The 227,246-nt window shown below is 70.6% G+C and carries 210 protein-coding genes, 2 pseudogenes and 1 riboswitch (1 of these 213 running past the window's edge); of the genes and pseudogenes, 133 read left to right on the top strand and 79 right to left on the bottom strand.

Going from position 1 to position 227,246, the window contains the following annotated elements; genetic code table 11:
• The 8 genes from map to truA all read left to right on the top strand — a co-directional run.
• On the top strand, positions 1-255 hold the end of the coding sequence (gene map / locus ACFRMN_RS03485; protein ID WP_383012590.1) for a type I methionyl aminopeptidase. The gene continues 582 nt to the left of window position 1, outside the view; the window shows 255 of its 837 coding nt (coding positions 583-837); its start codon lies off the left edge, out of view; its stop codon occupies positions 253-255.
• Positions 256-395: 140 nt separating this feature from the next.
• Positions 396-617 carry a translation initiation factor IF-1 gene (infA, locus tag ACFRMN_RS03480; protein WP_003956442.1) on the top strand — a complete coding sequence of 74 codons (222 nt, stop codon included), beginning with the start codon at positions 396-398 and terminating at the stop codon, positions 615-617.
• Between the two features lie 55 nt (positions 618-672).
• Positions 673-786, top strand: a complete 114-nt coding sequence (gene rpmJ, locus ACFRMN_RS03475) for a 50S ribosomal protein L36 (protein ID WP_003956441.1) — start codon at positions 673-675, stop codon at positions 784-786.
• Between the two features lie 196 nt (positions 787-982).
• Positions 983-1,363 (top strand): 30S ribosomal protein S13, encoded by a 381-nt coding sequence (rpsM, locus tag ACFRMN_RS03470; RefSeq protein ID WP_030351452.1) that lies wholly within the window; start codon positions 983-985, stop codon positions 1,361-1,363.
• 65 nt (positions 1,364-1,428) lie between these two features.
• Positions 1,429-1,833: a 30S ribosomal protein S11 gene (gene rpsK / locus ACFRMN_RS03465; protein WP_003956432.1), complete on the top strand. Its 405-nt coding sequence runs from the start codon at positions 1,429-1,431 to the stop codon at positions 1,831-1,833.
• Positions 1,834-1,949: 116 nt separating this feature from the next.
• A complete protein-coding gene (locus ACFRMN_RS03460; RefSeq protein ID WP_003956430.1) occupies positions 1,950-2,972 on the top strand; it encodes a DNA-directed RNA polymerase subunit alpha in 1,023 nt (340 codons plus the stop codon).
• Positions 2,973-3,074: 102 nt separating this feature from the next.
• Positions 3,075-3,581, top strand: coding sequence for a 50S ribosomal protein L17 (gene rplQ, locus ACFRMN_RS03455; protein WP_383012587.1), 507 nt, complete (start codon positions 3,075-3,077; stop codon positions 3,579-3,581).
• Between the two features lie 91 nt (positions 3,582-3,672).
• Positions 3,673-4,602, top strand: a complete 930-nt coding sequence (truA, locus tag ACFRMN_RS03450) for a tRNA pseudouridine(38-40) synthase TruA (protein ID WP_383012584.1) — start codon at positions 3,673-3,675, stop codon at positions 4,600-4,602.
• Positions 4,603-4,604: 2 nt separating this feature from the next.
• On the opposite strand, the gene ACFRMN_RS03445 is transcribed toward truA, so the two are convergent.
• Positions 4,605-7,808, bottom strand: a complete 3,204-nt coding sequence (locus ACFRMN_RS03445; RefSeq protein ID WP_383012582.1) for a glycosyltransferase family 2 protein — start codon at positions 7,806-7,808, stop codon at positions 4,605-4,607.
• A gap of 165 nt (positions 7,809-7,973) precedes the next feature.
• Entirely contained in the window at positions 7,974-8,852 is an 879-nt protein-coding gene (locus tag ACFRMN_RS03440; RefSeq protein ID WP_383012579.1) for a hypothetical protein, read from the bottom strand.
• 92 nt (positions 8,853-8,944) lie between these two features.
• On the opposite strand from ACFRMN_RS03440, the gene ACFRMN_RS03435 reads away from it, so the two are divergent.
• From ACFRMN_RS03435 to glmM, 4 genes are all read left to right on the top strand, one after another.
• A complete protein-coding gene (locus ACFRMN_RS03435) occupies positions 8,945-10,564 on the top strand; it encodes an ABC-F family ATP-binding cassette domain-containing protein (RefSeq protein WP_383012576.1) in 1,620 nt (539 codons plus the stop codon).
• Between the two features lie 336 nt (positions 10,565-10,900).
• A complete protein-coding gene (gene rplM / locus ACFRMN_RS03430) occupies positions 10,901-11,344 on the top strand; it encodes a 50S ribosomal protein L13 (RefSeq protein ID WP_383012573.1) in 444 nt (147 codons plus the stop codon).
• A 42-nt stretch (positions 11,345-11,386) separates the two neighbouring features.
• Positions 11,387-11,914, top strand: coding sequence for a 30S ribosomal protein S9 (rpsI, locus tag ACFRMN_RS03425; RefSeq protein WP_365972376.1), 528 nt, complete (start codon positions 11,387-11,389; stop codon positions 11,912-11,914).
• A gap of 211 nt (positions 11,915-12,125) precedes the next feature.
• The gene (gene glmM / locus ACFRMN_RS03420; protein WP_383012570.1) at positions 12,126-13,493 is read left to right on the top strand and encodes a phosphoglucosamine mutase; all 1,368 of its coding nucleotides are present in this window, start codon (positions 12,126-12,128) and stop codon (positions 13,491-13,493) included.
• A gap of 92 nt (positions 13,494-13,585) precedes the next feature.
• Here the strand turns inward: glmM and ACFRMN_RS03415 are convergent, their stop codons facing one another.
• The 4 genes from ACFRMN_RS03415 to ACFRMN_RS03400 are packed head-to-tail and all read right to left on the bottom strand — an operon-like array spanning position 13,586 to position 15,129.
• The gene (locus ACFRMN_RS03415; RefSeq protein WP_383012568.1) at positions 13,586-13,855 is read right to left on the bottom strand and encodes a hypothetical protein; all 270 of its coding nucleotides are present in this window, start codon (positions 13,853-13,855) and stop codon (positions 13,586-13,588) included.
• The gene (locus ACFRMN_RS03410; RefSeq protein WP_383012565.1) at positions 13,852-14,418 is read right to left on the bottom strand and encodes an ATP-binding protein; all 567 of its coding nucleotides are present in this window, start codon (positions 14,416-14,418) and stop codon (positions 13,852-13,854) included. The genes ACFRMN_RS03415 and ACFRMN_RS03410 overlap by 4 nt, the downstream gene beginning before the upstream one ends.
• 4 nt (positions 14,419-14,422) lie before the next feature.
• Complete coding sequence (locus tag ACFRMN_RS03405) at positions 14,423-14,824, bottom strand: hypothetical protein (protein WP_383012563.1); 402 nt, start codon at positions 14,822-14,824, stop codon at positions 14,423-14,425.
• A complete protein-coding gene (locus ACFRMN_RS03400; protein WP_383012560.1) occupies positions 14,821-15,129 on the bottom strand; it encodes a hypothetical protein in 309 nt (102 codons plus the stop codon). Before ACFRMN_RS03400 ends, ACFRMN_RS03405 begins: the two co-directional genes overlap by 4 nt.
• Before the next feature lie 233 nt (positions 15,130-15,362).
• Between ACFRMN_RS03400 and ACFRMN_RS03395 the strand changes: the two genes are divergently transcribed.
• A complete protein-coding gene (locus tag ACFRMN_RS03395; protein WP_383012557.1) occupies positions 15,363-16,529 on the top strand; it encodes a helix-turn-helix transcriptional regulator in 1,167 nt (388 codons plus the stop codon).
• Between the two features lie 12 nt (positions 16,530-16,541).
• A complete protein-coding gene (locus ACFRMN_RS03390) occupies positions 16,542-17,261 on the top strand; it encodes a 5-formyltetrahydrofolate cyclo-ligase (protein WP_383012554.1) in 720 nt (239 codons plus the stop codon).
• Between the two features lie 149 nt (positions 17,262-17,410).
• On the opposite strand, the gene ACFRMN_RS03385 is transcribed toward ACFRMN_RS03390, so the two are convergent.
• Together ACFRMN_RS03385 and coaA are read right to left on the bottom strand one after the other, a co-directional pair.
• A complete protein-coding gene (locus tag ACFRMN_RS03385; protein WP_383012552.1) occupies positions 17,411-18,361 on the bottom strand; it encodes a DUF389 domain-containing protein in 951 nt (316 codons plus the stop codon).
• 28 nt (positions 18,362-18,389) lie between these two features.
• Positions 18,390-19,385: a type I pantothenate kinase gene (gene coaA, locus ACFRMN_RS03380; protein ID WP_383012549.1), complete on the bottom strand. Its 996-nt coding sequence runs from the start codon at positions 19,383-19,385 to the stop codon at positions 18,390-18,392.
• A gap of 130 nt (positions 19,386-19,515) precedes the next feature.
• On the opposite strand from coaA, the gene glmS reads away from it, so the two are divergent.
• The 7 genes from glmS (at position 19,516) to ACFRMN_RS03345 (ending at position 27,149) form a co-directional block, all read left to right on the top strand.
• The gene (glmS, locus tag ACFRMN_RS03375; RefSeq protein ID WP_383012547.1) at positions 19,516-21,363 is read left to right on the top strand and encodes a glutamine--fructose-6-phosphate transaminase (isomerizing); all 1,848 of its coding nucleotides are present in this window, start codon (positions 19,516-19,518) and stop codon (positions 21,361-21,363) included.
• A 108-nt stretch (positions 21,364-21,471) separates the two neighbouring features.
• The gene (locus ACFRMN_RS03370) at positions 21,472-21,840 is read left to right on the top strand and encodes a holo-ACP synthase (protein WP_383012545.1); all 369 of its coding nucleotides are present in this window, start codon (positions 21,472-21,474) and stop codon (positions 21,838-21,840) included.
• 43 nt (positions 21,841-21,883) lie between these two features.
• Positions 21,884-23,350: an NAD(P)H-hydrate dehydratase gene (locus ACFRMN_RS03365; protein ID WP_383012542.1), complete on the top strand. Its 1,467-nt coding sequence runs from the start codon at positions 21,884-21,886 to the stop codon at positions 23,348-23,350.
• Positions 23,351-23,419: 69 nt separating this feature from the next.
• The gene (alr, locus tag ACFRMN_RS03360) at positions 23,420-24,583 is read left to right on the top strand and encodes an alanine racemase (protein WP_383012539.1); all 1,164 of its coding nucleotides are present in this window, start codon (positions 23,420-23,422) and stop codon (positions 24,581-24,583) included.
• Positions 24,584-24,732: 149 nt separating this feature from the next.
• Positions 24,733-25,989: an alpha/beta fold hydrolase gene (locus tag ACFRMN_RS03355; protein ID WP_383012536.1), complete on the top strand. Its 1,257-nt coding sequence runs from the start codon at positions 24,733-24,735 to the stop codon at positions 25,987-25,989.
• Positions 25,961-26,653, top strand: a complete 693-nt coding sequence (tsaE, locus tag ACFRMN_RS03350; protein ID WP_383012533.1) for a tRNA (adenosine(37)-N6)-threonylcarbamoyltransferase complex ATPase subunit type 1 TsaE — start codon at positions 25,961-25,963, stop codon at positions 26,651-26,653. Before ACFRMN_RS03355 ends, tsaE begins: the two co-directional genes overlap by 29 nt.
• A gap of 307 nt (positions 26,654-26,960) precedes the next feature.
• Entirely contained in the window at positions 26,961-27,149 is a 189-nt protein-coding gene (locus ACFRMN_RS03345) for a hypothetical protein (RefSeq protein WP_383012530.1), read from the top strand.
• Positions 27,150-27,201: 52 nt separating this feature from the next.
• On the opposite strand, the gene ACFRMN_RS03340 is transcribed toward ACFRMN_RS03345, so the two are convergent.
• Positions 27,202-27,756 (bottom strand): L,D-transpeptidase, encoded by a 555-nt coding sequence (locus ACFRMN_RS03340; RefSeq protein ID WP_383012527.1) that lies wholly within the window; start codon positions 27,754-27,756, stop codon positions 27,202-27,204.
• Between the two features lie 103 nt (positions 27,757-27,859).
• Between ACFRMN_RS03340 and tsaB the strand changes: the two genes are divergently transcribed.
• From tsaB to ACFRMN_RS03315, 5 genes are all read left to right on the top strand, one after another.
• On the top strand, positions 27,860-28,513 hold the full coding sequence (gene tsaB / locus ACFRMN_RS03335; protein ID WP_383012524.1) for a tRNA (adenosine(37)-N6)-threonylcarbamoyltransferase complex dimerization subunit type 1 TsaB: 654 nt from the start codon (positions 27,860-27,862) through the stop codon (positions 28,511-28,513).
• 86 nt (positions 28,514-28,599) lie between these two features.
• Positions 28,600-29,127 carry a GNAT family N-acetyltransferase gene (locus ACFRMN_RS03330; RefSeq protein ID WP_383013026.1) on the top strand — a complete coding sequence of 176 codons (528 nt, stop codon included), beginning with the start codon at positions 28,600-28,602 and terminating at the stop codon, positions 29,125-29,127.
• The gene (tsaD, locus tag ACFRMN_RS03325; RefSeq protein ID WP_383012521.1) at positions 29,120-30,241 is read left to right on the top strand and encodes a tRNA (adenosine(37)-N6)-threonylcarbamoyltransferase complex transferase subunit TsaD; all 1,122 of its coding nucleotides are present in this window, start codon (positions 29,120-29,122) and stop codon (positions 30,239-30,241) included. The genes ACFRMN_RS03330 and tsaD overlap by 8 nt, the downstream gene beginning before the upstream one ends.
• Positions 30,238-30,495, top strand: a complete 258-nt coding sequence (locus tag ACFRMN_RS03320) for a hypothetical protein (RefSeq protein WP_383012518.1) — start codon at positions 30,238-30,240, stop codon at positions 30,493-30,495. The genes tsaD and ACFRMN_RS03320 overlap by 4 nt, the downstream gene beginning before the upstream one ends.
• 449 nt (positions 30,496-30,944) lie before the next feature.
• Positions 30,945-31,301: a YciI family protein gene (locus tag ACFRMN_RS03315; RefSeq protein WP_383012515.1), complete on the top strand. Its 357-nt coding sequence runs from the start codon at positions 30,945-30,947 to the stop codon at positions 31,299-31,301.
• A 76-nt stretch (positions 31,302-31,377) separates the two neighbouring features.
• Here ACFRMN_RS03315 and ACFRMN_RS03310 read toward each other — a convergent pair whose 3' ends face one another.
• The gene (locus ACFRMN_RS03310) at positions 31,378-31,776 is read right to left on the bottom strand and encodes a MerR family transcriptional regulator (protein WP_383012512.1); all 399 of its coding nucleotides are present in this window, start codon (positions 31,774-31,776) and stop codon (positions 31,378-31,380) included.
• 60 nt (positions 31,777-31,836) lie between these two features.
• On the opposite strand from ACFRMN_RS03310, the gene ACFRMN_RS03305 reads away from it, so the two are divergent.
• Complete coding sequence (locus ACFRMN_RS03305) at positions 31,837-32,745, top strand: NAD(P)-dependent oxidoreductase (protein ID WP_383012509.1); 909 nt, start codon at positions 31,837-31,839, stop codon at positions 32,743-32,745.
• 57 nt (positions 32,746-32,802) lie between these two features.
• Here the strand turns inward: ACFRMN_RS03305 and ACFRMN_RS03300 are convergent, their stop codons facing one another.
• Positions 32,803-33,324, bottom strand: a complete 522-nt coding sequence (locus ACFRMN_RS03300; protein WP_383012506.1) for a potassium channel family protein — start codon at positions 33,322-33,324, stop codon at positions 32,803-32,805.
• 312 nt (positions 33,325-33,636) lie between these two features.
• Between ACFRMN_RS03300 and ACFRMN_RS03295 the strand changes: the two genes are divergently transcribed.
• The 3 genes from ACFRMN_RS03295 (at position 33,637) to ACFRMN_RS03285 (ending at position 35,956) form a co-directional block, all read left to right on the top strand.
• Positions 33,637-34,650, top strand: a complete 1,014-nt coding sequence (locus tag ACFRMN_RS03295; protein ID WP_383012503.1) for an aldo/keto reductase — start codon at positions 33,637-33,639, stop codon at positions 34,648-34,650.
• A 206-nt stretch (positions 34,651-34,856) separates the two neighbouring features.
• Positions 34,857-35,519, top strand: coding sequence for a hypothetical protein (locus ACFRMN_RS03290; protein ID WP_383012500.1), 663 nt, complete (start codon positions 34,857-34,859; stop codon positions 35,517-35,519).
• A gap of 71 nt (positions 35,520-35,590) precedes the next feature.
• The gene (locus ACFRMN_RS03285) at positions 35,591-35,956 is read left to right on the top strand and encodes a hypothetical protein (RefSeq protein WP_383012497.1); all 366 of its coding nucleotides are present in this window, start codon (positions 35,591-35,593) and stop codon (positions 35,954-35,956) included.
• A gap of 105 nt (positions 35,957-36,061) precedes the next feature.
• On the opposite strand, the gene ACFRMN_RS03280 is transcribed toward ACFRMN_RS03285, so the two are convergent.
• Positions 36,062-37,426: an SAM-dependent methyltransferase gene (locus tag ACFRMN_RS03280; RefSeq protein ID WP_383012494.1), complete on the bottom strand. Its 1,365-nt coding sequence runs from the start codon at positions 37,424-37,426 to the stop codon at positions 36,062-36,064.
• Positions 37,427-37,509: 83 nt separating this feature from the next.
• Between ACFRMN_RS03280 and ACFRMN_RS03275 the strand changes: the two genes are divergently transcribed.
• From ACFRMN_RS03275 to groL, 4 genes are all read left to right on the top strand, one after another.
• The gene (locus tag ACFRMN_RS03275; protein ID WP_383012491.1) at positions 37,510-38,520 is read left to right on the top strand and encodes a polysaccharide deacetylase family protein; all 1,011 of its coding nucleotides are present in this window, start codon (positions 37,510-37,512) and stop codon (positions 38,518-38,520) included.
• On the top strand, positions 38,517-39,017 hold the full coding sequence (locus tag ACFRMN_RS03270) for a hypothetical protein (protein WP_383012489.1): 501 nt from the start codon (positions 38,517-38,519) through the stop codon (positions 39,015-39,017). Before ACFRMN_RS03275 ends, ACFRMN_RS03270 begins: the two co-directional genes overlap by 4 nt.
• A 235-nt stretch (positions 39,018-39,252) precedes the next feature.
• Entirely contained in the window at positions 39,253-39,561 is a 309-nt protein-coding gene (groES, locus tag ACFRMN_RS03265; RefSeq protein WP_023539274.1) for a co-chaperone GroES, read from the top strand.
• Between the two features lie 92 nt (positions 39,562-39,653).
• Positions 39,654-41,279, top strand: a complete 1,626-nt coding sequence (gene groL / locus ACFRMN_RS03260; protein WP_383012486.1) for a chaperonin GroEL — start codon at positions 39,654-39,656, stop codon at positions 41,277-41,279.
• 111 nt (positions 41,280-41,390) lie between these two features.
• Here the strand turns inward: groL and ACFRMN_RS03255 are convergent, their stop codons facing one another.
• Complete coding sequence (locus ACFRMN_RS03255) at positions 41,391-42,164, bottom strand: SDR family NAD(P)-dependent oxidoreductase (RefSeq protein ID WP_383012483.1); 774 nt, start codon at positions 42,162-42,164, stop codon at positions 41,391-41,393.
• 151 nt (positions 42,165-42,315) lie between these two features.
• Between ACFRMN_RS03255 and ACFRMN_RS03250 the strand changes: the two genes are divergently transcribed.
• Complete coding sequence (locus ACFRMN_RS03250; RefSeq protein ID WP_383012480.1) at positions 42,316-43,206, top strand: LysR family transcriptional regulator; 891 nt, start codon at positions 42,316-42,318, stop codon at positions 43,204-43,206.
• A gap of 81 nt (positions 43,207-43,287) precedes the next feature.
• Here ACFRMN_RS03250 and ACFRMN_RS03245 read toward each other — a convergent pair whose 3' ends face one another.
• A complete protein-coding gene (locus ACFRMN_RS03245; RefSeq protein WP_383012477.1) occupies positions 43,288-43,653 on the bottom strand; it encodes a WhiB family transcriptional regulator in 366 nt (121 codons plus the stop codon).
• A gap of 424 nt (positions 43,654-44,077) precedes the next feature.
• Between ACFRMN_RS03245 and ACFRMN_RS03240 the strand changes: the two genes are divergently transcribed.
• The 4 genes from ACFRMN_RS03240 to ACFRMN_RS03225 all read left to right on the top strand — a co-directional run bounded on the left by ACFRMN_RS03240 (position 44,078) and on the right by ACFRMN_RS03225 (position 48,455).
• Entirely contained in the window at positions 44,078-44,689 is a 612-nt protein-coding gene (locus ACFRMN_RS03240) for a response regulator transcription factor (protein WP_003948568.1), read from the top strand.
• Between the two features lie 263 nt (positions 44,690-44,952).
• Entirely contained in the window at positions 44,953-45,528 is a 576-nt protein-coding gene (locus ACFRMN_RS03235) for a sigma-70 family RNA polymerase sigma factor (protein WP_383012474.1), read from the top strand.
• Between the two features lie 200 nt (positions 45,529-45,728).
• The gene (gene guaB / locus ACFRMN_RS03230) at positions 45,729-47,231 is read left to right on the top strand and encodes an IMP dehydrogenase (RefSeq protein WP_383012471.1); all 1,503 of its coding nucleotides are present in this window, start codon (positions 45,729-45,731) and stop codon (positions 47,229-47,231) included.
• Between the two features lie 99 nt (positions 47,232-47,330).
• Positions 47,331-48,455 (top strand): GuaB3 family IMP dehydrogenase-related protein, encoded by a 1,125-nt coding sequence (locus ACFRMN_RS03225; RefSeq protein WP_030351489.1) that lies wholly within the window; start codon positions 47,331-47,333, stop codon positions 48,453-48,455.
• Between the two features lie 145 nt (positions 48,456-48,600).
• Here ACFRMN_RS03225 and ACFRMN_RS03220 read toward each other — a convergent pair whose 3' ends face one another.
• Positions 48,601-49,863: a nucleotide sugar dehydrogenase gene (locus ACFRMN_RS03220; protein WP_383012468.1), complete on the bottom strand. Its 1,263-nt coding sequence runs from the start codon at positions 49,861-49,863 to the stop codon at positions 48,601-48,603.
• A gap of 264 nt (positions 49,864-50,127) precedes the next feature.
• On the opposite strand from ACFRMN_RS03220, the gene ACFRMN_RS03215 reads away from it, so the two are divergent.
• The 7 genes from ACFRMN_RS03215 to ACFRMN_RS03185 all read left to right on the top strand — a co-directional run bounded on the left by ACFRMN_RS03215 (position 50,128) and on the right by ACFRMN_RS03185 (position 65,452).
• Positions 50,128-51,834, top strand: a complete 1,707-nt coding sequence (locus ACFRMN_RS03215; RefSeq protein WP_365908069.1) for a glycerol-3-phosphate dehydrogenase/oxidase — start codon at positions 50,128-50,130, stop codon at positions 51,832-51,834.
• Between the two features lie 424 nt (positions 51,835-52,258).
• Entirely contained in the window at positions 52,259-54,193 is a 1,935-nt protein-coding gene (locus ACFRMN_RS03210) for a protein kinase (RefSeq protein WP_383012465.1), read from the top strand.
• Between the two features lie 331 nt (positions 54,194-54,524).
• On the top strand, positions 54,525-57,827 hold the full coding sequence (locus tag ACFRMN_RS03205) for a serine/threonine protein kinase (protein ID WP_383012462.1): 3,303 nt from the start codon (positions 54,525-54,527) through the stop codon (positions 57,825-57,827).
• A gap of 130 nt (positions 57,828-57,957) precedes the next feature.
• A complete protein-coding gene (locus ACFRMN_RS03200) occupies positions 57,958-59,856 on the top strand; it encodes a protein kinase (RefSeq protein WP_383012459.1) in 1,899 nt (632 codons plus the stop codon).
• A 39-nt stretch (positions 59,857-59,895) separates the two neighbouring features.
• A complete protein-coding gene (locus tag ACFRMN_RS03195; RefSeq protein ID WP_383012456.1) occupies positions 59,896-61,620 on the top strand; it encodes a protein kinase in 1,725 nt (574 codons plus the stop codon).
• Between the two features lie 201 nt (positions 61,621-61,821).
• Positions 61,822-63,459, top strand: coding sequence for a succinic semialdehyde dehydrogenase (locus ACFRMN_RS03190; protein WP_383012453.1), 1,638 nt, complete (start codon positions 61,822-61,824; stop codon positions 63,457-63,459).
• 187 nt (positions 63,460-63,646) lie between these two features.
• Positions 63,647-65,452 carry a GMC oxidoreductase gene (locus ACFRMN_RS03185; protein WP_383013018.1) on the top strand — a complete coding sequence of 602 codons (1,806 nt, stop codon included), beginning with the start codon at positions 63,647-63,649 and terminating at the stop codon, positions 65,450-65,452.
• Positions 65,453-65,559: 107 nt separating this feature from the next.
• Here ACFRMN_RS03185 and ACFRMN_RS03180 read toward each other — a convergent pair whose 3' ends face one another.
• Both ACFRMN_RS03180 and ACFRMN_RS03175 read right to left on the bottom strand, forming a co-directional pair.
• On the bottom strand, positions 65,560-66,627 hold the full coding sequence (locus ACFRMN_RS03180; RefSeq protein ID WP_383012450.1) for a hypothetical protein: 1,068 nt from the start codon (positions 66,625-66,627) through the stop codon (positions 65,560-65,562).
• A gap of 587 nt (positions 66,628-67,214) precedes the next feature.
• A complete protein-coding gene (locus ACFRMN_RS03175; protein WP_383012447.1) occupies positions 67,215-67,550 on the bottom strand; it encodes a chorismate mutase in 336 nt (111 codons plus the stop codon).
• 296 nt (positions 67,551-67,846) lie between these two features.
• On the opposite strand from ACFRMN_RS03175, the gene guaA reads away from it, so the two are divergent.
• The 4 genes from guaA (at position 67,847) to ACFRMN_RS03155 (ending at position 74,408) form a co-directional block, all read left to right on the top strand.
• Positions 67,847-69,433: a glutamine-hydrolyzing GMP synthase gene (gene guaA, locus ACFRMN_RS03170; RefSeq protein WP_383012444.1), complete on the top strand. Its 1,587-nt coding sequence runs from the start codon at positions 67,847-67,849 to the stop codon at positions 69,431-69,433.
• Positions 69,434-69,602: 169 nt separating this feature from the next.
• Positions 69,603-70,868 (top strand): hypothetical protein, encoded by a 1,266-nt coding sequence (locus ACFRMN_RS03165; protein WP_383013015.1) that lies wholly within the window; start codon positions 69,603-69,605, stop codon positions 70,866-70,868.
• A 181-nt stretch (positions 70,869-71,049) separates the two neighbouring features.
• Positions 71,050-73,671: a rifamycin-inactivating phosphotransferase gene (gene rph / locus ACFRMN_RS03160; RefSeq protein WP_383012441.1), complete on the top strand. Its 2,622-nt coding sequence runs from the start codon at positions 71,050-71,052 to the stop codon at positions 73,669-73,671.
• Between the two features lie 218 nt (positions 73,672-73,889).
• Positions 73,890-74,408 (top strand): DoxX family protein, encoded by a 519-nt coding sequence (locus ACFRMN_RS03155; protein WP_383012439.1) that lies wholly within the window; start codon positions 73,890-73,892, stop codon positions 74,406-74,408.
• A 156-nt stretch (positions 74,409-74,564) separates the two neighbouring features.
• On the opposite strand, the gene ACFRMN_RS03150 is transcribed toward ACFRMN_RS03155, so the two are convergent.
• Positions 74,565-75,902: a PspC domain-containing protein gene (locus ACFRMN_RS03150; protein ID WP_383012436.1), complete on the bottom strand. Its 1,338-nt coding sequence runs from the start codon at positions 75,900-75,902 to the stop codon at positions 74,565-74,567.
• Positions 75,903-76,156: 254 nt separating this feature from the next.
• Here ACFRMN_RS03150 and ACFRMN_RS03145 point away from each other — a divergent pair, with 254 nt between their 5' ends.
• Complete coding sequence (locus ACFRMN_RS03145; protein WP_383012433.1) at positions 76,157-77,452, top strand: PspC domain-containing protein; 1,296 nt, start codon at positions 76,157-76,159, stop codon at positions 77,450-77,452.
• Positions 77,453-77,595: 143 nt separating this feature from the next.
• Positions 77,596-78,321, top strand: a complete 726-nt coding sequence (locus ACFRMN_RS03140; RefSeq protein ID WP_383012430.1) for a LuxR C-terminal-related transcriptional regulator — start codon at positions 77,596-77,598, stop codon at positions 78,319-78,321.
• 60 nt (positions 78,322-78,381) lie between these two features.
• Here ACFRMN_RS03140 and ACFRMN_RS03135 read toward each other — a convergent pair whose 3' ends face one another.
• Both ACFRMN_RS03135 and ACFRMN_RS03130 read right to left on the bottom strand, forming a co-directional pair.
• A complete protein-coding gene (locus tag ACFRMN_RS03135) occupies positions 78,382-78,759 on the bottom strand; it encodes a hypothetical protein (RefSeq protein ID WP_383012428.1) in 378 nt (125 codons plus the stop codon).
• 153 nt (positions 78,760-78,912) lie between these two features.
• Positions 78,913-79,953, bottom strand: coding sequence for an NlpC/P60 family protein (locus ACFRMN_RS03130; protein WP_383012425.1), 1,041 nt, complete (start codon positions 79,951-79,953; stop codon positions 78,913-78,915).
• Positions 79,954-80,200: 247 nt separating this feature from the next.
• On the opposite strand from ACFRMN_RS03130, the gene ACFRMN_RS03125 reads away from it, so the two are divergent.
• Positions 80,201-80,554: a hypothetical protein gene (locus tag ACFRMN_RS03125; RefSeq protein WP_365750853.1), complete on the top strand. Its 354-nt coding sequence runs from the start codon at positions 80,201-80,203 to the stop codon at positions 80,552-80,554.
• A 102-nt stretch (positions 80,555-80,656) separates the two neighbouring features.
• Here ACFRMN_RS03125 and ACFRMN_RS03120 read toward each other — a convergent pair whose 3' ends face one another.
• Positions 80,657-81,898 (bottom strand): NlpC/P60 family protein, encoded by a 1,242-nt coding sequence (locus ACFRMN_RS03120; RefSeq protein ID WP_383012422.1) that lies wholly within the window; start codon positions 81,896-81,898, stop codon positions 80,657-80,659.
• Positions 81,897-82,060: riboswitch (cyclic di-AMP (ydaO/yuaA leader) on the bottom strand. Its footprint overlaps the gene before it by 2 nt.
• 343 nt (positions 82,061-82,403) lie before the next feature.
• Between ACFRMN_RS03120 and pcrA the strand changes: the two genes are divergently transcribed.
• Positions 82,404-84,935 (top strand): DNA helicase PcrA, encoded by a 2,532-nt coding sequence (pcrA, locus tag ACFRMN_RS03115; protein WP_383012419.1) that lies wholly within the window; start codon positions 82,404-82,406, stop codon positions 84,933-84,935.
• 105 nt (positions 84,936-85,040) lie between these two features.
• Here the strand turns inward: pcrA and ACFRMN_RS03110 are convergent, their stop codons facing one another.
• Both ACFRMN_RS03110 and ACFRMN_RS03105 read right to left on the bottom strand, forming a co-directional pair.
• A complete protein-coding gene (locus ACFRMN_RS03110; protein ID WP_383012416.1) occupies positions 85,041-86,774 on the bottom strand; it encodes a M23 family metallopeptidase in 1,734 nt (577 codons plus the stop codon).
• A gap of 359 nt (positions 86,775-87,133) precedes the next feature.
• Positions 87,134-88,081 (bottom strand): esterase/lipase family protein, encoded by a 948-nt coding sequence (locus tag ACFRMN_RS03105; RefSeq protein ID WP_383012413.1) that lies wholly within the window; start codon positions 88,079-88,081, stop codon positions 87,134-87,136.
• A 410-nt stretch (positions 88,082-88,491) separates the two neighbouring features.
• Here ACFRMN_RS03105 and ACFRMN_RS03100 point away from each other — a divergent pair, with 410 nt between their 5' ends.
• Positions 88,492-88,980, top strand: coding sequence for a cobalamin B12-binding domain-containing protein (locus tag ACFRMN_RS03100; RefSeq protein ID WP_383012410.1), 489 nt, complete (start codon positions 88,492-88,494; stop codon positions 88,978-88,980).
• A 13-nt stretch (positions 88,981-88,993) separates the two neighbouring features.
• Here ACFRMN_RS03100 and ACFRMN_RS03095 read toward each other — a convergent pair whose 3' ends face one another.
• Both ACFRMN_RS03095 and ACFRMN_RS03090 read right to left on the bottom strand, forming a co-directional pair.
• Positions 88,994-90,715: a DUF5691 domain-containing protein gene (locus tag ACFRMN_RS03095; protein ID WP_383012407.1), complete on the bottom strand. Its 1,722-nt coding sequence runs from the start codon at positions 90,713-90,715 to the stop codon at positions 88,994-88,996.
• 127 nt (positions 90,716-90,842) lie between these two features.
• The gene (locus ACFRMN_RS03090) at positions 90,843-92,198 is read right to left on the bottom strand and encodes an SWIM zinc finger family protein (RefSeq protein ID WP_383012404.1); all 1,356 of its coding nucleotides are present in this window, start codon (positions 92,196-92,198) and stop codon (positions 90,843-90,845) included.
• 131 nt (positions 92,199-92,329) lie between these two features.
• Here ACFRMN_RS03090 and ACFRMN_RS03085 point away from each other — a divergent pair, with 131 nt between their 5' ends.
• From ACFRMN_RS03085 to sucD, 6 genes are all read left to right on the top strand, one after another.
• The gene (locus ACFRMN_RS03085) at positions 92,330-92,764 is read left to right on the top strand and encodes an MmpS family transport accessory protein (RefSeq protein WP_383012401.1); all 435 of its coding nucleotides are present in this window, start codon (positions 92,330-92,332) and stop codon (positions 92,762-92,764) included.
• Positions 92,765-92,948: 184 nt separating this feature from the next.
• Positions 92,949-94,064 carry an AAA family ATPase gene (locus tag ACFRMN_RS03080; protein ID WP_383012398.1) on the top strand — a complete coding sequence of 372 codons (1,116 nt, stop codon included), beginning with the start codon at positions 92,949-92,951 and terminating at the stop codon, positions 94,062-94,064.
• Positions 94,022-96,490, top strand: a complete 2,469-nt coding sequence (locus tag ACFRMN_RS03075) for a DUF5682 family protein (RefSeq protein WP_383013013.1) — start codon at positions 94,022-94,024, stop codon at positions 96,488-96,490. Before ACFRMN_RS03080 ends, ACFRMN_RS03075 begins: the two co-directional genes overlap by 43 nt.
• Positions 96,491-96,642: 152 nt before the next feature.
• Positions 96,643-97,785: a VWA domain-containing protein gene (locus ACFRMN_RS03070; protein ID WP_383013010.1), complete on the top strand. Its 1,143-nt coding sequence runs from the start codon at positions 96,643-96,645 to the stop codon at positions 97,783-97,785.
• A 252-nt stretch (positions 97,786-98,037) separates the two neighbouring features.
• Positions 98,038-99,213, top strand: coding sequence for an ADP-forming succinate--CoA ligase subunit beta (gene sucC / locus ACFRMN_RS03065; protein ID WP_383012395.1), 1,176 nt, complete (start codon positions 98,038-98,040; stop codon positions 99,211-99,213).
• A gap of 20 nt (positions 99,214-99,233) precedes the next feature.
• Positions 99,234-100,118 (top strand): succinate--CoA ligase subunit alpha, encoded by an 885-nt coding sequence (gene sucD / locus ACFRMN_RS03060; RefSeq protein ID WP_382520531.1) that lies wholly within the window; start codon positions 99,234-99,236, stop codon positions 100,116-100,118.
• 125 nt (positions 100,119-100,243) lie between these two features.
• Here sucD and ACFRMN_RS03055 read toward each other — a convergent pair whose 3' ends face one another.
• Positions 100,244-101,743: a helix-turn-helix domain-containing protein gene (locus ACFRMN_RS03055; RefSeq protein ID WP_383012392.1), complete on the bottom strand. Its 1,500-nt coding sequence runs from the start codon at positions 101,741-101,743 to the stop codon at positions 100,244-100,246.
• A 116-nt stretch (positions 101,744-101,859) separates the two neighbouring features.
• On the opposite strand from ACFRMN_RS03055, the gene ACFRMN_RS03050 reads away from it, so the two are divergent.
• On the top strand, positions 101,860-103,791 hold the full coding sequence (locus ACFRMN_RS03050) for a DUF6350 family protein (protein WP_383012389.1): 1,932 nt from the start codon (positions 101,860-101,862) through the stop codon (positions 103,789-103,791).
• Here ACFRMN_RS03050 and ACFRMN_RS03045 read toward each other — a convergent pair.
• Positions 103,781-104,866 (bottom strand): hypothetical protein, encoded by a 1,086-nt coding sequence (locus ACFRMN_RS03045; protein ID WP_383012386.1) that lies wholly within the window; start codon positions 104,864-104,866, stop codon positions 103,781-103,783. The genes ACFRMN_RS03050 and ACFRMN_RS03045 overlap by 11 nt on opposite strands.
• A gap of 349 nt (positions 104,867-105,215) precedes the next feature.
• On the opposite strand from ACFRMN_RS03045, the gene purN reads away from it, so the two are divergent.
• Positions 105,216-105,851, top strand: a complete 636-nt coding sequence (purN, locus tag ACFRMN_RS03040; protein ID WP_383012383.1) for a phosphoribosylglycinamide formyltransferase — start codon at positions 105,216-105,218, stop codon at positions 105,849-105,851.
• On the top strand, positions 105,848-107,410 hold the full coding sequence (gene purH / locus ACFRMN_RS03035; protein WP_383012380.1) for a bifunctional phosphoribosylaminoimidazolecarboxamide formyltransferase/IMP cyclohydrolase: 1,563 nt from the start codon (positions 105,848-105,850) through the stop codon (positions 107,408-107,410). The genes purN and purH overlap by 4 nt, the downstream gene beginning before the upstream one ends.
• A 138-nt stretch (positions 107,411-107,548) precedes the next feature.
• Here purH and ACFRMN_RS03030 read toward each other — a convergent pair whose 3' ends face one another.
• The gene (locus ACFRMN_RS03030; protein ID WP_383012377.1) at positions 107,549-108,175 is read right to left on the bottom strand and encodes a hypothetical protein; all 627 of its coding nucleotides are present in this window, start codon (positions 108,173-108,175) and stop codon (positions 107,549-107,551) included.
• A 270-nt stretch (positions 108,176-108,445) separates the two neighbouring features.
• Here ACFRMN_RS03030 and ACFRMN_RS03025 point away from each other — a divergent pair, with 270 nt between their 5' ends.
• The gene (locus tag ACFRMN_RS03025) at positions 108,446-109,309 is read left to right on the top strand and encodes a bifunctional methylenetetrahydrofolate dehydrogenase/methenyltetrahydrofolate cyclohydrolase (protein ID WP_383012374.1); all 864 of its coding nucleotides are present in this window, start codon (positions 108,446-108,448) and stop codon (positions 109,307-109,309) included.
• A 37-nt stretch (positions 109,310-109,346) separates the two neighbouring features.
• Positions 109,347-110,054: a DUF3017 domain-containing protein gene (locus ACFRMN_RS03020; RefSeq protein WP_383012371.1), complete on the top strand. Its 708-nt coding sequence runs from the start codon at positions 109,347-109,349 to the stop codon at positions 110,052-110,054.
• Positions 110,055-110,184: 130 nt separating this feature from the next.
• On the opposite strand, the gene ACFRMN_RS03015 is transcribed toward ACFRMN_RS03020, so the two are convergent.
• A complete protein-coding gene (locus tag ACFRMN_RS03015; RefSeq protein ID WP_383012368.1) occupies positions 110,185-110,373 on the bottom strand; it encodes a peptidoglycan-binding protein in 189 nt (62 codons plus the stop codon).
• Positions 110,374-111,182: 809 nt separating this feature from the next.
• Between ACFRMN_RS03015 and ACFRMN_RS03010 the strand changes: the two genes are divergently transcribed.
• The 9 genes and pseudogenes from ACFRMN_RS03010 to ACFRMN_RS02970 all read left to right on the top strand — a co-directional run bounded on the left by ACFRMN_RS03010 (position 111,183) and on the right by ACFRMN_RS02970 (position 122,132).
• Positions 111,183-112,286 (top strand): XRE family transcriptional regulator, encoded by a 1,104-nt coding sequence (locus tag ACFRMN_RS03010; RefSeq protein ID WP_383012365.1) that lies wholly within the window; start codon positions 111,183-111,185, stop codon positions 112,284-112,286.
• A gap of 277 nt (positions 112,287-112,563) precedes the next feature.
• Positions 112,564-113,553, top strand: coding sequence for a malate dehydrogenase (locus ACFRMN_RS03005; RefSeq protein ID WP_351420613.1), 990 nt, complete (start codon positions 112,564-112,566; stop codon positions 113,551-113,553).
• A gap of 166 nt (positions 113,554-113,719) precedes the next feature.
• The gene (locus ACFRMN_RS03000) at positions 113,720-113,965 is read left to right on the top strand and encodes a helix-turn-helix transcriptional regulator (protein ID WP_365750804.1); all 246 of its coding nucleotides are present in this window, start codon (positions 113,720-113,722) and stop codon (positions 113,963-113,965) included.
• A complete protein-coding gene (locus ACFRMN_RS02995) occupies positions 113,965-114,471 on the top strand; it encodes a hypothetical protein (protein ID WP_383012361.1) in 507 nt (168 codons plus the stop codon). Before ACFRMN_RS03000 ends, ACFRMN_RS02995 begins: the two co-directional genes overlap by 1 nt.
• A 174-nt stretch (positions 114,472-114,645) precedes the next feature.
• Complete coding sequence (locus tag ACFRMN_RS02990; protein ID WP_383012358.1) at positions 114,646-116,148, top strand: aldehyde dehydrogenase family protein; 1,503 nt, start codon at positions 114,646-114,648, stop codon at positions 116,146-116,148.
• Positions 116,149-116,187: 39 nt separating this feature from the next.
• Entirely contained in the window at positions 116,188-117,789 is a 1,602-nt protein-coding gene (locus ACFRMN_RS02985) for a GMC family oxidoreductase (protein ID WP_383012356.1), read from the top strand.
• On the top strand, positions 117,786-119,042 hold the full coding sequence (locus ACFRMN_RS02980) for a glycine betaine/L-proline ABC transporter ATP-binding protein (protein WP_383012353.1): 1,257 nt from the start codon (positions 117,786-117,788) through the stop codon (positions 119,040-119,042). Before ACFRMN_RS02985 ends, ACFRMN_RS02980 begins: the two co-directional genes overlap by 4 nt.
• Positions 119,039-121,024, top strand: a pseudogene (locus ACFRMN_RS02975) (ABC transporter permease); the annotation flags it as partial. The gene ACFRMN_RS02980 and the pseudogene ACFRMN_RS02975, both read left to right, overlap by 4 nt.
• Positions 121,025-121,163: 139 nt before the next feature.
• Complete coding sequence (locus ACFRMN_RS02970) at positions 121,164-122,132, top strand: ABC transporter substrate-binding protein (protein WP_383012350.1); 969 nt, start codon at positions 121,164-121,166, stop codon at positions 122,130-122,132.
• A 254-nt stretch (positions 122,133-122,386) separates the two neighbouring features.
• Here the strand turns inward: ACFRMN_RS02970 and ACFRMN_RS02965 are convergent, their stop codons facing one another.
• On the bottom strand, positions 122,387-122,944 hold the full coding sequence (locus tag ACFRMN_RS02965; protein ID WP_383012347.1) for a carboxymuconolactone decarboxylase family protein: 558 nt from the start codon (positions 122,942-122,944) through the stop codon (positions 122,387-122,389).
• 47 nt (positions 122,945-122,991) lie between these two features.
• Here ACFRMN_RS02965 and ACFRMN_RS02960 point away from each other — a divergent pair, with 47 nt between their 5' ends.
• From ACFRMN_RS02960 to ACFRMN_RS02925, 8 genes are all read left to right on the top strand, one after another.
• Positions 122,992-124,419 carry a PLP-dependent aminotransferase family protein gene (locus ACFRMN_RS02960; protein WP_383012344.1) on the top strand — a complete coding sequence of 476 codons (1,428 nt, stop codon included), beginning with the start codon at positions 122,992-122,994 and terminating at the stop codon, positions 124,417-124,419.
• Between the two features lie 194 nt (positions 124,420-124,613).
• Positions 124,614-125,003 carry a VOC family protein gene (locus tag ACFRMN_RS02955; protein WP_383012341.1) on the top strand — a complete coding sequence of 130 codons (390 nt, stop codon included), beginning with the start codon at positions 124,614-124,616 and terminating at the stop codon, positions 125,001-125,003.
• Between the two features lie 451 nt (positions 125,004-125,454).
• Positions 125,455-125,886, top strand: a complete 432-nt coding sequence (locus tag ACFRMN_RS02950; RefSeq protein WP_383012338.1) for a hypothetical protein — start codon at positions 125,455-125,457, stop codon at positions 125,884-125,886.
• Between the two features lie 112 nt (positions 125,887-125,998).
• Positions 125,999-127,450, top strand: coding sequence for a hypothetical protein (locus ACFRMN_RS02945; RefSeq protein ID WP_383012335.1), 1,452 nt, complete (start codon positions 125,999-126,001; stop codon positions 127,448-127,450).
• A gap of 9 nt (positions 127,451-127,459) precedes the next feature.
• Positions 127,460-128,071: a hypothetical protein gene (locus ACFRMN_RS02940; protein ID WP_383012332.1), complete on the top strand. Its 612-nt coding sequence runs from the start codon at positions 127,460-127,462 to the stop codon at positions 128,069-128,071.
• 91 nt (positions 128,072-128,162) lie between these two features.
• The gene (locus tag ACFRMN_RS02935) at positions 128,163-128,999 is read left to right on the top strand and encodes a histidine kinase (RefSeq protein ID WP_383012329.1); all 837 of its coding nucleotides are present in this window, start codon (positions 128,163-128,165) and stop codon (positions 128,997-128,999) included.
• 194 nt (positions 129,000-129,193) lie between these two features.
• Complete coding sequence (locus ACFRMN_RS02930) at positions 129,194-129,478, top strand: hypothetical protein (protein WP_383012326.1); 285 nt, start codon at positions 129,194-129,196, stop codon at positions 129,476-129,478.
• 32 nt (positions 129,479-129,510) lie between these two features.
• Positions 129,511-130,692, top strand: coding sequence for a glutathionylspermidine synthase family protein (locus ACFRMN_RS02925; RefSeq protein ID WP_383012323.1), 1,182 nt, complete (start codon positions 129,511-129,513; stop codon positions 130,690-130,692).
• 109 nt (positions 130,693-130,801) lie between these two features.
• Here ACFRMN_RS02925 and rocD read toward each other — a convergent pair whose 3' ends face one another.
• On the bottom strand, positions 130,802-132,007 hold the full coding sequence (gene rocD / locus ACFRMN_RS02920) for an ornithine--oxo-acid transaminase (RefSeq protein WP_383012320.1): 1,206 nt from the start codon (positions 132,005-132,007) through the stop codon (positions 130,802-130,804).
• A 281-nt stretch (positions 132,008-132,288) separates the two neighbouring features.
• Here rocD and trpS point away from each other — a divergent pair, with 281 nt between their 5' ends.
• Positions 132,289-133,302 (top strand): tryptophan--tRNA ligase, encoded by a 1,014-nt coding sequence (gene trpS, locus ACFRMN_RS02915; RefSeq protein WP_383012317.1) that lies wholly within the window; start codon positions 132,289-132,291, stop codon positions 133,300-133,302.
• A gap of 245 nt (positions 133,303-133,547) precedes the next feature.
• Positions 133,548-134,135, top strand: coding sequence for a 2'-5' RNA ligase family protein (locus ACFRMN_RS02910; RefSeq protein ID WP_383013007.1), 588 nt, complete (start codon positions 133,548-133,550; stop codon positions 134,133-134,135).
• 104 nt (positions 134,136-134,239) lie between these two features.
• Here the strand turns inward: ACFRMN_RS02910 and ACFRMN_RS02905 are convergent, their stop codons facing one another.
• Together ACFRMN_RS02905 and ACFRMN_RS02900 are read right to left on the bottom strand one after the other, a co-directional pair.
• Positions 134,240-134,995, bottom strand: coding sequence for a decaprenylphospho-beta-D-erythro-pentofuranosid-2-ulose 2-reductase (locus ACFRMN_RS02905; protein ID WP_383012314.1), 756 nt, complete (start codon positions 134,993-134,995; stop codon positions 134,240-134,242).
• Between the two features lie 75 nt (positions 134,996-135,070).
• Complete coding sequence (locus ACFRMN_RS02900) at positions 135,071-136,552, bottom strand: FAD-binding protein (RefSeq protein WP_383012311.1); 1,482 nt, start codon at positions 136,550-136,552, stop codon at positions 135,071-135,073.
• A gap of 90 nt (positions 136,553-136,642) precedes the next feature.
• Here ACFRMN_RS02900 and ACFRMN_RS02895 point away from each other — a divergent pair, with 90 nt between their 5' ends.
• Positions 136,643-137,677 carry a YihY/virulence factor BrkB family protein gene (locus tag ACFRMN_RS02895; RefSeq protein ID WP_383012308.1) on the top strand — a complete coding sequence of 345 codons (1,035 nt, stop codon included), beginning with the start codon at positions 136,643-136,645 and terminating at the stop codon, positions 137,675-137,677.
• On the opposite strand, the gene ACFRMN_RS02890 is transcribed toward ACFRMN_RS02895, so the two are convergent.
• Positions 137,625-139,217 (bottom strand): D-alanyl-D-alanine carboxypeptidase, encoded by a 1,593-nt coding sequence (locus ACFRMN_RS02890; RefSeq protein ID WP_383012305.1) that lies wholly within the window; start codon positions 139,215-139,217, stop codon positions 137,625-137,627. The two genes, ACFRMN_RS02895 and ACFRMN_RS02890, sit on opposite strands and share 53 nt — an antisense overlap.
• Between ACFRMN_RS02890 and ACFRMN_RS02885 the strand changes: the two genes are divergently transcribed.
• The 3 genes from ACFRMN_RS02885 to ACFRMN_RS02875 all read left to right on the top strand — a co-directional run bounded on the left by ACFRMN_RS02885 (position 139,156) and on the right by ACFRMN_RS02875 (position 142,484).
• The gene (locus ACFRMN_RS02885) at positions 139,156-139,422 is read left to right on the top strand and encodes an SCO4848 family membrane protein (RefSeq protein ID WP_383012302.1); all 267 of its coding nucleotides are present in this window, start codon (positions 139,156-139,158) and stop codon (positions 139,420-139,422) included. The genes ACFRMN_RS02890 and ACFRMN_RS02885 overlap by 62 nt on opposite strands.
• Before the next feature lie 11 nt (positions 139,423-139,433).
• Positions 139,434-140,759 (top strand): metallophosphoesterase, encoded by a 1,326-nt coding sequence (locus tag ACFRMN_RS02880; RefSeq protein WP_383012299.1) that lies wholly within the window; start codon positions 139,434-139,436, stop codon positions 140,757-140,759.
• 171 nt (positions 140,760-140,930) lie between these two features.
• The gene (locus ACFRMN_RS02875; RefSeq protein ID WP_383012296.1) at positions 140,931-142,484 is read left to right on the top strand and encodes an ABC transporter substrate-binding protein; all 1,554 of its coding nucleotides are present in this window, start codon (positions 140,931-140,933) and stop codon (positions 142,482-142,484) included.
• Positions 142,485-142,569: 85 nt separating this feature from the next.
• Here ACFRMN_RS02875 and ACFRMN_RS02870 read toward each other — a convergent pair whose 3' ends face one another.
• From ACFRMN_RS02870 to ACFRMN_RS02815, 12 genes are all read right to left on the bottom strand, one after another.
• Positions 142,570-143,325, bottom strand: coding sequence for a TetR family transcriptional regulator (locus tag ACFRMN_RS02870; RefSeq protein ID WP_383013004.1), 756 nt, complete (start codon positions 143,323-143,325; stop codon positions 142,570-142,572).
• 71 nt (positions 143,326-143,396) lie between these two features.
• Entirely contained in the window at positions 143,397-143,810 is a 414-nt protein-coding gene (locus tag ACFRMN_RS02865; RefSeq protein ID WP_383012293.1) for a thiol-disulfide oxidoreductase DCC family protein, read from the bottom strand.
• A gap of 6 nt (positions 143,811-143,816) precedes the next feature.
• Positions 143,817-144,263 (bottom strand): hypothetical protein, encoded by a 447-nt coding sequence (locus tag ACFRMN_RS02860; RefSeq protein WP_383012290.1) that lies wholly within the window; start codon positions 144,261-144,263, stop codon positions 143,817-143,819.
• A 276-nt stretch (positions 144,264-144,539) separates the two neighbouring features.
• Positions 144,540-144,839, bottom strand: coding sequence for a hypothetical protein (locus tag ACFRMN_RS02855; RefSeq protein WP_383012287.1), 300 nt, complete (start codon positions 144,837-144,839; stop codon positions 144,540-144,542).
• Between the two features lie 166 nt (positions 144,840-145,005).
• A complete protein-coding gene (locus ACFRMN_RS02850; protein ID WP_383012284.1) occupies positions 145,006-145,167 on the bottom strand; it encodes a hypothetical protein in 162 nt (53 codons plus the stop codon).
• A complete protein-coding gene (locus ACFRMN_RS02845) occupies positions 145,164-145,688 on the bottom strand; it encodes a DUF5753 domain-containing protein (RefSeq protein ID WP_383012282.1) in 525 nt (174 codons plus the stop codon). The genes ACFRMN_RS02850 and ACFRMN_RS02845 overlap by 4 nt, the downstream gene beginning before the upstream one ends.
• A 1,371-nt stretch (positions 145,689-147,059) precedes the next feature.
• Positions 147,060-147,653: a hypothetical protein gene (locus ACFRMN_RS02840; protein ID WP_383012279.1), complete on the bottom strand. Its 594-nt coding sequence runs from the start codon at positions 147,651-147,653 to the stop codon at positions 147,060-147,062.
• Between the two features lie 138 nt (positions 147,654-147,791).
• A complete protein-coding gene (locus tag ACFRMN_RS02835) occupies positions 147,792-148,580 on the bottom strand; it encodes a succinate dehydrogenase iron-sulfur subunit (protein WP_383012276.1) in 789 nt (262 codons plus the stop codon).
• Positions 148,580-150,334, bottom strand: a complete 1,755-nt coding sequence (gene sdhA / locus ACFRMN_RS02830; RefSeq protein WP_383012273.1) for a succinate dehydrogenase flavoprotein subunit — start codon at positions 150,332-150,334, stop codon at positions 148,580-148,582. Before sdhA ends, ACFRMN_RS02835 begins: the two co-directional genes overlap by 1 nt.
• Positions 150,335-150,353: 19 nt before the next feature.
• Entirely contained in the window at positions 150,354-150,845 is a 492-nt protein-coding gene (locus tag ACFRMN_RS02825; protein ID WP_383012270.1) for a succinate dehydrogenase hydrophobic membrane anchor subunit, read from the bottom strand.
• Between the two features lie 10 nt (positions 150,846-150,855).
• Positions 150,856-151,236, bottom strand: coding sequence for a succinate dehydrogenase, cytochrome b556 subunit (sdhC, locus tag ACFRMN_RS02820; protein ID WP_129770741.1), 381 nt, complete (start codon positions 151,234-151,236; stop codon positions 150,856-150,858).
• Between the two features lie 195 nt (positions 151,237-151,431).
• Positions 151,432-152,259 (bottom strand): 2-oxo-4-hydroxy-4-carboxy-5-ureidoimidazoline decarboxylase, encoded by an 828-nt coding sequence (locus tag ACFRMN_RS02815; RefSeq protein WP_383012266.1) that lies wholly within the window; start codon positions 152,257-152,259, stop codon positions 151,432-151,434.
• 175 nt (positions 152,260-152,434) lie between these two features.
• Here ACFRMN_RS02815 and ACFRMN_RS02810 point away from each other — a divergent pair, with 175 nt between their 5' ends.
• The 4 genes from ACFRMN_RS02810 to lepB all read left to right on the top strand — a co-directional run bounded on the left by ACFRMN_RS02810 (position 152,435) and on the right by lepB (position 156,627).
• Positions 152,435-154,057 carry a glycoside hydrolase family 20 protein gene (locus ACFRMN_RS02810; protein WP_383012263.1) on the top strand — a complete coding sequence of 541 codons (1,623 nt, stop codon included), beginning with the start codon at positions 152,435-152,437 and terminating at the stop codon, positions 154,055-154,057.
• 207 nt (positions 154,058-154,264) lie between these two features.
• Positions 154,265-154,795: a hypothetical protein gene (locus ACFRMN_RS02805; RefSeq protein WP_383012260.1), complete on the top strand. Its 531-nt coding sequence runs from the start codon at positions 154,265-154,267 to the stop codon at positions 154,793-154,795.
• Positions 154,796-154,909: 114 nt separating this feature from the next.
• Entirely contained in the window at positions 154,910-155,518 is a 609-nt protein-coding gene (locus ACFRMN_RS02800; RefSeq protein ID WP_383012257.1) for a hypothetical protein, read from the top strand.
• A gap of 449 nt (positions 155,519-155,967) precedes the next feature.
• Positions 155,968-156,627 carry a signal peptidase I gene (gene lepB / locus ACFRMN_RS02795; RefSeq protein WP_383012254.1) on the top strand — a complete coding sequence of 220 codons (660 nt, stop codon included), beginning with the start codon at positions 155,968-155,970 and terminating at the stop codon, positions 156,625-156,627.
• A 224-nt stretch (positions 156,628-156,851) separates the two neighbouring features.
• Here the strand turns inward: lepB and ACFRMN_RS02790 are convergent, their stop codons facing one another.
• Together ACFRMN_RS02790 and ACFRMN_RS02785 are read right to left on the bottom strand one after the other, a co-directional pair.
• Complete coding sequence (locus ACFRMN_RS02790) at positions 156,852-157,157, bottom strand: hypothetical protein (RefSeq protein ID WP_383012252.1); 306 nt, start codon at positions 157,155-157,157, stop codon at positions 156,852-156,854.
• A gap of 279 nt (positions 157,158-157,436) precedes the next feature.
• Positions 157,437-157,958: a hypothetical protein gene (locus ACFRMN_RS02785; protein ID WP_383012249.1), complete on the bottom strand. Its 522-nt coding sequence runs from the start codon at positions 157,956-157,958 to the stop codon at positions 157,437-157,439.
• Positions 157,959-158,324: 366 nt separating this feature from the next.
• Between ACFRMN_RS02785 and ACFRMN_RS02780 the strand changes: the two genes are divergently transcribed.
• On the top strand, positions 158,325-159,047 hold the full coding sequence (locus tag ACFRMN_RS02780; protein ID WP_383013001.1) for an RNA polymerase sigma factor: 723 nt from the start codon (positions 158,325-158,327) through the stop codon (positions 159,045-159,047).
• Positions 159,047-160,210 (top strand): hypothetical protein, encoded by a 1,164-nt coding sequence (locus ACFRMN_RS02775; RefSeq protein ID WP_383012246.1) that lies wholly within the window; start codon positions 159,047-159,049, stop codon positions 160,208-160,210. Before ACFRMN_RS02780 ends, ACFRMN_RS02775 begins: the two co-directional genes overlap by 1 nt.
• 358 nt (positions 160,211-160,568) lie before the next feature.
• Here ACFRMN_RS02775 and ACFRMN_RS02770 read toward each other — a convergent pair whose 3' ends face one another.
• The gene (locus tag ACFRMN_RS02770; protein ID WP_383012243.1) at positions 160,569-161,522 is read right to left on the bottom strand and encodes a L,D-transpeptidase family protein; all 954 of its coding nucleotides are present in this window, start codon (positions 161,520-161,522) and stop codon (positions 160,569-160,571) included.
• 307 nt (positions 161,523-161,829) lie between these two features.
• Between ACFRMN_RS02770 and ACFRMN_RS02765 the strand changes: the two genes are divergently transcribed.
• The 6 genes from ACFRMN_RS02765 (at position 161,830) to ACFRMN_RS02740 (ending at position 168,808) form a co-directional block, all read left to right on the top strand.
• Positions 161,830-163,428, top strand: coding sequence for a methylmalonyl-CoA mutase (locus ACFRMN_RS02765; RefSeq protein WP_383012240.1), 1,599 nt, complete (start codon positions 161,830-161,832; stop codon positions 163,426-163,428).
• A gap of 69 nt (positions 163,429-163,497) precedes the next feature.
• A complete protein-coding gene (leuE, locus tag ACFRMN_RS02760) occupies positions 163,498-164,184 on the top strand; it encodes a leucine efflux protein LeuE (RefSeq protein ID WP_383012237.1) in 687 nt (228 codons plus the stop codon).
• A gap of 25 nt (positions 164,185-164,209) precedes the next feature.
• Positions 164,210-164,767, top strand: a complete 558-nt coding sequence (locus ACFRMN_RS02755) for a GNAT family N-acetyltransferase (protein ID WP_383012234.1) — start codon at positions 164,210-164,212, stop codon at positions 164,765-164,767.
• On the top strand, positions 164,764-164,919 hold the full coding sequence (locus ACFRMN_RS02750) for a hypothetical protein (RefSeq protein ID WP_383012231.1): 156 nt from the start codon (positions 164,764-164,766) through the stop codon (positions 164,917-164,919). The genes ACFRMN_RS02755 and ACFRMN_RS02750 overlap by 4 nt, the downstream gene beginning before the upstream one ends.
• Before the next feature lie 188 nt (positions 164,920-165,107).
• Entirely contained in the window at positions 165,108-166,655 is a 1,548-nt protein-coding gene (locus ACFRMN_RS02745; protein WP_383012228.1) for a hypothetical protein, read from the top strand.
• A complete protein-coding gene (locus ACFRMN_RS02740) occupies positions 166,652-168,808 on the top strand; it encodes a polysaccharide pyruvyl transferase family protein (RefSeq protein WP_383012225.1) in 2,157 nt (718 codons plus the stop codon). Before ACFRMN_RS02745 ends, ACFRMN_RS02740 begins: the two co-directional genes overlap by 4 nt.
• Before the next feature lie 159 nt (positions 168,809-168,967).
• On the opposite strand, the gene ACFRMN_RS02735 is transcribed toward ACFRMN_RS02740, so the two are convergent.
• Together ACFRMN_RS02735 and ACFRMN_RS02730 are read right to left on the bottom strand one after the other, a co-directional pair.
• Positions 168,968-170,335, bottom strand: coding sequence for an alpha-2,8-polysialyltransferase family protein (locus ACFRMN_RS02735; protein WP_383012222.1), 1,368 nt, complete (start codon positions 170,333-170,335; stop codon positions 168,968-168,970).
• Complete coding sequence (locus tag ACFRMN_RS02730; RefSeq protein WP_383012219.1) at positions 170,335-171,315, bottom strand: glycosyltransferase family 2 protein; 981 nt, start codon at positions 171,313-171,315, stop codon at positions 170,335-170,337. Before ACFRMN_RS02730 ends, ACFRMN_RS02735 begins: the two co-directional genes overlap by 1 nt.
• Positions 171,316-171,523: 208 nt before the next feature.
• Between ACFRMN_RS02730 and ACFRMN_RS02725 the strand changes: the two genes are divergently transcribed.
• From ACFRMN_RS02725 to ACFRMN_RS02665, 13 genes are all read left to right on the top strand, one after another.
• Complete coding sequence (locus tag ACFRMN_RS02725) at positions 171,524-172,846, top strand: DUF6716 putative glycosyltransferase (RefSeq protein ID WP_383012216.1); 1,323 nt, start codon at positions 171,524-171,526, stop codon at positions 172,844-172,846.
• 170 nt (positions 172,847-173,016) lie between these two features.
• Positions 173,017-174,231 carry a cytidylyltransferase domain-containing protein gene (locus ACFRMN_RS02720; RefSeq protein WP_383012213.1) on the top strand — a complete coding sequence of 405 codons (1,215 nt, stop codon included), beginning with the start codon at positions 173,017-173,019 and terminating at the stop codon, positions 174,229-174,231.
• Positions 174,232-174,240: 9 nt separating this feature from the next.
• On the top strand, positions 174,241-175,167 hold the full coding sequence (locus ACFRMN_RS02715) for an N-acetylneuraminate synthase family protein (protein WP_383012210.1): 927 nt from the start codon (positions 174,241-174,243) through the stop codon (positions 175,165-175,167).
• Between the two features lie 4 nt (positions 175,168-175,171).
• The gene (locus ACFRMN_RS02710) at positions 175,172-176,281 is read left to right on the top strand and encodes a hypothetical protein (RefSeq protein WP_383012207.1); all 1,110 of its coding nucleotides are present in this window, start codon (positions 175,172-175,174) and stop codon (positions 176,279-176,281) included.
• Between the two features lie 102 nt (positions 176,282-176,383).
• Positions 176,384-176,668 carry a hypothetical protein gene (locus tag ACFRMN_RS02705; protein WP_383012204.1) on the top strand — a complete coding sequence of 95 codons (285 nt, stop codon included), beginning with the start codon at positions 176,384-176,386 and terminating at the stop codon, positions 176,666-176,668.
• Between the two features lie 65 nt (positions 176,669-176,733).
• Positions 176,734-177,963: an amidohydrolase gene (locus tag ACFRMN_RS02700; protein ID WP_383012998.1), complete on the top strand. Its 1,230-nt coding sequence runs from the start codon at positions 176,734-176,736 to the stop codon at positions 177,961-177,963.
• A gap of 147 nt (positions 177,964-178,110) precedes the next feature.
• Positions 178,111-179,160, top strand: a complete 1,050-nt coding sequence (locus ACFRMN_RS02695; protein ID WP_383012202.1) for a BMP family protein — start codon at positions 178,111-178,113, stop codon at positions 179,158-179,160.
• A gap of 315 nt (positions 179,161-179,475) precedes the next feature.
• On the top strand, positions 179,476-181,104 hold the full coding sequence (locus tag ACFRMN_RS02690) for an ABC transporter ATP-binding protein (RefSeq protein ID WP_383012996.1): 1,629 nt from the start codon (positions 179,476-179,478) through the stop codon (positions 181,102-181,104).
• Positions 181,101-182,249, top strand: a complete 1,149-nt coding sequence (locus ACFRMN_RS02685) for an ABC transporter permease (protein WP_383012199.1) — start codon at positions 181,101-181,103, stop codon at positions 182,247-182,249. The genes ACFRMN_RS02690 and ACFRMN_RS02685 overlap by 4 nt, the downstream gene beginning before the upstream one ends.
• Positions 182,246-183,517 carry an ABC transporter permease gene (locus ACFRMN_RS02680; protein WP_383012196.1) on the top strand — a complete coding sequence of 424 codons (1,272 nt, stop codon included), beginning with the start codon at positions 182,246-182,248 and terminating at the stop codon, positions 183,515-183,517. The genes ACFRMN_RS02685 and ACFRMN_RS02680 overlap by 4 nt, the downstream gene beginning before the upstream one ends.
• Positions 183,514-183,918, top strand: a complete 405-nt coding sequence (locus ACFRMN_RS02675) for a cytidine deaminase (RefSeq protein ID WP_030351616.1) — start codon at positions 183,514-183,516, stop codon at positions 183,916-183,918. Before ACFRMN_RS02680 ends, ACFRMN_RS02675 begins: the two co-directional genes overlap by 4 nt.
• A 169-nt stretch (positions 183,919-184,087) precedes the next feature.
• Positions 184,088-185,365, top strand: a complete 1,278-nt coding sequence (locus ACFRMN_RS02670) for a thymidine phosphorylase (RefSeq protein WP_383012193.1) — start codon at positions 184,088-184,090, stop codon at positions 185,363-185,365.
• Between the two features lie 120 nt (positions 185,366-185,485).
• Positions 185,486-186,070 (top strand): Uma2 family endonuclease, encoded by a 585-nt coding sequence (locus tag ACFRMN_RS02665; RefSeq protein WP_383012190.1) that lies wholly within the window; start codon positions 185,486-185,488, stop codon positions 186,068-186,070.
• A gap of 6 nt (positions 186,071-186,076) precedes the next feature.
• Here ACFRMN_RS02665 and ACFRMN_RS02660 read toward each other — a convergent pair whose 3' ends face one another.
• On the bottom strand, positions 186,077-186,739 hold the full coding sequence (locus tag ACFRMN_RS02660; protein ID WP_383012187.1) for an HAD family hydrolase: 663 nt from the start codon (positions 186,737-186,739) through the stop codon (positions 186,077-186,079).
• A 69-nt stretch (positions 186,740-186,808) separates the two neighbouring features.
• Here ACFRMN_RS02660 and ACFRMN_RS02655 point away from each other — a divergent pair, with 69 nt between their 5' ends.
• On the top strand, positions 186,809-187,114 hold the full coding sequence (locus tag ACFRMN_RS02655; RefSeq protein ID WP_383012184.1) for an STAS domain-containing protein: 306 nt from the start codon (positions 186,809-186,811) through the stop codon (positions 187,112-187,114).
• Between the two features lie 121 nt (positions 187,115-187,235).
• Entirely contained in the window at positions 187,236-187,499 is a 264-nt protein-coding gene (locus tag ACFRMN_RS02650) for a hypothetical protein (RefSeq protein ID WP_383012182.1), read from the top strand.
• A gap of 97 nt (positions 187,500-187,596) precedes the next feature.
• Here the strand turns inward: ACFRMN_RS02650 and ACFRMN_RS02645 are convergent, their stop codons facing one another.
• The 3 genes from ACFRMN_RS02645 to ACFRMN_RS02635 form a co-directional block, all read right to left on the bottom strand.
• Complete coding sequence (locus ACFRMN_RS02645; RefSeq protein ID WP_383012179.1) at positions 187,597-188,580, bottom strand: sigma-70 family RNA polymerase sigma factor; 984 nt, start codon at positions 188,578-188,580, stop codon at positions 187,597-187,599.
• A gap of 80 nt (positions 188,581-188,660) precedes the next feature.
• Entirely contained in the window at positions 188,661-189,365 is a 705-nt protein-coding gene (locus tag ACFRMN_RS02640; RefSeq protein WP_383012176.1) for a L,D-transpeptidase, read from the bottom strand.
• A gap of 242 nt (positions 189,366-189,607) precedes the next feature.
• Positions 189,608-190,915, bottom strand: a complete 1,308-nt coding sequence (locus ACFRMN_RS02635; protein ID WP_383012173.1) for an MFS transporter — start codon at positions 190,913-190,915, stop codon at positions 189,608-189,610.
• A gap of 62 nt (positions 190,916-190,977) precedes the next feature.
• On the opposite strand from ACFRMN_RS02635, the gene ACFRMN_RS02630 reads away from it, so the two are divergent.
• On the top strand, positions 190,978-191,991 hold the full coding sequence (locus ACFRMN_RS02630; protein ID WP_383012170.1) for a LysR family transcriptional regulator: 1,014 nt from the start codon (positions 190,978-190,980) through the stop codon (positions 191,989-191,991).
• A gap of 106 nt (positions 191,992-192,097) precedes the next feature.
• On the opposite strand, the gene ACFRMN_RS02625 is transcribed toward ACFRMN_RS02630, so the two are convergent.
• A complete protein-coding gene (locus ACFRMN_RS02625; protein ID WP_383012167.1) occupies positions 192,098-192,778 on the bottom strand; it encodes an alpha/beta hydrolase in 681 nt (226 codons plus the stop codon).
• A gap of 238 nt (positions 192,779-193,016) precedes the next feature.
• Here ACFRMN_RS02625 and ACFRMN_RS02620 point away from each other — a divergent pair, with 238 nt between their 5' ends.
• Positions 193,017-194,150, top strand: coding sequence for an adenosine deaminase (locus ACFRMN_RS02620; RefSeq protein WP_383012164.1), 1,134 nt, complete (start codon positions 193,017-193,019; stop codon positions 194,148-194,150).
• A gap of 190 nt (positions 194,151-194,340) precedes the next feature.
• Entirely contained in the window at positions 194,341-194,688 is a 348-nt protein-coding gene (locus ACFRMN_RS02615) for an ATP-binding protein (protein WP_383012161.1), read from the top strand.
• A gap of 92 nt (positions 194,689-194,780) precedes the next feature.
• On the opposite strand, the gene ACFRMN_RS02610 is transcribed toward ACFRMN_RS02615, so the two are convergent.
• From ACFRMN_RS02610 to afsQ1, 5 genes are all read right to left on the bottom strand, one after another.
• On the bottom strand, positions 194,781-194,981 hold the full coding sequence (locus ACFRMN_RS02610; RefSeq protein ID WP_383012158.1) for a PspC domain-containing protein: 201 nt from the start codon (positions 194,979-194,981) through the stop codon (positions 194,781-194,783).
• 93 nt (positions 194,982-195,074) lie between these two features.
• Positions 195,075-195,629 (bottom strand): VanZ family protein, encoded by a 555-nt coding sequence (locus ACFRMN_RS02605; RefSeq protein ID WP_383012156.1) that lies wholly within the window; start codon positions 195,627-195,629, stop codon positions 195,075-195,077.
• A 172-nt stretch (positions 195,630-195,801) separates the two neighbouring features.
• Complete coding sequence (locus ACFRMN_RS02600; protein WP_383012153.1) at positions 195,802-196,494, bottom strand: hypothetical protein; 693 nt, start codon at positions 196,492-196,494, stop codon at positions 195,802-195,804.
• Positions 196,491-198,299 carry an ATP-binding protein gene (locus tag ACFRMN_RS02595; protein WP_383012150.1) on the bottom strand — a complete coding sequence of 603 codons (1,809 nt, stop codon included), beginning with the start codon at positions 198,297-198,299 and terminating at the stop codon, positions 196,491-196,493. The genes ACFRMN_RS02600 and ACFRMN_RS02595 overlap by 4 nt, the downstream gene beginning before the upstream one ends.
• The gene (gene afsQ1 / locus ACFRMN_RS02590; RefSeq protein WP_383012147.1) at positions 198,197-198,874 is read right to left on the bottom strand and encodes a two-component system response regulator AfsQ1; all 678 of its coding nucleotides are present in this window, start codon (positions 198,872-198,874) and stop codon (positions 198,197-198,199) included. The genes ACFRMN_RS02595 and afsQ1 overlap by 103 nt, the downstream gene beginning before the upstream one ends.
• Positions 198,875-199,065: 191 nt before the next feature.
• On the opposite strand from afsQ1, the gene ACFRMN_RS02585 reads away from it, so the two are divergent.
• Positions 199,066-199,839: a SigE family RNA polymerase sigma factor gene (locus ACFRMN_RS02585; RefSeq protein WP_383012144.1), complete on the top strand. Its 774-nt coding sequence runs from the start codon at positions 199,066-199,068 to the stop codon at positions 199,837-199,839.
• A 278-nt stretch (positions 199,840-200,117) separates the two neighbouring features.
• On the opposite strand, the gene ACFRMN_RS02580 is transcribed toward ACFRMN_RS02585, so the two are convergent.
• Positions 200,118-200,855, bottom strand: a complete 738-nt coding sequence (locus tag ACFRMN_RS02580) for a hypothetical protein (RefSeq protein ID WP_383012142.1) — start codon at positions 200,853-200,855, stop codon at positions 200,118-200,120.
• 171 nt (positions 200,856-201,026) lie between these two features.
• On the opposite strand from ACFRMN_RS02580, the gene ACFRMN_RS02575 reads away from it, so the two are divergent.
• Positions 201,027-201,425, top strand: a complete 399-nt coding sequence (locus ACFRMN_RS02575; RefSeq protein ID WP_383012139.1) for a hypothetical protein — start codon at positions 201,027-201,029, stop codon at positions 201,423-201,425.
• Positions 201,426-201,431: 6 nt separating this feature from the next.
• On the opposite strand, the gene ACFRMN_RS02570 is transcribed toward ACFRMN_RS02575, so the two are convergent.
• The 5 genes from ACFRMN_RS02570 to deoC all read right to left on the bottom strand — a co-directional run bounded on the left by ACFRMN_RS02570 (position 201,432) and on the right by deoC (position 205,392).
• Positions 201,432-201,683, bottom strand: coding sequence for a type II toxin-antitoxin system RelE/ParE family toxin (locus ACFRMN_RS02570; RefSeq protein ID WP_383012136.1), 252 nt, complete (start codon positions 201,681-201,683; stop codon positions 201,432-201,434).
• A complete protein-coding gene (locus ACFRMN_RS02565; protein ID WP_383012132.1) occupies positions 201,684-201,935 on the bottom strand; it encodes a type II toxin-antitoxin system Phd/YefM family antitoxin in 252 nt (83 codons plus the stop codon).
• A 106-nt stretch (positions 201,936-202,041) separates the two neighbouring features.
• A complete protein-coding gene (locus ACFRMN_RS02560) occupies positions 202,042-202,965 on the bottom strand; it encodes an aldehyde dehydrogenase family protein (RefSeq protein WP_383012129.1) in 924 nt (307 codons plus the stop codon).
• Positions 202,958-204,439: an aldehyde dehydrogenase family protein gene (locus tag ACFRMN_RS02555; RefSeq protein WP_383012126.1), complete on the bottom strand. Its 1,482-nt coding sequence runs from the start codon at positions 204,437-204,439 to the stop codon at positions 202,958-202,960. Before ACFRMN_RS02555 ends, ACFRMN_RS02560 begins: the two co-directional genes overlap by 8 nt.
• Positions 204,440-204,444: 5 nt before the next feature.
• Complete coding sequence (gene deoC, locus ACFRMN_RS02550) at positions 204,445-205,392, bottom strand: deoxyribose-phosphate aldolase (protein ID WP_383012993.1); 948 nt, start codon at positions 205,390-205,392, stop codon at positions 204,445-204,447.
• A 223-nt stretch (positions 205,393-205,615) separates the two neighbouring features.
• Here deoC and ACFRMN_RS02545 point away from each other — a divergent pair, with 223 nt between their 5' ends.
• Together ACFRMN_RS02545 and ACFRMN_RS02540 are read left to right on the top strand one after the other, a co-directional pair.
• Entirely contained in the window at positions 205,616-206,266 is a 651-nt protein-coding gene (locus ACFRMN_RS02545) for a PH domain-containing protein (protein WP_383012123.1), read from the top strand.
• Between the two features lie 83 nt (positions 206,267-206,349).
• Positions 206,350-206,673: pseudogene (locus tag ACFRMN_RS02540) on the top strand (MFS transporter); the annotation flags it as partial.
• On the opposite strand, the gene ACFRMN_RS02535 reads toward ACFRMN_RS02540, so the two are convergent.
• On the bottom strand, positions 206,642-207,379 hold the full coding sequence (locus tag ACFRMN_RS02535) for an SAM-dependent methyltransferase (protein WP_383012120.1): 738 nt from the start codon (positions 207,377-207,379) through the stop codon (positions 206,642-206,644). The pseudogene ACFRMN_RS02540 and the gene ACFRMN_RS02535 overlap by 32 nt on opposite strands.
• 109 nt (positions 207,380-207,488) lie before the next feature.
• Entirely contained in the window at positions 207,489-208,085 is a 597-nt protein-coding gene (locus ACFRMN_RS02530; RefSeq protein WP_383012117.1) for a dihydrofolate reductase family protein, read from the bottom strand.
• 273 nt (positions 208,086-208,358) lie between these two features.
• Between ACFRMN_RS02530 and ACFRMN_RS02525 the strand changes: the two genes are divergently transcribed.
• Complete coding sequence (locus ACFRMN_RS02525; RefSeq protein ID WP_383012114.1) at positions 208,359-208,826, top strand: NUDIX hydrolase; 468 nt, start codon at positions 208,359-208,361, stop codon at positions 208,824-208,826.
• Between the two features lie 78 nt (positions 208,827-208,904).
• On the opposite strand, the gene ACFRMN_RS02520 is transcribed toward ACFRMN_RS02525, so the two are convergent.
• The gene (locus ACFRMN_RS02520) at positions 208,905-209,480 is read right to left on the bottom strand and encodes a TetR/AcrR family transcriptional regulator (RefSeq protein ID WP_383012111.1); all 576 of its coding nucleotides are present in this window, start codon (positions 209,478-209,480) and stop codon (positions 208,905-208,907) included.
• Positions 209,481-209,707: 227 nt separating this feature from the next.
• Between ACFRMN_RS02520 and ACFRMN_RS02515 the strand changes: the two genes are divergently transcribed.
• Positions 209,708-210,481 carry a CPBP family intramembrane glutamic endopeptidase gene (locus ACFRMN_RS02515; protein WP_383012108.1) on the top strand — a complete coding sequence of 258 codons (774 nt, stop codon included), beginning with the start codon at positions 209,708-209,710 and terminating at the stop codon, positions 210,479-210,481.
• Between the two features lie 169 nt (positions 210,482-210,650).
• Here the strand turns inward: ACFRMN_RS02515 and ACFRMN_RS02510 are convergent, their stop codons facing one another.
• The 3 genes from ACFRMN_RS02510 to ACFRMN_RS02500 form a co-directional block, all read right to left on the bottom strand.
• Positions 210,651-211,178 (bottom strand): hypothetical protein, encoded by a 528-nt coding sequence (locus tag ACFRMN_RS02510; RefSeq protein ID WP_383012105.1) that lies wholly within the window; start codon positions 211,176-211,178, stop codon positions 210,651-210,653.
• Positions 211,179-211,336: 158 nt separating this feature from the next.
• A complete protein-coding gene (locus ACFRMN_RS02505) occupies positions 211,337-211,843 on the bottom strand; it encodes an NUDIX domain-containing protein (protein WP_383012103.1) in 507 nt (168 codons plus the stop codon).
• A gap of 1 nt (position 211,844) precedes the next feature.
• A complete protein-coding gene (locus ACFRMN_RS02500; RefSeq protein ID WP_383012100.1) occupies positions 211,845-212,267 on the bottom strand; it encodes an ATP-binding protein in 423 nt (140 codons plus the stop codon).
• Between the two features lie 206 nt (positions 212,268-212,473).
• Here ACFRMN_RS02500 and ACFRMN_RS02495 point away from each other — a divergent pair, with 206 nt between their 5' ends.
• The 3 genes from ACFRMN_RS02495 to ACFRMN_RS02485 all read left to right on the top strand — a co-directional run bounded on the left by ACFRMN_RS02495 (position 212,474) and on the right by ACFRMN_RS02485 (position 214,832).
• The gene (locus ACFRMN_RS02495; RefSeq protein ID WP_383012098.1) at positions 212,474-213,349 is read left to right on the top strand and encodes a Scr1 family TA system antitoxin-like transcriptional regulator; all 876 of its coding nucleotides are present in this window, start codon (positions 212,474-212,476) and stop codon (positions 213,347-213,349) included.
• Complete coding sequence (locus tag ACFRMN_RS02490) at positions 213,346-213,597, top strand: DUF397 domain-containing protein (RefSeq protein ID WP_383012095.1); 252 nt, start codon at positions 213,346-213,348, stop codon at positions 213,595-213,597. Before ACFRMN_RS02495 ends, ACFRMN_RS02490 begins: the two co-directional genes overlap by 4 nt.
• A 419-nt stretch (positions 213,598-214,016) precedes the next feature.
• Positions 214,017-214,832 (top strand): septum formation family protein, encoded by an 816-nt coding sequence (locus tag ACFRMN_RS02485; RefSeq protein WP_383012093.1) that lies wholly within the window; start codon positions 214,017-214,019, stop codon positions 214,830-214,832.
• 429 nt (positions 214,833-215,261) lie between these two features.
• Here the strand turns inward: ACFRMN_RS02485 and ACFRMN_RS02480 are convergent, their stop codons facing one another.
• Complete coding sequence (locus tag ACFRMN_RS02480) at positions 215,262-215,411, bottom strand: hypothetical protein (protein WP_383012090.1); 150 nt, start codon at positions 215,409-215,411, stop codon at positions 215,262-215,264.
• 346 nt (positions 215,412-215,757) lie between these two features.
• On the opposite strand from ACFRMN_RS02480, the gene ACFRMN_RS02475 reads away from it, so the two are divergent.
• From ACFRMN_RS02475 to ACFRMN_RS02465, 3 genes are all read left to right on the top strand, one after another.
• Positions 215,758-216,480 carry an ABC transporter ATP-binding protein gene (locus tag ACFRMN_RS02475; protein ID WP_383012088.1) on the top strand — a complete coding sequence of 241 codons (723 nt, stop codon included), beginning with the start codon at positions 215,758-215,760 and terminating at the stop codon, positions 216,478-216,480.
• A gap of 240 nt (positions 216,481-216,720) precedes the next feature.
• Positions 216,721-217,356 (top strand): hypothetical protein, encoded by a 636-nt coding sequence (locus ACFRMN_RS02470; RefSeq protein WP_383012085.1) that lies wholly within the window; start codon positions 216,721-216,723, stop codon positions 217,354-217,356.
• Positions 217,357-217,416: 60 nt separating this feature from the next.
• Positions 217,417-217,857 carry a hypothetical protein gene (locus ACFRMN_RS02465; protein ID WP_383012082.1) on the top strand — a complete coding sequence of 147 codons (441 nt, stop codon included), beginning with the start codon at positions 217,417-217,419 and terminating at the stop codon, positions 217,855-217,857.
• Positions 217,858-217,901: 44 nt separating this feature from the next.
• Here the strand turns inward: ACFRMN_RS02465 and ACFRMN_RS02460 are convergent, their stop codons facing one another.
• The 4 genes from ACFRMN_RS02460 to ACFRMN_RS02445 all read right to left on the bottom strand — a co-directional run bounded on the left by ACFRMN_RS02460 (position 217,902) and on the right by ACFRMN_RS02445 (position 223,536).
• On the bottom strand, positions 217,902-219,965 hold the full coding sequence (locus ACFRMN_RS02460; protein WP_383012079.1) for a PQQ-binding-like beta-propeller repeat protein: 2,064 nt from the start codon (positions 219,963-219,965) through the stop codon (positions 217,902-217,904).
• A gap of 250 nt (positions 219,966-220,215) precedes the next feature.
• Positions 220,216-221,883: a phospho-sugar mutase gene (locus ACFRMN_RS02455; RefSeq protein ID WP_383012076.1), complete on the bottom strand. Its 1,668-nt coding sequence runs from the start codon at positions 221,881-221,883 to the stop codon at positions 220,216-220,218.
• A gap of 88 nt (positions 221,884-221,971) precedes the next feature.
• Positions 221,972-222,799 carry a purine-nucleoside phosphorylase gene (locus ACFRMN_RS02450; protein ID WP_383012073.1) on the bottom strand — a complete coding sequence of 276 codons (828 nt, stop codon included), beginning with the start codon at positions 222,797-222,799 and terminating at the stop codon, positions 221,972-221,974.
• A gap of 299 nt (positions 222,800-223,098) precedes the next feature.
• A complete protein-coding gene (locus ACFRMN_RS02445; protein WP_030355792.1) occupies positions 223,099-223,536 on the bottom strand; it encodes a gamma-glutamylcyclotransferase in 438 nt (145 codons plus the stop codon).
• 224 nt (positions 223,537-223,760) lie between these two features.
• On the opposite strand from ACFRMN_RS02445, the gene ACFRMN_RS02440 reads away from it, so the two are divergent.
• Both ACFRMN_RS02440 and ACFRMN_RS02435 read left to right on the top strand, forming a co-directional pair.
• Positions 223,761-225,197, top strand: a complete 1,437-nt coding sequence (locus ACFRMN_RS02440; RefSeq protein ID WP_383012070.1) for an NAD(P)H-quinone dehydrogenase — start codon at positions 223,761-223,763, stop codon at positions 225,195-225,197.
• Between the two features lie 263 nt (positions 225,198-225,460).
• Positions 225,461-226,531: a DeoR/GlpR family DNA-binding transcription regulator gene (locus ACFRMN_RS02435; RefSeq protein WP_383012991.1), complete on the top strand. Its 1,071-nt coding sequence runs from the start codon at positions 225,461-225,463 to the stop codon at positions 226,529-226,531.
• A 357-nt stretch (positions 226,532-226,888) separates the two neighbouring features.
• Here the strand turns inward: ACFRMN_RS02435 and ACFRMN_RS02430 are convergent.
• Positions 226,889-227,246: DUF5707 domain-containing protein (locus tag ACFRMN_RS02430; RefSeq protein ID WP_383012067.1), on the bottom strand; the 358-nt coding region annotated here is incomplete at its 5' end.

The raw sequence follows: 227,246 nt of genomic DNA, 5'->3' as shown, positions 1-227,246 counted from the left end.
AAGCGCGGCAAGGGCCCCAAGCTGGCCCCGGGCTTCTGCCTGGCGATCGAGCCGATGGTCTCGCTCGGTACGCCGCGTACGGAGGTGCTGGAGGACGAGTGGACGGTCATCACGACCGACGGCACCTGGTCCTCGCACTGGGAGCACTCCGTGGCGCTGACCGAGGAGGGCCCGCTGGTCCTGACCGCCCCCGACGGGGGTAAGGCGAAGCTCGCCGAGCTGGGCGTCACCACGGCTCCGGACCCGTTGGCTTAAGAATCTCCTTCGGTGGGCAAACTGAACGGATTCGTCTTTTCGAGTGCGCTCCCGTAGACTGACGCGTCGGCTCTGGTGTACCCGTGTGTCCTCATGCGGCTGCCAGAATCGATCAAGGTAGCCGATTCGAAGGGCGAAGCGTGGCCAAGAAGCAAGGTGCCATCGAAATTGAGGGCACCGTGATCGAGTCCCTCCCGAACGCCATGTTCAAGGTGGAGCTGCAGAACGGTCACAAGGTCCTCGCGCACATCAGCGGCAAGATGCGGATGCACTACATCCGTATCCTCCCCGATGACCGGGTCGTGGTGGAGCTGTCTCCGTACGACCTGACGCGTGGCCGGATCGTCTACCGATACAAGTAGATCTTGCAGTCACCCCTCGCGGGGTGCCCGCACTGACCCGGAGAACCTCAATCCCATGAAGGTCAAGCCGAGCGTCAAGAAGATCTGCGACAAGTGCAAGGTGATCCGCCGTCACGGCCGGGTCATGGTCATCTGCGACAACCTGCGCCACAAGCAGCGCCAGGGCTGACGCAAGACCACCTGCCTCTCGCAGTACTTCGCGCGACGCGAGCAAACTCGTAATGACGCAGTGTCCGGCTCCCACCCGGTGGGACCGACACCTCCGGCGGAGGCCGGGGACCCGGACCGTACCGCTCCCGCACAGGGACGGACCGGCAGCCGGGAACGACACTGCGGAAGACCTCCGACATCATCAGGAGCCATGAATGGCACGCCTCGCAGGCGTTGACCTCCCGCGCGAAAAGCGCGTCGAGGTCGCCCTCACCTACGTCTTCGGTATCGGGCGCACCCGGTCCAAGGAGACCCTCGCCGCCGTTGGCGTCGACCCGAACGTCCGCGTCCGTGACCTCGCCGAGGAAGACCTCGTCAAGATCCGCGAGTACGTGGACGCCAACCTCAAGACCGAGGGTGACCTCCGTCGCGAGATCGCCGCCGACATCCGCCGCAAGGTCGAGATCGGCTGCTACCAGGGTCTGCGTCACCGCCGTGGCCTGCCGGTGCACGGACAGCGCACCAGCACGAACGCTCGTACCCGCAAGGGCCCGCGTCGCGCCATCGCCGGTAAGAAGAAGCCGGGCAAGAAGTAGTCCTCAGCGGACGCTCATCAGCGGTCTTCGCTGTAGGACCGACCACCTCCCTGTAGGAGAAATAGATGCCCCCCAAGGGTCGTCAGGGCGCTGCCAAGAAGGTGCGCCGCAAGGAAAAGAAGAACGTCGCTCACGGGCACGCCCACATCAAGAGCACGTTCAACAACACGATCGTCTCGATCACCGACCCCTCGGGCAATGTGATCTCCTGGGCCTCCGCCGGCCACGTCGGCTTCAAGGGCTCGCGCAAGTCCACCCCCTTCGCCGCGCAGATGGCCGCCGAGTCGGCCGCCCGCCGCGCGCAGGAGCACGGCATGCGCAAGGTCGACGTCTTCGTCAAGGGTCCCGGCTCCGGCCGTGAGACCGCGATCCGTTCGCTCCAGGCCACCGGCCTGGAGGTGGGCTCGATCCAGGACGTCACCCCCACCCCGCACAACGGCTGCCGCCCCCCGAAGCGCCGCCGCGTCTGACCCTTTCCCCGCGCAGGGGAACGGCTCGCGGGCGGTACGGCGCTTCGGTGCCGTGCCGCCCGTACCCTTGTTCTGTTGGCATCAAATAGCGGGTGCCAAGACTGGAGGCATTAACCATGCTTATCGCTCAGCGTCCCTCGCTGACCGAAGAGGTCGTCGACGAGTACCGCTCGCGGTTCGTGATCGAGCCGCTGGAGCCGGGCTTCGGCTACACGCTCGGCAACTCCCTTCGGCGTACGCTCCTCTCCTCGATCCCCGGCGCGGCGGTCACGTCGATCCGGATCGACGGTGTCCTGCACGAGTTCACCACCGTGCCGGGCGTCAAGGAGGACGTCACCGACCTCATCCTGAACATCAAGCAGCTGGTCGTCTCCTCGGAGCACGACGAGCCGGTCGTGATGTACCTGCGCAAGCAGGGTCCCGGCCTGGTCACGGCCGCTGACATCGCCCCGCCGGCCGGTGTCGAGGTCCACAACCCGGACCTCGTGCTCGCGACGCTGAACGGCAAGGGCAAGCTGGAGATGGAGCTGACCGTCGAGCGCGGTCGCGGCTATGTCTCCGCCGTCCAGAACAAGCAGGTGGGCCAGGAGATCGGCCGGATTCCGGTCGACTCCATCTACTCGCCGGTGCTCAAGGTCACGTACAAGGTCGAGGCGACCCGTGTCGAGCAGCGCACCGACTTCGACAAGCTGATCGTCGACGTCGAGACCAAGCAGGCCATGCGGCCGCGCGACGCCATGGCGTCCGCCGGTAAGACGCTGGTCGAGCTGTTCGGTCTGGCGCGCGAGCTCAACATCGACGCCGAGGGCATCGACATGGGCCCGTCGCCGACGGACGCGGCGCTCGCCGCCGATCTCGCCCTGCCGATCGAGGAGCTGGAGCTCACCGTTCGGTCGTACAACTGCCTCAAGCGCGAGGGCATCCACTCCGTGGGTGAGCTGGTGGCGCGCTCCGAGGCCGATCTGCTCGACATCCGTAACTTCGGTGCGAAGTCGATCGACGAGGTCAAGGCGAAGCTGGCCGGCATGGGCCTGGCCCTCAAGGACAGCCCGCCCGGATTCGACCCGACCGCCGCCGCGGACGCCTTCGGCGCCGACGACGACGCGGACGCGGGCTTCGTGGAGACCGAGCAGTACTGAACCGCCTCCGGAGCGTGAGCTCCGGGTTCCGGCGGGCGATCGCCCGTCCGGGAACTGACACCGGTACCTGATACGGCCGGTGCAGACACAAGGAGATACACCATGCCGAAGCCCGCCAAGGGTGCCCGTCTGGGCGGCAGCGCCGCGCACGAGAAGCTGCTCCTCGCGAACCTCGCGAAGTCGCTCTTCGAGCACGGCCGCATCACCACGACCGAGGCCAAGGCCCGCCGCCTGCGCCCGATCGCGGAGCGTTTCATCACCAAGGCGAAGAAGGGCGACATCCACAACCGTCGCCTGGTGCTGCAGTCGATCACGGACAAGAGCGTCGTCCACACGCTCTTCACCGAGATCGCCCCGCGGTACGAGAACCGCCCCGGTGGTTACACGCGCATCACCAAGATCGGCAACCGTCGTGGCGACAACGCCCCGATGGCGGTCATCGAGCTGGTCGAGGCCCTGACCGTGGCGCAGCAGGCCACCGGTGAGGCCGAGGCGGCGACGAAGCGCGCGGTCAAGGAAGACGCCCTCAAGAAGGACGAGGCTCCGGCCGAGACCGTCGAGGACGCCAAGCCGGCCGCCGAGGCCGAGTCGGAGTCCAAGGACGCCTGAGCGTTCTGACGACTGACGGACGGGTCCGCTCCCTCGTGGGGGCGGGCCCGTTCTGTATGGAAAGGGCGGACAGGTGGGGCAGGTGGGTCAGGTGAGCGACGCTATCGAGGGCGCGGCGCCCGGACACGTACGGGTACGGCTGGACCTGTCGTACGACGGCAAGGACTTCTCGGGCTGGGCGAGGCAGCGGACCCGGCGGACCGTCCAGGGCGAGATCGAGGACGCGCTGCGTACGGTGACGCGGTCCTCGCGCACGTACGAGCTGACCGTCGCCGGGCGTACGGACGCGGGCGTGCACGCGCGCGGGCAGGTCGCGCATGTCGATCTGCCGGACGAGGTGTGGGCCGAGCACCGGGAGCGGCTGCTGCGGCGGCTCGCGGGGCGGCTGAGCCACGACGTACGGGTCTGGAAGGTCACCGAGGCACCCCCGGGCTTCAACGCGCGCTTCTCGGCCGTCTGGCGGCGCTACGCGTACCGCGTGACCGACCATCCCGGGGGCGTCGATCCGCTGCTGCGCGGCCATGTGCTGTGGCACGACTGGCCGTTGGACGTGGCGGCGATGAACGCGGCGTCCGCCGGGCTGCTCGGCGAGCACGACTTCGCGGCGTACTGCAAGCGGCGCGAGGGCGCGACGACCATCCGTACGCTCCAGCGGCTGGAGTGGGAGCGCGACGCGCACGGGGTGATCACCGCGACCGTGCGGGCCGATGCCTTCTGCCACAACATGGTGCGCTCGCTGGTGGGCGCGCTGCTGTTCGTGGGCGACGGGCACCGGCCCGTGGAATGGCCGGCGAAGGTGCTGGCGGCGGGGGTGCGGGACTCGGCGGTGCATGTCGTACGGCCGCACGGGCTCACCCTGGAGGAGGTCGGCTATCCGGCCGACGAACTGCTGGGTGAGCGGAACCGGGCGGCGCGCAACAAGCGGACGCTGGGCGCGAACCTGAACGGGGACGGGAACGGGGACGGGGACGGGGATCGAGCCGCGGACCGGGACCGGGACTGCGGCGCGGGCTGCTGCTGAGGTCAGCCGCGCCGCAGCCGTCGGGCGAGGCGGCGCAGCGGTCCCGGTGCCTGGGCCGGTGCGGCCCGCGCGGGTGCGGGCTCCGGCGCGGGGACCGCGACGCGCAGGGACAGATCGCGCTGCGGATTGGTCCAGTACGGCGTGACGCGGCGGTCCCGCGCGGTGGGGTGCGGCACGGGCGTCAGCCGCTCGGGCACCTCGGGTCCGCGCCGGGAGCCGAGCCGCGCGGACTTCGTCCAGCCGAGCGCGGTGAGGCGTACGGACAGATCCCAGACGCCATCGCCCAGCGGGGCGCCGTCCAGCGCCGTGGCGAGGTCGAGCCGGGCCGTCCCGGCGATGCTCAGCACGCCTTCGGGGCGGAAGACGGTGGTCTTCGTGGGCAGCCGGTACTCGGCGCCGCCGGCGCGCTCGCGCAGGACGAGGACGACGGACGCCTTGGCGGGTGAGGCGCCGCCGGTGAGCGGTTCGCGGGCGAGACGGTCCCGCAGGGCCGGGGAGAGACTGGCCGGGGCGAGGGCTACCTGGCCCCCGCCCGTGCCTGTTTCGGTAGCCGTGCCGGTGCCGGTGCCGGTGCCGGTGCCCGTGCCTGCGTCGGTGTCGGTGTCGGTGTCGGTGACGACGAGGGGGCCGTCCGCGCCGTGCAGTTCGCCGGTGAAGGCGATCCGCAGACAGCCGCCGTCGTTCAGCCAGGACAGCGCGTCCAGCCGCGCGTGGCAGACGACCGAGGACTCCCACGCGGCGAGCGCCACCAGCTCATCGAGCCGGTCGTCGGTGATCAGCCCGACGGCCACCCGGCGCGCGGCGGGCAGACCGGCCACCGACGTGCCCGAGATCCCGTCCACGACGACCCCGCGGATCGCCCGGAACAGCTCGCGTCGCGCGTCCTCGTCCAGGTCCAGCAGCCGTTTGCCGCTCAGCCGGTCCAGGATCTCCACACGCAGCCAGCGCCGGTGCAGCCGGTCGCGCGCCGCCCCGGGTCCGACGAGGCCGTCGACGGTCTTCAGCAGGGCGCGCAGTTCGGCGTAGAAATCCCCGGGCGCCGCGGCGGGGCCCGCGCCGCCGGGACCGTAGTGGTAGCAGACATAGCCGCCGAGGACGGCGGTACGGCCCGCCCGGAGGGTGGCCTCGGCCGTGAACGCCTGCTCGGCCAGGGCCTGGTTGCCGCCCGCCCGCGCGGCGAAGCGCAGCCCGTGCTCGTCGAGGAAGGCGCGGTGGAACAGCTTGTTGGCGGTCAGGCTGTCGGCCAGCGGGTCCTTGGAGAGCGTGGCGCGCGGCCGGTCCCGTACGAACAGTTCGCGGGGGACGGCCCGGCCCTTGCCCGCGAGCTTGCCGGCGACGATGTCGGCGTCGTGCTCGATGCCGTACGCGTACATCCGCTCCAGGGCTTCGGTGCCGAGCCGGTCGCCGGGCTCCATGTACAGCACGTACTCGCCGGTCGCGGTGTCGGTCCCGGCGTTACGGGGATCGGTGCCCGGCGCCGCGTCCGGCACGCTGATCACCTCGATGTCGTCCGCGGCCAGGGTCTGGGCGGCCAGTGAGGCGAGGGTGGTCTCCACGGCCCCGGGCGCCGCCCCGGCGGTCGGTACGACGACGCTGACCTTCGGCGGCCGGGGACCGGGCACCGCGTCGGTCGCGCGTACGGTCAGGGTCAGCCCTTCGTCGGTGAGGGCACCGGTGATCTCCCGACCGCCGAGGATTTCCGGGGCGGGCAGAGCCACCTCCCCGGGCGCGGTGTCCCCGCCGAGCCGGGTGTACCGGTCGAAGCCCGCGCCCATGAGCCTGATCCGCACCTCCCAGGCGCCCTCGGCCAGAGGCCCGCCGCCCGCGCCGCGCAGCGGGTCGACGGCGACGCTGCCGCGGACGACGGGCCGTACGAGCACGGTGCCCTCGGGCACGGCGCCCGCGAGGCCGTCCGGTACGGGTTCCTCCTCCAGGACGAGGGACGTCTCGCGCTCGGGGAGCCACACATGCGCGGTCTCCGCGTGCCGCAGCAGCACATCGGCCTTGAAGGACTTCAACTCGTCGGTCACCTCGACGGGTTCGGACAGGACCCCGTCCGTCAGGGCGGGCGCGAGGAAGTACCGCTCCCCGCGCCGGGCCAGCAGCAGACCGGACCCGTCGTGGGCGCCGCCGGGGCCGGGCTCGCCCGCGAACCGGGCGGTGAACGACATCTTGAACCGGTCGCGGCTCCAGCCCGCCCGCTCGATCGCGCAGCGGGCGCCGAGATCCATCTGCCTGCGGGTGAACTCGGTCAGTTCCGCCGGCCTGTTCTCCCGGAGCAGGGCCGATCTGGTCCGCTGTACGGCGGCCAGCCCCAGGTGCACGCCGTCCGTCATGAACTCCTCGGCCAACTCGCGCACCACCTCGAACGGGTCGTCCCGGAACGGCGGGTCGACCAGCAGGCCCCGGGGCGGCTCGCCCAGCCGGTGCAGCATCTCCACCCGGTAGAAGCGGCGCAGCAGGCGGTCGCGCTCGGGACCCGGCTCGGTGCCCGCGACGACCGTCGCCATGACCTCGCGGAGATTCCCGTAGTACCCGCGCGGGTCCATCGCGGCCGTACCGGCGTTCTCGGCGTCCTCACGGGCCCAGTACGCGTAACAGACGTAGTCGCCCAGGACGGAGACCACGGACGCCTTGAGATAGGCGCGGACCATGAAGAGCTGGTCCTCCAGGATCCAGGGCCCTTCGGGGTGCGCGATGCCGTGTTCGCGCAGGAACGCGGTGCGGAACATCTTGTGCGGGGTGAGGCTGTCGATGAGCGGCGCGTTCCGTACGGTGCAGCTCTCCCGGGTCCGGGTCATCAGACCGTACGGGACGCCCCGGCTGCGGAAGTTGCTGGCGACCTTGCCGATGACGATGTCGGAGTCATTGCGCGCGGCCATGGCGTACAGCCGCTCCAGCGCCTCGGGCGCCAGCCGGTCATCGTGGTCGGCGAACTGCACATAGTGACCGTTCGCCCGCTCCACGCCGATGTTGCGCGGCTTTCCCGGCCAGCCCGAGTTGGGGATGCGCTCCATCCGGAAGTGGTCGTGCTCGGCGACCAGGGCCGCCAGCCGCTCCGGGGTCTCGTCGGTCGAGCCGTCGTCGACGAAGAGCACCTCGAACTCGTCGCTGGGCAGGGTCTGCCCCAGCAGCGAGCCGACCAGCGGCTCGATGTGGATTCCCGAGTTGTATGTCGGTACCACCACGGTGACTTTGACCGCCATCCACCCCACGCCCTCTGTGCATTCACCAGCGCCACGCAAGTTGCGCAGACTGTACACAGCGCGGAGCACGCGCCGTGCCGGGGAAGCGCGGCGGCGCGGGTGAGCGGGGGCCGTGGTGCGGGCGTCGTGGGACGGGCGTCGTGGAGCGGGCGTCGTGGGGCGCGGTTACTGCTCGACGGGGGCCGTGGCCGCGGCCGACGCCTGGGACCTGCCCCGTTCGAGGATCTGGCGGAAAGCGAACTCCGCGACGTCGTCCCCGGTGGTGAAGACGTCCTTGTCCGAAGTGGTGACGTTCTTGCCGGAGGTGAAGCCGCCGACCGTGAAGTAGACGTACCTGCCGTACGAGTTGGTGGTCTTGCGGCAGACCGAGGGGGCCCGGCAGAAGGTCGGGACACCGGCGCCGGAGAGCGAGGCGATGCCGTCCTGCGCCTGGCCCTTGGCCTTCAGCGCCAGCGCCTCCGAATCGAAGACCGCGACGCCGACGGTCACGGCGACCCCGTCCCTGCTGTACGTGGCGCGGATGACCTGGTCACAGCTGTTCGAGGCGAGGATGGAGCCGAGCGCGCCCTGTGCCGCCGCCGCGCAGTTGGTGGTGCGGGCCGTGGCGCCCTTCGCGTAGACGCGGTCGCTCATCGTGAGCTTGTCGCCGGGGAAGAGGGTGTCGGCGTTCAGCGGCGCCTTGTCCTTGTCGGCGCTGGAGACGTAGTCCTTCGGGTTCGGCGGCGGCAGCGGCTCGACCGAGGAGAAGGTGGGCTCGGACTCGGGGCTCCGGTCCGGCAGATCGGTGGGCGTGGGCAGCTCGTTGGCGGTGTTCTCCGCGCCGCGGTCGTTCCCGCCGTTCATGGAGACGACGGCGGTCGCCACGATCGCGGCTATCGCGCCGGTCGCGAGCACGCCACCACCGATCATCAGCCAGCGTTTGCGGCGGGTACGCGCGGCGGAGGCGTCCGCGAGAGCGGCCCAATCCGGTGTCTGTGTGCCGTGCGGGTCATGGTCCGGTGAACCGGGGCCGCCCCAGGAGGGCCCCCCTTGCCCAAAGCTCATGGCGCGAGTTTAGACCGCCCGGCGCCCGGGAAATCGCGCGGGAATCGGAAAAGGATTGGGCTCCGGCGCGACCTGCACCGACAATGCGGGACATGGGACATGTTGAGGCCGCGCACCTGGAGTACTACCTCCCCGACGGACGGGTGTTGCTCGCCGACGCCTCGTTCCGCGTCGCGGAGGGCTCCGTCGTCGCTCTCGTCGGGGCCAACGGCGCCGGCAAGACCACGCTGCTGAGGCTGATCGCGGGGGAGCTCCAGCCGCACGGCGGCTCGGTGACGGTCAGCGGCGGGCTCGGTGTGATGTCGCAGTTCGTGGGGTCGGTACGGGACGAGCGCACGGTCCGTGACCTGCTGGTCTCGGTCGCGCAGCCGCGCCTGCGGGACGCCGCGGCGGCCGTGGACTCGGCCGAGCACGGCATCATGACGGTCGATGACGAGGCCGCGCAGATGCGGTACGCGCAGGCGCTCAGCGACTGGGCGGAGGCACGCGGCTACGAGGCCGAGACGGTCTGGGACATGTGCACGACGGCGGCGCTCGGTGTCCCGTACGAGAAGGCGCAGTGGCGCGAGCTGCGCACCCTGAGCGGCGGCGAGCAGAAACGGCTGGTGCTTGAGGCGCTGCTGCGCGGGCCCGACCAGGTGCTGCTGCTCGACGAGCCGGACAACTATCTGGACGTGCCGGGCAAGCGGTGGCTGGAGGAGCGGCTGAAGGAGACCCGTAAGACGGTCCTCTTCATCTCCCACGACCGGGAGCTGCTGGCCAGGGCCGCCGAGAAGATCGTGAGCGTGGAGCCCAGCCCGGCCGGCTCCGACGTGTGGGTGCACGGCGGCGGGTTCGGTACGTACCACGAGGCCCGCAAGGAGCGCTTCGCGCGCTTCGAGGAGCTGAAGCGGCGCTGGGACGAGGAGCACGCCCGGCTGAAGGCGCTGGTGCACCGGCTGCGGCAGCAGGCGGCGATCAGCCCCGACATGGCCTCGCGCTACCGGGCGATGCAGACGCGCTTCAAGAAGTTCGAGGACGCCGGACCGCCGCCGGAGCCGCCCCGCGAGCAGGAGATCTCCATGCGGCTGCGCGGCGGCCGTACCGGCGTACGTGCCGTGACCTGCGAGAATCTGGAGCTGACCGGGCTGATGAAGCCGTTCTCGCTGGAGATCTACTACGGCGAGCGGGTCGCGGTCCTCGGTTCGAACGGCTCCGGCAAGTCCCACTTCCTGCGGCTGCTGGCCGGCGAGGACGTACGGCACACCGGCCGGTGGAAGCTGGGCGCGCGCGTCGTACCGGGCCACTTCGCCCAGACCCACGCCCACCCCGAGCTGCTGGGCCGCACGCTGGTCGACATCCTGTGGACGGAGCACGCGAAGGACCGGGGCGGCGCGATGAGCGTGCTGCGCCGGTACGAGCTGGAGCGCCAGGGCGACCAGCCCTTCGAGAAGCTGTCGGGCGGCCAGCAGGCGCGCTTCCAGATCCTGCTGCTCGAACTGTGCGGTACGACCGCGCTGCTCCTGGACGAGCCGACGGACAACCTGGACCTGGAGTCGGCGGAGGCCCTTCAGGACGGTCTTGAGGTGTACGACGGGACGGTGCTCGCGGTCACCCACGACCGCTGGTTCGCTCGCTCCTTCGACCGGTACCTGGTATTCGGCTCGGACGGGGTCGTACGGGAGACGCCGGAACCGGTGTGGGACGAGCGACGGGTGGTACGGGACCGGTAACGGGCGGTACGGGACCGGTAACGGGCGGTACGGGACCGGTTGACGGGCGTACGGGGGGGAGCGGCGGCGGGTGGTACGGGCGCGGCCGGCGGGGACCGGGTCCCGAGGGGCGCGACCCCCGTTTTGACCCGTACGGGGCACCGACGGTATTCTTCTGGTTCGTTATGCGTATTGGCTTGGTCGTTCTCACGCGAGGGGCCCTTACGCCGGTCCACCGGGCCGATGGACAGCGGTAGTGCACGGGTTGCGTCCCCGAGGTACCGCCAGGGCTGTCGTGATCGTCCGGGTGGCCTTGTCAGGACTCCACTTTCACTGAAGAAGCGAAGGCATACGACCGTGCGTACGTACAGCCCCAAGCCCGGCGATGTGACGCGCCAGTGGCACATCATCGACGCGCAGGACATCGTCCTGGGCCGTCTGGCGACCACCGCCGCCAATCTTCTGCGCGGTAAGCACAAGGCGATCTACGCGCCCCACGTCGACACCGGTGACTTCGTCATCATCATCAACGCCGACAAGGTGCACCTGTCCGGCAACAAGCGGACCCAGAAGATGGCGTACCGCCACTCCGGTTACCCGGGTGGTCTGCGCTCCGTCCGCTACGACGAGCTCCTCGCCAAGAACCCCGAGAAGGCCGTCGAGAAGGCCATCAAGGGCATGATCCCCAAGAACACCCTGGGCCGTCAGATGTTCTCGAAGCTGAAGGTGTACTCGGGTGACCAGCACCCGCACGCCGCGCAGCAGCCGGTCCCGTTCGAGATCACCCAGGTCGCGCAGTAGTTCCGGCCACCCCCTAAGACGAAAAGAAATCTGAGGAGCATCGTGGCCGAGACCACTGCAGAGACCCCCGTCGAAGCCCCCGAGGCGGAAGAGACGTACGCCGAGGTGACGACCTTCGAGTCGGAGACCCCGGTCGAGGGTGAGTACACCTCCGAGTCGCTGGCGTCCCGCTTCGGCGACCCGCAGCCGGCGGCCGGCCTGGGCCGTCGCAAGAACGCCATCGCCCGCGTCCGGATCGTCCCGGGCACCGGCAAGTGGAAGATCAACGGTCGCACCCTTGAGGACTACTTCCCCAACAAGGTGCACCAGCAGGCTGTCAACGAGCCCTTCAAGGTGCTTGAGCTCGACAACCGCTACGACGTCATCGCCCGTATCTCGGGTGGCGGCGTCTCCGGCCAGGCCGGCGCCCTGCGTCTCGGTGTGGCCCGCTCGCTGAACGAGGCGGACGTGGACAACAACCGCGCCCCGCTGAAGAAGGCCGGCTTCCTGAGCCGCGACGACCGCGCCGTCGAGCGCAAGAAGGCCGGTCTGAAGAAGGCCCGCAAGGCGCCGCAGTACAGCAAGCGCTAAATCGCTCGTTTGCCGGTATTGGCTTTACGGCCTCTACGGCACCCGAACGCCCCGGCGGCACTCCGTGCTGCCGGGGCGTTCGTTTTATTGGTTACTCGGGCGTATAACAGCATCAGGCGCTCAAAACTTTGCATGGGTTTGCGTTTTCGAAATCTTTTCGCTCGGGGCGATATCGGTGATGCCGGCTCCGGGTGTTCTCGGAGGGAGAGCTGTGGGACGACTCTTCGGCACGGACGGTGTGCGCGGTGTCGCCAACGCCGATCTGACGGCTGAGCTGGCGCTCGGTCTTTCGGTCGCGGCGGCGCATGTGCTCGCCGAAGTGGGGACGTTCGAGGGGCATCGCCCCACGGCGGTGGTCGGACGTGATCCTCGTGCCTCCGGTGAATTCCTGGAGGCCGCTGTCGTGGCGGGCCTGGCGAGCGCGGGCGTGGACGTCCTGCGTGTCGGTGTGCTGCCTACCCCCGCGGTGGCGTATCTCACCGGGGTGCTGGGCGCCGACCTCGGCGTGATGCTCTCCGCGAGCCACAACGCGATGCCCGACAACGGCATCAAGTTCTTCGCGCGCGGCGGGCACAAACTCGCCGACGAGCTGGAGGACCGTATCGAGGCCGCCTACTACGAGAACACCGTGCACCGCACCGGGGCCCCCTGGGAGCGGCCGACCGGTGGCGGAGTCGGCCGGGTCCGCTCGTACGACGAAGGTTTCGATCAGTACGTGGCACATCTGATCGCTGTGCTGCCGAACCGGCTCGACGGACTGAAGATCGTCCTGGACGAGGCGCACGGCGCGGCGGCCCGGGTGTCGCCGGAGGCCTTCACCCGCGCCGGCGCCGAGGTCATCACGATCGGCGCTGAGCCGGACGGGCTGAATATCAACGACGGATGCGGCTCCACACATCTGGACCAGCTCAAGGCCGCGGTCGTCGAGCACGGCGCGGACTTCGGCATCGCCCACGACGGCGACGCGGACCGCTGTCTGGCCGTGGACGGCGCGGGCGAAGAGGTCGACGGCGACCAGATCCTCGCCGTACTGGCCCTCGCGATGCGCGAGGCGGGCACGCTGCGCGGCGACGCGGTGGTCGGGACGGTCATGTCCAACCTCGGGTTCAAGATCGCGATGGAGCGCGAGGGCATCCATCTCGTCGAGACCGCGGTCGGCGACCGCTACGTACTGGAGTCGATGAAGGAGCACGGCTACGCCCTCGGCGGCGAGCAGTCGGGCCATGTCATCGTCCTCGACCACGCCACCACCGGCGACGGCACCCTCACCGGCCTGATGCTCGCGGCCCGGGTCGCCGCGACGGGCCGTACGCTGGCCGACCTCGCGGGCGTCATGCGACGGCTGCCGCAGGTGCTGATCAATGTGCCCGATGTCGACAAATCGCGGGTGAAGACCTCCGCGGAACTGGCGTCGGCGGTCGCCGAGGCCGAACACGAACTGGGCTCCACGGGCCGCGTCCTGCTGCGCCCCTCGGGCACCGAGCCGCTGGTACGGGTCATGGTCGAGGCGGCGGACATCGACCAGGCGCGGTCGGTGGCGAGCCGGCTGGCGGACGCGGTGAAGTCGGCGCTCGGCTGAAGGCGTTGAGCTGAGCCGACGGGCCGGGACGGCGCGACCCCAAGAACACCCCCGTGATCAGCTTCACGGGGGTGTTCTTCGTTTCTTGACATCTACCGTCGCCGTGGGCGGCTCGCTCCACGGGTCACCCGCCAGAAGTGGTGGATGGTGAGCTGGTAGCGCTCGTGGCCGGGGTTCTCGGTCGCATGATTCACCGCCCACGCCTCGGTGATCCGCTGGACGTCGTCCACCGGGGCGGAAGTGTCGTGGCAGTCTTCGCACTCCACCATGAACCGCGCCGTGGGTGTGTCCTCACTGGTGTCGATCCGCAGCACCCACGACCCGACACGGTGCAGCTCGTCGTTACTCGTCGTGTCTCTCACAGGTTGCGCAACCCTTCTAAGACGCGCTGCATCAGCGCGGTAGCGACCGCGTCCTTGGCCTTGCCTTCCGGGACGCGCACATGCGCGGGCAGTCGGTGCGGTAGCGGCGGCACATCGACCGTCAGAGTGGGCGGCTTGGATAGCGCCAACTCAGCCCACACGATCTTGCCTCCGACTGGCGGCCGGGAGGTGCCCCACCTTTTGGTGAGCGCTTCGACGAGCAGAAGGCCGCGCCCGTCTTCGGCGTCCGCGGCGGGGTGCTTGGTGCCGGGGACCTCATCGCTTCTGTCCCACACCTCGACGTACAGATGCATGTCCACGACGCGGAGCTGTACGCCGAGGATGTGTTCCGCCTTGATGTCCGTCCATGTGGGTGTGGTCGTCTTCGGGCCGGTGGCCGTGACGGCGTTGGTGACCAGTTCGGAGACGACGAGTAGGGCGTCGTCCATAACGTGGGTCGCGTCCCACCACCGGAGCGTGAACTTGGCGAAGGCCCGTGCACAGCTCACGGCCGAAGGAACAGCGGTCAGCGTCAGGCGATCCCACGCGCGCAGCAGCGGCATGGCGTTACCCCCGGCCGGCTGACGAGATGGCGGCGACTTGTGGGTCGCCACTGCTTCCCGTGGCTGTGTCGTCTTGGTGGTGCGGGAGTTCGTCCAGGGCGTGCACGGTGGCCGAGAGACCAAACTCCAACCGGTCGAGCAGGGCTCGTTGGAGCGGACCGTTCTCGGCGAGGTGATCCAGGGACGGCACGAACACGTCACGCGTACCGGTACAACGGATCACCTCGACCAGTTCGTTGAAGGCGTCGATCGAGCCGCTGTCGAACTCGTGGTAGATGGCGGTCAGTTGCAACCCCCGCACGGCGGCGAAGCGCTTCATGTTCTGTTCCAGCGCGATGGCCTCGTGGTCGGCCGCGTCGGAGCAGACGCGTAGGTACCCGTAGGCCGGTGACTTCGTATTGCTCATCGCTGGACTCCTTGGACGACCCAAATTCGTGCCCCGAGTTCGTACTCGATGTGTTCGCGCATTGCGGCTTGCAGTCCGGGCAGCCGGGCGAAGTGCCAGAGGGAAGGCACGATGACGTTGCGGACGCCGCTCGCCTTGAGGGCTTCCGTCAAGCAGTCGAAGGCCGGTTCGTTGGCACGAATCTGCTCGACGAACGTCTGCTCCAACGTGAAACCTTCGCGCTCAGCGTGCGTGGCCAATTCATTTTGCAGGGTTCGGTTTTCGTCGTCCGCGCTACTGGCGGCTAACCGCAGGTAGCCGTACATTCCAGGTCGCATCCATTCCTCCTCGTGGGCTGGAAGGGATCGACCGGCGACTGTTCTCGCTGTGCGCTGTCGATCGACCCAACAGAGAGAAAAGCCGCTTGACCTGCGAAAACCAACAGCGCGCGTGCGGCAGAGATGTCGCATCCATGCCGCAGATGACCGCCTGGCCTGCACGGACGTCACCCGATTGGCTAGGCTGATTCACGCCCCGTGATCAGTCGGAGGGATGAGCGATGGCCAGCAAGCGCATACGGCTGGCTCAGCGTCGTAAATCGGCAGGCTTCACACAGGAGACGCTTGCCGAACATCTCGGCGTCGAGCGTTCAACGGTGGGCCGCTGGGAGAGCGCTGAAACAGAGCCGCAAGCCTGGTTACGACCGAAGCTTGCCCGCGCATTCAAAATCACCAGTGACGAACTACAAGCGGCCCTCGATGATGTGACGATCATTCAGGCACGGCCGAGTGAACGCATGAATTACGCGCTTGAAAACCCGGCGTCGGCCGACCTGATGGTGGTCGCCTACTTGCACGAGCGGTTGCGTCAGCTCGATGAGTCCTACGACCAGGCATCGTCCACCAGCTTGCTCGGCCCGGCCGGACACGTGCACGGACAGGTGAAGTTCCTCCGTGAGAACGCCGCCAACCCGCGCGTACGACGAGCGCTCTACGAGGTGGAGGCCGACTCAGCAACCCTCATGGGTCAACTGGTCTGGGATGTCAGCCAGCGGCGCGACCATCACGCACCGCTCACCTACTTCGGTGAAGCCCTCGACGCTGCCCAGCACATCCGTGATCCCTCGATTGAGTCCTACGCCAGGCTTCGGATGGGCTTCGTTGCCCTCTATGGCGAGAAGAACCCGACCAAGGGCGTCATGCTCGCTCAGCAGGCGGCCCAAGTGGCGAAGGTCGCCAGTCCATCGCTGACAGGCTTGAGCCTGCTTCACGTCGCGGAGGGGCACGCTATGACCGGCGCGCTCAAGGAATGCGAGGACGCACTCAAGAAGGCTGACGCCCAGTTTGATCGGGTGGGCCTGGACGACGTGGCAGCGGAGTATTACACCGTCAACGAGTTCAACCGGCTCACCGGATCGTGCTACTTGTTTCTCAACCTCCCGGAGCGAGCGGAGCCGATCCTCCGCACGACCACGCGGGCACTGGCCGCCAAGAAGAAGAGTCAGGCCATCGCGCTTGGCAACCTGACGCTTGCACTCATCCGTCAAAGGAAGCTGGATGAAGCGGCAGCGACCATGCACCGCACCATTGATGCCGTGGAGCTGACACGCGGAGGCGGCGGTCTTAATCTGGCGTTCTCTGCTGGTCGAGAGCTTCGACAGTGGCGAAATGAGCCGTGGGCGCAGGACATCAACGATCGCCTGCTTGCCCTGATGGCTGCGATGTAGAACGGGTGGGGCGTGACAGATATCGACCAGGCCAAGGAGGCCGTCCGCGACATGGTGTGGCGTCGACTCATCGACGGTGACGGCGCACCGGACGACTCGTACGGGAAGATTCCTGGCTTCTACGGGGCTGAGGCGACGGCGGAACGGTTGGCGGAACTAGACGAGTGGCGGCGTGCCACCACCGTCAAGGCCAACCCGGACTGGGCACAGCGTCCCGTCCGCATCCGTGCGCTTGAAGACGGCAAGCTCCTGTACATGGCCGTGCCGAGGATGGCGAGCCTGGAACCGTTCTTCCTCCTCGACCCTGAGACGTTGGGTGTGTCGGCCGAGGAAGCCGCCGACAAGAGGGGTGCGGCTCAGTTCGCCCGTCGTGTCGGCGTGGATGACATGCGCCCTATCGACCTGGTGGTCTGCGGCAGTGTCGCGGTAAACCGGTCGGGTGCGCGCATCGGCAAGGGCGCCGGGTACTCCGACCTTGAGGTCGCGCTCTTGATCGAGGCGGGCCTCGTGACGGATCGGACGGTGATCGTCGCGCCCGTTCATCCGCTCCAAGTGGTCGAGGACGACATCCCCGAGACCGAGCACGATTTCAGCGTCGACTACATCGTCACGCCGGACGAGGTGATCCGTTGTACCAACTCACGCCGGCCGCGCGGGCTGGTTTGGGCCGACCTGACGCCTGAAAAGATCGCGGCGATTCCAGTGCTGGCGCTGCGGCGGAACGCAGGGTAGTGCGACAAGCCGAAGCGCCTGCCCCTCTTCGGATGGCAGGCGCTTCGGCGTCTCTTCGTCTTCGGGGCGCGGGTGCCAAGGGATGTCGCGGGCCCCCTCCCCGCAGGCCCCCGCCCCGCGAGCGGACAGCGCTACTTTTACGACACGCCTCAGGACCGTACGCCCGTACGCCGTATCCGTCCCCGCTGCGTCGCCCACAGGGCCTTCTGGGCGAGCAGCGTGAGCGTACCGGCGGCGACGATGCCCGCCAGGTTCAGCAGGAGCTGGCTGCTGGAGCCCCATACCTGCGCGAAGTCGCCGTAGCCGAGGGCGACCGCCGCGTTGGCCGCCGCCGGGACCGTCGTCACCGAGATGGCGACCCCCACCAGCGCGCCCGACTTCGCGGAGGTCAGCGAGAGCATCCCGGCCACCCCCGCGAGCGCCGCGACCACCAGGGAGAACAGGTCCGGGTTCCAGATGAACGAGGTGTTGGGCCGGTCGGCAGCCAGCATGGATTCCGTGAAGAGCCCGAAGCCGTCCATCACCAGACTGAAGACGGTCGTCAGCGCCATCGCCACCGCGAACCCGGCGATCAGCGCGACCATCGAGCGCCACGCCAGCAGCGGGGCGCGCTGCACCAGCGCCGTACAGATCCCGGCGAGGGGGCCGAACTCCGGGCCCACCGCCATGGCGCCCACGATCAGGATCGCGTTGTCCAGCACCACACCGCAGGCCGCGATCATCGTCGCGAGGGCGAGGAACGCCAGATAGGTGAGGGAGAGCGAGGACTCCTCGTGGGTCACCTCCTCCAACTGCTCCCACAGCACGGCGTCGGCGCCCTCGCCCGGCGCCTCCTCCTCCGCCTCGTCCGCCCGCTTCGAGAGCGACAGATCGATGTTCTCCACCGAGATCGAACCGGTCTCGTCGATCCCGAGGGCACGCAGATCCGTGAGCAGTTCGTCACACGCCTCGCGCGCCACATCGCACATGACCAGATCGCCCACCGGATCGCGGGAGGCCCCCGGCACGACGACGAGATGCACGGTGCCGACGGTCCGCTCCACGGCCCGTACGACCTCGTCGGTCCGGCCGGCCGGCACGAGCAGACGCAGATGCAGCACGCTGACGGCTCCTCAGCTCTTCGGGTACTCAGAGTTTGCGCAGTGACAGCCGCTGGACCTTGTGGTCGGGGCCCTTGCGCAGGACCAGTGTGGCGCGGCTGCGCGTGGGCGCCACATTCTCCAGGAGATTGGGCTGGTTGATGGTCCGCCACATCGTCCTGGCGTAGTCGAGGGATTCCTCCTCGGAGACCCGCGTGTACTTCCTGAAGTACGAGGCGGGGTCCTGGAAGGCCGTCTCGCGCAGCTTGCGGAAGCGGTTCAGATACCAGGTCTCGATGTCCTCGGCGCGGGCGTCGACGTACACGCTGAAGTCGAAGTAGTCGGCCAGCCCGACCCTGGTCCTGCCGTCCTTCCCCGGCAGTGCGGGCTGGAGGACATTGAGACCCTCGACGATGAGGATGTCGGGCCGCCGTACGGTGAGCAGTTCGCCCGGCACGATGTCGTAGATCAGATGCGAGTAGACCGGGGCCGTCACCTCGTCCTTGCCCGCCTTGATGTCGGCGACGAACCGGGTCAGCGCCCGGCGGTCGTACGACTCGGGGAAGCCCTTGCGCGACATCAGCCCGCGGGACTGGAGCTCCTTCATCGGGAGCAGGAAGCCGTCGGTGGTGACGCGTTCGACCCGCGGATGCTCCGGCCAGCGCGCGAGCAGCGCCTGCAACAGCCGGGCCACGGTGGACTTCCCGACGGCGACGCTGCCCGCCACGCCTATGACGAACGGCGTACCGCGCTGGGCGCCGTGCCCGTTGCCCGCGTCGCCGAGGAAGGTGTTCAGCGCGCCGCGCAGCCCCGCCGTGGCCTGGACATAGAGGTTGAGCAGCCGGGAGAGCGGCAGATAGACGTCCCGTACCTCATCGAGGTCGATGACATCGCCGAGCCCGCGCAACCGCTCGACCTCCTCGGCGGAGAGGGGCAGCGGCGTCTTGTCGCGCAGCGCGCTCCACTCGGCCCGGCTGAGGTCGACGTAGGGCGTCGGCCCGTGGTCGCCCCGGCGTGGGGCGCTTCGTGGCGGCGAAGTGATCACCTCGCCATTGTCGGGGGTGCGGGGGGCCGGTGGGTGGTGTGCTAGGTCACGTGCCCGGGGGAGTACGAGGCGCACCGGACGCCGCGGGCTGATCCACGAAGATCGACGGGACAGCCCTTAGGGTGCCGACATGTGCGGAATCGTGGGTTACGTCGGAGGACAGTCGGCGCTCGATGTGGTCATCGCGGGCCTCAAACGGCTTGAGTACCGGGGGTACGACTCCGCCGGAGTCGCGGTACTCGCCGACGGCGGGCTGGCCGCGGCGAAGAAGGCGGGCAAGCTCGTCAACCTGGAGAAGACGCTGGTGGAACGGCCGTTGCCGAGCGGCACCACCGGTATCGGGCATACCCGGTGGGCCACGCACGGCGGCCCGACCGACGTCAACGCCCATCCTCATCTGGACAACGCGGGACGCGTCGCCGTCGTACACAACGGCATCATCGAGAACTTCGCCGCGCTCCGCGCCGAGCTGGCCGGGCGCGGCCACGACCTGGAGTCGGAGACCGACACCGAGGCCGTGGCGCATCTGCTCGCCGAGGCGTTCTCATCGTGCGGCGATCTCGCGGAGGCGATGCGGCAGGTGTGCCGGCGGCTGGAGGGGGCCTTCACGCTCGTCGCCGTGCACGCGGACGAGCCGGACGTGGTGGTCGGCGCGCGCCGTAACTCCCCGCTGGTGGTGGGCGTCGGGGACGGTGAGTCCTTCCTCGCCTCGGACGTCGCCGCGTTCATCGCCCATACGCGCTCCGCGATCGAACTCGGCCAGGACCAGGTCGTCGAACTGCGCCGCGACGGCGTGGTGGTGACGGACTTCGACGGCGCGCCGGCCGAGGTCCGTTCGTACCACGTGGACTGGGACGCGTCCGCCGCCGAGAAGGGCGGTTACGACTACTTCATGCTGAAGGAGATCGCCGAACAGCCCAAGGCGGTCGCGGACACCCTTCTCGGACGGATCGACGCCGAGGGCTCGTTGACGCTCGATGAGGTACGTATCCCGGCCTCCGTGCTGCGCGAGGCGGACAAGGTCGTCATCGTGGCGTGCGGGACGGCCTTCCACGCCGGGCTGATCGCGAAGTACGCCATCGAGCACTGGACGAGGATGCCCTGCGAGGTGGAGCTGGCCAGCGAGTTCCGCTACCGGGACCCGATCCTGGACCGGCGCACGCTGGTGATCGCGATCTCGCAGTCCGGCGAGACCATGGACACGCTGATGGCGCTGCGGCACGCCCGCGAACAGGGCGCGAAGGTGCTGGCCATCTGCAATACGAACGGTTCGACCATCCCGAGGGAGTCGGACGCGGTCCTCTACACGCACGCGGGCCCCGAGGTCGCCGTCGCGTCGACCAAGGCGTTCCTGACCCAACTGGTGGCCTGCTATCTGGTCGCGCTGTATCTGGGGCAGCGGCGCGGTACGAAGTGGGGCGACGAGATCAGGGCCGTCATCCGGGACCTGTCGCGGATCTCCCGCGAGGTGGAGCGGGTCCTGGAGACGATGGAGCCGGTACGGGCTCTGGCGCGCTCGCTCAAGGACAAGCGGACGGTGCTGTTCCTGGGCCGGCACGTGGGCTATCCGGTGGCCCTGGAGGGCGCGCTCAAGCTCAAGGAACTGGCGTACATGCACGCCGAGGGGTTCGCGGCCGGTGAGCTGAAGCACGGGCCCATCGCGCTGATCGAGGAGGATCTGCCGGTGGTGGTGGTCGTACCCTCGCCGCGCGGGCGCTCGGTGCTGCACGACAAGATCGTGTCCAACATCCAGGAGATCCGGGCCAGGGGCGCGCGCACGATCGTGATCGCGGAGGAGGGGGACGACGCGGTGGTGCCGTACGCGGATCATCTGATCCGTATCCCGGCGACGCCGACGCTGCTTCAGCCGCTGGTCGCGACAGTGCCGTTGCAGGTGTTCGCGTGCGAGCTGGCGACGGCGCGCGGCAATGAGGTGGACCAGCCGAGGAACCTGGCGAAGTCCGTGACCGTGGAATAAGCGAGTGAGTGAGTAAGCGAGTGAGCGAGTGAGGGACTGCCGGGTGGGTACGGCGAGAAGCCGGATACGCCGGACAAGCCGGATACGCCGGCCAATAAGGAGGATGAGTTGATCATCGGGGTGGGGATCGACGTCGCGGAGATCGACCGGTTCGGGGAGTCCCTGCGGCGGACACCGCAACTGGCCGACCGGCTCTTCTCGGAGCGGGAGTTGCTGCTGCCGAGCGGCGAGCGGCGTGGAGTGGCCTCCTTGGCGGCGCGGTTCGCCGCGAAGGAGGCCGTGGCCAAGGCACTGGGCGCGCCCGTCGGACTGCGCTGGGTGGACGCCGAGGTGTGCGTCGAGGACAGCGGGCAGCCGCGGCTGCGGGTACGGGGAACGGTCGCGGCGCGCGCCGCGGAGCTGGGCGTACGGAACTGGCACGTCTCGCTCAGTCACGATGCGGGGGTGGCGTCCGCCGTGGTGATCGCGGAGGGTTGAGGGTAGGCGGGCGAACGCGGGTGACGGTGGAAAGGCTGGTCGAATGCGTACTGCGTACAGCGTGGAGACGGTACGGAACGCCGAACGCGAGCTGATGGCACGGCTGCCGGAGGGCGCGCTCATGGGGCGCGCCGCCGCCGGTCTCGCCGCGGCCTGCGCGGGCCTGCTGCGGGATCTGCTGGGACGGGTGTACGGGGCGCGTGTCGTCCTGCTCGTCGGCAGCGGGGACAACGGCGGTGACGCCCTCTACGCCGGGGCCAGGCTGGCCCGTCGGGGCGCCGCGGTCACCGTCGTACCGCTGGCCCCCGGCCGGACCCACGAGGGCGGGCTGACGGCGCTGCTCGGCGCGGGCGGACGGGTCGCCGACGACCCCTTCGGCGTGCTGACCGCCGCGGATCTCGTGCTCGACGGCATCACCGGCATCGGCGGACACGGCGGGCTGCGCCCCGACGCCGTACCGGTGGCACGGGCGGCCCGCGGCTCCGGCGCGGTGGTCGTCGCCGTCGATCTGCCGAGCGGGGTCGAGGCGGACAGCGGGGAGGTGACGGGCGAGGCGCTGCGCGCCGATGTGACGGTGACGTTCGGAACGTACAAGCCGGGCCTGCTGATCGACCCGGCGAGGGAACACGCGGGCGCGGTAAGGCTCGTGGACATCGGCCTCGCGCCCCATCTGCCGTCCGTGCCCGCACTGGAGGCGCTTCAGCACGAGGATGTGGCCCGGCTGCTGCCGGTGCCGACGGGCGAGAGCGACAAGTACCGGCGCGGTGTGGTCGGTGTGGTGGCCGGATCCGCGCGGTATCCGGGCGCGGCGGTGCTCGCGGTCTCGGGCGCGCTACGGGGCGGCGCGGGCGCGGTCCGCTATGTCGGCCCGGGCGGGGACGCGGTGATCGCGCGCTTCCCGGAGACGCTGGTGCACGAGGGACCGCCGTCGAAGGCGGGCCGGGTCCAGGCGTGGGCGGTCGGCCCGGGGCTGGGGGACGCCCTGGGCGACGGCTCGGGCCCGGAGGCCGCGGTGGCGGATGTCCTGGCCTCGGACGTCCCGGTGCTGGTGGACGCGGACGGGCTGCGGCTGCTGGACGCGGAGACCGTACGGGGACGTACGGCCCCGACCCTCCTCACCCCGCACGCGGGCGAGGCGGCGGCGCTGCTCGGCGTCGCCAGGCCGGAGGTGGAGGCGGGCCGGCTGACGGCGGTACGGGAGCTGGCGGCGCGGTACGGCGCGACGGTGCTGCTGAAGGGCTCGACGACGCTGGTCGCCGACCCGGACCCGGCCGTCCCGGTCCGGGTGAACCCCACGGGCACCTCCTGGCTGGCCACGGCGGGCAGCGGGGACGTCCTCTCGGGCCTGTCGGGCTCCCTGCTCGCCGCCGGTCTGGCGGCCCGCGACGCGGCGTCGGTGGCGGCCTATCTCCATGGCCTCTCGGCCCGGCTGGCATCGAGGAACGCGCCGCTGGCGGCGGACGACGTGGCGGAGAACCTGCCGGAGGCGTGGCGGAACGTCGTGGGCTAGGCCCGGACAGGGCCTAAGCGGTGGCGCACTCGCACCGGCCCAGTACACGGCTCTGAGAGACTGGGCACGATGACCGAAAACAAGCAGACTTCGGCCGGCGTCCGCGCGCGGGCCGAAGTCGATCTCGCCGCCCTGAGGGGCAATGTGCGCGCGCTGCGCTCCCGCGTGGGACCCGGCGTCGCCCTGATGGGTGTCGTGAAGTCCGACGGATACGGACACGGCATGGTGCCCACCGCGCGGGCCGCCCTCGACGCGGGCGCCACCTGGCTGGGCACGGCCACCCCTCATGAAGCGCTCGCCCTGCGCGCGGCGGGCATCGAGAGCCGGGTCATGTGCTGGCTCTGGACGCCCGGCGACCCCTGGCGGGAGGGCATCGAGGCCGATCTCGACATGTCCGTCAGCGCGATGTGGGCCCTGCGTGAGGTGACCGCCGCCGCGCGTGCGGCGGCGCGTCCCGCCCGTATCCAGCTCAAGGCGGACACCGGCCTCGGCCGGAACGGCTGCCAGCCCGCCGACTGGCCGGAACTCGTGGCCGCCGCGCTCGACGCGCAGGCAGCCGGTCTGGTCCGGGTCACCGGCCTCTGGTCCCACTTCGCGTGCGCCGACGAGCCGGGCCATCCCTCCATCGCCGCGCAGCTCGACGCCTTCCACGAGATGGTCGCGTACGCCGAGAAGGAGGGCGTCGAGCCCGAGGTCCGGCATATCGCCAACTCGGCGGCCACGCTCACCCTCCCCGAGGCGTCCTTCGATCTCGTACGGGCCGGCATCGCCATGTACGGCATCTCCCCGAGCCCTGAGCTCGGCACCTCACGGGACTTCGGCCTGCGGCCCGCGATGACACTCTCCGCGTCCGTCGCCCTGGTCAAGCGGGTGCCGGAGGGCCACGGCGTCAGCTACGGCCACCACTACGTCACGTCCCGGGGGACGACCCTCGGACTCGTACCCCTCGGGTACGCCGACGGCATCCCGCGCCATGCCTCCGGCCGCGGGCCCGTCCTCGTCGGCGGCGTGCGGCGGCGGGTGGCCGGGCGGGTCGCGATGGACCAGTTCGTCGTCGACCTCGGCGGCGACACCCCCGAGGCGGGCGCGACCGCCGTCCTGTTCGGGCCCGGCGACCGCGGCGAGCCGACCGCCGAGGACTGGGCCGAGGCGGCGGACACCATCGCCTACGAGATCGTCACGCGCATCGGTTCACGCGTCCCTCGGGTCTATGTCGACGAGCGGTCGGAATGACCGGCCTGAACGCGTCTGTTGCCCGCATGGGTATGTTGAAGGGGCAACGGCCCGTGTGACCTACGCCGGGTGAAGCTCAGTACGACGGGCTCAGTACGACGGTCTCAGTACGACGGGGAAGATTCCGGCGGAACGACGAGGAGCGCACGGTGAGCGAGAGCAGCGCGGCGGGTGACGCGGCGGCCAGGGCGGCCGCCATGATGGCGTCGGTCACGGGCAACTGGCGCAAGGCGGGCGTCGCCGGAGCCGCGATAGGCGTGATCGCCGCGGGCGCGGCGGCCGGGGTCGCGATCGAGAGACTGACCGTCGGCCGCGGGATGCGCAGAAAGGCCCGGCTCGCGCTCGACGCGTCGGGACCGTACGGCGCGCTGCGCGGCACCCCGGGCAAGGCGCTCGCCGACGACGGTACGGAGCTGTACTACGAGATCGACGAGGTCGACCCGGAGGCCACCACCGGCCCGGATTCGGCGGCAGGACCGCGCCGCCGCAGGCTCTTCGGCCGGAAGACCCCCGCGCCGGTCACGGTCGTCTTCAGCCATGGTTACTGCCTCAACCAGGACGCCTGGCACTTCCAGCGCGCCGCCCTGCGCGGACTCGTCCGTACCGTCCACTGGGACCAGCGCAGCCACGGCCGCTCCGCGCGCGGCGCCGCCCAGCAGGGCGCCGGCGCGGTCCCGGTCACCATCGACCAGCTCGGCCGCGATCTGAGGACCGTCATCGACGCGGCGGCGCCCGAGGGCCCGCTGGTGCTGGTCGGCCACTCCATGGGCGGGATGACGATCATGGCCCTCGCCGACCAGTATCCGGAGCTCGTACGGGAGAGGGTCGTCGGCGTCGCCTTCATCGGTACGTCGAGCGGAAAGCTCGGCGAGGTCAACTACGGCCTGCCGGTCGCGGGCGTGAACGCCGTACGCCGCGTCCTGCCCGGCGTGCTCAAGGCGCTCGGCTCCCAGGCCGAGCTGGTCGAGCGCGGCCGACGGGCCACGGCGGATCTCTTCGCGGGGCTGATCAAGCGGTACTCGTTCAGCTCGAAGGACGTGGACCCGGCGGTCGTACGATTCGCCGAGCGGCTCATCGAGTCGACCCCCATCGATGTGGTCGCGGAGTTCTACCCCGCCTTCACCGATCACGACAAGGCGCAGGCGCTCTCGGTCTTCCTGGAGATCCCGGCGCTGGTCCTGGCCGGGGAGAGCGATCTGGTGACCCCCAGCACGCACAGCGAGGCCATCGGCGATCTGCTGCCTGACGCGGAGCTGGTGCTCGTACCGGACGCCGGGCATCTGGTGATCCTGGAGCATCCGGAGGCCGTCACGGACCGGCTCGCCGACCTGCTGGCGCGGGTGGGCGCGATGCCGGCAGCGGCTAACGTTGGCACTCATGGAAGCACCGCACAGCCCGGCGGCTGACGCCGCACCCGCCACCCGCCGTACCGGCGTTCCCGGCCTTGCCGGCCTTGCCGGCCTTGCCGGCCTTGCCGGCCTTCCCGCCGTCCGCCTCACCGTGGAGACCCCGGAGAGGATGCGGGAGCTGGGCCGCGGACTCGCGGCCCTCCTGCGCCCCGGCGATCTGGTGATGCTGACCGGCGAACTCGGCGCGGGCAAGACCACTCTCACGCGCGGCCTCGGCGAGGGCCTTGGCGTCCGCGGCGCCGTCACTTCCCCGACGTTCGTGATCGCCCGGGTCCATCCGTCCCTGGTCGGCGGCCCCGCGCTGGTCCATGTCGACGCGTACCGGCTGGGCGGGGGGCTGGACGAGATGGAGGACCTTGACCTGGATGTCTCGCTGCCGGACTCCGTGGTGGTCGTGGAGTGGGGCGACGGGAAGGTCGAGGAGCTGTCGGACGACCGGCTGCATGTGGTGATCCACCGGACCGTGGGCGCGAACGCGGACACGAACGCGGACACGAACGCGGACACGAACGCGGACACGAACGCGGACACGAACGTGGATGCGAACGTGGATACGGAGGCTGATCCGGGCGCCGGCGGCGCTGACGAACGGCGCATCGTTACGCTGACCGGCTTCGGCAGCCGCTGGTCGGACGCGGATCTGGCCGCGCTGATCCACTGAGCCGTCTCACCGGTCCATCGCGGATCCGTCATCGGCCCATTCACTGCGCCATTCATGGGCCATCCCGCCGAGCCGCCCCGCCGCACCACTGATTCGGCCAGCCGTTCCGTACATTCCGACAAGACGTCGGCAAAATGTTGCGCGTGCCGTGCCGCACGTGGTGACATGGTACGGAGAAGTGGTTAGGTCTACCTAACTACGCCCTGCCCCCGAACACCAGGAGGCATCCATGCCGGCGCCGGCACATGAACCGCGACCGCGCTCCACTTCGTATCCGACGCGATCACTCTCGCCGTCGTCCGTTTCCATGAAGGATCTGCTGGCGTCCTGCGCGTCGGCGGCGGCCGTGTCCACGCCGCCGTGCGAGCCGTCGGCGGTGGCGGTCGCCGAAGCGGGGGCGGCCGAGGCCGCCGAGGGCGGGGAGGCCGGGGGGCTGGAGTCGCGGCGCGAGCGGGAACAGAGACGCGACGCCGCGCGGGAGCGCGACGCCGCGTAAGCGTGAGGTCGACGAGCTACGGGACGTCCACGAGCTGCGGGACGACGGCGAGCTACGGGACGACGACGACCTTGGAACCGACCGTCGCGAACGTCCACATCGCGTTCCCGTCCGCCACCTTCATCCTGACGCCGCCCGTCTTCAGCGTGGGGTCGGGGCTCGACAGCGTGCCGTCCACGGCCGCGCTGAAACCGATCGCGACATCGCCGACGAGCGCGAACCGCACGACATGCTCGATCCGTACCCCGTCCGAGCCCGTGACCGATCCCGACCGCGAGGTCACCTGATACGAGCCGGGTTCGGGGTTGACGGTGCTCGGCATGACCGGGAAGGTCCGCGTCACCCGGTTCTTCTCCACCAGCCACACGCGCCGGTCGGCCAGTGCGTAGACGACCCGTTCGCCCTCGCCCGACTCCGCGGGCAGGGCAAGCGGGTCCTTGGGCTTCTGCGCGGGGGCCCCGGCGGCGCCGGAGGGGGCGGTACGGGGTGCCTTGGGCTTGGCGAGGGCGTCGGGAACATGCGCCGACGCCTGGTAGGCGAGGAAACCGACCACGGCGACGGCAGCCGCGGTGAGCCCGGCCACGATTCCCGAGCTGCTCCTGGACACCTTGATCCACCTCTCGTACGTATGACTCCGTGGTGACGTTAGCAGCAGGCGGCTGACGGGGCTGGGCGCCGTGCCTTGGGGCCGGGAGCCGTAGGCTGTTTGCGTGCTTCTGCTCGCCGTTGATACCGCCACGCCCGCCGTCACCGTCGCCCTCCACGACGGCAGCTCCGTCCTGGCCGAGGAGAGCCAGGTCGACGCGCGCCGCCATGGGGAACTGCTGCTGCCCGCCGTCGACCGGGTCCTCGCCGGGGCCGGACTGAAACTGGACGCGGTCACGGACGTGATCGTCGGCGTCGGCCCCGGTCCGTACACCGGACTGCGCGTCGGCCTGGTCACGGCGCTGACCTTCGGCTCGGCGCTCGGGGTGCCGGTGCGTGGGCTGTGCACGCTGGACGGGCTCGCGTACGCCTCCGGGGCCGAGGGCCCCTTCGTCGTCGCGACGGACGCGCGGCGCAAGGAGGTCTACTGGGCGCGGTACGCGGACGCCCGCACCCGGCTGACGGAACCGGCCGTCGACCGGCCCGCCGATATCGCGGAGGCGGTCGCGGGACTGCCCGCCGTCGGCGCCGGGGCGCTGCTCTACCCCGACACCTTCCCGGACGCCCGCGGCCCCGAGCACCAGTCGGCCGCGGCGCTCGCCTCGCTGGCGGCGGAGAGACTGGCCTCCGGCGGGGAGTTCCTGCCGGCGCTGCCGCTCTATCTGCGCCGGCCCGACGCGCAGGTGCCCAAGAACTACAAGGTGGTCACGCCGAAGTGACGGACGCGACTGATGCGGCTGACGGGACCGCGGCCGAGGTGGTCGGAGCGGCCGGGGCGGCGGCTCCCGCCGTCGTCCTGCGCGAGATGCGCTGGTGGGACATCGAGCCGGTGCTCGCGCTCGAACGCGAGCTCTTCCCCGAGGACGCCTGGTCCCCGGGCATGTTCTGGTCGGAACTGGCCCACGCGCGCGGCCCCCGGGCCACCCGCCGCTACGTGGCGGCCGAAACGACGGAGGGCGGGGGCGAGGGCGCGGGCGGGAGCGGGGGCGGGGGCGGGAACGCGGGCGGGAGCCGCCGGATCGTCGGCTACGCCGGGCTCGCCGCCGCCGGGGGACTCGGCGACGTACAGACCATCGCCGCCGCCGGCGACCACTGGGGCACCGGCCTCGGCTCCCGGCTGCTCACCGATCTGCTCCAGCACGCCACCGCCTTCGAGTGCGAGGAGGTGCTGCTCGAAGTGCGGGTGGACAACCTCCGCGCACAGCGGCTGTACGAGCGGTTCGGCTTCGAGCCGATCGGATTCCGGCGCGGCTACTACCAGCCCGGCAATATCGACGCGCTCGTCATGCGCCACCACGTGAAGACCCATCAAGGAACTGAGACCCATGGCTGACGAACCCCTCGTCCTCGGTATCGAGACCTCCTGCGACGAGACCGGCGTCGGGATCGTCCGGGGGACGACCCTGCTCGCCGACGCCATCGCGTCGAGCGTCGACGAGCACGCGCGCTTCGGCGGTGTGGTGCCGGAGGTCGCCTCCCGCGCGCATCTGGAGGCGATGGTTCCGACGATCGAGCGTGCGCTGAAGGAGGCGGGGGTCTCCGCGCGCGATCTGGACGGGATCGCCGTGACCGCGGGTCCCGGCCTCGCGGGCGCCCTGCTGGTGGGGGTCTCGGCGGCGAAGTCGTACGCGTACGCGCTGGGCAAGCCGCTGTACGGGGTGAACCATCTGGCCTCCCACATCTGCGTCGACCAGCTGGAACACGGCCGGCTGCCCGAGCCGACCATGGCGCTGCTGGTCAGCGGCGGCCATTCGTCGCTGCTGCTCGCGCCGGACATCACGGCCGATGTGCGGCCGATGGGCGCGACGATCGACGACGCGGCGGGCGAGGCGTTCGACAAGATCGCGCGGGTGCTCCAGCTGGGGTTCCCGGGCGGCCCGGTGATCGACCGGCTGGCGAGGGAGGGCGACCCGTCCGCGATCGCGTTCCCGCGCGGACTGACCGGGCCGCGCGACGCGCCGTACGACTTCTCCTTCTCGGGTCTGAAGACCTCGGTGGCCCGCTGGATCGAGGCGAAGCGGAACGCGGGCGAGGAGGTGCCCGTGCGGGATGTGGCGGCCTCGTTCCAGGAGGCGGTGGTCGACGTACTGACCCGGAAGGCCGTCCGGGCCTGCAAGGACGAGGGCGTGGACCATCTGATGATCGGCGGCGGCGTCGCGGCCAACTCCCGGCTGCGCGCGCTCGCCCAGGAGCGCTGCGAGCGTGCGGGCATCCGGCTGCGGGTGCCGCGCCCGGGGCTGTGCACGGACAACGGTGCGATGGTGGCGGCACTGGGCGCGGAGATGGTGGCGCGCGACCGGCCGGCGTCGGACTGGGAGCTGTCGGCGGACTCGTCGCTGCCGGTGACGGAGCCGCATGTGCCGGGGCAGGCGTATGACCACCAGCACCAGCACCAGCACGATCACGACCATGTGCATGAAGTGGCGAAGGACAATCTGTACTCATGACGGTCGCGCTGATGTGGGAGGCGAAAGCGGCGCCGGGCCGGGGCGCGGAGCTGCTGGAGTGGGCGCGGGCGCGGGAACTGCCGTACGCCCCCCTCCGCCGTGAAGTCCTGCGCGCCCCCCAGGACCGCGTCCTGGTCATCACCTGGTGGGACGCCGGCTACGACGCGGATCTCCCCGAACTCCCCACCCCACCCCCGGACCTCCTCGCCCGACCGCCCCACCGCTGGCGCTTCGAGTCGGTCGCGGCGGAATAGGCGGTGGCGGGCCGGGCCTCGTTGTTCAGTCCGCGAGCAGCGCCGAGGTGTCGAGGGACGGGTAGGGCGCCGGCAACGGCAGCGTGCGGCCCAGTTCCACCTCGACTTTGGTGGCGTAGTGCGCGGTGGCGGGGTCGTCACCCGGTACCGAATCGGCGTCTCGGACGCCTCCTCGATCGCGATCAGTAGATCGATGGGGTCCTGCATCGGCTTTGCCACCGGCTCGGTGATGGGGTCGGCGCTCATCGCTGTCCCTCCCTGTCTCTGATGCCAGGCTATGCCCGTATCGGGTGCCCCAGCGGGATGCTCGGGTACGTACACACATGCCGTTGGCACTTCGGTCGGATTCCCCCGAAAGGAATTCCCGGCGTGTGTCGATCCTGGGGCCTCTCCTTCGACGTAAGGGTGAGTGGCGGGCAACAGCCCGCCGTACACACCGAGGAGTCACGATGCCGCGCTATCTGTCAACGGTCAGCAGCAGCGAGAAGGACGCGCCCGCCGGTGGGCCCAGCCCCGAGCTGATGCGGCGCATGGGCGAGTTGATCGAGGAGATGACCAAGGCCGGTGTGCTGCTCGACACCGCCGGGCTGACGCCGTCCGCGCAGGGCGTGCGCTTCCGGCAGAGCGGCGGGAAGCTCAGTGTCACCGATGGGCCGTTCACCGAGGCCAAGGAGGTCATCGGCGGGTACGCGATCGTGCAGGCCAAGGACAAGGAGCAGGCCATCGAGTGGACCCGGCGCTTTGTGGAGATCCACGGGGATGAGTACGACATCACCGTCGAGCTCCGGGAGATCGCCGAGCCGTAAGCCGTAAGCCGTAAGCCGCGTGAGACGTAAGGCGCATGAGACGTAAGGCGGCGCCCGAGCGTCCGGGGTAACGGCGTCAGGTCGCGGGCGCGGTCCCGGCGGGGGGCGGGGCCGCGGCCTGTACGGGGGCGTTGATGATGGCCGTCAGGATCTTGCGGGCGGCGTCGAGTTGCGCGATGGCCTCATTGATCCGGTCGAGCTCCACGGACAGCCCGGGGACCAGTTCCGGGCAGCCGGGCGCCAGGACGGCCCCTTCCTCGACCTCGACCATGCAGGGCAGTACCTCGGCGATCACCGCCGTGCCGAGCCCGGCCGCGAGCAGCGTGCGGATCCGCCGCACGCTCGCCACGTCGGTCTCGTCGTACTCGCGGTACCCGCTCGGCCGGCGCACCGGGCGCAGCAGCCCCTGCTCCTCGTAGTAGCGGAGCGCCCGTTGGCTGACCCCGGCTCTCCGGGAGAGTTCTCCGATACGCATATGGCCCCCCACCAGCAGGAGTTGACTCTCACGCCGACGTGAAGGTTTAGCTTAACCGCCATGACGACGACGGAACCGAATACCGCGAACCGCACACCCGTCACGATCCTTGGCCTCGGCCCGATGGGCCGCGCCCTGGCCGGCGCCTTCCTGAAGAACGGCCACCCGACGACCGTATGGAACCGCTCGGCCGGAAAGGCCGGCGACCTGGTCGCCCGGGGCGCCGTCCTCGGGGACACGGTCGCCGACGCGGTGGCGGCCAGTCCCCTCACGCTCGTATGCGTCATGGACTACGACGCCGTACACGCGCTCCTCGCCCCCGCCACGGCCGCGCTGAAGGGGCGCACCCTGGTGAACCTGACCACCGACTCACCGGACCGGGCCCGTGAGACGGCCGCCTGGGCCGCCGGACACGGCATCGGCTATCTCGACGGATCGATCATGACCCCGACCGGGACCATCGGGGAATCCGCCGCCCTCGTCCTCTACAGCGGACCGGAGGAGCTGTACGAGACCCACCGGCCCGCCCTGGCGAGCCTCGGCGGCACCGCGAGCTTTCTCGGTACGGATCCCGGCCGGGCGGCGGCGCACGACGTGGCCCTGCTCGACCTCTTCTGGACCGCCATGAGCGGCGTCGTCCACGCCTTCGCGCTGGCCGCGGGGGAGAACATCGGGGCGACGGACTTCGCCAGGTACGCCAAGGGCATCAGCGGTCTGCTGCCCGGCATCATGGACACCTTCGCGCGCCATATCGAGGAGGGCCGCTTCCCGGGCGAACAGTCCAACCTCCTCTCGGCCGCGGTGGGGATGGACCACATCATCGACGCCGCACGGGCCCGCGGCCTCGAAACCGGGGTGCTCAGCGCCGCGCGGGACATCGCCCGGCGGGCCATCGACGCCGGACACGGTGGCGACGGCTACTCCCGGCTGGCCGAGGTCCTCGGGAGGCCGGTCGCCGCCGCGAAGTGACCCGGTGGAGTGACCTGGTGAGATGACTGAGTGGAAGCGAGCCGGTGAAGCGACCGGTCAGGGATCCTTCGCGCGGGGATCTTCCGGGGACGCGGGGCCGCCGCGCTCCATGAGCAGGCGTTCCAGACGGTCGAAGCGTTCGTGGAGTGCGCGCGTCTCCTCCGAGACCCCCGCCTTCCCCTCGTGCTCCGCGCGCTCGACGGCCAGCGCCAGCTGACGCGCGTGGCGGGCGGCCCCGCCGACGAACCAGGTGGCGACGGACGCCGTCACGATGCTGAACACGGAGATCCCGGAGAGCATCACCACAGCGGCGATGACACGCCCCGGCGCCGTGACGGGATACAGGTCCCCGTACCCCACGGTGGTCGCCGTCTCGATCGACCACCACAGAGCGAGGGGAAAGGACGTGATGGTCGCGTGCGGCGCCGACACCTCGAACGGGACGATGATCCAGGAGCCGACCAGCAGGATCACGACGACGGCCAGCGCGGCCCACACAGCCGCCCGCACATGCAGTCGCTGCCAGCGCTCATTGCCCAGCAGCCATCGCAGCAGGTACGCGAAGGACAGCGGCGGCATGGGCGGACCTCGTTCGGCTCGATCGCCCCGAAACTACCCGGGCACGCCCCGCCCGGACCGTCTGACACTCGCGGGCTCCGACAGCGTCCTGGACGCGTTGCGCAACCTGGTCGGGGAGTGCCCAGGCCGGCCGCGCCCGGGCAGGTCGTGTCCAGGTCCGGGCAGGGCGCGGCTGAGGTGGTGCGGGAGGCGACGCGCGGTGGTTGTGTGGAAGGAGCGGCGGCCGGCACCGCCCGGCCCCCGACTCCCACCAGGCCCTTCCCCCCCCCCACCCCTCCTCCCACCCTTCTTCGATCGTCAAGGAACACAGCGATGACGCACGTCCCCACCATCACACTCGGCGACGGGCTCGTGGTCGGCGCGCTCGGCTACGGAGCGATGGGTCTGTCCGATGTCTACGGCCCCGCCGAGGAGTCGGAGTCCCTGGCCACCCTGCACCACGCGCTCGACCGGGGCGTGACGCTCATCGACACGGCCGATGTGTACGGCGCCGGACAGAACGAGCGCCTGGTCGGACGGCTCCTCGCCGAGCGGCGCGCGGAAGTGACCGTGGCCAGCAAGTTCGGCATCGTCCTCGGCGAGTCCGGCATGGGTACGGAGGGGATGACGACGCGCGGTGACGCCGCGTACGTACGGGCCGCCGCGGACGCGAGTCTGGAGCGGCTGGGTGTCGACACCATCGACCTCTACTACCTGCACCGCCGCGATGTCTCCGTCCCCGTCGAGGAGACGGTCGGGGCCATGGCGGAGCTGGTCGAGCGGGGCAAGGTCCGGCATCTGGGGCTGTCCGAGGTGACCGCCGACGAGCTGCGGCGGGCACACGCCACGTATCCGATCACGGCCGTGCAGAGCGAGTGGTCGCTCTGGAGCCGCGATGTGGAGCGGGCGGTGGTGCCGACGGCGGCCGAGCTGGGCGTGGGGTTCGTGCCGTACTCGCCGCTGGGGCGAGGGTTCCTCACCGGCACGCTCACGGACCGGGCCGCGCTGGCAGGTGACTGGCGCGCGGGGCTGCCGCGCTTCTCGGGGGACGCCTTCGACCGCAATCAGGCCGTCGTACGCGCGGTCCAGGGCATCGCGGCCGAGCTGGGCGCCACCCCCGCGCAGGTGGCGCTGGCCTGGCTCCGTGCGCAGGGGGAGCGGTTCGGACTGCCGTTGGTGCCGATCCCTGGTACGCGGCGGGCCGCCCGGGTCGACGAGAACATCGGTTCGCTCGGTGTCGTCCTCGACGCGGAGCAGTTGGGACTGCTGAGCGGGCTGGCCGAGGGAGTGGTGGGGCGCCGCTCGGACAACGACGACCCGAACTGGGTGTCGGACACCCGTGAGTGACGGGGGCGCGGACCTGGTGAACATCAGCTCCGTCGCGGGACGGGTGGCCACCGCCGGAGCGGCGGTCGACGAGATGCTGATCAGGCCGACGGAACAGGTCTGACGGAACGGGCCTGCGCACAGCCGTGCGCGGGGCCAGGACCTCGCCGGGCACCGCGTCGGACCCCGCTCCGACGACGCCCGTCCGCACCGCTACCCTCTGGCGAATGATCAGCCGCGCTCCGCTGCCGCCGCCCCCGCCGCCCCAGGAGCCGGGCCCGTGGCCCGACCACGCCGCGCGGCTCGCCGAGCGGGCCGGGACCATGGTGGAGCTGAGCAGACGCGGTCTCTCCCTCGGACGGCTGGTGGCGCTCTGGCTGACGGGAGCGCTCGCCGTGATCGGCTGGGCGGCCGTGGGGACGGCGATACAGAGCTTCGAGGGGAGCGGCCTCGGTCTGATGACCGGAGTGGTCGCGCTGGGCCTCGCGGCGGTCCTCCTGATCCCGGCGGCGGTCGGGGTCGGCTTCTGGCTGAGTCGGGGCCGGGTCATACGGGAGCGGCTGGACGCCTGGGCGCGGTCCGTCCCGGAACCCGTGACGGACATACGGCTGGGGGCGCACCGGCGGTCCGTGATGTGGCTGCTGCCCTCGGTGCTGATGTGTCTGGTGGGGGTGTGGGTGACCGGCAGGGCCCTGGCCGAGGCGGCGAGCGCGGGCGCGGTCGGCCGGGAATCGGTCACGCTGGGTGAGATGGCGTACGCGCTGGGGCTCGGCGGGACCCTCCTGGCGACAGGTCTGCTCGGGCTCGTCCCATCGGTCAGGCATCAGTGCTGGTCAGAGCGTTTGATGAGATCCGTGCCGGTCCGCGGGCGCGGGGGCGCCCACCGCTGAGGCCGGTCCTACCGTGTCCGTCCTATGCTGAAGAGGGAACGCATGCGCCATTCAGGGTTAAGGGGCGGCGGATGGAATGGATTTGGTGGATATTCGTCTTCTTCATCGTGGGCGGCTTCGGCTGGATCGCCGACACCGGCCGCACAGCGCTCCGAACCCGGCACGAACGAAGTATTGAGCGCTTCAAACTCCAGGAGCACGAGCGGCTGGCCCTTGAACAGGCCAACAAGCCCCCGGAGCCGGTCTGCGGCTGCACCCACCATCTGGCGAAGCACGACAAGCAGGGCAAGTGCCACGAGGACGTGGAGGTGCCGATGGAGTGGGACGAGAACAAGAAGCCCCTGCGGTACGAGCGCCGGCAGTGCAACTGCCAGCAGTACATCGGCCCGCGGCCGCTGTCACAGATCTACGCGGACGAGCTGACGGACCTGGACTGACGGCGGCCCATCGCACTGCTCGCGGGTCGTGTCGCCGCCAACGACCGCCGTTGGCCGCTGCGAACCCCCGCCGCTCGGCGCCGCCAACACCCGCCGTTCGGCGGCCTATTGCGCCGGGTGGCCGATCAGCATCGTCGGGGCGCCCGCGACCCTGGTGAGGAAGACCGTCGCCGCGTTAGGGCCCTTGAGCTTGAGCCGGCGGCGCAACTCCTCGGGCTCCACCGCCGAGCCGCGCTTCTTCACGGTCAGCACGCCGACCTCGCGTTCACGCAGCAGGGCCTTCAGCTTCTTGAGCCCGAAGGGGAGTTGGTCGGTGATCTCGTAGGCGGTGGCGAACGGGGTGGGGCGCGCCTCGTCGGCCGTGATGTACGCGATCGTCTCGTCGAGCAGTCCGCCGGCCAGGTCTTCGGCGACCTCGGTGACCAGATGCGCGCGGATGACGGCGCCGTCCGGCTCGTACAGGAAACGGCCGACCGGGCGGACGGGCGGGTCGGGCAGACCGCGGCCGGTGAGTGTGGCGCCGGACGGCAGGAGGGTGGCACGGCGCGTACCGGGGACGACGGCCTCCGGGCCACCGTGCCCGCGCCCATGGCCGCGCCCATGGCCGTGCCCGTGCCCGTGCCCGTGCCCGTGCCCGTGCCCGTGCCCGTGCCCGTGCCCGCGCCCGCGCCCGTGCCCGCGCCCGTCCTCGCGCCGGTGCCAGAGCACCGCTTCCTTCACGTCGCCACTGTCCGAGATCCACTCGGCCTCGAAGTCGTCGGGGATCAGTTCGTGCGGGATGCCGGGCGCGATCTTGACCGCGCCCGCGCCGGTCCGCCGTACCGCCTCGACCGCCCAGGACAGCGGCGGTGAGTACGCCTCCGGATCGAAGATCCTGCCGCGGCCGCCACGCCGCGCGGGGTCGATGAAGAGGGCGTCGGCCCCGGTCGTGTCGTACTCCAGGACATCCGCCCGGGTCACCGTCACGGGGGGAGCATCCGGCGCCAGGGTGCGCACATTGGTGAGGGCGATCTCGCAGGTCAGCGGGTCGAGATCGACCGCTGTCACGGCGAGTCCCGCGCGGGCCAGTTCGATCGCGTCGCCGCCGATGCCGCAGCAGAGGTCCGTGACCCCGGAGCCCGGTGCGAGGGCGCGGAACCGGGCGGCCCGGTGGGCGGCGACGCTGCCGCGCGTGGCCTGTTCGACGCCGTTCGGCGTGAAGTACATGCGGTACGCGTCGTCCGCGCCGAACTTCGCCACCCCGCGCTGTCGCAGCCGTGCCTGCGCCAGCGCCGCCGACACCAGCTCGGCCGGGTGCTCACGGCGCAGCCGGGTGGCGAGGGCGAGCTCCTGGGCCGGGTCGTGGTCGCGCAGTTCGGCGAGCAGCGCCTGCCCCTCGGCGGTAAGGAGGGGTGCGAGGAGCGGCGTGGAAGGAGCCGGTACGGGAGCGGGCGAGGCGGGGGAGGGGGCGCGGTCGGTCACCCGCCCCATTGTGGGCCAGCCGGGGGACGGTACGCGTCGGGGCGGCGGTGTCGGGCGCGCGCGGGCTGCGCGCGCTGACAGGATGCGACGCCATGCAGCTAGTACGACAAAAAGAAGAGATGATCACACAGGCCGCATATCGCACACCGGGAACCGTACGATGGCGCGGCCGTACGGTTCTGGTCGCGCTGCTGGTCGCCGCCCTCGGCTCGGGATGTGCCGCCCGGTCCGACGAACCCGCGCAGCACGCGCCCGGCACGCCCGCCGCCGGGAAGCCGGGCCAGCCGGGCCAGCCGGGCCAGGCCGCCGCCCCCGGGGCGCCGGGCGAGCAAACGGCGGCCGAACTGGACGCCCTCTACGCACCCGAGAACGTACGCCGCGCCCAGGCCGCGCGCGCCGTCGCCGCGAAGAAGTGGGGGCTCGCGAGCACTCCCCTGGCCGCGCCCAGGCCGCCCGCCGTCAAGCCGACGATCAGCACCCGCGAGGGCTTCGAGGTCGAGGGCGGCGAGGATCTGCCGCCGCTGTTCACCACCGTCCCGGTCGACGGCAAGAAGGTCGTCTTCCTGACGATGGACGACGGCTCGGAGAAGGACCCCGAACTGCTGCGGATGATGAGCGAGCTGAAGATCCCCTACACCGCCTTCCTCAGCGATTACGTCATCAACGACAACTACGGCTACTTCGGGCAGATGCGGGACCGCGGGGTCGCCATCCAGAACCACACCCTCAACCACCCGTACATGCCGGGTCTGTCGTACGAGGAGCAGCGGCGGGAGATCTGCGGCCAGCAGGACCTGCTGGAGAAGAACTACGGGAAGCGGCCCACGCTCTTCCGGCCGCCGTACGGCAACTACAACGCCGACACGCTGCGCGCCGCGAAGGACTGCGGGATCAAGGCCGCCCCGATCTGGGCGTCCGAGGCGTTCCCCGACCACATGGAGTGGCGCGAGTGGGACCGGGACATGCACCCCGGCGACATCATCCTGACCCACTTCCGCGGGCGGGACGAATGGAAGGGCTCCATGCCCGACATGATCCGCCATGTGATGAAGGTCGTCACCGACAAGGGGTACGCCGTGGGCAGGCTGGAGGACTACGTATGAAACCCGCGCACCGGCTGCTGGCCGGGGTGCTGGCAGCCGGTGCGCTCCTCGCGGCCGGCTGCGCGCAGTCGGCCGGCGCGATGGACCCGATGGACCCGATCGAACGGCTCGGCCGTAAGGCGGCGCAGCGGGTGAACCCCCATGACTCCGGCCCGCCCCGGGTGCCCGTGCCGCTGCCGGGGCCCGGACCAGGGGCGGGGTCGGGATCGGCGGGGTCGGGATCGGCGGCGGCGAGTCCGGGGCCGGGAGCGGGGTCGACGCCCGGGCCTCCGTCCGCGTCCCCGTCCGCGCCGGGTGCTCCCGTACGCCCCGTCTGCGGGCTGCACGAGATGTCGCCCGCACCACCGCCCTCGCCGCCGTTCCCGCCGTCCCCGCCGTTTTCCACGCCCACGCCGCCGTCGCCACCGCTCCGGCACTGCCCGTCCGTCCTGCCCGAGTCGTACGAAGGCGAGGGCGAAGGGGCGGCCGGGGGCCCGGTCGAGGGGGCCGGCCCGTAAGGAACCCCGGCCCCCGGAGACGCGTTTCCATAGCGAGAAAAGATCCGCCACGACCGCGCTCATTGGCACTCCGCTTGACCGAGTGCTAATCGCGGTCATAGTCTCGGGTCTGGCACTCCCCACTGGAGAGTGCCAAAGCGCGACTGACAGGTCCGGCACCCGCGACGACGGATCTATCTGGTCGCCACCCTCAGACAGTTAACCCCGTGAGATCTCCGAAGGGGGAGGTCGGATCGTGACGACCGCCAGCACCAAGGTTGCCATCAAGCCGCTTGAGGACCGCATTGTGGTCCAGCCGCTCGACGCCGAGCAGACCACGGCCTCTGGCCTGGTTATCCCGGACACCGCCAAGGAGAAGCCCCAGGAGGGCGTCGTCCTGGCCGTGGGCCCGGGCCGATTCGAGAACGGCGAGCGGCTTCCGCTCGACGTCTCCGTCGGCGATGTCGTCCTGTACAGCAAGTACGGCGGCACCGAAGTGAAGTACAGCGGCGAGGAGTACCTCGTCCTCTCGGCTCGCGACGTTCTCGCGATCATCGAGAAGTAATTCACCTAATTGCTTTTGGACTGCGCCCCTGGCCCCCCTGCGATTGCCGGGCGGACAGGGGCGCAGTTCATTGAGAGGACAGAGAAGCTCCCATGGCGAAGATCCTGAAGTTCGACGAGGACGCCCGTCGCGCCCTTGAGCGCGGCGTCAACAAGCTTGCCGACACGGTGAAGGTGACGATCGGCCCCAAGGGCCGCAACGTCGTCATCGACAAGAAGTTCGGCGCCCCCACCATCACCAACGACGGTGTCACGATCGCCCGCGAGGTCGAGATCGAGGACCCGTACGAGAACCTCGGCGCCCAGCTGGTGAAGGAGGTGGCGACCAAGACCAACGACATCGCGGGTGACGGCACCACCACCGCCACCGTGCTGGCCCAGGCGCTGGTCCGCGAGGGCCTGCGCAACGTCGCCGCCGGCGCTTCCCCGGCCGCCCTGAAGAAGGGCATCGACGCCGCGGTCAAGGCCGTGTCCGACGAGCTCCTCGCGACCGCCCGCCCGATCGACGACAAGTCCGACATCGCCGCCGTCGCCGCGCTCTCCGCCCAGGACGAGCAGGTCGGCGAGCTGATCGCCGAGGCGATGGACAAGGTCGGCAAGGACGGTGTCATCACCGTCGAGGAGTCCAACACCTTCGGTCTGGAGCTGGACTTCACCGAGGGCATGGCCTTCGACAAGGGCTACCTGTCCCCGTACATGGTGACCGACCAGGAGCGTATGGAGGCCGTCCTCGACGACCCGTACATCCTGATCCACCAGGGCAAGATCGCCGGCATCCAGGACCTGCTGCCGCTGCTGGAGAAGGTCATCCAGGCGGGTGGCTCCAAGCCGCTGCTGATCATCGCCGAGGATGTCGAGGGCGAGGCGCTCTCCACCCTCGTCGTCAACAAGATCCGCGGCACGTTCAACGCCGTCGCGGTGAAGGCCCCCGGCTTCGGTGACCGCCGCAAGGCCATGCTCGGCGACATCGCCACCCTCACCGGTGCGACCGTCATCGCCGAGGAGGTCGGCCTCAAGCTCGACCAGGCCGGTCTGGACGTGCTGGGCTCCGCCCGCCGCGTCACCATCTCCAAGGACGACACGACCATCGTCGACGGTGGCGGCAACTCCACCGACGTCGCGGGCCGGATCAACCAGATCAAGGCCGAGATCGAGTCCACGGACTCCGACTGGGACCGCGAGAAGCTCCAGGAGCGCCTCGCGAAGCTGGCCGGCGGCGTGTGCGTGATCAAGGTCGGCGCCGCCACCGAGGTGGAGCTGAAGGAGAAGAAGCACCGTCTGGAGGACGCCATCTCCGCGACCCGCGCCGCGGTCGAGGAGGGCATCGTCTCCGGTGGTGGCTCCGCTCTGGTGCACGCCGCCAAGGTGCTCGACGGCAACCTCGGCAAGGAGGGCGACGAGGCCACCGGTGTCGCGGTCGTCCGCCGCGCCGTCGTCGAGCCGCTGCGCTGGATCGCCGAGAACGCCGGTCTTGAGGGCTACGTCATCACCTCCAAGGTGTCGGAGCTGGACAAGGGCCACGGCTTCAACGCCGCGACCGGCGAGTACGTCGACCTGGTGAAGGCCGGCGTCATCGACCCGGTCAAGGTCACGCGCTCCGCCCTGGAGAACGCCGCGTCCATCGCCTCGCTGCTGCTCACGACCGAGACCCTGGTCGTCGAGAAGCCGGCCGAGGAAGAGGCCGACGCGGGTCACGGCGGCCACGGCCACAGCCACTGAGGTGTAGTGGTCGTCCGGCCGGACGAACGCACCGAGGCCCGGTACCCCTCCGCGGGGGTACCGGGCCTCGTGCGTAACCGCCAACTACCGCCAACTACCGCCCGCTGCCGCCTACTGCGGGCCGTACTTGCGGCCCGTCTTCGAGGTGATCCCGCCGAGCAGTCCGCGCGGAGCCAGCTTCACCGCTCCCATCAGCGCCTTGTAGCGCGGATCCGGTACGGACACGGTCTTCCCGCGCGCCAGGTCCACCAGCGCGGCGGCCACCAGCTTGTCCGCGTCCAGCCACATCCAGCCCGGGATGTTGTCCGTGCCCATCCCGGCCCGCTCATGGAACTCGGTCCGCACGAAACCGGGGCACAGCGCCATCAGCCGTACGCCCGTCCCGGCCAGATCCCGCGCCACGCCCTGGGTGAACTGCACGACCCAGGCCTTCGAGGCGCCGTACGTCCCGCGCGGTACGAACGCCGCCACCGACGCCACATTGACGACCCCGCCCCGGCCGCGCGCCCTCATCCCGGGGACCGCCGCCGAGGTCAGCCGCAGCACCGCCTCGCAGTGCACCTTCAGCATCGTCAGCTCGTCGGCCATCGAGACATCGAGGAAACGTCCCTTGTTGCCGAACCCCGCGTTGTTGACCAGCAGATCGACCGGCTGCTTCCGGTCCGAGAGCCGTTTCTCCACCGAGGCGATCCCGTCGTCGGTGGAGAGGTCGGCGGTCAGCACCTCGGCCTCGATGCCGTGCCGGTCGTGCAGTTCGGTGGCCTGGACCCGCAAACGCTCGGTGTCGCGGGCCACCAGGACGAGATTGTGCCCGTCCGAGGCCAGCCGCCGAGCGAAGGCGGCGCCGATCCCCGCCGTCGCGCCGGTAATCAAAGCAGTCGTCATAGGCAGGCACGTTAGTGCCTGCGCGGGCGGACCCGGCGACGCCCGGGAAAGGGTTACTTCGCGGCGTTCCGCACGGCGCATTCCTCGATCCACTCTCAAACGATCCACTCGTTATTCAGCAGTACCCCAAAGACTCACTTATGATCGAAGGGTGATCGAAGCCCGTCATCTCCGTGTCCTGCGCACCGTGGCCGCCACGGGTTCCTTCTCCGCCGCGGCGCGCGAGCTGGGCTGTACGCAGCCGGCCGTCAGCCAGCAGATGAAGGCGCTCGAATCGTCCGCGGGCACCCCACTGATCGTCCGTACCGGCCGCGAGATGCGGCTGACGCAGGCCGGCGAGGCGCTGGTACGGCACGCGACGGGCATCCTCGCCGGACTCACCGCGGCGGAGGAGGAGATCGCGGCCATCGCCGGGCTGCGGGCAGGCCGGGTCAGGCTGGTGTCCTTCCCCAGCGGCAGTTCCACGCTGGTGCCGACCGCTCTGGCCGCCCTGCGCGCGGCCCATCCGGGCACCCGCGTCTCGCTGGTCGAGGCCGAGCCGCCGAGTTCGGCGGTGATGCTGCGGGACGGTGAGTGCGATGTGGCGCTGGCGTTCCGGTACGGGGGTTCCGGCGCCGAGTGGGACGACCTCGTCGTACGCCCGCTGCTCGTGGACCGGCTCGTCGGTCTGGTCCCCGAGGGCCACCGGCTCGCGGACGCCGGTACGGTCGCGATCGCCGAGCTGGCCGGTGAATCCTGGATCGCGGGCTGTCCTCGCTGCCGTACGCAACTGGTCGACGCCTGTGAGGCGGTGGGATTCACGCCCCGGATCGACTTCGCGACAGATGACTACCCGGCCGTGATCGGCCTCGTCGCGGCGGGGCTGGGGGTGGCGGTCCTGCCGGAGCTGGCGATGGAGTCCGTACGTACCGAGGGGGTCCGTACGCTCACGGTCGAGCCGTCCGTCCACCGGGAGATCGTCGCGCTGACCCTGCCCGATCTCGCGCAGGTCCCGGCCGTGGCGGCGACGCTGGATCAGCTGGTCCTGGCCGGCGCTCGCTGAGGGGGGCGCCGCGGACGTGGTGCGGGATGTGCGGTGTGGCGTTGCTTGCAGGAACGTTTCTTCGCTTATGTGGTGGCGGAACTAGTCGTTCTCGTGGCCTCCGTGGCTGTGGCTGTGGCTGTGACCGTGGCTGGTGCCGTGACCCGAGGTCGACGCCGTGATCAGCCGGGTGCGCGCCCGCCCCATCAGCTCTTCGCGTTCGTCCTCGGTCAGTCCGCCCCACACGCCGTACGGCTCCCGCACCGCCAGGGCGTGTGCCGCGCACTCCGCGCGGACGGGGCACCTCATGCACACCTCTTTCGCCGAGTTCTCACGCGCGCTTCGTGCCGCGCCTCTTTCCCCTTCCGGGTGGAAGAAGAGCGAACTGTCGACACCCCGACATGCCGCGAGGAGCTGCCAGTCCCACAGGTCTGCGTTCGGTCCGGGAAGGCGGGAGAAATCTGCCATTGCTCATGTCCCCTTGAAACCGTGCTGAGGCGGATACGGGCCGCTTGGACGCCGGGTACGAGCCCGGCGCGTACACGCACCGGTGCTCACGACCGTACATCTACTATGTAAGTAGATGTAAATATGACTCATTGCGAATCTAGCCACAGACACCAGTAAAAGTGAAGAAAAGCCGCTAAATGGGGCATACCTCCGATTGGGTACCGGTCAACCCCTGGCACTCTGCTCCGTGTGCGACCCCTCACAGGGAGTGCCGAAGAGGGCTGTCCGACCCGTAACTCTTTCGAGTGACCGTCGTTGAATGTGCGAGGCGGTTGAGAGAACGAGCGCTCGGGCACATGTCCGAGAGCGTCAATCGCACAGGTGACGATATGTACCCAGCCTGGAGGCTCAAGGTGACGCGCATCAGCTGCGGAGGACGGTCATGACATCCGTCCTCGTCTGCGACGACTCCCCGCTTGCCCGAGAGGCGCTTCGCCGCGCGGTCGCGACCGTGCCCGGCGTCGAGCGCGTGACGACCGCGGCCAACGGCGAGGAAGTCCTCCGCCGCTGGGGCGCCGACCGGTCCGACCTGATTCTGATGGATGTACGCATGCCGGGGCTGGGCGGTGTCGAGACGGTCCGCCGGCTGCTCTCGGCCGACCCCGGCGCCCGGATCATCATGCTGACGGTCGCCGAGGACCTGGACGGGGTCGCGCTCGCGGTCGCCGCCGGTGCCCGCGGCTATCTCCACAAGGACGCCTCGCGTGCCGAACTGCGCGCGACCGTCACACAGGCGCTCGCCGATCCGACCTGGCGGCTCGCGCCGCGCCGGCTCCGCTCGGCCGAGATGGGCGCGGCGCCCACGCTCACCGCGCGCGAGATCCAGGTGCTCGAAGGCATGAGCCACGGCCGGTCGAACGCGGAGATCGGCCGTGAGCTGTTCCTCTCCGAGGACACGGTCAAGACGCACGCCCGGCGGCTCTTCAAGAAGCTCGGCGCCTCGGACCGCGCGCACGCGGTGGCGCTCGGCTTCCGCTGGGGCCTCGTCCGCTGACACGCCGTAGCCGCCCCCCGCCCGCCGCCGGTTCTGCCGCGTCTGTCACGGCAGAACCCGGTGGGCGGGGCAACGTACGCTCGTACACACCCGTTTCCCGCGCGATGCCGCATCCTTGAGATGTGGAGTTCCTCGGGGACGAGTCGGACGAGCGCGAGGGGAGAGCGCAGGAAATGAGTTCTGCCGCACCCGCTCATAACGCTTCGGTGCACAACTATGGACGCGGTGCCACCGATCAGCAGCCGCCAAGGCACCATGGACCGATGCGCGATGACGAGACCACGGTGATTGGTGCGCTCGTTCACCGTGCCGTCGACGGCGACGAACAGGCCACGCACGATCTGCTGGCCCGCGTCCATCCGCTCGCGCTGCGTTACTGCCGTACGCGACTGAACCGGCTGCCCGGTGACGCGCGGCACTTCGTGGAGGACCTGGCGCAGGAAGTCTGTGTCGCCGTCCTCATGGCGCTCCCGCGCTACCGCGACACCGGCCGGCCCTTCGAGGCGTTCGTCTTCGCCATCGCCGGGCACAAGGTCGCCGATCTCCAGCGGTCCGCCATGCGGCACCCGGGATCCACGGCCGTGCCGTCCGACGAGATGCCCGAGCGGCCGGACGACTCCCTGGGGCCCGAGGAGCGCGCGCTGCTCAGCAGTGACGCGGAGTGGGCCAAGAAACTGCTCGCCAATCTGCCGGAGAACCAGCGCGAACTGCTGGTGCTGCGGGTCGCGGTCGGGCTCACCGCCGAGGAGACCGGGCAGATGCTGGGGATGTCGCCGGGCGCCGTACGGGTCGCCCAGCACCGCGCGCTCAGCAGGCTGCGGGCCCTGGCCGAGCAGTGAACCGGAGCGGTCGTCCGGGCTCCTGAACGGACGGTCGTACAGCGCTTCCCCGCCCCCGCGGCCCCCGCGAGCGGCGTTCGGAGGTGCGCGAACGTATGAACATACGAAGCCGATCGGTGATCTCGATCGTGGAATGAGCGGCCCGCGAAGCCCGTTAGCATGGACATCCGCACCGATCAAGGCCATTTGGGGAAGGTGTCATGACTGCAAACGTCGACGGAGTGCCCGAGAAATTCGCGACGCTCGGGCTGACATACGACGACGTGCTGCTGCTTCCAGGGGCCTCGGAAGTGCTGCCCAACCAGGTGGACACCGCCTCACTGGTCTCGCGGAACGTCAAGGTGAACATCCCGCTGCTGTCCGCGGCGATGGACAAGGTCACCGAGGCCCGGATGGCGATCGCCATGGCGCGGCAGGGCGGCGTCGGTGTGCTGCACCGCAATCTCTCCATCGCCGACCAGGCCAACCAGGTCGATCTGGTGAAGCGCTCCGAGTCCGGCATGGTCACCGACCCGATCACGGTGCACCCCGACGCGACGCTCGCCGAGGCCGACCAGCTCTGCGCCAAGTTCCGGATCAGCGGTGTCCCGGTCACCGACCGCGCGGGCAAGCTGCTCGGCATCGTCACCAACCGTGACATGGCCTTCGAGGCGGACCGTACGCGCCAGGTGCGCGAGGTCATGACCCCGATGCCGCTGGTCACCGGCAAGGTCGGCATCTCCGGCGTGGACGCCATGGGGCTGCTGCGCCGTCACAAGATCGAGAAGCTGCCGCTGGTCGATGACGCGGGCATCCTCAAGGGCCTGATCACGGTCAAGGACTTCGTCAAGGCGGAGAAGTACCCCCAGGCGGCCAAGGACGCGGAGGGCCGGCTGCTGGTCGGTGCCGCCGTGGGGGCCAGCCCGGAGGCGCTGGAGCGTGCCCAGGCCCTGGTCGCGGCGGGCGTGGACTTCCTGGTCGTGGACACCTCGCACGGCCACAACAGCAACGCGCTCAGCTGGATGTCCAAGATCAAGTCGAGTGTCGGGATCGACATCATCGGCGGCAATGTCGCCACCCGCGAGGGCGCCCAGGCGCTGATCGACGCGGGTGTGGACGGCGTCAAGGTCGGTGTCGGACCCGGCTCGATCTGCACCACCCGCGTGGTCGCCGGTATCGGGGTTCCGCAGGTCACGGCGATCTATGAGGCGGCGGTGGCCTGTCAGGCCGCCGGTATCCCGGTCATCGGCGACGGCGGCCTCCAGTACTCCGGCGACATCGGCAAGGCGCTCGCCGCCGGAGCCAGCACGGTCATGCTGGGCAGCCTGCTCGCGGGCTGCGAGGAGTCGCCGGGCGAGCTCCAGTTCATCAACGGCAAGCAGTTCAAGTCGTACCGCGGCATGGGGTCGCTCGGCGCGATGCAGTCGCGCGGCCAGGGGCGTTCGTTCTCCAAGGACCGCTACTTCCAGGCCGAGGTGTCCTCGGACGACAAGCTGGTGCCCGAGGGCATCGAGGGCCAGGTCCCCTTCCGCGGTCCGCTCGCCGCCGTACTGCACCAGCTGGTCGGCGGGCTGCGCCAGACCATGGGGTACGTGGGCGCCGCCTCCATCGACGAGATGGAGCGCAAGGGCCGCTTCGTACGGATCACGTCGGCCGGCCTCAAGGAGAGCCACCCGCACGACATCCAGATGACGGTCGAGGCACCGAACTACACCGCTAACTGAGCGCGTGGTTCCGTGAGGGGCGGCCCGGATTCCGGGCCGCCCCTCACTGGCGCGTCGGGGATACTGGACGGGCAGACGTAGAGGGAAAGGCCACACATCGTGACTGAGATCGAGATCGGGCGCGGCAAGCGCGGCCGCAGGGCGTACGCCTTCGACGACATCGCCGTCGTCCCGAGCCGGCGCACCCGGGACCCGAAGGAGGTCTCGATCGCCTGGCAGATCGACGCCTACCGGTTCGAGCTGCCCTTCCTGGCCGCTCCCATGGACTCCGTCGTCTCCCCGCGGACCGCGATCCGGATCGGCGAGATGGGCGGTCTGGGGGTGCTCAACCTGGAGGGCCTGTGGACCCGGTACGAGGACCCGGAGCCGCTGCTCGACGAGATCGCCGGTCTTGAGGAGGCCACCGCCAATCGCAGGCTCCAGGAGATCTACGCCGAGCCGATCAAGGAAGAGCTGATCGGGCAGCGCATCAAGGAGGTGCGGGACTCGGGCGTGGTCACGGCGGCCGCGCTCTCGCCGCAGCGCACCGCGCAGTTCTCCAAGGCCGTGGTGGACGCCGGGGTCGACATCTTCGTCATCCGCGGTACGACCGTCTCCGCCGAGCATGTCTCGGGGGCCGCGGAGCCGCTGAACCTGAAGCAGTTCATCTACGAGCTGGACGTGCCGGTCATCGTCGGCGGCTGCGCCACGTACACCGCTGCCCTGCACCTGATGCGTACGGGCGCGGCGGGCGTGCTCGTCGGCTTCGGCGGCGGCGCCGCGCACACCACCCGCAATGTGCTGGGCATCCAGGTCCCGATGGCGACCGCCGTCGCGGATGTGGCCGCGGCCCGCCGGGACTACATGGACGAGTCCGGTGGCCGGTATGTGCATGTCATCGCGGACGGCGGGGTCGGCTGGTCGGGCGATCTGCCCAAGGCGATCGCGTGCGGCGCGGACTCGGTGATGATCGGCTCGCCGCTGGCGCGGGCGACGGACGCGCCGGGCAAGGGACGCCACTGGGGCATGGAGGCGGTCCACGAGGACGTGCCGCGCGGCAAGCTGGTGGATCTGGGCATCGTCGGGACGACGGAGGAGGTCCTTACCGGCCCCTCGCACATCCCGGACGGGTCGATGAACTTCTTCGGTGCGCTCAGGCGGGCCATGGCGACGACGGGCTACAGCGAGCTGAAGGAGTTCCAGCGCGTCGAGGTGACGGTGGCGGATTCGCAGCACCGCCGCTGAGGATCGTCGGGCTCATCGAACCGGAATGCCCCGGGCCGCGTCGCGCGGTCCGGGGCATCTCGCCGTGTCTCGCTGTCTCTTGTCGTGTCTCTTGCCGTGTTTCTTGCCGTGTTTCTTGTCATGGCCCTTGTGAGGGGCCCCGGACTCAGAGGCGGTACGCGGCGCCCGCCGGGCTCGCGCCCCTGGTGTCCAGCAGCAACTGCGCCTTGACCGCGAGACCTTGCAGGTCGTACGTGCGGTGGTGCTGGAGCAGCACCGTCAGATCCGCGTTGGCGGCGGCCTCGTAGAGCGAGTCCGCGCGCGGCACGGGGAGTTGGCGTACGCGCCAGTCCGGGACGTAGGGATCGTGGTAGCTGACAGTGGCGCCCAGATCCATCAGCCGGCAGGCGATCTCGGTGGCCGGTGAGCTCTCCTGGTCGGCGAGGTCGGGCTTGTAGGTGACACCGAGGAGCAGTACGCGGGCGCCGCGCGCGGACTTGCCGTGCTCGTTGAGGAGGGTGGCGCTGCGCTGGATGACGTACTGCGGCATCCGGGAGTTGATCTCCTGGGCGAGGCCGACCATCCGCAGCGGATGGCCCGGGGTGCGGCCCGCGTGCGGCAGATAGCTGGGGTCCATCGGTACGCCGTGGCCGCCGACCCCGGGTCCCGGCCGGAAGGCCTGGAAGCCGAAGGGCTTGGTCTCGGCGCAGCGGATGACGTCCCAGAGGTCGACGCCGAGGTCGTGGCAGAGCACGGCCATCTCGTTGGCCAGGGCGATGTTGACGTGCCGGAAGTTCGTTTCGAGGAGTTTGACCGTCTCGGCCTCGCGCGGGCCGCGCGCCCGGACGACCTTGTCGGTGAGACGGCTGTAGAAGGCCGCCGCCGATTCGGTGCAGGCGGGGGTGAGACCACCGATCACCTTGGGGGTGTTGGCGAAGCCGTGGGTGCGGTTGCCGGGGTCGAGCCGGCCGGGGGAGTACGCGAGATGGAAGTCGCGCCCGGCGCGCAGTCCTGAGCCCTCTTCCAGGACGGTGCGGAGGAAGCCCTCGGTGGTGCCGGGCGCGGCGGGTGATTCCAGCAGCACGGTGGTGTGCGGGCGCAGCCGCGCGGCCAGCGCGCGGGCCGCGTCGCCGATCGCGGTCAGATCGGGGATGCGGTCGGCGCCGAGCGGGGCCGGCGCGCAGATGACGGCCGTACGGACCCGGCCGAGATCGGTGGGGTTGGTGGTCGGCCGGAAGCCCCCCGAGAGCATCCGGCGTACGTCCGAGGCGGTGAGCGGGCCGTCGACCGGGGAGTGGCCGGCGGCCAGCTCCGCGACGGGCCGCGGGTCGGTGTCGTAGCCGATGGTGTCGATACCGGCGGCCACGGCGGCTTGGGCGAGGGGCAGGCCGAGATGGCCGAGTCCGATGACGGCGAGATCTGCGGGCACGGCGATGACCGCCCTTCCCTTAGCCGGAGTGGACAGAGAGCGCAAGCCCTGTGGACAGAATGGGCATGCGCAATGTCAGACTAGGCGTAAATATGACCGTTATGCGGTATTGCGCGGCCGGGGAAGTCCGTTTCGCGAGAGGGATCACATCAATCGTCGACGGCTGTGTGACCGGTGTTATCCACAGGCGGTGGCTGAAGTCGTGGAGTGCGGACAGAATCGATGGTGTGAGCCCGACCACACGGGGGACGACGGGAGGCAGCGGTGAGAACAGCGACACTGGGACCTGCGGAGCGCGGCCAGGCGCTCGCGGCGATGGCCGAGCGTGAACTGGACGTGCTGGTCGTGGGCGCGGGTGTGGTCGGAGCGGGGACCGCCCTCGATGCCGTGACCCGAGGGCTGGCGACCGGCCTCGTGGAGGCGCGCGACTGGGCGTCAGGCACCTCCAGCCGGTCGAGCAAGCTGATCCACGGCGGCTTGCGCTATCTGGAGATGCTCGATTTCGCGCTCGTACGTGAAGCGCTCAAGGAACGCGGACTGCTGCTGGAGAAGCTGGCTCCTCATCTGGTGAAGCCGGTGCCGTTCCTCTACCCGCTGCGGCACAAGGGCTGGGAGCGGCTTTACGCCGGCTCGGGCGTCGCGCTGTACGACGCCATGTCCGTATCGTCGGGGCACGGACGCGGGCTGCCGGTCCACCGCCATCTCTCCCGGCGCCACGCGCTGCGGGTGGCGCCCTGCCTCAAGAAGGACGCGCTGGTGGGGGCGTTGCAGTACTATGACGCGCAGATGGACGACGCGCGCTATGTGGCGACGCTGGTGCGTACGGCCGCGACCTATGGCGCGCATGTCGCCAGCCGGGCGCGGGTCATCGGCTTCCTGAGGGAGGGCGAGCGGGTCGTCGGGGCGCGGGTGCGGGACGTGGAGGCCGGCGGGGAGTACGAGATCCGGGCCAAGCAGGTCGTCAACGCCACCGGTGTCTGGACGGATGACACCCAGGCGCTGATCGCCGAGCGCGGGCAGTTCCATGTCCGGGCCTCCAAGGGCATCCATCTGGTCGTGCCGAAGGACCGGATCCACTCGACGACGGGGCTGATCCTGCGGACCGAGAAATCGGTGCTGTTCGTCATCCCCTGGGGCCGGCACTGGATCGTGGGCACCACCGACACCGACTGGGATCTGGACAAGGCCCATCCGGCGGCCTCCAGCGCCGATATCGACTATCTGCTCGAACATGTGAACTCGGTGCTGCACACGCCGCTGACCAGGGACGACGTACAGGGGGTGTACGCGGGACTGCGTCCGCTGCTCGCGGGGGAGTCCGACGCCACCAGCAAGCTGTCGCGCGAGCACACCGTCGCGCATCCGGTGCCCGGCATGGTCGTCGTCGCCGGCGGCAAGTACACGACGTACCGGGTGATGGCCAAGGACGCGGTGGACGAGGCGGTGCACGGCCTCGACCAGCGGGTGGCGGAGTGCGTCACCGAGGATGTGCCGCTGCTCGGCGCCGAGGGGTATCACGCGCTGTGGAACGCGCGGGCGAGGATGGCCGCGCGGACCGGCATCCATGTCGCCCGCGTGGAGCATCTGCTGAACAGGTACGGGACGCTGGTCGAGGAACTGCTCGAACTGATCGCCGCGGACCCGGGTCTCGGTGAGCCGCTGGCCGCCGCCGACGACTATCTGCGCGCCGAGATCGTCTACGCGGCCTCGCACGAAGGGGCACGCCATCTCGACGACGTACTGACCCGGCGTACCCGGATCTCGATCGAGACGTTCGACCGGGGCACCCGCAGCGCGCGGGAGTGCGCGGAGCTGATGGCGCCGGTGCTCGGCTGGGACAAGGACCGGATCGAGCGGGAGGTGGAGCACTACGAGAAGCGGGTGGAGGCGGAGCGGGAGTCGCAGCGGCAGCCGGACGACCAGACGGCGGACGCGGCGCGGCTCGGTGCGCCGGACATCGTGCCGATCTGACATGGCCCGGAATATCCGGAACGGCGTAACTACCCTTCCAGCAGGATCCGTTCGATCGAGGAAGAAGGTGCCGGTGAGACCGAGGGGGACGATGATGCGGGACTTGACCTCGGCGGCGTACGAACGGGCCGTCACCTTCTTGACGACGAGGCCGGGCAGGACGTAATCCGTAGGGGAGTACGGATACGAGCCGGGGGGCGTCAAGGCGGCGGCTCGTGTGGTCGTGGGTGGCGGTGTGGTCCACCGGGCCAGGGCCAGTGGCATGGTGGGGGTCCCCCACTCCGGCACCATCCTGACGGACGCCGGACCCGGGAGCGGTGACGGTCCCGGAGTGAGGGACAATGAAGCCTCTGCCAGGGCGCGTTACGGCACCGCGCGGGCGGGTGGAGTCGCGGGCCAGGATCAGGGATCGCAGAGGGGACGCATGTCGCAGTCGGAGCAGTCGCGGGACACGGCGCAGGAGCCCCAGCAGGACGCGAGGAAGAGCGCCGACGGCACTCCGGAAGGGCGCCTGCTCGCGGGCAGGTACCGGCTCGGCGGGGTGCTGGGGCGCGGTGGCATGGGCACGGTCTGGCGGGCGCTCGATGAAACGCTCGGCCGTACGGTCGCGGTGAAGGAGCTGCGCTTTCCCTCCAGCATCGACGAGGACGAGAAGCGCCGGCTGATCACACGCACGCTGCGCGAGGCCAAGGCGATCGCGCGGATCCGCAACAGCGGCGCGGTGACGGTCTACGACGTCGTGGACGAGGACGACCGGCCCTGGATCGTCATGGAGCTGGTCGAGGGCAAGTCGCTCGCCGAAGCCGTCAGGGAGGACGGGCTGCTGACGCCCAGGCGGGCCGCCGAGGTCGGGCTCGCGATCCTCGACGTGCTGCGCTCCGCACACCGCGAGGGCATCCTGCACCGCGATGTGAAACCGTCGAATGTGCTCATCGCCGAGGACGGGCGCGTGGTCCTCACCGACTTCGGTATCGCGCAGGTCGAGGGCGACCCGTCGGTCACCTCGACGGGCATGCTCGTCGGCGCCCCCTCGTACATCTCGCCGGAGCGCGCCCGCGGCCACAAGCCCGGACCCGCGGCCGACCTCTGGTCGCTCGGTGGTCTGCTGTACGCGTCGGTGGAGGGCTGCCCTCCGTACGACAAGGGCTCCGCCATCGCCACGCTCACCGCCGTGATGACCGAACCGCTCGACCCGCCCAAGAACGCGGGCCCGCTCGAAGAGGTCATCTACGGGCTGCTCGCCAAGGACCCCGAGCAGCGGCTCGACGACGCGGGCGCGCGGGCGCTCCTCCAGGACATCATCGACGCGCCCGAGCAGCCCCGGCGCGCTCCGGAGCCGGAGGCGGACGCCACCCGCGTCGTGCCGCTTCCGCCGCTGCCCGGCGAGGCCCCGGCCGCACAGCCGTCGCGGGGTTCCGCCGGGGACACGGGCGCGGACCGGGTGCGCGGCGCGCTGCGCTCCGTACGGAACGCGGCGGTCGGCGAGTCCGCGACCCGGCCGGCCCCGGAGCCCGCCGTTCCGCAGCGGCCCGCGCCGCCGCGCGCGTCGCTCTCCGATGTGGTGCCCCGGCGCACGCTGGTGATCATCGCGGTCGTCGCCGCGCTCGCGCTCATCTCCACCGTCCTGATCATCGCGCTGAACGGGAACTCCGACGACTCGTCAGGGAGCAACCAGGGAAAGGACCCCTCGACCGCCTCGGCCGGGGCCACCGCCGGTGAGGACGCGTCGGGCGACGGCAAGGGGCAGAGCCCGGCGCCGGGCGCGAGCGCGGCGGGGGACGGCAAGGGGGACACCGCCACGACGAACGGGCAGGGGGCCGACGATTCCGGTTCCGGTTCCGATTCGTCGGGCGACTCGGGCGACGGGAACGGGAAGGAAGGCGGCGGGAAGGGGGCCACGCTGCCCGACGGCTATGCCAAGGTCACCGACGACCGGTTCCACTTCACGATGGCGATGCCCGAGGGGTTCCAGAGAACAGGCATAGCCGGCACCAACTCCGGTGGCATATACAGCGAGGACGGCGAATTCCCCAGGGTCCAGGTCGACTTCAACGACAGTCCGACCGATGACGCGGTGGCCGCCTGGCGGGGGCTCCAGTCGGCGGTCAGGGGCAGCAGCGACAACTACAAGCTGCGCGGCATCAAGAAGGTCGACTACAACGGCTACCAGACCGTCGCCGACTGGGAGTTCGAGCGCGACCAGAGGGGCGAGCGGATCAGGGTCCTCAACCGGGGCTTCAAGATCGACGCCAAGCGCGGCTACTCGATCATGGTCAGCTGTGAGGCGAGCGAGTGGAGCGACACGGAGTGCGAGACGCTGCGCAAGACGGCGTTCGAGACATTTGAGCCGACGGCCTGAGCAGTGTCTGAGTGACGGGCTGAGCGACGGCCTGAGCGGCGGCCTGGGCAGCGTCTGAGTGCCGGGCTGAGCGACCGTCTGAACCGGCCGCCTGAAATACCGATGAGCAAGTGAGCGGAGCGATGAGTTCCGGCGGCTGTGGTGGGTAGTTCGGCGTAGGAGAACTGAACGTTACGCAGCGGGTTGCCGCGACCCGGCGGCATGTTGGCCCGCGGCCACGTATCGTGAGAGCTCGCGAACCGTACGCATCCACAATGAGCCGGTAAACGACCGGAATTGGCGGTTTCGCGGGTCTCCGGGACCGGGAGACGTCGTGTGGTGGGGAGGCGTTGTGGACGACTACGCGGGACGGGTGCTTGCCGACCGCTATCGCCTGCCGTTGCCACCCTCCGATGAGTACGAACTTGTCGAGACCCGCGCCTTCGATACGTACAGCGGGCAGGAAGTCCTCGTCAGGCAGGTGCCGTTGCCGGAGGTCGTGGACGCGGAGGTGGTGGACGCGGACGGCGCCGCGGCGCCGCGCCGGACCTCGGGGCGTTCGGCACGCAGACATACGGATCCGGCGGTGCGGCGGGCCATCGAAGCCGCGCAGAGCGCCGCCCAGATCCCCGATCACCCCCGGCTCGACCAGGTCTTCGACGTGTTCGCGGAGGCCGGTTCGCTGTGGATAGTGAGTGAACTGGTCGCGGCCAGACCGCTCGCCGCGCTGCTCGCCGAACGGCCGCTTAACCCCTTCCGGGCCGCCGAGATCGCCTCCGATGTGCTCACCGCGGTGCGGGTGGTGCACGCGCACGGCTGGACGCACCGGAACATCACCGTCCGTACGGTGCTCGTCTGCGACGACGGGCGCGTGGTGCTGACCGGGCTCGCCGCCGGCGCGGCGGAGGAGGCGCTGTGCGGATACGCGCCGGTGCCCGAGCCGCCGGACCGGTTCGAGGAGCAGGACCACCAGGCACCGCGGGAGCCACAGGGACTCCATGACCCTCACGCGCCGCGGGAGGAGCTGGGGGCGCAGGAGCAGCAGGGCCCCTATGAACGGCTCGGACCGCCCGGACAGTACGCGCCGACGGAAGGGCTGTCCGGCTCCCGGACGGCATCCCTGCCGTACGACCCCGGGCCGACGGCGGGGGTGCCCGGCGCGCCGGGCCGGGCCGCGCTGGGGACGGGCCGCGGCGCGGAGAGTCCGTACGACGACGGCACCTCGTCCGGTACGTCCGGCGCCATGCCGCGTCCGCATCACGGCACCCCCGGCATCCCGGCGCCGTACGGCGGTCAGCCGGCGCTGCCGGGCGGGAGCGCTTCGGGCGATATCCGCGCCGCGCGCGCCGGAGCCATCGCCGCGTACCGCGCGGGAGCGCGCGCCGCCGCGCGCGTCACTGAGGACCAGGGCTCCGGTACGAGCGGGACGAGCAGTACGGGCGTCCCGGCTGTCCCGGGAGCCTCGGGCGGTACGGCGGGTACGGCGGGTACGGCGGGTACGGCGGGTACGGGCGGCGCGGGGGGCGCGACCACCGGTTCGGGTGCGCAGGAGCCGCCCCGAAGCGGCAGCGACACCGGCGGTGGCACCGGCGCCGGTCCGCAGGGCGCGAGTCTCGATCCGGACTGGTGGGCGCGCCCACGCACCTTCGCGGACACGGACGCCGACGCGGACATCGACGAGGACGACGACCCGCCCACCCCCTACCGCGCCCAGCTGGCCGGTATCTGGCGTGACGGCCCGGCGCCCTGGAACGACGCCTCGGGCTCCGTACCGGCGGGCGGCAGCCCGTACGGCCCGGACTCGGCGGGCCCCTTCGGGGGCGGCTCCGGCGCGAGCGGCGACGGTACGACCGCCGGTGGTACGTCCGCAGGTGGTACGGCCGGCATTCCCGCGCTGCCACCCGGCGGATCCGGCTCCGGCTCCGGTTCCGGGTCCGGTGCTGTCGTGGCCCGTGGCGGCGACACCCCCTACTCCGGACCCGGCAGCGGCAGCGGCGGAGGAAGCGGCAACTGGCAGGCCGGCGGGGCGCGTGACGCCTTCCGCGCCGACTCGCAGCGGCAGTCCGCGCAACTGCCCGCGGTCACCGGGCAGGGCGCGGGCGCCGGGCGCTGGGACGAGATAGTCGCGAGCGGTGCTGTGCCCGCGTACCGCGGCCCCGCCACCCCGCTCGCCGCCGAGCGTGCCCGGCAGGCCCGTATCGCGGTCGTCGGCGCCGTCACCGAGCGCTGGGCGCCCGAACAGGCCGGTCCTGTCCACGAGAACTGGCAGCTGGCACCGCCCATCGGGCCCGCCACCGACCTGTGGGCCCTCGGCGCGCTGCTGTACCGCGCGGTGCAGGGCCATGCCCCGTACCCCGAAGAGAGCGCCATCGAACTGGTGCAGCTGGTCTGCGCCGAACCGCCCGCCTTCGCCGAGGAGTGCGGACCCCTGCGGCCCGTGGTGGAGTCGCTGCTGCGTCAGGACCCCACCGAGCGGCCGGACTTCGAGGAGCTGCGCGGCTGGCTGCGCTCGCTCGTACGGTCCGCGCCCGAGCCGGAGGCCGGTCTCGATGTCGTACCGCTGCCGGCGGACGAGACCCGGCTGCCGATCGTGCGCCGCCGGGGCGAGCTGGTGCGCAGGCGCCGTGGGCGTGGCCGTGACCTGGGCGGACGCCACCGCCACAAGAAGGGCAAGGAGCGCAAGGAGAAGGGCGGCCGGGCCGGCCTCGACGAGCGACGGCAGTACGAGCAGGAGCACGGGCACGAGTACGAGCACGGTCACGCGCTCGGGGCCGACGCGCCCGCCGAGCGTACGGAACGACTGGACAGGCTGCTGGACGGGCCCGAGCGGGCGGCCGGCCCGGAGCGGTTCGGCCGGGCGGAAAGGGCTGACAGGTCTGACAGATCTGACAGGGCGGATAGAGCCGACAGAGCCGACCGGTTCGAGAGCTCGGACAGGTTCGACAGGGCTGAGAAGGGTCCTGGCCGCGGCCCCCGTTCCCTCGGCCGGAACCTGCTCATCCTGATCCTGCTGCTGCTCGTGGGGGCCATCGTCTACGCCGTGATGTTCCTGCCCAAGGCGGATACGCGGCAGCAGGGCCAGAGCGTCGGTGAGGTGGGTCCCAGCTCGTCCGCCGCGCCGGAATCACCGGCTCCGGACACTTCCGGTTCGACCCCGCCCAATGCCTCCGCGCCCCAGACCTCGGGGTCCGACGCCGATCTGGCCGACGGCTATGTCCTGCGTACGGACCCCGAGGGCTTCCGGATCGGGGTCGACAAGAGCTGGCAGCGGCGCCCCATCAACGACAGCGGGCAAGTCCGCTATGTCGGGGGCGACTTCACACTGATCGTTGTGCCGGGCCGGGACAGCGTGGCGGAGAACGGCGGCGACCCGATCGCCTACCAGCGCGACAAGGAGCGGGAGCTCCAGCCGTTCCGTGACTCGTCCTGGTCCAGCGCCTCCGGCGTACGCCGGATCGATGTGGGCCGGCAGGCCATGGCGGAGGGGCAGTACACCTGGCAGGACAGCAGCGGGCGCTCGGTGTTCGTGAGGAACCTCGCGATGATCGTCGACGGCCGGTACCACGTCATCCAGGTCATCGGCCCGGACGGCCAGCGGGACAAGGTCGACGAGATCTACCAGCAGGCGTCCGGCGCCTACCGGATCACCCGCTGAGGCAAGAGTCCCAACTTGTGCCCCCTTTAACGCCGGTTACGCATCACAGTGCGGTTTCCGTGACCGACCCGAGGTTCCGTGTCCGTATGTCCCCTCCGTAATCTGTGACCCCAAGGATCGGGGCTGGAGCGTGGAGCACATACAAGGCACGGGAACGAGCGCGGGCTCGGGCTCGGGCAGGGGCGACGCGGCGGGTGCGGGGCCGCTGCTCGCGGGGCGTTACCGACTGGCCGAGTCCATCGGCCGCGGCGGCATGGGCAAGGTGTGGCGGGCGCATGACGAAGTGCTCCACCGGGTCGTCGCCATCAAGGAGTTGACCGCGGGGCGCTATGTCTCCGAGGCCGACCGGGCCGTACTGCACCAGCGGACCCAGAAGGAGGCTCGGGCCGCCGCCCGGATCAGCCACCCGGGTGTCGTCACCGTCCACGATGTGCTGGAGCACGACGGCCGGCCGTGGATCGTCATGCAGTACGTCGACGGCCCCTCCCTCGCCGACGCCGCGAAGGAGTCCGGCGCGATCGACTACCGCGAGGCGGCCAGGATCGGTCTCGCGGTCCTCGACGCGCTGCGCGCTGCGCACGCGGCCGGAGTACTGCACCGCGATGTGAAGCCCGGCAATGTCCTGCTCGCGCGCGACGGCCGGGTGCTGCTCACCGACTTCGGGATCGCGGCGATAGAGGGCGACTCGACCATCACCAGGACCGGTGAACTCGTCGGCTCCATCGACTATCTGGCGCCCGAGCGGGTACGAGGCGGCGATCCCGGCCCCGCCTCCGATCTCTGGTCGCTCGGGGTGACTCTCTACACGGCGGTGCAGGGGGTCTCGCCGTTCCGCCGGAGTTCACCGCTGACCACCATGCAGGCCGTGGTGACGGACGAGCCCGACCACCCCGACCACGCGGGCCCGCTCGCGCCCGTCATCGCCGCGCTGCTGCGCAAGGACCCGGACGGACGGCCCGGCGCGGAGCGGACCGAGCGCATGCTGCGTGACGTGGCGGAGGGCCTGACGGCCGCCGGGGAGGAAGAGCACGCGCCGACGCGTCAGCTGCCTTACGGAGAGCGGCAGTCCGGTACCTCGCGGCTGCCGCCCGCCGGGCAGCCCTTCACGCCTGCCGCATTCGGGGCCGCGCCCGCATCAGGCCCCGTATCCGGCTCCGTGCCCGTATCCGGCTCCGTGCCCGTATCCGGCTCCCTGCCCGTATCCGGCCCCGCATCCCGTCCCGCACCCACCGCCACCGGCCCCGCTTCGGGCTCCCTGACCGTTCCCGCGCAGCAGGCCGCGCCCTCGGGTCCCGGCCGCCGGCGCCGTTGGCGTACGACGCTGGTGGCCGTGGTCGCCGCGGCGGTCCTCGGCGGCGGCATCGGCTTCGCCGCGCTGAAGTACGCCGGCGACGGTGCCACCGCCGATGACGCGGGCGGCCGGTCCGCGAACGACGGCCCGACAGCGGGCAGTACGGCGGGCGACGGTACGGGCGACGGCACGACGGACGGTGCCACATCCAACGGCACGGCCGACGGCACGGTGGGCAATACGGCGGGCGAGGGAGACACCGGCAGCGGGACCGTGCCCGAGGGCTGGACCCGTGTCGAGGCCGAGGAGGGCTTCAGCCTCAACGTCCCCGAGGGCTGGGAACGCCAGATGAACGGCGACCAGATCGACTACACCCCGGACAACGGCCGTCATCTCATACGGATCAGCCTCAGCTCACCCGACTTCGAGAATCCGTATATGCACATGCTGAGCCTGGAGAAGACGGTCCAGAAGTTCCCGGACTACGTCAGGCTCGAACTGGCCCCCAACACCTACCGCGATCAGACGAAGTCCGCTCTCTGGGAGTTCACCTGGACCGAGAAGACCGGGCAGCCCGGCAAGCGGCACGCGATCGACCAGATCTACTTCTCCGACGACAGCGGTACGGAGTACGCGATCTACATGGCCAGTCCGGAGGAGGACTGGGCCACGACGCGCAAGCAGTTCGACGCCGTACTGCGCAGCTGGCAGGCGCCACCGAGCGATACCGGCCGGTGAAGCGCCGCACGACCGGCCGAATTTCGTGAGGACACGTACATGACCGACGACGGGGGACGAGTGAACGAGCCGACGAGTTACGAACTCAGGCCACCGGACGCGCCGCAGGTGCCACCACAGGCCGCCGAGCCGGGCCAGGCCGGATATCTGCCCACGCAAGCCTCGCAAGCCACGCAGCCCACGCAGCCCACGCAGGCCACGCAGCCCATGCAAGCCACGCAGCCCACACAAGCCGCGTCGCCCCCCGCGTCGCCCCCCGCCCACTCGGCCGATCCGGCCGCCAGACGCCTGCTCGGTGGCCGCTACCGGCTGGTCTCCCGGCTCGGACACGGCGGGATGGGCACGGTCTGGCTGGCACACGACGAGGTCGTGGACCGCGAGGTGGCGATCAAGGAGCCGCGCGTCCCGGACAACGTGGGCGAGCGCGACCGGGACCGTGTGTATCTGCGGATGCGGCGAGAGGCCCGCGCCGCCGCCAAGATCGAGCACCCCGCCGTCGTCACCATGCACGATGTGGTGATCGAGGACGCCAAGCCGTGGATCGTGATGGAGCTGGTGCGCGGTCAGTCGCTCGCCGACCGGCTCCAGGAGGGCACGCTCGACCCGCGCGAGGCGGCCCGGGTCGGACTCGCCGTACTGGACGCGCTCACGGCGGCCCATGAGAAGGGCGTACTGCACCGTGACGTCAAGCCGGACAATGTGCTCCTCGGGCGCGGCGACCGGGTCGTCCTCAGCGACTTCGGGATCGCCCAGGTCGAGGGGGAGCAGGGGCTGACCGAGACCGGCGCGTTCGTCGGCTCGCCCGAGTTCATCGCGCCCGAGCGGGTGCTCGGCCGGCAGCCGGGGCCGGAGTCGGACCTGTGGTCGCTCGGTGTGGTGCTGTACGCGGCGGTCGAGGGCATGTCGCCGTACCGCCGCTCCAACGTCCCCGCCACGCTCCAGGCCGTGCTGTCGGCGGAGCCGCAGATGCCCGCGCGCGGCGCGGGTGCGTTCGGCACGCTCGTGATGGGGCTGCTGCGCAAGGATCCGGCGGCGCGGCCGGACGCGGCGGAGATCCGGGCGGTCCTGGAGTCGGAGGCACGCCCCCCGGCCGCTGCCCGGCCGTACTCCGGAACCGGCCCCGAGCCGGCTTCCACGGGCCTCGGCGGCTGGGTACCGCCGGTGCTCCGCAGGAGCCGTCCGGCGCGGTACGGCCTGGGCGCGGGTGTGCTGGCCGTGGCCGCCGCCCTCGTACTGATCCTCGCCAACCCCTTCGGCGGCGGCGAGCTCCCGGAGGGCTGGGGGGTCCGTCCGGAGAACGAGATTCTTCGCGCGAAGGTCGGGGTCCCCGGCGACTACCGGCGCGAGCAGACGACCGATGACACCGGCGTCACGTACAACGACCCGAGCGGGGTCTTCGGCATCTTCATCGAGCGGAACCAGAAGCTGCCGGACAACGATCTTCTGGAACCGAAGGCGGACGTCTGGAAGACGCACTACGAGCGCGGTGGTGAGAACGGTACGGAGATCAAGGACGCCAAGGTCACCAGCAAGGATGTCGAGCACCAGGGCAAGCCCGGCTTCGAGATGGTCGTGGACTTCACCGCCTACAGCGATTCGGACGACTTTCCCATCCGCTACCGCTGGCACGAACTCGTCATCCCCGGCAAGGACGACGCCTATCTGCGGCTGAGGGTGGCCATGCCCGCGCAGGGCGCGGCCGTGCGGGACGGCGAGGAGCTGTTCGCGAACGTCGTAGATCAGCTCGTTGTCGAGGAGCCGTAGGCAACGAGGGCAGCATGGGCAACGCAGGCAACATGGGCCGCGTCGAGTCGTGGGCCGCGGCGCGTCGACCGAGGCCCCTGAACTCGCTGTAGTCGCTGATCAGGGGTTATTTGCCAGCGATCACTGGCGTGATGTGAGCGCTCCGCGAAAAGGTGTTACCGCCGGGTATCCAAAGCCTCGGATGCGGCATACCCTCGGCCCATGACGGACTCGCAGGCACCCACCGCCCCCTCCGCCGCCCCCTCCGGCTCCCTCGGCACCAACCCGGTGGCCACCGCCCCGGCCGGAGCGCGCACCGCGGCCGATGTGGTCACCCCCGAGGTGGTCGCCCGGCTCATACGTGGTGTCGTCGGCTCCGGGCGTACCGCCAACCACACCCCCTTCACCGGGGACCGGCTGGCGGAGCTGCCCGAGTCCACGCCCGAGGACGTGGCGACGGCCTACGAGCGCGCCCGCGCGGCCCAGCCCCACTGGGCGGCGCTGCCCGTCCGGCAGCGGGCCGCGGTACTGCTCCGCTTCCACGATCTCCTGCTGGAACGCCAGGCCGAAGTGCTCGACCTGATCCAGCTGGAGACCGGCAAGGCCAGGCTGCACGCGCACGAAGAGGTCCAGGGGCTGGCCGTCGAAGCCCGGCACTACGGGCGCGCCGCGGCGTCGTATCTGCGCCCGAAGCGCCACACCGGTGTCGTACCGACCCTGACGAAGGTCACCGAGCTGCGTCAGCCGCGCGGTGTCATCGGCCAGATCGCGCCGTGGAACTACCCCCTGGAGCTGTCCGCGGGCGACGCGCTGCCCGCGTTCGTGGCGGGCAACGCCGTCGTGATGAAGCCCGACACCGAGACCGCGCTCACCGCGCTGTGGGCCCGTGATCTGCTGATCGAGGCCGGGCTGCCGCCCGAGGTGTTCCTGGTCGTCCTCGGCGAGGGCCCGGTCATCGGCCCGGAGGTCGTCAGGCACGCCGACTACGTCTCCTTCACCGGCTCGACCCGTACCGGCCGTGAGGTCGCCAGGGGAGCCGCCGACCGGCTCGTCGGCGTCTCGCTCGAACTCGGCGGCAAGAACGCCATGCTGGTCCTCGCGGACGCCGATGTGGAGAAGGCGGCGGCGGGCGCGGTGCGCGCCTGCTTCTCGTCCGCCGGACAGCTCTGCATCTCCATCGAGCGGCTGTACGTCCATGACTCGGTCGCCGACGTGTTCCTGGAGCGGTTCGCCGCCCGTACGAAGGCCATGCGGCTCGGCAACTCCCTCGCGTACGGCGCCGACATGGGCTCGCTGGTGGGAGAACGCCAGCTGGAGACCGTCACCCGCCATGTCGAGGAGGCCGTGGCCAAGGGCGCCACGGTCGTCGCGGGCGGGGTCGCGCGGCCCGACATCGGGCCGCTCTTCTACGAGCCGACCATCCTGGACGGGGTCGAGGCGCCGATGGCGGTGTGCGCGGAGGAGACGTTCGGCCCCGTCGTCTCCGTCTACCGGTTCAGCGACGAGGACGAGGTGATCGGCCTCGCCAACGCCACGCCGTACGGCCTCAACGCGAGCGTGTGGACGAAGGACTCCCGGCGCGGCCACGCGGTCGCGGCCCGGCTGCGTACCGGCACGGTCAACATCAACGAGGGATACGCGCCGGCGTACGGCAGCGTGCGGTCGCCGATGGGCGGCATGAAGGACTCCGGTCTCGGCCGGCGGCACGGCGCCGAGGGGATCCTCAAGTTCACCGAGGCCCAGACGGTCGCGCAGCAGCGGATCCTGCCCATGGGGCCGTCCTTCGGGATGGACGACGAGAGGTACGCGGCTCTCATGAGCCGCAGTCTGCGGGTCATGAAGGCGCTCGGGCTGCGGTAGTTCAGCACACGGAAGTTCTCAATGAGGAGAGCCAGTGGCACAGGACAGCCATGCCCGGAAGCAGAACGAGAGCCAAGGCGAGTCACGACACCCGCGATCGGTCCGCGACGACGGATACGACGCTGCCGCGCATGACGATGCCGCGTACGACGCTGCCGCGTATGACGACGCCGCGTACGACTACGACGTGATCGTCGTCGGCTCCGGCTTCGGCGGCTCGGTCTCCGCGCTGCGGCTGACCGAGAAGGGGTATCGCGTCGGCGTCCTGGAGGCGGGCCGCCGCTTCACCCGCGCCACCCTCCCCAAGAACTCCTGGGACCTCAAGAACTACCTGTGGGCCCCCGCCCTCGGGCTGTACGGCATCCAGCGCGTCCATCTCCTCGGCAATGTGATGGTGCTGGCGGGCGCCGGGGTGGGCGGCGGCTCCCTCAACTACGCCAACACGCTGTACGTACCGCCCGCCGCGTTCTTCGACGACCCGCAGTGGGCCGCCATCACCGACTGGCAGCGGGAGTTGAAGCCGTACTACGACCAGGCGCGCCGCATGCTCGGCGTACGGCTCAACCCGGCCATGACCCCCTCGGACGTCCATCTGAAGGCGGTGGCCGAGGCGATGGGCGTCGGCGAGAGCTTCCATCTCGCGCCGGTCGGGGTCTTCTTCGGGGACGGCCAGGACGCGGACGGTCAGGACGCGGACCGTCAGGACGCGGACCGTCAGGACGCGGACGGTACGGCGAGGGCCCGGCCCGGGGCGGCCGTGGACGACCCGTACTTCGGCGGGGCGGGCCCCTCGCGCAACGCCTGCCGGCAGTGCGGCGAGTGCATGACGGGCTGCCGGCACGGCGCCAAGAACACCCTCAACGAGAACTATCTGTATCTGGCCGAGCGCGCCGGGGCGGTCGTCCACCCGATGACGTCGGTGGTCGCGGTGACGGAGGACGGGGAGGGCGGCTTCCGCGTCACGACCGTACCCACGCGGGTGCGCGGGAAGGGCCGCCAGAAGGGCCGGGCACGCGTCCTGCGCGCCCGCCGGGTCGTGATCGCCGCCGGCACGTACGGCACCCAGACCCTGCTGCACACCATGCGGGACCGCGGGCTGCTGCCGCGCCTCTCGGCCCGGCTCGGCGAGCTGACCCGTAGCAACTCCGAGGCCCTGGTGGGCGCGCAGACCGACGACCGGCGCTACCGCGCGCGGCACGGCGCGTCGAAGGCCGACTTCACCCGGGGCGTCGCCATCACGTCCTCGATCCACCCGAACGACACCACCCATATCGAGCCGGTGCGCTACGGCAAGGGCTCCAACGCGATGGGCCTGCTGACGCTCCTTCAGGTGCCGTACAGCGAGCGGCGGGTGCGGAGCTGGCTCGGGAACGCGGCCAGGCACCCCCTGACGGCCCTCCGTTCGCTCTCCACCCGCCGCTGGTCGGAGCGGACCATCATCGGCCTCGTCATGCAGTCGCTGGACAACTCCCTGACGACCTACCGGAAACCGGGCGGCGTGGGAAAGGGACTGCTCACCGCGCGCCAGGGCCACGGCGCCCCGAACCCGAAGCAGATACCCGAGGCGACCCGGGCCGCGACGCTGATCGCGGAGGAGATCAACGGCTTCGCGGGCAGCAATGTGGGCGAGCTGATGGGTACGCCGCTGACCGCGCACTTCCTGGGCGGCTGCGTCATCGGAGCCTCGGCGGAGGAGGGCGTGATCGACCCGTACCACCGGCTGTACGGGCACCCCGGCATCTCGGTGGTCGACGGCTCCGCGGTGTCGGCGAACCTGGGGGTGAACCCGTCCCTGACGATCACGGCCCAGGCCGAACGCGCGATGTCGTTCTGGCCGAACAAGGGCGAGCCCGATCCCCGCCCCGAGCAGGGGGCCGCGTACGTCAGACAGGATCCGGTCGCGCCGGTGTGCCCGGCGGTGCCGGAGGAGGCGTTCGGGGCGCTGCGGCTGCCCTTCGTGGCGATGCCGAAGGTCCCGCCGAAGCGGGTGTGACGGCGGGCGGGGGTGCAGCGGGGCGCTGCACCCCCCTCCGAGTGCAGCGCCCCACTGAGCCTGTGTGTGGTGTCCTGTGTCCTGCCGTGTGTGTCGCTGTGCGCGCGTTACGCGGCGGCGTCGCTCCTGCGGCGCTTCATCGCGAACATCACACCGGCGCCCGCCACGATGGCGATGCCACCGACCGTGCCGATGACGGGAACCACCGAGGAGGAGCCGGTCTCGGCGAGGTGCCCCTGCGGCTTGATCTCGGTGTCGCCGACCGGCTTGGCGGGGACGGGCTTCTTGCCGCCCTCCTGGGGCTCGGCCTCGTTCGGGTCACCCGGGTCCGTACCGGCGGCGACGATGTCGAACTCGTAGAACGACTCGTCGTCCGAGTAGACGCAGTTGCCCTCGTCGTCGGCGTAGACACCGATGCTGACGGCGTAACCGAGCCCGGCCGGGGCGGACTTGGCCACGCTCAGACGCAGGTCGACGGAGAACGACTCCTTCGCCCTGAGGCCCGTGTAACCGAGGTAGCCGGCGCCCGCGTCATTGTCGTCCAGCGAGATGGGGGTCCAGACGCCGGACTCGGGGTCCTTGTACTGGAGCGTGAGATGACCGCTGCCCGGCTCCCAGGACTTCTCGTCGATCTGGAACGCGAAGACACCGAGGTCGACGCGCTTGTAGTCGTTCTCGCCCTTGTTCGAGACATTGAGCTTGAAGGAGTGGAAGCCGCTGCCCGCGACGATGCGCTCCGGCAGCCCGGAGAGGCTGGTCCGGAGCTGGTCGTCGTAGCTGCCCTCCTCGGTGTCGACGCATTCGACCGGGCCTTCGCTCGGCTCGGTGGCCGGCTTCGTCGTCGAGCCGGACGGCGCGGGCGCGGGCTTGGAGGGATTCGTACCCTCCGACTCGGAGGACTTCGTACCCTCCGACTCGGCCACTCCCGTTCCGGGCGCGGGAGCCTCCTCGGAGGACCCCGGAGCATCCTCGCCCGCCCCGGGGGCCTCGCCCTCGGGGGGCGGGGGCACGCTCGCCCCGGGGGCCGCCGGCTCGGTGGACTCGGGCGCCTCGCTCGTGGCGGGCGGCGGGCTGCTCTCACCGTCGGTCGCGAAGGCGGCCGGGGCGGAGAAGAAGGCGGCAGGGGCTATGACAGCGGTCGCGGCGGCGACGGCCATGGCGCGGCGGAGCTTCATGAAGACCTCAGCGAAGTACGGCGCACCGCCGGGGCGGTGTGCGTCGTGGGGCCCTCCCAGATGTGGGGTTCACGGGTGAGGCCGTTGATTTCGCAAGCAAGACCCGTGACGTGGGGGAATGGTTGCCGCGTTCTTCACAGAATCTTTAAGTGGTCTGTGTCACAGGAATTTCACAGGAATATGAACCCGCCGGGAGTGAGCGCGAAGGACGGCGGCTGCGAAGGACGGCGGCCACGAAGAACGGTCGGTTCCGGGCGTCCCCGGAGCCGACCGCCCATGGGTGACCGGGCTGCTGTCCCCTGCCGACCGGTCACGAACGCCGGGGCGAGGTCCCACGACGCACCTGCGGTACGTCGCACGCCCCGGCGGAGCCACGCGTGGCTCCTCTTTCGTGGTTCCTCTTTGTTCTTCTTGTTCCTCTTTCGTGCGCGCCCGCCCCTGGCTGGGCACGGACGCACGGTCCAACGAAGGCTCGCGGGACCCGGTCACGCGCCGTACGGGTGAGAGCGGCACCCGAACTCAGATGCGGCCGGGCCTGGGACGCGGCCCGGTTCGGACCCCGGTCCGGACCCCGGTCCGGGCCCGGTTCAGACCCGGCCCCGGCTCAGCTCAAGCAGGGTCATCGCCAGCGCCGTACCCGGCTTGCCGAGGGCTTCCCGGTAGCGGCCGAGGATCTCCATCTCGCGGGAGAGATTGACGCGACGACCACCGGAGGTGATCCGGGCGTCCTGGATGACGGCCGAGACCGCCATCCGCTCCTGGACGAGACCGATGATCCGGTCGTCCAGCGCGTCGACGCGTTCGCGCGCGTCCGCGATGAGCGTGGCGGCCTCTTCGGTACGGGCGCCGGTGTTCTCCGTGACAGTCATTGCGGGATTCCTTCTCGGGGGAGTGGGCGGGGAACCAGATGTCCCGGCGGCCACAGGGCCCCGAACGCGACAGACGCCCCGGGCCTTGTCGGCCCGGGGCGCCTGGGAGGTCGCTTGTCAGCTCAAGCAGCACGACCATGGCAGCCGGACGGGCCGGTGCCATAGGTAAAGACGAAGGTCAGCTGCGTGTGCATACGGACAGTATGGACCCCGCGCACCCGCGCGGGGCAACGCGGGCCCGGATGGTGAGACGATCGGCCGTCCCCGGCCGGTGTCCGCCCGCCGTTAGAATTGGCAGCACGACACCCCACGTTCCATCACCGTTCCATCACCGCCGGAAGGCCGCCCCCGTGCCAGCAGCACCCCCCGCCGCCGCTCCCGACGTCGTACTCGTCGTCGACTTCGGCGCGCAGTACGCCCAGCTCATCGCCCGCCGCGTCCGCGAGGCACGGGTCTACAGCGAGATCGTCCCGTCCTCGATGCCGGTGGCCGAGATGCTGGCCAAGAACCCCCGGGCGATCATCCTCTCCGGCGGCCCGTCCTCCGTGTACGCCGAGAACGCCCCGAGCGTCGACCGCGCGCTCTTCGAGGCCGGCGTCCCCGTCTTCGGTATGTGCTACGGCTTCCAGCTGATGGCGACCTCGCTCGGCGGCACCGTCGACAACACGGGAGCGCGGGAGTACGGCCGTACGGAGCTGCGGGTGTCCAAGACCGGCTCCACCCTCTTCGAGGGCACCCCGGCCGAGCAGTCCGTCTGGATGTCGCACGGCGACGCCTGCTCCGCCGCGCCCGCCGGCTTCACCGTCACGGCCTCCACCGATGTCGTACCCGTCGCCGCGTTCGAGAACGACGAGAAGAAGCTGTACGGGGTGCAGCACCACCCCGAGGTCATGCACTCCACCTACGGCCAGCAGGTCCTGGAGCACTTCCTCTACCGGGGCGCCGGTATCGAGCCGACCTGGACCACCGCCAATGTGGTGGACGAGCAGGTCGCCCTCATCCGTGAGCAGGTCGGCACCAAGCGCGCCATCTGCGGGCTGTCGGGCGGGGTGGACTCGGCCGTGGCCGCCGCCCTCGTACAGAAGGCCATCGGTTCCCAGCTGACCTGTGTGTATGTCGACCACGGGCTGATGCGCAAGGGCGAGACCGAGCAGGTCGAGAAGGACTTCGTCGGCGCCACCGGCGTACAGCTCAGGGTTGTCGACGCCGAGGAGCGCTTCCTCACCGCGCTGGCCGGGGTCTCCGACCCCGAGCAGAAGCGGAAGATCATCGGCCGTGAGTTCATCCGGGTCTTCGAGCAGGCACAGGCCGAGATCATCGCCGAGGCGGGCGCGGAGGGCGAGGACGTCGCGTTCCTCGTCCAGGGCACGCTGTACCCGGACGTGGTCGAATCGGGCGGCGGCACCGGCACGGCCAACATCAAGTCCCACCACAATGTCGGCGGGCTCCCCGACGACATCGAGTTCGAGCTCGTCGAGCCACTGCGCAAGCTGTTCAAGGACGAGGTCAGGATGGTCGGCCAGCAGCTGGGCCTGCCGGACGAGATCGTCCAGCGCCAGCCCTTCCCCGGCCCCGGCCTCGGTATCCGGATCGTCGGCGAGGTCACACGCGAACGGCTCGATCTGCTGCGCGAGGCCGACGCGATCGCCCGCGAGGAGCTGACCGCGGCCGGGCTCGACCGGGACATCTGGCAGTGCCCGGTGGTCCTTCTCGCGGATGTGCGGTCCGTGGGTGTGCAGGGCGACGGGCGTACGTACGGCCATCCGATCGTGCTCAGGCCCGTCTCGTCCGAGGACGCGATGACCGCCGACTGGACGCGGATGCCGTACGACGTGCTGGCGCGGATCTCCACGCGGATCACCAACGAGGTCGCGGAGGTCAACCGCGTGGTCCTCGATGTGACGAGCAAGCCGCCGGGCACCATCGAGTGGGAGTGACGGGCAGCGCGCCTCCGGCCCCGCCTCTGGCGCCTTCGGCGTCAACACCGTAACGCTGTTGTCACCCGCCCGGACCGCCCCTACGGCGCGCGGGTTGCCCTCTGTGCGGCAGAATTCCCTTGCGTTGCAAGGAAGTTCGGTGGACGGGGCGGGAAAGGCGGCGTTCGGCGTGGCGGTGCAAGAGGCGAGGCAGGGCGCGCACGGCGGAGGCTGTACGTGCGGGGACTGCCCGCACGGAGCGCGGGAGGGGCACCGGCGGGCGGTGGCCGCGTTCCTGGTGAAGCGGGACGAACTGGCCGCGGGACAGGGGCTGCCCGCCGCGGTGGCGCACTCGGCGGGGGCCTCCCGCCAGTGGGTCTCCGACGAACTCACCCAGTCCGCCAACGCGGTGGCCGACCGCAGCCGTGAGGCGGGCGATGCCTGGCTGCACGCCGTCTGGCGGCGCACGCTGCTGGTGGTGTGGGGCGGGGTCGTGCTGCTCGCGCTGGTCCAGTCCGTGACCGCGATAGGAGCCGGCTGGACGCTCGCGCGTACGGCCGGACTGCTCGCCGCCCTGGTCGTCGCCGGGCTGCTGACCACCGCCGCCCGGCTGCACCGGAGCCGCGGCGGCCTGCTCGCGCCGCTGATCGGCGAGGACAACCGGCTGTCGACCTCACGGACCGTCGCCTCCGCCTGGGTCCTGCTCGCCGTCTTCTCCGTGCTCGTCCTCGCGCTCCAGCTGGCCGGTGCCTCCGGGCCCGACCGGCGCGACGAGCTGATCGCCGGCCTCGAGCTGGCCCGGGGCGCTGGCCTGGTGACCGTACTGGCCGCGGTGTGCGCCATCGCCGTGGTCGTACGCCGGGTGGTGGCCGTACGGGTACTGGGCCAGCGGCTCCAGAAGGTACGGGCCGCACGGCCGCGGCTGGCCGATCTGCTCTGCGACGACGCCGGGCGCGGCAGCTTCACGGATGTGCAGTACACGCTGGTGAGCGCCGTCGCCGTGGTCTTCTCCGCGGTCCGGCTGGCCCGGCGGCCCGAGCAACTGCCCGATCTGCCCTGGGCGCCGGCGCTGCTGGTAGCGGTCTCCGCCGCCACCTACTTCGCGGGCAAGTACGCGGAGGGCGGCCGGCCCGTCGTCCTGTCGGTGGTAAGGGCCAGGGAGGCGGGCGACCTGGACGCCCCGATCCGTACCGGCGACGACATCGAGATCCGCGGGGCGGGTTTCGTACCGCCGGGCGCGGGCACCCCGGACCGGCTGGCCCGGATGGTCGTCAGGATCGGCGCGGTCCATGTCCATGTCCCGCTGGTGCCGGTCCCCGGCGGCTTCGCCAATCCGTCGGACACCTCGCTGACCGTGCCCGTACCGGTGGATGTGGAGCCGGGCTCCGTCGAGGTGCAGGTCGTGACGGCGGCCGGAATCGAGACCAACCGCGTGATCGTCGAGGTCATGGACTAGTGCCGCGATAGGCAGAGCCAGAGGACTACCCCCCGCCACTTTTAACCTATAGCGCACTGGGGGGCTTGCGGCAAGACCCGGGTGGTGGCGCAAAATCGTCGGCCGAGGCCACTACCTGCGGAAATTGGGGGCACCACGTGCGTGCAGTGCGACGGGACACGGCTGCCTCGGAGGTATCGCGATGACCGAGCGGTATGTGCGGGATCTTGGGGAGGTTGACGAGACGCAGGTCGCGTTCGTCGGCGGTAAGGGCGCTCACCTGGGCGGGCTGTCGCGGATCGAAGGCATCCGCGTCCCGGCCGGCTTCTGCGTGACGACGGACGCCTTCCGGCGGATCATGGCGGAAGCGGCGGAAGCGTCGTCGATCGACGATCGGCTCGATCAGCTGTCGCGCCTCAACCCGGACGACCGGGAGGCGATCCGCACGCTCAGCGCGGAGATCCGCCGGACCATCGAAGGGATCGCCATCCCGGGCGATCTCGCGGCGGCGATCACCCGCGCGCTCGACCTAGGTCTCGGACAGGGCCTGGGCGAGCAGGCCGCCTACGCCGTCCGATCCAGCGCGACGGCAGAGGACCTGCCGACGGCCTCCTTCGCCGGTCAGCAGGACACGTACCTGAACGTCGTGGGGCCGACGGCGATCCTCCAGCACGTCAGCCGGTGCTGGGCCTCGCTGTTCACCGAGCGGGCCGTGACCTACCGTCAGCGGAACGGCATCGACCACCGTACGGTCCACATGGCCGTGGTCGTGCAGCGGATGGTCTTCCCGCACGCGGCGGGGGTTCTGTTCACGGCCGACCCCGTCACGGGCAACCGGAAGGTCGCCACCGTGGACGCGGGCTTCGGCCTCGGCGAGGCCCTGGTCTCCGGCCTGGTGAACCCGGACGTCTTCAAGGTGCGACACGGCGAAGTCGTCGCCAAGACGATCGCCGCCAAACAGCGTGCCGTTCACGCCCTGCCGGACGGCGGTACGCGGGAAGTGGCGATCGACTCGGAGCGGCAGGAGCGGCCGGCGCTGACGGATGCGCAGGTCGTACGGCTCGTCCGGCTCGGGCGGCGGATCGAAGCGCACTTCGGCCGCCCGCAGGACATCGAATGGTGCCTGGTCGACGATGGCTTCCGGATCGTCCAGAGCCGGCCGATCACGACGCTGTTCCCCATCCCCGAGACCGGCGACCAGGAGAATCACGTCTACGTCTCCGTCGGTCATGGGCAGATGATGACCGACCCCATGAAGCCCCTGGGGCTCTCCGTGTGGCAGCTGACGGCCATGGTGCCGATGCACGAGGCCGGCGGGAGGCTGTTCGTCGACGTCACCCGGCGCCTGGCCTCGCCCGCGAGCCGCGCCGGTCTCCTGGACGTCATGGGGAGAGGCGATCCGCTGATCAGGGACGCTCTGGAGACCGTCCTCGACCGCGACGACTTCGTCCCGTCGCTCCCGGACGCGGGTCCCGGCGGGCCACCGGCCGGCGGTGCGTCCGCCCCGATCGAGACCGATCCGGCCATCGTCACCGAGCTGATCGAGCGCAGCCGGATGTCCATCGCCGCCCTGGAGCGCGACATCCGGACGAAGACCGGACCGGCGCTGTTCGACTTCCTGCTGGAGGCCTTCGAGGAGCACAAGCGAATCCTCGGCGACCCGCTGAACCTTCAGGCGATCATGGCGGGGATGGAGGCCACGTGGTGGCTCAACGACAAGCTGTGGGAGTGGCTGGGCGAGAAGAACGCGGCTGACACGCTCACGCTGTCCGCCCCCGACAACGTCACGTCGGAGATGGGACTGGCGCTGCTCGACGTCGCGGACGTGATCCGCCCGCGGCCGGAGGTGGTGGCGTTCCTGCGGGGCGTCGAGGACGACGGCTTCCTGGACGAGCTGGCGAAGCTCGCGGGCGGGACCGAGGCGCGCGACGCCATAGAGGCCTACCTCGACCGGTACGGCATGCGCTGCGTCGGCGAGATCGACATCACGAGGCCGCGTTGGCGCGAGCGCCCCACCACGCTCGTGCCCGTGATCCTCGACAACGTCAGGAACTTCGAGCCGGGCGCCGCCGGGCGGCGCTTCGAGCAAGGGCGGCAGAAGGCACAGAAGAAGGAACAGGACGTGCTGTCACGCTTGCGGGCCCTGCCGGACGGGGACCGGAAAGCCGACGAGGCCAAGCGGATGATCGACCGGGTCAGAACCTTCATCGGGTACCGGGAGTACCCGAAGTACGGCATCGTCAGCCGCTACTTCGTCTACAAGCGGGCCCTGCTGGAAGAGGCCGGGCGCCTTGTGCGGGCCGGCGTGCTGTCCGAGAAGGAGGACATCTTCTTCCTCACGTTCCAGGAACTCCACGACGTCGTGCGCACGAACCAGGTGGATGACCGGCTCATCCAGCGGCGCAAGGACGCGTTCCGGTCGTACCACGCGCTCACCCCGCCCCGGGTGCTCACCTCGGACGGTGAGGCCGTCACCGGGGCGTACCGGCGCGACGACGTGCCGGCCGGCGCCCTGATCGGCCTCCCGGTTTCCGCCGGGACCATCGAGGGAAGGGCCCGCGTCATCCTCGACATCGCGGAGGCCGATCTCGAAGCGGGCGACATCCTGGTCACGGCCTTCACGGACCCCAGCTGGTCGCCGCTGTTCGTCGGAATCGCGGGCCTGGTGACGGAGGTGGGCGGCCTGATGACCCATGGCGCGGTGATCGCCCGGGAGTACGGCCTGCCGGCCGTCGTGGGTGTGGAGCGGGCCACCCGGCTGATCCGGGACGGGCAGCGGATCCGCGTGCACGGAACCGACGGGTACGTCGAGATCCTGCCTTGACCGACCGCGCCGAGCCGCCTCTTCCGCTACCACGTACCGGACCGGTGAACGGATCCGGCCGCATACCGTTCAAGGTCTGTTGAGGACTGTCCGATTCCGACAGGCTGTTGGCTGGTTCACTGAGTGCCGGACGTGTCCTGACGCGTATCCATGGACAAGGCACGCGGGGACAGTCGCCCCCGCGGCAACGGCGCGGGACAGGGAGAGGCGGACCGGCGATGACGCATGGCTACCGGACGGACACCTATGGGCAGCTCGGCGGCGAGCGGACGGGATGGCGCGAGAACGCCTCGCGCTACGCGCTTCTGCCGCTGCGGATCTTCCTCGGCGTCACCTTCATCTACGCGGGGATCGACAAACTGACCCAGAGCGGATTCTTCTCGGCGACCGGCGCGGGGTCCGTCGGCGAGATGATGCGGGCCGTCCGGGACAGCTCGGCCGTCCCCGCGCTGGTGGATCTGGCGCTCAAGAGCCCCTCGGGGTTCGGATACGCCATCGCCCTCGGTGAACTCGCCGTGGGCCTGGGCACCCTGTTCGGAGTGCTCGCCCGGCTCGCCGCGTTCGGTGGCGCGCTGATCTCGCTGAGCCTGTGGCTGACGGTCAGCTGGCAGAGCACGCCGTACTACTACGGCAACGACCTCGCCTATCTCATGGCCTGGCTTCCGCTGGTGCTCGCCGGTGCGCCGGTGTTCTCGCTGGACGCCGTCCTGGCCGACCGGCGGCGGCAGACGCGGTAGTGGGTCCAGGCCACGACGGACGCCACGAAGAGGCCCCCGAAGACCAGCGGGAAGGCCACGTACCACGGTGTGTGCCAGGTGCCCGCGCTGTCGCCCGCGTACATGACGGCCGTACCGAGCGCCGTCAGCCCGATGACCAGCCGGCCCGGTCTGAAGTCATGACGCGGCACGGGTCACCTCCACCTGGCCGAGGCCGACTTCGAGCCGCAGCTCCAGCGTGCCCGCCGGGGCGGACCCGGCGCGCGGCGACAGCGTGCGCTCGCGTGACTGGTCCGGGGAGATGTCCACATCGTTCGGCGGCTCCCCGGGGAGCCGGATGTCCCCGAGACCGGCCGTGGCACGCACCTTCACGGTCACTCCTTCCGGTATGACGACTTTGAGCTGCCCGGCGCCGACCTCGGCGGATGTACGGACCGTTTGCCCCTCGGGTACGGCGAGCCCGGCCAGATCGAGGGTGCCGACGCCGGAGCCCAGCGTGTACCGGGGTTCCACGGACGCGACCGAGGCCGGGGTCCACCGCAGGCGGCCCCACTCCGTGCTGATGTCCTTCGGCACCGCCGCGCTCGCCGCGAGCAGCCCGGCCGTGACCACCGCCAGGAAGATCGTGCCCAGGCCGGTACGGCCCAGGAAGCTGCTGACCACCATCCCGAGTCCGAAGACCGCGAGCGCGGCGGCCAGACCGATCTCCAGGCTCGTACCGAACGGCCGGCTGTCCCACGTCAGGCCCGTGCCGAGCCCGCCCGCCAGCAGGGCGAGCAGGAATACGGAGCCGCCGATCCCGCGCGGGCCCCGGGGGCGTGGCGTCCGTACCAGCGGCGGGGCCGCGCCGTCGCGCCGCTCCCGCCGCTCCTCGGCGGTTTCCCGCGGACCCCACAGATAGGCCGCCTCGGCCGGATGGCCCGTGGTGCCGTCCTTGACGATCGGGTCGCGCCACCACGAAGGGGCGCCGCCGGGCGTCGGCGGCGCCTTGGTCTCGGGGGGCGCCTCCGCCGCGGCGTGCGCCGTCGCGGAGGCGGGGGACGCCCCGTCGGACGCGATGAGGCGGCGGCGCTGCGACCAGACGGCCGAGCCCACGACCGCGACCGACAGCATCACGGCGAAGGAGAGCGTGCCGTCGTCGCCCAGCATCGACAGGAGCAGTCCGCAGCCGACCAGCGCGAGCAGCACCGCGATCAGCGACGAGCCGTCGACCCGGCCCGACAGCAGCCTGCGGACCTCGTTCTCGTCCTCGCCCTCCAGCGGGATCAGCAGCCAGGCGAAGCCGTAGAAGATCAGCCCGATGCCGCCGGTCACGGTGAGCACCCCGATCACGATCCGGAAAATCACCGGATCGATGTCGCAGTACCTGCCCAGGCCGCCGCACACCCCGGCGACCATCTTCTGCTGCGGGCTGCGCCGCAGGTCCGTGGAGAGTGGCCGGGACGACGCGGGGCCGGGGCCGGGGGCCGATGCCGGGGGTGGCGCGGCGGGCGGCGCTGGGGGCGGCTGGGTCATACGTCCATGGTGACGGCGCGCGGGCGCGGGCTCCAGCGGCCCCGACCCCGGTCTGTCCCTGATATTGGCCCAGGACACGCCCTAGGTGTCGTCCCAACTGCTGTCCCAGGTATCGCCCCGGGTATCGGCCCCCGGGTACCCCCAGGTATCACCAGGTACCCCCCAGGTACCCCCGGGTGTCCCCAGGTATCAGGGTCGCCTCAGGGGCCCGACCCTGATGTCCCCGCACACCGCGCCATGTGACCATCGATGGCATGCCAGCCGCCCCGCCACGCGCCGCGACCTCAGCCTCCCGCGCCCCTCTGCCCGAGGAACAGGCCACGCGCAAGCTCTACCGCAGCGCGGACGGACGGATGCTCGGCGGTGTCGCGCGCGGGCTGGCCGGGCATCTCGGGCTGCCGGTCGTCTGGGTACGGCTGGTCTTCCTCGGCCTCTTCTTCGGCCAGGGCCTCGGGGCTCTGCTCTACGCCGTCTTCTGGATAGTCGTACCGCTCGGTGTCGGCGGTACGGCGAGCGAGCCGCGCTCCCTCTTCGAGATCAGCCCGGACGGCCGGCGGCGGCTCCGCAAACCCGACAAGGGCCAGATCGTCGCGCTGATCGCACTGCTGATCGGCGCGTCCGTCTTCGTCGGCAACGTCAATCTGGGCCGCAGCCAAGCCGACCGTTACATCTGGCCCACCCTGCTGATCGGCGCGGGAGTCGTCCTGGTCTGGCGGCAGGCGGACAACGCCCGCCGCGCCCGCTGGACCGAGGTCGGCAGACGCCGCCGGATCTTCCAGCTCGCCCGCGGCCTCGCGGGCGTCGCGCTGGTCGGGCTCGGTCTGACCGTCTTCATGGTGGTACGCGGCGCGGCGACCCAGCTCGGCAACGTACTGACGGGGGCGATCGCGGTCGTGGCCGGAGTCGCCCTGCTCGCCGGGCCCTGGCTCGCACGGATGACTCAGGACCTCTCCGAGGAACGGCTGATGCGTATACGCGCGCAGGAACGGGCCGAGGTCGCCGCCCACGTCCATGACTCCGTGCTGCACACCCTCACGCTCATCCAGCGCAACGCCGACAACGGGGGAGAGGTCCGCAGGCTCGCCCGCGCCCAGGAGCGGGAGCTGCGCGCCTGGCTCTACAAACCCGAGGGCACGGGCAAGGACGAGGAAGACGAACCCACCACTCTCGCCGAGGCGGTGAAGCGCACGGCGGCGGAGGTGGAGGACTACCACGGGGTCCCGATCGAGGTCGTGGTCGTGGGCGACTGCCCGCTCGACGAGAAGCTGGCCGCGCAGATGCAGGCCGCGCGCGAGGCGATGGTCAACGCCGCCAAGTACGGTGGCGAGGGCGGTGCCGTACAGGTCTTCGCGGAGGTGGAGGGCCGTACGGTCTTCCTCTCCGTACGGGACCGCGGCCCCGGCTTCGACCTGGACGCGGTGCCCCCCGACCGGATGGGCGTACGGGAATCGATCATCGGCCGGATGCAGCGCAACGGCGGCACGGCGCGGCTGCGGTCGGTGCCCGGCAACGGCACGGAGGTCGAGCTGGAGATGGAACGGGCAGACTGAGGACGGGCGTGAGTGCGTACGGGTCTCAGGGGCCCGTACGAACGGCCCGTACGAACGGCCCGTACGAACGGCCCGTTTGAACGGCGGGTACGAACTGAACGGCGCGCACGGGCGACGAACGACTAGGGCGAGGGGCAGAGACCATGAGCGAGGGCGCACAGGCCGGGGCCACCGGCGCGGAGAGCGGCGGCGGCGCGACAGGTGACGGCCGGCGCGTACGGGTCGTGCTCGTCGACGACCACCGGATGTTCCGTACCGGAGTGCAGGCCGAGATCGGCCGTACGGAGGAGACGGGCGTCGAGGTCGTCGGCGAGGCCGCCGACGTCGACCAGGCGGTCACCGTCATAACGGCGACCCGGCCGGAGGTCGTGCTCCTCGATGTGCACCTCCCCGGCGGCGGCGGGGTGGAGGTGCTGCGCCGCTGCGCGCCGATGATGGGGGCGGTCGAGCATCCGGTGCGCTTCCTGGCGCTGTCCGTCTCGGACGCCGCCGAGGACGTGATCGGGGTGATCAGGGGCGGCGCCCGCGGCTATGTCACCAAGACGATCACCGGCAAGGACCTGGTCGACTCGATCTTCCGGGTGCAGGAGGGCGACGCGGTCTTCTCGCCCCGGCTGGCCGGCTTCGTCCTGGACGCCTTCGCCTCGACGGACGCGCCGCCGGTGGACGAGGACCTGGACCGGCTGACGCAGCGCGAGCGGGAGGTGCTGCGGCTCATCGCGCGCGGGTACGCGTACAAGGAGATCGCGAAGCAGCTCTTCATCTCGGTCAAGACCGTGGAGTCCCATGTCTCGGCGGTACTGAGGAAGCTCCAGCTCTCCAACCGGCACGAACTGACGCGGTGGGCGACGGCGCGCAGGCTCGTCTGAGACCGCGCGCCGCCGGGTCCACGAGCAGGTCCGCCCGGTCCACGAGGAAGGCCGCCCGGTCTACGAGCAGTGCCACTCGGTGACGTACGTCCGGTCCCGGTACTCCATCACGCCGCGAATGCACTCGCCCGGCGCGGTGTCGAGCTTGCCGGTCTGCTCGGCGCGGCCGTGCCAGGTCTGCAAGGTGCCGAGCCAGCCGGGGAACGCGGTGATCCGGTCGTCCTTGCGCTGGTAGCCGAGGCGTACGGCGACACTGGGGTGGCCCGGGTACTGGACATAGCGCACGGTGAACGGTCCCGCGCCGCCCACCGGGCCCTCGATACAGAGCCGGCCGCCGGACAGATCGCCGCACCCTCGGGGAGTGAGGCCGACGGGCGCCAGAACGAGAACGGCGCCCACGGCGAGAACCGTTCCTCTGACGGCGGTTGCTCGTCTCACGGCTCCCCCTTCAGGGCAGACGGGATGCTGCTGCCATCGTGACCCGGGGAGGGCGAACCGGCATTCCGGCATGGGCCGTTCGGCTATAGGGGGCTCATGGGTTCTTCCCTGGACCAGTCCGGCCGACATCGTCGGACCGGCCGACCGGCGTCCCTAGGCCGGCCGGCTGGCACCCGCGAACGGCATCTGGTCGATCGGCGCCAGCCGGACCGCCGAGCCCGGCCGAGGGGCGTGGATGATCTGCCCGCCACCGGCATAGATCCCCACATGGCTGATACCGGAGAAGAAGAACACCAGGTCGCCGGGGGCGAGATCGCCACGTGAGACCCGCTGTCCCGTGTTGATCTGCGTGTAGGTGGTACGGGGGAGGGCGACGCCCGCGGAGCGCCAGGCGGCCTGGGTGAGCCCGGAGCAGTCGAAGGCACCGGGTCCGGTCGCGCCCCAGACGTACGGCTTGCCGATCGCCCCGTAGGCGTAGGCGACCGCCGCGGCGGCACGGGCGTTCGGCGCCCGCACCGCGCCGGGCGCCGGGGACGCCGCGCCCTGGTCCCGGCCGTCCTGCCCCTGGTCGTACTGAGCACGCTGCGACGCGGTGAGGCGGTCCAGCAGCCGCTGGGCCGAGCCGATCTTCTCCTGGATGGCGGACTTGTGGCGGGCCAGCTCGGACTGGGAGGCCTTCAGCTCCGTGAGCCGGCCGTCGGCCCGGGTGCGCAGTTCGGCGATCCGGGCGAGTTCCTTGCGGATGGCGGTGATCCTGGCGGCCTGCCGGGAACCGGCCCGCTCGGCGAGCGAGGCGCCTTCCAGGTACTCCTCGGGCGAGGAGCTGAGCGCGAGCTGTACGGCGGGGTCGAGCCCGCCGGCCCGGTACTGCGCGGAGGCGATCGAACCGAGCGCGTTGCGCGAGCTGTTGAGCCGTTCCGTCCTGCGCGTGGCCTCGTCCCGCAGATGCGTGAGCGCGGTACGGGCCTTGTCCGCCTTCACCTTCGTCCCGTTGTACCGCTCGGTCGCGGTCTCCGCCTGCTCGTACAACGCGTCGACCTCGGCCTTGACCTGGGCCGGGGTGAGCCGGGGCTCGGCGTGTGCTGCGCCGTCGAAGGCGGTGGCGGTCGCGGCCCCGGCGAGTGCGAGGGTGGCGGCGGTACGGCCGGCGGGGCCGGTGAGCGTGCGCTGTCTGGGCTTTCGGTGCGCTGCCACGGGGGTGGATCCTCTTCCCTAGTCGTCACGGTGGGTCATGGCCGGTCGCCAGGAGAAGGACGCTAGGGCGCAAGGTCACAGTCCGGCCTCGGCATGGCCGGTATTGGCGAGAGGTGGCGGAACGAGGCCGTGTTGTGACCGGCATGATCGCGGCCCCGGAACGTCTTTCTGTCCGGACCCGACCGATATCGGAACAGCGCACCACCTCGCCGTCAGGTGGTGATATGGCCCTCGATAGGCTCCGGGCATGGACGTACTCATCAATGTCTTCGTCGCGCTTCACATCATCGGCATAGCGTCGCTGCTCGGCGGCTTCCTCACCCAGATGAAGTCGATGAGTACGGGGACGGCCCGCTTCAACAAGGCGATGCTGCACGGCGCGCTGACGATGCTCGTCACGGGAGTGGCCCTGGTGGGCCTCAACCAGGCCGACGACCAGACGGTGAACAACATCAAGATCGGCATCAAGCTCGCGGTGCTGGTCGTGATCCTGGCCGTGGTGTACGTGAAGCGCGATGACGAGACCGCCCCGAAGCCGCTGTTCGGCGCGGTGGGCGGGCTGACGATGGCCAACATCTTCATCGCCACGCTCTGGACCTGACACGGCGACGGGGGCCGGTCCTCGCTTCCGGCCCCGGCCCCCGGCTCGCGGCTCGCGCGTGCCGCGCGCGGCACCCGGCTCGCGCGTTCCGCACGCCGCCCGTCAGGCGGGGCGGATACTTCCGTAGATCGGCATGTAGTAGATCGACTCCTCGCGGACGTTCGCGCCCGGCTTCGGGGCGTGGATCATCATGCCGTCGCCGATGTAGATCCCGACGTGGCTGATGTCGTCGTAGAAGAAGACCAGGTCACCGGGGAGCAGATCCTCGGTCGCGACGCGCGTGCCGGCCTTCACCTGTTCCCCGGTGGTGCGCGGCAGCTCCACGCCCGCCTCCTTCCAGGCGGCCTGGGTCAGGCCCGAGCAGTCGTACGAGCTGGGGCCTGTGGCGCCCCAGACGTACGGTTTGCCTATCTGGGCGCGGGCGAAGGAGAGGACCTTGGCGGCCTTGGTGGCGTAGCTGCCGTCCGAGGTTCCGGTGCCGCCGCTCGTGCCGGTTCCCGCGCCCGTGCCCGTACCCGCGCCTGTGCCGCTCTGACCTGAGCCCGTCCCGGAGCCCGTGCCCGTGCCCGTACCGGTCGACGGGGTCTTGGCCTGCTGCTCCTCGCGCTTGCGCTCGGCCTCCTCCTTCGCGCGGGCCTCCAGCTTCGCCCGCGCCTCCGCCTTGCGGCGGGCCTCCTCTTCCTTCTTGCGCTCCAGCGCGGCCAGCCGCGCCTTCTCCTCCTTGGTCAGCCGCGACAGCAGCGCACGCGCCGCGCCGAGCTTCTGCTGCACGTTCTGCTTGCTGGTACGCAGCGCGGCCTGCGAGGCGGTGAGCGACTCCAGGTCCTTCGACGCCTGAGCCCGCTTCTTCGCGGCGGCGGCCTGCTGTGTCTGGTAGTCGGTGAGGACACCGCGCTGACGCTCCGTCAGCCGGTCCGTCACCTGCTTCTGCTCGAAGAACGCCTGCGGGCTGTCCGCGAAGAGCAGGGCGGCGGTCGGGGTGACCGCGCCTTCCCGGTACTGCGCGGCCGCGAACGAGCCGAGCGTACGCCGGGCCTCGTTCAGCTTGTCCGCGCGCTTGGCGACCTCGTCGAGCACCCGGTCGACCGCGCGCTTCTGCTTCTGCGTGGTCTCTTTCGCCCGGTTGTACTTCTGTGTCTCACTTCCGGCCTGGCGGTACAGATCGTCGACCTTCTTCTGTACCTCTTCGATGGACGGCTTCGGCTCGACGGGTGTGGCGCTCGCGCTCTGCGCCGAGAGCAACGTGACCGAGGCGAGCGCGGCTGTCGTGATCCCGACGGCGGGAGAGGCGGTACGTACTCCGCTGAGGCTGCGCGGCTTGCGATGCGACGCCAAGGTCTGCATCTCCTTCCGTGGACCGCCTACCGGGTTAGCTGTCGGGTTCGGGCGGAACGGAAGGCTGCCCTACGGACCTTGAGCGAAAGGCCCGATTCACCCCGGTTGTTCTGTGTGGGTCCCCGGTTTCGAACTTCCTTGGGGAAAGTCCGAATTCGGCGTGGGCCGCCCGCTTGGCGTGGGTCGCCGTTGGGGGTACGGGCTGCCTGATCGAGCACGCTAGCCAAAGTGTGGTGCTGGTGTGAAGGTCGATGGCCGATATGCCCGATACATTTTCGTGACCATTTGCGCGTGCGATGTGTGAAACGGATCGGTGACGCCTGACCGCCACGATGAGTGACCGAGGCGCCGCCCGTGGTGATCCCCTTGGCGATGACGGCGATGACGGCGATGGCGGCGATGACGGCGATGGTGACGGGGATGGGGACGGCGAGGGGACGGCGAGGGTGGCGGGGCCGGGGAATTCCGGAGGCGGGCACCGAGTGTCAGTGGGGCCGCCTAGACTCGGAAAGCGATGAGCAGCCTCTTTGACGACAGTTTCCTGGCGGACCTCCAGCCCTTCGGCGACGAGCATCCACCGCCGCCCGAGGACGACGCCGAGCACGCACCGGAGCAGGTGCCCGACGACCTCTTCCAGGGTGCCTACGACGCGCCTCCGGTGCGGGACCAGTACCACCGCGACGGCGCCCCGCGCACGGTCGTGGATCCCGCCGCGCTGCTCGAAGGGCTGAACGAGGAGCAGCGCGCGGCCGTCGTGCACACCGGCTCGCCGCTGCTCATCGTGGCCGGGGCCGGGTCGGGCAAGACCCGGGTGCTGACCCACCGGATCGCGTATCTGCTGGGTAGCCGCGACGTCCATCCCGGTCAGATACTGGCGATCACGTTCACCAACAAGGCCGCGGGCGAGATGAAGGAGCGCGTCGGCCAGCTCGTCGGCCCGCGCGCCAACGCCATGTGGGTCATGACGTTCCACAGCGCCTGCGTACGGATCCTGCGGCGCGAGTCGAAGAGGCTCGGGTTCACCTCGTCGTTCTCCATCTACGACGCCGCCGACTCCAAGCGTCTGATGGCCCTGGTCTGCCGCGATCTGGACCTCGACCCCAAGCGTTACCCGCCGAAGTCCTTCAGCGCCAAGATCTCGAATCTGAAGAACGAGCTGATCGACGAGGAGACCTTCGCCGACCAGGCCACCGACGGCTTCGAGAAGATGCTCGCCGAGGCCTACCGGATGTACCAGGCGCGGCTGCGCGAGGCCAACGCGCTGGACTTCGACGACATCATCATGACCACCGTCCATCTGCTCCAGGCGTTCCCCGATGTCGCCGAGCACTACCGGCGGCGCTTCCGGCATGTCCTGGTGGACGAGTACCAGGACACCAACCACGCTCAGTACACGCTCGTACGCGAGCTGGTGGGCCCCTCCGGCGAGGAGCACGACCCGGCCGAGCTGTGTGTCGTCGGCGACGCCGACCAGTCGATCTACGCCTTCCGGGGCGCCACGATCCGTAACATCCTCCAGTTCGAGGAGGACTACCCGGACGCGACGACTATTTTGCTGGAGCAGAACTACCGCTCCACGCAGACGATCCTGAGCGCCGCCAACGCGGTCATCGAGCGCAACGAGAGCCGCCGGCCGAAGAATCTGTGGACGAAGGCCGGCGCCGGCGCCCAGATCACCGGCTACGTCGCGGACACGGAGCACGACGAGGCGCAGTTCGTCGCCGACGAGATCGACCGGCTGACGGACGCGGGCGAGGCCAAGGCGGGCGATGTCGCGGTCTTCTACCGTACGAACGCGCAGTCCCGCGTCTTCGAGGAGATCTTCATCCGGGTCGGCCTGCCCTACAAGGTCGTCGGCGGAGTGCGCTTCTACGAGCGCAAGGAGGTCCGCGATGTGCTCGCCTATCTGCGCGTTCTGGCCAACCCCGAGGACAATGTCCCGCTGCGCCGGATCCTCAATGTGCCCAAGCGCGGCATCGGGGACCGCGCGGAAGCGATGATCGACGCCCTCGCGCTGCGCGAGAAGATCACCTTCCCGCAGGCGCTGCGGCGGGTGGACGAGGCGTATGGAATGGCCGCCCGCTCGGCCAACGCCGTCAAGCGGTTCAACACGCTGATGGAGGAGCTGCGTACGGTCGTCGAGTCCGGCGCCGGGCCCGCGACGATCCTGGAGGCCGTGCTCGAACGGACCGGCTATCTGGCCGAGTTGCAGGCGTCGACCGATCCGCAGGACGAGACGCGTATCGAGAACCTTCAGGAACTGGCCGCGGTGGCGCTGGAGTTCGAGCAGGAGCGCGGCCAGGCCGCCGCGGCGGCGACGGGCGGCGGCGACGCGGCCGATGCCGCCGGTGCGGCCGATACGGCCGCCACGGCCGCTGTGACCGGTACGCTCGCCGAATTCCTGGAGAAGGTGGCGCTCGTCGCCGACTCCGACCAGATCCCCGACGAGGACGAGGACGGCTCCGGTGTCATCACGCTGATGACGCTGCACACCGCCAAGGGCCTCGAATTCCCGGTCGTGTTCCTGTCCGGTATGGAGGACGGCGTCTTCCCGCACATGCGCGCCCTCGGCCAGACGAAGGAGCTGGAGGAGGAGCGGAGGCTGGCGTACGTCGGCATCACCCGCGCCCGTGAGCGCCTATATCTGACCCGGTCGTCGATGCGGAGCGCGTGGGGCCAGCCCTCGTACAACCCGCCGTCCAGGTTCCTGGAGGAGATCCCGGGACACCACCTGGAGTGGAAGCGGACCGGCGCGCAGATCCCGGCGGGGCCCACGTCCGGGGTCGCGTCCTCGCTGTCGTCGTCCTTGTCGGCCGCCTCGCGTTCGAGGTCGGGCGGTGGTCCCTCGGGCTTCGCCACACGGCGCACCACGGAAAAGCCGGTGATCGCGCTGGCGGTCGGGGACCGCGTCACACACGACCAGTTCGGCCTCGGCACGGTCATGGCGGTGACGGGCGCAGGCGCGGACACGCAGGCGACGGTCGACTTCGGGGACACGAAGCCCAAGCGGCTGCTGCTGCGGTACGCGCCGGTCGAGAAGCTGTAGGTACGGGGAGAACGTACGGGGGCGCGGCGTACGGGGGGCGCGGCGTAAAAACGGGGGGGCGTATCCGACCGTGAAGCGCGCCGGGCGCGGCGCGCTTACGTGCGCTTACGTCGGGTTGACGCCGTGGCTGCGGAGCCAGGCCAGCGGGTCGATCGCGGCGCCGCCGCCGGGCCGTACCTCGAAGTGCAGGTGCGGTCCGGTGGAGTTGCCCGAGTTCCCCGAATACGCGATCACATCACCGGCCTTGACCGAGCCGGAGCGGATCTTCGTCGTGCTGAGATGGCAGTACCAGGTCTCGGTGCCATCGGGCGAGGTCACGATGGCCATGTTGCCGTAGGCGCTGTTGTACTGCGTGCGTACGGTGCCGTCCGTCGCGGCCATCACCGGCGTTCCGTACGACACGGGGAAGTCGATCCCGGTGTGCATGGACATCCAGTTGACCCCGGCCTGGCCGTAGTACGCGCTGAGTCCGTGCTGCGAGACGGGGAGGACGAACTTGGGACGCTCGGCCTCCTTGCGTGCCGCCTCCGCCTCGCGCTTCTTCCGCTCCGCTTCCTGCCGCGCCTGGAGGTCGATGCGCTCCTGCGTACGGCTGGCCCGGTCACCGAAGTCACGGGCGTCGGCGCTGAGTGCGGCGAGCTGCGTGTCCAGTTTGTTGTTCGCGGCCACGGGCTTCACGGAGCCGGGGTCGGCGGCCGAGGCGGTCGTGGTCTTGTCGGCCTGGGGCTCCTCGCCCGCGCCGAGGCCACCGACGGAGGCGGCGGCGACACCCGCGACGCCCATGACACAGACGGAGGGGACGGCGACGGTGAGGAGCGCGGAGCGCTTGGCGGGGGTACGGCGCCGACCTCGGCCGCCGGTCGAGCCGCCGCCGCCCCGGCGTTCGCCGCGGGGCGGGAGGCTGACGGTGGGCGTGGTCATCGTCGCCGCCATGTGCAGCTGCTCGGCCTCGGGAGCGGAGTCCGCTTCCGTACCGCCTTCGAGTCCGGCCTCTTCGGCCTCGGCGTGGGCGTCGCTCTCTGTACCTGTACCTGTACCCGTACCCGTGCTCGTGCCCGTACCGGTGCTGGTCTCGGCTTCGTAGCCGGGCTCCGCGTCGAAGGCGTGTTCAGGCTCCGGCCCGGGGGCGCCGTACTCGGCGCCCTGGGCGAGGTCGTACTGCTCGTACGGGCCGCCGTCCTGGCCGTACCGCTCGTGCGCGTTGTCGTACGGGGCATCGGCCGTCGTACCGGGCGAGTTCCAGGCGGTGGCGTCGTACGCGCCGGTGTCGAACGCGGGCGCCGCCCACTGCGCGGTCGCCTCGTACCCGAACTGCGCCGCCTCGAACTGCGCGGTCTCGAACTGTGCGCCCGCGAACTGAGCGGCGGCGTCGAACGGTGCCGCGGCGGTGTGCTCCGAGATGCCGTAACCGAACTGCGTGGCGTCGAACTGGCCTGTCCCGCCGGTCCCGTTCAGGTGGTCGGCCTGATGCGCCTGGCTTGCCTGATGTACCTGGTTCGCCTGGTTCCAGGCGTCGGCGTCCCACTGGCCCGTGACATCCGGCTCCGCCGACTGGCCCGGGATGCCCGGGGTCTGCTGATAACCGTTGTCGGGCGCGGTGGTGACGGTGGCCCACTGGCCGCTGGTGTCGTACTGCGGCGTGCCGTACGCGTCGTATCCGGTCGTCCGGTGGGCGCCGGTTTCCCACTGCGTGTTGTCGTACTGGCCAGTGGGGGCCTGGGAGTTCTCATAACCGCCCGAGCCGTCCGGCAGGGTGCCGAAGAGGGGGTCGGTCTCGAAGCTGCCGGTCTGGTAGCCGTCATATGCGGCGTACCCGGCGTGGGCGTGCTGGTCGTTCACCAACTTCTCTCTCGCCTCGGCAGCAGAACCAGGGTTTCCTCCGGGAGCCTCCCTGACGGACAGGTCCCCTGAGTGAAAGCAGTGGCCGCGACTGTACCCGGCGGTATAGGACGGCGACAATCTTCGGCAGGTTTTGCGTTCCGTTGAAACGGGCATTCGGCCGTGTTTCGGCGGACGCCGGGCGCAGACTTGGCCTTACGTTCGAAATACGTTCGAGACAGGAGTGGGATTTCGAGAGGTGTTTTCGAAGAGCCCCGGCCTTCGAGTGTCACGCGACAGCCGACAGCCGACAGCCGGCAGTCGGCGCGCGTCAGACGTCAGACGTCAGACGTCAGACGTCAGACGTCAGACGTCAGACGTCAGGCGGCGGACGCCGGTCCGTCGAAGCGGGGGTTGTCCTCTTCGGATTCCCCGGCGGATCCTTCGGGCGATTCCTCGGGTGCCAGGCCGGAGTTGACCGAGTCCGGGCCGGATTCGCCTTCGTGCCCGGGAGATTCGAGCGCGTGCCGGATGCCGGCCGCGACTCCGGGGTGCACCGTCATGGCGAGATGTCCCACCCCACTCACCAGCACGTTCTCCGCCAGCAGGTCAGGGTGCGTGATGCGCGCGGTGAGGGCCGGCGCCATCAGCTGGTCGAGGTCGCTCCAGAAGCTCACGAACCGCGTACGGCAGCCGGGCGCGGGCAGCCGCAACTCCTCGATCAGGTCCGAACCCGGCCGCATCTGCCGTACGACGGGGTGGGCGTTCGCCAGCGGGACGACGGCCGTGCCCTCGTGCGGCGTGGCGATCGTGACCAGCGTACGTACCCGTGTGTCACCGCCCAGACGCTGTACGTAATACCGCGCGATCAGGCCGCCGAGGCTGTGCCCGATCACATCGACCTGGCGGTGCCCGGTGCGGGCGCAGATCTCCTCCACGTACTCGGCGAGCGATTCGGCGGCCGTACGGATGTCGCAGGTCAGCGGCGAGTAGTTGAGCGATACAAGACGGGTCCAGCCGTGCCGGGCGAGTGAGCGGCGCAGCAGGACGAAGACGGACCGGTTGTCCACGAGACCGTGGAGCAGGACGACGGGGGGATGGGCGCGGCCCTCGGTGGGCAGCTGGGCGGTTTCAGGCGGCAGGGGCTCGGCTCGGCGCTCCTGGACGATTCCGGCGGGGTAGAGGACGAGATGGCCGCTGAGCACCGCCAGGTCGAGCGCGGTGGCGCGGAGCAGGTCCGCGGCGGGCGTGGCGTCCCACACGCGGCCGGCCTGGCGCAGAAGCTGCGGAACGAAGGGAAAGAGCGGCAAGAACGGCGAAACCTTCATGGCCGACCTCCGAACGGCACCCGGGGGGCGGCTCTGACCTCCGCGTGCCCTCACAGGGGGCCGCCGGGCGGGTCGGATGGCTTCCGGCACGCCGATGTGCCGAGGTCGGCACACACGAGCCGCGCCGCCGCGCCGCGCGGCTGGCGGCACGGTGGAACGGCGCCCGTGTGGCGACTCCTTCTGCGGCTCCCCTTGCGGTCGTCCCGACCCGGCTGGGTATGCCGAGTCATACCGGAACGACGCAAAGCGAACATGTCCCACGTGTGATTTCCCCCTCGCCGACCTCCGCGAAACAGGCGCGTGCGGGATGCTGTGGATAACGTTCGTTCACTTCCGTGTGCCCGGTCCCGACCGGACCGGGGCGCGGGGACCCGTGCCAATGACAGTGCGGTCGGTATGTGGAGGCAGTGATGGGTGTGGCTTGGCATCCGGAGAATCAGAGTCCGGAGAATCAGTCGCGGAGCCAGGACGGGACGAGCGGAGCGCACGCGGCCGGCGGCCCGATCCGGGTGGTGGTGGCGAAGCCGGGACTCGACGGACACGACCGCGGGGCCAAGGTGATCGCGCGTGCGCTGCGGGACGCGGGGATGGAGGTCATCTACACGGGGCTCCATCAGACGCCCGAGCAGATCGTGGACACCGCGATCCAGGAGGACGCCGAGGCGATCGGTCTGTCGATCCTCTCCGGGGCGCACAACACGCTCTTCGCGAAGGTGATCGAGCTGCTCAAGGAGCGGGACGCGGCGGACATCAAGGTCTTCGGCGGCGGCATCATCCCGGAGGCGGACATCGCCCCGCTCAAGGAGCTGGGCGTGGCCGAGATCTTCACCCCCGGGGCGACGACGACCTCCATCGTCACGTGGGTCAACGCCAACGTCCGCCAGCCCGCGGGCGCGTGACGCGCGGCGTCGCTCATGGCGCTGCCGATTCGCTGGATTCGCTGGATTCGGTGGGGTCGGTGGGGTCGGCGAGTTGGCCGCGGTCGTAGTGCCCGCTGAGTTCGGCCAGCATCGACGCACGCAGACGCAGCGTGGAGACCAGCCGTCGGAAAGCTTCCGACCAGTAGCCACCCGCGCCCGGTGACGCGTCTTCCGGCTCGTCCTGGGCCGCGGTGAGCAGTTCCAGCCGGTCCGCTTCCGCGGGGTCGAGGCATCGCTCGGCGAGGCCCATGACCCCGCTGAAGCTCCAGGGGTAGCTTCCCGCGTCCCGGGCGATGTCCAGCGCGTCCACGACCGCACGGCCCAGGGGCTCCGACCACGGCACCGCGCAGACGCCGAGCAGCTGGAACGCCTCCGAGAGACCGTGGGCGGCTATGAACGAGGCCACCCAGGAGGCCCGTTCGGCGGGCGGCAGCGTGGCCAGGAGCTTCGCCCGTTCCGCCAGCGACGAGGTACCGGGACCGGCGGCCGGGGAAGCGGCGGGCGCGCCCAGCAGGGCGGTGGACCAGCGCGCGTCCCGCTGCCGTACGGCCGCCCGGCACCACGCGGCGTGCAGTTCGTCGGCCCAGTCGTCCAGGACGGGCAGCGCGACGATCTCCTCGGGCGTACGGCCGCCGAGCCTGGCCGGCCACGTGGCCAGCGGGGCCGCCTCCACCAACTGGCCCAGCCACCAGGACCGTTCGCCCCGGCCGCCGGGCGGGGCCGGGACCACGCCGTCGCGCTGCATGTCCGCGTCGCATTCGTGCGGCGCCTCGACCGCGATGACCTGTCCGCCGCCCGTGCGGTCCATGCTGACGCAGGTCGCCGCGCGGGCCGCCATCCTTCCGGCGAGGGCGGAGCCCGGCAGAGCGGAGAGCAATTCGGCGGCGGTGTGGCGGACATTGCGGCTGCGGTCCGACAGGGCCCGTTCCAGAAACGGCTCGTCGGCCCCGGACAGCCCCGTACGCAGCGAGTCGATGAACATCAGCCGGTCCTCGGCGCGCTCGGTCGACCAGGTTGAGGCGAGCAGTGCCCGGGAAGCCTCCGCGTCCTGGGACCGTACGGCGGCGAGCAGCGCGACCCGCTCGGCGAACAGGCCCTCCTCCCAGAGCAGTCGGACAGCCTCGCCGTCCCGCGGGTCGGGCAGCAGGGCGCCGCCGGACGCACCCCGCAGCGCGAACTTCCACTCCGGGTTGAGCCGGGCGAGCCAGAGCCCGCGCGGCCCCGCGAACGTCAGCGCCTGCGGTCGCAGGTCGGTACGCGCGCGGGCCGCGTCGAGCAGCGCGGGCAGTACGGCGGCGGGCGCGCGGTAGCCGTGCTCATTCGCGGCGGCGAGCCACTGCGGGAGCAGTTCGGTGAGATCGGGCGCCGCGCCGCGTCGCCCTCCGCCGCCGGAGGACCCCGACCGGTCGGCCAGCAGCCGGCCGAGCCGTCTTCCGGCGGCCTCCGGCAGCCGCGCGCGGCCGTCGTGGGGCGTGGGCTCCGGGCGGGCGGCGGCGCGCGCCGGAAGGAGCCCCGCCCTGCGCCGTACGGTGTGCAGCGCGGCGGCGTCCAGCAGGGCCACCGGAGTCTCCTTGCGCGGGGCCAGGATCTCCGCGGGCGGGGTGCGGCGCTCCGTACCGAGCAGCGCGGAGGTGACGAGCCCTTCCCAGAGCGTCGTGACGCGGGGTGTGCCGGTGGGGCCGGCCGGGTCGGTGGTGCGAGTCGTGTCCGTCATGGAGCCCTCCGTTGTCGGCGCGGTCGGCTGAGCGGGACCAGTGGGTGTGAACGGGGCCGTCAGGTCGGCGGAACTGTCAGGTCAGCGGGACCTTCGGGTGAGCGGGACTTCCGGGTGAGCGGAACCGTCAGGTCAGCGGGACCGGCCCCGGTATTTCCTCGGCCCAGGCCGCGAGCGGATGGAAGCCGCGGTGGCCGCACTCACCGAAGACCGTGACCGGACCGCCGCCGGACAGCGCGGCCAGCTTCCACGGACCGGGTCGTGAGAGGGCCGAGTCCGTGATGGGCAGCGCGGATTCCCCGTCCGCGTCGGCCAGTTGCCAGCCGCCGCCCGGCGCCGGTACGGGTATGACGTCGGTCAGCGTCACCGGCCACGCGTCCAGCCAGGGATCCGCGCGCAGCGCCGCGCCGTACGCCTCGATCGCCGCTGTCGTGGAGCCACCGGGCGGCGGTCCCGGGATCGGGGCCGGGGTGCCGAACTGCTGTCCCCAGTCGGCCCGTAGCTGCCCGGAGCCGCCGTGCGGGGCGATCTCGGCCTCGATCATCAGGCCCACCGGCAGCCCCAGTTCCGGGGAGCGCCCCGCCGCGCCGAAGGCGAGCAGCAGCGCGGAACGCCCCGAGTCCCGTCCGTACAGCCGGATCCGGCGGGTGACGAGCTTGCCGTCCGAGGAGTCGTACTGCGCCAGGACCAGCCAGTGGTCCCTGACCGGCGGAGCACCGGCCGGCGACGGGAGGCCGATCCTCGTACGGACCGTCGTCGCCAGCGGCTCCGGCAGCCGGTCGCGGCCGAGCCACGCCGTGGTCAGCAGATGCAGCAGCGCAGACTCCTCCAGCAGCCGCACCGGCCAGCCGGGGCCCGAGGCGGGGATGGCTCCCAGCTCCCGCACCCGGCCCGCGAGCCCCGGCGCCTGCGCGTCGACCATGCGGGCCGCCGTCTCCTCCCACAGCCCGTACCCCGACTGCTCCGCCGAGGCCAGCCCGCCGCGCAGGAGATCCGTCAGCCGCTGCTCAAGCTCCGTGGCGCCCGCGCTGATCCTGCCGGCCCTGCGCTCCGCCCTGCGCCGCGCGGCCTCGGGGTCGGCGGGCTTCACGGACCCGGCCGCGCCGGCCTTCCCGGCGTCCGGCTCCTCACCCCGTTTCCGGCGCCCTTCGAGCCATTCCCCGGCCCAGCCCGGCGCCTCGGCCGTATCCGGCACGCTCCGCTCGTCCGCCGACCAGAGCAGCAGCAGCCCCAGCGCGTGCTTGCACGGAAACTTCCGACTGGGGCAACTGCACTTGTAAGCAGGGCCCGTTGTGTCCACAATGGTCTGATACGGCTTGCTGCCGCTGCCCTTGCACAGGCCCCACACTGCGCCCGCGGAGCCGCTGCCCGCCTCCGACCACGGCCCGGCCGTGCCCAGTTTGTTGCCCGCTTTACGTGACGCTTCGTCAGGAGCCAGAGCGAGCACCTGTTCCGTCGTCCAGCGCACCCCCGTTTGATTCATGTCCACGACGTTAGAACGCCCCACTGACAATCGCCCTGACCTGCGCATTCAACGAACAACCGGCAGTATGACTTTGCTTTTCCTTTGCTATATCGTGCGAGCTTCCTACGCCACGATCCGGGGGATCACTGATGAACCGCACCGTCCGCGCCGCCCTCTCCACCGTCGCCGTCACCGGCCTCGCGCTGGGCCTCGGCGCCTGCTCCGAGGCCGCGGAGCAGGTCGACAAGGCCGTGACCGAGGAGGTCGACAAGGCCGTCAACGAGACCTACGAGGTCACCTACGAGGTCACGGGCAAGAACATCGACACGATCGAGTACCACGGCGGGGGCGGCGACGCCATGGAGCCCAAGATCGAGACGGTCGAGAAGCCCACGCTGCCCTGGACGAAGACGGTCACGCTGCGCGGCATCATGCCGCCCGGTGTCATGCCGTCCGCCGTGGACCTGTCCGATGCCGAGATCACCTGCAAGATCATCTACAAGGGCAAGGTCATCAAGGAGGAGAAGGACGCGGGCAAGACCGCGGTGGGCGGCTGTATCGCGGTTTCCCCGATCGCCGGGTAACTCCCGGTCGCCGGGGCAACTCCCCGTCCGGTCGCCGGGGCAACCCCCCGTCGCCGGGCAACTCCCCTCGTACGCGGGCGCGTCCGCGACGTCCCGTCCCGCCCGGCCCGCGGCGACGGCCGATTGTCAGTGGCGTGGTGCACCGTGGAACTCACATCCGGTCGACCGATCTGGAGGGGGATCCATGACCGTGCCCGAAAACACCGCGCCCGCCGGGACCGAGGAGGCGCTGCGCCCGCACGCCGAGGACGCGTTCGCCGACGAGCTGAAGGCGCTGGCCGCGGCCGACGACCGGCAGCGGCCCGTCAGGTGGCGGCTGTCGCCGTGGGCCGTGGCCACGTATCTGCTCGGTGGCACGCTGGCCGACGGGACGGTGATCACACCGAAGTACGTGGGACCGCGGCGGATCGTCGAGGTCGCGGTCACCACGCTCGCCACCGACCGGGCGCTGCTGCTCCTCGGCGTGCCGGGCACCGCCAAGACCTGGGTCTCCGAACATCTCGCGGCGGCCGTCAGCGGCGACTCGACCCTGCTGGTACAGGGCACGGCCGGCACGCCCGAGGAGGCGATCCGCTACGGCTGGGACTACGCGCGGCTGCTCGCCCACGGCCCCAGCCGCGACGCGCTCGTGCCGAGTCCGGTGATGCGCGCCATGTCGGAGGGCATGACCGCGCGCGTCGAGGAACTGACCCGTATCCCCGCCGATGTGCAGGACTCGCTCATCACGATCCTGTCCGAGAAGACCCTGCCGGTCCCCGAACTGGGACAAGAGGTGCAGGCTGTCCGGGGGTTCAATCTGATCGCCACGGCCAACGACCGCGACCGCGGGGTCAACGACCTCTCCAGCGCGTTGCGCCGCCGCTTCAACACCGTGGTCCTGCCGCTGCCGGCCACCCCGGAGGCCGAGGTCGACATCGTCTCCCGGCGCGTGGACCAGATGGGGCGCTCGCTCGATCTGCCGACCGGACCCGAGGGCATCGACGAGATCCGCCGGGTCGTCACGGTCTTCCGTGAGCTGCGCGACGGCGTCACGACCGACGGCCGTACGAAACTCAAGTCCCCCTCGGGGACGCTCTCCACGGCCGAGGCGATCTCCGTGGTCACCAACGGCCTGGCGCTCGCCGCCCACTTCGGGGACGGCGTGCTGCGGCCGGGCGATGTCGCGGCGGGCATCCTCGGCGCGGTGGTCCGCGACCCGGCGGCGGACCGGGTGATCTGGCAGGAGTACGTCGAGACGGTGGTCCGCGAGCGCGACGGCTGGAAGGACTTCTACCGCGCCTGCCGCGAGGTGAGCGCGTGACCACGGTGCACGGACCGCTGCTGCTCGGCGTCCGGCATCACGGGCCGGGGTCCGCGCGTGCGGTACGGGCGGCGCTCGACGCGGCGGCGCCCCGGGTCGTCCTCATCGAAGGCCCGCCCGAGGGGGACGCGCTGCTGGCGCTCGCCGCCGATGAGGCGATGCGACCGCCCGTCGCGCTCCTGGCGCACGCGGTGGACGATCCGGGGCGCGCGGCGTTCTGGCCGCTGGCCGAATTCTCCCCGGAGTGGGTCGCGATCCGCTGGGCGCTGGCGCATGACGTACCGGCCAGGTTCATCGACCTGCCCGCGGCGCACTCACTCGCGCTCGCCGCGGCGGACGACGCTTCCAGCGACGACCGTGCCGGCGACGACGGTGCCGGCGACGACGGTGCCAGCGAGGGCGCTTCCAGCGACGACGGATCCAGCGACGACGCATCCCCGCACGGCGAGAGCCTGCGGATCGATCCCCTGGCCGTCCTCGCCGAGGCCGCCGGGTACGACGACCCCGAGCGGTGGTGGGAGGACGTCGTCGAGCACCAGGGCCCCGGCGGCGCGGACGACCCCTTCGCGCCGTTCGCCGCGGTCGCCGAGGCGATGGGCGCGCTGCGCGAGCGGCACGGCGACGACGGGCCCCGGCGCGATCTCGTCCGCGAGGCCCATATGCGGAGCCGGCTCAGGGCCGCGCGCAAGGAGTTCGGGGACGACGGCGTCGCCGTGGTCTGCGGCGCCTGGCATGTGCCCGCGCTCGGCCGGAAGACCACCGCCGCCGCGGACCGCGCGCTGATGAAGGGGCTGCCCAAGGTCAAGACCGAAATGACCTGGGTGCCCTGGACCCACCGCAGGCTCGCCAGGCACAGCGGCTACGGCGCGGGCATCGACTCGCCCGGCTGGTACGGACATCTCTTCGGCGTGCCCGACCGCCCCGTGGAGCGCTGGCTCACCAAGGTCGCCGGACTGCTCCGGGAGGAGGACAGGACCGTCTCCTCCGCCCATGTCATCGAGGCGGTACGGCTCGCCGAGACGCTGGCCGCCATGCGCGGGCGTCCGCTCGCCGGTCTGACCGAGACCACCGACGCGGTCCGGGCCGTGATGTGCGAGGGATCGGATGTGCCGCTCGACCTCATCCACGACCGGCTCATCGTCGGCGAGGTGCTCGGTGAGGTCCCCGACGCGGCCCCCGCCGTGCCGCTCCAGCGTGATCTCACCGCGCTCCAGCGCACGCTGCGGCTCAAACCGGACGCGCTGGAGCGCGAGCTGGATCTCGATCTGCGCAAGGAGACCGACGCGGAGCGCGGCAGGCTCCTGCACCGGCTGCGTCTGCTCGGTATCGACTGGGGCGAACCGGCCGTGGGGCGGGGGAGCACCGGCACGTTCCGGGAGAGCTGGCGGCTGCGCTGGGAGCCCGAGCTGTACGTACGGGTCGCGGAGGCCGGCGTATGGGGCACGACCGTGCTCTCCGCCGCCACCGCCAAGGCCGAGTCACAGGCCCTCTCGGCGACCGCGCTCGCGGAGGTCACGGCGCTGGCCGAGCGCTGTCTGCTGGCCGCGCTTCCCAACGCCCTGCCCGTGGTGATGCGGGCCCTCGCCGACCGTGCCGCGCTCGACGCCGACGTCGGCCGGCTCGCCCAGGCGCTGCCCGCGCTGGCCCGCTCGCTGCGGTACGGGGACGTGCGCTCCACCGACACCGGGGCGCTCGGTGAGGTGGCGGCGGGGCTCGCCGAGCGGATCTGCGTCGGTCTGCCGCCCGCCTGCGCCGGGCTCGACGCGGACGGAGCGGCCGAGATGCGGGGGCATCTCGACAGCGTCCACACGGCTGTCGGGCTCCTCCCGGACGGCCACGGCCGTGATCTGGCCGGGCGCTGGGGGGCCGTCCTGCGCAAGCTCGCCGGACGGGACACCGTCCCCGGGGTGATCAGGGGCCGGGCCGCCCGGCTGCTGCTGGACGACGGCCGGCTCGCCGAGGACGAGGCCGCCCGGTTCATGGGGCTCGCGCTGTCACCCGGAACCCCGCCGACCGACGCGGCGGCCTGGATCGAGGGCTTCGTCGGCGGACCGTCCGGCGCGGGGCGCCATCAGGCGGCGAGCAGCGCGGGCGGCATGCTCCTGGTCCATGACGAACGCCTCCTCGGCCTGGTGGACGCCTGGCTGACCGGTGTGTCGGCCGAGGCCTTCACGGATGTGCTCCCGCTGCTGCGCCGCACGTTCTCCGCGTACGAGCCCGGCGTACGGCGCACGCTGGGCGAGCTGGTCAGGCGCGGGCCCGCGCACGGCGGCCCGGTGGCGCCCGAGGCCATCGCGCCCGGCTTCGGCCCCGGGCTCGACGAGGCGCGCGCGGACGCCGTACTGCCGGTGCTCCGTCTGCTGCTGGGCTCCGACGGCATCGGAACCACCGACGACAGCGACGATCTTCTGGAGGCGACGGGATGAGCGGCGCAATGAGCGGCGGGACGAGCGACGGAACGGGCGGCGGGACGAGCGACGGAACGAGCGACCGCGGGGGCACCGGCCTCGCGGGCACCGGCGGTATCGGCACCGACGGGACGGACCGCGCCGCCGACGAGCGGCTGCGCCGCTGGCGGATGGTCCTCGGCGGGGAGAGCGCCGACGGGACGGGAAGCGCGCTCTCCGGCAGGGACGCGGCGATGGACGGCGCGCTGTCCGCCCTCTACGGCACGGGCAAGGAGAAGGGCAACGCCGCCGGCACCGACCGCTCCGCCGGGCTCGGAGCCTCAGCGCCCGCCGTCGCCCGCTGGCTCGGGGACATCCGTACGTACTTCCCCAGCTCCGTCGTCCAGGTCATGCAGCGTGACGCGATCGACCGGCTCGGGCTCTCCACGCTGCTCCTGGAGCCGGAGATGCTGGAGGCCGTCGAGGCCGACGTCCATCTCGTCGGCACCCTGCTGTCGCTCAACAAGGCGATGCCCGAGACGACCAAGGAGACGGCGCGCGCCGTCGTGCGCAAGGTGGTCGCGGACATCGAGAAGCGGCTCGCCACCCGCACCCGCGCCACCCTGACCGGCGCGCTCGACCGGTCCGCGCGCGTCAACCGGCCGCGCCACCGGGACATCGACTGGAACCGTACGATCCGCGCCAACCTCAAGAACTACCTCCCGGAGCACGGCACGGTGGTGCCGGAGCGGCTCATCGGCTACGGCCGCGCCGCGCGGTCCGTGAAGAAGGAGGTCATCCTCTGTATCGACCAGTCCGGTTCGATGGCGGCCTCGGTCGTCTACGCCTCGGTCTTCGGAGCGGTCCTGGCCTCCATGCGCTCCCTCGCCACCCGGCTCGTCGTCTTCGACACCGCGGTCGTCGATCTCACCGACCAGCTCGACGACCCCGTCGATGTCCTGTTCGGGACCCAGCTCGGCGGCGGCACCGACATCAACCGCGCGCTCACCTACTGCCAGTCGCGGATCACCCGGCCCGCCGACACCGTGGTCGTACTGATCAGTGACCTCTACGAGGGCGGGATACGTGACGGGATGCTCAAGCGCGTCGCGGCGATGAAGGCGTCGGGCGTGCAGTTCGTGGCGCTGCTCGCGCTGTCCGACGAGGGAGCGCCCGCGTACGACCGCGAGCACGCGGCGGCCCTCGCCGCGCTCGGTGCGCCGGCCTTCGCCTGCACCCCCGATCTCTTCCCGGAGGTGATGGCGGCGGCGATCGAGAAGCGCCCCCTTCCCATACCGGACAAGGAGCTGCCGAACGGGGCGATCTCCCGGTGACGCGGAGGGCTTCCGGGCCGGCTGTGATGGGTATCACCGCTCTGTGACAGGTATCACCGCTCATCTGTGATCTGCGATTTAGGGACCTACTGCCCACGGGGATAACCTGCGAGACGGACATGCCGCGTACCGGACAGCGAGTACGCCTCCCTCTGTGACAGCGCAGTCACGTTGCCCTTCGCGGCACGCCCACGCAGACAACGAACCCGCGATCACCAGGCTGCGGTTTAAAAGACAAAGGGACGGACACGCGTGGACCTGTTCGAGTATCAGGCGAGGGACCTCTTCGCCAAGCACGGTGTACCGGTGCTGGCCGGTGAAGTCATCACGACGCCTGACGCGGCTCGCGAGGTGACCGAGCGGCTCGGCGGCAAGGCCGTCGTCAAGGCGCAGGTCAAGGTCGGCGGGCGCGGCAAGGCGGGTGGCGTGAAGCTGGCCGCCGACCCGGCGGACGCCGTCGAGAAGGCCGGTCAGATCCTTGGCATGGACATCAAGGGCCACACGGTCCACAAGGTGATGCTGGCCCAGACCGCGGACATCGCGGAGGAGTACTACGTCTCCTTCCTGCTGGACCGCACCAACCGCACGTTCCTCGCCATGGCCTCCGTCGAGGGCGGCGTGGAGATCGAGGTCGTCGCGGAGGAGAACCCCGACGCGCTCGCCAAGATCCCGGTCGACGCCAACGAGGGCTGCACGCCCGAGAAGGCCGCCGAGATCGTCGCCGCGGCGAAGTTCCCGGCCGAGATCGCCGACCAGGTCGCCGACGTCCTGCAGAAGCTGTGGACCGTCTTCATCAAGGAAGACGCCCTCCTCGTCGAGGTCAACCCGCTGATCAAGTCCGGCGACGGCAAGATCATCGCGCTCGACGGCAAGGTCTCGCTCGACGAGAACGCCGACTTCCGCCAGCCGGAGCACGAGGCGCTTGAGGACAAGGACGCCGCCAACCCGCTGGAGGCCGCGGCCAAGGCCAAGAACCTCAACTACGTCAAGCTCGACGGCGAGGTCGGCATCATCGGCAACGGCGCGGGTCTGGTCATGTCGACCCTCGACGTCGTCGCGTACGCCGGTGAGGCCCACAACGGCGTGAAGCCCGCCAACTTCCTCGACATCGGCGGCGGCGCCTCCGCCGAGGTCATGGCGAACGGCCTGGAGATCATCCTCGGCGACCCGGACGTCAAGTCCGTGTTCGTCAATGTCTTCGGTGGCATCACCGCGTGCGACGAGGTCGCCAACGGCATCGTCCAGGCTCTTGAGCTGCTCAAGAGCAAGGGCGAGGACGTCACGAAGCCGCTGGTCGTGCGTCTGGACGGCAACAACGCGGAGCTGGGTCGCAAGATCCTGTCCGACGCCAACCACCCGCTCGTGCAGCGCGTGGACACCATGGACGGCGCGGCCGACAAGGCCGCCGAGCTCGCGGCTGCGAAGTAAGGGACAGGGACTCCAACACCATGGCTATTTTCCTGACCAAGGAAAGCAAGGTCATCGTCCAGGGGATGACCGGCGCCACCGGCATGAAGCACACCAAGCTCATGCTCGCTGACGGCACCAACATCGTCGGCGGTGTGAACCCGCGCAAGGCCGGCACGTCCGTCGACTTCGACGGCACCTCCGTACCGGTCTTCGGCTCCGTCGCCGAGGCCATCGAGAAGACCGGCGCCGACGTGTCCGTCGTCTTCGTGCCGCCGGCCTTCGCCAAGGCCGCCGTCATCGAGGCCATCGACGCCGAGATCGGCCTGGCCGTCGTGATCACCGAGGGCATCGCGGTGCACGACTCCGCCGCCTTCTGGGCGTACGCGGGCAGCAAGGGCAACAAGACCCGGATCATCGGTCCGAACTGCCCCGGCCTGATCACCCCCGGCCAGTCCAACGCGGGCATCATCCCGGGCGACATCACCAAGCCCGGCCGGATCGGTCTCGTGTCCAAGTCCGGCACGCTGACCTACCAGATGATGTACGAGCTCCGTGACATCGGCTTCTCCTCGGCCGTCGGCATCGGTGGCGACCCGGTCATCGGTACGACGCACATCGACGCGCTCGCCGCGTTCGAGGCCGACCCCGAGACCGACCTGATCGTGATGATCGGCGAGATCGGCGGCGACGCCGAGGAGCGCGCGGCGGACTTCATCGCCAAGAACGTCTCCAAGCCGGTCGTCGGCTACGTCGCGGGCTTCACCGCGCCCGAGGGCAAGACCATGGGCCACGCCGGCGCCATCGTCTCCGGCTCCTCCGGCACCGCCCAGGCGAAGAAGGAGGCCCTGGAGGCCGCGGGCGTGAAGGTCGGCAAGACGCCGACCGAGACGGCCGGGCTCGCTCGCGCCATCCTCGCGGGCTGAATCTCCGCCTCTCCGCCTCTCCGCAGGACGCCACGCGCGTGGGCCCGCACCCTCTCCCGGGTGCGGGCCCACGCGCGTTCCTGAGTGGTCGAAGATCGCTCAGCGTCGTTGCTCAGCGCCTCCGCTCAGCCCGGTCGCGGCACGAGCCGGTGGGGGCCCGTCACCGGCTCGTGGCGGAGCTTGTCGCGCAGGACCAGGTCCTGCTTGCTCAGCCGCTGCGGTCCGTTGGGCACCGGAACACCGCCGACCCGCTCGCCCGGCGACACCCGTGGCTGATACTGCGTCGGGGCGGTGGCCAGGGTGAACCCCGTCGCCCCGACGATCAGCACGGTGAAGGCGATGGCCGCCCGCGTCCAGAACCGGACCCGCCGCTCGCAGCCGGACCTCATGGCCGGCGCCGGTGCGATCGGGGGTGGTGCCACCGCCCGAACGAGCATGCCGAGCCGCCTCTGAAGCACTTGCGTGTCGGTCAGCTCGGGCAGCCGCGCGGCGACCGCCTTGCGCGCGTTCAGCAGCCGGTTGGCGGTGGCCGGGGTGCTCGCCTCGGTCTCGGCCGCCGTCTCCGGCAGATCGAGGCCCAGCCCGTCGTAGAGCAGCAGCGTGCGGCGGTACGACGCGGGAAGACGCAGCAGCGTCTCGCGCAACTCCCGCTCATCCGGCCGCTCCTGGTCGCGGGGGACCGAATCGGGGCGCATACGGGGGCTGCGCAGCCGGTGCCACGGCGACATCGCGTACTCGTACGCGGCGGCCCGCAGCCAGCCCGCCGGGTCCCGGTCGATCGCGACCTCGGGCCAGCGCGCCCACGCGAGATGGAAGGCGCGCTCGACGGACTTCTGGGAGAGGGCCCGCCTGCCGGTGAGCAGATACGCCTGGCGTACGAGGGCGGGCGCGGTGAACGCGTACAGGGCGTCGAAGGCCTCGTCGGGCGTGCGTGCCTCGATCCCGACGTCGGGTGGGTCGGGCCAGTCGGTGTTGCGCACATCAGCGGCGGGCGCGGCCACTCCGGTCGTGCTCGCCCCGGTCGTGCTCGCTGCCGTCGTGCTTGCCCCTGCCGTCCTTGCCTCCGCCGTGCTCGCGCCGGACGGGCTTGCTCCGGACGGGCCCTTTCCGGCCGTGCGCTTTCTGGTCGTGCGCTTTCCTGCCCGGCTCGTGGCGGGTGCGCTCGCTGACGCCGCGTTCGCGGGCGCCGCGTTCGCTTTACGGCCGCGCCCGGCGGTGGTGGGCGCGGATGGTGGTGCCGCGCCGGCCGTGGGCGCCGCGGCGGTTCTCGTCGTACGCACGGCTCTCGTGGACGCGGATGTGCTCCGGTTCCGCGCCGCGGACCGCTGCGCCGCCGCTTTCTCCGCCTCCCGTCTGGTCCGTTCCTCCAGCGCGGCCTTCTCCCGGAGTTCCGCGGCGATCCCGGCCAGCAGCTTCGCGTACAGCTCCGCCTTGCGCCCGCGCGGAGTCGTACGCCCGGTCTCCCAGGACCTGAGCGTCGACCGCGTGACGCCCACCGCGGCGGCGGCCTGTTTCTCGGTCATCGGCCTCGACTCGCGCAGTCTTCGCCGATGCTCGGGGGCGGGCAGCGACGGGGCGCCGGCCTTGGTGCCTCGTGCGGTGCTCTGCGTGGCCTTCTGCGTCATGTGGGACTCCCCGCAGCACGGTTCTGGGCGAAAAAGCACATAAACGTATATTGGGCGACACGGCGACTATGCGCCTGTTGCGCGAATTAGATGGGTGTCGTGGGCAGCATGACTTCGTGACCCAATTGACCGAACACAGTGCGCCGTTGTCCTCGGCCGCGGCCCTTGAGCGTGGTAGGGCCGCTGCGCTGACCTCCGCCGTCCTCCGTGGGGCCATCGCCGCGTGCCTCGGGCTCGGCGCGATCGCCGTGCTGGTGATGGCGATGTGGATCACTTCACCGTTCCCCGACAGCGGTGCGGGCGGTGCTCTGCATATCGCGGCCGGACTCTGGCTGCTGAGCCATGGCGTCGAGCTGGTGCGCGAGGACACCCTCTCCGGGACCCCCGCGCCCATCGGAGTCGTACCGCTGCTCCTAATGGGTCTGCCGGCCTGGCTGGCCTACCGCGCCGCACGCGACGCCCTCGAACCCGACGAGGGGCGGCCCCAGCTCACCGGGCTCGGCGCCGTCTGCACCGTATCCGGGGGGTATCTGCTGGTCGGCGCGGCCGCCGTGATCTATGCGAGCGGCGGCGCGCTCACCACGCATCCACTGCGCGCGGCGCTCACGCTGCCCGTGCTGACGGTGCTCTCGGCGGCGGCCGGGGCATGGACGGCGCATGGGTGTCCGCGCGTTCCGCTGCCCAAGCGGCTGCCCGGGGCGGTGCGCAGATCACTGGCCCGTACGGTCTGGGCGCCCGCGGGACGCCGGGGGATCGTCGTCGCGGGGCGCTCGGGGGCGGCGGCCTTCCTGCTGCTGGTGGGCGGCGGCGCGCTCCTGGTCGGGGCCTCGCTCGTATGGCACGGAGATCCGGCGCACACCTCGTTCGTCCAGCTCGCGGGTGACTGGTCGGGGCGGGTCGCCGTGCTGCTGCTGGGGCTGGCGCTGGTGCCGAACGCGGCGGTCTGGGGCGCCGCGTACGGTCTGGGGCCCGGCTTCGCGCTCGGTACGACAGCGACGGCCACCCCGCTCGGGGTCGTCGGCACCCCCGCGCTGCCGTCCTTCCCGCTGCTCGCCGCCGTACCGGACGGTCCTGGCACGGCGGCGAACTGGGCCGCGGCCGGGGTGCCGGCCGTCGCGGGGCTGGCGGTCGCCTGGTTCACGGCACGGGTGGCCGCGCCCCCGTACGCCCTGCGGGAAGAGGCGTGGAGCGCGCGTGGGACGGCGCTGACGGCGGCGCTCGGGGGCGTCGTGTGCGCGGGGCTGACCGCGGTGCCGGCGGGGCTCGCGGGCGGTCCGCTGGGGAACGGCAGACTGGCTGCGTTCGGCCCCGTGTGGTGGCTGACGGGCGCCGCGGCGCTGGCGTGGACGGTGGCGCTCGGCGTACCGACCGCGCTGCTGCTCCGGCTCTGGCGGCTGCGGGAGCCGCGCCTGAAGGACGTACCGGCGGCCGAACCGCTCCCCGCGACGAGGGCGGGGGCGGGGGCGAGGGCAGGGGCCGGGGACCTGACCGAGCCCAAGCCCAAGCCCAAGCCCAGGACCCGGACCCGGACCGGGGCGGGGGCCGGGGGCGCGGAGTCCGGTGCTTCGGGAGGAGCGTGGTGGCCGGCGCCCTGGCGGCGAAGGACGAGACGGAGAGGCGTGGGCGCGGAGACACCGGCATCACTCGCGGCGTCGGAGGGACGGGAGGCGAGCGGTGGCCTGGACATCCTGGACGGGCTGGAGGTGGCGGAGGCCGGGGCGGGCCCCGGTGCGGGTGCGGGCTCGGGCGCGACCTCGGGCGCGGGGGGTACGGGCGGCGCGGGTGCCGGCGGGCCGGAAGCGTTCGATCCCGACTTCGAGCCGTACGACTTCCTGCCGGCCGAGGCCTGGCACGAGCGCGGTGCCCGGGAGGCGCGATGGGCGGCGTTCAAGGAGGCGTCGGGAGGTCTGATGGCCGACTTCCCGGCCACACCGCCGCCGCCCGGGGAGCGTCCCGCCTCCGGGCCGGGGCCGCTCATGCCGGAGCCGCCCTTCCCCAGGAAAGGCGGCTCCGATGCGGGCGAGGGACCTGGGGCGGTTACTCCTTGACGCCGAAGACCGGCACCAGCGAGTCGGGCAGCTGATCGTTGCAGGAGAGCTGGCCCGCGGTCGTCAGGGCGTCGTTCACGCACGTGTAGTAGTCGCGGTACACCAGCTGCACCGTGAAGGTCGTGGCCACGATCGCCAGCGCGATGACGGCTGTCACCAGCCCGCTCACCGCCGCGGTGGTCTGCGGCCTGCTCGACGCCGGGACCGGAGCTCCCGACTGGCCGGACGCGCCGAACGGTGCCGGCTGTCCTGCCTGTCCAGCCTGTCCCGTCTGCGCCACCTGCGTCGCCTGTCCCGGCTGCGCCGGGGTGGGGGCCGACCGCACCGCTGCCGGGGACGAGCCGTCGGCCGCCGCGCCGTCGGTGTCCGACGACGGCTTCCTGGACTTGTTACGCAGCGAGCTGATGCCCCAGTACAGCGCCAGCGCCCCGAGCAGCAGCGCGATCTCCGGGAAGTCGAAGAGCGCGAAGAAGAAGGCCCACATCCCGGAGAGCAGGGCATAGCGGGCGCGGCGCTGGGCCGGGTCCGTCGGGTCCCAGCGCAGTCCGCCGCGGCCTCCGTCGGGCCCGTCCTTGCCGGAGCCCTGACCGTTCTGGCCGTTCTGACCGTTGGGGCTTCCCGGACGGCTGCCGAAGCCGCCTTGGGAGCGACCGGGCTGGCGGCTGCTCCACTGGCTGCCCCAGCCGCCCCGCCCCGGGCCGGATCCGTCGTTCGACGAGTTACCACCGTGCTCGGGATGGCGGGGCTGCCACGGCTGGTCGGGCCTGCCCTCGGGCGGCGGCGCGAACGGGTTGTCCTCGGCGGGGCCCGACGAGGACGAGCCCGGCGAGCCGGAGCCCGCGGACTCAGGACCCGGTGTCCCGGAGGCGCCCGGTGTCCCGGAGGTCCCCGGTGTCCCGGAGGTGCCCGGTGTCCCGGAAGCGTCCGGTGTCTTGGAGGTCCCGGGAGCGCCCGTCCCGGAGTGCTCGGAGGTCCCCGAGGGTCCGGTGGAAGAGGACTGGCGTTCCCGCGGCAGCAGCACCGGCCCAGAAGGCGGCGGGAGGCGGAGTGCCGTGCGGCGGCGTCGGTCCGGCATCAGGTGAACGTCTTCCCCTCAGACCCAGTGCGCGGGGGTCTTGTCTCGTATGGCCCGTCCCGGAGACGAACCCTGTCCCCAGACGCTACCTCCCGGCCAAGCCCCCGTCCCGTGGGGGCCGCTCGGTGTGCCGGTATCGTTGCTGACGGTCGGCTTCTTCGTAGAGTTCCCCGTATCGGGGGACCTGATTCGTTCGTACGACCACACAAACCGTACGACGACTCAAGCAGACTCAAGCAGCCGCCCGCACAACGCCGCCCAGCACCCGACGATCCCTGATCCCCGCACGACGACGCGACAACTCCGCACGACCCGCGAGGCTGTGCTCGCTCCCAGAAAGGCGCCCGCCGTGGCCTCCCCGCCCTCCTCCGCCCGCCCGGCCCGGCTCGTGGTCCTGGTCTCCGGATCCGGTACGAATCTGCAGGCCCTGCTCGACGCGATCGGTGACGATCCGGTGGCCTTCGGCGCGCGGGTCGTGGCCGTAGGCGCGGACCGCGGCTCCATCGCGGGGCTGGAGCGCGCCGAGCGCGCCGGGCTTCCCACGTTCGTGTGCCGGGTGAAGGACTACCCGAGCCGCGACGACTGGGACGCGGCGCTCGCCGAGGCGACGGCGGCGTACGAGCCGGATCTGGTGGTCTCGGCCGGCTTCATGAAGATCGTGGGGAAGGAGTTCCTCGCGCGCTTCGGCGGGCGGGTCGTCAACACCCATCCCGCGCTGCTCCCCAGCTTTCCCGGTGCCCATGGTGTGCGCGAGGCGCTCGCCTACGGAGCGAAGGTCACCGGCTGCACAGTCCACTTCGTCGACGACGGTGTCGACACCGGCCCGATCATCGCGCAGGGCGTGGTCGAGGTGCGGGACGAGGACGATGAAGACGCTCTCCATGAGCGCATCAAGGAAGTCGAGCGACGCCTGCTCGTCGAGGTCGTGGGGCGTCTCGCCCGGCACGGCTATCGCATTGAGGGACGAAAGGTAACAATCCAGTGACCGCCGAAGGTACGAAGCGCCCCATTCGCAGAGCGCTGGTCAGCGTCTACGACAAGACGGGCCTGGAAGAGCTGGCCCACGGGCTGCACGAGGCGGGCGTCACCCTGGTCTCGACCGGCTCCACCGCGGGGAGGATCGCCGCCGCCGGGGTGCCGGTCACCAAGGTCGAGGAGCTGACCGGCTTCCCCGAGTGCCTGGACGGCCGGGTCAAGACGCTGCACCCGCGCGTCCACGCCGGCATCCTCGCCGACCTCCGGCTCGACTCGCACCGCGAACAGCTCGCGGAGCTGGACATCGAGCCGTTCGACCTGGTCGTGGTGAACCTCTACCCGTTCCGTGAGACGGTCGCCTCCGGCGCCACCCCCGACGAGTGCGTGGAGCAGATCGACATCGGCGGGCCCTCGATGGTCCGCGCCGCCGCCAAGAACCACCCCTCGGTCGCGGTCGTCACCAGCCCCGGGCGGTACGGGGATGTCCTCGGCGCCGTACGGGACGGCGGCTTCGACCTGACGACCCGCAAGCGGCTGGCCGCCGAGGCGTTCCAGCACACGGCCGCGTACGACGTGGCCGTGGCCTCCTGGTTCGCGGCGGACTACGCGGCACCCGACGACTCGGGACTCCCGGACTTCCTGGGCGCCACGTACACGCGGAAGAACGTGCTCCGGTACGGCGAGAACCCGCACCAGCCCGCCGCGCTCTACACCGGAGCCGAGGGCGGCCTCGCCGAGGCCGAGCAGTTGCACGGCAAGGAGATGTCGTACAACAACTACACGGACACGGACGCCGCGCGCCGTGCCGCGTACGACCACGCCGAGCCCTGTGTCGCGATCATCAAGCACGCCAATCCGTGCGGCATCGCGATCGGTGACGATGTCGCCGAGGCGCACCGCAAGGCGCACGCCTGCGACCCGCTGTCCGCGTTCGGCGGGGTGATCGCCGTCAACCGTCCGGTCTCCGTGGCGCTGGCCGAGCAGGTCGCCGAGATCTTCACCGAGGTCATCGTGGCGCCCGGTTACGAGGACGGCGCGGTCGAGGTGCTGGCGCGCAAGAAGAACATCCGCGTGCTGCGCTGTCCCGAGGCTCCGTCCGCGGCCGTGGAGGTCAAGCCGATCGACGGGGGCGCGCTGCTCCAGGTCACCGACCGGCTCCAGGCCGACGGCGACGACCCGGCGAACTGGACCCTCGCGACCGGAGAGGCGCTTTCCGAGGCGGAGCTGCGCGAACTGGCCTTCGCCTGGAAGGCGTCCCGCGCGGTCAAGTCCAACGCGATCCTGCTCGCCAAGGGCGGGGCGTCGGTGGGCGTCGGTATGGGCCAGGTCAACCGCGTGGACTCCGCGAAGCTCGCGGTGGAGCGGGCGGGCGAGGAGCGGGCGCGTGGCTCGTACGCCGCGTCCGACGCGTTCTTCCCGTTCCCCGACGGGCTGGAGATCCTGCTGAACGCGGGCGTCAAGGCGGTGGTGCAGCCGGGCGGTTCGGTCCGTGACGAGCTGGTCGTCGAGGCGGCGCGCAAGGCGGGCGCGACGATGTACTTCACGGGGACGCGGCACTTCTTCCACTGAGCCCCCACTGAGCCCCCTCTGAGACCCCTGCCGATAAGGGGACGACGGAACGCCGGAAGGCCGTAATCTCCCGCCGAACAGCGGGGATTACGGCCTTCACGTCATCCACGACGCGCTGAGGAGCGCACTGGCGGACCGTCAGTGGCGCGGACGCTGGAACCAGGCGGCGCCGTCCGACTTGCCGGCGAAGACGGCGATCAGGATGGCGAGAACGAGGTGCACGATGCCGAACACGGTGAACGGGTAGATGGCGAGGACAGCGGTCACGACGCCGAAGACGATGAGAGTGACCCGGACGCCGCTCCCGCCGTTCTTGACCTTCGTGGCGAGGACGGCCGACAGGACCAGCCACACGAGAGCCAGCGCGCCGAGGGCGTACAGGACGCCGCTCGACTGATCCACGAGATCCTGGAACTGCGAGTCGCTCTGCAGGGTCTCGTTGTCCTTCGCCGCGCTGAGCGACGCGGCGGCGCCGAAGAAGATCAGTGTCCCGATGAGGCAGAGACCGGAGATGACCCACAGCATCACGCGCGCGGCCTTCACCCCGCCCGGCATCTCCGTCGGGCCGCCGGGGAAGCCACCGCCGCCGTACGGCTGGACCGGCGGCGCCTGCGGGAAGCCGTAGCCGGGCTGCTGCGGCTGACCCTGCGGGTAGCCGTAGCCCGGCTGGCCCTGGGGCTGGCCGTAGCCCGGCTGACCCTGGGGCTGGCCTGATCCGGGCGGGGGCTGCTGGCCGTACGGGTTGTTGGGGTCGCCGAAGCTCATGGCGGGGTTCCTCCGTTGGGTAATGCGGGGACGGTGCGACCCACGCGGAGGAGGAACTTCTCAGAAGTGAGCGGTCTGCCCCCCGTCGACGGCCGCGTACTGCGCCCGCAATCGTGTTATCCACGTCTTATTTTGTCCAGTCGCTATAGGCGGGCGTTGTGCAAGCGCAACCTCCCGCGGCGGCTGTGAGCGGGGCGGGCGAACCCCCAGGTCGTCTCAGGAAGGGACACGAATTGGAACCGGGGAGGGGTCATCCGCGAGGATGGGGGTATGAGCGCCCAGATTCTCGATGGCAAGGCCACCGCAGCCGCGATCAAATCCGATCTGACCGCCCGCGTGGCGGCCCTCAAGGAGCGTGGCGTCACACCCGGGCTCGGCACCCTGCTGGTCGGTGACGACCCGGGCAGCCGCTGGTACGTGAACGGCAAGCACCGCGACTGCGCCCAGGTCGGTATCGCCTCGATCCAGCGCGAACTGCCCGACACCGCGTCCCAGGCGGAGATCGAGGCCGTGGTCGCGGAGCTGAACGCCAACCCCGAGTGCACCGGCTACATCGTGCAACTTCCGCTGCCCAAGGGCATCGACACCAACCGGGTGCTTGAGCTGATGGATCCGGTCAAGGACGCCGACGGGCTGCACCCGATGAGCCTCGGCCGGCTGGTGCTCAACGAGACGGGGCCGCTGCCCTGCACCCCGTACGGCATCATCCAGCTGCTGCGCCACCACGGCGTCGAGATCAAGGGCGCGCATGTCGTGGTCGTGGGGCGCGGGATCACCGTCGGCCGGTCGATCCCGCTCCTGCTGACCCGTAAGTCCGAGAACGCGACGGTCACGCAGTGCCACACCGGCACCCGTGATCTGTCGGCGCACCTCAAGGAGGCCGACATCATCGTGGCCGCCGCCGGGGTGCCGCACATCATCAAGCCCGAGGACGTGAAGCCGGGTGCGGCCGTCCTCGATGTCGGGGTCAGCCGGGACGGGGACGGCAAGATCGTCGGCGATGTCCACCCGGACGTCGCCGAGGTGGCAGGCTGGATCTCGCCGAACCCGGGCGGCGTCGGTCCGATGACCCGAGCCCAGCTGCTCGTCAATGTGGTCGAGGCGGCCGAACGCGCCGTCGCGGACGCGGGCTGAACGCGAGCCGAACCGGAACCGGAAAGGGGAGCCACTGATGGGTGCTGGTACGAGCGCGGGCGACGCGGCCCGGTCGCGGCGCGGGACACGGCAGGCGTCGGAGGCCGACGGGCAGGCGGTCACGGAGCCCGCGTCGGTGGTGGCCGCGGGGCCTGTGGTGCCTGTGGTGCCCGTGGTGCCTGCGGTCCCGGACACGACCGACTCGGGTACAACCGACTCGGGTACGACCGACTCGGGTACGACCGACACCTCGGGCGACACCTTGGGCACGACCGACGCCCTTGACGCCCCGGACGGGACCGGCACTCCGGACGGGAGCGGCACCTCGGACGGGAGCGGCACCTCGGAGCAGCGCGGCCGGCGCTTCTCGCTCACCCGGGACACCGCACGCCCCGAGGGCGGCGGCCGGGCCGCGCCCTCGGACGCCTCGGCGCCCGTCAGGCAGTGGCCGCTGCTCAGCGTCCTCGGGACGACCGCTCTCGGACTGCTGATCGTCGGCACGCACCCCTTCGCGGAGGCGTTCCGGGTCGGCACGATCCTGATCGGCGTGGCCCTCATCGGCGGCGCCGTCCTGCGGCGCGTACTGCCCTCCGTGGGCATGCTGGCCGTACGGTCGCGCTTCACCGACATGCTCACGTACGGCCTGCTGGGCCTCGCGATCGTGCTGCTCAGCCTGATGACGCAGCCCAAGCCGTGGCTGGAGATCCCGTTCCTGGAGGACGTCGTCCACTCGTCGGTTCCCTAGCGTGTGCCACGGCGGCGTGTGCCATGACCTGTGACGGCGGCCCGTCCTCTCCCCCGGGGAGGACGGGCCGCCGTACGTGTGCGGCCCGATCACGCGATGAGGCGGATCACTGGGGGTTGCGCAGCCGGCTTCATGTGGTCTTGCCGACGACGCCGTCGGCCGAGATCCTCTGGTCATTCTGGAACCTCTTGACGGCGGCCGCCGTGTTGGCACCGAAGACGCCGTCCACGCCCTTCGGGTCGAAGTCCCAGCCGAGGAGCATGCACTGCGCCTCGGTGACGTGGCTGCCCGTGTTGCCCACGCCGATGACGGCGGTCATGGTGCTGCTGTAGTGCGCCGTCCAGCCGTAAACGTTGTTGGCGCGGGGTGGACCGCGCCGCCCGGTGTGCACCACAGACTGTTCCGCGTCACCTCGTACCGCCGCCAGGCAACCCGTCGAACCGGGCATCTGTGGGACGCGCGCGACTCTGACCTGTGGGGACGCCGCATCCCATGGGATGTCGTGGGACGCCGTGGGCCGGTTGTCGCGGTGCGGTGGCCTGTCCGGATGGCGGCGGCGCGTGGCCGCCCGCGGGACCGGGTGTTGCGAGGCCGCCGTCCGGGGGGAGGAAAGGGGACGAGGAACTCTGGAGGGTCCGATCACGCATGAGGTGGACATGGTGAACAGGAGTGTCTGGGCCACGCGCGCCGGGCGGCGCCCGCGTCGTGAACACACGTGATGGCACTCGTCATCTCCCCCGAGGAAGGACCGGCCCCGGCCGCCAGTAAGGACCGGACAGACGTCACGGACCGGCCAGGATCATTCATGGTTCGCCCGGTGCCCGCGGCACGGAAGTGACTATTCCGCCGTGGTGTGATCAATGGGCAACGGATGCGAGACTGTGCGGGGTTCGGTACGGGGGCGCGCAACGGGGCGTGAAGACCGTCCCGAATGCTCCTGTGCGCTGTCGATCGAGGAACTGACATCCTTGCCCGGTGCATCCCCGTGGGTAGCCCGAGACGGGCGGCCCACGGCGGTGAGTGACCGGGGGAGGGCGCCACCGGCCGCCGGGGAGGGCGACGGGGCGGCGGGGGATGACAGCGCGGGGCACATTTACCACGTGCGGGGGGACAAGGGGGAGGCACAGAATGCCTCGTTGGAAGGCGCTACCGGAGGGGCTCGATCCGGAGGTCAGCGAGTTCACGAGCCAGCTGCGCGGGCTCGTCGACCGCAGTGGCCTGAGCATCGCCGCCGTGTCCGACAGGACCGGCTACAGCAAGACGTCGTGGGAGCGCTATCTGAACGGGCGGCTGCTCGCGCCCAAGGGCGCGATCGTCGCGCTGGCCGAGGTGACGGGCACGCATCAGGGGCATCTGACCACGATGTGGGAGCTGGCGGAGCGCGCCTGGAGCCGGTCCGAGATGCGCCACGACATGACGATGGAAGCGATACGGATCTCCCAGGCGCGGTCGGCGCTCGGGGAGTTCGGCCAGAACCCGGCCGGCGGCTCCGGCAGGCAGGGGGGAGGCTCCGGCAGGGCGGCCGGCGGCTCCGGAAGGCCGGGCGGTTCCGCCGGCCCGGGTGGGCCCGGCGGTCCGGCGGGCCGGCCGGCCGGTGCGACCGTCGACTTCGGTGCCGTACGCGGGCCCGGGGTGCCCTCCGTACCGCAGCAGCGCGGTCCCGGCGGTCCGCCGCGGCCCGGGGGCCCGTCTCCCGCCGGGCCGCCGCCGGTGGCGGGGGGCCGCGAGCGCGGACGGCGCAAGATGACGATCTTCGTCGCGGGTGTCGTGGGCGCGGCGCTGGTGATAGCCGGCGCGGTGCTGCTGACCGATCTCGGTGGTGACGGCGGTGAGCGGACCGTCGCCGAGTCCCCGTCGCCCTCGCCGTCCAGCAGCGCCCCCGTACTGCCGGCCGGGGTGAAGTGCGGCGGCGACGCCTGCACCGGGAAGGACCCCGAAGAGATGGGATGCGGCGGCGAGTTCGTCGAGACCGTCTCCAGCGCGACCGTCGGTACGACCCTGATCGAGGTCCGCTACAGCAAGACCTGCTCGGCGGCCTGGGCCCGGATCACCCAGGCGGCCTTGGGCGACGAGGTACGGATCACCGCGGGCGGGGAGACGAGCGGCCAGACCGGCGAGGTCGAGACGGCCACGAACGCCTACACCCCGATGGTCGCCTCACCGGACTCCGCGGGCGCCAAGGCATGCGCGACCCTCGCCTCGGGCGAGACGGGCTGCACCCCGGTACGGTGACCCGGGCCCACGGGCCGCACCCCGGTACGCCACGAGGCCGCCGCACCCCGGCACGCGGCGAGGCCGCCACGCCGCCGCGCCGCGAGGCCGCGAGGCCGCCACGCCGTCCCGCCCCTGTCGTGAGCCGTGCCACAAGGGTGCGTGGGTCCGGGGTGTCCCGGGTCGGATAGCCTGACCGCTGGATATCTCTTCACGTCAAGATTCAGTTCAGCGACGGGGAGATGTCCCCGCACCAGGGGCAGGGACCCCCACCGCCAGCTGTCTTACGGAGATCGCCATGACCCGCACTCCCGTGAATGTCACCGTCACCGGCGCGGCCGGCCAGATCGGCTACGCGCTGCTCTTCCGCATCGCCTCCGGCCATCTGCTCGGCTCGGATGTGCCGGTCAAGCTGCGTCTCCTCGAAATCCCGCAGGGCCTCAAGGCCGCCGAGGGCACCGCGATGGAGCTGGACGACTGCGCCTTCCCGCTGCTCAGCGGCATCGAGATCACGGACGACCCGAACGTCGCCTTCGACGGCGCCAACGTGGCGCTGCTGGTCGGCGCCCGCCCCCGTACCAAGGGCATGGAGCGCGGCGATCTGCTCGCCGCCAACGGCGGCATCTTCAAGCCGCAGGGCAAGGCCATCAACGACCACGCCGCGGACGACATCAAGGTCCTCGTCGTCGGCAACCCGGCCAACACCAACGCGCTGATCGCGCGGGCCGCCGCGCCCGACGTACCGGCCGAGCGCTTCACCGCGATGACCCGCCTCGACCACAACCGCGCCATCTCGCAGCTCGCCGCGAAGACCGGCGCCGCCGTCTCCGACATCAAGCGGCTGACGATCTGGGGCAACCACTCCGCCACGCAGTACCCGGACATCTTCCACGCGGAGATCGCAGGCAAGAACGCCGCGGAGACCGTCAACGACGAGGCGTGGCTGGCCGACACGTTCATCCCGACCGTCGCCAAGCGCGGTGCGGCGATCATCGAGGCCCGCGGCGCCTCTTCGGCCGCCTCCGCCGCCAACGCCGCCATCGACCACATCCACACCTGGGTCAACGGCACGGCCGAGGGCGACTGGACCTCCATGGGTATCCCGTCGGACGGTTCCTACGGTGTCGAGGAGGGGCTGATCTCCTCCTTCCCCGTCACCACCAAGAACGGTGCGTACGAGATCGTCCAGGGCCTGGAGATCAACGACTTCTCGCGGACCCGGATCGACGCCTCGGTGCGGGAGCTCGCCGAGGAGCGCGACGCGGTGCGCGAACTCGGTCTGATCTGACCCCCACTCACCACTTCCTCCGCTCACCTCTTCCCTCACTCACCTCTTCCCCCGAACGCCCCCGGTTCTCGCCGGGGGCGTTTTCGGTGTCCGGGGAGCCGCCGGAAGGCCGCAGCGCACCTGCGAGCTGTTGCGTACGTCCACCCGAATGTAGTACTTCTTATACATGAGCGAGCAGGTTCACAATAGGCTGGCGGTCGTCAGGGCCGAACGGAAGGTGTCCCGGCAGCAGTTGGCCGAGGCGGTCGGGGCCCACTACCAGACGGTCGGCTATATCGAACGGGGCCAGTACAACCCCAGCCTCGACCTGGCGCTGAGGATCGCGGAGTTCTTCGGCCTCCCCGTGGAGGCGCTGTTCTCCCTCGAACCCTTCAGCCCGCTCACGGACGAGGTCTACGGGAGGAAGCAGTGATGACCACAGGACTGACCAAGTACGACCGGAGCCTGTACGCGGTGATGAACAGGCGTGAGGGGCGGCCGTTCTACGCGACGGCCGCCCGCAGGCGCGCGGTCGTCTGTGCGCATATCGCGCTGACCGCCATTGGGAGCGCTGCCTGGATCACCGCAGTCTTCGCCGAGCGGATGTGGCCTCTCTTCGTCCTCTTCGGGGTGCTGCTGCCGTGGTGTGTCGCGAACGGCGTGATCAATGGAGCCACGCGCGGGCTGCTGGAACTGCGCAGCCGTGCGCTGGACGAGCGTCAGCTCAGGGAGCGCGACCGCGTCCTCGCGCGCGCCCACCGGCTGACCTCGCTCCTGCTGCTGGCCGCCGCCGTCGGCACCGGTGCGCTCAGCTGGCTCGGTGACGTACGGGTCGAGGCGCTGATCGCTCCGGTACTGGTCGAGGTGTTCATCGTGCACGCGCTGATGCCCCACTGGGTGGCCGGACTGACGGTCCCGGACGAGCCAGACGAGGACTGACCGGCGGACCGCCGGTCCGGCACGGGGGTGCGGACCGGTGGACACGCCCCGGCCGGGTGACCCCGAGCACTTCGGGTCACCCGGTACGCATGCTTTCCGCGCCTTGGGGCAGGCGCCCGGATCGCCAGTTCTTGCTGGTGGTGAACGCTCCGGGAATGGAAGGCGATACGCGACGTGTCGGCACAACAGACGATTCATGTGGACGGAAAGTGGCGTGAAGCCGCCTCCGGCGCCACACGGGACATCCTCGACCCCGCCGACGCGACGGTCCTCGCCGTCGTGTCCGAGGGCGGCGCCGAGGATGCCGACGCCGCGATCGCCGCCGCGCGTACGGCCTTCGACGAGGGCCCGTGGCCCCGTACCCCGGTCGCCGAGCGGGCCCGGCTGCTGCGGACCACCGCCGATCTGCTGATCCGCAACCGCGAGAAGATAGCGCTGCTGGAGAGCAGGGACTCGGGCAAGACCCTGGAAGAGGGGCGCGTCGACGTCGACTGTGTCGCCGACGCCTTCCGCTACTTCGCGGATCTCGTGATGAACGAGAGCGGCGGCCGGGTCGTCGACGCCGGCTCGGACACCGTCCACAGCGTGGTCGTCCATGAGCCCGTCGGTGTCTGCGCGCTGATCACCCCCTGGAACTACCCGCTGCTGCAAGCGAGTTGGAAGATCGCCCCGGCGCTCGCCGCGGGCAACACCTTTGTCGTCAAACCGAGCGAGCTGACCCCGCTCACCACGGTCGACCTCATCGACCTGCTCGCCGAGGCGGGCCTGCCGCCCGGCGTCGCCAACCTGGTGACCGGCGCGGGTGACCCGGTGGGCGCCCGGATGTCCGAACACCCGGACGTGGACCTCGTCTCGTTCACCGGCGGGCTCAGCAGCGGTACGCGGGTGATGCGCGCCGCCGCGCCCGGCGTGAAGAAGGTCGCCCTCGAACTCGGCGGCAAGAACCCGAACGTCGTCTTCGCGGACGCCTGCGCCACCGACGAGGGGTTCGACACCGCCGTCGACCAGGCGCTGAACGCCGCGTTCATCCACAGCGGCCAGGTCTGCTCCGCCGGTGCGCGGCTGATCATCGAGGCGTCCGTACGGGAACGCTTCGTCGGTGAACTCGCCCGCCGCGCCGGGCGGATCCGCCTCGGACGCGGCACGGAGCGGGGCGTGGAGTGCGGACCGCTCGTCTCCGCGCGGCAGTTGGCGAAGACCGAGGAGTATGTCGCGTCCGCCCTGGCCGAGGGCGCCGTGCTGCGCTCCGGCGGCAAGCGGCCCGAGCCGTCGGACGTCCGGCCCGCCGAGGGCTATTTCTACGAGCCGACCGTGCTCGACCAGTGCCACCGCGAGATGCGGGTCGTACGGGAAGAGGTCTTCGGACCCGTGCTGACGGTGGAGACCTTCCGTACGGAGGACGAGGCCGTGGCCCTCGCCAACGACACCGAGTACGGGCTCGCGGGCGGCGTCTGGAGCGCGGACCCGGGGCGCGCGCGGCGCGTGGCGGGACGGCTGCGGCACGGCACCGTCTGGATCAATGACTTCCACCCGTATCTGCCGCAGGCGGAGTGGGGCGGCTTCGGCAAGTCCGGCATCGGACGGGAGCTGGGGCCCGCGGGGCTCGCCGAATACCGCGAGGCCAAGCACATCTACCAGAACCTCGCACCGCGCCCGGTCCGCTGGTTCGCGGGCTGACGACCCCGCGTCACCGCAAGCAGAGGAGCAGATCCAGCCATGGGAACCACGGTCGCGCCCGAGCCCGAGCCCGCGTACGAGCCGACGCCTGACTATGTGTACGACTATGTCGTCGTCGGCGGCGGCACCGCCGGGTCGGTGATCGCCTCCCGCCTCACCGAGAATCCGGATATCACCGTCGCCGTCATCGAGGGCGGCCCCTCCGACGTAGACCGCCCCGACGTGCTGACGCTGCGGCGCTGGATGGGCCTGCTGGGCGGTGAGCTGGACTACGACTATCCGACCACCGAGCAGCCGCGCGGCAACTCGCACATCCGGCACAGCAGAGCCCGGGTGCTCGGCGGCTGCTCCTCGCACAACACGCTGATCGCCTTCAAGCCGCTGCCCTCCGACTGGGACGAGTGGGCGGCGGCGGGGGCCGAGGGCTGGGACGCCGCCGCGATGGACCCGTACTTCGGCCGGCTGCGGAACAACATCGTGCCGGTGGACGAGCGGGACCGTAATCCCATCGCCCGTGACTTCGTGGACGCGGCGCGCGACGCGCTGGGCGTCCCGCGCGTCGAGGGCTTCAACAAGAAGCCCTTCCACGAGGGCGCCGGCTTCTTCGACCTCGCGTACCACCCGGAGAACAACAAGCGGTCGTCGGCGTCCGTCGCGTATCTCCATCCGTTCCTGGACCGGCCGAACCTGCAACTGCTGCTGGAGACCTGGGCGTTCCGGCTGGAGCTGGCGGGCACGCGCGCCACGGGCGTGCGCGTACGGACGGCGGACGGCGAGGAGCGGCTGATCGAGGCCCGGCGCGAAGTCCTCGTCTGCGCTGGCGCCGTGGACACTCCTCGGCTGTTGCTGCACTCCGGCATCGGACCGCGCGCCGACCTGGAGAAGCTCGGCATACCCGTCGTCCACGATCTGCCTGGTGTCGGGGAGAACCTGCTCGACCACCCCGAGTCCGTGATCGTCTGGGAGACGGACGGGCCGATCCCGGAGAACTCGGCGATGGACTCCGACGCGGGGCTGTTCGTCCGGCGCGATCCGGCGGCCGAGGGCCCCGACCTGATGTTCCACTTCTACCAGATCCCGTTCACCGACAATCCGGAGCGGCTGGGGTACGAGCGCCCCGCGCACGGCGTGTCGATGACCCCGAACATCCCCAAGCCGCGCAGCCGCGGCCGGCTCTACCTCACGAGCGCGGACCCGGAGGTCAAACCGGCCCTGGACTTCCGCTACTTCACCGACGAGGACGACTACGACGGCCGGACCCTTGTCGACGGCATCAGGATCGCGCGGCGGGTCGCCGCCGCCGAGCCGCTGGCGGCCTGGCTGAAGCGGGAGGTCTGCCCGGGGCCAGAGGTCACCTCCGACGAGGAGCTGAGTGAGTACGCCAGGAAGTGCGCGCACACGGTGTACCACCCGGCGGGCACCTGCCGGATGGGCGCCGCCGGCGATGAACAGGCCGTGGTGGCACCCGATCTGAGAATCCGGGGGCTTGAGGCCATCCGTATCGCCGACGCGTCCGTCTTCCCGACGATGCCCGCGGTGAATCCCATGATCGGGGTCCTGATGGTCGGCGAGAAGTGTGCCCAGCTGCTGACCGAGGCCCGCGACGAGGCTCATGACGATCAGAAGGGCCCGAAGCGATGAGCGACGCGGAAACACCGGAGACAGCGGAGACAGCGGAAACACCGGAGACAGCGGCGACATCGGCGGAGACGGCATACGGGGACGATCCGGCGGGCAGGGACCTCACCCCGCCCGGCACGGAGAGCGAGGTGCGGGAACGGCCGCCGGTCTTCGCCGTACGCGACCTCTGGAAGGTCTTCGGCCCCAAGGCGGACCGCGTCCCCGGCGACCCGGAACTCGCCGCACTCGATGCCGCCGAGCTGCGCGACCGTACCGGCTGCACCGCCGCCGTACGCGATGTCTCCTTCGACGTCCGCAAGGGCGAGGTCTTCGTCGTCATGGGGCTGTCGGGCTCCGGCAAGTCCACGCTCGTCCGCTGTCTGACGCGGCTCATCGAGCCGACCGCGGGCGCCATCGCCATCGACGGCGAGGACGTGCTGTCGATGGACAGGGCCCGGTTGCGCGAACTGCGCCGCCACCGCGCCGCCATGGTCTTCCAGCACTTCGGTCTGCTGCCGCACCGCTCGGTCCTCGACAATGTCGCCTACGGCCTGGAGATCCAGGGCATGGGCCGGGCCCAGCGCCGGGAGAAGGCGGCCGAGGTCATCGGGAAGGTCGGCCTCGACGGGATGGAGGACCGCCGTCCCGGCCAGCTCTCCGGCGGTCAGCAGCAGCGTGTCGGGCTGGCACGCGCGCTCGCCGTCGACCCTCAAGTGCTGCTCTTCGACGAGCCGTTCAGCGCCCTCGATCCGCTGATCCGCCGGGACATGCAGGAAGAGGTCATCCGGCTGCACCACGAGGAGCACCGCACGATGGTCTTCATCACGCACGATCTGACCGAGGCGCTGCGCCTCGGCGACCGGATCGCGCTGATGCGTGACGGCCGTGTCGTACAGCTGGGCACGCCGGAGGAGATCGTGGGCCGGCCCGCCGACGCGTACGTACGGGACTTCGTCCGTGACGTACCGCGCGAGCAGGTCATCACCGTCGGGGCCGCCATGCGGCGCCCGCTGGCGGGCGACGCCGGCTCCGGGCCCGCGCTGGCGCCGACCGCGACCGTCTCCGAGGCGATCGAGGCGGTCGCGCGCTCCGGGGACGCGGCGGCGCGCGTGGTCGACGGGGGCAGGCTGCTGGGGGTCGTGGACCGCGAGTGCCTGCTGAACGTGGTGGCGGGAACGGCGGGCATGACGGGTCCCGGGGAGCCGCCCGGAGTGCCCGGAGTGCCCGGAGCCCCCGGAGCGAGGGCGGAGGCCGGAAAGGCGGCGCTCCGATGACCGCCGCGACCTCCGCGACCACCGCGCCCGTCGACCGTACGGGCCCGCCCGCCGCGCTTTCCTCGGCCCGCGACCACGCGCTCGGCAAGCTGCTGCCGTTCGTCCTGTTCGCCGTGGTCCTCGTACCGCTGGCCCTCACCCGCTGGCCGGGCACCGCCTGGCCCGACGCCCTGACCGTCGATCTGTCCGGGCCGCTCGGCGGCGCCAGCGACTGGATCATCGACAACCGCGACAGTCACCCGCTCTTCCTCTACCTCTTCGGGCACATCAGCAACGCCGTCGTGCTCTCCGTGCGCGGCGTGTACCTGCTGCTGCTCGCGGCCGGCTGGGCCGGGGTCACCGCGGCGGCCGGGCTGATCGCCTGGCGCGTCGCGGGCGGGCGCCTCGCCCTCACCGCCGTCGTGTCGTTCGCCGTCTGCGGGGTGCTCGGTATGTGGGTGCCCACCATGCAGACGCTTGCTCTCATGGTGGTCGCCGTCACCGCGTCCGTGGTGCTGGGAGCCCTGCTCGGCCTCGCCGCCGGGCTCTCCGACCGGTTGTACCGGGCGCTGCGGCCACTGCTCGACACCATGCAGGTCCTGCCCGCCTTCGCGTATCTGTTGCCTGTGGTGCTGGTCTTCGGCATCGGCGTCCCGGCGGCGGTCCTCGCGACCGTCGTCTACGCGGCTCCGCCGATGGCCAGGCTGACCGCGCTCGGGCTGCGCGAGGCCGACCGCGGGGTGATGGAGGCCGTCTCCTCGCTCGGCGCGACCGCCCGGCAGCGGCTGCTGACGGCCCGGCTGCCGCTCGCCCGTAAGCAACTGCTGCTCGGTCTCAACCAGACGATCATGATGGCGCTCTCGATGGCCGTGATCGCGTCCGTGATCGGCGCCGGAGGACTCGGCGACCGGGTGTACCAGGCGCTGGCGTCGGTCGATGTGGGCGCGGCGCTCGCGGCGGGGCTGCCGATCGTCCTGCTCGCGGTGGTCCTGGACCGTACGACGGCGGCGGCCGGTTCCGGCGCCGGGGACCGCGGCGTGCGCGGCCGGGGTCGCTGGGGCGGTTGGGGTGGCTGGGGCCGCTGGTGTGTGGTGGCCGTGGTGACCGCCGCGGTCGCCGTCGCCGGGCGCCTCGCGGACCGGCTCGACTGGCCCGAGACCTGGACCGCGAACATCGCCGAGCCCGTCAACCGGGCCGTCGACTGGATGACCGCCCACCTCTACTCCGGAGTCCCCGTCATCGGCGGCACCGCCGACTGGGCCGGCCGCTTCACCACCTGGGTGCTCGACCCGTTGCGCGGCGGCCTCCAGGCGCTGCCCTGGTGGACGGTCCTGCTGCTGGTCGCCGCCCTCGCGCTGCTGATCGGCACCTGGCGGACCGCGTTGATCGCCGTACTCGCCATGGCCGCGATCGGTGTCCTCGGGGTGTGGAAGCCGTCGCTGGACACGCTTTCGCAGGTACTGGCGGCCGTCGCCGTCACGCTCGTCATCGGCTTCGCCACGGGCATCGCGGCGGCCCGCAGCTCCCGGGTGGAAGCACTGCTCAGGCCCGTCCTGGACGTCTTCCAGACCCTGCCGCAGTTCGTCTATCTGATCCCGGTGGTCGCGCTCTTCGGCGTCGGGCGCGCCCCGGCGGTCGCCGCGGCCGTCGTGTACGCGCTGCCGGCGGTCGTCCGTATCACCACCCAGGGCCTGCGCCAGGTCGATCCGGCCGCCATGGAGTCGGCACGCTCGCTCGGCGCGACCGGCGGCCAGCAGCTGCGCCAGGTCCAACTGCCGCTCGCGGGGCCCGCGCTGCGCCTCGCGCTCAACCAGGGCGTCGTGCTGGTGCTCGCCGTCGTCATCATCGGCGGTCTGGTGGGCGGCGGGGCGCTCGGGTACGACGTCGTGTTCGGGCTCGCCCAGGGCGACTTGGCGACCGGCCTCGTCGCGGGCGCGGCCATCGTCTGCCTCGGTCTGATGCTCGACCGGGTGACCCAGCCCACGGAACGCCGTACGCCACGCGGTAGGCCACGTCGTACGGAACGCCGTACGCCACGCCCTACGGAACGCCGTACGCCACGCCCTACGGAACGCCGTACAGAACGTCGTACGGAACGTCGTACGGAACGTCGTGCCGACCGGACCAGGAAGGCGGCCTGACATGGCTCGTACCCGTACCCACGCGGCTCTGGCTCTCGCTTCGGCCGGTGCCCTGCTCGCGGTCACCGGCTGCGGCGCGGCCGACATGACCAAGCAGGCGTCCCCGTACGCCAACGCGCAGGGCGCGAAGACCGTCACCCTCTCCGTGCAGTCCTGGGTCGGCGCGCAGGCCAACGTGGCGGTGACCTCGTATCTGCTCGAACACGAGCTGGGCTACCGCGTGGACACCGTCCAGGTGGACGAGGTCCCCGCCTGGGACGCCCTCAGCCAGGGCCGGGTCGACGCGATCCTGGAGGACTGGGGCCACCCGGAGCAGGAAGCGCGGTACGTCGAGGAGAAGAAGACGATCGCGCCGGGCGGCGGCCTCGGGGTGACCGGCCATATCGGCTGGTTCGTACCGACGTACTTCGCCGAGCGGCACCCGGACGTCACGGACTGGCGCAACCTCGACAAGTACGCCTCCCAGCTGCGCACCGCGGAGAGCGGCGGCAAGGGCCAGCTGCTCGACGGCTCGCCGTCGTATGTCACCAATGACAAGGCGCTGGTGAACAACCTGGATCTGGACTACCAGGTCGTCTTCGCGGGCTCGGAGGCGGCGCAGATCACCCAGATCAAGCAGTTCGCCAAGGAGAAGAAGCCCTTCCTCACCTACTGGTACAAGCCGCAGTGGCTGTTCCAGAAGGTGCCGATGACGGAGGTGAGGCTCCCGGCGTACAAGGAGGGCTGTGACGCCGACCCCGAGAAGGTGGCCTGTGCCTATCCGCACACCCCGCTCCAGAAGTTCCTCAACGCGGACTTCGCGAAGAAGGGCGGGAGCGCGGCCCGGTTCCTGGAGAACTTCACCTGGACGACCGAGCAGCAGAACGAGGTCGCCCTGATGATCGCGGAGCAGAAGCTCTCCCCGGAGGAGGCGGCCGCGAAGTGGGTCACGGCGAATGAGCCGACCTGGAAGAAGTGGCTCACGAAGTAGGCGGAAGGGGCCGGCGGCGAAGTAGGAACGGGGGCCGGGGCCCGACGATGGCGGAACGGCTCGTCGTCGGGCGTGGCCACCCCGGCGGCAAGGTTCGTGAGCCGCGGTTCACTCCCGCAGTGGAAGACTCGTCGGACCAGGAAGCTCCTGGGCGAGACGGTCGATCGGCGTTTGTCCTCAGAGGCCGCGCGCCTCATGACGCTCCGGCGGATGGACCCTCGCCGGGCGCGTGACCTCTCGACTCGCTGGGGCGATCAGTGCTTGAACTGGCCGGGGGTGTAGTGGCCCGGGGCCATCCGGGTGGTCACCCCGAACCGGTTCCAGGCGTTGATCACCGTGATCGCGGAAATCAGATGGGCCAGCTCGGTCCCGTCGAAGTGGGCCGCGGCCTTCTCGTACACCTCGTCCGGCACGAAACCGTCGGTCAGCACGGTGACCGCCTCGGTCAGCTCGATCGCCGCGATCTCCTTCGGCGTGTAGAAGTGCCGCGACTCCTCCCAGGCGCTGAGCTGGATGATCCGCTCCACCGACTCACCGGCCGCCAGCGCGTCCTTGGTGTGCATGTCGAGGCAGAACGCGCAGTGGTTGAGCTGGGAAGCGCGGATCTTGACCAGTTCGAGGAGGGTGGGATCGACGCCCTGCCGGGCCGCCGCGTCCAGCCGGACCATCGCCTTGTAGACCTCGGGGGCGAGCTTGGCCATGTTCAGGCGGGGGCTGTGCTCCGGGGCGTACTCCGTGGACGCGCTCGCCTTGTCCGCCGTCGCCTTGTCCGCCGTCGCTGTGTCTGTCCTGGTCGTGTTTGTCGTCGTCATGGATACGACGCTACGCGCCCAGTGGCACCCCGGTATGGTCCACTTCCATGACGGATTCCTGGGCCAATACGTCGATCGCCGGTGTCGATCTGCATCTGGAGCTGCGCGGTTCCGGGCTGCGCTCCGGGCTCATGGACGCCCTGCGCGACGCCGTCCGTACGGGCCGCCTCGCGCCCGGCACCCGGCTGCCGTCCTCCCGTTCGCTCGCCGCCGATCTGGGCATCGCCCGCAACACCGTCGCCGACGCGTACGCCGAGCTGGTCGCCGAGGGCTGGCTCACCGCGCGGCAGGGCTCGGGGACCCGGGTGGCCCGGCGCGCCGCACCCCGCAGAGCCGCGCCCGCCGCGCCCAGAACACGGCCGGTCGTACGCGGGCCCGCGTACAGCCTGATGCCGGGCACCCCCGACCTCGCCGCGTTCCCCCGGGCGCAGTGGCTCACGGCCGCCCGCCGGGCGCTGACGGCCGCGCCGCACGAGGCCTTCGGGTACGGCGACCCGCGGGGCCGGATCGAGCTGCGTACCGTCCTCGCCGACTATCTGGCGCGGGCGCGCGGCGTGTACGCCGACCCCCGGCGGATCATCGTCTGCTCGGGCTTCGTCCACGGTCTGTCCCTGCTCGGTAAGGTCCTGGCCGCGCGCGGGGTGCGGGCGGTGGCCACCGAGGCGTACGGCCTCGATGTGCACCGGAACCTGCTGACCGGGGCCGGGCTGCGGACCCCCGCGCTCGCGGTGGACGCGCGCGGCACGCGGACCGAGGACCTGGCGGAGCTGTCCGCCCCGGCGGGCGCCCGTGGCGTCGGCGCGGTACTGCTGACACCCGCGCACCAGTTCCCGACGGGTGTGGCGCTCCACCCCGACCGGCGCGCGGCGGTTGTGGACTGGGCGCGCGGTACGGGCGGGCTGATCGTGGAGGACGACTACGACGGGGAGTTCCGGTACGACCGCCAGCCCGTCGGCGCCCTTCAAGGGCTCGACCCCGAGCGGGTCGTGTACGTCGGCACGGCGAGCAAGTCCCTGGCGCCGGGGCTACGGCTCGGATGGCTGGTGCTGCCCGAGGAGTTGACCGGGGACGTGGTGGCGGCGAAGGGGGAGGTGGAGTGGGCGTCGAGCGCGCTGGACCAGCTCACGCTCGCGGAGTTCATCGCCTCGGGCGCGTACGACCGTCATGTCCGTTCCATGCGGCTGCGCTACCGCCGCCGCCGCGACCAGCTCGTGGAGGCGCTGGCGGACCGGGCGCCCGGCATCAGCGTGAGCGGGATCGCGGCCGGCCTGCACGCCGTCCTCGAACTGCCAGCCGGCAGCGAGCGGTCGGTCGTCGGGGCGGCGGCCTGGCAGGGGCTCGCGCTGGAGGGCATGTCCCACTTCACCCACCCCTCGGCCCCGCCGGGGCGCGACGCCCTGGTGGTCGGCTACGCCACCCCGCCGGACAGCGCGTGGACGGGCGCGCTGGACGCGCTGTGCCGCGTACTGCCGTGAGCCGCGCGGGGGGTCGCGCCGGGGGTCGCGGCTGGGGGCGGGCTCGTACCGCCGTACCGGGTCCGTAGGGAGTAACGGGGCGTGACAGCCCCTGGGGCCCGGCCTACGCTGATCATCACGGCATCGCGTGTCGGTCACCGTCCGGGTGAGGCATGGAGGTGTCCGTGAATTTGTCCTTACGGAGGCATTTCACCGTGCCAGTCCAGCTGAATCACACCATCGTCCATTCCAAGAACAAACGGGAATCCGCCGAGTTCCTCGCGCGGATCCTCGGCCTTGAGGTCGGGGACGAGTGGGGCCCGTTCATCCCCGTGGAACTGAGCAACGGCGTCACCCTCGACTTCGCGAACACTCCGGAAGAGTCCATCGTCACGCAGCACTACGCCTTCCTGGTCACCGAGGCCGAGTTCGACGGGATCTTTCAGCGGATCCAGGACGCCGGGCTCACGTACTACGCCGATCCGCACCGCGAGCGACCGGGCGAGATCAACCACAACGACGGTGGGCGCGGCATGTACTTCCTGGATCCCGCGGGTCACGCGTTGGAAGCGATCACCCGCCCCTACGGATCAGGCGCGAGCTAGGGCGTGTTGCGAAAGTCCCGCCTGGCTCGCGACGCCCGGCACGCACGCTCGCCGCGTTGTCGGAGTCGTCCACGTACGTCCAGTACGCGGACGATCCTCCGCCTTGCGATCGCACGCACCGGACGCCGCGAGCCCCGCCCTGCGGGCGGACGGCGCTACTTTCGCAACACGCCCTAGGCCCTGCCCGGACCCACAAGAACCCGACCCACACCGCGTCGCCCCCCCGGGGCCCGCCCCCGGGCGGACGGCGTCGGCCGGTGCGCCGCACGAGAGTTCGCGGGTCGTGGTGGTCTGCCCCGTATGGTCCGCGGGCACTGAGGGCGCGCGGCTCGCGCCGCTTCGGTCGGTACGTGCCGTACCGGCGAACCAACCGTTTGCACCGGCCAATTGTAGTTATACAATCCCACCGCGGAATTGTGATCGCGGCACCGAAAACCGGGGGGTTACGGACATGGGATTCGAGCAGGGGTGGGCTCCGTCGCACGGCGGGCCGACCGCCTCCATGCAGCTCAACAGGGTCCCCGACGAGGACCGCCCGCCCGTGTCGCCGCCGGGCGGGGGCGCCCCCAATCTCGCGTCGACGCCGGCCCAGAAGCGCGCGGCCGCGAACACGATCGAGACGGAACTCCAGCCGAACACCAAGAAGGCCGGAGACTGGGCCGACGGGTCGATGACCAGCGCGATCAGTGCTTTCTCCGGCTGGGCCACCGCCACCGGGCTGAAGACGGTGCAGACCACCTGGGAGAGCCAGGTGAAGACTCTCGTGGGACGGCTGAACACGGAGAAGGGCGCCCTGCGGGCGACGGTGACCATCTTCACGCAGACCGATGTCGACCGTCGCGGCACCATCAGTGGCATCCCGTCGAACTTCGACAAGTACTGACCGACGTACTGACGTTCCGACGCGCGGACACCGAACCGCCGCCCCGTCGCGCCGCGTCCCGATGTCAGGACCGTGTGACGTACCCACGTAGTCTCCCGGGGGAAAGACCAGCATGCTGACGTATTACGAGGTCATGACCACCGACTTCGGTGGGCTGAACACCGCCGCCGACAAGTGGCAGGAGATGGCCGAGGAGTTCCACAAGGTCGAGAAGCGCTACCGCGACAGCGTGCAGAAGATCACCATGGACGGCACCTGGCTGGGCGACAGCTCCGTCCGCGCGCACACCAACTTCGCCGCGACGCGCTACGAGTACACGGCCGCACAGACCCAGGCGAAGGCGACCGCCACCCTGCTGCGCAACGCGCACCAGCAGTTCACCGAGCTCAAGAAGCAGTTGGAGAACGCCCGCGCCGACGCGATCAAGGCCGGTATGAAAGTCTCGGAGCAGGGCAACGTCGCGTTCGACTACGCCGCGCTCACCGAAGCGGAGCGCGCCGCGACCCGGCACGACCCCGACTACGCCAAGAGCATCCGGGAGAGCGAGCAGTCCTGGGTGGAGTACATCAAGTCGTGTGTCAAGGCGGTCGATGACGCCGACAAGGACCTGAAGAAGGACCTGGAGGCCGTCGTCAAGGACGGCCAGGGAAGCAAGAACGACGCAACGCCCGGTACCGGCTTCAACGGCGACGCCGGCGCGGTGGCGAAGTCCGACGACAAGCAGAAGCAGGATCGCCTCGACCTCGCGTGGCTCGAAAAGCGCGACAACGAGACCCTTGACGACTACATCAAGCGCCTGCAACGCGACGGCATGACCCGCCTCACCGGCAACCCCGAGCTGGCGAAGCTGGTGTCGCAGGTGTCGAACGGCGCGATCACGGTGGGCGCGTTCGCCGGCGCCCTCACCGCGGCCGGCCTGTACTCGTACAAGCTGGTCAAGGTGATGAAGGGGCAGATCCCCAACGCCCCGGGCACCCTGATCAGCCGCACGATCAACACACGTCTCGCGGGTGCGCCTCCGGGCAGTCTGCTCGGCCGTGTCCCGCCCGGCATGATCACGGCACTGACCGGATCGGACGAAGCGGCCATGTTCGGCGGCTACATGCGCAACGGCGCCTTCTTCATGCCGACGGCCTCCGAGGCCAACCTGGCCAGGGTGGCGTCGCAGGGCGGCCTGGCGAACGCCGCGAAGGCGGCGGGCTGGCTGCGCGGAGCCGGCGTGGTGGGCGGTGTCGCGTCGACGGCGTACGGCGTCGCGAACCTCGCGACGTACGACACCGACATGATCAAGGCGAATCCGTCGAAGTTCGCGACCGACCTCACCGGGACCGCGTTCAGTGCCTCGATGACGGCTCTGACCGTGGCCCCCAACCCGGTTACGCTCGGTCTGGCCGTCGGTACCGGTGCGGCCTACGCGGGGGCCCTGATCTGGGACAACCACGAGGCCATCGGCAAGGGCATCGAAAAGGCCGGGGACTGGGTCGGCGACAAGGCGTCGGACATCGGAGACGGTATCGCCGGCGGGGCGAAGAAGCTGGGCAGCGCCCTCAACCCGTTCGACTGAAGGAGACCGATGCATACCGCCACCGCCCCGATCACGCTGGAGTTCTGGAAGGAGGGCCGCACGCACGAGCGGCGCGCCGGCTACCGGGGCACCTCACCGGAGTTCGGCGAGATCGTGCTGACCTCCCCGCTGCCCAGGAAGACCACCCCGGGCAGCGTGGTCTCCGAGGTACGCGGCACCCTCATCCCCACCGCGACGTTCGAGACCCGCGGCATCCACACCGAGGCGGCGGACCTGCCGACGCTCAACCGGTCCACCCTCAGGGTCGGCGACGCGATGGTGTACCTGCGGCGCAACCGCTTCGCGCTGACGCACAAGGCCCGTGCCCTGCACTTCAAGTACGGCGGGGACCACTACCGGCTGTGGGCGGTCAACCGGAAGCAGTACGTGCTGCGGCGGGAGGCCGACAACGAGGACCCGGGCGTCTCCGTCACGGCCAAGCAGTCCGGTATCGGCGCGGGCAAGAAGCTGGTGGTGGGGTTGACGGGCCGGGCCGTCGCCGCGGACATCGCGCTCGTCACGCTCTTCGCCGGTGTGGACCGCGCCCCGCTGACCAGGGGCGGCGCCATACGGTCCGCCTTCGCGCGGTCCACCCGGCTCTTCGCGGAGAGCCAGTCCTGAGCGCGTTCCGGCTGGAACACGGTGCCGTGTCCCGGCTGGAACGCGGCACCCGACGACCCATCCGACCAGTAGCAAAGCGAGTGTTCCGCCCATGCCTTCGTACGACATCACCCGGCCCCGTTTCCGGCTGACCGACGAGCACGTCATCGTCCTCACCGAGCTGGCGACCGACCGGCCCGTGCCCGACGAGTACACCGCGGCCAGGGACGAACTACGGCGGTGCGGTCTGCTCAGCCAGGACGGTGAGCTGTCCGTTCTGCTGCTGCCCCTGATGAAGACGCTGGTCAACCCGGTCGTGGTCATCTCGCTGGAGGCCACGGGCCGTCAGGGCACCCTGAACCACGGGCTGATCATCGGGGACGACCATGTGGTCGCCCACCAGTCCTGGCCCGGCGAGCGTGAGGCCGAGTACACGACGGTCGAGCCGAAAACGCTGGTCTGGGCGATGGCGAACATGGTGAACCTCCAGCAGTCCGCCGCCGTGCGCGACGCGGGGCTCGCCGTCGTGGAGACCACCATGGCAACGCTCGAAGCGGGCGTCGGCAGTGTGGCGGACGTCCCCGCCGCCGCGTCCGGCGGAACGGAGCGGGAGCACATCCGCGCCGCCCTGGAGTCGGCCGGCACCCTGGAAGAACCGGCGCTCGCGCTCTTCGCCGACATGATCGGCGAGCTGCGGTCGAGCTGGCGCATGACCGCGGCCTGGCGGGGCCGGGACGGTGGCCAGGACGGCGTCGCGGTCCGCGGCTTCGGCGTCTGGGACTGCGGCCCGCTGGGCTACTGGCACCGCGAGCTGCCCGCGGAGCCGGTCGCCCCGGGGCAGGTCGGCCCCGAGAGCACGGTGCGGCTGACGCGGACGGACGCGAAGCGGGTCTGGGAGATGATCACGGATCTGCTGCCGGCGGAGGGCGAGATCCGGCGCGCCGCCTGAACCGCGCCGCCTGAACCGCGCCGCCGGAGCCGCGCCGCCGGACGGCAGCGCCCCGGTCGGCCGGGACGGATCATCTCAAAAGGTACGTACGCGTTCCAGTGGGGCAGTGGTCGAGGAATGACCTCGTACCGCCCCTACGGCAGCGCGGTGGGGCCGCTTATTGTGGTCCCAACAACGGGGGAAGGGGCGGGGACATGGCCGCTACGCGTCAACGGAGACTGAGGTCGAGCACGGTCGTGCTCGGGAGCATGGGGGTCCTCGCCGTCACGATCACGTCCTGCGGCTCGGACCCGGACAAGCGGTGCGCCGACCGGACGACCCGGCAGACCCTGCCCAGCTCCGAGTGCAAGAGCGGCGGCAGCGGCTCGTACTACTACGGCGGATCGAGCAGCAAGGGCAAGGTCGACGGCGGCAGCTTCGACAAGTCGGCCGTCGACCGGGGCGGAATCGGCTGCTCCTCCGGCTCCGGTGGCGGCTGAGTGGTCCTGGCCTGCCGACCGTCGACGCGCTGATGAAACGTCACACCACTGAGCCCCGCCCCGACTGGCAGCGGATTGTCGAGGAACAGGGCGTCATCTACCCGCTCACCCGCTACCCGGACGACTCGCTGCGGCCGTACTGGGACGAGAGCGCCTACTACTCCTTCACGCTGCCCGAGGTCGAAGCGCTCGAAGAGGTCGTCGAAGAACTGCACGCGCTGTGCCTGGGCGCCGCCGCGCATATCGTCGAACACGACCGCTTCGCCGACCTCGGCATCACCGACCCCCGGCTCGCCGCCCTGATAGCCGAGTCCTGGCGGCGTCGCGCCGAACTGCCCTCCATCTACGGGCGGTTCGATCTGCACTACGACGGCACGGGTCCGGCCAAGATGCTGGAGTACAACGCCGACACCCCCACCTCACTGGTCGAGGCCGCGAGCGCCCAGTGGTTCTGGATGGAGGACCGCTTCCCCCACGCCGACCAGTGGAACTCACTGCACGAACGTCTGGTCGCCGCCTGGAAACGGCAGTCCGGCCTCCTCCCGCCCGGCCCGGTGCACTTCGCGCACTCCGACGGCGACGAACTGGGCGAGGACCTGATGACGGTCGCGTATCTGCGCGAGACCGCCGAGCAGGCCGGCCTGGACACGGAAGCGCTCTCCGTCGAACAGATCGGCTGGGACCGGCTGTCGGGCCGTTTCGTGGACGACCGGCTGCGCTTCATCCGCAGCTGCTTCAAGCTCTACCCCTGGGAGTGGCTGGCCACCGACCGCTTCGGCCCGTACGTCCAGGACACCCTGGACAACGGCGGCGGTACGGGCACCACCTGCTGGATCGAACCCGCCTGGAAGATGCTCCTCTCCAACAAGGCGCTCCTGGCGATCCTCTGGGAACTCCACCCCGGCCACCCCAACCTGCTGCCCTCCTACCTCGACGGCCCCCGCGAACTGGCCGCCTCCCGAGGCTATGTGGCCAAGCCCCTCCTCGGCAGGGAAGGCGCGGGCGTCACGATCCACGAGCCGGGGGCGCCCCCGGTGCTACGCGACGAGCCCTGCTGCTACCAGGAGTTGGCGCCGCTGCCCGACTTCGACGGCAACCGCGTGGTGCTCGGCGCGTGGGTGGTCGAGGACGAGGCGGCGGGCCTCGGTATCCGCGAGTCCTCGGGCCTGATCACCGACGAGTACGCCCGCTTCCTGCCGCACGTGATCCTCTAGGGCGGGTCGCGCCCGGGTCCTGTCCGACCGGACAGGACCCGGACCCTCCGGACGCGGGCGCACGCGCGTGTTGAACTCCGCCGGGCAGACAGGACTTCCGAAACACGCCCTAGTCGGCCAGCACCGCCCGGAGCTGGTCCAGGCCCCAGTCCAGATCCTCCTTGCTGATCACCAGCGGCGGCGCGATCCGGATCGTGGAGCCGTGCGTGTCCTTCACCAGCACACCCCGGTCCATCAGCCGCTCCGAGATCTCCCGGCCCGTCCCGTGCGACGGCACGATGTCCACCCCCGCCCACAGGCCCCGGCCGCGTACCGCCTCCACGGCGCCGCCGCCCGTCAGCAGGCCCAGTTCGTGGTGGAGATGATCACCCAGCTCCGCCGCGCGCTGCTGGAACTCGCCCGACCGCAGCATCGCGATGACCTCCAGCGCCACCGCGCAGGCGAGCGGATTGCCGCCGAAGGTCGAGCCGTGCTCGCCGGGGCGGTACACGCCGAGGACATCGGCCGAGGACACCACCGCAGACACCGGCACCACCCCGCCGCCCAGCGCCTTACCGAGGACATACATGTCGGGCACCACGCCCTCGTGCTCACAGGCGAAGGTCTTCCCCGTCCGGCCCAGGCCCGACTGGATCTCGTCCGCGACGAAGAGCACGTTCCGCTGCCGGGTCAGCTCCCGCACCCCGGCGAGATAGCCCGCCGGCGGCACCAGGACCCCGGCCTCGCCCTGGATCGGCTCCAGCAGCACGGCCACCGTGTTCTCGGTCATCGCCGCGTCCATCGCGGTGAGATCCCCGTACGGAACGATCTCGAAGCCGGGCGTGTACGGGCCGAAGTCCGCCCGCGCCTCCGCGTCCGTCGAGAAGCTGACGATCGTGGTCGTACGGCCGTGGAAGTTATTGGCCGCGACGACGATCTTCGCCATGCCGTCCGGCACGCCCTTGACCCGGTAGCCCCACTTCCTGGCGGTCTTCACCGCGGTCTCCACCGCCTCCGCGCCCGTGTTCATGGGCAGCACCATCTCCATGCCGCACAGCTCGGCCAGCTGTGTACAGAAGTCCGCGAACCGGTCGTGGTGGAACGCGCGAGAGGTGAGCGTCACCCTCTCCAGCTGCGCCTTCGCGGCGTCGATGAGCCTCCTGTTGCCATGGCCGAAATTGAGCGCCGAGTACCCGGCCAGCATGTCGAGGAAGCGCCGCCCCTCGACATCGGTCATCCAGGCGCCGTCCGCCGAGGCGACCACGATGGGCAGCGGGTGGTAGTTGTGCGCACTGTGGGCCTCCGCCGAGGCGATGGCACTCTCCGTTGTCGACACGGGTTTCTCCGATCGGTCAGGACAAGCTGTGCGGGACAAGCTCTGCGGTACAAGCTGTGCGGTACAAGCTCTGCGGTGCGGGCGGGGTGAGGCCCTACTTTCTATCGTCGCTCGCAGTGTGGACGAGGAAACCTTGCCCTGGGCATGCCCTGGCTGAACAGAGGCCGGACGCCGGGCGACCGCCGGCCCCGCCGTCCGCCTCCTCTCCGCACCGTCCCCGCCCGGTCTTCGCCCCCTACTCCGTTCCCGACCTGTCGGTCGTACCTGAGAGAATGGTGAACATGGCCTCTGATCGTCCCCGCGCGCTCTCCGGAATCCAGCCCACCGCAGGCTCGTTCCACCTCGGGAACTACCTCGGCGCGGTGCGCCAGTACGTCGCGCTGCAAGAAACCCACGACGCCTTCTACATGGTCGTCGACCTGCACGCGATCACCGTTCCCCAGGACCCCGCCGAGCTTCGCGCCAATACCCGTCTCGCCGCCGCGCAGCTGCTCGCCGCCGGTCTCGACCCGCAGCGCTGCACGCTCTTCGTCCAGAGTCATGTGCCCGAGCACGCGCAGCTCGCCTGGGTCATGAACTGCATCACCGGCTTCGGTGAGGCCTCCCGGATGACGCAGTTCAAGGACAAGTCCGCGAAACAGGGCGCGGACCGCGCCACGGTCGGGCTCTTCACGTACCCGATCCTCCAGGTCGCCGACATCCTGCTGTACCAGGCGAACGCAGTCCCGGTCGGTGAGGACCAGCGGCAGCACGTCGAGCTGACCCGCGATCTCGCCGAGCGCTTCAACAGCCGCTTCGGACCGACGTTCACGGTCCCGGCGCCGTACATCCTCAAGGAGGTCGGGAAGATCTACGACCTCCAGGACCCGGCGGCCAAGATGAGCAAGTCGGCGTCCACCCCCAAGGGCCTGATCAATCTGCTCGACGAGCCGAAGGCCACCGCGAAGAAGATCAAGAGCGCGGTCACCGACACCGGCTCGGAGATCCGGTTCGACACCGAGAACAAGCCGGGAGTGAGCAATCTGCTCACGATCTACTCCACGCTCACGGACACCACCGTCGCTGAGCTGGAGGAGAAATACACTGGTAAGGGCTACGGTGCGCTGAAGACGGACCTGGCGGACGCGATGGTCGAGTTCGTCACCCCGTTCAGGTCGCGCACCCAGGAGTATCTGGACGATCCGGAGACGCTGGACTCGATCCTGGCCGAGGGCGCGGACAAGGCCCGTACGGTCGCGGCCGAGACCCTGGCGCAGACCTACGACAGAGTCGGCTTCCTCCCCGCCAAGCACTGACGGAGTACGGGCCGCGCACCGACGGAGTACTGGCGCGGTACCGAGGAGCACCGGCGGCGCACCGGCGCGGAGGCCGCCCCGGAGCGGAGACACCGGAGGTCAGTGGGGTGCACGAGCACGGAACGCCACCGCGTCCCACGGCTCCGGTCGCCGCTGGCGGGCCGGGCGGTGCGACCGTCACACTGGCGAGCGGCGGCGAAGACACAGACCATCGACACATGGACCACGGGACTGAGGAGATCGATGTGGGGACCGTAACGCTCGGCGTTTCGATCGCGGTCCCGGAGCCGTACGGGAGCCTGATCCAGGACCGGCGTGCGGGCTTCGGTGACCCCGCCGCACACGGCATTCCCACGCATGTCACGCTGCTGCCGCCCACCGAGGTCGACGCGTCGGCGCTGCCCGCGATCGAGGCGCATCTCGCCGCAGTCGCGTCGGCCGGCAGGCCGTTCCCGATGCGGCTGTCCGGCACCGGCACGTTCCGCCCGCTCTCACCGGTGGTCTTCATCCAGGTGGTCGAAGGCGCGTCGGCCTGCACCTGGCTCCAGAAGCGGGTCAGGGACTCGTCGGGACCGCTCGTCCGTGAGCTCCAGTTCCCGTACCACCCCCATGTGACGGTGGCGCACGGCATCGCCGAGGAGGCGATGGACCGGGCCTACGAGGAGCTGTCCGAGTACGGCGCGGCCTGGAGCTGCACCTCCTTCGCGCTGTACGAGCAGGGCGCGGACGCCGTATGGCGCAAGCTGCAGGAGTACGCGTTCGGCGGTGGCGGGGAGGTCTCGGGGGTGCCCCCACAGAGCACCCCCGCCGACCGGCCGACCACCCTGCTCTGAGCCCCGCCCCTCCTCCGGGCCCCGCCCCTCCTCCGGGCCCCGCCCCTGCGCCGGGCCCCGCCCCTGCGCCTGCGCCGAGCCCCGGCGTCAGGACCCTTGCTTGCTCAGACCGGCAGCCTGCGGAACAGCGGGCGCGGCAGATGGCGCACCGCCGCCATCACCACCCGTAGCGCCCCCGGCACCCACACGGTCTCCGAGCGCCGTCGCAGCCCCAGCTCGATGGCCGCGGCCACCGCCTCCGGTGTGGTGGCCAGCGGTGTTTCCGGCCGGCCGGCCGTCGTCCTCGACCGTACGAAGCCGGGCCGTACGACCATGACCTGCACCCCCGTGCCGTACATGGCGTCCCCCAGCCCCTGCGCGAACGCGTCCAGGCCCGCCTTGCTCGACCCGTAGATGAAGTCCGCGCGGCGGGCCCGCTCGCCGGCCACCGACGACAGCACCACCAGCGAACCGTGCCCCTGCGTCTGCATCGCGCCCGCGCACACCAGCCCCGCCGAAACCGCGCCGGTGTAATTGGTCTGCGCCACCCGGACCGCCGCAAGCGGCTCCGCCTCGTCGTGCGCCTGGTCGCCGAGGACCCCGAAGGCGAGCAGCACCATATCGATGTCGCCCTCCGCGAAGACCTTGCCCAGCACTTCTGCGTGCGAGCCCGGGTCCAGGGCGTCGAAGGCGACGGTACGGACGTCCGCGCCCAGAGTCCGCAGCCGGTCGGCGGCGGTGTCCAGGGCGGGGGAGGGACGGCCCGCCAGCCAGACCGTACGGGCACGGCGGGCGATCAGCCGGCGCGCGGTGGCGAGCCCGATCTCCGACGTACCGCCGAGGATGAGCAGGGACTGCGGGGTGCCGAAGGCGTCCTTCATGAATCGCTCCTCAGGGGGCAACAGGGCAACGGGGCAGCAGTGCACACAGGCACTCACAGGCACTTATGGCTATGGCTAGAGCGACAGGCGGCGTGACAGGTCCGAGGTGAAGACCGCGCGCGGATCGAGCTCGGCTCGCAGCGCCCGGAACTCGTCCAGCCTCGGATACATGGCGGCCAGCAGATCCGGCCGCAGCCGGGCGTCCTTCGCGAGACAGACCCGGCCCCCGGCCGCCGCGACGTCCTCGTCCAGCTCGTCCAGGAACGGGCCGAGACCGGTCAGCCCCGCGGGCAGGTCCAGGGCCAGCGCCCACCCGGCCATCGGAAACGACAGCCAGCCCGGATCCGCCTCCCCGAACCGTCTGAGTTCGGCGCGGAAGGACGAGCAGCCCCGGCGCGCCACCCGCTCCACGATCCGCCGCAGGGCCTCCTCCTGCCCGTACCCGACGACGAACTGGTACCGGACGAAGCCGTCGCGCCCGTAGATCCGGTTCCAGTGCGGCACGCCGTCCAGCGGATGGAAGAACGCCGCGAGCCGTCGCAGCTCCCCGGTCCTTCCGCGCGATGGCGCCGCGCGGTATCCGACCGCGTTGACGAGCCCGAGCGCGGTCCGTCCCAGCAGCCCGGGCAGTACGAGCGCGGGCGCGGCCGTGAGATCTCCCGGCCGCAAGGGGAGCGGGCGATGGACCAGCGGGCGCCGCCGGGCGCGCGCGGGGAGGGCGTCCAGCGGCGCGTGGTCCCCTCGGAGCAGCACCGCGCGCCCCAGAGCCGCCCCCCGGGCCAGCAGATCGATCCGGGCGGCCGCGTACCGATGGTGGTCGCCGTCGCCGTCGCCGTCGTTGTCGCGGTCCCGGTCGCCGTCACGGGGAAGGGAGGCGGCGAGCCGGGCCAGCAGATCGTCCAGATCCCTGGCCCGTTCGGTGTCGACGGACATCAGGGACGTCGCCACGCGGTCCAGCCGTACCGTCGCCGAGAGGATCACTCCCGTCAGCCCGAGCCCGCCCGTCGTCGCGTCGAAGAGCGGGGTGCCGCGCGGGACGGTGCGTACCTCACCGTCGGCGGTCAGCAGCTCCACCGACAGGACATGGCGGGCGAAGGAACCGGCCGCGGGATGGTTCATGCCGTGGATGTCGGCGCCGATCGCCCCGCCGACCGTCACATGGCCCGTGCCCGGCATCACCGGCACGAACCACCCCAGCGGCAGCAGCACCTCAAGGAGACGGCGCAGACTCACGCCCGCGCCGCACACGACGACGCCCGTGTCCGCGTCGATGGAATGGATCCCGTCCAGCGCGGTCATGTCGAGGATCGCGCCGCCGGCGTTCCGCGCCGCGTCGCCATGGGCCCGGCCGAGGCCGCGGGCGATGGAACCACGGCTTCCGGTTGCGCGTACGGCGGCGACCGCCTCCTCGTACGAACGGGGCCGGATCAGCAGGGCGGTCGTCGGGGCGGTACGGCCCCAGCCGGTGAGGGAGACGAACGGGTCGACGCCGCCGTCCGCAGGGGCGACGTCAGAAGCGGTAGGGGCGTCGGTGTCGAGGGCGGTGTCGGCAGACATGGTGGTGACCGTATCGCCCCATACTGCATTCTTTGTGGCCTTTGTCGTGACGCCCGCGCTTGTTTTCCGATCAGGGGGTACACGTCGTTCATGGACTGGCTGAAGAAACTGCCCCTTGTCGGCCCGTTCGTGGCGAGGCTGACGCGGACGCACGCCTGGCGTTCGTACGAGACGCTCGACCGCGTCCACTGGACGCGGCTGGCCGCCGCCATCACCTTCATCAGCTTCATCGCGCTCTTCCCGCTGATCACCGTGGGCGCCGCGATCGGCGCCGCGCTGCTCAGCCAGAGCCAGCTGGACCGGCTCCAGCACAGCATCACGCAGCAGGTCCCCGGCATCTCCCAACAGCTGGACATCAGCGGTCTGGTGGCCAACGCGGGCACGGTCGGGGTGGTGGCCGGCGCGGTGCTGCTCTTCACCGGGATCGGCTGGGTCGGCTCCATGCGGGAGTGCCTGCGCGCCGTCTGGGAGCTGGACGATACGAAAGAAGGCAATCCGTTCCTGCTCAAGGGCAGGGACGCGGTGTCGCTCGTCGGTCTGGGGGCGGTCGGGCTGGCCTCACTGGGGGCCTCCGGCTTCGGCTCGACCGCCGTCGGCTGGACCGCCGACCGGCTCGGCATCCCCCAGAACGGCGCGGGCGGCGCACTGCTCCAGACCGCCGCCCTCGTCGTGGCGGTCCTCGCCGACTTCGTGCTGCTGCTGTACGTGCTGACGCTGCTGCCCCGCGTCCATCCGCCGCGCCGCCGGCTCGTCGTCGCCGGGCTCATCGGCGCCATCGGCTTCGAACTGCTCAAGCTGCTGCTCGGCGGCTATATGAGGGGCGTGGCGGCGAAGAGCATGTACGGCGCGTTCGGGGTGCCGGTGGCGCTGCTGCTGTGGATCAACTTCACGGCGAAGCTGCTGCTGTTCTGCGCCGCCTGGACGGCGACGCGCGGCAAGGCGGACGAGGCGGCCGCGGCGGACGGGACGGGCGACGGAGAGACCGGGCCGGAGATCGAGCAGAGGCGGGACAACGGCAACGGCAACCGCGCCGCCGGGGCTACTCGCGCGAACGGCGACCGCGCCTGCGGGGCTAATCGCGCGAACGGCGACGGACCAGGTCGGGCAGCGGCCAGCGCCGGTTGACCAGGAACACCGCGCCTCCCAGCACCACCAGCACCCCGCCCGCGACGGCGAGAGCCGTCCCGACACCGCCCGTGCCCTCGCCGTTCGTGGCCGCGAGCTTGGCGGGCCCGGTGGCCGTACCGGCTCCGGCCGAGTCCGCTCCCACGGGGGTGGGGCTCGGAGAGGCGTTCGTACGGGCGGACTTGGGCGGCACCAGCTCACCGACCGGAGTCACCTTCCCGGCCGCCGAGAAGCCCCAGTCCAGCAGCCGCGCCGTCTCCTGGTAGACCGCCTGGCCCTCCGTGGAGGACGGGTTCATGACGGTGACCAGCAGCACCCTGCCGTCGCGCTCGGCGACGCCGGTGAAGGTCGCGCCCGCGTGGGTGGTGTTGCCGTTCTTCACACCGGCGATGCCCTTGTACGTGGGGACGCCGGGGGCGCCGGTCAGCAGCCGGTTGGTGTTCTGGATCTCGAACGAGTCGCGCTTGGGGTCCCCGTTCTTGTCCTTCTCGACCTTCTCGCCCTCCTTCGCCTGCTTCACGTCGCCGGGGAACTTGGCCGACACCGTCGAGCAGTACTCCCGGAAGTCCTTCTTCTGGAGGCCGGAGCGGGCGATCAGGGTGAGGTCGTACGCGCTGGAGACCTGGTTCTTCTCGTCGTAACCGTCGGGCGTCACCACACGCGTGTCCAGCGCCTGGAGCTCTTCGGCGTGCTTCTGCATGTCCTTGACGGTCTTGGGTACCCCGCCGTTCATCTCGGAGAGCACATGGACGGCGTCGTTGCCGGAGCGCAGGAAGACCCCCAGCCACAGATCGTGGACGGAGTACTTGAGGTTCTCCTTGACACCGACCAGGCTGCTGCCCGCGCCCACCGCCGCGAGATCGGTGGGCGCCACCTTGTACACCTCGTCCTTGGGCAGCTTGGGCAGCACCGTGTCCGCGAAGAGCATCTTGAGGGTGGAGGCCGGCGGGAGCCGCCAGTGGGCGTTGTGCGAGGCCAGCACCGCGCCCGACTCGGCGTCCGCGACGATCCAGGACCGGCCGCTCAGCTGCTTGGGCAGGACCGGCGCGCCCGCGCCGAGGTTCACCTGCGTACCCGCCCGGCCGAGCTTGGCCCCGCCGACCGTGGACATGGAAACGGGCGGCTTCGGCTGGTTGTTGTTGTCGGGCCCGTCGTTCTTGCCGTCCGCCGACGCGGGTACGGCGGTCATTACGGGAAGCAATGCGGCGGAGATGACCGTCAAGGCGGTCTTTTTCAGAGCGGACACGATCGAAAACGTACATGGCCCGCACCCCGGTGCCGACCCGGGTGGGCTGATCGGCCCCATTCCCGACCCCATTCCCCGCCCCATTCCCCGCCCTGTTTCCCGCTCTGTTTCCCGCGCGCGCGGATCCGATGACCGTATCGCTTGCCGACCCGGACGGGTGACCTCCGGACCCGGCCGCCCGCTCTCCGGACCCCGCTGCCGTCGCCCCGAGGGCGCCGGTGATACTGAATCCATGAAGCTCAACCGCCCCGTGTCCTGGTTCCTGCTCGTGTTCGGGGTGTGGAGCTGGTTCATCTGGATCACTTTCGTCAAGAACCTGTGGCAGGACGGCAGCGGACTCGCGTTCGACGACGCCGGTGATCCGACGGGGTACTTCTGGGTGCACCTGACGCTCGCCATCGTGTCCTTTCTTCTGGGGACGGCCGTTGGCGCCATCGGGTTCCGCGGTGTGCGCGCACTCCGGCGCGAACAGCGCGAGCACCGTGAAAATCTGGGATAAGGGGCCTGTTCGTGGTCGTCGTGATCGTTCTGGGGGCGCTCGCCGCCGTATCGCTGGTGGCAGCGGCGCACTGGTACATCTGGCGGCGCCTGGTGCGCGACACGACCAGCCCCGGCGGCCTCGCCCGCCGGCTGGGCACCGTCGCCGCGTTCGTGCTGCCGTTACTGTCGGTCGGCGCCGTGGTCTCGGGGCGCTCGGGGATGCCTTTCCGGGCACAGCAGGTGCTCGCCTGGCCCGGCTATCTGTGGCTGGCGACGCTGCTCTACCTGCTGCTCGCGGTGCTGGTGGGCGAGGTCGTACGGCCGCTGCTGCGGCGGCTGCTGGAGCGCCGGGGCCGGGACGCGTCCGCCGAGGCTGAGGTCCCGGCGGAGGCCGTCGCACGGACGCCGGTGGGCGCCGGCGCTGATACGGGCGCGGGCCCGGGCACGGTTCCTGGCACGGGCATATCCGACGGCGGTTCAGACCTGCCGGAACCGCCGGCCACCGGACCCACCCCCGCACTCACCCCCGAGCCCTCCCGTCGGCTGTTCGTGTCCCGTGTCGTCGGCGGCGCGGCTGCCACCGCCGCGCTCGCGACCGTCGGATACGGCACGTACGGCGTCCTGCGCGGCCCCCGCGTCAAGCGCGTCACCGTCCCGCTCGCCAAGCTGCCGCGCGGCGCCCACGGCTTCCGTATCGCCGTCGTCAGCGACATCCACCTCGGACCGATCCTGGGCCGCGCCCACACCCAGCGCATCGTGGACACCATCAACTCCACCCAGCCCGATCTGATCGCCGTCGTCGGCGACCTGGTGGACGGCAGCGTCGAGAACCTGGGCCCGGCGGCGGAGCCGCTGTCCGGTCTCACATCCCGGCACGGCTCCTTCTTCGTGACCGGGAACCACGAGTACTTCTCGGGCGCCGACGCCTGGGTCGACCACGTCCGTGAACTGGGCCTCCGGCCGCTGGAGAACGAGCGCGTGGAGATCCCCGGCTTCGATCTCGCCGGGGTCAACGACGTCGCGGGCGAGAGCGAGGGCGCGGGCCCCGACTTCGCGAAGGCGCTCGACGACCGCGACCGGGCCAGGGCGTCCGTACTCCTCGCCCACCAGCCCGTCGTCATCGACGACGCCGTGCGCTACGGCGTCGACCTCCAGCTCTCCGGGCACACCCACGGCGGCCAGCTGTGGCCGGGCAATCTTCTCGCGGAACTGGCCAATCCGACCGTCGCCGGTCTGGAGCGGTACGGCGACACCCAGCTGTACGTATCGCGCGGCGCGGGCGCCTGGGGCCCGCCGGTCCGGGTCGGTGCCCCCTCCGACATCACCATCGTGGAACTGGCCTCGCGGCAGGCCTGAGAGCCGCGCGCGTCCGGGATCCGGGACAGGCCCCAGGGCCTGTCCCGGATCCCGCGCGTTTAACACGACCGTTGCCTGTGCGACCCGGGTTTTCTCTTCCGCCGGGGATTCCCGTGTGGTTGGGTGAGCGCCATCACGGTCAGGGGTGGGCGTGATAGAGGGGCACAGCACATGCGGCCGATCCGTCTGCGGATACTCATCACATCTCTTGTGCTGGTGGTTGCGGGGGTGGGCGGCTGGCAGCTGCTTCCGTCCCGCGACGCCAACCAGAAAGCGATCACCGTCGGTACGACCGACGTGGTCACCTCGCTCGATCCGGCCGGCGCGTACGACGCCGGATCCTGGGCGCTGTTCAGCAACATCTACCAGTCACTGCTGACGTTCAAACCCAGTTCGGTCACGCCGGTCCCGGACGCCGCCCGCACCTGCGGCTTCATCGGGAGCGAACTCCGGGCCTACCGCTGCGAGTTGCGGGACGATCTTCAGTTCTCCAACGGCAACAAGATCACGGCGGAGGACGTCAAGTACTCCTTCGACCGCGTGCTCGCCATCAAGTCGAACGTCGGCCCGCAGTCCCTCTTCGCCACGCTCAAGTCGGTCGAGGCGGACGGTCTGACCGTCACCTTCCATCTCGACTCCCGTGACGCGACGTTCCCGCTGAAGGTCGCCACCGGCGCCGGTTCGATCGTCGACCACACCCGCTACCCGGCGAACGGGCTGCGCACGGACCCGGAGTCCGACGGGTCGGGGCCGTACGTCCTCAAGACGTACACCCCGGGCTCCACGGCGCATCTGGAGCCCAATCCGAGGTATCGCGGCGCGATCGCGGAGGTGGGCGGTCCCGTGGACATCACCTACTTCAAGAAGTCCGCCGAACTGGCCGCCGCCTGGAACGCCCGTACGGTCGATGTCACCCACCGCCAGCTGCCGCCGTCGCTCATCGCCGGGCTGGACGCGAGCAACGACGACATCCGGATGAACGAGGCCGACAGCGCCGAGATCCGCAACCTCGTCTTCAACGTGCGCAAGGGGTCGGCGATGGCCGACAAGGCGGTACGTCAGGCGGTCGCCGCGATCGTCGACCGGTCGAAGATCGCCTTCAATGTCTATGCCTCGACGGTCGATCCGCTCTACTCGCTCATCCCGCAGGGCATCACCTCGCACACCACACCGTTCTTCGACACCTATCCGGAGCCGGATCTGAAGCGGGCCAAGGAACTGCTGTCGGACGCGGGCGTGGAGACCCCGGTGACGTTCACGCTCGCGCACGCGGACGGCGGCTCGGCCGCGCCGGAGGCGACGGAGCTGCGCAAGCAGCTTGAGGCCACCGGGCTGTTCAAGGTGAAGATCGTCGAGCGGGAGTGGACGGCCTTCCAGAAGGGCTACACCAGCGGGCAGTACGACGCGTACACCGTCGGCTGGCTCCCGGACTTCCCGGACCCGGACAACTTCATCCAGCCTCTGGTCGGCCGCGACTCCACGCTGCACGCGGGGTACGTGAGCGACCGCGTCGACCGGCTGATCGAGTCCACCCAGCAGTACGGCGAACGCGCCCGCGCCTCGGAGGACTTCAGGTCCATCCAGAAGGCGGTGGCCGAGGATGTGCCGTTGCTGCCGCTGTGGCAGAAGAAGGACTACGTACTGAGCAGCGGTGATGTCACGGGCGCGCAGTATCTGTCGGACGGGACCGGGATCTGGCGGCTGTGGCAGCTGGGCTGGCTCTGACGGCGGGAAGCCCGGGCTGACGGCGGGAAGTCCGGACCGACGGTGGGAAGTCCGGGCTGACGGTGGGCTGGGGCTGACCCGCCGGTCAGCTCTGGCCGCTCGGCTTCCGGGAGGCGCGCGTCGCGGCCACCTCTGCCATCCCGGGCAGGAAGTCCTCGAACAGCTCATGCACTTCCCGTACGAGCGGCCGCAGCACCCGGAACCGCGAGAGCGCGATGCCCCTGCTGGTCAGCCGGGCGCCGCGCTCCGCGAGCCGGCGTGACCGCTCGCTGTCCTCGGAGCGGTCGAAGACCCAGTACAGGACCAGTCCCATCTGGGCCAGCCACATCAACTCCGGGAGCAGGTCCGCCAGTTCGTCCGCGACCTTCGCCTTGGAACCGGCCAGCACCTCGCGGTGGACGGCGACCGCCGCGTCGCGCGCGTGTTCCGATTCGGGAGAGAAGGGGCTCAGCGGGCTCTCGGGGTCGGCGGCGTTCTTGAAGAACTGCGCGGCGAACTCGTGGTACGGGGTCGCGACATCGATCCAGACGTTCAGCACGCCGGCCATGCGCGCCTCCAGATCGGTCTCCCGGTCGAGCACGGCCCGCGCCGCCAGCCGGTGTTCGGCGCCGATCCGGTCGTAGAAGCCCTGGACCAGATGTTCCTTGGACGAGAAGTAGTAGTACGCGTTCCCGACCGAGACCCCGGCCTCCGTGGCGATGGCCCGCATGGTCGTCTTGTCGAAACCGCGCTCCCGGAAGAGCCGGAGCGCGGTTTCGAGGATGAGCGTGCGGGTCTGCTCGCTCTTGGGGACCGGGGCTTTCAGGGGCTTTGGGACCTGCGGGGCCGTGGACCGCCGCACTCCGCGTGCGTCCTTCCGGTCCTGCTTCCGGTCCTGCTTCTGGTCCTTCTCGTCCTTCACACCGACCGAGCCTAATGCGAAGGAGCGGGTGCTTCGCACGCCCCTTCGCACGGGGCCGCCGTCAGTTCCCGGTACTTGGCGGCGGCGAGCACAGTGACCCGGGCGAAGGGCGCGCCGGCCGGTGTGGACAGCCAGTGGGCCTTGGGCCGGTGCTCGGCCAGCGCCCAGAGGCAGACGATCCAGGCGGCGGTCCCGCGATAGATCTGGCCGCCGTCACCGATGACCGTGATCTCCTTGAGCGTGCTGCCGTGATCGAGGTCCGGATACCGCCGCCGCGCCTCCTGCGAGGCGGCGGGCACCGGGTCGATCGGTACGAGTTGGGGCTGCCGTGTCAGCCAGTACCGCAGATGGACACAGAGCGGGCAGTGCGCGTCGTACAGCAGGGTCAGCCGTCGGACAGGCAGCCGGTACGCGGGCCGGGCCATGGCGGCTCACGTCCCAGTGGCCGGCGTGATCCGTGGACCGGGGCCGGAGCCCTTGCCCATGGGACCCGTCCAGCCCTGCGGCGGCACCGGCGGCGTCTGCTCGCGCTCCATGATCCCGCGCCGCCGGATCTTGTTGAGTACGTACACGTTCCCGAGGTGCATCACTCCGAGTACGAGCAGTACGACCCCCACCTTCACCGACAGCGCCTCGAAGAGCCCCCGGGCGTGCTCCACGGTGTCGGCGGACTTCAGATAGAGCGTGACGAAGCCGAGGTTGACGAGGTAGAAGCCGACCACCAGCAGGTGATTGACGGCGTCGGCGAGCTTCTCGTTGCCCTGGAGTACGTCGGCCAGAAAGACGCGCCCGTTCCGGCTCAGCGTCCGGGCCACCCACACGGTCAGCGCCAGGCTGATCACCAGGTAGACCACATACGCGACAACAGTGAGGTCCATCCCCCCACCCTCCCTTTGAACGTGTTCAAAAGCTGGTGTCATGGACTGTAGACCTACTTTTGAACGTGTTCAAGCCAATGCCCGTGCGGTACGGGACACATGGGAAGGTGTGCGGGAGGTACGCCGGGAACACCCGGAAAACCGGGGGCCGGGCGGCGGCGCATCGGGAAGACCCCTACGACCGCGCCCCTGCGCGCCCCGGCTTCGGGCTGACGCGGGACGATGGGCCGTACCCACGTCCTGGCGGAGGGGCCGGAGACAGAACCGGATCGGGCTCTACGAACCCTGCCCGTCCTGCCCCGCACGGCGAACGTGCACCACGCCCGCGTCCAGGTCTACCCGGAAGGGCGGCTCCTCCGCCGGCCTGACGTTCTTGCGCACCCGCTCCTGTTCCATGGCACGTTTGCCGTCCTGCGCCCCGGGAGTGATCTGTTGCGCGAAGTCCATACCGATGGAGGACAGGCCCTTGCGCTTGCGCCAGTAGACCCAGCCCCGCCGCTCCATCCACAGCAGCGCGCGGTCCGCGACGAACGCAGCCGCACCCAGCGCGACCGCTCCCCCTGCGATCTGCCACACCGCGCTCGTCATGCCGGATGAACTCGCGGGGCGCACCCGGCGTTCCCATGCCGACGGCCGACGGCCGACATTCGGCGGCGGCCTGATGCGGGTCGACGGTGAACTGAACGGTGCTCATGGGCTTGTGACCTCCGAGGGAGGTATTCGGGCGACTTCGCTCACTCCGTCAGCACGGGTAACGGTCCTCCACGATGGAAGCGATCATGTCCGCCGACTCGTCGGGCGGCGCTGCCATGGCCGTCAGCAGATCGTAGGCATTGCTTGCCGCACGCACATCGTCGGCCTCGGCCAGCAGATAGCCACGTGGGAACCCGTCGACATGGGTCACACTGCGCCCTCGTCGAAGGACAACAGGCCGAAGGGGCTTCCCCAACCGTGGTGGCGGTCGCTGTCAGGGATGATCTGCACGACGTGCGGGGGTGTCCGAGCCAGGTCCTGGAGAGAGCTGAGTTGCTTCCGCATAATGGCCTCGCTGCCCACCGTGTTCCGGAGGACGGATTCATTCAGGATGATCCACAACCGCGTTGGATCGTTCCGCTCAAGGATGCGCTGCCGCTCGACGCGCGCCGTAACGAGTTCCTCAAGGTTGGTCGGGCGGCCGCTTCGCAGTACGGCTCGCGCGTACTCCTCTGTCTGTACGATCCCGGGCAGTAGCTGCGGATGGAACATTCGCAGTGCGGCAGTCGTCCACTCCAGCTCCGCGTACTGACGGAACCATGGCGGAAAGGCATACCGGAGGACGAGCGGCCAGAGGCGGACGAAGCGCCCCTGGGAATGGGCGAAGGTCCGGTCGCACGCTTCGGCGAAAGTCAGGGGCGGCACGCGCTGCCCGGCCTCGATCTTCGCCACGAGTGAGTAACTACAGCAGGCTTCTTTGCCGTGAACCCTCGAATGGTCATTGGACACCTTTCGGAGTCCAAGTTGCCTACCTGTTGAGCACGCTCGCGGACTTCGAAGATTGGACACATAAAGCGAGCGCGAGATAACGGAAGGTACATCTGTCATGACCGAACAAGCCACCGATACGAGGATGAGTGACCCGGACGAGTTGGCCACGCTGAGTGGGGCAGGTGCTGCCGGGGCCGATGTATGTGGGCTGCGGGCGGGGGTGGTTGGCCGCGTGAGGGGCAGCGAGGCGCGGAGGCGCCTGTCTCTGTTGATCGCCGCGTTCGGCATGGACGGTGTGCTCGTGGTGAAGAAGGGCGTCCGGGGTACGGAGCCCAAGTCTCCCCACGATGAATCGTTGTCCGCCGAAGGGCTGAGCGCGCGGGTGGCGGAACGGAATAGGCGCAGCAGCAGGGGTGGGGTGTGAGGTGAGGGCCGAGGAGTAGCCGGGGTGACCCGGAGTGGGTCATGGCGGGTGGGGGCCGCCCCTCAGGTTTGAGTTTCGCGGTTCCGGGTCGGGCGTCAAGGGCGCTCCTGCGTCGCGTCGGCAAGCCGATGACCTGCGGTCACCCTTGACTCCCAACCCTCCACCGCAAGTGCTGCTTTGTGGGGGCGGCCCGGGGGAGGGGTCCCCGGAGGGGATCCGTGCATGGGGGCGGTCCGTTGCCGACCTCGGGTCGGTGGGTGGTCTGCGCGGGAGTGGAGTGGGGCGGCCCGGCCCCGGCAAAGCGTCTGACGGTCGGGAAGCGGCCGGGACTCATGCCCCGCTGCCCGGCTGTGTGGGTGGTGGGGTGTGTGTGACTGGTGAGGCGCTGAGTGGGCCGGTCGGAGGCGGTGATGTGTCGTGGGGACGGGTTAACCGGCCTTAGGACGCATCACCGGCCGGAGGACCCTCCCAAGACCGTTCCAAACTGGGACATAGGGTGCAGGTTGCGGGTCCGTCCGCCCCAGCCAACAGGTGCCACCCGACAACGGACCCCTCACGGTGGGGCATGAGTCCCAACCACCCACTCACACCAGCCCGCTGAGCCGGTGCCGGGCCGCCCCACTCCACTGCCGCGCAGCCCCGCAGGGCCCACCAACCAGCAGGCCGGGAGCAGACCGGCCCCACGATCCCAGCCCTCCGGGGACCCCTCCCCTCGGGCCGCCCCCCTCAAAGCAGCACTTGCGGTGGAGGGTTGGGTGTCCAGGGTGGAGCGAAGCGGAATCGGCGTAGCCGACGCGACGTAGGAGCGCCCTTGATGCCCGGCCCGGAGCCGCGAAACTGAAGCCCGAGGGGCGGCCCCCACCCGCCATGACCGACTCCGGCCCACCCCGGCTACCGTTACCTGCCGCTCACATCGCGCTGATCGACCGCGCGTAGCTGATCTGGCCCATGACCATCTGGAACGTGCCCGCGTGGTTGGCCGGGATCATCGTCGAGTGGTGCTTGCCGCCGCTGGTGACCGTGACCTGGATGAAGCCCGTCGTCGTCTTCTCCTTCATCAGGAGGAAGAGCAGCCCGAGCAGACAGAAGATGAAGAAGACGATGGCCAGGATGATGGCGTGCGTCGGGATCTTCTCCTCCGTGCGCGACATGTCCGTCGCGTTCCAGATCGCGCCCCTCAGCGGGAGCGTGCCCGACGGGGTGATGATCGAGTCGCCCACGACCGTGATGTCACCGATCGACACCAGCGGCGTTCCTGCGGCGCCCGTCGGTACCGGGTACGGGGCGCCGGACTGCGGATAGCCGTAGCCCGGGGCGGGGGTGGCGCCGGGGTAGCCGTAGCCGGCGGTGGCGGCCCCCGGCGCTCCGTCGGCGAGCGTCGGGTTGGGGAAGTCGTACTCCGGTACCCCCGGCACACCGGTCGGCGGAGTACTGCCCGGTGGAGTGCCCGGCGTCGGTCCCCATTTGTACTCGCCGTCCGCGTACGGGTTGGGCTCAGTCATCTCTTCATCTCCCCGTTCCCCTGGGCTTGCCGACAGGATCGATCCTGACACAGGAAGGGCCCGTTTCCGTATGACGTACGCACAGAAACGAGCCCCTCGGAGCCCAGCGCCCAGACCCGCGAGCTCAGACCCGCGTGTTCAGAAGCGGCGCGTGATCAGCGCGCGCTTGACTTCCTGGATCGCCTTCGTGACCTCGATACCGCGCGGACAGGCGTCCGTGCAGTTGAACGTCGTGCGGCAACGCCACACGCCGTCCTTGTCGTTGAGGATCTCAAGCCGCTGCTCCCCGGCCTCGTCACGCGAGTCGAAGATGAAGCGGTGCGCGTTCACGATCGCGGCGGGGCCGAAGTACTGCCCGTCGTTCCAGAACACCGGGCAGGACGACGTGCACGCCGCGCACAGGATGCACTTGGTGGTGTCGTCGAAGCGCTCGCGGTCCTCGGCGGACTGAAGCCGCTCGCGCGTCGGCTCGTTGCCGCTGGTGACGAGGAAGGGCATCACATCGCGGTACGCCTGGAAGAACGGGTCCATGTCCACGATCAGGTCCTTGAGGACCGTGAGGCCCTTTATGGCCTCGATCGTGACCGGCTTGCTGACGGCCCCGGTCTTGTCCGTGGAGATGATGTCCTTGATCAGCGTCTTGCACGCCAGCCGGTTACGGCCGTTGATCCGCATCGCGTCGGAGCCGCAGATGCCGTGCGCGCAGGAGCGCCGGAAGGTGAGCGTGCCGTCGATGTCCCACTTGATCTTGTGGAGAGCGTCGAGTACGCGCTCCTTCGGATCGATGTCGATCCGGAAGTCCTCCCACTCGGCCTCGGCGGAGACCTCCGGGTTGAAGCGGCGGATCCGGAACGTGACCGCGATGAGGTGCGAGGAGGTGGAGTCCGCCTCCAGCGCCTCCAGCTTGTCCATGGTCGGGGTAGCCATCAGTACTTACGCTCCATCGGCTGGTAGCGGGTCTGGACGACCGGCTTGTAGTCGAGCCTGATCGACTCGCTGCCGTCGTCGCCCACCTCGCGGTACGCCATGGTGTGGCGCATGAAGTTGACGTCGTCGCGGTTCGGGTAGTCCTCGCGGTAGTGACCACCGCGCGATTCCTTGCGCGCCAGGGCCGAGGTCGCCATCACCTCGGCGAGGTCGAGCAGGTTGCCCAGCTCGATGGCCTCCAGCAGGTCCGTGTTGAACCGCTTGCCCTTGTCCTGGACGGACACGTTGAGATAGCGCTCGCGCAGCTCGGCGATCTTCGCGACCGCCGTCTTGATCGTCTGCTCGGTGCGGAACACCATCACATTGGCGTCCATGCACTCCTGGAGCTCCAGGCGCAGCACGGCGACCCGCTCCTTGCCCGTGGAGTTCCGCAGCCGCTCGACCTGCGCCTCGACCAGCGACGCCGGGTCCTCGGGAAGCTCGACGTAGTCGTGCTTCGCGGCGTACTCGGCGGCGGCGATGCCCGAACGGCGTCCGAAGACGTTGATGTCGAGCAGCGAGTTGGTGCCCAGCCGGTTGGCGCCGTGCACCGAGACGCACGCGACCTCGCCGGCCGCGTACAGCCCGGGAACGACCGTCGTGTTGTCCGCGAGGACCTCACCCTGGACGTTGGTGGGGATGCCGCCCATGGCGTAGTGCGCGGTCGGCTGGATCGGGATCGGGTCCGTGTACGGCTCGATGCCCAGGTACGTACGGGCGAACTCGGTGATGTCGGGCAGCTTGGCGTCCAGCTGCTCCGGCGGGAGGTGCGTCAGGTCCAGATAGACGTGGTCGCCCTCGGGACCGCAGCCGCGGCCCTCGCGGATCTCCGTATAGATGGAGCGCGAGACGACATCACGCGAGGCGAGGTCCTTCATGACGGGCGCGTACTTCTCCATGAAGCGCTCGCCGTCCTTGTTGCGCAGGATGCCGCCCTCACCGCGGGCGCCCTCCGTGAGCAGGATGCCCATGCGCCAGATGCCCGTCGGGTGGAACTGGAAGAACTCCATGTCCTCCAGCGGCAGTCCGCGCCGGTAGCAGGCGGCCTGGCCGTCACCGGTCAGGGTGTGCGCGTTGGAGGTCACCTTGAAGAACTTGCCGGTGCCGCCGGACGCGTAGATGACCGCCTTCGCCTGGAAGACATGGATCTCGCCGGTGGCCAGCTCGTACGCCACGACTCCGGCGGACACCTTGACGCCGTCGACCTCGGTCAGCAGCTGGTCCAGGACGTAGAACTCGTTGAAGAACTCCACGCCCTCCTTGACGCAGTTCTGGTACAGCGTCTGGAGGATCATGTGGCCCGTACGGTCCGCGGCGTAGCAGGACCGGCGGACCGGCGCCTCGCCGTGGTTACGGGAGTGACCGCCGAAGCGGCGCTGGTCGATGGTGCCGTCCGGGGTCCGGTTGAACGGCAGGCCCATCTTCTCCAGGTCGAGGACGGCGTCGATGGCCTCCTTCGCCAGGATCTCGGCGGCGTCCTGGTCGACCAGGTAGTCGCCGCCCTTGATCGTGTCGAAGGTGTGCCACTCCCAGTTGTCCTCCTCCACATTGGCGAGCGCGGCGGCCATGCCGCCCTGCGCGGCGCCCGTGTGGGACCGGGTCGGGTACAGCTTCGTCAGCACGGCGGTACGGCTGCGCTTGGTCGACTCGATGGCCGCGCGCATACCGGCGCCACCGGCGCCGACGATGACGGTGTCGTACTTATGGATCTTCATTGTCTCGTCAGCCCCGGCTTTAGCGGATGTTCGGGTCGAAGGTGAAGATCACCAGCGAGCCCAGAAGGATGGTGAACACCGTGGCGGTGTACAGCAGGCCCTTGAGCCACAGGCGCGTGTTGGCGCGCTCCGCGTAGTCGTTGATGATCGTACGGAGGCCGTTCGCCCCGTGAAGCATCGCCAGCCACAGCATCAGCAGGTCCCAGACCTGCCAGAACGGGGAGGCCCAGCGGCCGGCCACGAAGGCGAAGCCGATCTTGGACACGCCGCCGTCCAGCACCAGCTGGATCAGCAGATGACCGAGGACCAGCACGACCAGCACGACGCCGGACAGCCGCATGAAGAGCCACGCGGCCATCTCGAAGTTGCCGCGGGTCGCCTTCGGGGTCTTGCTGGTCCGCTGACGCGGCGCCTCGATGACGGGCGCCGGGTGATCGACGTCGTACAGGCTCTCGCTCTCGATGAAACCGATCGAGGAAGAGGTCTTGGTGACTGTGTTGTTCGAAGACATCGGCGGACTCTCAGCTCCCGAAGACTTCGCGCACGGCGTGGCCGAGCACGGGGTAGAGGGCGCCGACCATCAGGACGAACCAGATGCCCACGGCGGTCCACAGCATCTGCTTCTGGTAGCGCGGGCCCTTGGACCAGAAGTCCACGGCGATGACGCGCAGGCCGTTGAGCGCGTGGAAGAGGATGGCGGCCACAAGGCCGTACTCAAGCAGCGCTACCACCGGCGTCTTGTAGATCGCGACGGTGTCGTCGTATGCCTCGGGTGAGACACGGACGAGAGCGGTGTCCAGCACGTGTACGAACAGGAAGAAGAAGATGAGCACGCCGGTGACTCGATGAGCCACCCACGACCACATTCCTTCCCGGCCGCGGTACAGCGTTCCAGCCGGCACGGAAAAACCCTCCGGGAGCGGGGATCGGGGCCGGCCGCCATCTTCTACTCAATCAAGCACAGTGGTGTCGGTCGCGCCCGGCCGGGTACGGTCCACCGGCCCCGGCCATCGTAGCGACGACTTGTCGGTTCGTTCGCCCGGGGGCCCATAGGTGTGATCAAACAGGCAATCAAACAGCCACGTACGGGCTATCGCTCAGCCTGCCTGCCCGCTTCCGGCTATGCAGTCCGCCGCGACGGTGGTGGAGCCGACCGTTCCCGTGGTGGAGCCGATCGTTCCGGTGGCGGAGCCGACCGCTCCGGCGGTGGGGCCGGAGGCGAGCAGGCGGGTCAGCCGGCCCCGGGCGAGTCGGCGCAGCTCGTCGGCGGAGACGGACCTCTCGTGGTCCGGGTCGTGGGAGAGCCGGGCGCGGATACCGGCCAGCACGTGGTCGAGGTATTCCTCCGGGGCGTGACCGTCGAGGCTGATCACGAAGGCGTGGCCGAAGCTGCTCTCGTACGCGGCGTGCGCGGCGCGCAGCGCGGTCCTGGCCGAGGCCGGCGCGCTGTGGGGCGGCCCCGAGGACGCCTCGGCGGCAAGCGCCTCGGCGAGGTCGGCGTGGGAGAGGTCGTAGCTCGCCTCGTCGGAGGCCGCGAGCAGTGAATCGACATCGTGGTACGGGCGGTGCGCGGCTATCCGCTGGGTCCAGCGGCGGCTGCCGCAGCAGGCGAGCAGCGCGGCCTGGGCGACGCCCGGCGGGAGGGCGTTGAAACGGCGGAGGCCGAGGGTAAGACCGTCGGCGGGGCCGGTCGCGGGGCCGGTCGGATTGCCGGTCGCGTGGCCGGTCGGGTTGCCGGTCGGGTCGTTCGTGTGGCCGGTGTGGGACGCGCGGGACAGCGTGGGCTCCTCGAACGCGGCGGGACGGCTGCGGTGTGACAGAAGTGGCGGGGCATGCGCTGTGAGGGACGCGGTGGGCGGACGCGGCGGACGGACGAGGTGACATCCGTACTGACGGACGTGATCGCGCGTGATGCGGTTGAGCACGGAGTGGTAATTGCGTCGTAAACGTTATCGACATCCTGTGGAAGACGTCCGACGGATGCGCCGTTTTCACCCGGATGGGAGAGTTTCGACGCGCGGGATGGACGCCGCTGTGCGACCTTCGCCGTAATCGTGTCGCACTTTCGCAGGACAGCCGCATACGGGAGGTTTACGAGTGATGTCGCCATCAAAGGGTGCCCGAGCCGCCGGAGCGGTTGTCGCTCTGGCCGCCGCCGTCTCGCTGTCGGCCTGTGGCTCCACGGGCACGGGTTCCGGTTCACCGGGTGACGCGCGGTCGCCGGCGTCCGCTTCCGGCCAGGCGGACCAGTCCGCCGCGAGCGCTACGCCATCACCCACACGGTCGTATCCGCTTTCTTCCACGCCGCGCGGCATACCCTCCGTACGGAAGCACGAGGCGGCGCGCGGTCCCGGCTGGAAACCCGCCTCGAACAGCGGGGTCGTCATAGCCAAGGGCAGTGAGGGTCTTGCCGACGAGGGCAAGCTGCTCGCCAAGGAGCTGAAGATCGGCTACCGGGGCGTGGTCGCCGCGCGGCCCGGCGATGTCGAGCTGGCGCTCAAGGGCGGCAGTGGCTCCGCCGAGTCGTACACGCTCAACACGAGCGGCGGCCGGGTCCGGATCACCGGGCCCGACCAGGCCGGGGTCTTCTACGGCACCCGCACGCTCAAGCAGTCCATACGCGCCGACGGCGTGATGCCGGAGGGCGTCGTACAGGACAGTCCAGCCCGCCCGCAGCGCGGGCTGAACCTCGACATCGCCCGCAAGTACTACACGCCGGGCTGGATCGAGGCCCGGATGCGCGAGATGGCCGACCTCAAGCTCAACCAGCTGGGTCTGCACTTCTCCGACGACCAGGGCTTCCGCATAGAGTCCAGGACCCACCCCGAGATCGTCTCCCCGCAGCATCTCTCCAGGGCCGATGTCCTGAAGATCCTGGAGCTGGGCGAACAGCTGCACATCACCGTCGTCCCGGAGATCGACTCACCGGGACACCTGGGAGCGGTCCTGCGCGCCTACCCCTCGCTCCAATTGCGCAACGTGAACGGGGTGCCGACAAAGGGCGCGATCGACATCTCGCAGCCCGCGGCGGCGAAGCTCATCGATGAACTGGACCGCGAGTTCGCCCAGCTGTTCAAGGGGCGGTACTGGAACCTCGGCGCCGACGAGTACCAGGCGCTGGTGGTGCCCGACCCCGAGGCGTCGTACCCGAAGCTGGCGAAGCTCGCGGTCCAGAAGTACGGGCCGAACGCCACGCTCCAGGATCTGACGACCGCCTGGACGAACGACCGGGCCGCGGCGCTCGCTCCGTACAAGAAGACGTTGAAGGTCTGGAACGACGGCCTCTTCCGGGGCGGTGTCGTGAAGGCCGATCCGGCCCTGGAGGTCCAGTACTGGACGGGCAGGGAGATCGGGGCCCGGCCTCCCGAGGAGTATCTGAACGAGGGGCGCAAGGTCGTGAACTTCAACGACGAGTACCTGTACTACGTGCTCGGTCAGCCGAACAACTTCATCTACCCGACCGGGAAGCGGATCTACGAGCAGTGGACCCCGCTGGTTCTGCGCGGCACGACGCCGGTGCCCGAGCGGTACTCGAAGCAGATCCAGGGCGGTCTGTTCGCGGTCTGGGGCGACTTCCCGAACGCGCAGACCCAGGACCAGGTGGCGAACGGGATCAGACTGCCGCTGGCGGCGGTCTCCCAGAAGCTGTGGAACCCGGCCGAACCGACGCTGAGCTGGAGCGCGTTCCAGTCGCTGGCGGCGAAGGTGACCAGCGCCGGCTGACCGGCCGAGTCACGACACGGGACGGGGCGGGGCGGGGCGCGGCAGGCGCGGGAGTGGCGGCGCCTGCCGCGCCCGCGCGTCCTGCCGCGCCCGCGCGGTGTGTACGAGGTGTGGCGGCCTTGTGACGGATCAGTGCCGCCCGGGTCGCGGCCTTACGGGCCGGGTGAGGCTGTAGCCCACATATGCGTGGGTACGGGGGAGCGGGTTATGGGTTTCTGGGGCTATTTCGTCGTGGGCAGGAGCGAGGACCCGCTCGCCGAGCAGCCGGCGCTGGCCGCCGTACGCCACGGACTGACACTCCATCAGCGGCGCGCCGACGGCTGGCAGGTGTGGCGGCATCCGAGCGAGCCCGACATCGGTGACATGGACGCCCTGGCCAGGGCCATGGGATCGCCGGTGCTCTTCGGCTTCGTGATGGGCGGCGAATGCGTGATGGTGGAGGCTGCGGCTCCCGAGAGCGGGTCCTGGTACGCCTGTCTGGCGCGGGAGCCGATGGCCCGCCATCTCGCCGCGAACGACATGGTTCTCGAAGAGCTCTTCCTGTCGGCGGAGGACGCGACGCGACGGGCCGTCGCCTGGGCCACCGAGGCGGGCAGCGCGGTGAGCGCCGCCGTGGAGCCGTGGACCCTCCTCGAAGTGCTGCGCCTCCAGCGGCCGGAATCAATCGCCGAGGAATTATTCTTTCGCCTTCTCGACGGGCTCGGAATCCCGGGCGTACCGGAAAAACCCGGCGTATAGCGATGGGGGGCGAGCCCAGGGCCGCGCTCCGGACGATCTACGAGTGACGTATTTCAGCCGTTCGACGCAGTAGGGGGCAAGGGGGCAGTACTGCGTCCGTGACGGGAGACGTGAATGAGCCTGGTGAAGCTGATCGCACAAGCGGATGAGCGCGGCCTCGCCGCGAGCGGGCTCGCCTGCCTGGACCGCTGCCTGCCGCTGCTCGCCGAGGAGACCGAGGTCCTGCGACCGCTGTGGGCGGGCGTCGTGAGCGGCGAACAGGACTGGCCGGCACGGCTGTCGGCGTCACGGGACGCCCTGGACGCCGTCGCCGGCCCCGCGCCCGACGTCACCACCGCGCTCGTACGGACCATGCTCGGTGCCGCGCCCTCGGAATGGGCGGCCGGCCCGCTGCGGACCTGGGCGGACACCTGCTCCGTCGTCGCGCTGGAGATCCACCAGCGGTTCGACGCCGTGGGCGAGGACGGGCCCGCCGCCGCGGCGGAACGGCTCGCGCGGTGCCGGGAGGACACCGGCGCGGTGGCGGACGCGGCGGACGGCGCGGAGAGTACGGACGGGATCGGCCCGCTCGTCGCCGGTGAACTGCGGCGCCAGATCGCGATCCTGGAGACCCTCGCCGAGACGGCGGGGGCCGCGGGGGTGCTCCGGGCCTTGGACCTGTCGACCGAAGGTCAGCGGGTGCTGCGCGCGGTGGTCTCGCGCCGGGCGCGGGCGGGGAGCTGAGCGAAGGCGAACGACGGGTGGTCGAGCACGTGCGGCTCCTGGCAGCGCGGTGGATCTTGGTCGTGACACCGTCCACCAGGAGCTTCGCTGTTGCGCCGGAGTGTCCAACTCGTGGCTGCTGCCACCGGGTTGGAAAGGCTCAGTGACCGCGGCCACTCAGGTACGGGCGCAGAGTGTTCACCCGCGCGAGTTGTCGCTCGGCGGGGGCGGGGGATGTTCAGTCACCGGACTGTGTGCACATCAAGCAGCTGCACAATGCGGACAGTTGCCCCCGCTTTCGCGGGTGATTCGCCCGCTATTTCCGCGCAGTGGAATCGCGTCCCGCGCCTGGGGTACAACCGCCCGGCCCGCGACTGAGCACAAGCGCGGAATCGATCAATGCCTCAGGAAAGCCGGGACGCCGCATGCCACCGACCGAAGAGCCGGAGCCCTCAGGTGACGGAGTGACGATGAGCGAGAGTCAACGCCTGCGCGCCGGCCGCCGCGTGCTGATCACCGGGACAGTCCTGGCGGCCCTGGGGGTCGCGACGACTGCCGGGGCGCTCTGGTCCGTCCTGAGCTCCTACACGGTGGTAACGGCCAGAGGGGCGATGGAGCCCACCTACCGCGAGGGTGACCGGGTCATGGTGGAGCGAACGGGTGGCGACGACGTGCGGCGAGGGGACGTCGTGCTCTACGGCGTGCCGGACCGGTACAACGGGCTGCCGGTGCTGCAGCGCGTCATCGGGCTCGGTGGCGACCGCATCGTCTTCGCCCACGGGACTCTGACCGTCAACGGAGAACCGGCTGACGAGCCCTACGTGAAGGAGGCGGATTCCGTGTTCGGCACGGCACCCTACGACGTGAAGGTGCCGGCCGGACGCATGTTCCTCCTGGGCGACAACCGGGAGAACTCGAACGACTCGCGGTTCTTCCTGAGCGAGCACTCAGGCACCGTTCCCACCGCCGCGGTCCAGGGCCGGGCGCTCAGGAACGGCGCCGCCCCGGTGAAGCCCGGACTGGCCGCGGTGCTGGGCGTGCTCCTCACCCTCGGCGGCGGCATCTGCGTCCTGACCGGCCGGCGGGCCCGCCGGGCCCGGCAGGCGCCGGGGTTCACCGCGTACGGGTGAACCCCGGCAGGCCCACGGCCGCTCCTCCGGCCCAGGTGCTTCCGGTGAGCCCGGCTACCGATTCTCACCGGCGCCGGGGGAGTGATCCGCACTCCTGCCTCGTGCGGGAGAGGCTGCCGGGTGATTCTTCGACTGCCCCGGGGCGGTCGTCCTGGCCGGCTTCCCGGGCGCTGGAGGAGCGGCGCCGTCTTCACCGGACGCCCGCGAAGAACGGGGAGTGGGCTTCATGGCGCGGCCTTCATCGGCACGCGGCCGTGCAGCAGGAAGTACATCTGCTGCACGGACTCCTCCTGACCGGTCACGAACCGCTTGGCCACTTTCCCGATCGGATTCCACAGTCGTCCGTCAGGCATCCGGACACCCACCATCTGACCGAAGAGCTCCTGCTGTCCCCGGTCGAAATCCACCCATTCCGCGCCGGCCCTCCTGACGAACACCTCTCCCGCGTAGGCCCCGAGCCAGAACACCTCACGCGCCACGTTCCTCTGCTCCGGCCCGGCGCCACGGAGCCCATCGGTGATGCGGTCCACCACGCGAAGGCTCGCCACCGAGTAGTCCAGAGGCAACCGGTTTCGCGCTGTCACCCGGCGTATGAACTCAGCCACCCCGACGCGCATCTCACCGGCGGACAAGAGACGCCTCTGTTCCCCACCCGAACCCACCGCAGCCCCCCAGCTGTCGTCTTCCGGGGGCCTCATCCGGACGCCCGGCGGGGAACCCCTTTCGGTTCCTCCCCCAACCAAGCGAAGCCGCGCCCTCAAACGTCACACCGCGGCCGTCGGCATCCGTCGCCGGCCGGCCATGTGCGGCTACGCGGCCGGCAGATGGCCGGCGATCAGTTCCCGCAGTCGGTCCGCGTCCTGCGGAGCGGCCAGGCCGCGTTTGGGAAGAATCAGCACCCCGGCTCCCCAGACGTCCGGTGTGAGCAGCACGAAGACCCGTCGGCCCTCGAAGCCGCGCCCGTAGAACTGCCAGCCGGTCTCGTGCTTGTGCCGCTCGGTGGTGGTCCTGATGCCGGACGAGTCCACTGTCACGCGGTGTTCGCCCAGATGCCTGGCGTAGCCCAGCAGGGCCAGGGCCGTCAGCCAGCGGAAGGCGGCCAGGAGGAGGCAGGCGATCAGAAGGAACCTCCACACCCCCGCGCCAACGGCATCGATGCCTCTGGTCAGCAGGTTGGCCACGATCACGCAGCCGAGGAAGACACCCAGCCCCCACAGGACGCGGTAGCACCACCGCCCGACCGGGCTGTACCGCAGCTGGATCTTCAACCCGTCCGAAATCTCCCGCCACGTCACTACGTACGTCAGCCGCACCGACATATCAACGGCCATGTGCCCTCCCCGGATCCGATGGGCAGGGACTGTACCGGTGAGTGAACGCCCGGACGCGTTGGTCACGCGTTGGTCATCCAGAGGCCCCACGCCCTGCGTCATACCTGGTCAGAGCCGGGGAAGGGGAGGACGACCGGGGCCGCCACCCCCCACAGGAGAGGCCCCGGTCGCCGTCCGGCGGAGCCGCGTTACGGCCCCGTACTCATATCAGCGCCAGCGATGCGTTTTCTGTCACACCGCAGAATGTCAGCGGGTCGTTGCAGGTTGTACAAGTCATGGACGCGGGCCCGGGAAGGCCGTAGCGTGCAGAGTCGCGTGGGGCGGCGCGGCCAGTGACCAGCCGCGATTTCAGGACAGGTTGTGGAAGTGCTGGGGGACGACGCGGAGCTGACCGCCGCGGTGCTCGCGGCACAGGACGGGGACGAGGAAGCGTTCCGTACTGTGTACCGCGCGGTGCACCCGCGGCTGTTGGGCTATCTACGGACGCTCGTCGGCGAGCCGGACGCCGAGGACGTGGCCTCCGAGGCCTGGCTGCAGATCGCCCGCGATCTCGACCGCTTCACCGGAGACGCCGACCGCTTCCGCGGCTGGGCCGCCCGTATCGCGCGTAACCGCGCCCTCGACCACATACGGATGCGCGGCAGACGCCCCGCGATCGGCGCCGACGAGACCGAGCTGACCGGGAAAGCGGCCGATTCGGACACGGCGGACGAAGCGATGGAAGCGCTCTCCACCGGCCGGACGATGGCGCTGATCGCGCAGTTGCCACAGGACCAGGCCGAGGCCGTCGTCCTGCGGGTGGTGGTCGGACTCGACGCGAAGAGCGCGGCCAAGACGCTGGGCAAACGCCCCGGCGCGGTACGGACGGCCGCGCACCGCGGACTCAAACGCCTCGCCGAACTGCTCGACGCCGACGACGGCCCCGAGCACCCCGGCGCGTCTCCCCGCGCGTTGCCCGGTGAAACCCCCGGCGCCCCAGGTCAGGATGGCGGATTCGGCGGCGTACCCCCGCAGCGCACCGTGCGGCCCGGAGCCGCGGCCTCCGCGGGTGTGACGGATTCGCGCCTGCGGACGCAGAAGGACATGTGATGGCCGACGAGCGTGACCCGTGGCTTGAGAGGGACGCGGCGGAGAGATTGCTGCGCGGTGAGCCTGTCGAGACGGCGGACGAACATGTCCGGGCCCGGTCGGAACAGCTCTCCGAGGCGTTGCGGGACATGATCGCCGTCACATACGCGAACGAAACATACGCGAACGAAGAGGAACTTCCCGGCGAAGCCGCCGCCTTGGCCGCCTTCCGCAAGGCCGTGGCCGAGGGCGGTGGCGCGCGCGAGGCCGTCCGGGAACGCGGCGCCATGGGCGCGGGTGCCGGATTTCCGCTCGGTACGGTACGTATCGCGCTGGCGCCTCGCGCCGTACGCGCGCCGCGGTTCGCCCGCCCCATGCGCAGAGGACTCGCCGCGGCGGTGGCCGGCTGCGCGCTCGGTGGCATCGTTGCCGCGGCGGGCGCGGGCGTACTGCCTCCGCTCTTCGGCGACGGTCATGACCCGGTCCCCGCCAACTCCATCTCGGCGGTGGCCTCTCCGGGGCCGCTCGTCTCCGGATCGCCCGACGGGAGCCGGGAGCAGGCCGATCCCTCGGGCAACCCGAGCGGGACCGGTACGGGACAGTCCTCGCCGCCCCCGTCGCCCTCGCCCACACCCGGCGGCGGTACGCGCGAGGGTGACCACGCCGGTGAGAACGACGGCGAAGGCGGGGACGACGGTGCGAACGGGACGGACAAGGACAACCGCCCAGGTTCTCCCTCGGGCACCATGTCCGGAGAGTGGTTCAGCAAGACCGTCAAGGCCTGCCGCGCCTACCGTGACGGCGTGCTCGACCCGAAGCGCAAGGAAGCGCTGGAGTCCGCGACCGACGGGCCGGAAGGGGCCGCGCGGTTCTGCGACCGGCTGCTGGACGGCGAACCGCGCCACAGCGTCAAGAACGACAAGGGCGAGGACTACGGAGGGGACGAGGGCGAGGGCGACGGCGCCGGTGACGGCGAGGAAGGGGGCGGCGGCGGGTTCGTGGGAGCGCCGGGCGGGCCCACGGAGCAAGCGCCCCCGCCGCCCCCGTACTGGACGCCCGCGCCGTACGAGCCCTCAACGCCGGTCCTGACTCCGGTCCCGACGCCGAGCGTGACGCCGAGCGTGACGCCGAGCGTGACAGCCAGTCCATCGCCGTCCCCCAGCGAGAACGTCCCGAGCCAGTAGCCGGGCCAAGGGCCGGGCCAGTAGCCGGACCAGGACGGGCCAGGGACAGGGCCAGGGGCCGGGCCAGGGCCGGATCCGGCTGTGGTCGCGGCCCGTTCGGGCACGTACACGGGATCTGCTTAATAGTTCCCCACACCCTCCTGAACTGGAGCTTTACGGTTCCGGGAGATCAGGTGTGACGTTTTTTCGGGCCACGGCGCAGTACAGAGTGAGCCGACTGGTCATCGGCCGCGCACAGAGCCGGGGTTCCCCCCGTACCTTCGGCTCGGCGCACTCGGCGCGGGCGGGACACGTTCCCCCGGTCCCGCCCGCGCCACCTCTCTTCGCGCCTGGGGCGTGCTCAGTTGGTGCTGAGGCCCTACCAGTAGATGACCACTTTGTCGCCCGTGCGGACCTGGTCGAAGAGCGAGGAGACCTTCTTCTCGTCCCGGACATTGACGCAGCCGTGCGAGGCGCCCTCGTAACCGCGGGCCGCGAAGTCGGCCGAGAAGTGCACCGCTTGGCCGCCGCTGAAGAACATCGCGTACGGCATCGGGGTGTCGTACAGCGTCGAGACATGGTCCCGTGACTTCCAGCCCACCGCGAACGTGCCCTCACGGGTCGGGGTGTACTGCGAGCCGAAGCGCACGTCCATCGCCGACTTGACCTTGCCGTCGATCATCCAGGTGAGCGTGCGGCTGCTCTTGCTGATGCACATCACCCGCCCCTCCATGCACCGCGGGTCGGGCTTGGCGACCGGCCTGCTGGTGGGCGGGCGCAGTTCGTCACGGGTCGGCTGCCTGGTCAGCCCGACCAGCCGCAGCCAGGTGATGGTGTCCGTCGCGCCGGTGGCGGGCAGTCCGCGGTCCGCCTGGAAGGAGGTGACGGCGGTGACCGTGATGGAGCCGTAGTAGCCGGTCGGGTTGAGGTCGAAATGACCGGTCTGCTGGAGCCTCGCCTGGAGTTCCCGTACCTGATCGCTCTCCGAACCGTTCGCCATCAGCGTCTTGGGCCGGAACGCGGTCCGGCTCGGCGTCGGGGCCGGGGGCGGCGTGGCGGTCCTGGGCGGCTCGGGAGTGGGCGTCGGGGCCGGCGGCGTGAAGAGGGGCGGCTTCACGGGCGGTTTCGACGGCGGCGGCTGTGACGGCTCGGGTGCGGGAGGGACGTTCGCCGTTACGGGAACGCCGCCCGGCTTGGCGTCGGCCGCCTGTCCGGGGAGCGGCTGCACCGTACAGCCGACACCCGCGGCCAGCACGGCCGCTGTGGCGAGCCCTCTGCGTAGGGCGGATGTCCTGAGCATCTTCGGCGTCCCCCGGTTTCTCCCGTGATCCATGGCATGCGTTCCTCAGTAGTGTTCCCTCAGACAGCCCTCCGCCGGGCGTGGTTGCCCAAGCGGGCGAGGAATCCTGCCCCGGAGTCATCTTCCCCTGCCGGGGAACGAATTCCAGTGGGCGTTTCCCCGGAGTGAAGGTACTTCCGGCCATGCTGCCCGTTCGGACCGCCCCGATCCCGCGCATGGCTGCCCGGCGGTGTCCGTGTCCGCCCCGCGTGTGCCCCGCACCCGCCGTGCGCCCGCCGCTACAGTCCGTCATGACCGGCCGGTCATGACTGTCCGTCAGCGGAGGCAGGGAGCAGAGCAGATGGCACGCGAATCCGGCGGCGCACGGCTCACCGAGAGCGGTCTGCCCGTCGAACCGGTCTACGGCCCCGGCGCGCTGGCGGGATGGGACCCCGCGCGGAAGCTCGGCGAGCCCGGCTCGTACCCCTTCACCCGCGGGGTCTACCCGTCGATGTACACGGGCCGGCCGTGGACGATGCGCCAGTACGCGGGCTTCGGCACCGCCGCCGAGTCCAACGCCCGCTACCGGCGGCTGATCGCCCATGGCACGACCGGCCTGTCCGTCGCCTTCGACCTGCCGACCCAGATGGGGTACGACAGCGACGCGCCGCTCGCGAGCGGCGAGGTCGGCAAGGTCGGGGTCGCGATCGACTCGGTCGACGACATGCGGGTGCTGTTCGACGGGATTCCGCTCGACCAGGTCTCGACGTCGATGACGATCAACGCGCCCGCCGCACCGCTGCTCCTCCTCTACCAACTGGTGGCCGAGGAGCAGGGCGTACCGGGCCTCGCGCTGACCGGCACCGTCCAGAACGACGTACTGAAGGAGTACATCGCGCGCGGCACGTACATCTTCCCGCCGAAGCCGTCACTGCGGCTGACCGCCGACATCTTCCAGTACTGCCGCGCCGAGATGCCCAAGTGGAACACCATCTCGATCTCCGGCTACCACATGGCGGAGGCCGGTGCCACGCCCGTGCAGGAGATCGCGTTCACGCTGGCCAACGGGATCGAGTACGTACGGACGGCCGTCGCCGCCGGCATGGAGGTCGACGACTTCGCGCCCCGGCTCTCCTTCTTCTTCGTCTCCCGTACGACGCTGCTCGAAGAGGTCGCCAAGTTCCGTGCCGCGCGCCGTATCTGGGCCCGGGTGATGCGCGACGAGTTCGGCGCCCGGGACCCCAAGTCCCTGATGCTGCGCTTTCACACCCAGACCGCCGGCGTACAGCTGACCGCGCAGCAGCCCGAGGTCAATCTCGTACGGGTGGCGGTCCAGGGGCTGGCGGCGGTACTCGGCGGTACGCAGTCGCTGCACACCAACTCCTTCGACGAGGCCATCGCCCTGCCGACCGACACATCGGCCCGGCTCGCGCTGCGTACGCAGCAGGTGCTGGCGTACGAGACGGATGTCACCGCCACCGTCGACCCCTTCGCCGGTTCGTACGCCGTCGAGCGCATGACGGACGACGTCGAGGACGCGGCGGTCGCGCTGATGACGCGGGTCGAGGAGATGGGCGGCGCGGTCGACGCGATCGAGCGCGGCTTCCAGAAGAGCGAGATCGAGCGCAGCGCGTACGCCGTCACCCAGGAGACGGAGAGCGGTGAGCGGGTGGTCGTCGGCGTCAACCGCTTCACCATGGACGAGGAGGAACCGTACGAGCCGCTGCGCGTCGACCCGGCGATCGAGGCCCAGCAGGCGGCCCGGTTGGCGCGGCTGCGGTCGGAGCGGGATCAGTCCGGGGTGGACGGCGCGCTCGCGGAACTGCGGGCGGCGGCGGAGGGTACGGCGAATGTGCTCCCTCCGATGAAGACGGCGCTGGCGGCGCGGGCGACGGTGGGGGAGGTCTGTGACGCGCTGCGGGAGGTGTGGGGGACGTACGTGCCGACGGACGCGCGCTGACTTTTCGCTGCCGGTCGGCGGTGTTGAACACACATGCGGGTGTTGGTCCGCGTGTGCGACACTCCGGCCATGCTGGGTGTGACTGATCTGCCGACCTATCTGGTGGGCCTCGTACTGATCGTTCTGCTGCCGGGACCGAACTCGCTCTATGTGCTCTCGGTCGCGGCCCGGCGCGGGATACGCGCGGGCTATTCCGCGGCGGCGGGCGTCTGGTGCGGCGACACCGTACTGATGGTGCTCTCCGCCGCCGGTGTCGCGTCGCTGCTCCAGGCCAATGAGCTGGCTTTCGGCATCGTGAAGTTCGCCGGGGCCGGCTATCTGACCTGGCTCGCGATCGGGATGATGCGCGCCGCCTGGTCGCTGTGGCGCACCCGGCACGAGCGCGCGGAGGCGGTGTCCACGTCCACCGCCTCGCCGACGGAGAGGCCGACGGAGAGGCCGACGGAGAGGCCGACGGAGCGGCCGTATCGCAGGGCGTTGGTGATCAGCCTGTTCAACCCGAAGGCGATCCTGTTCTTCATCTCCTTCTTCGTGCAGTTCGTCGACCCGGGCTACGCGCACCCCGCGCTGTCCTTCGTCCTGCTGGGGCTCCTCGCCAACGTGGCCAGCGCCCTCTATCTGTCGGCCCTGATCTTCGGCGGCACGCGCCTCGCCGCCGCCTTCCGCCGCCGCAAGCGGCTCTCGGCGGGGATGACATCGGCGGCGGGCGCGCTGTTCCTCGGCTTCGCGGTGAAGCTGTCACTGAGCAGCGCCTGAGGGCGGCCGTGTGGTCGAATTGGGGATGACTTCGTTCTGGAGGGGCGAGCGGATACGTCTGCGCGGTATCGAGCCGGATGACTGGACCGCGTTCATGCGCTTCGCCACGGACGAGGAGCGGTTGGGGGATCTGCTGCGCCCGCCCCGGTCCGCCGAGAGTTTCCGCGCGTGGACGAAGGAGCAGGCGACGGCCGCGTCCGACGGCGACTGCTTCCAGTTGGCGATCGAAGCCGTCGAGACGGGGGAGACGGTCGGGGCTGTCGGCTCGTATCACGCCGACCCGCGCGCGGGCTGGTTCGAGTACGGCGTCACGATCGGCGCCGATCACCGGCGCAAGGGCTATGCGGCGGAGGCCGCCGTACTGCTGCTGCGCTTCATGTTCGCCGAGCGGCGCTTCCACAAGTGCGGAGCGCGGGTCTTCGCGCACAACGAGGCGTCGCTGGCGCTCCAAGGCCGGCTCGGATTCGTCGAGGAGGGCCGCCTCCGGGACCAGGTGTTCTTCACCGGCCGGCACCACGATCTGGTCATGCTGGGCATGCTCGCCGACGAGTTCGCCCAACTCCACCCGATGAGCGAGCAGTGAGCGGCTCAGCCATCGAGGGTGTCGAAGGCGTGGCCGCCGCCGTGCACGACGGCGAACCCGACCACGAGGCCTCCGGACCTGGCGGCCACCGGCTCGCCCACCGTGCCGTCCCGCGCGAACGCGCGGTCGTCGAACCCTTCCGCGACAGCTGAGCCCACGCGTACGGGGCAGTCGAACGGTCGGCGGCGAGGGCGGCCACGCCCTCGGCGTACCAGCCCCCGGTGTCCGAAGTGTTTCGTTCCCCTTACCGATGGTGTGAGTTCACCTCCGGGGCGGAGGGATTTCCTACCCTGTCACCCATTCACCATCTGTCCGATGGGCAGTAGACGCCGGGAGCAGCATGACGAAGGCCCGAAGACTGTGGCCGAGATGGCGCGGCGGTAAGAACGCCGAGAACGGTCGGAGCCGCGACACCGGCAGTACCGCCACCGCGTCACCGGACGGTCCGCACGTCAAGGATTCGAAGGAGTTGGAGGAGTGTCTGCGCGTCTGCGCGCTGCACGGTGACCGGCTCTCGGCCGCCGGTACGGAGAACGACCGCAAGCGCACCGCTCTCGCCGCGAAGCTGGGGCACCTCCGGGCCGTCCACGCCTCGGCCGGAACCTCCTCGGCCTCCGGGACCTCTCCGGCCCCGGGGACCTCCCCGGCCTCCGGGACCTGCACGAACGAGGTGTTCGACGCGCTGCTCGCCGCCGGGACCGCGGCCCTGGAGTGCGGTGACGGCGGCGACGAGCCCGCGCTCGCCCTCCTCATCAGCGCCACCGTCCTGGCCGAGCGCGGAAGCTCCCGCGCCGGCTGGCGGCTGCGGGCCAGGATTCTGGAGGCCGCCGGTGACGAGATCGCGGCCGTCGAGGCGTACGAGCGCTATCTCGCGCTCACCGACGACGACTGGTACGGCGTCGCCCCCCGCCTCGCCGGGCTGCGGATCGCCGCGGGCCGGCAGGAGGACATGCTCCGGCTGCTGGCCCGCGAGTGCCCCCGCGCCGAGGAGTTCGCGACCGCGCCCGCCTCCGCCTCCGAGGTGCGGGACGTGTGGGAGGAGGGCCTGCGGCTGCACGACAAGGGCGAGCGTGAGCAGGCCGAGCCGCGCCTCGTCGGCGCGCTGCTGGCCATGGGCCGCGACCGCCACCCGGTCGGCGAGCTCCAGGACGCCGTCGGCCAGTACCTCGACCTGCGCATCGCCGCCGCCGACGGCGACGCCTCGCGGCTGCGCGAACTCATCGGTCACTACGCGGAACAGCGCAGGAACCGGATGCGGCCGCCCCTCACCGATCCCACCCTCGGCGGGCCCGACTGGATCGGCGTCGGTGAGCTGCGGAATCTGATCGCGGGCAAGTCCGTCTGTCTGGTGGCCAACTCCGAAAGCCTCGGCCGCGGTTCGCTGGGGCCGGAGATCGACGCGTACGACCTGGTCGTACGGTTCAGCTCGTACCGTATCGACGCCCCGGCCACCGGTACGCGCACCGACCTCCACGCCACCGCCCACGAGCACGGCTTCAACTGGGACCGGCCGGTGACGACACGGATGGTGTTCGGCGGGTCCGCGGAGAAGTGGGGCTACTCGCTGCGCGAGCGGCTGGTGCCCGGTGCCCAGCGGTATGTGACCGACGACTCGGTGCGCTGGCCGCTGCGCCATCTCGGCGGGGTCGACTGGGATGCCTGGCCGTCCGTCCCGACCAGCGGGTTCAGCACCCTGTGGCTCCTTGATTTCCTGGATGTCAGCCCGACGCTCGATCTGATCGGCTTCGACTTCTACGAGAGCGGCGTCCACCGCCTGCCCAAGGCGATGCGCGTACCCGTCACCTCCGAGCGTGAGCGGACCAGCGAGAAGGCATGGGTCATGGAACGCGCCCAGAGCGTCAACGACATGAGGATTTCCCTGAGATGATCATGACCTCCCTTACCGGCAAGCGCCGTATCGCCTTCGCCGCGCTCGTCGGCGAGGACGACGTGCCCGGCCTCCTGACCCTGCTGCGCAGCCTCGCCCTGTCCAACCCGGGCGTGTGCGAGGACTTCATCGTCCTGCACGGCGGACCCGGTCTGCCGCCCGCCTCGGTCGCCCGGATCCACGCGCTCCATCCGCGCGTCGAGCTGCGCCCGGCCGGGACCGTCACGGCCGGTTCGCGCCGCGATCTGTTCCGTATCCGCGACTACGACACCGTGATCGTCCTCGACCCGCGTACGGTCGTACGGGGCGATCTCGGCGCGCTTCTGCGGCTGCGCGAGGGACTGGTCTCCTTCACCCCCGGTGACACCCTTGTCATCCAGCGGGACCGCACGGACGCGGACGCGGACACCGACAAGGACGCGGACACCGGCAAGGACGCGGACAGGGACACGGAGACGGTGACGTCCGGGGGCGAGGCGCCGATCAGCGACTCGCCGGCAGACCGGAGCGCCTACGAACTCTCCGACGCCGAGCTGCACGCCGCGTACCTCGCGCTGAACGGCACCGTCCACCACGATCTGATCGTGCACTACGGGACCCCGCACGTCGCCCGTACCGGAGACGTCGAGAGCGCCCGCCGCGTCGCGCTCGCCCATATCGGCGCGGGTGAGTTCCAGGAGGCCGCCGACCTGCTGGGATCGGTCCGTATCCCGGTGAACGAGGCGTGGCCGCACGAGGTGTTCGGGCACGCTCTGATGAGCCTGTCCCGTTACGAGGAGGCCGAGGCCCAGCTGCTGCTGGCCACCGCCGCCCCCAAGCGCGCCGCCACCGCCTTCGCCCGGCTGGCCCAGATCGCCTGGATCCACGGGGACGACACCACGGCACAGCGCCACGCCATGAACGGGCTCTCCGCCGACCCCACGCACCGGGGCGCGCGGCAGATGCAGCGCCGTACGACCGGCGCAGCGACCGGCGCACCGGGCGGCGCACCGGGCGGCGCCCCGGGCGGGGTGCCGACCCCCCGCGAGGGCGCGCCGGAGGACCAGCTCGCGCATGTCGCGTACTACATGCCCCAGCAGGGCAACGCCGGGGACAAGCTGCTGCCCGAGTCCGTACGGCTCACCTTCGGCGCCGACACCGGACCGCGCCGCTGGCACTCGATCCATGCCCACCGGCTCTTCGACGAAGCCGCGCTTGAGCGGGTCAACGCCCGGCGCGGGCTGGTGATCGGGGGCGGCGGGCTGTTCATACCGGACACCGCGCCCAACGGCAACAGCGCCTGGCAGTGGAACGTCCCCGACGCCCTGCTCGACCGGATCGATGTGCCCGTCATGGTGTACGCGGTCGGCTTCAACGCCTTCGACGGACAGTCCTACCGGCGCGAACGCTTCAACGCCGCCCTGCGCCGGCTCGTCGAACGGTCCGCCTTCTTCGGGCTCCGCAACCACGGTTCGATCGAGAAGGTCCGCGCGCTGCTCCCCGCCGAACTGCACGAGAAGGTGCGCTTCCAGCCCTGCCCGACCACCGTCACCCGGCAACTGGTCGAGGGCTGGACCGACCCCGCGCACCGGGAGAACACCGTCCTGATCAACGCCGCGTACGACCGGGCCGGGCTGCGCTTCGGCCATGACTACGGGCACTTCCTCGCCGAACTGGCCAAGGCGATAAGGGCGTTGGGTGGTCATGCCGAGGTGAAGTGTGTGGCGCACTCGGTGGACGACGAGCGGATCGCCTTCGATCTACGGCGCGAGCACGGCATCTCGCTGCCGGTGATCCCGATGTACGACTCGGAGAACGACGAGATCCGGGACATCTACGCCCGTACGAAGCTTGTCATCGGGATGCGCGGGCACGCGGGGATGATCCCGTTCGGCTGCGGGACACCGATCATCAGCCTGATCTCGCACCCCAAGATGGCGTACTTCCTGTCCGACATCGAGCGCCCGGAGTGGGGCGTCTCCGTCCATGACAAGAACCTCGGGGCGGTGCTGACGGAGCGGGCGCTCGGGCTGCTGGACGATCACGCCGCGTCCGTCGCCGACGTACACGGCAGGCAGCGGGAGCTGTGGCAGGTGACGCGGGCGAACGCGGCTGAGCTGCGGGCGATCCTGGGGACCAGCACGGAGACTTCCGCCGGCAGCCGGGTCGGCTGAGGGGCGGCCTGTTCCCCGCCGGACGGGCGGCGCGTATCGGCCCGTCCGGCGATGGGTGGGGAACACGGTCGTGGTCTTCTCGCGGCAGCGGTCCCGAGTGGCGGCGGTCCCGAGTGGCGGCGGTCCTGTCGCGGCACCGCTGGGAACACGCCCGCGGTGCTACCGCAGCACAGCCCGCCGCAGCTTCCGCGCCCGGCGCACCATCCGCCGGGCCGTCGCGTTGCGCGGGATACGGGCCAGCTGCGCCGGGACCGCGCCGGGCAGCGCGAGCGCCGTGAGCCGGCGCCGCTTGAAGTAGCGCCAGGTGTGCGTGTCGAGATGGTCCGAGAGGTACTTCTCGGCCGTGGGCCGCAGCCCGGGGTAGATCTGGTGCTGCATCGCGTATCCGACGGTCGCGACCAGCTCCGCGATCCGGGGGTCCGGCGTGTGCGCGTCGGCGTCGCTGTCGTCCAGCGACGGCAGCAGCGCGTCCACGATCGTCACCGGCACGCGGTTGCTGTTCTGGTACGGGGTCAGCCGCTCCAGCAGCAGTTCCGTGCCCGTGTGTGCCACCGGAATGCCGTAGAACGCGGACGCCGTGAACAGCGCCGTCGAGAAGCAGCCGACCACCAGCGCGGGCTTCAGCCGCCGGTAAAGCACCTCGGCGAGCACCGGGCTGTCCAGGATGGTCAGTTCGGCGCCGAGCTTCTTCGCCTCCTGCTCCAGCTGCCGCGACCAGGCGGCCGGGGCCGTCGGATGCGGCTTGAAGACCACCCGCGTGTGGCCCTTGGCGACGGCGCCCCGCACCATCCGGATGTGCAGCTCCTCCTCCTCGCGCTCGGTGAGGATCCCGAGAGCGGAGAGGTACTGGCCGAGGAGCAGCGCCGGGGGCTCCGACGATGTGTCGAAGTTCCGCTCGGCGTCGGTGAGTTCGTCCAGTACGCGCAGGAAGGCGTCCGTCGGCACCAGCTCGGGGCCGACGCCGAACTCGGTGAGGAGCAGCGGCTTGAGGCCCGGTACGAGATCGAGGTGCAGCAGTCTGCGCACCCGCTCGCCCACCAGCGGCTCTATCTTCGAGCGGGTGGGCCCGTAGCTCATCAGCCCGTCCGCGTACACCTCGATCGGCGCGCCGGTGAAGATCTGCGCGATCGCGAGCGCCGGGTTGACCTGGATCGACTCGACGATCAGCCGTACGTCGTCGTCACCGAGCCGCCAGGTCAGCCGCAGATGGCGTTCCCAGAGGGGGATGTCGTCGGCGCGCGGCGACCAGCTGCCCGGGTGGTGCGGCGCGATCGTCTCGTTCCACGACACGAGGTCGTCGAACCGGTCGCGCAGCTGCTCGAAGCCCGGCATCTCGTCGACCGAGGGCGTCAGCTCGGGCGAGCCGGCGTTGTTGCAGATGACCAGCAGACGGCGGCCGGCCGCGGGGAAGAGCCCGGCGTCGATCGCGGCGGCCAGGGTGGCCGCTCCGTAGAGGGTGGAGGCGCAGAAGACCTGCGTCGTACGCCCAGCCGCGGACGTACCGGGAAAGAGGGACGACGACGCCATCACGCTGCCGCCTTCCCGGCGGACACGTGCCGCCTTCGCAGGCGGCGCAGCCGGGCCGAGCGGTCCAGGTCCATCGAATCCAGCGCTTCCTTCAAGACGTCCTGAGGCAGTCGTTTCAGAGCGGCGGCGCTCATGGTGCGCAATTGTCGCGCCACGGCCGGTTCGAATCGCTCTTTGGACGCCAGATGGTGGGAAATGATCGCGCAGTAGGTGCGCACGGCCTTCAGCATAAAACGGTCCGCTTCGGCGTCTTTCGCCGTCTCCTCGATGACCTGGTCGAAGGCGCGGATGAAATCGAGCTGCCGTACGTCGCCGATCTGGGTGAGTGACGAGGCGACCCCGCGCCGGTAGAAGATCCCGAGCAGTCCGATCACGGCGAAGGACTCCGCCTCGCGGTGCAGCCGCCAGATCCAGGGCCGGTCCTCGGCGGTCCGCAGCCCGTCAGGGAAGTGCACCAGGCCGCGGTCGACGAGCCGGCGGTGGTAGATGCCGGCCCAGGCGTACGGATAGTCGACGGCGGTGGAGCGGTCGGCGGGCAGGATCGCGTCCCGGGGCGACAGCACCTCGCCGCGCCGGCCGACGGGGACCCGGTGGATCGTCCGGGCCCTGGCCGTGAACTGGACGTGGTCGGTACGGACGAAATCGCAGCCCAGCCTCTCTATGGAGGAGAGCAGCTGTTCGTAGTAGCCCGGCGCGACCCAGTCGTCGCCGTCGAGGAAGGTGACGTACTCACCGTCCGCGGCGTCCAGACCCGTGTTGCGCGCGGTGGCCAGCCCTCCGTTCTTCTCGTGTCTGAGGAGGACCGCCCCCGGAAGGTCGCGCGCCGCCTGTTCGAGGATTTCCGGGGTCCCGTCGGTCGAACAGTCGTCGACCAGAACGAACTGGAAGTCCTCGCGGCTGTTCGCGCGGAGGCTTCTGAGGGTTTCGAGGGCGTATGTCTGCACGTTGTAGAACGGCACGACAACAGAGAGCTTGGCCACCCGCGTGACGCTAGGCGGCGGCACGTCATGCGGGCTGACATCCGGGCGCATGGAAGGTGAACGAAGAATGGCGGAATGGTGAAGCGGTCCGCTTCCTGGCCGTTTTCCGGCCGTTCCGGGCCCGCGTCGCCATTCGTAGATGTGCTGTTAACCCTTTATTGCCATTGAGTTGGGGCGACAAACGGAATGGCTTTCTAACGTCCTCGTCGTGCCATCACGTACCAGCGGTCAAGCGGTCCGGGTCGCCGTGCTCGCGGACTCCGACACCCGGTGGAAGTGGGGCGCGCTCACCGCGCGCCGCATCACGCCGGAAGACCGCTCCATAGAGCTCAGCGGCTTTCTCCTGCGCGGACGAGCGACGCCCACGGCGAGACAGCTCGCCGAGGTCGGCGCGGAGGCGGACGCCCTGCGTGAGCTCACCGGCACCGACTTCCTGCGGACGCTGCGCGAGGAGTCGTACGACATCGTCGTCCTGGCCCTCGTCGGCGGTGCCGTACAGGCGATGCTGCACGGGATAGCCGCCCTGAAGCTGGCCGACCGGCCCGTGATCGTCACCGGCTATGTCGGGGTCGTCTACGAGAAGCTTTCGGACGGGCTGCTGCTGCGGCACGGCGCGGATGTCGTCCTCGCCAACTCGCGCTACGACGCGCAGCGGTTCCGCACCGTGTACGAGGGCGTCGGAGCCGACGCCTCCTCGGTCACCGAAGCCGCGCTGCCCTTCCTCGGCGGTGAGCGGTACGTCCCCGAGGAGGGCCGCGACACCGTCGTCTTCGCCGCCCAGCCCTCCGTACCGGCGAGCCGCGCCGACCGTACGTATCTGCTGCGGCGCCTCGTCGAGCACGCCAGGCTCCACCCGCGCCGCGAGGTGCTGCTGAAGCTCCGCAGCAAGCCCGGCGAGCACACCACGCATGTGGAGGAGTTCCCCTACCAGCGCCTCGCCGAGAAGGTGCCCGGCGGTCTGCCGCCCAACTTCCGGCTCGTGTACGGGAACATGGGCGAGGTCCTCGACCGTACGGATCTGCTGGTCACCGTCTCCTCGACGGCCGCGCTCGAATCCCTGCACCGGCGCATCCCGACCGCGATCCTCACCGACTTCGGAGTGCGCGAGCCGCTCGGCAACCACCACTTCATCGGCTCGGGCTGTCTGGCGTCCTGGGACCAGCTGGACGGCGGCGGGCGCCCGCGCCCCGACGCGGTCTGGGCGGACCGGCAGGGCGTCGCCGCCGACGGATCGTACGCGTCGGCCTTCGACACGGCCCGCCGACGGGTCGCGGAGCTGCTGGACGGGCCCGAGCTGCCCGAGATCAGCCCGTACTACACGGCCACCACCGCGCCCGGGTATCTGCCGCCGCTGCTGGCCCGCTACCACCTGGCCGTGGACGGGACCCCACTGCCCTCCAGGACCTCCGAGGGCGATGTCCGCGGGGTCCGGCGCGTGGTGCGCGAGGCCGTGCGGGGCGCCGCGCGCGGCGCCTACCGCCACGGAGTGCAGCGCGTGGCGCCCGTCATCCGCCGCATGGGCGACCTGTGACCGGGCCGTCGGCACCGGCACAGGAACCGGCCTCCGGACGGCCGGCCACCCCGGGACGGGTGGCGGACGACCGGACCGCGGACGACCTGGCCATGAGCCGACACACCGCAGATGACCGAGCCGCAGATGAACGAGCCGCGGAGGACCAGCCCGCGGACCAAGGAGTACAGATGACCGTCCTCGCGGTGATCCCCGCACGCGGCGGATCCAAGGGCGTACCCGCCAAGAACCTCGCCCCCGTCGGTGGCGTACCGCTCGTCGTCCGCGCCGTCCGCGCCTGTCTGGCGGCCCGGCGCGTGACCGATGTCGTCGTCTCGACCGACGACGCGGCCATCGCCGACGCGGCACGCACCGCCGGCGCCGAGGTCGTCCTGCGCCCCGCCGCCATCGCGGGGGACACGGCGACCAGCGAGGCCGCCGTGCTGCACGCGATGGACGCCTACGGCGCGATGCGCGGCAAGACCGCCGAGGTCGTCCTGCTGGTGCAGTGCACCAGCCCGTTCATCACCGCCGACGACCTCGACGGCGTCGCGGGCGCGGTCACCGAGGACGGCGCGGACAGCGCGCTGACCGTCGCGCCGACCCACGGCTTCATCTGGCGCCAGGACAGCGCGGGCAGCGCCGACGCCGGGGCCTCCGGCGGCTACGGCGTCAACCACGACAAGTCGAACCGGCCGCGCCGCCAGGACCGCCCCCAGGAGTACCTGGAGACCGGCGCCGCCTACGCGATGCGCGCCGAAGGCTTCCGCGCGGCGAACCACCGCTTCTTCGGCCACACCGCGCTCGTCGCCACCGACCCCGCCCGGGTCCTGGAGATCGACGACCCGCACGATCTGGCCCGCGCCCGCGCACTGGCCCCGCTCCTCGACCCGGCCGTCCTGCCGACGTACGACGACATCGACGCGGTCGTACTCGACTTCGACGGTACGCAGACCGACGACAAGGTCTTCGTCGACTCCGACGGCCGCGAGATGGTCGCCGTGCACCGCGGCGACGGGCTCGGGATCGCCGCGCTGCGCCGCAGCGAACTGAAGCTGCTCATCCTCTCCACCGAGCAGAACCCGGTCGTCGCCGCCCGCGCCCGCAAGCTCCAGGTGCCGGTGCTGCACGGCATCGACCGCAAGGACGTCGCGCTCAAGCAGTGGTGCGACGAGCACGGGATCGCGCCCGAGCGGGTGCTCTACGTCGGGAACGACGTCAACGATCTCCCGTGCTTCGGACTCGTCGGCTGGCCGGTGGCCGTCGCGAGCGCCCATGACGCCGTACGCGCCGCCGCGCGTGCCGTCACCACGACCCCCGGAGGCGAGGGAGCGATCCGCGAGATCGCAGCCTGGATCCTCGGGCCGGGTCTCCAGACCCCCCACACCCCCACCCTCAACAAGTAAGGACGCTCCATGAGCACCAACTCCACCTCGCGCCTGCGCACCCTCGGTACGCGGACCGCCGGACCCGGCCGCCCGGTCTACGTCACGGGTGAGATCGGCATCAACCACAACGGCGAGCTGGACAACGCCCTGGCCCTGATCGACGCCGCCGCCGACGCCGGCTGCGACGCGGTCAAGTTCCAGAAGCGCACCCCGGAGATCTGCACCCCCCGCGACCAGTGGGACATCGAGCGGGACACCCCCTGGGGCCGGATGACGTACATCGACTACCGTCACCGCGTCGAGTTCGGCGAGGACGAGTACCGCTCCATCGACGAGCACTGCAAGAAGCGCGGCATCGACTGGTTCGCCTCCCCGTGGGACACCGAGGCCGTCGCCTTCCTGGAGAAGTTCGACGTGCCCGCCCACAAGGTGGCCTCCGCCTCCCTCACCGACGACGAGCTGCTGCGCGCCCTGCGCGCCACCGGCCGTACGGTCATTCTCTCCACCGGCATGTCGACGCCGAAGCAGATCCGCCACGCGGTCGAGGTCCTGGGCAGCGACAACATCCTGCTCTGCCACGCCACGTCCACGTACCCGGCCAAGGCCGAGGAGCTGAACCTGCGCGTGATCAACACGCTCCAGGCCGAGTTCCCGAACGTCCCGATCGGCTACAGCGGCCACGAGACCGGTCTGCAGACCACCCTCGCCGCCGTCGCCCTCGGCGCCACCTTCGTCGAGCGTCACATCACCCTCGACCGCGCCATGTGGGGCTCGGACCAGGCCGCCTCCGTCGAGCCGCAGGGCCTGCAGCGCCTCGTCCGTGACATCCGCACCATCGAGGCGTCCCTCGGTGACGGCGTCAAGAAGGTCTACGAGTCGGAGCTCGGCCCGATGAAGAAGCTCCGCCGTGTCGCGGGCGTCGTCGCCGAGTCCGCCGAGCCGGTGGCGGTCTGACGCCATGACCGGTGCCGGCGGGGGCCGCTCCCCGCACCCTCGTGCGACCGCGGGCGGTAACGCCGGCGGCAACGCCGACGCGATCGCATTCGTGGAGAGCCCGGTCCAGCTGCTCAATGTGCTGGAGTGGACGCGAGCCAGCGCGACCGGTGACGCCCTCACCGTCGTCGTGCTGTCGCCCACCGATCCCATGTCGCGCGGCCAGCTCCGCCGGATGGCGGAGCTGGCCCGCGACGAGGGTTTCACCGTGCGCTGGCAAGAGGCGCGCGGTGGTGCGGGGGCGCCCCTGCGGACGCTGCGGGAACTGACCCCGCTGCTCCGCAAGGCCGGCCGGATAGTCATCGGGGACCCGTTCTCCCGTTACGTACAGCTGCTGCTGACCCTGGTCAGCGGCAAGGAGCTGACGGTGGTGGACGACGGCACGGCCACGCTGGAGTTCATCGGACAGATCGCCCGCGGCGAACGGCTGGTGCGCTGGCACCGGCGCGGCGGCAGCCGCGGGCCGCGGGAACTGGTCCTCGCGCCCGTCACCGCGGCCGCGCGGCGCCGGCTCTCCCCGTCGGACGGCCGTACGGTCGAGGTCTTCACCTCGATGCCCGTCGAGGAGATCCCGGCCGGCATCACCGTCACCGCCAACCGCTTCGAGTGGACCCGGGCCACGTTCGGGCCGCCCCGGATAGCGGCGGGCGCGGACATGGTCGGTACGTCCCTGGTCGAGACGGGCGTGGTCGACGCGGACCAGTACATCGAGGCGGTCACGGCCCTCGCCCGCACCCACGGCGCCACCCGCTACTTCGCGCACCGCCGCGAGGACGTGGACAAGCTGCACCGCCTCCACACGGTCACGGGCCTGGAGATCGTCCGCCCGGACCTCCCCCTGGAAGTGATCGCGCGCCGCGGCCCGATCGGCAAGACGGTCCTGAGCTTCCCTTCCACGGTGGTCCACACCCTCCCCCTGGCCCTGGCGGGCACGGGCGTACGCGTCGCGGTCTGCGACATCGCCCCGGAATGGCTGAAGGAGACGGCGAGCCCGCGCGCCCAGGGCTTCCTGTCGGGAGTGACGGGCACGGCCCGCGACATCCACCGCCTCCCGAGACTCCCTTCCCCGGCCTGAGGCACCGAGCCGGGAACAGGAGCCCCGGCCTGATATCAATCAGCTTGTTGAATTGGCCCTATGGCCACTCCTCCTGTTCCCGGCGAAGGCCACACGCGGCCGGTGTCCGTCTCTCTCCACGAAGGCACGATCGCGGCTCTCAAGGAGCGCACCGGCAGGCGTGGCATGTCCGCGTACGTCGAAGCCCTCATCCAGCGGCAGCTGGAACGGGAGCGGTTGCGGGAGCTGATCGAGGACGCGGAGGCCGAGCAGGGCCCGAGCGACCCGGCAGCGGTCGAGGCCAAGCGGGCCATCCTGCGTGGTGACACCGGCGAGGATGGCGCGGTATACCCGCTGTGTCCGTCCCTCATGCACGCTCAAACCCGGTTTCTTGGCCTGTGTGGCTGAAATTTTCTTGATCCAGGGCTGGTTGATCACAGAAGGGGCCTACTCTTCAACAGGTGAGCCAGTTGATGTCCTGCGAGTCCGAGCCAGACCTGCCCGCGCAAGCGGAAGCCGTACTCCCCGGCACGTTGCCCGAAACGCTGCGTGCCGAGCTGATCGCCTTCCGCCGGGACATGCATATGCATCCCGAGCTGGGCAACCAGGAGTTCCGTACCACCGCCGCGCTCAAGCACCGGCTGGAGCAGGCGGGGCTCGTGCCGCGGGTGCTCAAGACCGGTACCGGGCTCGTGTGCGACATCGGGACGCCGGACCCCGCCCGTCCCATGCTGGCCCTGCGCGCCGACATCGACGCGCTGCCCATCCCGGACACCAAGACCGGCATCCCGTACCGCTCCACCGTGCCCGACCGCGCGCACGCCTGCGGGCATGACGTCCATACCACCGCCGTGCTCGGTGCCGCACTGGTTCTCGCCGACCTCGAACGGCAGGGGCAACTGCCCAACGCCGTACGGCTGATCTTCCAGCCCGCCGAGGAAGTGCTGCCCGGCGGCGCCGCCGACGCCATCGAGTCCGGGGTGCTCGACGGCGTCGGCGGCATCGTCGCCGTGCACTGCGACCCCAAGGTCGACGCCGGGCTGATCGGGCTGCGTACCGGCCCGATCACCTCCGCCTGCGACCGGGTGGAGATCAGCCTCGACGGTCCCGGTGGCCACACCGCGCGCCCCCACCTCACCACCGACATGGTCACCGCGGCAGCCAAGGTGGCCACCGAGGTCCCCGCGCTGCTCGCCCGCCGGGTCGACGCCCGCTCCGGGCTCTCCGTCACCTGGGGACGTATCGCGTCCGGCCACGCCTGCAATGTCATCCCGCAGCACGCCGAACTCTCCGGCACCGTCCGCTGCCTGGACCTGCCCGCCTGGCGCGACGCCCCCGACCTGGTGCACGCCGCGATCGACGAGATCGCCGCGCTCCATCACGCCAAGTCGCAGATCGAGTACATCCGCGGGGTGCCGCCGGTCGTCAACGACCCGGTCGTCACGGAACTGCTGCGCGCGGCGCAGACCGCCCGCCGCGGTTCGTATGCGATCGAGGACACCGAACAGAGCCTCGGCGGAGAGGACTTCTCCTGGTATCTGGAGCACGTGCCAGGCGCGATGGCGCGGCTCGGCGTACGGACGCCCGGCAGCCAGGCCCGGTACGACCTGCATCGTGGCGATTTCGACGTCGACGAACAGGCGATTCAGGTCGGCGTGGAGCTTTTCACGGCCGCCGCGTTGATCGACGGCAACCGTTTGTAACCGGCCATGACACCTCCGGCTCGCTCTCCGTTCGCGACGATCCGATAACAGCTTCCGTACAGGTCTTTATCTGACATCTACGCGCGTTACGATCCACGCGAAACCAGCGCCAGCCGAGGCGCTTCGGTCAGGTTGAAGGAGCCTCCCTTGCGCCGGATCACCAGGATCGCCACCGTGGGTGTCGCGTCAGCGGCACTCGCGCTCACCGCCACCGCGTGTGGCAACAAATCGTCGTCGGACGCCGGTTCCGACTCCAAGGAAGCCGGCGCCGCCATCGCCTATGACATCGGTGGCCGCGGTGACCAGTCGTTCAACGACGCCGCCTACGCCGGTCTGGCCAAGGCCGAGACCGAGCTGAAGATAAAGGGCAACGCCGCCGAGCCCTCCGAGGGCGAGTCGGACGCCGACAAGGTCCAGCGCCTGACCGAGCTGGCCCGCTCCGGCAACAACCCCGTGATCGGCGTCGGTTTCGCGTACGCGCCCGCCATCAAGAAGGTCGCGCCGAAGTTCCCGAAGACCACCTTCGGCATCATCGACGACTCCTCGGTGACCGGCAAGAACATCGCCAACATGGTCTTCAACGAGGAGCAGGGCTCGTACCTCGCCGGCGTCGCCGCCGCCAAGGTCACCAAGTCCAAGACGGTCGGCTTCATCGGCGGTGTCGAGACCCCGCTGATCAAGAAGTTCGAGGCCGGCTTCGCACAGGGCGTCAAGGAGACCGACCCGTCGGTCAAGGTCCTGTCGCAGTACCTGACCCAGCCCCCGAACTTCGACGGCTTCTCCAAGCCCGACCTGGGCAAGGCCGCCGCGCAGGGACAGCTCGACAAGAAGGCCGACGTGGTCTACGCCGCCGCCGGTCTGGCCGGCTCCGGCTCGATCGAGGCCACCGCGCAGGCCGGCAAGTGGGCCATCGGCGTCGACTCCGACCAGTACAGCCAGAAGGGCCTGGCCGCCTACAAGGACCAGATCCTGACCTCGGTCACCAAGGATGTCGCGGACTCGGTCTACAACCTGATCAAGTCGGTCAAGGACGGCACGCCGCAGACCGGTGAGGTCCGCTACGGCCTGGACAAGGACGGCGTCGGCCTGGCCGACTCCAACCCGGCCTACACCAAGATGGCCGATGTGGTCGCCGCGGTGGAGAAGGCGAAGAAGGACATCGTGGACGGCAAGATCACCGTCAAGACCACGCCGTAACGGCCCTGTCCGGTCGCGCGGTGGTACCTCCCGCGGCCCGGGAGCGACGGTGTACGCCGTCGCCCCGGGCCCCGGGGCACCAGCCCGGCGTGCGCCACGGCGTACAAGCAGGCATACGGTTCCGAACGTACGACCCCGCGCACCGGCCGGCGTACGAACACCCGGTCACCGTCCGGTCACCCCCCGACCGCACCAGGCCCCCCGCCTTACGATTCGGCTGCGCTACGCGTGTAGACGACCCTCTGGCGCGATAATTACACCCCCGCCTGCCACTCACCCCCGCCTTCACTCCTTTCCCGCCAAGGAGAGTGCGTCATCAACGCGTCCAGCAGCCCGCCCAGCGGTCCGTCCAGCAGTCCTCCCGCAGTCGAACTGCGCGGCATCACCAAGAGATTCCCCGGCGTTGTCGCCAACCACGACATCGACATCACCATCCGCAAGGGCACGGTCCACGCCCTGGTCGGTGAGAACGGCGCGGGCAAGTCGACCCTGATGAAGATCCTCTACGGCATGCAGAAGCCGGACGAGGGCACCATCACCGTCGACGGCGCGGAGGCCGCGTTCACCAGCCCCGCCGACGCCATCGCGCTCGGCATCGGCATGGTGCACCAGCACTTCATGCTCGCCGACAACTTCACCGTCCTGGAGAACGTCGTCCTCGGCGGCGAGAGCCTGTATGGCATCGGCGCGAAGGCCCGTAAGAAGATCAAGGAGATCTCGGACGCGTACGGCCTCGGCGTACGCCCCGACGCGCTCGTCGAGGACCTCGGGGTCGCCGACCGCCAGCGCGTGGAGATCCTCAAGGTCCTCTACCGCGGCGCCCGCATCCTGATCCTGGACGAGCCCACCGCCGTGCTGGTGCCCCAGGAGGTCGAGGCGCTCTTCGACAATCTGCGCGAGCTCAAGGCCGAGGGCCTGACCGTCATCTTCATCTCGCACAAACTGGGCGAGGTGCTGTCGGTCGCCGACGACATCACCGTCATACGCCGCGGTACGACCGTGGGCACCGCCGACCCCGCGCACACCACCACCAAGCAGCTCGCCGAGCTGATGGTCGGCAGTGAGCTGCCCTCGCCGGAGACCCGCGAGTCGACGGTGACGGACATACCGATGCTCACGGTGGACGGGCTGCGGCTGACCGCGACCGACCCCGACGGCGCGGTACGCGAGGTGCTCGACGGGATCACCTTCACCATCCACCAGGGCGAGGTCCTGGGCATCGCGGGCGTCGAGGGCAACGGCCAGACCGAGCTGATCGAGGCGCTGATGGGGCTGCGCGACCCCGACGGCGGGGTGATCACGCTCGACACCGCCGACATCTCGCACGCGCCCACCCGCAAGCGCCGCGAGGACGGCATCGGCTACATCCCGGAGGACCGGCACCGCCACGGCCTGCTGCTGGAGGCCCCGCTCTGGGAGAACCGCATCCTCGGCCATGTCACCGAGAAGCCCAACAGCCGCGGCGGACTGCTCGACCTGAAGGCCGCCCGCGCCGACACCACCCGGATCGTGCGCGAGTACGACGTCCGTACGCCCGGTATCGAGGTCACCGCGGCCTCGCTCTCCGGCGGTAACCAGCAGAAGCTGATCGTCGGCCGCGAGATGAGCCACAGCCCCAAGCTGCTGATCGCCGCCCACCCGACCCGCGGTGTGGACGTCGGCGCGCAGGCGCAGATCTGGGACCAGATCCGGGAGGCCCGCCGTGACGGACTGGCCGTCCTGCTGGTCTCCGCGGACCTGGACGAACTGATCGGGCTCTCCGACACCCTGCGGGTGATGTACCGCGGCCGGCTCGTCGCCGACGCGGACCCCGCCACCATCACTCCGGAGGAACTGGGCTCGGCCATGACCGGCGCCGCCACCGGTCACCTGGAGGCAGAGCCCGAGCCCCCGGCAGAGGCACCACTGGCCGCAGCGGCACCCCCGGAGGACGACGCCCGATGAAGAAGTTCGACAAGGACCGGCTGATCCTGGGCTTCGCGGGCCCGGTGCTCGCGCTGGTCGTCGCCATAGTCCTCACCACCGTGGTGCTGCTCGTCTCGGGCAGCGACCCCTTCGAGCCGTACCGCATCATGTTCGAGTCCGCCTCGTACGTCGATGTCCAGGTACTGATCGTCAACCAGGCCGGCACGTACTATCTGGCCGCGCTCGCGGTCGCCGTCGGCTTCCGGATGAACCTCTTCAACATCGGTGTCGACGGGCAGTACCGGCTCGCCGCGATGATGGCGGCGCTCGTCGGCGCCAGCGTCGATCTGCCGGGCCCGCTCCAGATCGCGCTGATCGTGATCGTCGCGATGCTGGTCGGTGCCTTCTGGTCCGGCATCGCGGGCATCCTCAAGACCACCCGCGGGGTGAGCGAGGTCGTCTCCACGATCATGCTCAACTCGATCGCCACCAGCCTCGTCGCCTGGCTGATCCTGCCCAAGAACTTCGGCGTCCAGCCGGCCGGCTCCAACAACCTGACCACCGGTGACATCCCGGAGTCCGGCTGGTTCCCCGGTCTCTCCATGGGCGCCGAGGCCGGCGAGATCTACGGCTTCACCTTCGTCGCCGCCGCCTGCGGCCTCATCTACTGGTTCGTCCTCGGCCGTACCCGCTTCGGCTTCGACCTGCGCGCCACCGGCGCCAGCGAGACCGCCGCCCAGGCCTCCGGCGTCGACGCCAAGAAGATGATCCTCACCTCGATGCTGATCTCGGGCGCGGTCGCCGGCCTCGCCGGGATGCCGACGCTCCTCGGCGACACCCACACGTACAGCCTCGACTTCCCGACCGGCATCGGCTTCACCGGCATCACCATCGCCCTGCTCGGCCGGAACAACCCGCTCGGCATCGCCTTCAGCGCCCTGCTCATCGCCTTCCTGGACAAGGCATCGGCCTCCCTCGACCAGTACGGGTACGAGAAGGAGATCGCCACGATCATGCAGGGCCTGATCGTGATCTCGGTCGTCGTCAGCTACGAGCTCGTCCGCCGCTACGGAATCCGCCGCCAGCAGCAGAAGGTCGGCGCGGAACTCGCCGCCGGAGGAGCCCTCACGACCGAGGCCCGCCCCCAGAACGACCAGACCGAGAAGGAGGGGGCCGCGCTGTGAGTACGAGCACGAGCACCGTCTCAGCCACCAGCGCCGCCCCCAAAAAGGGCGGCGGCCGCCGCACACTCTCCCTGCCCGTCATCCTGCTGATCGTCGCGGGGGCGCTGGCCCTCGTCTCGCTCGTACGGCTGATCAGCGGCGCCGAAGACATCACCTCCGTCGGCCAGGTCGCCGGCGCCCTCGAACTCGCCATCCCCATCGGCCTGGCCGGACTCGGCGGACTGTGGGCCGAGCGCGCGGGCGTCGTCAACATCGGCCTCGAAGGCATGATGATCCTCGGCACCTGGTTCGGCGCCTGGGCCGGCTTCCAGTGGGGCCCGTGGGCCGGCGTCCTGTTCGGCATACTCGGCGGCTGCCTCGGCGGTCTGCTGCACGCCGTCGTCACCGTCACCTTCGGCGTGAACCACATCGTCTCCGGTGTGGCCATCAACATCCTCGCCGTCGGTGCCACCCGCTATCTCTCCAACTTCGCCTTCGACGGCGTGGACGGCGGCTCCTCCAAGCAGTCCCCGCGTATCGACTCCATCACCGAGATCACCATCCCCGGGCTCTCCGACTGGATGCAGGACCTCCAGGCCAGACACTGGTTCCTGGTCTCGGACATCGCGGGCGTCGTCGGCGGTCTGGTGACCAATCTGTCGCTGCTCACCGTCGTCGCGCTGCTGCTGATCCCCGGCACCTGGTGGGTGCTGTGGCGTACGGCGTTCGGCCTGCGGCTGCGCTCCTGCGGCGAGAACCCGGTCGCCGCCGAGTCGCTGGGCGTCAACGTCTACAAGTACAAGTACATCGCAGTCACCGTCTCCGGCGGTCTCGCCGGTCTCGCCGGCGCCTTCCTCGCGATCGTCGCCACCGGCATCTACCAGGAGGGCCAGACCGGTGGCCGCGGCTATATCGGTCTCGCCGCGATGATCTTCGGCAACTGGATGCCGGGCGGCATGGCCCTGGGCGCCGGGCTCTTCGGCTTCACCGACAGCCTCAAGCTGCGCGGCGGCGCGGAGAACGTCCACGCCATGCTGCTGCTTCTCGCGATCCTGCTCGTCCTGGTCGTAGCGTGGCAGCTGTACAAGAAGAAGTACGTCTCCGCGGTGATCTCGGCGGCCGTCTCGGCGCTGCTCTTCACCTGGTACGGGCTGACCGACCAGGTGCCGAGCCAGTTCGTGGACGCCGCCCCGTACGTCACGACGCTGCTGGTCCTCGCGCTGTCGGCGCAACGGCTCAGGATGCCCAAGGCGGACGGTATGCCGTACCGGAAGGGGCAAGGAAAATGACCGCACCGGCCGGACCGGCGGTGGACTGGGAAGCGCTGCGGGCCTCCGCGCGTGCCGCCATGACCCACGCGTACGCCCCGTACTCGAAGTATCCGGTCGGGGTCGCGGCCCTGGTGGACGACGGCCGTACGATCACCGGCTGCAATGTCGAGAACGCCTCGTACGGCATCGGGCTGTGCGCCGAATGCGGGCTGGTGTCGGCGCTCCAGCTGAGCGGCGGCGGCCGGCTCACCCACTTCACCTGTGTCGACGGCTCGGGCGAGGTGCTGGTGCCGTGCGGGCGCTGCCGCCAGCTGCTGTACGAGTTCGGCGGCCCGGAGCTGGTCCTTGAGACCCCGGACGGCTTCCGCACGATGGCCGAGATGCTGCCGCAGGCGTTCGGTCCTGGCCACCTGAACTGACCACGGCCCCCGGGCGTACGCGCCCTCCTGAACCCGGCCCCTCCACCGCCGCGACCGACCCGGCGGTGGAGGGGCCGTACAACCTCCCCGGAACCACGAGGCGTATCTATGCGCGTAGAGACCTCCGGGATACTCTCGCCTACGTACGGCAGTCATCGAAAGGATCACCATGGACGTCATCTCCGTCATCCGCACCAAGCGGGACCGGGGCGAGCTGAGCCCCGAGCAGATCGACTGGGTGATCGACGCCTATACGCGGGGCGAGGTCGCCGACGAGCAGATGTCGGCGCTGGCGATGGCGATCCTGCTCAACGGCATGAACCGTACGGAGATCGCGCGCTGGACCGCGGCCATGATCGCCTCCGGCGAGCGCATGGACTTCTCCGCGCTGTCCCGCCCCACGGCCGACAAGCACTCCACGGGCGGCGTCGGCGACAAGATCACGCTGCCGCTCGCCCCGCTGGTCGCCGCGTGCGGCGCCGCCGTACCGCAGCTCAGCGGCCGGGGCCTCGGCCACACCGGCGGCACGCTCGACAAGCTGGAGTCCATCCCCGGCTGGCGGGCGCTGCTCTCCAACGCCGAGATGCTGAACGTCCTGGACACCACCGGCGCCGTCATCTGCGCGGCGGGCGACGGACTGGCCCCCGCCGACAAGAAGCTGTACGCGCTGCGCGATGTGACCGGCACCGTCGAGGCCATCCCGCTGATCGCCTCCTCGATCATGTCCAAGAAGATCGCCGAGGGCACCGGCTCGCTGGTCCTGGACGTCAAGGTCGGCTCCGGCGCCTTCATGAAGACGATCGAGGACGCCCGCGAACTCGCCTCCACCATGGTGGGCCTGGGCACCGACCACGGCGTACGGACCGTCGCGCTGCTCACCGACATGGACACCCCGCTCGGCCTCACCGCGGGCAACGCCCTGGAGGTACGCGAGTCCGTCGAGGTCCTGGCGGGCGGCGGCCCGGCCGATGTCGTCGAACTGACCCTCGCCCTGGCGCGCGAAATGCTCGACGCGGCGGGCCTGAAGGACACGGACCCGGCGAAGGCGCTGGCCGACGGCTCGGCGATGGACGTCTGGCGCCGCATGATCGCCGCCCAGGGCGGTGACCCGGACGCGGCGCTCCCGGTCGCCCGCGAGACGCACGTGGTGGTGGCCCCCACCACCGGCGTCCTGACCCGACTGGACGCGTACGGGGTGGGCGTCGCCGCCTGGCGCCTGGGCGCGGGCCGCGCCCGCAAGGAGGACCCGGTCCAGGCGGGCGCGGGCGTCGAACTCCACGCCAAGCCGGGCGACCGGGTCACGGCGGGCCGGCCGCTGCTGACGCTGCACACGGACACCCCGGAGAAGTTCGACTACGCGCTGGGCGCGCTGGCGGGCGCGTACGACATCGAGGCGCCCGACACGGCGTTCACGGCGACGCCGGTGGTGCGGGAACGCATCGCCTGACCTGGGCCCGCGGCCGGAGGCCGCTGATGCGCACGCCCCGTTCGGGTGAACGGGATCGGTGGACGGCCGCCGGTCCCGTTCGGCATGCTGGGGTCGGTGGTGAAACGAATGGAGACCGCCATGAGCGCACTCACTGTCGACCACGTGCCCGAGCAGGGCTGGGACGACCTCGTCCGTCTCTGGGAGGGGACGGACGCTCCCGAGGGCTGCAAGGTGGAGATCATCGACGGGATCGTCACCGTGTCACCGTCGCCGTCCTGGGACCACAACTCCACCGCTTCCATCATTCAGCGTCGCCTATTTGCTGTGATCCCGGAGGAGTGGCACATTTTCCAGACTCAAGAGGCGGCTGTACCAGGCCGTATGGGGCTGTACATCCCAGACCTGATGGTGGCGGCGGAGGAGGACAGGCCCGCGCCCGGGGATCTGTTTCCCGCGAGCCGGGCGAAGCTCGTCGTCGAGATCACCTCACGCAGCAACGCGAACCATGACCGTGTCGCCAAGCTCCACGGCTATGCCCAGGCCGGCGTTCCGCTCTATCTGCTGCTCGACGCCTGGCATTCGGGTCAGCCCACGGCGACGCTCTACGGTGAGCCCGAGGGCGGTACGTACCGCATGCTTCAGTCGGTCGAATACGGCGGGAAGCTGACGCTGCCGCCCCCGTTCGATCTCACCATCGACACAACGGAGTTCCCCGTCAGCTGACGAGGATCAGCTGACCGACCGCCCCGCCAGCAGCCCCGGCAGCTCCCGCATGTCGTCGAAGACGACCGTGCCGGGGCCGGTGAGCCGGTGCGGGGCCGTGAGGCCGCCCGCGTAGCCGAAGGCGCGCATTCCGGCGGCCCGTGCCGCCTCCACACCGTACGGACTGTCCTCCACCACCGCGCAGCGCGCCGGGTCCACGCCCAGGGTGCGGGCCGCGTGCAGGAAGAGGTCCGGGGCGGGTTTGCCGCGGGCGACGTCGGCGGCGCTGAAGATGCGGCCGTCGAAGTAGTCGTGGAGACCGGTGGTCCTCAGATTGCGGCGGATGCCGTCGTGGCCGCCGTTCGACGCGAGGCAGAACGGCAGGGGCAGGGCCTCCAGTACCTCGGTGATGCCGTCGATCGCCGTCAACTCGGCGTCGAACGCGTCCTGGTAGAGATGTTCGTACGCGCGGTACCAGCCCGGCTCCAGCGGTCGTCCGAGCCGCGCCTCGACGGCCGCGTCGTAGACCTCGCCGGAGGAGCCCACGAAGGTCGCGATGATCTCCTCCTCCGTGAAGTGGCAGCCCAGCGCGGCGAAGACCTGGGCGTCGATCCGTACGCATATGCGCTCGCTGTCCACCAGGACGCCGTCGCAGTCGAAGATCACCAATTCGAAAGGATCAGGGGTCATGTCCGGCAGCGTACGGGCTGTGCCCGGAGCGCCGCGATGAGTTCCGGTCGTCGGACCGGTCTTCTCAGCGTGGATGCCACGAAACCGATCGTTCTCGTCATCGCCGGCCACATCACGCCGGCCGATGTGACCCGGTGCTACGCGGAGCTGTACGAGCGGCTGTACGGGGAACTGGCGGCGCGGCCGGACGACTTCGGTGCGGCAGAGGTGATCTGTGAGGTCGGCGGTCTCGTCCGGCCGAATCTGGCGGCGGTCGAGGTGCTGGCCAGGCTCCAGCTAGACGCCCGAAGACGGGGCTGCCGGGTCCGATTGCGGGACGCCGGGCGCGAGTTGCGGCTGCTGCTGGATCTCGTCGGCCTGGGGAACACACTCTAGGTGCGCGGCGCACCGGGCGATCAGGTGGTTCGCGGTCCGGTCCGTGGCGAGACGCCCGGCGCCGGGAAGGTGACCATCCCGGGGCACGGGTCGCGTGCTCCATGAAGGAAAGGTGCTCGACATGCGAGTGTTCACGCGTGCCGTGGCGGTCGTCGTCTGCGCGGCCGGTGCCGCCCTCACCGTCGTTCCCGTGGCCCAGGCCGCGCCCAACGCGGCGGCGCAGAAGTGCCGTTACTACTACCACGGCTGGGGCCAGGGTCCCAACGGCGAGACCACCGGCTTCGGGGACTACGCCGAGGGAGCCACCGACCCCGAGGGCCGGGTCTGCGAGCACGGCTGGTGGGTGGACGTGAGCGAGAACGACCGAGGGGGCGCACGGCGCTGACGGCCCGGGGCGCGTCACCGCCCCTCCCGCTCACCGCCCCTCCCGCCCTCCGACGCGGCGCCCGCGCGTCGGAGGGCGAGGCCCCCGAAGCATGGACCTACGCCTTCTCCAGCCCCGCCGGCAGCCCGAACAGCGGGAACCACCGCTCCGTGTCCAGGAAGCAGTGCATCGTGACGATCTTGCCGTCCTCGATCTCGATGACCTGAAGCGCCCACGGGGTGAAGCCGTCGCCCGACTCCGCCGGCTTGTAGTGCGCGAAGGCCGGTGTGCCATTGGCCAGCGTCGGCAGGAGCCGCGAGCCCCGGCAGCCCGCGCCGATGGTGAGCATGAAGCCGGTGATGTCGTCGTGACCCTGGAGCCACAGGTCGTACGGCGGCATGGTGAACTTCGCGTCGTCATGGAGCAGCGCGGTCAGCGCCTTCATGTCGTAGCCCTCGAAGGCCGCCACATACCGCTCAAGCAGCTCCTTCTGCTCCTCGTCGAGCGGATCCGCCGTGGCCGTCGCGGCAGGCTCCGATTCGGCGATCGTCGCGCGCGCCCGCTGGAGCGCGCTGTTGACGGAGGCGACCGTCGTATCCAGCAGCTCGGCGACCTCGCTCGCCTTCCACGCCAGCACCTCGCGCAGGATCAGCACGGCCCGCTGCTTCGGTGGCAGATGCTGGAGCGCGGCGACGAACGCCAGCCGGATCGTCTCCCTCGACACCGCCGTCTCGGCCGGGTCGGCCACCGAGGGCAGCACCCGGCCGTCCGGCACCGGCTCCAGCCAGACGTTCTCCGGGAGCGAGGTCAGCTGGGCCTGGGCCACCGGCGTCGGGCCCGACAGATCCATCGGCCGGGCCCGGCGGTTGCCCGCGTTGAGCATGTCCAGGCATACGTTCGTCGCGATGCGGTAGAGCCACGACCGCAGCGAGGAGCGGCCCTCGAACTTCTCGAAGCTCTTCCACGCGCGCACCATCGTGTCCTGTACGGCGTCCTCGGCCTCGAAGGCCGACCCCAGCATCCGGTAGCAGTAGCCGGTCAGCTCCGTGCGGTGCTTCTCCAGCCGGGAATCCAGGTCCTGTGTTGTTGCGAGATCACTCATCGTGTCACCCCAGTCGCCCCCTTGAGACCGGTCTGTGAGACCGGTCTCTCGGAAGCTACCGCAGCGCACTGACAATCCGCTCAGGTTCCCGGCTTACGGCCGTAGACGTAGACATCGTCGCCGTTCTTCAGCAGCGACCAGTACTTCGCCGCGACCGTCTTGGTCATGTTCACGCAGCCATGCGAACCGGGCGGGTTCCACATGCTCAGGTTCGCCTGGTGGAAGGCCTGCCCGCCGTCGAAGAACTGGGCGTAGGGCATGGGAACGTCGTAGATCGTGGAGACGTGGTTCTTGTTCCGCCAGTAGACCTTCTTGAGCCCGGTCCTGGTCTCGTAGCCGTCACGCCCGGTACGCACCGGCACCGGCCCGTACACCAGCTTCTTGCCGTCCTGGATCCAGCTCAGCTGGCGGGAGAGGTCGACACAGGCGATACGGCCCTTGTTGGTCGGGCACTTGCCCGCCTTGTTGGGTGTCTTGCCCGCGGCCTTCTGCTTGTTCATCAGATCCATCACGCCCCAGGTGATGGGTCCGGCGTAGCCGATGGTCGGGGTGATGCCGTGCTTCGACTGGAAGGCGCGGGTGGCCCTGCAGTCCGTGGCCGACTGCTTTCCGTCCACCGGCCGGCCCAGGAACTTCTCGACCTGCTTCTGGTACGGGCCCGTGCTCGTGGTGCACGACGCCGCCTGCGCGGGCGCGGCTCCGCCCAGCACGACGGTCAGTGGGACCACCAGCGCGGCGATCCCCGCCGCCACGGCCCCGTTACGGGTTATGTGTGCGCGTCTCATCCCGTTCCGTCCCCCCTCTGTCCCTCAGCCGCGCCACTCGGAAGGCGCGTTCTGTGGGCTAGACGGGTGAAACGAGGGCTTAGTTGCGCGGAGGGGGCAGAATGGCGCGAGTCCGTCGGTGGCGGGCAGCCGGGCGTGCGCCCCGGCGAGCGACCGCCGCCGCACCGCCCGGCCGGTCGGTCGAGCTCTGTCGGTGACGCCCAGCCGGCGGCGCCCGGTCGGTCGCGCTCAGTCCGTGACGCTCAGTCGGTGGCGAGCCCCCGGGCCCGCGTCCCCGCGAGCGACCGCCGCCGCTCCGCGCGCGCCGCGTGCGATCCGTACAGCGTGACCGAGACGACACCGAGCACCGCCAGCAGACCCAGCGCCACCGTCGCCGCCCAGCCGCCCGCGTGGAACGCGATCGCGCCCAGCGTGCCGCCCGCGCTGCTGCCCAGGTAGTACGCCGACTGGTAGAGCGCCGACGCCTGCGCGCGGCCCGTCTTCGCCGTACGGCTCACCGACGACGAGGCGACCGCGTGGCCCGCGAAGAAGCCCGCCGTGATGAGGACCAGTCCGAGCAGTACGGCGGCCAGCGAGTCGGCCAGTGACAGCAGCAGACCCGCCGCCGTGGTGCCCACCGCCAGATAGAGCGCGCCGCGCCGGCCCAGCCGCTCGACCAGCCGGCCTGCCGCCGCCGAGGAGACCGTACCGACCAGATAGACCAGGAAGATCGAGCCGATGATGCCCTGCGGGAGGTTGAACGGCGCCTCCACCAGCCGGTAGCCGATCACGGTGTAGACCGCGCCGAACACCGTCATGAAGAGCGCGCCTATCGCGTACAGCCGGCGCAGCAGCGGATCGGCCAGATGCCCGGCCACGGTCTTCGCCAGCACGCGCGGACTCAGCGACCGCGAGGTGAAGTTCCGTGCCTTCGGGAGCATGGCGCGGAACACCACCGCGCACACCACCGCGAGCAGCCCGACCGCGCCGAGCGCCGCCCGCCAGCCCCACAGCTGGGCGACCCAGCCGGTGACGATACGGCCGCTCATCCCGCCGACGCTGTTGCCCGCGACGAACAGCCCGATCGCGGCGACCAGCGCCTTCGGCCGTACCTCCTCCGCCAGGAACGCCATCGCCGAGGCGGGCAGTCCGGCCAGCGCCGCGCCCTGCACGGCGCGCAGCGCCACCAGCCACTCCACGTTCGGCGCGAACGGCACCAGCAGCCCCACCGCCACCGCGACCGCCAGCGAGACCGTCATCAGCGTGCGCCTGCCGAACCGCTCGGACAGCGCGCTCAGCGGCAGTACGAACAGCGCGAGCGCGCCCGTCGCGGCCGAGACCGTCCAACTGGCCTGGCTCGCCGTCACACCGAGACCGGCGGAGATGGCGGGCAGCAGGGCCTGGGTCGAGTAGAGGAGTGCGAAGGTCGCGACTCCGGCGGCGAAGAGCGCGAAGCTCATCCGGCGGTAGCCGGGGCGGCCGGGGGAGAGCAGCGAATCGGTGGTGGTGGCGGCGGACGGCGCGGCGGAGGCACCCGGGGTGACGAGTGCCTCGGTACTGACAGAAGGCATGCTTCGAAGGTAGGCACCGCATCTTCATGCGTCCAATGCATGGAATGGCGATAATCGATCCCATGGTGCATGAACCCAGCTCACAGCGGCGGCTGTCACGGAACAGTTACGAACACGACATGGATCACACCGGACCCATGGATCACACGGCACCGGTGGCCGGGCTGGACCCCGACTCCTGGTCCGCGGTCCTCGCGCCCCGGCTCGCCCACTTCGCGGGAGTGGCCCGCCACGAGCATGTGACCCGCGCCGCCCAGGACATGGCCGTCCCGCAGTCCACGCTCTCCCGCGCGATGGTCAGGCTCGAACGGGACCTGGGCGTCGCCCTGTTCGCCCGCAAGGGCCGTACGGTCTCCCTCACCCCCGCGGGCCGTACGTTCCTCACCTCGGTCGAACGGGCCCTCGCGGAGGTCGAGCGGGCCGCCGAGTCCGTACGCGCCGACGCCGACCCGGCGTCAGGCAAGGTCGCCTTCGGCTTTCTGCACACCATGGGCTCGGAGACCGTACCCGCACTGATCAGGGCCTTCCGCGCCGACCATCCACGGGTACGGTTCCAGCTCGTCCAGAACTACGGCGAGGCGATGCTGGAGCGGCTGCGCGCGGGCGAGCTGGACCTCTGTCTCACCTCACCCGTGCCTGACGCCCCCGATCTGGTCGCCCGCAGACTGGACGAACAGCGGCTGCGGCTGGTCGTGCCCGACGACCACCGGCTGGCCGGACGTCGGCGCGTACGCCTCGCCGAGGCCGCCGACGAAACGTACGTCACCCTCGAACCGGGGTACGGGCTGCGCCGGATCACCGACGACCTGTGCGCCGAGGCGGGCTTCCGGCCGCGCGTCGCGTTCGAGGGCGAGGAAGCGGAGACGCTGCGCGGTCTGGTGGCCGCGGGCCTGGGTGTCGCCCTGCTGCCGCCGCCCGCCGTGGCCCGTCCCGGGGTGGTCGAGCTGACCGTCACGGCGCCCCGCGCGGCCCGCGAGATCGGCGTCGCCTGGCTCGACGGACACCCGGACACCCCGCCCGTGGCGGCCTTCAAGCGCTTTCTGCTCTCCCGGCGCGGCCAACTGCTCCCGGACTGAGGGGCTGAGGGGCTGACGGGCTAAAGGGCTGACGGACTGAGGGGACGGACCGGACTGAGGAGACGGACGGACTGACTGAGGGACATGCGAGACCGCGGACCACGTTTCACCGGCGCAGCGACCGGCCGAACCCGGCCGCCAGCGGCATCCGCAGCCCCAGCGGCGGCGGCGCCGCCAGCGCGTCCGTGACCGGACGGGAGTACGTACGCGGCAGCAGCGCGCCCAGGACGAAGTCCGCGGCCAGCGCCAGGACTTCGTGGTGGTGCTGGCGCAGCGCGTGGCCGTCGGAGTGGACCTCGAAGCGGCAGGTGTCGCGGTTGACCTTCTTGGCGCGCTCGGCCAGCCGGTAGGAGAGCTCGGGGTCGGTCCGCGCGTCCGTGGTGCCGTGCATGATCATGACATGACGGCCCGTCAGTTGCCGTACCGGCTCCGGTTCGACGGCCCGGTCGTCCTCCGGCAGCCAAGGGGCCATCGCCAGCACGGAGTTGACGGCGCGGTGGCCCGCCGCGTGCAGCGCGGCCCGGCCGCCCATCCCGTGTCCCGCCAGGCACACCGGCACATCGCCGTAGCGCCGTACGACCTCGTCCGCCGCCCACTCGGCGTCCGCCGCCAGCCGCGCCTGCGCGCCGTTCCAGCCGCGTTCGCCGTAGTGCACCACATGCACGATCAGCCCCTCGGCGGCCCCCGCCCTGGCGAGATGGCGCAGGAGGGGCACCATGCGCGCGTACGCGACGGGGGAGGGGCGCCGCGCGGAGACGGGCTCGCCCTCGGGAAGCGCCAGGATCACGCCCCCCACCGCGGTCCCCGCGACGGGTGCGCCGAACGCCCGACCCAACCGTGCCCGCGGCTCCGCGCGACCGCGTGCCGAACCGTCCCGGCCTGCCGTACGTCCCCCCGGCCTGGGAACCGCTTGCTGTCCCATAGCAGAACAGTCTCAGAAGGAGAGGTGTACTCCACCCGTCCGCCCGGTCACTGTTACATATCGACCCCCCGCACTCTACGCGCGTAGGCGTTAGAGTGCGGAGATGACGAGCCAGACCTACCGTCCGCCCAGTGCCGACCAGATCCGCCGCGCCCCCAAGGCCCTCCTCCATGACCACCTGGACGGCGGACTCCGTCCCGGCACGATCATCGATCTCGCCCATGAGATCGGCTACGAGAACCTGCCCGAGCAGGAGTCCGACAAACTCGGCCTCTGGTTCCGCGAGGCCGCCGACTCCGGCTCGCTGGAACGCTATCTGGAGACCTTCGCCCACACCTGTGCCGTCATGCAGACCCGTGACGCGCTCTTCCGGGTCGCCGCGGAGTGCGCGGAGGACCTGGCGCAGGACGGCGTCGTCTACGCCGAGGTGCGGTACGCGCCCGAGCAGCACCTGGAGCGCGGACTCACCCTCGAAGAGGTCGTGGAAGCCGTCAACGACGGCTTCCGTGAAGGCGAGCGGCGCGCGCAGGCCGGCGGCCACCGCATCCGCGTCGGCGCCCTGCTCACCGCCATGCGGCACGCGGCCCGCGCCCTGGAGATCGCCGAACTCGCCAACCGCTACCGCGACTCGGGCGTTGTCGGATTCGACATCGCGGGCGCCGAGGCGGGCTTCCCGCCCACCCGTCACCTCGATGCCTTCGAGTATCTGAAGCGCGAGAACAACCACTTCACCATCCACGCGGGCGAGGCCTTCGGGCTGCCCTCGATCTGGCAGGCGCTCCAGTGGTGCGGCGCCGACCGGCTCGGCCACGGCGTGCGCATCATCGACGACATCGAGGTCGCCGAGGACGGCTCGGTGAAGCTGGGCCGGCTCGCGGCGTACGTACGCGACAAGCGCGTCCCGCTGGAGCTGTGCCCCAGCTCCAACCTCCAGACGGGCGCCGCCGCCTCGATCGCCGAGCACCCCATCGGGCTGCTCCGCAAGCTGCACTTCAGGGCGACGGTGAACACCGACAACCGGCTGATGAGCGGCACGAGCATGAGCCGTGAATTCGAGCTGCTGGTCGACGCCTTCGACTACACACTCGATGACATGCAGTGGTTCACGGTCAATGCGATGAAATCAGCATTCATTCCTTTCGATGAACGACTGGCCATGATCAATGACGTGATCAAGCCGGGATATGCCGAGCTGAAATCCGAATGGCTGTTCAGGCAGACCGCTGTGACCAGCTAGTTCTTGCTGTCGGCGGGGTGATCGCCGGAATGGGGAAGCGGTCGGGAACACGGAATCCCGGCCGCTCTCGGGTGTTTGCGGGCCATGTGTGCGGCTGGCTAGTTTGGAAAGCCGCTCGCATTCCCACATTTTTTCCGCTTCCCGATTCTCTTCCCCTTCCCCCTCCCCTTCCTCAAGGACGAAATCCCAGATGAAGCAGTCCGCCATCAAGACCCTCGGCACCGTCGCCCTCGGCGCCGCCTTCGCCGCCACCGCCGCGGGCAGCGCCTCCGCCGCGCCCGCCGTCCCCGGGACCGGTACCCCGCTGGACCTCGTCACCAAGACGCTGCCGGTGGGTGACCTCGTCGGCCAGCTCCCCGCGCCCCTCCCCAGCGCGCTGACGGCGACCGGGCTGGCGCTCGGCACCATCCAGCAGACCATGCCGTACGCGACCGACGCGGTACAGGCGGCCGGCCCCGTCCAGCAGCTGGTCGGCGGGCTGCCGGTGAACAGTGGGGGCAAGGGGCTCCCGGTCAACGGGATCCCGCTCGGCGGCTGAGCACGAGCGCACACAGCGGTGGGGCGTACACCCGGGTCCGGGTGTACGCCCCACCGTCATGCGTACCGTCACGCGTACGGGTACCTGTTCGGCTACCAGGCGGCCGTGGCGGTCTTCTCGCCCGGCAGCAGCAGCCACAGCGCCACATAGAGCAGGAACTGCGGGCCCGGCAGCAGACACGAGACGAGGAAGATCACCCGCATCGTGCTCGCGGAGGTACCGAAGCGCCGGGCCAGCGCCGCGCACACTCCACCGAGCATCCGTCCGTGTCGAGGGCGGACCGAACCGGCCATGATGGGCTCCTTCGTGAGACCGTCCGGGAGCCTTTCTCGTCGTGCTCCCTGATGTCTCCATGGTGCGCCGGGAGCGGGGGCCAGAGCGTCGCTCTACGGAGCGATGCCGACCCTGGGAATCTTCGGGGTCGTTCCCTGCAACGCCTCATCCCGCGCGACGGTGCCGGACTCATTCTCGCGGCTGCGCGGGTGCGACCCCCGGGGGATACGGCGGGGGACGGTACGGGGACGGCGCGCGCGGCGCAGCCTGGCCCGGCCGGCCGGCACCACCGCCAGATGTGCCAGGGCCACCCCGGTCGTATTGAGCAGCAGCGAGTCCACATCGACGACCCGGCCGGGCACCCCGGTCTGAAGCAGCTCGATGCCGAGCGAGATCATCGCGCCGGCCGTGACCGTACGGGCCATCGAGGCCCACCCGGCGACGAAGAGCCGGCCGTCGACCATCGGGAGCAGCACCCCGAGCGGCGCCAGCAGCAGAAGCCCCTCGCCGATGCGCCGGGCGGCCTGGAAGGGCCCCAGCGCCAGATCGGCCTTGATACCCGCGAAGGGCGTCAGATTGGCCGCGTTCACCCACATGACGTCCAACGGGCGGAGCGTCACCCATCCCACCAGCATCAGATGCAGCAGAAGGAGAACGAACCCCGCCATACGGAAGCGGATGACGGCACTGCCGCCCGGACCTTGACGCACGTTCCCCAAGACGCGACGACCGGCGGGATCGGTTCCGCCGGTCGTGGAAGAAGGGGTTCATGAGACGGGTATCACCCGTCCGGCCCGCCCAGGGCCGTGTCCCGGCCTGTCCGGGACCGTGTCCCGGGAGTTACTGACCGGACGGGGAGGCGGCGGTGGAGGCGGAGGCGGACGCCGTCGAGACCGGGCCGAGTGTCGGCACCGGCGCGTCCGGCTGGGCCTTCGTCGCCGGGGTGCAGCCGTAGACGCGCGGCGGATAGTCACCGGGCCCGCCCAGGACGACCTGTCCGTCCGTCGCCTCGCTCTCCGCGAACGTACAGACGATCTGCGCCAGCGCCGTCGCGGGCAGATCCTCCGGCTGGCGGCTGAGCCGCAGCGTGCCGACGGGGTCGCCGTCACGCGAGGCCGAGATGACCAGCGGCCCCCGTACCGCCGTGCTGAACCCCGCCTCCAGCTCATCGGCGGACGGCTGGGCCTGCAACTCGTCGAGCAGCCCCTGTGCGATCCGCACCCGGTCGTCGGGGCCCCTGCCCTGCTGGATCTGTGCCGCGCGCTCCACCGACGCGAGCCCGGAGGAGCAGGCCAGATAGATCCGCACGGGAACGCCGGGCCGCGCCTGGGTGATCACGTCCTTCCCGGAGATCTCGCACGGCTTCCGGGAGGGCGCGGGGCCGGCGTCCACCGGTACCGAGGTGGTCCTGATGCCGCACCCCGCGGCGAGCGCGGCCAGCGCGACCACACCCGCGAGCCGCCCGAAGGCAGCCGCACCGGGCCGCCGCGGGCGCCCCGTACCGTTCCCCGTTGTCCCGCTCCAGCGCGTCACGGGGCGTCGCCTTCCTCTCCCGGATCCTGATCGCCGTCACGCTCCGCGGTGTCCGCGCTGTCACGGGGCAGCCGCAGTACGAACATCGCGCCGCCGTCCGGCACATTGGCCGCGGTGATGTCACCGCCGTGGATATGCGCGTTCTCCCGCGCGATCGAGAGCCCGAGCCCGCTGCCCTCGGAGCGCGGCCGGGACGCGCTCGCCTTGTAGAAGCGGTCGAAGACATGCGGCAGGACGTCCTCGGGGATACCGGGGCCGTGGTCCCGTACCTCGATGACCAGCCAGTCGTCCTCCGTACGCACCGCCACCCGCACCGGCGAGCCACCGTGCTTGAGCGCGTTGCCGATCAGATTCGCCATGATCACATCGAGCCGGCGCGGATCGAGCCGCGCCATGATGCCGCGCTCGGCGTCCAGATCGACCGCGTCCAGCCAGGCCCGTGCGTCGATACAGGCCGTGACCTGGTCGGCGACATCGACATCGTCCAGGACGAGCCGGGCCGTACCCGCGTCGAAGCGGGTGACCTCCATCAGATTCTCCACCAGCACATTGAGCCTGCGGGTCTCGCTCACCACCAGCGTCACGGCGGGCGCGATCATCGGGTCGAGACTGTCGGCCTCTTCCTCCAGGACCTCAGTCACCGCGGTCAGCGCGGTCAGCGGGGTGCGCAGCTCATGGGACATGTCGGCGACGAAGCGGCGGCTGGACTCCTCCCGCGCGCTCATGTCCTCGACCTTCTTCTGAAGCGACTCCGCGGCCTTGTTGAACGTACGGGAGAGATCGGCCAGTTCATCCCCGCCCGACACCCGCAGCCGAGTACCGAACCTGCCCTCACCGAGCTGCCGCGCCGCCTCGCCCAGCCGCTGCACGGGCTTGAGCACGGTCGTCGCCGCGGCGTGCGCCAGCAGGGCGGAGCCGACGAGCGCGAGCGTCGTGGCGATGCCCAGCGACCAGGCGAGCGAGTTGAGATCCGTACGTTCCTGGTCGAGCGACTTGAACAGATACCCGGTCGGCCCGCCGCCGATGATCCGCGTGCCGCCGACCAGATAGGGGGTGCCGCCGCGCTCCACGCGCTGCCAGAAGACGTGGTACGGGTACTTGTTCCCGGACGTGACCTTCTGTTCGTCGTTCACCGCGTCCTGGAGGGACTTCGGTACGTCATCCATGGTGAAGGCGTCCGGATCGGAGACGCCCACGATGGGCTTTCCCTCGTCGCGCGTGCCTATGAGCAGGACGCTGTAACCGGGGCTGTCGCCCGCCATCAGCTCGGCCGTGCTCTGCAACTCCGGCTGACTCGGCCGCAGGGGCAGTTCCGCGGCGCGGTTCTGCATCTCCTGCTGGAAGTCCTCCAGGGCCGAGTCCTGCGTCCTGGTCAGCACCGCCTCGCGATTGAGCCAGTACGCGATTCCCGAGGCGGAGACCGCGGCGGTCAGCGCGACGGCCGCGAAGACGACCACGAGCCGCAGCCGCAGACTGGTCCAGCGGAGCCCCGCGAGAACCGCCCTCTTCGCCGCTCCCGCGCCCGTTCCACCGGTCTCACCGGCCGGGCCGCGGCGTGGGTTCCGGCGCGGATTCCGGTACGGGTCGATGCCCTCACAGAGGTGCGCTCCGTGCCCCCCGTGCGCCCCATGCACGCCGTGCACGTCGTGCACGTCGTTCTCCGACGGGCCGCCGACCGGTCCGTTCCTCCTGGGCACGTCACTCACGAAGGTGAGTCCAGCCGGTAGCCCACACCGCGCACCGTACGGATCAGGGTCGGTGAGGACGGCACGTCCTCCACCTTCGCGCGCAGCCGCTGCACACACGCGTCCACCAGCCGCGAGTCACCGAGGTAGTCGTGCTCCCACACCAGCCGCAGCAACTGCTGCCGGGACAGCGCCTGACCGGGCCGGCGGCTCAGCTCAAGCAGCAGCCGCAGCTCGGTCGGGGTGAGCTGAAGGTCCTCCCCGTTCTTGGTGACCGTCATCGCGGAACGGTCGATCACCAGACTCCCGAACGTCGCGGAGTCCGTGGACTCACGCTCACCGCGCCGCAGCACCGCGCGGATCCTGGCGTCGAGCACCCGCCCCTGGACAGGCTTCACCACATAGTCGTCGGCCCCGGACTCCAGACCGACCACCACATCGATGTCATCGTTGCGGGCCGTCAGCAGAATGATCGGCAGCTGGTCGGTGCGCCTGATGCGTCGGCACACCTCGAAGCCGTCGATCCCGGGCAGCATCACATCCAGCACGATCAGATCCGGCCGCTGCTCCCGCAGCAGTTTCAGGCCGTCCTCGCCCGTCGCCGCGGTGGCCACTCGGTGGCCCTGGCGTGACAGCGAGAGTTCGAGGGCCGTGCGGATGGCGTCGTCGTCCTCGATCAGCAACAGGAAAGGCACGGAGGTCATTCTGTCCCATGGGGGACCGGAGTTCGACCGGCGGTGCGCTCCCACCCATTCCCCACGCGTTTCACAAGCATCGAAGTCCCCTGTGACAGGGCTGTGACAGACAGCGGACAGGGCCATGAAACTGCCCCGGCAAGCTCATTGGCACACGGAACGAAGCAGACTCCACCGACGGGGGGCGCGGGATGAACGCACTGCACGGCACGACCTCAAGCGCAGTGGTCACGCGTCTTCATGACGTCACACGGGGCAGCGAGAAGTCCGGCGGCGTGAACGGGCGGGGGTGCGTTCGCGGCGCCGGGCGTCAGCACAAGCCGTCGTACATGACGGTGGTTGACGCGGACCGCACGGACAGGGCGGGCAACGGGGGCAGCAGGACAGCCGCGTACGGGGAGGCCGCCCCGGGGGAACGGACGGTCCTGGCGGAGCGGGCGGACGCCGAAGCGGCGTTCACCGCGTACGTCCAGGAGCGCCGCGCCTCCCTGTACGCGACGGCCTACCACCTGACCGGCGACCGGTTCGAGGCCGAGGATCTGCTCCAGAGCGCCCTCTTCTCGACCTACCGGGCGTGGGACAGGATCAGCGACAAGGCCGCGGTCGGCGGCTATCTGCGCCGCACCATGACCAATCTGCACATCAGCGCCTGGCGCAGGCGCAAGCTCAATGAGTACCCGACGGAGGAGCTGCCGGAGACGGCGGGCGACAACGACGCGATGCGCGGTACGGAACTGCGCGCGGTGCTCTGGCAGGCGCTCTCCCGCCTGCCGGAACTCCAGCGCACGATGCTCGTACTGCGCTACTACGAGGGCCGCACCGACCCGGAGATCGCGGACATCCTCGACATCAGTGTCGGCACGGTGAAGTCGAGCATCTGGCGGTCGCTCCGCCGGCTGCGCGAGGACGAGGTCCTCAGCTTCGGCCGTGACGAGGAGGAGTCCTTCGGCGAGCTCGTCGCCTGAAGGCTGTGGGGGGACGCACGGGGGAAATACGGGGGAAGCGGGACCCGTCGTCTCGGGGGAGGCGGTGGGAGCAGGTGGAAAACGGCGGGACCGAGGGCTGGGGGGTCCTCGGGGGATCACGGGGGAACACGGGGATCACGGGGAATACGGGGGAATACGGGGCAGGAAGCGGGATCGCACGGGTCTGGGGGGCTCGTGCGGTCCCGCTTCCGCGCGTTCGCGTGCGGTCGTGCGTGATGGCGTGCGAACGCGCGTGATGGCGGCTCAGGCGCGGTGGCTCACGGGTGGCTGGTCGCCGCCGGGGACGCGTCGGTACGCGCGGCGCTTGCGGTGCCTGCGGTGCCTGAGCTGCTTGCGGTGCCTGTGCTGCGGGCAGTGCTCGCGGTACGGGCGGTGCGCGGCCTGACGCAGCGCCCGGCCGCCGCTGCCGCGATCCGGCCCAGCGCCTCCGCCCTCGCGCACGGATACGCGCCCAGCGCCGTCTGCCGGCCCACGATCGCGCGCTCCGCCCGCATCAGCCGCCAGCCGCGCCGCAGCAGGAACGCCACCGACTTCCGCCCCTCACGCAGATCCCGCATCAGCCGGCGCCGGAACGTCGTCGACGGACGGCCACGCAGACAGAGCGCGTCCGCCAGCACGCCCAGCTCCTGGCAGCGCGCGACGATATCGGCGGCGAAGATGCCCTCCGCGAGGAACAGCGGCGTGCGCCGGATGTCGAGGACTTCGGTGTCCACGCGTGAACTGGTCGCGATGGAGTAGACGGGAACGGCCGTACGTCCCGTACGGCACAGCTCCTCGACGGCCGCGACCGCGGCGTCCGCGTCCCAGGACCGCACCGAGTCCCAGTCGACGTCCGAACTCCCCGCGACCAGCGGCAGCGTGGGGTCGTCGCCGTCTTTGTAGAAGTCGTCCAGGCGCAGTACGGGCAGGCCGGTCCGCGCGGCGAGGGACGACTTTCCCGAGCCGGAGGGGCCCGCGAGCAGAACGACTCGGATCGGAACAGTTGGTGAACTCACGGGACACCAGTGTGAGGCATGTACCTGCAAAGAGAACCCCCGGGGACCGGTCGGGCGGGATCGGCGGTTCGGTTCGGCCGGTTTGGCGGGTTTGTTGGTATCGGCGCCCCGGTCTCAACTACTCTGCGTGTCAGTCCGATTACTCATCGATCCGGCCAGGCAGGAAAATCCATGGCACGTCACGCAGCTTCCTTCTCTCCCCGGCGCACTCTGCTCCGCGCCGGTCTGACCGTCACCGCGGCGGGTGTGGCCCTCGGTCTCGGCGGTACGGCGGCCCAGGCGGCGGACCCCGCCGCCCCCACGGCCGCCGGTCAGCGGCTCACCGACTCCTCCTCGGCGGCGGGCCAGGCTCTGACCGGTTCCGTCGGGTACGCGCTCGGCCCGCTCACGGATCTGAAGCTCAACCCGCTGGCCAAGACGGGCGTGGATCCCCTGGACAACGCGGTGGGTACGCAGATCGCCGACTTCAAGCCGATGTCCACCGCGTCACTGACCGCCCCGCTCACGGAGGGCGCGGCGATCAGCGACCTGCCGGTGCTCGGCCCGGCGGTGAAGCTGCTGCTCGGCTGAGGCATGTCAGGGCGTACGGCCGAGATGGGTGACGAGGATCCTGATGACGTCGTCATCGATCACGTAGAAGACGCGGTAGTCGCCGATGTGCAGACGTCGCACATCGGCCGACCCGTACGCGAGCGAGTCGTCGGGGTATGGCTGTGTCGCGAGCGCGTCTACAGCTTCGTATACGGCGGACAGCCCGACCGGGTCGTCCTTGAGGAAGAGGATGGCCGCGTCCGTGGCGCGCGGCTCCCAGATGATCTCGTACGTCACTTACCGCAGCCCCAGCATGCGGCCGACTTCGGCGTGCGGGATACCCGGCTTCAGGGCTCCGCGCTCCTTCTCCAGCTGGTACTCGGCCAGTGCGAGCGCGTCCTCCAGATCCGCCAGATCCTGCGGGTTGATCAGTATGGCCGCGACATGCCCGTGGTCCGTGATGGCGATCCGTTCGCGCGAATGGGCTGTCCGGCGGACCAGAGTGCCGAAGTTGGCTCGGGCCTCAGTCATGGCGTAGGTGTCAGTCATGTACAGAAGTTTATGGTTCTGCCAAGTGCGGTGCACTAAGGAAGCCCCGTTTTCCCCCGAACGAGGGGAAACGGGGCTTCCGCGTGACGGTTCAGCAGGACGAGCTTCAGTACGCCGAGCCCGACGCGCCCAGGCTGCCCGTGGGGTGCCAGACCGTCTTCGTCTCCAGGAAGGCCGTCAGCCGGTGGGTGCCGGGATCCGCCGACCAGTCCGCGCGTCCCTCGCGCTCCGGGCGCAGCACCCGCTTCAGGTTGTCCGCCGCCGCGATCTCCAGCTCCTTGGCGAGGACGTCGTCCGCGCCCGTCAGGTCGATCCCGTTGACGTCCTGGTGCGCGGCGAGCGGGGCCGCGATCTCCGCGGTCTTTCCGGAGAGGATGTTGACCACACCGCCCGGGAGATCGGAGGTGGCCAGCACCTCACCGAGGGAGAGCGCCGGGAGCGGGGACTTCTCGCTCGCGATGACGACCGCGGTGTTGCCCGTGGCGATCACCGGCGCGATGACCGAGACCAGGCCCAGGAACGAGGACTCCTGCGGCGCCAGTACGGTCACGACCCCGGTCGGCTCGGGGGTGGAGAGGTTGAAGAACGGCCCCGCGACCGGGTTCGCCCCGCCCACCACCTGGCCGATCTTGTCCGTCCAGCCCGCGTACCAGACCCACCGGTCGATCGCCGCGTCGACGATCACGGCCGCCTTCGACTTCGACAGGCCCTCGGCGTCCGCGACTTCCCGTACGAACTGGCCCCTGCGGCCCTCCAGCATCTCGGCGACGCGGTAGAGGACCTGGCCCCGGTTGTACGCCGTCGCGCCCGACCAGCCGCCGAACGCCTTGCGCGCCGCGACGACCGCGTCACGGGCGTCCTTGCGGGAGGACAGCGGGGCGTTGGCCAGCCAGGTGCCCTTCCCCGCCGCGTCAGCCGCTGATGTCGCTGTCGTCACTTCGTACACCCGGCCGCTCTCGCTGCGGGGGAACTTGCCCCCGACGTACAGCTTGTAGGTCTTGAGGACGCTCAGACGGTTCGGTTCAGACATCGAGATACGCCTCCAGGCCGTGGCGACCGCCCTCGCGGCCGTAGCCCGATTCCTTGTAGCCGCCGAACGGCGAGGTCGGGTCGAACTTGTTGAACGTGTTGGCCCAGACGACACCCGCCCGGAGCTTGCCGGCGACCGCGAGGATACGGGAGCCCTTCTCGGTCCAGATGCCTGCCGACAGCCCGTACTGGGTGTTGTTGGCCTTGGCCACGGCCTCCTCGGGCGTACGGAACGTCAGCACGGACAGCACCGGGCCGAAGATCTCGTCGCGGGCGATGGTGTGCGCCTGGGTGACGTTCGTGAAGAGCGTCGGGGCGAACCAGTAGCCGGAGGAGGGCAGTTCGCACGCGGGCGACCAGCGCTCGGCGCCCTCCGCCTCGCCCGCGTCGGCCAGCGCCGTGATACGGGCCAGCTGCTCGGCGGAGTTGATCGCGCCGAGGTCGGTGTTCTTGTCGAGCGGATCGCCGACGCGCAGCGTGGCCAGCCGGCGCTTGAGCGAGTCCAGCAGCTCGTCCTGGACCGACTCCTGTACGAGCAGCCGCGAGCCCGCGCAGCAGACCTGGCCCTGGTTGAAGAAGATGCCGGTGACGATGCCCTCGACGGCCTGGTCGATGGGGGCGTCGTCGAAGACGATGTTGGCGCCCTTGCCGCCCAGTTCGAGCGTGGCCCGCTTTCCCGTACCGGCGATCTCGCGCGCGATGGCCTTGCCGACGGCGGTCGAGCCGGTGAAGGCGACCTTGTCGATGCCCGGGTGCGAGACGAGCGAGGCGCCCGTGCCGCCGTCACCGGTCACGATGTTCACGACGCCCTTGGGGAGCCCCGCCTGACGGCAGATGTCCGCGAAGAAGAGCGCGGAGAGCGGGGTCGTCTCGGCGGGCTTCAGGACGACCGTATTGCCGGTCGCCAGCGCCGGGGCGATCTTCCACGCCAGCATCAGCAGCGGGAAGTTCCACGGGATGATCTGGCCGGCCACACCGAGCGGGCGCGGGTTCGATCCACCTCCTCCTTCTGTCGTCCTCCGGCCGAACCCTGCGTGGTCGAGCTTGTCGGCCCAGCCCGCGTAGTAGAAGAAGTGCGCGGCGACCAGCGGGAGGTCCGCGTCGCGGGTCTCCCTGATCGGCTTGCCGTTGTCGAGCGTTTCCAGGACGGCCAGTTCGCGCGAGCGCTCCTGGATGATCCGCGCGATACGGAACAGATACTTGGCCCGCTCGGCGCCGGGCAGCGCGGACCATTTCTCGAACGCCCCGCGGGCGGCCTTGACCGCGCGGTCGATGTCGTCGGCGCTGCCCTGGGCGACCTCGGAGAGGACTTCCTCGGTGGACGGGCTGACGGTCTTGAAGACCTTGCCGTCGGACGCCTCGGTGAACTCGCCGTCGATGAAGAGCCCGTAGGAGGGCGCGATGTCGACGACAGCACGGGACTCGGGCGCCGGAGCGTACTCGAACGCGGATGCAGATGCAGATGCGGATGCCATGGTGATCAGTCCACCGTCACATAGTCGGGGCCGGAGTAGCGGCCTGTGCTGAGCTTCTGACGCTGCATCAGCAGATCGTTCAGCAGGCTGGAGGCGCCGAACCGGAACCAGTGGTTGTCCAGCCAGTCCGCGCCCACGGTCTCATTCACCAGCACCAGGAACTTGACCGCGTCCTTGCTGGTACGGATGCCGCCCGCCGGCTTCACGCCGATCTGGACCCCGGTCTGCGCGCGGAAGTCGCGTACGGCCTCCAGCAGCAGCAGGGTGTTGGCGGGGGTGGCGTTGACGCCGACCTTGCCGGTCGACGTCTTGATGAAGTCCGCGCCGGCGATCATGCCGAGCCAGGAGGCGCGGCGGATGTTGTCGTACGTGGACAGCTCACCGGTCTCGAAGATCACCTTGAGCCTGGCGGCCCCCGCGGCCTCCTTCACGGCGCGGATCTCCTCGTACACCTTGAGGTAGTGACCCGCGAGGAACGCGCCGCGATCGATGACCATGTCGATCTCGTCGGCGCCCGCGGCCACGGCGTCGCGGGTGTCCGCGAGCTTGACGGCCAGCGAGGCGCGGCCGGCCGGGAAGGCGGTGGCGACGGAGGCGACCTTGACGTCCGAGCCGGCCAGCGCGGCGGCCGCCGTCTCCGCCATGTCCGGATAGACGCAGACCGCGGCGGTGGCGGGCGTCGTACGGTCGGTCGGATCGGGCCGGAGGGCCTTGGCGGCGAGCGCCCGGACCTTGCCCGGGGTGTCCGCGCCCTCAAGCGTGGTCAGGTCGATCATCGAGATGGCCAGATCGATGGCGTACGCCTTGGCCGTGGTCTTGATCGAGCGCGTACCGAGCGACGCGGCGCGTGCCTCCAGGCCGACGGCGTCGACGCCGGGGAGCCCGTGGAGGAAGCGGCGCAGTGTGCTGTCGGACGCGGTCACGTCAGCGAATGCGGGGGTAATGGTGGGCATGGTCACCAGATGAGCATATCTACGCGCGTAGCAGCCTGTACAGGGGGTGAGGGGGTACGAGAGGGAGCCGTTCCCGAGATGTGACCAGGGGGTGTCGGGGGTTGTCGGGGGGTGGTCAGGGGTGTCCGTGCCGGGGCGGTGGCCGGGGACCGCCGGGGACCTCCGAGGGAGTTCCTGCCGGGGGCATGGAGGCATGTTCCGGCCATGCGGCAGAATCGGACGTATGACGAGTCCCGAGCAGCCCACCGAGCCGACCTACGCCGACCGTGTCTTCCGGTCGGCCGGCGGGATCGTCGGCGGCGGCCTGCTGCTGGTGGTCGTCCTCTGGCTCGGCGGCGACGCGCTCTTCCGGGGGACGGGCCGCGCGCCGTGGCTGGCGCTCGCCGCCATGCTGTTCGCCGTACCGCTCGTGATCGCGTTCACCCTGCGCCCGGCGGTCTACGCGAACGCCGACCGGCTGCGGATCAGGAACCCGTTCCGGACGATCACGCTGCCGTGGTCCTCGGTCTCGACCGTGCGGGCCACGTTCTCCTGCGAGGCGCTGACGCGGGACGGCACGAAGTACCAGCTGTGGGCGGTCCCGGTCTCGCTGCGCCAGCGCAAGCGCGCGGACCGCCGCCAGGCACGGCCGGGAACGGGCCTCCCCGGCCGCTCCGCCTCTGCCTCCGCTTCCGCCGCCGCCACGCACGCGAACGCGCACGACCAGCTCCGCATGGCCCAGGCGGACCGTACGGTCGCGGATCTGCGGGACCTGTCGGAAAGGTCGGCGCAGCGGCCCTCGGCGCAGGGGGAGCCGACGGTGAAGTGGGCGTACGAGGTGATGGCCCCGGCGCTCGCGGGCCTGATCGTGCTGATTGTGCTGCTGCTGATTTAGGGGCCGCCCCACCTGTCCGCGCGGCCTCTTAGGGCCGGTTCCGTTCAGGGGCTGGTTCCGCCGTCCTGATCCCGTTCAGCTGTCCTGATCCGGCGCTGTACCTGTTCGTGGCGCTGACCTCGGTCGGCCTCTACGTCCCGTTCTCGCTCCAGGTCACGCTCGGACAGGACTATCTGCCCACGCGCGTCGGCACCGCCAGTGGAATCACCCTCGGCCTGACCGTCAGGATCGGCGCTCTGGCCAGCCTTCTCATCGGCGGCGTCGCCGGCGCCACGTCCCCGCGCACCGCCCTGGCACCGCTGATCCTCATGCCCGTCCTGAGCCGGCTGCTGTTCCGCTCCCTGCCGGAACCGGCCGTGCCGCAACCCGCACCGGTCACTCGGAGGTTCGGCGAAGTACGAGGGTGACGAAGCCGAAACTGTCGCGATAGCCGTGCAGCCATTCCGAGCGGTGAGTGGTGGCGAAGGCCAGGACCTCGGCGCTGTCGGGGTGCCCGGGGTGGTCCAGCGCCCACGTCGCCAGGGACCCGGTGTAGCACCACTCGAAGTCGTCGAGTTCCTGGCGCGTGCTGATGTGCCCGAAGACAGGGGTCCAGCCATGGGCGACAACCCGGTCCATGGTGGTTGCCAGGTCCTCGTACTCGCCCAGCAGCTCGCGGGCCGTGGCGCTGGGCTCGCACTCCCAATAGGCATCGCCGACCAGGACGCGGCCTCCCGGGGCGAGGTGCCTGTGGGCAGCGTCGAGGGTGGGCAGGAGACCGCCGAAGGCATGGGTGGCACCGACGCTGAACACCGCGTCGAAGGGGCGGGGAGACGCGAACTCCATGGCGTCCTGGTGGTGAAGTACGAGCCGCTGCTCGACTCCCAGATCAGCCGCCTCCTTCCGGGCCTTGGCCAGGGCCTGGACTGAGTTGTCGACGCCTTCGGCGGTCACCTTCGGATGGGCGGCCAGCGCCCGTAGGAGCCAGGCCGCCTCACCGCAGCCGAGATCGAGCACGCGTTCATCGCCCCGGGACACGGTTCGATGGAGCAGCCGGCGCACCGACTCATCGTCAAGAGGGCTGTTGATGGGGTGATCGGCGTGCGACAGCTGAGAGATCAGTTCGCGGTTCATGGCGCGCAGCCTGACAGCGTCGGACGTTCATCGCATCTGCTTTGTCCCGCCGATGAACTCACGCTCTTACCCTCACATCGTGATCTGAAGCGCCGCCCGCCTGAAGCGCTCAGCCGTCAACGCGCGTGTAGGTGAGGAACATCGCGCCGCTCTTGAGGGCGATGTGGTCGGCGAGCGTCCAGGTGCGCGGATCGAAAGCGGCCTTACGGGAGAACAGCGGTATCCCGTCGCCAATGGTCAGCGGGCCGAGCTTGAGGATCAGCGTGTCGATCTCGGTGTACAGGGAGCCCGCCAGCTCGGCGCCGCCGAGCAGCCAGATGTCTTTGCCGTCCTGCTGCTTGAGCTCCCGCACGGTCGCCACCGGGTCATCGGCGACCAGTTCGACGGCCGGGTCCGGGCTCTCGGTCAGGGTCCGGGAGAACACCAGGTGACGCAGGTGGGGGTAGGCGTCGGTGAGTCCGGCCGCAAGACCGATCTCGTAGCTGCGCCGCCCCTCAAGCACGGTGTCGAAGTGCGTGCCCTCCGCCGTGACGGACAGTGCCTGCCGGGCCTGGACGGGCAGCGTCTCCGGGTACTCGGCCACGAGGTGCTGGATGTAGTCCTCCGGTATGGGCCAGAAGCCGTCCGCACCGCTGGGGTCCGCGCCGTCCGGGCCCGCGATGAAGCCATCGAGAGTGGTGGCGATGTAATAGACGAGTTTCCGCACGCCAGTTCCTTTCCTTCAGTCCGCTGTCGCGGTGCGGCCCGGGGCCGCCGGTTGGCGTGCCGAGGTACGAGGCCACTGAGTGATCATGACATCCGACCAACCACGCGAGCACCGTGCCGCAAAAACTCGTGGACTTTCGCACGCGCTTCAGTGCCCGGCCGCCGCTGAGACCGGTCGGCAAACGCTGTCACTTTAGGTGAACAGAGCCACTCGTGGCGATGCGCGGATGTTGGATGTTGGATGTGGACAGGGTCCGGTGGGGGAGGTACGGGGATGAGCTTCCGGCTGGCGGCGTACGCCGTATGCGTCGAGGACGGGTGTGTGCTGCTCGCCCGTCATGTACCGCCGAAGGGCGAGAGCGTCTGGACTCTTCCGGGCGGTCGGGTCGAGCACGGAGAGGATCCGTTCGACGCGGTGATCCGGGAGGTCGCCGAGGAGACCGGCTGCGACGCGGTGGTTGAACGCCTGCTGGGCGTGGACTCAAGGGTGATCCCCGCGGTTGCCGCGCGTGCGGGAGTCGAGCACCAGAATGTCGGCGTCTTCTACCGGGTCCGTATCACCGGCGGCCAACCGCGGCCTGAGCCGAACGGCGACATCGCCGAGTCCGTCTGGACTCCCATCCCCGAAGTCGCTTGCCTGCGTCGGTCATCGCTGGTCGACGTCGGCCTCGATCTCGCGCGGACCGTTCCGGCGACCGGCCACGTCGCTCCCGTACCGGTCGGTGGCCTGATCCAGCACTGAGGCGACGCTGTTCGTGAGCGGCCTCCGGTGCTCCTCGGCAGACGGGGCCGAACCGTTCGACCTCCAGGCGGTAGCGGTCTACGCGATCACGCGTTCGGCGAACCATCGGAGGGCTTCCCTCGCCACCTCAAGGTCGAAGCGCTCGGGGCTGAGCAAGAGGTTCAGGTGGAGCCCGTCGATCAGCGCGAGGGCGCGGGTGGCGTGCGTGTCGACATCGTCGGGCACCACGTGTCCCTGGTCGGCGAGCGTTCCGAGCCACCGTTGGAGCACCTGCGCGGACGTGCGGTGCCCGCTCTCCAATAGCCCGCGTACCGCCGGGAGGGATTCCGGGCCCAGGGCGAGACGGTACAACTCGAACCAGCCGCCCAGTACCGCCTCCTGATCCTCGGACGGCGGAAGGAACTGCAGGAGGCAGTCGTACAGCCGTTGGACCGGCTCGCGTGTGTCGTCCGCGATGGCCAGGTCATCGAGAGACCCGCTGACGACCGCGACCGCGACGGCTTGGCGCAGCTCGGCCTGGGATGGGAAGTAGTGGCGCAACGTCGTCGGCCCGATGCCCGCCGCGTTGGCGACGGCCCGCACGCTCAGGGCGCCGATGCCCTCGGTCTTCGCCAGCCGCAGGGCCGCTTCGATGATCTCGTCCCGTCTAGACATACGCGCATAGTAGTACGCCGTGCCAGGTACACCGTGCCAGGTACGCTGTACCGGTACGCTATGCTGGTACAGCGTACTGGTAGTGCGCACTGGTAGCGCGTGTCGATCACGCTCTGGGGAGCGGCCTTCGCCACCCTCGCGTCCCTCGCGGAGCGAACGTGCTCGCGCACTGACTCCGACACCGGCACCCCTCACTGATCACCGTCCGACCACGAACGGGAACCACCATGTCGAACCATCACCTGACCCCTGCCCCCGCGGCCGTATCCCTCGACGCGGCCCCTGACGCGGCTCTTGACGCGGCCTCTGACGCAGCCCCGGCGCGCACTGTGAAGCGGCCCGGATGGCCCGAGATCGCCGTCGCGGCGGTGACGTACGGCGTACTCGTTGCCGTGGGTATCGCGGTGATCCTTTCGATGCCTGACGAGCAGGCCGTCGCCCGAGGGATCGTGAGCTACGCGGTGTCCGCGCTGGCCGGCCTCGGCGCGTTCGGGATCGCCGTCATCATCCGCGTCCGGGACCTGGGGGCGTTCGGGCTACGACGAGTGGCCGGGAAGTGGCTCCTGCTCGGGGCCGGACTCGGGGTCGGCGCATTCCTTCTGAACGTCGTGGTGGGGATCGCCTACGTCTATGTCTCCGGCGATACCAGCAACCCGCAGGGTGACTACAAGGCTGCCGCCGGCGGGGGAGCGCTCTCGTTCCTCCTCACGATCCTCTTCGGCGCGATCGCCACCCCGATCGGGGAAGAGCTCGCCTTCCGCGGTGTACTGGCCAACGCTCTCGGGCGCTACGGCCCCTGGGTCGGCGTCATCGCCAGTTCCGCGATCTTCGCCCTCGTGCACGGCGTGAACATCATCATGCCCATCGCCTTCGTGGTCGGTGCCACCTCCGCACTCCTGCTGCGCAAGACCGGATCGGTGTGGCCCGGCGTGTGCGTTCACGCCGTCAACAACGGAATAAGCGTGCTCCTGCCCGCGCTCGCGGCACTCTCCACCACCTGAGCAATCGACCGCACGGGGTCGGCGCCGTCGAGGTCGCGCAAGACGCGTGAACCGAGGAGGCGTCCCGCGGTACGTCGGCGGGACGCGCTCCCGGTCACCGCGCGAGATGCGGTCGCTCAGAACCGCGCATGTTCATGCGAGCCGACGCCATTAGCGGCTCCAGACGCCATTACCGGCTCCAGTCGACCGGGACTACGCCCCGCTTGAGCGTACGGTCGCTGAAGAGCAGGGTTCCGAGGGGCGTGACATCGTCGCCGACGGTGATCGCTCCGTGAGCGGTGGCAGGGGTGTGGATGCCGTCCCCGACCAGCACGGCGTTATAGCCGGTCAGCAGTTCCTGGACCGTGCCGGGGCCGAGGTTTTCCGGCGCGGCGATCGCGGCGATGCCGCTGTGGTTCGTGTGGGACGCCCCAAGCAGCCGGCCGCCGGTGGTGTAGAACTGCACCTGCGCGCCGCGAATGGGCTGTCCCGTGACGGCATCGACGACGAGCGCGCTGAGGTTCTCCAGCTGCATCTGTGTGACATTCAACGAGCCCTGGGTGGCGGCCATGTTGACCGCCCGCAGGCTGGGGCACTCCGCTCCGCCGCACGGCGCGGCCGGCGGGGCGATCGCTGACGCGATGGCGCCGCTTCCCACGCTCAGCGACGCCAGAGCCGCTGCCAGCACCGTGACTGTCTTTCGGCCCAAAGATGCCATGTTCACTCCCCATTGAAGTGCCCGCGCGCGGTCCGACGCAGCGCACTGCGGCGAGGGACGAGCGGGGGGCGCGTGCGGCACGCGACGAATGCCGCCCTCTTCCGGACGACGCGGGAGAGCGTATGGGCGCCCATGAGGCAACAACCGAGCACCAAGCGTTAGTTCACACCATCTGATGAGTCGCAGGCAGGGAGGTGACGAACGCGCTCGCCCCAGATGAGGTAGGCGGTGCGACCCGTGAGCCAGGCCTCGTGGGCGGAGTGGATACGGTCGCGCTCCGGCCCGAGGCAGAGGGCGTCCGTCTCCTTGAGCGTTGCCCAGCGGTACGCGGTCGTTACGGGATCTGTGCTGTACGGGACGAGGCCCGCGCCCTTGAAGACGACATCGAGCCCTTCGGCCTCCGTCACGCCTCTGGGCACGTGGTCCACGACGAGGATTTCCTCCGGCGGGGTGGGGGAGAGGCCGGTCTTCTCCGCGATCTCACGTACGTACGCCTCGTGCATGAACTCGTCGGTCTGGGCATCGCCTCCGGGCAGTTGCCAGGATTCTCCCGCGGGGGCGGGCATGAGGAGCACGTTCAGTTCGTCGCCGATGCGCCGGGCGAAGAATCCGGCGACGCCGGTTCGGCGGCGGGGTGGTTCGGGCCTGCCGAGTTCGAAGTACATGTCACCACTCCTCGTTGAGCGTCACGGGGTACGGGGCCGCCTTCACCGTGAAGATGAGGCCCTTCCAGGTCATCGTTCTGACGACGGACCACCCGGGCGCGAGGAGGTCCAGTAACTCCAGCCCCCTGCCGTGCTGGTCCCAGGCGCCGTGCGCGCGGCGGGAGGGGCGGTGTAGTGCGCTCCGGTCGTGCAACTCGACCTGGACCGAGCCGTCGAACGGCGCGTGGCAGATCAGATCGAACCCGCCACCGCCCGCGTGCAGTACGGCGTTGGTGGCGGTCTCGCTGACCAGCAGCTTGACGGTGTCGTGGTCCACCCAGGGATACGGCGCGTAGGCACGGGCGGCTATGGCGCGGGCCTCGGGCACGGCAACTGCCGTACAGGGATAGCGCTCTACTGCCAGGACGTAACCACGCTGATCCATTACCCACACCTTTCAGGCGCGCGGATGGCTGGGATACGCGCCTGCTGGTGAGTGCTCGCGGCGCGATCGCCTCAGTGTGGGTCACGCGACCTGCCTCACGCAACTGAGAGTGTGGATCCCAGTCCGGAGAGTCATAGGGTGTGCAACTGACCGATACTCTGGCGATGTCGGGGGACCATGTCGCTGGATGCGAGGAAGGGAGAACCGTGACGGTCAGCGTCAACGCGAACGCCATCTTCGCCATGCGCCGTGTGGGCGAGGAACTTCAGCGCCTGCGCATAGAGGCGGGACTCAAACAGACGGCGGCCGGTGAGGTGCTGGGCGTCTCACGGTTCACCGTGAGCAAGATCGAGCGGGGGCAGGCGTTCCCCACCGATACGCAACTCGCCAAGCTGCTCAAGGTGTACAAAGCGACATCCGAGGAACGCGCGGCAATCGTCGCGACGATCGCGCAGGGCAGATCGTACGGTCGTGCCTGGTACGAACGGCCCGAGACGCAGGACCTGTTCAGCGGCGACTCGTACCGCTACTTCTCGCTCGAAGACGCTGCGGACCACATGTCGGTGCACGCAGGCACGTATGTACCGGGGCTCCTTCAGACCCGCGAATACGTCGAAGTCATCGTGGCGTTCGGCCAGAAGCACGAGAGCACGGAGCGTCGTGAAACCTTCGTCGAAGCCCGGATGAAGAGGCAGCAAGTCCTCACTCGCAGAAACCCCCTGGCCATGGACGCCCTCTGCTTCGAATCCGCCCTTCGGGCCGTTGTGGGCGGACCGGACGTCATGCGCAGGCAGCTTCAACACCTGATGTCGATCACCAAGCAGCAGCACATCTCGCTGCGAATGATCCCGTTCACCGCAGGAGCCGCGAGCATCTCAAGCGCCTCATTCACCATCCTCGACTTTCCTGGCGCCGACAACCGCAGCGTCGTATCGAAGGAGTGGGTACACGGCGATACCCTCCAGGACGATCCCGCAGAGGTACGAAGCGCCCGCCGGAGGTTCGCCGACTTGACGAGTCATGCACTGAACGAGCAGGAGACCAGCCGTCGCATCGAAGAGATCGAGAAGGAACTGAGATGACCAACCCGAAGGACTCCCTCTACTCGGCGCCGCTCGACGGGGAGTGGGAGAAGTCCTCATTCAGCAACGGCTCAGGAGACTCCTGCGTCCTGATCATGCCGATCGACGGCGGCGTCGCCTTCGGCGACACCAAGCGCCGTGACCTGGACGGTGCGTTGCGGTTCACCGACAAGGAGATGCTGGCCCACATCCTGGCGGTCAAGGCCGGGCAGTACGACCACCTCATCCCCGACGGCACCGAACTCTGAGCAGCAGCCCCCTTGGGCAACCCCGTCAGCGACCTCTGCCCAAGTGAAGGCTCGCTCTCGTGCGTGCCGATGCGGGCCGGCTCTTCGCTGTACGCGTCCGCGTCGACCTGTCCTTCGTGGTACGCCCGCCCTTGCGCGCGTCCCCTCCACGCTCAACGGCGCCCGGCTCCACGGAAGTGTCATAGGGTCCTCCCGACTCCCACCTGCGAGCAGTCCGATACAACCCTCGCGGCCCGTCGCGAGTCTGAGACGCCGCGATGAGATGAGGGCCTTCGCGCAACCGGGCCACAGGAATGGCGTACGATGCGCGCGACCCTCATAAAGATCATATAAGAGGATGTACACGCCATGGCAGCCGTACCCCGTATCGTTCCCTTCACGGCATATCCGCCGTTGTAGCCCTGCTCGCGATCGGCGCGGTGGGATGCTCGGACGTCTCCGATGCCCTCGACAGCGCCAAGGACGGCGCGAAGACGGTGGCTCGCCAGCGCTCGGTGTTCTCGCTGGACATCGGCGACTGCTACAACCCGACCGGCAAGGCCGAGGGAACGGCGTACGCCATCGAGATCGTGCCCTGCGACGAGGCGCACGAGGGCCAGGTTGTCGGCGAGTTCGCGATCGACAAGGGCAAGGAGTACCCCGGCGAGGACGGGGTCTCGACGATCGCGGACAGCCGCTGCCCGGTCGAGGCGCAGAAGTACGCCATGGACACCTGGGCGCTTCCAAAGGGCGTCGCCCTCTTCTACTACACCCCGAGCAAGGAGAGTTGGGCGACGGGCGACCGCTCGGTGAGCTGCACCTACACCGCGGAGAAGGGAACGTTCAGCGGTTCGCTGAACACCGCGAAGTCCCTCAAGCCCGAGCAGAACACGTATCTCAAGGGTTCGAACGCGGTCTACGACGCCCTGTGGGCGAACCAGTCCGAGAAGGACGCCGTCGAGGACGACCTCGTCGGCTACAAGGCGCAGGCCAAGGCCGTCGCGGCCGCTCTCGACGCACACGTCAAGGGCCTGGACGGCATCGAGGGCACCGAGGTCGGCAAGCTCCGCGCGACGCTGACGAAGGCGGCGGGGAACTGGAAGAAGGCCGCGAACGCCGCCGACGCCGACGCGTTCTACATCACCTACGACTCGGCGTTCACCGACATCGACCCGAACAAGTCGGTCGCCGCCCGCAAGGAACTGGGCCTGGCCACCACCGTCCCGGCCGACGACGCCGAGGTCTGGGCGGGCTGACGCTCCGTCGGATGAGCGGGGCCGTGTCCGTCAAGGTCACGGCCCCGCTTCCTGCTCGAAGACGGCTCCCACGCTCGCGGTGCCTCCTGGAACGGCCGGACGCACCGGTTCGTTCGGCGCCACCGCGGCGTTCGGCCTCAACGGTCCCACCGGGTGCTGCCGCAGGGCCAGTTCAGCTTCACCGCCAAGGCCACCTCGGCCGGCGAGACGGCGAGACTGACTGAGCACGACGCTCACTTGTGGGCCGACCGGGCCCAGCAAGGCCAGGTCTCCGGCGCTGTTCAGGCCGTTCTCGACACCAGACGCGACCGGACAGCCTGCGTCGCTCCGGCGCTCACGCTTCCATGGCAGCCAAGTTGGGTACGGACCCTCCGGGGCAATCCGTGACGTGGCGGGCGAGGGGTACATCGCCCCCACCGAGTTCCTGCCTCACGACGGCTCCACCGCAGGAATCGACCGGCCCTCCGTCGCCGCCTTCTGGCTCGGCCGGCCACCGAGCGCGACATGGAAGAAGAGGGCCGACTGAGGGTGGCCGGGCGCGTAGCGGATGGCGGTCAGGGCCGCGTTGGCGTGCTTCATGTCACGCACGGGGCGTACGCACAGGGGGCGCCGAGGCCTGGAGCCGTGGTACCAACGGGCAGGTCGCGGTCAAGGACAACGCTGCGGACGGCGATGAGACGTACGCCCCCCTATCACCGCCGCACGAGCGACAACACGAGCCGCGCAACAAGAGTGGCAGCGGCACTACCGTGTACAGCGCATCCGACACGACCGACTACGTGCGCGCGCTGAGGGCCTGCCAGGAAGAGGACTTCGTGCCGGACAACTGCTCCTCCTGGTCCTACCGGTAGTAGCGCTGCGGCTTGACCAACCGCGGCGCGTAGCGGGGCGGCCCGATCGGCGGTCCGCCCCGCTGCGTTCTCGAATGAGCAAACGAAGCAAGACCTGTCAAAGGCGGAGCGCTGTGGTTGAGACGGTGTTGTCCATCAGGGGACTGACGTACGAGGTGCCGGGGCGATCTCTGTTCAGTTCGCTGGACCTGGACGTCCGGGCGGGGGAGTCCGTCGCGGTGATGGGGCCCAGCGGTTCGGGCAAATCCACCCTGCTGTCCTGCGCCCTCGGCCTCATCCGGCCGTCCGGCGGTGCGGTCGAGGTAAGCGGTGTGGACCTGGCAGGTCTGCGCGGTGCGGCTTTGGCCCGGCACCGTGCCGAACACATCGGCATGGTCTTCCAGTTCGGCGAACTGCTCCCGGAACTCTCTCCCACCGACAACGTCGCCCTGGCGGCGTTACTGGCCGGCGCGGCGCGTGTGGACGCGTACGGGCGGGCCCAGGAACTGCTGACCCAGCTGGGAGTGCCGGACGCGGAGTCCAGCGAAGAACTGTCCGGCGGAGAGCGGCAGCGGGCCGCGGTGGCACGCGCGCTGATCAACTCACCCACGCTGCTCCTCGGCGACGAGCCGACCGGCGCACTCGACGAAGAGGCCAAAGAGAAGGTGGCGGACATCCTGTTCGCCATGCCGCGCCGGTACGACTGTGGTCTGCTGCTGGTGACCCACGATCCGGCCGTGGCCCGTCGAGCCGACCGTACTCTCACGCTCACCGCGGGCGTACTCGCCCCTGCGCCGACCAGGCAGGCGACGGACTGATGACGCAGCACGGCCTCATCCGCCAACTGCTCGCCGTCGGTGCGGCCGCAGGCCGCCGCACCGAAGCGGGGCGCGTACGATTCGTCGCACTCCTCATGGCCACGACGCTGCTCGCTCTGACCGTGGCCTCGGTGATCGCCACGCATGCCACGTACGAAGGGCAGGCAGCGCGCGGCAAGGCGCGCACTCCCGTATTCCAGGAAGACGTGCCGGGGCAGTTCCGCCCACGCCACGTGGAGCGTGGCCGGCGACTCCGTACCCGGGCGCGGCCCCTATCAGGTCGTCTTCCTGACCCGGCTGTCCGCGGACGCACCCCTGCCTCCGGGGCTGCGGAGTTGGCCGCGCCCCGGCGAGGCCGTGCTCTCGCCCGCACTGCGGGATCATTCCGCGGCCAAGGACATCGCCACCCGTTACGGCCACACCGTGGGCACGATCGCCGCTGAAGGTCTGCAGTCGCCCGACGAACTCTTCGCCTACGTCGTACCACTCATACCCGCCACGGGAGACAACGTCAGGCCGATCACCGGCTACGGGCCGTCCAAGGGACCTGCGTTCTACACCGTGGGCCAGTTGGAGTACGCCCAGCCCGAGTGGACCTTCCTGGTCATGATCGGGCTGCTCCTGCTGCTGCCGGCCGTGGTGCTGTTGACGGTCGCGGCTCGGACCGGTTCGTATGCCCGGGACCGGCGCACCGCTCTGGTCGCGGTGCTCGGGGCGACGCCGCGCGACCGGGCCGTGATCGTGCTGGGGGAGGCGCTGCGTACCGTCGCGGCCGGAGCCTTGCTCGCTCTGTCCGCCGTCGCCGTCGCGTCGATCGTGGACGTCCGCCTGCCCTGGACCGGACACGTCGTGGTCGCCTCCGACCTGCGCGGCTGATGGTGGGCGTTTCTCCCGGCGGTCCTCGCGGCTGCCGCGCTGGTGCTCGCGGTGGTGGTCATGACGGACGTGACCGGACGGAAGCGTACGGCCGGCGACCGGATCAGGGGATCCCACCGGTCCCCCGTGAAGTGGGCCATGGCGCTCGGCCTCGCGGGTATCGCCATACTCGCGGCCGCTTCAGCGTTCGCGGGCCTGGCGGAGTTCCTGCGCAACGGACGCGCACTGGCCCCCGTGACCACCCTGACCGGCAATCCGCACGTCTACTGGTCCACCGCCGCCCACAGCATCCTGGTCCCCTTGACCCTGGCCGGCCTGGTGGGGTCCGTCGTCGGTGCGTGGCTCGCATTCCCCAAGACCCGGACCGGCGACTCGTACATCCCGGACGGCCTCCTTGCCGTCTGTACAGCCGCAGCGGTACTGATCGGCGTCGCGGGATGGGTGTGGGGCGCGCTCGTGTCCATCCGCCAGGCCGAGGCGTGGCACCCCCGGGGCGAGTAACAGCGGGACCGGCGGTCGGGCGGGCTGCCGAGCATCTGCGGGGCCTACACCGTGATCGCGTACAGCGTGCCCGACGCGCCGGTCGCGTAGGCCGTGGGGCCGGACACCAGGGGGCCCGTGCGGAGTTGTTCGCCGGCGGGGAAGTCCCACTTCTTCTTGCCGGTGGCCGCGTGGAGCGCGTGCACGGTGGTGCCGGCCGCCACGCAGACCGTGCCGTTGCCGACGCTCGGGGCGGGGTGGATCCCGGCGGTGAAGGGGGTGTTCCACTTCGGGGCGCCGGTCTTCGCGTCCCGGGCGTACAGGGTGTTCTTGCCGCAGACGTAGAGCGTGTCGCCGGACACGACCGGGGGGCCCTGGAACGAGCCGCCGTCCTCGGCGGCGGTCAGCCACTTCTCCTGGCCGCTCGTGGACACCGCCGACACGGACGTGCCGTTCTCGCCGAAGACGGTGAAGAAGACGGAGTCACCGACCACGGCCACGTCCGAGATCCGGACGGCCGGGGTCAGGTGCTTCCATTTCCGCTTCCCGGTGGCCGGGTCGTACGCGTACAGGGCCCCGCCGCTGCTGGTGTAGACCGTGCCGTCGGCTATGCGCGCGGATTCGGCGTATTCGAGGCCGGCCGAGGTCTCCAGAAGGATCTTCCCGGTCGACGTGGACACCGCGTACAGCACGGTGGAGGCGCCGCTGCCGCCCAGGAAGCAGACGGTGTCGTCGGACGCCGACGGGGCCGCGTCGGCGACGTCCAGTTCGGAGGAGGCCCACTTCCGCTCGCCGGTGGCCGCGTGCAGCGCGCGCAGGACATCGCCGACCACGACGCAGACGGTGTCGTCGGTCACGGCCGGGGCGGGCACGAGCGGGCCGTCCGTGGCGCCGGTGGTGTGGGTCCACTGATCGCCGCCCTGGTCGGCCGAGACCGCGTACAGGCCCTTCCGGCCGGGGAAGTAGACCATGCCCTGGGCCACGGCCAGCGCCCCGTCGGCGTCGTCGCGGCCGTCGCCGGCGGCGACCGTGGACTTCCAGCGCGGGGTGCCGGGCCGCTGGGGGACCGTCGAGGTCTCCTCGGGCGCGGGGGTGCCGGCATCCATGTCGTCGTCGGTGCCGGAGGACTGCCAGACGCCGTAACCGATCCCCGCCGCGGCGGTGACCCCCACGAAGCCGAGCAGCGCCCTGCGGCGGGTCATACCGGACGAGGGGAGTGCCGTGGGCGGTGGCGCGTCGGTGAACTGGGCCGTGGAAGCGTTGAGTTGTACGGTCCTGGCGACCGGTTCGGGGAGCCGGCCGTGGGCCGGGGGAGGCGCGGCGTACGCCCCTGCCCCGGACAGGTGGTGCATCAGCTCGGCCACGGTGGGGCGTTGGCCGGGGTCCTTGGCCAGGCAGTGCTCCACCAAGGGCCGCAGGCCGGGCGGAAGGTGCTCCAGACCGGGCCTCTCGTGCACCGTTCGGTAGTGGAGCCCGTGCGCCGACCCCGTGCCGAACGGCCCGGCTCCCGTCGCCGCGTACGCGAGGACCGCTCCGAGGGAGAACACATCGCTGGCCGGGCTGACCCGGTCGTCCGTCAGCTGCTCGGGGGACATGAAACCGGGGGTGCCCACCATCACCCCGGTCTGGGTCAGGGCGCTGGCGTCGCTGACGACGGAGATGCCGAAGTCGATCACGCGCGGGCCGTCGTGGGCGAGCAGGATGTTCGAGGGCTTCAGGTCACGGTGGACCACCCCCGCCGCGTGAATCGCCCCCAGCGCCTCGGCCAGCCCCGAACCGAGCGTCAGAACACGCTCCGGCGGCCATGGACCGTGCGCGGCGACGGCCTCGCTCAGCGCCATTCCCGGTACGTAGACCGTTGCCAGCCAGGGGGGAGTGGCGTCGGGATCGGCGTCGACCACACCCGCGGTGAAGGCGCCGTTCACGCGCCGGATCGCGGTGACCTCCCGGACGAACCGGCGGCGGAACTGCGGGTCCTCCGCCAGGTCCGGGCGGACCACCTTGACGGCCGCCATGCGCCCGCCCCGCGAACGCCCCAGGAACACGCTGCCCATGCCGCCGGAGCCGAGCCGGCCCACGAGACGATAGGGCCCCACCTGCTCGGGGTCCCCGGCACGCAACGCCTTCAACGCCTCCACCACGTACCCCCGCCGAACCTGGTGCCGGTCGCGGCGCCGCGGCTGTCTGTCGGATCCCTGCGAAGTCAGCCACATTACTGGGAGTACGCGCCCACGCGGGGCCGGGGGTTGGGATCCGCCGCCGGACAAGTGGCCTGTGGCGGGCCCGCGTACGACGGCCGCGTACGACAGCCGGATACGACGGCCGCGTACGACAGCCGGATACGACAGCCGGATACGACGGCCGCGTACGACGGAAGGGTCAGATGCCGGCGACCGCCGCCAGGTCACGCTTCATCGCCGCCAGCGTCGCCGTCGCCGTGTCCCGTGCCGCCGTCAGGGCCGTCGCGTCCGCGACCGGGATCACGACCTCCAGGTAACACTTGAGCTTGGGCTCGGTGCCGCTCGGCCTGACGATGACGCGGGCGCGGTAGGCGCCCTCCAGGTGGTAGCGCAGGCCGTCCGTCGGCGGGAGGGCGTCCGTACCGCGCGTCAGGTCCTCGGTGGAGACGACGGTCAGACCGGCCAGCTCCTTCGGCGGATTCTCACGCAGGCGGCTCATCGCGTCGGCGATCATGGACAGGACCTGGACGCGGACCGAGAGCTGGTCCGTGGCGTGCAGGCCGTAGGTGACGGCCAGATCGTCCAGGAGGTCGGTGAGCGTGCGGTCCTTGGCCTTGAGCTCGGAGGCCAGTTCGGCGACCAGCAGCGCGGCCGTGACGCCGTCCTTGTCGCGGACGCCGTCGGGGTCGACGCAGTAGCCGAGCGCTTCCTCGTATCCGTACCGCAGACCGTCGACGCGGGCGATCCACTTGAAGCCGGTCAGCGTCTCCTCGTAACCCAGCTCCGCCGCCCCGGCGATCCGGCCGAGCAGCGAGGACGAGACGATCGACTCGGCGAAGGTGCCCGTCGCGCCCTTGTGGACGAGATGGGCCGCGAGGAGCGCGCCGACCTCGTCGCCGGTCAGCATCCGCCAGCCGCTGACGGCCGTGTCGTCGGGGACGGCGACGGCGCAGCGGTCCGCGTCCGGGTCGTTCGCGATGATCAGGTCGGGCCGTACGCGCCGGGCGGTGGCGAAGGCCAGATCCATCGCGCCCGGCTCTTCCGGATTCGGGAACGCGACGGTCGGGAAGGCCGGATCGGGCTCGGCCTGCTCCGCCACGAGCACGGGCTCGGGGAAGCCGGCCCGCGCGAAGGCCGCCAGGAGGGTTTCCGTACCGACGCCGTGCAGCGCCGTGTGCACGACGCGCGCGGTGCGGGGGGTGCCGGGGGTCAGGACCGCGTCCGTACGTTCCAGATACGCCGTCAGGACCTCGTCACCAAGGGTCTCCCAGCCGTCGTCGGGCCGGGCCACACCGGCCAGCGGGCCGACCGCGGCGATCCGGGCCGCGATCTCTCCGTCGGCGGGCGGCACGATCTGGGAGCCGCCGCCGAGATAGACCTTGTAGCCGTTGTCCTGGGGCGGGTTGTGGCTGGCGGTGACCTCCACGCCCGCGACGGCGCCGAGATGCCGTACGGCGAAGGCCAGTACGGGCGTCGGCAGTGGCCGGGGCAGTACGGCGGCGCGCAGCCCGGCGCCGGTCATCACGGCCGCGGTGTCCCTGGCGAAGTCGGCGGACTTGTAGCGGGCGTCGTATCCGATGACGACCAGGCCGTCACCATGGCCCTGGTCCTTGAGATACGCGGCGAGCCCGGCCGCGGCGCGGATGACCACCGCGCGGTTCATCCGCATGGGCCCGGCGCCCAGTTCACCGCGCAGCCCGGCGGTGCCGAACTGGAGCGTGCCGGCGAACCGTTCCGCAAGCGTGCCGGTGTCCCCGGCGTCGATGATCTTTCCGAGCTCTTCGCGGGTGTCGCTGTCGGGGTCCTCGGCCTGCCAGGCCTTGGCCCGTGCGATGAGGTCCTGATGCGTGGTGGCGTCCTGCTGCACGGTGGGGGGCACCTCCTGGTAGCTGTGCTGTGCCGCCGGGGCCGACGGCGTGGTCCCGGCGGGATGTCATTCCCGGCTCGGAGGCGCCTTAGACGCGCTCAAGCACCTGGGCGAGCAGGGCACCCATCTGGGTCGCCGAGTCGCGGCCCGCCTGAAGGACCTCTTCATGGTTGAGGGGTTCACCGGAGATGCCCGCTGCCAGGTTCGTGACCAGCGAGATGCCAAGGACCTCGGCGCCCGCCTCGCGGGCCGCGATGGCCTCCAGGACGGTGGACATGCCGACGAGGTCGCCGCCCATGACGCGGACCATGTTGATCTCGGCCGGCGTCTCGTAGTGCGGGCCGGGGAACTGTACGTACACCCCCTCTTCGAGGGCCGGGTCGATCTCCTTGCACAGCGCGCGCAGCCGGGGTGAGTACAGGTCGGTCAGGTCCACGAAGTTCGCGCCGACGATCGGGGAGACAGCCGTCAGATTGATGTGGTCGCTGATCAGCACGGGCTGGCCGGGGCGCATGCCCTCGCGCAGTCCGCCGCAGCCGTTGGTCAGGACGATGGTCTTGCAGCCCGCGGCGACCGCGGTACGTACGCCGTGCGCGACGGCGGCGACCCCGCGGCCCTCGTAGTAGTGCGTACGGCCCAGGAAGACCAGCGCGCGCTTCTCGGCGATCCGGTACGAGCGGATTCTGCCGCCGTGGCCGGCCACGACCGGCGCGGGGAAGCCGGGGAGCTCGGTCACGGGGAACTCTGCCTCGGGGGCGCCGAGCGCGTCGACGGCCGGTGCCCAGCCGGAGCCCATCACCAGGGCGACGTCATGGGTCTCGGCGCCGGTCAGCTCGCGCAGGCGGGTGGCGGCGGCGTCGGCGGCGGCCAGGGGGTCGGGTCCGTCGGCGTTGGCCGGGATAACAGATGCGTTCACGCGGATGAGGGTAGCCGGTCATGCCCTACGCGCGTAGATGATGGTCGCACGGTCTTGACATCGTTGTACTGTCGTTTCCAACGAAAGCGGCCGCCCTGTGCCGGTTTCCCGGTTCCGGTCTGGAGTCTTCCGGGGGTCATGCCCCGGTTTGTCCCATGGGTCCGCGTGGGTTCGCGCGCGGTTCGTCTCCGGGTTCGCGCGCGATTCGCCCCCGGATTTGCGCGCGATTCGCCTCCGGACACGTGCGCGATTCGCCTCCGGATCCGGGCCCGGTACGTCCCGTGTCGGCAGGGCCCCTGTCAGCAGGGGCGCTTGCGCAGCTCCATCACATAGTCGTGCGGGGCGCCCGCCGACTCCGCCGCGTCGGCCAGCTCGCCCAGATAGCGCGCCGAGGGGAGACCGCCCTCGTAGCCGTTCAGGACATACATCCAGGTCGGCTCCTCGCCGTCCAGGGTGTGCACCCGTACCCGCATCCGGCGGTAGATGTCGAGCCCCACGCCCTCCCAGCGGTCCATGGAGTCCTCGTCCATCGGGGCGATGTCGTACAGCGCGACGAAAACCTGGGAACGCGGTGCCTCCACGACCGTGGCCAGCGCCCCCTCCCAGCCCATCTGCTCGCCGCCGAAGGTCAGCCGCCAGCCGTTGAGCCAGCCGGTGCCACGCAGCGGGGAGTGCGGGGCGCGGCGGGTCATCAGCCGCGCGTCGAGGTTGCCGGCGTACGCGGCGTAGAGCGACATGGGGTCGAGGGTACGGGAGGTACAGACGTGGCCTGCTTTTTTCGGGGCTCGGTTCGCCCCCGGGAGGACCGAGCCACAAAAAGGGGGAGAGGGAGGTACCCCCGAGGGGGCGCTACTTGAAGCGTGCGGGACAATGGAGTACGTACTGCATCCCCCGGGGCTCCCCCGGAACCCCGGCCGGGGTGGCAGACGGGCCGGGTTGACAACGCGAGGCGGACTTTTTCGTGACCCGGATCGTGATCATCGGTGGCGGCCCCGGCGGCTACGAGGCGGCCCTGGTAGGGGCTCAGCTCGGCGCGGAAGTGACCGTCGTCGACTGCGACGGACTCGGTGGCGCGTCGGTGCTCACCGACTGCGTACCGTCGAAGACCCTCATCGCGACGGCTGAGGTGATGACCACCTTCGACTCCTCGTACGAGGAACTGGGCATCATCGTCGCCGACGACACCCCCTCGGAGCAGGCCGCCCGCGTCGTCGGGGTCGATCTCGGCAAGGTCAACCGGCGCGTGAAGCGACTCGCGCTCGCCCAGTCGCACGACATCACGGCCTCCGTCACCCGGGCCGGCGCGCGCGTCATGCGCGGCCGGGGCCGGCTCGACGGACGGCAGGCCGTGGACGGCTCGCGCCAGGTGATCGTGACCGCGGCGGACGGCAGCGAGGAATCACTCACCGCCGACGCCGTACTGATCGCCACCGGCGCGCACCCCCGCGAGATCCCGGACGCGCAGCCCGACGGCGAGCGCATCCTCAACTGGACGCAGGTGTACGACCTCGACGAGCTGCCCGAGGAACTGATCGTGGTCGGCTCCGGCGTCACCGGCGCCGAGTTCGCCGGTGCCTACCAGGCGCTCGGCTCGCGGGTCACGCTCGTCTCCTCCCGTGACCGGGTGCTTCCCGGCGAGGACCCGGACGCCGCGGGCGTGCTGGAGGACGTCTTCCGGCGCCGCGGCATGAACGTGATGTCCCGCTCCCGCGCCGAGGCCGCCAAGCGGGTCGGTGACCGGGTCGAGGTGGCGCTCTCCGACGGCCGGGTCATCTCCGGTACGCACTGCCTGATGGCCGTCGGCGCCATCCCGAACACCGCGGGCATGGGCCTGGAGGGGGCCGGCGTCCTGGTCAAGGACTCGGGCCACATCAAGACCGACCGGGTCTCCCGTACCTCCGCGCCCGGCGTCTACGCCGCCGGCGATGTCACCGGGATCTTCGCCCTCGCCTCGGTCGCCGCCATGCAGGGCCGGATCGCGATGTACCACTTCCTCGGGGACGCGGTCGCCCCGCTCAACCTCAAGACGGTCTCGTCGAACGTCTTCACCGACCCGGAGATCGCCACCGTCGGTTACAGCCAGGCGGACGTCGACGCCGGCAAGATCGACGCGCGCGTCGTCAAGCTGCCGCTGCTGCGCAATCCGCGCGCCAAGATGCAGGGCATCAGGGACGGCTTCGTCAAGATCTTCGCCCGTCCCGGCACCGGGATCGTGGTCGGCGGGGTCGTCGTATCGCCGCGTGCCAGCGAGCTGATCCATCCCATCGCGCTCGCCGTCGACAACAACCTGACCGTGGAACAGATCGCGAACGCCTTCACGGTCTACCCGTCCCTGTCGGGTTCGATCGCCGAGGTGGCGCGGCAGCTGCACACCGTGAAGACCGGCGAGGAGAGCTGACCGGACCGCCGGTCGCGACGGCGCGTACGGGCGGGGTGCGGGGTATCGGCGGGGCGTTCGTCGGCGGGGCGTTCATCGGCTCGTAGGGCTGGATGAGCCCGTCCCCTGGTGGTGCGTTCGATTAGCGGGATCGCTTTATACCACTGTGCGCGCTCGTCTGTGTACAACTTCTGTTATTCGGCGCAAACTGCTGAAAGCAGACGGTCGTTGGGGTTACTGTCAGTTTCGTGTTCGCTGCAGAACGTCGCCAATTGATCCTCGAAATGGTGCGCGCCAACGGGGCCGTGTCGCTCCGTGAGCTCGCCCGCGTCGTCCAGACCTCCGAAGTGACCGTACGGCGGGACGTGCGGGCACTGGAGGCAGAAGGACTCCTCGACCGCCGGCACGGCGGTGCGGTATTGCCGGGCGGATTCACGCGAGAATCCGGCTTTCCGCAAAAGTCCCATCTCGCGACGGCCGAGAAGACGGCCATCGCCGATCTCGCCGCGAGTCTCGTCGAAGAGGGCGAGGCCGTGGTCGTCGGTGCGGGTACGACCACGCAGGAGCTGGCCCGCCGGCTCGCGCGTATCCCCGGCCTGACCGTCGTCACCAACTCGCTGCTCGTCGCGCAGGCCCTCGCCCATGCCAACCGGGTCGAAGTCGTCATGACCGGCGGCACGTTGCGCGGCTCGAACTACGCGCTGGTCGGCAGCGGGGCGGAGCAGTCCCTCCAGGGCCTGCGGGTCACCCGCGCGTTCCTGTCCGGGAGCGGGCTGACCGCCGAGCGCGGGCTCTCCACGTCCAACATGCTCTCGGCGAGCGTGGACCGGGCGCTGGTGCAGGCCGCGGCGGAGGTGGTGGTGCTGGCCGACCATACGAAGCTGGGCACCGACACGATGTTCCAGACGGTGCCGACGGATCTCATCAGCAGGCTGGTGACCGACGAGCCGCCGGCGCATGACGATCGCGCGGCGACGGAGCTTCAGGCGCTGGCGGATCAGGGGGTGCAGATCGCGGTGGCCGGCTCTGCCGGCGGAGCCGGCGGTTCCGCGGGCGGGGCGTCGGGGGCCTCGGCCGGTGCGGGTTCCGGTTCGGGGTCCGGTTCTGGTGCCGTCGCCGGTTCCGTTGCCGGGGGCGGCGGCTCGGGGGGAGAGGCGCATCCGGCGGGGCGTCAGTCGCGTCGTGACGTACCGCTTCCGGGGCAGCGCCGTACGCATGCGGCGGGGCCGGGACCGGGTGCGGGACAGGGGCCGGGGAGTGGGGGGCCGGGGTCGCAGCTGCGGAGTGCGGCGGCTTCGCTGGCGGCGCAGGAGCCGGGGGAACGGGCGCGGGTGGCGGACTTGCGACGCCGGTAGTGGGTTTGGGCGGCGGCGGGGGTGCGCCGTCCGGCGGGGGTGCGGGTGCTGGCGGGGGGTGCGCCTCCGGCGGGGGTGCGGGTGCGGTGCGGGTTGCGGGTGCGGGTGCGTGCGTCGTGGTGCGGGTGCGCCGTTGTGGTGCGGGGGCCGGGGCCTGCGGAGGTGCGTGTCCGGACTGCTTTCCTCACCGCGCTTCGCGCGTGCTGCGACGCTTTACGTCCGGACACGCACCTCCTCCGACCCCGGCCCCCTCCCGTCGGTGGTCCCGGCCATTCGCCGCCCCGGCTGGGGGTTTGGGGGTGGGTGCGGGCTGGTGGTTCCGGCCATTCGGCGCCCTGGCTGGGGGTGGGGGTGGGTTCAGCGTGTGACGCTGAAGGTTGCGGCCTCGGGTACGAAGGTCTTGTCCCCGTCCTTGGCCGTCGCCAGCGCCGAGACGTACCAGGTGCCCTCGGGCAGGTCGGCGGCGTCCTTCTGGGTGACCTTCAGGGTGTAGGTGCACAGGGACTTCTCGCACGTGGCGCTCTCGACGGACTCCATGTCCTGGGCGGTCGGCTTGAGGTCCGAACTCTTCGGCCAGGCCAGGACCTTGAGGCTCCGGATTCCCGAGTCATCGGTCACCTTCGCGGTGAAGGTGACCGAGCCCGCGGCGCCGGTGGTCGGGGCGAGGTAGCGGGCCGCGCCGTTCTCCACTGTCGGCTTGGCGGACGGGCCGGCC

This window comes from Streptomyces sp. NPDC056835 (assembly GCF_042789485.1).
Taxonomy (GTDB): Bacteria; Actinomycetota; Actinomycetes; order Streptomycetales; family Streptomycetaceae; genus Streptomyces.
The sequence above is the reverse complement of the archived record's forward strand: the minus strand, read 5'-3'. Positions and strand labels throughout refer to the sequence as shown.

Excerpts from the sequence above, each read along its gene's own strand:
- ACFRMN_RS03345 (WP_383012530.1), top strand. The coding sequence starts at position 26,961 with ATGAAGGATCTGCTGGCGTCCTGCGCGTCGGCGGCGGCCGTGTCCACG.
- ACFRMN_RS03085 (WP_383012401.1), top strand. The coding sequence starts at position 92,330 with ATGAACCGCACCGTCCGCGCCGCCCTCTCCACCGTCGCCGTCACCGGC.
- ACFRMN_RS02565 (WP_383012132.1), bottom strand. The coding sequence starts at position 201,935 with ATGACTGACACCTACGCCATGACTGAGGCCCGAGCCAACTTCGGCACT.
- ACFRMN_RS03070 (WP_383013010.1), top strand. The coding sequence starts at position 96,643 with ATGGTCCTCGGCGGGGAGAGCGCCGACGGGACGGGAAGCGCGCTCTCC.
- ACFRMN_RS03320 (WP_383012518.1), top strand. The coding sequence starts at position 30,238 with ATGACGGTCGCGCTGATGTGGGAGGCGAAAGCGGCGCCGGGCCGGGGC.
- ACFRMN_RS02755 (WP_383012234.1), top strand. The coding sequence starts at position 164,210 with ATGACTTCGTTCTGGAGGGGCGAGCGGATACGTCTGCGCGGTATCGAG.
- ACFRMN_RS03125 (WP_365750853.1), top strand. The coding sequence starts at position 80,201 with ATGGACGTACTCATCAATGTCTTCGTCGCGCTTCACATCATCGGCATA.
- ACFRMN_RS02650 (WP_383012182.1), top strand. The coding sequence starts at position 187,236 with ATGCGAGTGTTCACGCGTGCCGTGGCGGTCGTCGTCTGCGCGGCCGGT.
- ACFRMN_RS02575 (WP_383012139.1), top strand. The coding sequence starts at position 201,027 with ATGGCACGTCACGCAGCTTCCTTCTCTCCCCGGCGCACTCTGCTCCGC.
- ACFRMN_RS03150 (WP_383012436.1), bottom strand. The coding sequence starts at position 75,902 with ATGACCCAGCCGCCCCCAGCGCCGCCCGCCGCGCCACCCCCGGCATCG.
- ACFRMN_RS02810 (WP_383012263.1), top strand. The coding sequence starts at position 152,435 with ATGTCGCCATCAAAGGGTGCCCGAGCCGCCGGAGCGGTTGTCGCTCTG.
- ACFRMN_RS03245 (WP_383012477.1), bottom strand. The coding sequence starts at position 43,653 with ATGGCAGATTTCTCCCGCCTTCCCGGACCGAACGCAGACCTGTGGGAC.
- ACFRMN_RS02685 (WP_383012199.1), top strand. The coding sequence starts at position 181,101 with ATGAAGAAGTTCGACAAGGACCGGCTGATCCTGGGCTTCGCGGGCCCG.
- ACFRMN_RS03310 (WP_383012512.1), bottom strand. The coding sequence starts at position 31,776 with ATGCGTATCGGAGAACTCTCCCGGAGAGCCGGGGTCAGCCAACGGGCG.
- ACFRMN_RS02895 (WP_383012308.1), top strand. The coding sequence starts at position 136,643 with ATGGACTGGCTGAAGAAACTGCCCCTTGTCGGCCCGTTCGTGGCGAGG.
- ACFRMN_RS03180 (WP_383012450.1), bottom strand. The coding sequence starts at position 66,627 with ATGAAGCTCCGCCGCGCCATGGCCGTCGCCGCCGCGACCGCTGTCATA.
- ACFRMN_RS02520 (WP_383012111.1), bottom strand. The coding sequence starts at position 209,480 with ATGTCTAGACGGGACGAGATCATCGAAGCGGCCCTGCGGCTGGCGAAG.
- ACFRMN_RS03005 (WP_351420613.1), top strand. The coding sequence starts at position 112,564 with ATGACCCGCACTCCCGTGAATGTCACCGTCACCGGCGCGGCCGGCCAG.
- ACFRMN_RS02860 (WP_383012290.1), bottom strand. The coding sequence starts at position 144,263 with ATGGACCTCACTGTTGTCGCGTATGTGGTCTACCTGGTGATCAGCCTG.
- ACFRMN_RS03270 (WP_383012489.1), top strand. The coding sequence starts at position 38,517 with ATGAAACCCGCGCACCGGCTGCTGGCCGGGGTGCTGGCAGCCGGTGCG.
- ACFRMN_RS02875 (WP_383012296.1), top strand. The coding sequence starts at position 140,931 with ATGCGGCCGATCCGTCTGCGGATACTCATCACATCTCTTGTGCTGGTG.
- ACFRMN_RS02480 (WP_383012090.1), bottom strand. The coding sequence starts at position 215,411 with ATGAAGCACGCCAACGCGGCCCTGACCGCCATCCGCTACGCGCCCGGC.
- ACFRMN_RS02865 (WP_383012293.1), bottom strand. The coding sequence starts at position 143,810 with ATGGCCCGGCCCGCGTACCGGCTGCCTGTCCGACGGCTGACCCTGCTG.
- lepB (WP_383012254.1), top strand. The coding sequence starts at position 155,968 with ATGAGCGAGAGTCAACGCCTGCGCGCCGGCCGCCGCGTGCTGATCACC.
- ACFRMN_RS03300 (WP_383012506.1), bottom strand. The coding sequence starts at position 33,324 with ATGCCGCCGCTGTCCTTCGCGTACCTGCTGCGATGGCTGCTGGGCAAT.
- glmS (WP_383012547.1), top strand. The coding sequence starts at position 19,516 with ATGTGCGGAATCGTGGGTTACGTCGGAGGACAGTCGGCGCTCGATGTG.
- ACFRMN_RS02535 (WP_383012120.1), bottom strand. The coding sequence starts at position 207,379 with ATGAACCGCGAACTGATCTCTCAGCTGTCGCACGCCGATCACCCCATC.
- ACFRMN_RS03440 (WP_383012579.1), bottom strand. The coding sequence starts at position 8,852 with ATGAGCTTTGGGCAAGGGGGGCCCTCCTGGGGCGGCCCCGGTTCACCG.
- pcrA (WP_383012419.1), top strand. The coding sequence starts at position 82,404 with ATGAGCAGCCTCTTTGACGACAGTTTCCTGGCGGACCTCCAGCCCTTC.
- ACFRMN_RS02930 (WP_383012326.1), top strand. The coding sequence starts at position 129,194 with ATGGCCGCTACGCGTCAACGGAGACTGAGGTCGAGCACGGTCGTGCTC.
- ACFRMN_RS03055 (WP_383012392.1), bottom strand. The coding sequence starts at position 101,743 with ATGACGCAGAAGGCCACGCAGAGCACCGCACGAGGCACCAAGGCCGGC.
- ACFRMN_RS02640 (WP_383012176.1), bottom strand. The coding sequence starts at position 189,365 with ATGAGACGCGCACACATAACCCGTAACGGGGCCGTGGCGGCGGGGATC.
- ACFRMN_RS03120 (WP_383012422.1), bottom strand. The coding sequence starts at position 81,898 with ATGCAGACCTTGGCGTCGCATCGCAAGCCGCGCAGCCTCAGCGGAGTA.
- rpmJ (WP_003956441.1), top strand. The coding sequence starts at position 673 with ATGAAGGTCAAGCCGAGCGTCAAGAAGATCTGCGACAAGTGCAAGGTG.
- ACFRMN_RS03190 (WP_383012453.1), top strand. The coding sequence starts at position 61,822 with ATGACGGACTCGCAGGCACCCACCGCCCCCTCCGCCGCCCCCTCCGGC.
- ACFRMN_RS02610 (WP_383012158.1), bottom strand. The coding sequence starts at position 194,981 with ATGGCCGGTTCGGTCCGCCCTCGACACGGACGGATGCTCGGTGGAGTG.
- ACFRMN_RS03460 (WP_003956430.1), top strand. The coding sequence starts at position 1,950 with ATGCTTATCGCTCAGCGTCCCTCGCTGACCGAAGAGGTCGTCGACGAG.
- ACFRMN_RS02670 (WP_383012193.1), top strand. The coding sequence starts at position 184,088 with ATGGACGTCATCTCCGTCATCCGCACCAAGCGGGACCGGGGCGAGCTG.
- ACFRMN_RS02545 (WP_383012123.1), top strand. The coding sequence starts at position 205,616 with ATGACGAGTCCCGAGCAGCCCACCGAGCCGACCTACGCCGACCGTGTC.
- ACFRMN_RS03145 (WP_383012433.1), top strand. The coding sequence starts at position 76,157 with ATGCCAGCCGCCCCGCCACGCGCCGCGACCTCAGCCTCCCGCGCCCCT.
- ACFRMN_RS02435 (WP_383012991.1), top strand. The coding sequence starts at position 225,461 with ATGGTGCGCGCCAACGGGGCCGTGTCGCTCCGTGAGCTCGCCCGCGTC.
- ACFRMN_RS03210 (WP_383012465.1), top strand. The coding sequence starts at position 52,259 with ATGTCGCAGTCGGAGCAGTCGCGGGACACGGCGCAGGAGCCCCAGCAG.
- ACFRMN_RS03315 (WP_383012515.1), top strand. The coding sequence starts at position 30,945 with ATGCCGCGCTATCTGTCAACGGTCAGCAGCAGCGAGAAGGACGCGCCC.
- ACFRMN_RS03275 (WP_383012491.1), top strand. The coding sequence starts at position 37,510 with ATGCAGCTAGTACGACAAAAAGAAGAGATGATCACACAGGCCGCATAT.
- ACFRMN_RS02660 (WP_383012187.1), bottom strand. The coding sequence starts at position 186,739 with ATGACCCCTGATCCTTTCGAATTGGTGATCTTCGACTGCGACGGCGTC.
- ACFRMN_RS02985 (WP_383012356.1), top strand. The coding sequence starts at position 116,188 with ATGGGAACCACGGTCGCGCCCGAGCCCGAGCCCGCGTACGAGCCGACG.
- ACFRMN_RS02510 (WP_383012105.1), bottom strand. The coding sequence starts at position 211,178 with ATGGCATCTTTGGGCCGAAAGACAGTCACGGTGCTGGCAGCGGCTCTG.
- guaB (WP_383012471.1), top strand. The coding sequence starts at position 45,729 with ATGACTGCAAACGTCGACGGAGTGCCCGAGAAATTCGCGACGCTCGGG.
- ACFRMN_RS02935 (WP_383012329.1), top strand. The coding sequence starts at position 128,163 with ATGCCTTCGTACGACATCACCCGGCCCCGTTTCCGGCTGACCGACGAG.
- ACFRMN_RS03255 (WP_383012483.1), bottom strand. The coding sequence starts at position 42,164 with ATGACGACTGCTTTGATTACCGGCGCGACGGCGGGGATCGGCGCCGCC.
- ACFRMN_RS03405 (WP_383012563.1), bottom strand. The coding sequence starts at position 14,824 with ATGAGCAATACGAAGTCACCGGCCTACGGGTACCTACGCGTCTGCTCC.
- ACFRMN_RS02635 (WP_383012173.1), bottom strand. The coding sequence starts at position 190,915 with ATGCCTTCTGTCAGTACCGAGGCACTCGTCACCCCGGGTGCCTCCGCC.
- ACFRMN_RS03305 (WP_383012509.1), top strand. The coding sequence starts at position 31,837 with ATGACGACGACGGAACCGAATACCGCGAACCGCACACCCGTCACGATC.
- ACFRMN_RS02885 (WP_383012302.1), top strand. The coding sequence starts at position 139,156 with ATGAAGCTCAACCGCCCCGTGTCCTGGTTCCTGCTCGTGTTCGGGGTG.
- ACFRMN_RS02630 (WP_383012170.1), top strand. The coding sequence starts at position 190,978 with ATGGTGCATGAACCCAGCTCACAGCGGCGGCTGTCACGGAACAGTTAC.
- ACFRMN_RS02645 (WP_383012179.1), bottom strand. The coding sequence starts at position 188,580 with ATGAGTGATCTCGCAACAACACAGGACCTGGATTCCCGGCTGGAGAAG.
- ACFRMN_RS02940 (WP_383012332.1), top strand. The coding sequence starts at position 127,460 with ATGCATACCGCCACCGCCCCGATCACGCTGGAGTTCTGGAAGGAGGGC.
- ACFRMN_RS03410 (WP_383012565.1), bottom strand. The coding sequence starts at position 14,418 with ATGCCGCTGCTGCGCGCGTGGGATCGCCTGACGCTGACCGCTGTTCCT.
- ACFRMN_RS02720 (WP_383012213.1), top strand. The coding sequence starts at position 173,017 with ATGACCGTCCTCGCGGTGATCCCCGCACGCGGCGGATCCAAGGGCGTA.
- ACFRMN_RS02835 (WP_383012276.1), bottom strand. The coding sequence starts at position 148,580 with ATGGCTACCCCGACCATGGACAAGCTGGAGGCGCTGGAGGCGGACTCC.
- ACFRMN_RS02765 (WP_383012240.1), top strand. The coding sequence starts at position 161,830 with ATGGCACGCGAATCCGGCGGCGCACGGCTCACCGAGAGCGGTCTGCCC.
- rplQ (WP_383012587.1), top strand. The coding sequence starts at position 3,075 with ATGCCGAAGCCCGCCAAGGGTGCCCGTCTGGGCGGCAGCGCCGCGCAC.
- ACFRMN_RS02675 (WP_030351616.1), top strand. The coding sequence starts at position 183,514 with ATGACCGCACCGGCCGGACCGGCGGTGGACTGGGAAGCGCTGCGGGCC.
- ACFRMN_RS02560 (WP_383012129.1), bottom strand. The coding sequence starts at position 202,965 with ATGTCTGAACCGAACCGTCTGAGCGTCCTCAAGACCTACAAGCTGTAC.
- ACFRMN_RS02615 (WP_383012161.1), top strand. The coding sequence starts at position 194,341 with ATGAAGCAGTCCGCCATCAAGACCCTCGGCACCGTCGCCCTCGGCGCC.
- ACFRMN_RS02825 (WP_383012270.1), bottom strand. The coding sequence starts at position 150,845 with ATGTCTTCGAACAACACAGTCACCAAGACCTCTTCCTCGATCGGTTTC.
- ACFRMN_RS02735 (WP_383012222.1), bottom strand. The coding sequence starts at position 170,335 with ATGGCGTCGTCGTCCCTCTTTCCCGGTACGTCCGCGGCTGGGCGTACG.
- ACFRMN_RS02505 (WP_383012103.1), bottom strand. The coding sequence starts at position 211,843 with ATGTACTTCGAACTCGGCAGGCCCGAACCACCCCGCCGCCGAACCGGC.
- tsaD (WP_383012521.1), top strand. The coding sequence starts at position 29,120 with ATGGCTGACGAACCCCTCGTCCTCGGTATCGAGACCTCCTGCGACGAG.
- ACFRMN_RS02905 (WP_383012314.1), bottom strand. The coding sequence starts at position 134,995 with ATGAAGGACGCCTTCGGCACCCCGCAGTCCCTGCTCATCCTCGGCGGT.
- ACFRMN_RS03155 (WP_383012439.1), top strand. The coding sequence starts at position 73,890 with ATGACGCATGGCTACCGGACGGACACCTATGGGCAGCTCGGCGGCGAG.
- ACFRMN_RS02585 (WP_383012144.1), top strand. The coding sequence starts at position 199,066 with ATGAACGCACTGCACGGCACGACCTCAAGCGCAGTGGTCACGCGTCTT.
- ACFRMN_RS02775 (WP_383012246.1), top strand. The coding sequence starts at position 159,047 with ATGGCCGACGAGCGTGACCCGTGGCTTGAGAGGGACGCGGCGGAGAGA.
- ACFRMN_RS02805 (WP_383012260.1), top strand. The coding sequence starts at position 154,265 with ATGGGTTTCTGGGGCTATTTCGTCGTGGGCAGGAGCGAGGACCCGCTC.
- ACFRMN_RS03095 (WP_383012407.1), bottom strand. The coding sequence starts at position 90,715 with ATGACGGACACGACTCGCACCACCGACCCGGCCGGCCCCACCGGCACA.
- ACFRMN_RS02745 (WP_383012228.1), top strand. The coding sequence starts at position 165,108 with ATGACGAAGGCCCGAAGACTGTGGCCGAGATGGCGCGGCGGTAAGAAC.
- ACFRMN_RS03280 (WP_383012494.1), bottom strand. The coding sequence starts at position 37,426 with ATGGGGCGGGTGACCGACCGCGCCCCCTCCCCCGCCTCGCCCGCTCCC.
- ACFRMN_RS02970 (WP_383012350.1), top strand. The coding sequence starts at position 121,164 with ATGGCTCGTACCCGTACCCACGCGGCTCTGGCTCTCGCTTCGGCCGGT.
- ACFRMN_RS02995 (WP_383012361.1), top strand. The coding sequence starts at position 113,965 with ATGACCACAGGACTGACCAAGTACGACCGGAGCCTGTACGCGGTGATG.
- ACFRMN_RS03395 (WP_383012557.1), top strand. The coding sequence starts at position 15,363 with ATGGCCAGCAAGCGCATACGGCTGGCTCAGCGTCGTAAATCGGCAGGC.
- ACFRMN_RS03090 (WP_383012404.1), bottom strand. The coding sequence starts at position 92,198 with ATGAATCAAACGGGGGTGCGCTGGACGACGGAACAGGTGCTCGCTCTG.
- ACFRMN_RS03010 (WP_383012365.1), top strand. The coding sequence starts at position 111,183 with ATGCCTCGTTGGAAGGCGCTACCGGAGGGGCTCGATCCGGAGGTCAGC.
- ACFRMN_RS03285 (WP_383012497.1), top strand. The coding sequence starts at position 35,591 with ATGGAATGGATTTGGTGGATATTCGTCTTCTTCATCGTGGGCGGCTTC.
- ACFRMN_RS02785 (WP_383012249.1), bottom strand. The coding sequence starts at position 157,958 with ATGGCCGTTGATATGTCGGTGCGGCTGACGTACGTAGTGACGTGGCGG.
- ACFRMN_RS03365 (WP_383012542.1), top strand. The coding sequence starts at position 21,884 with ATGCGTACTGCGTACAGCGTGGAGACGGTACGGAACGCCGAACGCGAG.
- ACFRMN_RS03100 (WP_383012410.1), top strand. The coding sequence starts at position 88,492 with ATGGGTGTGGCTTGGCATCCGGAGAATCAGAGTCCGGAGAATCAGTCG.
- ACFRMN_RS02710 (WP_383012207.1), top strand. The coding sequence starts at position 175,172 with ATGACCGGTGCCGGCGGGGGCCGCTCCCCGCACCCTCGTGCGACCGCG.
- ACFRMN_RS03015 (WP_383012368.1), bottom strand. The coding sequence starts at position 110,373 with ATGACCGCCGTCATCGGCGTGGGCAACACGGGCAGCCACGTCACCGAG.
- ACFRMN_RS02490 (WP_383012095.1), top strand. The coding sequence starts at position 213,346 with ATGACCAACCCGAAGGACTCCCTCTACTCGGCGCCGCTCGACGGGGAG.
- ACFRMN_RS02965 (WP_383012347.1), bottom strand. The coding sequence starts at position 122,944 with ATGACGACGACAAACACGACCAGGACAGACACAGCGACGGCGGACAAG.
- ACFRMN_RS03105 (WP_383012413.1), bottom strand. The coding sequence starts at position 88,081 with ATGAAGGTTTCGCCGTTCTTGCCGCTCTTTCCCTTCGTTCCGCAGCTT.
- ACFRMN_RS02925 (WP_383012323.1), top strand. The coding sequence starts at position 129,511 with ATGAAACGTCACACCACTGAGCCCCGCCCCGACTGGCAGCGGATTGTC.
- ACFRMN_RS02525 (WP_383012114.1), top strand. The coding sequence starts at position 208,359 with ATGAGCTTCCGGCTGGCGGCGTACGCCGTATGCGTCGAGGACGGGTGT.
- ACFRMN_RS02840 (WP_383012279.1), bottom strand. The coding sequence starts at position 147,653 with ATGACTGAGCCCAACCCGTACGCGGACGGCGAGTACAAATGGGGACCG.
- ACFRMN_RS02605 (WP_383012156.1), bottom strand. The coding sequence starts at position 195,629 with ATGGCGGGGTTCGTTCTCCTTCTGCTGCATCTGATGCTGGTGGGATGG.
- ACFRMN_RS02945 (WP_383012335.1), top strand. The coding sequence starts at position 125,999 with ATGCTGACGTATTACGAGGTCATGACCACCGACTTCGGTGGGCTGAAC.
- ACFRMN_RS03030 (WP_383012377.1), bottom strand. The coding sequence starts at position 108,175 with ATGAGCTTCGGCGACCCCAACAACCCGTACGGCCAGCAGCCCCCGCCC.
- ACFRMN_RS03295 (WP_383012503.1), top strand. The coding sequence starts at position 33,637 with ATGACGCACGTCCCCACCATCACACTCGGCGACGGGCTCGTGGTCGGC.
- ACFRMN_RS03400 (WP_383012560.1), bottom strand. The coding sequence starts at position 15,129 with ATGTACGGCTACCTGCGGTTAGCCGCCAGTAGCGCGGACGACGAAAAC.
- ACFRMN_RS03435 (WP_383012576.1), top strand. The coding sequence starts at position 8,945 with ATGGGACATGTTGAGGCCGCGCACCTGGAGTACTACCTCCCCGACGGA.
- ACFRMN_RS02960 (WP_383012344.1), top strand. The coding sequence starts at position 122,992 with ATGACGGATTCCTGGGCCAATACGTCGATCGCCGGTGTCGATCTGCAT.
- alr (WP_383012539.1), top strand. The coding sequence starts at position 23,420 with ATGACCGAAAACAAGCAGACTTCGGCCGGCGTCCGCGCGCGGGCCGAA.
- ACFRMN_RS03290 (WP_383012500.1), top strand. The coding sequence starts at position 34,857 with ATGATCAGCCGCGCTCCGCTGCCGCCGCCCCCGCCGCCCCAGGAGCCG.
- ACFRMN_RS03240 (WP_003948568.1), top strand. The coding sequence starts at position 44,078 with ATGACATCCGTCCTCGTCTGCGACGACTCCCCGCTTGCCCGAGAGGCG.
- ACFRMN_RS02770 (WP_383012243.1), bottom strand. The coding sequence starts at position 161,522 with ATGGATCACGGGAGAAACCGGGGGACGCCGAAGATGCTCAGGACATCC.
- ACFRMN_RS02665 (WP_383012190.1), top strand. The coding sequence starts at position 185,486 with ATGAGCGCACTCACTGTCGACCACGTGCCCGAGCAGGGCTGGGACGAC.
- rph (WP_383012441.1), top strand. The coding sequence starts at position 71,050 with ATGACCGAGCGGTATGTGCGGGATCTTGGGGAGGTTGACGAGACGCAG.
- ACFRMN_RS02475 (WP_383012088.1), top strand. The coding sequence starts at position 215,758 with ATGAGCAAACGAAGCAAGACCTGTCAAAGGCGGAGCGCTGTGGTTGAG.
- sucD (WP_382520531.1), top strand. The coding sequence starts at position 99,234 with ATGGCTATTTTCCTGACCAAGGAAAGCAAGGTCATCGTCCAGGGGATG.
- ACFRMN_RS02980 (WP_383012353.1), top strand. The coding sequence starts at position 117,786 with ATGAGCGACGCGGAAACACCGGAGACAGCGGAGACAGCGGAAACACCG.
- sdhA (WP_383012273.1), bottom strand. The coding sequence starts at position 150,334 with ATGAAGATCCATAAGTACGACACCGTCATCGTCGGCGCCGGTGGCGCC.
- ACFRMN_RS02950 (WP_383012338.1), top strand. The coding sequence starts at position 125,455 with ATGGGATTCGAGCAGGGGTGGGCTCCGTCGCACGGCGGGCCGACCGCC.
- rpsM (WP_030351452.1), top strand. The coding sequence starts at position 983 with ATGGCACGCCTCGCAGGCGTTGACCTCCCGCGCGAAAAGCGCGTCGAG.
- ACFRMN_RS03195 (WP_383012456.1), top strand. The coding sequence starts at position 59,896 with ATGACCGACGACGGGGGACGAGTGAACGAGCCGACGAGTTACGAACTC.
- ACFRMN_RS03445 (WP_383012582.1), bottom strand. The coding sequence starts at position 7,808 with ATGGCGGTCAAAGTCACCGTGGTGGTACCGACATACAACTCGGGAATC.
- ACFRMN_RS02800 (WP_383012257.1), top strand. The coding sequence starts at position 154,910 with ATGAGCCTGGTGAAGCTGATCGCACAAGCGGATGAGCGCGGCCTCGCC.
- ACFRMN_RS02465 (WP_383012082.1), top strand. The coding sequence starts at position 217,417 with ATGACGGACGTGACCGGACGGAAGCGTACGGCCGGCGACCGGATCAGG.
- ACFRMN_RS03330 (WP_383013026.1), top strand. The coding sequence starts at position 28,600 with ATGCGCTGGTGGGACATCGAGCCGGTGCTCGCGCTCGAACGCGAGCTC.
- ACFRMN_RS02500 (WP_383012100.1), bottom strand. The coding sequence starts at position 212,267 with ATGGATCAGCGTGGTTACGTCCTGGCAGTAGAGCGCTATCCCTGTACG.
- trpS (WP_383012317.1), top strand. The coding sequence starts at position 132,289 with ATGGCCTCTGATCGTCCCCGCGCGCTCTCCGGAATCCAGCCCACCGCA.
- rpsK (WP_003956432.1), top strand. The coding sequence starts at position 1,429 with ATGCCCCCCAAGGGTCGTCAGGGCGCTGCCAAGAAGGTGCGCCGCAAG.
- deoC (WP_383012993.1), bottom strand. The coding sequence starts at position 205,392 with ATGCCCACCATTACCCCCGCATTCGCTGACGTGACCGCGTCCGACAGC.
- ACFRMN_RS02890 (WP_383012305.1), bottom strand. The coding sequence starts at position 139,217 with ATGAACCAGCTCCACACCCCGAACACGAGCAGGAACCAGGACACGGGG.
- ACFRMN_RS02620 (WP_383012164.1), top strand. The coding sequence starts at position 193,017 with ATGACGAGCCAGACCTACCGTCCGCCCAGTGCCGACCAGATCCGCCGC.
- ACFRMN_RS03025 (WP_383012374.1), top strand. The coding sequence starts at position 108,446 with ATGAGCGCCCAGATTCTCGATGGCAAGGCCACCGCAGCCGCGATCAAA.
- ACFRMN_RS03020 (WP_383012371.1), top strand. The coding sequence starts at position 109,347 with ATGGGTGCTGGTACGAGCGCGGGCGACGCGGCCCGGTCGCGGCGCGGG.
- leuE (WP_383012237.1), top strand. The coding sequence starts at position 163,498 with ATGCTGGGTGTGACTGATCTGCCGACCTATCTGGTGGGCCTCGTACTG.
- ACFRMN_RS03140 (WP_383012430.1), top strand. The coding sequence starts at position 77,596 with ATGAGCGAGGGCGCACAGGCCGGGGCCACCGGCGCGGAGAGCGGCGGC.
- ACFRMN_RS02555 (WP_383012126.1), bottom strand. The coding sequence starts at position 204,439 with ATGGCATCCGCATCTGCATCTGCATCCGCGTTCGAGTACGCTCCGGCG.
- ACFRMN_RS03000 (WP_365750804.1), top strand. The coding sequence starts at position 113,720 with ATGAGCGAGCAGGTTCACAATAGGCTGGCGGTCGTCAGGGCCGAACGG.
- ACFRMN_RS02715 (WP_383012210.1), top strand. The coding sequence starts at position 174,241 with ATGAGCACCAACTCCACCTCGCGCCTGCGCACCCTCGGTACGCGGACC.
- ACFRMN_RS03235 (WP_383012474.1), top strand. The coding sequence starts at position 44,953 with ATGCGCGATGACGAGACCACGGTGATTGGTGCGCTCGTTCACCGTGCC.
- groL (WP_383012486.1), top strand. The coding sequence starts at position 39,654 with ATGGCGAAGATCCTGAAGTTCGACGAGGACGCCCGTCGCGCCCTTGAG.
- tsaE (WP_383012533.1), top strand. The coding sequence starts at position 25,961 with ATGGAAGCACCGCACAGCCCGGCGGCTGACGCCGCACCCGCCACCCGC.
- ACFRMN_RS03080 (WP_383012398.1), top strand. The coding sequence starts at position 92,949 with ATGACCGTGCCCGAAAACACCGCGCCCGCCGGGACCGAGGAGGCGCTG.
- ACFRMN_RS03045 (WP_383012386.1), bottom strand. The coding sequence starts at position 104,866 with ATGCCGGACCGACGCCGCCGCACGGCACTCCGCCTCCCGCCGCCTTCT.
- ACFRMN_RS02700 (WP_383012998.1), top strand. The coding sequence starts at position 176,734 with ATGTCCTGCGAGTCCGAGCCAGACCTGCCCGCGCAAGCGGAAGCCGTA.
- ACFRMN_RS02445 (WP_030355792.1), bottom strand. The coding sequence starts at position 223,536 with ATGTCGCTCTACGCCGCGTACGCCGGCAACCTCGACGCGCGGCTGATG.
- ACFRMN_RS02900 (WP_383012311.1), bottom strand. The coding sequence starts at position 136,552 with ATGTCTGCCGACACCGCCCTCGACACCGACGCCCCTACCGCTTCTGAC.
- ACFRMN_RS02515 (WP_383012108.1), top strand. The coding sequence starts at position 209,708 with ATGTCGAACCATCACCTGACCCCTGCCCCCGCGGCCGTATCCCTCGAC.
- ACFRMN_RS02740 (WP_383012225.1), top strand. The coding sequence starts at position 166,652 with ATGATCATGACCTCCCTTACCGGCAAGCGCCGTATCGCCTTCGCCGCG.